Source organism: Enterobacter sp. JUb54 (assembly GCF_014298075.1).
Lineage (GTDB): Bacteria > Pseudomonadota > Gammaproteobacteria > Enterobacterales > Enterobacteriaceae > Klebsiella > Klebsiella lignicola.
This window is the reverse complement of the sequence record NZ_CP060418.1, coordinates 632,204-862,889: the sequence shown is the minus strand read 5'-3', so window position 1 is coordinate 862,889 and position 230,686 is coordinate 632,204. Positions and strand designations below refer to the sequence as shown.

The following is a 230,686-nucleotide window of genomic DNA, read 5'->3' as shown; positions in this document are numbered from 1 at the left end:
GCGGCAGGATCGTGGCGAGATCGATGACGCCCCAAAAGCTAAAGATATAGCTCAGCGGTTTCGGCCAGGTGGCAATACGCAGGATATATTCCAGGGTAAAAACGACGGTAACAAAAATCTCGAGCCAGACAAAAATATGCCATTCATCAAAGGTCAGATGATATTGCGTGCCAAGACCAGACTCGATAAATATCACCAGCACGCTGAGCAGCGCAAACATGCCGCACAGGGCTTCAAAGCGGCGCCCGGAGCGTCGGGATTGATCGAAGAGTAAATGATACAGCCGCTGGCGGGCGGAATAAGCATGGACGGCCACGTTAACCTCTCAAAAAATAAGGGGCTGACCTACGTCAGCCCCTGAGATTATAACGGGTCTACCTTCAGACAGGAAACCGCATGACGGAAGCTTCCCTCCAGCACCGGTCGCGTTTTCGCACACTCCGGCCCGGCAATAGGACAGCGGGTACGGAACACGCATCCCGATGGCGGGTTAATCGGCGAGGGTAGCTCGCCCTCCAGCAGCTGGATGGTTTTATTCTTTTCCAGATCCGGGTCCGGAACCGGCACCGCGGACATCAGAGCCTTGGTATAAGGGTGCAGCGGATTATGGTACACCTCATCATAGGTGCCCAGCTCCACCGCGTGCCCGAGATACATCACCAGGACGCGATCGGAAATGTGCTTCACCACCGCCAGGTCATGGGCGATAAAGATCAGCGACAGGCCCATTTCCCGTTGTAGCTGCTGCAGCAGGTTGACTACCTGCGCCTGAATCGACACGTCCAGCGCCGATACCGGCTCATCACAGATAATCAGCTTCGGTTCCAGGATCAGCGCGCGGGCAATACCAATACGCTGACACTGGCCGCCGGAGAACTCGTGCGGATAGCGGTTGATCAGGTTGGGTAACAGCCCCACCTTCATCATCATCGCCTTAACCTTGTCACGCACTTCCTGACGCGTCATTTTCGGATGATAGGTACGCAGCGGCTCAGCAATAATCTCACCGATCGTCATACGCGGGTTCAGCGAGGCCAGTGGATCCTGGAAAATCATCTGGATATCGCTGCGCACCGCACGCCACTCTTCCTGTTTCATACCGAGCAAATCTTTGCCAAGCCAGGCCACTTTGCCATCGGTCGCTTTCACCAGGCCAATAATCGCCCGCGCAAAAGTCGATTTACCGCAGCCGGACTCGCCAACGACGCCCAGGGTTTCACCTTCGTACAGACGCAACGTGACGCCATCGACCGCTTTCAACGTTTTGGCCGGCTGCCAGAACCACTGTTTCCCGTCCTTGATATCGAAATGGACTTTCAGGTCGGCGATTTCGAGCAGGACTTTTCTTTGTTCGGTAACGGCATTCATAGCAGATCCCCTACTGGTTGAAAGCAGGCGCGCAGGCGGCCCGGTGCAAACTCCTCCAGCGGTGGAGCGCTATGGCAAATTTCCATCGCATGCGGGCAGCGCGGCTGGAACGGACAGCCTTTTGGCAGACGCAGCAGGTTGGGCGGGTTACCCGGTATGGTCAGCAGCGACTCGCCTTCGGCATCCAGGCGCGGCACCGCGTTCAGCAGGCCAATCGAGTACGGATGCGAAGGATGATAAAACACATCGCGCGCCATCCCATATTCCATGGTGCGTCCGGCGTACATCACCAGCACTTTGTCACAGATCCCGGCAACCACACCGAGATCGTGAGTAATCATGATGATCGCGGTATTGAACTCGCGCTTGAGCTCATTCAGCAGGGTCATGATCTGCGCCTGAACCGTCACATCCAGCGCGGTAGTCGGTTCATCGGCAATCAGCAGTTTTGGCCGACACAGCAACGCCATGGCAATCATCACGCGTTGACGCATCCCGCCGGAAAACTCGTGCGGGTACATTTTCATGCGCTTGCGCGCTTCCGGCATTTTGACCGCATCGAGCATCTTCACCGACTCTTCAAACGCTTCGGCTTTGCCCATACCTTTATGCAGCATCAACACTTCCATCAGCTGCTCCCCCACCCGCATGTAAGGGTTCAGGGAGGTCATCGGGTCCTGGAAGATCATTGAAATTTGTTCGGCACGCAGCTTATTCAGCTCGTGTTCCGGCAAATTAAGGATCTGGCGGCCGTTAAATAACGCCGAGCCGCCGATATTACCGTTAGAGGCCAGCAGGCCCATCAAGGCAAATGCGGTCTGCGATTTACCGGAGCCCGATTCACCGACGATGCCCAGAGTTTCCCCGGCACGCAGGTTAAAATTGAGGTCATTGACCGCCGTAACATCGCCATCCGGTGTCTTAAACGTCACCCGGAGGTCTTTTACATCCAGCAGCAGGCCAGATTGTTGCTGCGCCTGCGGCGCTTTTGCCGTTTCAATTATGCTCATGACGGCGCTCCTTAACGGTCTTTCGGGTCGAGGGCATCACGCAGGCCATCGCCGATAAAGTTGAAACAGAACAGCGTTACCACCAGGAAACCGGCAGGGAACAGCAGCAGCCATGGCGACACTTCCATGGAGTTAGCACCATCACTGAGTAATGCGCCCCAACTGCTCAGCGGCTCCTGGGTTCCCAGACCAAGGAAGCTTAAGAAGGATTCAAACAGGATCATGCTCGGCACCAGCAGCGAGGCGTACACCACCACCACCCCCAGCACGTTCGGCACGATATGGCGAACCACAATATTAAAGGTGGATACCCCGCCAACCTGCGCTGCTTCGATAAACTCTTTACGCTTCAGGCTCAGCGTCTGGCCGCGCACGATACGCGCCATATCCAGCCAGGAGACCATCCCGATAGCCACGAAAATCAGCAGGATGTTCTGACCAAAGAAGGTGACCAGCAGGATAACGAAGAACATGAACGGGAAGGAGTTGAGGATCTCCAGCAGACGCATCATCACCGAATCCACTTTGCCGCCCAGGTAGCCGGAGAGCGAACCGTAGAGCGTCCCCAGCACCACCGCCACCAGCGCGGCAGCCACACCAACCATCAGCGAGATACGCCCACCGATCGCCACGCGAACCAGCAGGTCACGGCCGGAGGAGTCGGTGCCAAAGTAGTGGCCGGACTCCATCTCCGGTGCGCTGGACATCATGCCCCAGTCGGTATCAAAGTAGGAGAACTGAGATACCATCGGTGCAATGGTCACGAACAGCGCGATAATCACCAGCACAATCAGGCTGGCAACCGCGGCGCGGTTATGCATAAAGCGGCGGCGGGCGTCCTGCCACAGGCTACGCCCCTCAACTTCGAGCTTTTCACTGAAGTTTTCCAGCGCTTCGCTATTTTTCTTACTTAACATCATGGCGAACCCCGGCTTCAGTAGCGAATCTTCGGATCGATGACGGCATACAGCACGTCAACAATCGCGTTAAACAGAATAGTCAGCGCGCCGACCAGAATGGTCAGACTCAACACCAGCGAATAGTCGCGGTTCAACGCGCCATTCACGAACAGCTGACCAATTCCCGGAAGACCGTAGATCGTTTCGATGACCATTGAGCCGGTGATGATCCCAACAAACGCGGGTCCCATATAAGAAAGGACCGGCAACAGTGCAGGCTTCAGCGCATGGCGGAAGATAATCCGGCGCATCGGCAGCCCTTTCGCCCTGGCGGTACGGATGAAGTTAGAGTGCAGAACTTCAATCATTGAGCCACGGGTAATACGCGCGATACTGGCGATATAGGCTAACGACAGGGCCACCATCGGCAGGATCATAAACTTCAACGCCCCACCGTTCCAGCCTCCGCCGGGCAGCCAGTGCAAGGTGATGGCAAATATCATCACCAGCAGCGGCGCGACCACGAAACTGGGTATCACTACCCCGGTCATGGCCACCCCCATTACCGCATAATCCCACTTGGTGTTTTGTTTCAGTGCCGCAATCACCCCCGCCGTCACGCCGAGAATGACCGCCAACAAAAAGGCGGCAAGACCTAATTTGGCAGAGACCGGGAAGCTCGAGGCCACCAGATCGTTTACCGAATAGTCTTTGTATTTAAAAGAAGGACCGAAATCACCGTGCGCCAGTTGTTTCAGATAATGAAAATACTGGGTCATGATGGGGTCATTTAAATGGTATTTGGCTTCGATATTCGCCATGACTTCCGGCGGCAGCGTGCGTTCACCAGTGAACGGACTCCCCGGTGCAAGACGCATCATGAAGAAAGAAATAGTAATTAGAATGAATAGCGTCGGAATCGCTTCCAGACAGCGACGAAATATAAATTTTAACATTGCCCGTACCTTCTGGCCTGTGCCTATCGAGTGCGATGAATTCAGACACGGTGGGGCAAGCTGCGCCTGCCCCACGTATTGCCATTAATGTTTGATAATATACAGATTTTTAACGTAGATATTATCTAACGGGTCTTTACCGGTGTAGCCACCAACCCACGGTTTAACCAGACGGGCGTTGACATAATAGAACACCGGTACGATCACAGAGTCTTTATCCAGCTGTTGTTCCGATTGCGCGTACAGGTCTGCACGTTTCGCATCATCAGTGGTCTGCAGGGTTGCAGCGATGATCTTATCGAAGGCCGGGCTCTTATAATGAGAGGTGTTGTTTGAGCTGTCGCTCAACATGGTATTAAGGAAAGAAGTCGGTTCGTTGTAATCTGCACACCAGCCGGCACGCGCCACATCGAAGGTCCCCTGATGACGATTATCGAGGAAGGTTTTCCATTCCTGATTTTCCAGCTTCACGTTGGCACCCAGATTTTTCTTCCAGATGGAGGCAACGGCAATCGCCAGTTTTTTATGCAAATCAGAGGTGTTATACAGCAGATTAAAGGTCAGCGGTTTATCAGCGGTATATCCCGCTTCAGCCAGCAGTTTTTTCGCTTCTTCGTTACGCTTGTCCTGAGTCCAGTTGAACCACTCTGGTTTAACAACTTTCATTCCATCGGTATATGGCGGCGTATAGCTATAAGCCGGCAGGTCGCCCTGGTTTTTCACTTTATTGACAATGATTTCGCGATCCAGCGCCATTTTAAGGGCGGTACGAACACGCACGTCGGTAAACGGTGCTTTCTGGTTATTAATTTCGTAGTAATAGGTGCACAGATACGGATCGACGTGAACTTCTTTCGGGATCTCTTTCTTCAGTTTCTGGAACAGTTCAATCGGCATGTTGTTATAGGTCATGTCGATTTCGCCGCTGCGATAACGGTTAACGTCCGTTACTTCCGAAGAAATCGGCAGGTAGGTAACCTGATTAACGACCGTTTTCGCGTTATCCCAGTAGTTGGTATTACGCTCAAGCACAATACGCTCGTTCACCACCCAGTCTTTCAGTTTATAAGCGCCGTTGGTGACGATATTGGCAGGCTGGGTCCACTTCTCACCGTATTTTTCAATAGCGGCTTTAGGGACCGGAGAAACTGATGGGTGAACCAGCAGTTTATAGAAATAAGGAACCGGTTCGCTCAGCGTGACTTCGAAGGTTTTATCATCGATGGCTTTCACGCCCAGGTCGCTGGTCGGTTTTTTGCCGGCGATAATCTCATCGACATTCAGCACGTGGCCATATTGCAGGTAGCTGGCGTAAGGGGAAGCGGTTTTTGGATCAGCCAGGCGCTGCCAGCTGTAAACGAAATCTTGTGCGGTGACCGGCGAGCCGTCGGACCATTTTGCATCTTTGCGAATATGGAACGTCCAGACTTTAAAATCTTTATTATCCCAGGACTCCGCCACGCCAGGAGTTGGATGGCCTTCTACATCGCCGATCACTAGTCCTTCAAACAAATCGCGGTTAATGTTGGATTCCGGCACGCCTTCAATTTTATGTGGATCCAGCGATTGCACTTCTGCGCCGTTATTACGAACCAGCGTTTGCTTGTCCGCCAGCTGCACTCCAGCAGGTACATCTGCCGCCATGGCAACATTGGCGGTAATTAGCGCAGAGAGAACCCCTGCAGCTACCAGACTTTTTTTGGTGATGATGGTCATTGTGTTGTTACTCCATTCATTATAATTACTGGCTATTTAACCAGCCTGTTTTTTTCCCCTTGCGGGATTCTGTACAGTGCAGGAGTTTTTGCTGCTGTCAGACTTTACTGCTTGCTATCACCGACTTATTTATTACGGCCGCTCAAACGGCAGCCTTAGCGTCGATTCTTTCACCCGCTTATTCAGGGTGGTCGCAATGAGTTAATTAATAATGATTCTCATTTACGTATATTTTTGAGCGAAGGATCAGGCCGGAAAATATCAAAAGGCCATCACCACCGCCAATGCAATTTGCAAATATGTTACCGAATTCTCTTTTATCTTTTTTCTTACCCTGCCGCCCTGTCCTGCTTTCAAAACCCTGGCAGAGTAAAGCACTTATATTTCATACAGATAAATTTTCAGCCTTCGCTCAGAGCCCCGGCAACGTGGCGATGATGCTTTTTTGTACGAAAATTTAACAATCGATTATTTTTTAGCACATTCATCTGCTCTGATAGTGAAATTACTAATATCATTTCAATTATCCAACGGCAAGCACCAGAGAATGATGTGAAGAAAATAACAGTTGTTACGAAGAGGATAAAGCGAGGAAAACAGAGAATAAATTCGATAACCACATGATAATAAAAGATAAAAACAAATATTGCGGAAAAGTATTTTACGCGCCCATATCAGCTATATTGATATGTTTTGCTAATAATTAAAAAAGGCGGAGCGCTGGGCTCCGCCGGATGTCAGTCGGCTTACCCCACCAGACCCGGAAACAGGGCTTTAATACCGGTGACGATAAACTCAATACCCAGCGCCATCAGCAACAGACCCATAATACGGGTGATGACGTTGATTCCCGTCTGCCCGAGCAGGCGAACCAGCCATGGCGCCATGCGGAAAATACCCCAACAGCACAGCGCAAACAGCGCAATCGCGACCGAGAAACCAAACAGGTGCGCCACGGTGTGATAGCGAGTCCCCCAGACGATGGTCGAACTGATCGCCCCTGGCCCGGCCATTAACGGCAATGCCAGCGGCACAACGCCAATGCTTTCACGAATCGCGGTTTCTGATTTTTCCTGCTTGTTTTGTTTATCCTCGCCCAGTTTGCCGCTGATCATCGACATCGCGATGGTCACCACCAGGATCCCGCCGGCAATACGGAATGAATCAATAGAAATGCCGAAGACCTGCAATATGGCGTCGCCGAGGAACAGTGAAGTCCACAAAATGATGGCGACGGAAAGGTTTGCCGTCAGGTTGGTTTTATTGCGGATCGCCGCCGTCTGGTAGCTGGTCATACTAATGAAGACGGGAATGATGCCGACCGGGTTTACCAGCGCAAATAACCCGATGAAAAACTTGAAGTAAGCTGAAAAATCAAACAACGGTTGGATCACAGTGCGCTCCGCAGCATCATTAATAATGGCTGTTGACAGTTAGTCACATAAAATATTCGCGCAGAAGATACGCTTTTTGGCAGCATAATTCATCTCAAATGTGCGTATAACTGTGACAAAACCGGATGTTATATATTTGTTTCCGCCATGCTACTTACTCACTTATTTTGCATAATTATTATTACACTTGATTTGACCGGTCAATAAACAGCCAGCTGAAAGGTGTCAGCTTCACGTAAACTTGATCTAAATCACGTAAATCGTACTCAGAAGTGAGTAACCTTGTTCACACCAAAGAGTGCAAAACAGCGGTACCTGAGAGGCAACACCGACAAGCTTATTTAGTAAATCAATGAAGCCAGCAGCGTCTAAATCGCCCCCCTAACATTTAGATGCAAGCTGTTAACAGGCTGACTATACTGTCGAATCGAGCTACTGATTTACTAAAAAAGTTTAACATTATCAGGAGAGCATTATGGCTGTTACTAATGTCGCTGAACTTAACGCACTCGTAGAGCGCGTAAAAAAAGCCCAGCGTGAATATGCCAGTTTCACTCAAGAACAAGTTGATAAGATCTTCCGTGCTGCCGCTTTGGCTGCCGCAGATGCTCGAATCCCTCTCGCTAAAATGGCCGTTGCCGAATCCGGCATGGGCATTATCGAAGACAAGGTCATCAAAAACCACTTCGCTTCCGAATACATCTATAACGCATATAAAGATGAAAAGACCTGCGGTGTTCTCTCTGAAGACGACACTTTCGGTACTATCACCATCGCCGAACCAATCGGTATTATCTGCGGTATCGTTCCGACGACTAACCCGACTTCCACAGCAATCTTTAAATCACTGATCAGCCTGAAGACGCGTAACGCGATCATCTTCTCCCCACATCCGCGTGCTAAAGATGCAACCAACAAAGCCGCTGATATCGTGCTGCAGGCTGCTATCGCCGCTGGCGCACCGAAAGATCTGATCGGTTGGATCGACCAGCCTTCCGTTGAACTGTCTAACGCGCTGATGCATCACCCGGACATTAACCTGATCCTCGCGACCGGTGGTCCAGGCATGGTTAAAGCAGCATACAGCTCCGGTAAACCTGCTATCGGTGTTGGTGCAGGTAACACGCCGGTTGTTATCGACGAAACCGCTGATATCAAACGTGCCGTAGCTTCTGTACTGATGTCTAAAACCTTCGATAACGGCGTTATCTGTGCTTCTGAACAGTCCGTTGTGGTCGTTGACTCCGTATATGACGCCGTTCGCGAGCGTTTCGCCAGCCATGGCGGCTACATGCTGCAGGGCAAAGAGCTGAAAGCAGTTCAGGACATCATCCTGAAAAATGGCGCACTGAACGCCGCTATCGTTGGTCAGCCGGCAGCCAAAATTGCTGAACTGGCAGGCTTCACCGTTCCGGCTACCACCAAGATCCTGATTGGTGAAGTAACCGACGTTGATGAAAGCGAACCGTTTGCTCACGAAAAACTGTCTCCGACGCTGGCAATGTACCGCGCGAAGAACTTCGAAGACGCTGTTGATAAAGCTGAAAAACTGGTTGCGATGGGCGGTATCGGTCATACCTCTTGCCTGTACACCGACCAGGATAACCAGCCGGCTCGCGTGACCTACTTCGGTCAGATGATGAAAACCGCACGTATCCTGATTAACACCCCGGCATCTCAGGGTGGTATCGGTGACCTGTATAACTTCAAGCTTGCACCTTCCCTGACTCTGGGTTGTGGTTCCTGGGGTGGTAACTCCATCTCTGAAAACGTTGGTCCGAAACACCTGATCAACAAGAAAACCGTTGCTAAGCGAGCTGAAAACATGTTGTGGCACAAACTTCCGAAATCTATCTACTTCCGTCGTGGCTCACTGCCAATCGCACTGGATGAAGTGATTACTGATGGTCACAAACGCGCGCTGATCGTGACTGACCGCTTCCTGTTCAACAACGGCTATGCTGACCAGATCACCTCTGTGCTGAAAGCATCTGGCGTTGAAACCGAAGTCTTCTTTGAAGTTGAAGCTGACCCGACACTGACCGTTGTCCGTAAAGGTGCCGACCTGGCGAACTCCTTCAAACCTGACGTTATCATCGCCCTGGGCGGTGGTTCCCCGATGGATGCGGCCAAAATTATGTGGGTGATGTACGAGCACCCGGAAACCCACTTCGAAGACCTGGCGCTGCGCTTTATGGACATCCGTAAACGTATCTACAAGTTCCCGAAAATGGGCGTTAAAGCAAAAATGATCGCGGTCACCACCACTTCCGGTACCGGTTCTGAAGTCACTCCGTTTGCGGTCGTTACCGACGATGCAACCGGTCAGAAATATCCGCTGGCAGACTACGCGCTGACTCCGGATGTGGCGATTGTTGATGCTAACCTCGTCATGGATATGCCGAAATCACTGTGTGCATTCGGTGGCCTCGATGCGGTGACTCACGCCCTGGAAGCTTACGTTTCCGTACTGGCTTCTGAGTTCTCCGACGGTCAGGCTCTGCAGGCTCTGAAACTGCTGAAAGAGTACCTGCCAGCGTCTTACCACGAAGGTTCTAAGAACCCGGTAGCACGTGAGAAAGTACACAGTGCAGCGACTATCGCCGGTATCGCGTTTGCTAACGCCTTCCTGGGTGTATGTCACTCCATGGCACACAAACTGGGTTCTCAGTTCCACATTCCGCACGGTCTGGCTAACGCCCTACTGATCAGCAACGTTATCCGTTACAACGCGAACGATAACCCGACCAAGCAGACTGCATTCAGCCAGTACGACCGTCCGCAGGCACGTCGTCGTTACGCTGAAATTGCTGACCACCTGGGCCTGAGCGCACCTGGCGACCGTACCGCAGCGAAAATTGAAAAACTGCTGGCATGGCTGGAAAGCATTAAAGCTGAACTGGGTATTCCTAAATCTATCCGTGAAGCTGGCGTGCAGGAAGCTGACTTCCTGGCCCACGTTGACAAGCTGTCTGAAGATGCCTTCGATGACCAGTGCACCGGCGCTAACCCGCGTTACCCACTGATCTCCGAGCTGAAACAGATTCTGCTGGATACCTACTACGGTAACGAGTTCAGCGAAGGTGAAGCGGCTGCGAAGAAAGAAACCGCAGCAGCGCCGAAAGCCGATAAAAAAGCGAAAAAATCCGCCTAATCGACCCGGTTAACACCGCTACAAGCCTCATCTTCGGATGGGGCTTTTTTTATGCTTCGCCTTGCCGGATATGCCCCGCCTCGACACTGAATAACACAGCCTCACCTTCCCACAAGGTATTCTGCTGCGGGATCGATTCCCTCGCCGGGACAGGCTCGGGTGAAGCCATTGTCATGGGTGCTCTGTACAATAAGAAATGCGTCTATGAGACGGAGAGATAATCGACGATATGGCAGGCAGGAACGGAACACAGGCGCCGTCGCTGCGCGCCTGTGCGGTTATTATCACAGCAGCCTTAACCGCCGCGAGATTTACTCTGTACCAGCGTGAGGGAACCCTCGCTCAACGCTTCTTTATAATGCTTACGGCAAACGGAAACATAACGTTCATTCCCGCCAATCACCACCTGTTCACCTTCATTGTAAGGCCGTCCTTCTTGATCGAGACGCAGCACCATACTGGCCTTACGGCCGCAGAAACAGATCGTTTTTAATTCAACCAGCTTATCGGACCAGGCTAATAAATACTGGCTGCCGATAAACAGTTCGCCGCGAAAATCAGTCCGCAATCCGTAGCACAACACCGGAATATCCAGTTGATCGACAACTTCAGATAATTCATGTACCTGCTCACGGGTAAGGAACTGGCTTTCATCCACCAGAACGCAGTGAACAGGCTGCTTCGCGTGTTCGCTGGCAATATCGGTGAAGAGCGATGTCTGAGGGTTAAACAGCCGGGCTGGCGACGAGAGACCGATTCGTGAGCTGACTTTTCCAGAACCAAAACGGTTATCAATTTCGGCGGTATAAACCAGGGCGCGCATGCCACGTTCCTGGTAATTGTATGACGACTGCAACAAGGCCGTCGACTTACCTGCATTCATTGCAGAATAGTAAAAATAAAGTTGAGCCATTGGCTGCCTAACCCCAATCAGTATGTTTTATCGCGGCGGGATTGTAGCATATTTTCTACTGTTATCGGTCTTTTCAGCATCACCGTTGCGCTGAATGTGCGCCTGCCGGCATCCTGATAGATTAAGGATTTTTAATGAATATTGCCGGCGATCATTTGCTCAACCCGGACGCCATCGCCGCTAATGATTGTCCTTTCGTGCGAATCATCCGATTTCGCAGGTAGCGATAACGCGATTTCCTCACGCATTATATTAACGATTACCCCAACTAATACGCTATTACTCAAGAGGGATATTTATCCCTGCAAAGTATAATTTTACTCCCGGACCATCGAGAAAAGCATACTATCTCAGGGTTTTAGCTAAGGTTTTACCCTGAGCTATAAGCGAAAAAGATGTGAACTCGCACGAGAAATTTAACTTAAATTAATTAATTATCGAGACAAATAACAAGTAATTTTGAATTACTTACATTCTACCCTATTGCACATCTGATTATATCGCTCTATTATTACTTCAACAAACCACCCCACAATATAAGTTTGAGATTACTACAATGAGCGAAGCACTTAAAATTTTGAACAACATCCGTACTCTTCGTGCGCAGGCGAGAGAATGCACCCTTGAAACGCTAGAAGAAATGCTGGAAAAATTAGAAGTTGTTGTTAACGAACGCCGCGAAGAAGAAAGCGCTGCAGCTGCAGAAATTGAAGAGCGTACTCGTAAACTTCAACAATACCGTGAAATGCTGATTGCTGATGGTATTGACCCGAATGAACTGCTGAGCACCATGGCAGCGGTTAAAGCGGGTACTAAAGCTAAGCGTGCTGCACGCCCGGCTAAATACAGCTACGTTGATGAGAACGGCGAAACCAAAACCTGGACCGGCCAGGGCCGTACCCCGGCAGTGATCAAAAAAGCAATGGACGAGCAGGGTAAAACCCTGGACGACTTCCTGCTGTAATTGAAGATCGTATTTGAAGAATCCCGCTTCGGCGGGATTTTTTTTGTCTCGCGGATGCCACCGGTAATCTCAGGGTATAAAAAAACCGGAAAGCGAACTCGCCTCCCGGTTATCTGCTCAGTAGAAAACGATTACTTAGCTACAGCGTTTTCCAGCCAGGCTTTAAAATCCTCGCCCAGGGTTTTATGACGAATGCCATATTCCACAAACGCCTGCATATAACCCAGTTTATTACCGCAGTCGTGGCTCTTGCCTTTCATGTGATAGGCTTCAACGGTTTCTTTGGCGATCAGCATATCGATCGCATCGGTCAGCTGAATTTCATCCCCGGCTCCCGGAGGGGTTTTAGCCAGCAGCGGCCAAATATCCGCGCTCAGTACATAACGGCCTACCACTGCAAGGTTAGACGGCGCCACATCGGCTTTTGGTTTTTCAACCACGCCAACCATCGGCACGCTTTCACCCGGTTGCAGAGATTCGCCTTTGCAGTCAACAACGCCGTATGCCGTGACATCAGCAACTGGCTCAACCATAATCTGGCTGGATCCGGTTTCATCGAAACGGGAGATCATTTCAGCCAGGTTATCACGGGAAAGATCGGATTCAAATTCATCCAGAATAACGTCAGGCAGAATAACCGCAACCGGCTCATCACCGACGACCGGATGTGCGCACAGCACCGCATGACCCAGCCCTTTCGCCAGACCCTGGCGAACCTGCATAATGGTCACGTGCGGCGGACAAATAGATTGAACCTCTTCCAGCAGCTGGCGTTTTACACGTTTTTCCAGCATCGCTTCCAGTTCAAAACTGGTATCGAAATGGTTTTCAATAGAGTTTTTCGAAGAGTGAGTGACCAGAACAATTTCAGTAATCCCAGCCGCAATACACTCATTTACAACATATTGAATTAAAGGCTTATCTACCAGTGGCAGCATTTCTTTCGGAATAGCTTTAGTAGCGGGTAGCATCCTGGTGCCTAATCCCGCAACCGGGATAACAGCTTTTCTTACTTTAGAATTAATGGCAGCCATTGAAATCTCCTGGACTGTTCGTTTTTTAAACTTTTCGTTAATAATAACGGTATGAGTATATCAGTCCGCTCAGGCAAACCTGGTCAGAAAGGTTTGGATTCCCTCGAATTAGGACTATTACTTATAAACTTCAATGATAGTACCACCGCAAAAGATTGGCCGGTAATCCCATCAGATTAAAAAAATACACAATTGTTCATTCCGCAGACAACATCAGGCGTAAACGCCCCCCTGCCCCCCAAATTTGGCACTGCCACGATGTGCAGCGTTGGCTAATTTGGTTGAGATAAGCATTGCCCAGCGTCCCCAGCGGAACACCGTTACTGATCTGAATTTGATGTTCCCCGGTATTCAGTGTGCCATTCAGCCCCGCAGACACCAGAATCAAATTTTTCAAACCGCTGTGGTAATACCCCACCAGCAATGGAAATTGTCCGGGCAGGTTCGCCTGACGCAGTAATTGGTTGACCTGTTTTAACAGGCTGCCCATTTCCGGCAAACGTTGTCCCTGATGAGCAAGTTGCTCCTGCAGTAAGCCATTAAACAGCGCCCGCAGCAGCAACGCCGCGAGGACACCATTATCACCTGCTCGTGTGACATCCAGACAGTAGAAAGCCAGATCGTTTTCAGATAATGGGGCAATATCCAGCACCAGACCGGGTCGGTCTGCCGATACCAGCTGGCGATAGTGAATACGACACTTCGATATCTCCTGTTGAACCGGCGGCTGGAGCTCCTGCAATAACCGTGATGCTGCGGTCGGATCGCTCACCAGCGCATCCCAGTCTTCAAACAAACGCTCTTCTTCTTCAACCCGCGAGCTGAACATATTGGGGTACAGGCAGGCATACACCGTTTCCCGCAGGCGATTGAAATCTTTCACCGGCTTTAACAGCACATCCTGAACACCCAGCCGCAGCGCTTTGGCGATATCAGCCATGTTTTCCGTTGCCGATATCATCAGAATCGGTAATTGCTCGCCCCGGTTACGCAAATGCTCAACCAGTTCAAGACCGTTCATGCGCGGCATGGAGATGTCACAAATCATCAGGTCGGGCTTTGACTCGGCCATTTTCTGGAGCGCATCAACGCCATCCTCCGCCTGCACCGTTGCGGCGCCCAGTGAGGTTAGCCAGGAGTGCAAGAGTGAGCGGAAAACGGCTTCGTCTTCAACTATCAGAATCAGTTTTCCCGCCAATGGCTGCGTCATGATCTCTCCTCTGACTGACGATGACTAAATAGTGGCATGCAATTCACACTATCGCCTGTCAGAATTTACTTAAGTCTAAGTCAAATGGTGTCACACCGCAGTGGGAACCAGGGGTAATAATTCATCCATTTTCTTTTCAACAGACAAATATCCGGCAGCAATCGCTTCACCGGCGCGATGAAAATCAAGCGTGGAGATTTGCGGACAGAATGGTTGCAGCAGAATGTCGGGTGGATCGCCCGCCATACGATTGCGTTTCAGGCGATTTTCCAGCACCTGAATAGAGGTGGACATGATTTCCATGGCGGTCGGGGTCGCGGCGCGACGGGAGGTCATTCCGCTAAGGCGTGCACGAATGCGCGCATGCCAGGAGAAATCCTTGTCGTCTTCCAGCTGCGGCTTTTCGAGTGACCACATATCTTGCTGCATCAGATGCGCATCGTGCTGTAGGTCGACGGCAATCACGATATCAGCGCCCAGCGCCCGGGCCAGGGAGACCGGTACGGGATTGACCACCGCGCCGTCCACCAGCCAGTAGCCATTATGCATCACCGGAGACATCAGGCCCGGCATACTGCAGGAGGCGCGCACCGCCTGGTGCAAATCGCCCTCGGTGAACCACAGCTCACGGCCGGTGCTTAAGTTGGTCGCCACCGCCGCAAAGCGACGGTCGCAGAGCTCGATCTCGGAAACAGGCATGACACGTCGGAACTGATTGAATACGCGTTCACCGCGCAGCAGGCCACCGCGACGCCAGGACAGATCCATCAGCCGCAGTACATCCCAGTTATTAAAGGAACAGACCCATTTCTCCAGCGCCGGAAGACGGTTGCAGGCATACGCGGCGCCCACCAGCGCACCAATGGAGCATCCTGCGACGATATCGACTTCAATACCCGCGCGCTGCAGTGCCTTAATGACACCAATATGCGACCATCCACGGGCCGCTCCTGCGCCTAACGCCAGACCAATCTTAAGCTTTCTCATTATTCCCGATATACTTCCTTCCGCTGCGAACATAGCATCATTGCTACAGCTCAGTTAACATAAAACAGGTTGGCGCCACTGCGCCGTGAATTTTTTCCATGGAGGCCGATTTGTCGCCATTATGCCCTTGTGGCAGCGCTCAGGAGTATAGCTCATGTTGTCAGCGATATCTGACCGGCTCACTGCTTGCGCCAGAGCCATCACACTTGATGCGCTCCCGATACAGTGCGTTTGTCATGAAGGATGCCGATTACCTGATCAAAACCTGGCACCCGTCCTGCCAGCCGCAGCTGTTCCGTGCCGATCTGGAAAAGGGCTTCGCCAAAACACACTGGCAAGGCTTAACGGTATTCGCTGCCGATGAAGGCAGCCATCCCGACGAGGGCTTTGTCAGTTTCGTCGCTCGGTTTGATGAAGATAACCGCCCCGGCGCCATAATTGAACGTTCCAGATTCTTAAAAGAAAAGGGACAGTGGTACTATATCGACGGTACACGACCACTGTTTGGTCGTAACGACCCCTGCCCTTGTGGTTCAGGTAAAAAATTTAAAAAATGCTGTGGCCAGTAATACGGCACCGGCAATAGCAAACACTACAGGATTTTCCTCGCGATGCATTCATTACAACGTAAAGTACTACGCACCATTTGCCCTGATCAGAAAGGACTCATCGCGCGTATCACGAACATTTGCTACAAGCACGAACTGAACATTGTTCAGAATAACGAGTTCGTCGATCACCGCACCGGCCGCTTCTTTATGCGTACCGAGCTGGAAGGGATTTTTAATGATGCCATTTTACTGGCAGATCTCGACAGCGCGCTGCCGGAAGGTTCCATTCGCGAGCTGACCCCAGCCGGCCGCCGCCGGGTCGTCATTCTGGTGACCAAAGAGGCACATTGCCTGGGCGATCTGTTGATGAAGGCCAACTATGGCGGCCTGGATGTCGAAATCGCCGCCGTCATCGGCAACCATGAAACGCTGCGTACGCTGGTTGAGCGTTTTGACATTCCGTTCCAGCTGGTAAGCCACGAAGGCCTGACCCGCGAAGAGCACGACAAGCAGATGGGCGACGCCATTGAGTCTTATGCTCCGGACTACGTGGTGCTGGCGAAATATATGCGGGTGCTGACGCCGGAATTTGTTTCCCGCTTCCCGAACCAGATTATCAATATCCACCACTCCTTCCTGCCGGCCTTTATCGGCGCCCGTCCTTATCATCAGGCTTATGAGCGTGGTGTAAAAATCATCGGTGCGACCGCCCACTACGTCAACGACAACCTGGACGAAGGCCCGATCATTATGCAGGACGTGATTCACGTCGATCACACCTATACCGCTGAAGATATGATGCGCGCAGGGCGCGATGTTGAAAAGAATGTGTTGAGCCGCGCGCTCTATAAGGTTCTGGCCCAGCGCGTGTTCGTCTACGGCAACCGAACGATTATTCTTTAATCAATAGTAAAATGAACTGGTTAGCTTTACGCCTTTGCGCATAAATTTCAGGCAACCAGTTTATTTTTCTCAACGGAAAGCTTTACAGGGGCGCGTCATTTGATATGATGCGCCCCGCTTCCTCAGAAGGAAGCAGGCCAGTAATAAGCATTACCCCGTGGTGGGGTTCCCGAGCGGCCAAAGGGAGCAGACTGTAAATCTGCCGTCATCGACTTCGAAGGTTCGAATCCTTCCCCCACCACCATCTCAAAGCATTACCTCTACAATATGAATTACCCCTGGCGGGGTTCCCGAGCGGCCAAAGGGAGCAGACTGTAAATCTGCCGTCATCGACTTCGAAGGTTCGAATCCTTCCCCCGCCACCATCACTTCCTTGCACTACCCCAGCTAAACCAAACACTAAAGCCTTATATTCTGCCCATGCAGGGAAGGATGAGAAGCTTCGACTAAGGTTCGATTCGAGCGCCAGCGAGAAAGCGTTGCCGCAGGCAACGACCCGAAGGGCGAGGCGCAGCCGAGTCATCCTTCCCCCGCCACCATCACTTCCTTGCACTCCCCCAGCTAAACCAAACACTAAAGCTTTATATTCTGCCCATGCAGGGAAGGATGAGAAGCTTCGACTAAGGTTCGATTCGAGCGCCAGCGAGAAAGCGTTGCCGCAGGCAACGACCCGAAGGGCGAGGCGCAGCCGAGTCATCCTTCCCCCGCCACCATCATTTCCTTGCACTACCCCAGCTAAACCAAACACTAAAGCCTTATATTCTGCCCATACAGGGAAGGATGAGAAGCTTCGACTAAGGTTCGATTCGAGCGCCAGCGAGAAAGCGTTGCCGCAGGCAACGACCCGAAGCGTGTAGCGCTAAGTCATCCTCCCTCATTTCCCCAGCTCTGTTTTGTATTTCTGCCATAGGTATCCCGGCGGCGCTGCGCCTGGCCGGGCTACAAAAGCATGCAGTCTGTAGCCCGGCCAGGCGCAGCGCCGCCGGGAAAGCACCGGTATTCAGGTATAAAAAAACCCCACCGAAGTAGGGTTTAGCATCATACAAAATAGTATCAGCGACGAGCGCGAACAATCTGGTATTTGCGGGTCAGGTACTCCACCGGCACGCTCCAGATATGCACCAGACGCGAGAACGGGAACAGCACAAACAGCGTCATACCGAGCACCAGGTGCATGCGGAAGATAAACGCCACGCCGTCGAGGTGTGCCGACGCACCACCGTGGAAGGTCACCACCGACTGCGCCCAGCCGACCAGCTTCATCATTTCACTGCCGTCCATATGCTGAGCCGAGAACGGAATCGTCAGCAGACCCAGCGTACACTGGATAACCAGCACCGACATCACCAGAATGTCTGCCCCGGTCGTGGTGGCACGAATGCGCGGATTGAACAGGCGGCGTTTGAGCAGCAAAATACCGCCGACCAGACACATCAGCCCCGCCGCACCGCCGCCAAACATCGCCATCTTCTGCTTCACTTCAAGCGGCAGCCAGGCTTCATACATCCAGTGCGGAGTCAGCATCCCAAAAGCATGACCCGCAATTACGCCGAGGATCCCAATATGGAACAGGTTCGACGCCAGGTTCATCCCTTTTCTATCCAGCATCTGGCTGGAGGCGGCACGCCAGGTATATTGCCCGTAGTCGTAACGCAGCCAGCTCCCCACAAGGAATACGGCCCCGGCAATATACGGATAGATGTCAAAGAAGAACATATTCAGGAAGTGCATTATTGCTGTCCTCCGTTAGAGATATTCAAATATTGCGGGGCAACGGCTCCGGCAAAACGACGCTGGTGAGCGGCGATATCTGATTCAGCGCAGCCCTGATCGGCAAAGAATTTCACCTGTTCTTCTTCCCACACCGCATCCAGCGCCTGCGGCGTATCATCGCGGGCCTCATCGGCAATTTTCTCCGCCACCTGCTGACTGTCGACCTGGGTGTTGGCCAGCGTCAGCAGCAGTTCAAACAGCACCGCATAATGGCTTTCACGCTGCCGCAGACGGGCGCTGAGCAGACCGAGGATCGGCGCCACATCCTGCAGCCCGGCAATGGCTTCGTCCGCAGGCAGCTGTGCAAGATACTCCAGATACAGCGGGAGATGGTCCGGCAGCTCGCGGCTGTCGAGGGTCAGGCCGTGGCGCTCATACTGCGCCATCAGGTCCACCATCGCCTGACCACGATCGCGGGATTCACCGTGAACATGTTCAAACAACAGCAGAGACGTTGCCCGGCCGCGATCGAACAGTTCGCTGTAATACGCCTGCGCGTCCAGCGGATCCTGGGCGGTCAAATCACGCAGGAAAACGCCCAGTTGCTGGGCATCCTCTTTGCTCAGCGTTTCCGAGGACGCCAGCGCCTCGAACAGCTCCTGCTGATGTTGCCACAGGGCAGCATCCGGGTACTCCAGCAGGCGCGACACAATGACGAGTTCAATCATGAGTGCGGCTCCGTTTTGCTGGTGACATTGATGGCATCGATGCGACGGCTGTTGAACAGATTGAACTTGCTGTCTGAACCATGGCAGCCATCACCAAAGGTAAAGCCGCAGCCACGCTGTTCCGGGAAAGCATCGCGAGCCTGCTCACGATGGCTGCTCGGGACCACGAAGCGATCTTCGTAGTTTGCAATCGCCAGGTAGCGGTACATCTCCTGCGCCTGCGCTTCGGTCAGACCGACCTCTTCCAGCGCACGAGTATCAACCACGCCATCCACGCTTTCTGCACGTTTAAAGTGACGCATGGCCAGCATGCGTTTCAGCGCCAGCAGTACCGGCTGGGTATCCCCGGCGGTCAGCAGGTTAGCCAGGTACTGGACCGGAATACGCAGACTTTCAACATCCGGCAGGATCCCGTTACTGCCCAGCTCGCCGGCATCGGCCGCAGACTGAATCGGTGACAGCGGCGGCACATACCAGACCATCGGCAGCGTGCGATATTCCGGGTGCAGCGGCAGCGCCAGCTTCCAGTCCATCGCCATTTTGTACACCGGCGACTGCTGCGCAGCTTCAATTACGCCCTGCGGAACGCCATCTTTCAGCGCCTGCTCGATGACTTTCGGGTCGTTCGGGTTGAGGAACACGTCCAGCTGACGCTGATACAGATCCTGCTCGTTCTCGGTGCTGGCGGCATTTTCAATCGCATCAGCGTCATACAGCAGCACGCCGAGGTAGCGAATACGTCCGACGCAGGTTTCAGAACAGACGGTCGGCATCCCGGATTCGATACGCGGATAACAGAAGATGCACTTCTCGGACTTACCGCTCTTCCAGTTGAAGTAGATCTTTTTGTACGGGCAGCCGGTAATACACATCCGCCAGCCGCGGCACTTATCCTGATCGATCAGCACGATGCCATCTTCTTCACGCTTATAGATGGCGCCGCTCGGGCAGGTCGCTACACAGGCCGGGTTCAGGCAGTGTTCGCACAGGCGCGGCAAATACATCATGAAGGTGTTTTCGAACTGGCCGTACATCGCCTTCTGCATGTTGTCGAAATTGCGGTCCCTGGACAGCTTTTCAAACTCACCGCCAAGGTCATCTTCCCAGTTCGGACCGCTGGTGATCTTGTCCATTCGTTGCCCGGTGATCAGCGAACGCGGGCGGGCGATCGGCTGATGTTTGCTCTCCGGTGCGGCATGCAGGTTCTGGTAGTCGAAATCAAAAGGCTCGTAGTAATCATCGATGCCCGGCAGATGCGGGTTGGCGAAGATTTTACCCAGCAGCATTGCACGGTTGCCCATGCGCGGCTGCAGTTTGCCGTTGATTTTACGGATCCAGCCGCCTTTCCATTTCTCCTGGTTTTCCCAGTCGTTCGGGAAACCAACGCCAGGCTTGGTTTCGACGTTATTGAACCAGGCGTACTCCGTCCCTTCGCGACTGGTCCAGACGTTTTTACAGGTGACTGAGCAGGTATGACAGCCGATGCATTTATCGAGATTCAGCACCATGCCGACTTGTGAACGAATTTTCATTTTACGCTCTCCTGTACCTGGTCATTACCTTCACCATCCAGCCAGTTAATATTCTTCATCTTGCGTACCACCACGAACTCATCGCGGTTAGAGCCCACGGTGCCGTAATAGTTAAAGCCGTAAGCCAGCTGCGCGTAGCCGCCGATCATATGGGTCGGCTTCGGCGTAATGCGCGTCACCGAGTTATGGATCCCGCCGCGTTGGCCGGTAATTTCCGAGCCTGGCAGATTCACAATACGTTCCTGGGCGTGGTACATCATGGTCATCCCCGCCGGTACACGCTGGCTGACGACCGCACGTGCGGTCAGCGCCCCGTTGCTGTTGAAGACTTCAATCCAGTCGTTATCCTCAATGCCCAGCTCTTTGGCATCGGCTTCGCTCATCCAGACGATCGGGCCGCCGCGTGACAGGGTCAGCATCAGCAGGTTGTCGCTGTAGGTCGAGTGGATACCCCATTTCTGGTGCGGCGTCAGGAAGTTCAGCGCCTTCTCCGGGTTGCCGTTAGACTTCTCGCCCATCACCGCTTTCACCGAACGGGTATCGATCGGCGGACGGTACACCAGCAGGCTCTCACCGAAATCACGCATCCACTGATGGTCCTGATACAAGGACTGGCGACCGGACAGGGTCCGCCACGGAATCAGCTCGTGCACGTTGGTATAGCCGGCGTTATAGGAAACATGTTCATCTTCAAGGCCAGACCAGGTCGGGCTGGAGATGATTTTGCGCGGCTGGGCCTGAATATCGCGGAAACGAATTTTCTCGTCTTCTTTATTCAGTGCCAGATGGGTATGGTCGCGACCGGTAAACTCACTGAGCGCAGCCCAGGCTTTCACCGCGACCTGACCGTTGGTTTCTGGGGCCAGCGTCAGGATCATCTCGGCGGCATCAATCGCCGTATTCAGCATCGGCTGACCTTTAGCCGGACCGTCGGCCTTGGTGTAATTCAGCTTACGCAGCAGGTCCATCTCGCTCTGGGTATTCCAGGCGATGCCCTTACCGCCGTTACCGATCTTCTCCATCAGCGGGCCGATAGAGGTAAAGCGCTCATAGGTCGCCGGGTAGTCACGTTCTACCGGAATAATGTGCGGCGCGGTTTTGCCTGGGATCAGGTCGCACTCGCCTTTTTTCCAGTCCTTGACGTCGAGCGGCTGCGCCATTTCAGCGGCGGAGTCATGCTGAATCGGCAGCGTGACCACATCGGTCTCTTTGCCAAGATGGCCCACGCAGACTTCGGAGAATTTCTTCGCGATGCCTTTGTAGATTTCCCAGTCGCTTTTTGATTCCCACGCCGGGTCGACGGCGGCAGACAGCGGATGAATAAAGGGATGCATATCCGAAGTATTCATGTCGTCTTTTTCGTACCAGGTCGCCGTCGGCAGCACGATGTCGGAATACAGGCAGGTGCTCGACAGACGGAAGTCCAGCGTCACCACCAGATCCAGCTTGCCGTCGAGACCGTTATCGTGCCACTCCACCTCTTCTGGCTTCACGCCGCCCTGCTTGCCGAGATCCAGTCCCTGAATACCGTGCTCGGTACCCAGCAGATACTTCAGCATGTATTCGTGGCCTTTACCGGAAGAGCCCAGCAGGTTAGAGCGCCAGATAAACAGGTTACGCGGGTGGTTCTTGCCGTTTTCAGGTTGTTCGGCGGCAAAACGAATCGTGCCGTCTTTCAGTGCCTTAACGGTGTAATCGACAGGCGTCATCCCGGCCTGTTTCGCGGCGTCAGCAATGCGCAGCGGGTTGGTGCCCAGCTGCGGCGCTGATGGCAGCCAGCCCATACGTTCTGCACGGACGTTAAAGTCCAGCAGATGGCCGCTATAGCGCGATTTATCCGCCAGCGGCGACAGCAGCTCCTGAGCGGTTACCGACTCGTAGCGCCACTGGCTGGAGTGATTATAGAAGTACGACGTACTGTTCATATGACGCGCCGGACGCTGCCAGTCGAGAGCAAACGCCAGCGGCTGCCAGCCGGTCTGCGGACGCAGTTTTTCCTGGCCGACATAGTGCGCCCAGCCGCCGCCACTCTGACCCACGCAGCCGCAGAAAATCAGCATGTTGATCAGGCCGCGATAGTTCATATCGAGGTGATACCAGTGGTTCAGACCGGCACCGACGATAATCATGGAACGCCCGTGGGTCTTATCGGCATTATCGGCAAATTCGCGAGCGGTACGGATAATCTGCGTCCGGGAAACACCGGTGATTTTCTCAGCCCAGGCCGGGGTGTAGGCCTTGACGTCATCGTAGCTGCTGGCGCAGTTTTCATCGCCGAGACCGCGATCCAGGCCATAGTTCGCCAGGGTCAGGTCATACACGGTGGTGACCAGCGCGCTGGTACCATCGGCCATCTGCAGGCGTTTCACCGGCAGCTTGTGCAGCAGCACGTTTTCCAGTTCTACTTTATTGAAATGCTCGGTGCCGTCGCCGCCAAAATACGGGAAGCCCACATTCGCAATATCGTCATGGCCGCCCAGCAGGCTCAGACGCAGCGCGACCTCTTCGCCAGTGCCGCCATCACGCTGCTCAAGGTTCCACTTACCTTTATCACCCCAGCGGAAGCCGATTGAACCGTTCGGCACGGTCATTTCGCCCTTTTCATCAAAGGCAACGGTCTTCCACTCCGGGTTCTGCTGCTGGCCCAACGCATCGACCAGATCCGCCGCGCGCAGCATACGGCCCGCCGCGTAGTAACCGTCACGCTCTTCGAGCATCACCAGCATCGGCATATCGGTGTAACGACGGACATAATCGGTGAAGTACTGGCTCGGCTGATCGAGATGGAATTCGCGCAGCATAACGTGGCCCATCGCCAGCGCCATTGCCGCATCGGTGCCCTGCTTCGGCGCCAGCCACAGATCGCACAGCTTGGCGATTTCGGCGTAATCCGGAGTGATGGCGACGGTTTTGGTCCCTTTGTAGCGCACTTCCGTAAAGAAGTGAGCATCCGGGGTACGGGTCTGCGGCACGTTGGAGCCCCAGGCGATGATATAGCTGGAGTTATACCAGTCGGCCGATTCCGGGACGTCGGTCTGCTCGCCCCAGGTCTGCGGGGAAGCCGGCGGCAGATCGCAGTACCAGTCGTAGAAGCTCAGGCAGGTCCCGCCAATCAGTGACAGATAGCGCGCGCCGGAAGCATACGACACCATCGACATCGCCGGGATCGGCGAGAAGCCCGCCACGCGGTCAGGACCATAGGTTTTCACGGTATAGACATTGGAAGCGGCAATCAGCTCGTTCACTTCCTGCCATGAGGAGCGCACGAAGCCACCGCGACCACGCGCCTGTTTGAAACTTTTGGCTTTATCGGCATCTTCAATAATCGATGCCCAGGCATCCACCGGATCGCGATGCTGAACCTTCGCTTCACGCCACATTTTCATCAGGCGTTTACGCATCAGCGGATACTTAAGACGGTTGGCGCTGTAGAGATACCAGGAGTAGCTGGCGCCGCGTGGGCAGCCGCGTGGCTCATGGTTTGGCATATCCGGGCGGGTACGCGGATAGTCGGTTTGCTGGGTTTCCCAGGTCACCAGACCATTTTTGACATAAATCTTCCAGCTACAAGAGCCGGTGCAGTTAACCCCGTGAGTGGAGCGCACAACTTTGTCATGCTGCCAGCGCTGGCGGTATCCCTCCTCCCAGTCCCGGTTAGTGTGTAGAAGCTGGCCGTGGCCATCGGCAAAGGTTTCACCCTTCTGTTTGAAGTAGCGAAACCGGTCCAGGAACTTACTCATCGGGTTTCTCCTGTATGGAGCCTGGCGGCTCTCTGATAAATCGACATTGCTGGAATGCCAGCGAAGGTAACGCTCTGAAAGCGGGAGAGAATTGATAACGATCAAGACCAAATGGCTTAAAAATCGGCCACAACCCGGCAAATACTCCGGAAGTGGTATCTTTTTCTATTTTTCATCCATTTGTTTTAAAAAGGTTTTATTGCAAAATCACCGCCAGCCGCACCATTCCGCTATGACGCCGGGTATTAAGGGGTAGAGCGGAGTAAGCTGGCCAGTTGCAGCGCAGATATGCCGTCAGACGATGGCACAAAAAAAGGGCGCAATTTGCATTGCGCCCTGAGTTCGATTTCGGTGCGGCTTAAGACTTTTGCTTACGTCCGTAAACTGCCCAGGTGATGATCACGCAGGCCACGTAGAAGACGAAGAAGATCTTCATCGCGCCAGCCGGCGAACCGGTCAGCTCCAGCGAAATCCCAAATGCTTTCGGGATAAAGAAGCCGCCGATGGCGCCAATCGCCGAGATAAAGCCCAGCGCCGCTGCGGTATCGGTTGCCGCCTCACGCATGGCCTGCTCTTCGCTCCCGCCCTGCGCTTTTACGCGGGTCATCGTCATCTTACGGAAGATTAACGAAATCATCTGGAAGGTGGATGCACTCCCCAGACCGGCGGTCAGGAACAGCACCATAAACACGCCGAAGAAGGCAATAAAGTTACCGCCTTCCCCATGAGTCGGCAGCGTCAGGAACAGCAGGCCGCTGAAGATAGCCATCACCACGAAGTTCACCAGCGTCACGCGAGTCCCGCCCAGACGGTCGGAGATCGCCCCGCCCATTGAACGTGCCAGCGCACCGATAAACGGCCCGAAGAAGGCAAAATGCAAAATCTGCACGTCCGGGAACTGGGTTTTCGACAGCATGGCGAAGCCGGCGGAGAAACCGATAAACGAACCGAAGGTTGCCAGATACAGCAGCGCCATGATCCACAGATGGCCACGCTTAAGTACCGGTAACTGTTCACTAAGAGAAGCTTTGGACGCGGACAGATCGTTCATAAAGAACCATGCCGCCAGCGTCAGTACGACCAGAAACGGCACCCAAATCCAGGCGGCATTTTCCAGGTACATAACGGAGCCATCTGGCTGCTGGGCGCCGGTTCCGCCGAACACGGCGAAAATGGACAGCGAAATCACCAGCGGAGCAACCAGCTGCATCACGCTGACGCCCATATTACCCAGGCCACCATTCAGGCCAAGGGCGCCGCCCTGCTTCTGTTTCGGGAAGAAGAAGCTGATGTTCGCCATGCTGGAGGCAAAGTTTGCCCCGGCGAAACCGCACAGCAGAGAGATGATCACAAAGATACTGAACGGCGTAGAGGTATCCTGCACCGCGAAGCCCAGCCAGACGCAAGGGACAATCATGATCCCGGTGCTGAATGCGGTCCAGCGACGACCACCAAACAGCGGCACCATGAAAGCGTAAGGAACGCGCAATAACGCCCCCGACAGCGCCGGCAGCGCGGTCAACATAAACAGCTGGTCAGTGGTAAACTGGAAGCCGACTTTATTCAGATTCACCGCCACCGCACTAAACAACATCCATACGCAAAACGCCAGCAGCAGACAGGGAACGGAGATCCATAAATTTCGGCTCGCAACACGGTGGCCGCGCTGTTGCCAAAACTCGGGATCTTCAGGACGCCAGTCGGTGATGACTGAAGTACTGGCCTTCTCCGGGAGGGAAGATTGACTCATAAATACCTCTGATTATCTAGATTTTCTGCCGCTACATTAGGGGTTACGAAGGGCGGTAAGTTGATATAAATCAAAGGAAAAGTGGTCATCATTTTGCTTAAAAATAAATCATTATCCGAAGTGAGTAGTCTTTCCTGCCAAAAAAAGTGTGGTTTTTCACATGGCTGCCGGGTTTATACCCTGCGCCACCGTAAACCTACCCACCACCGACAATTAAGGGGTAATACCTTAGGGGTATGGGTATACTCCATGGGATGTCCGAGAATAGTCGCCACTCCCGGATGGTTTGCCGGTCAGGAGCCACGCATTCTATGTTAAAACGTCTTTTTACCCCGCTTACGTTAGTGAATCAACTGGCGTTAATCGTGCTGCTATCGACGGCGATCGGTGTCGCTGGCATCGGGATCTCGGCCCGGCTGGTGCACGGCGTACAGGGTAGCGCCCACGCCATCAATAAAGCCGGATCGCTGAGGATGCAAAGCTATCGCCTGCTGGCGGCGGTCCCTCTTACCGACAGCGACCAGAAGCTGCTGGAAGATATGAACGCCACCGTCTTCAGCGAAGAGCTGCAAAATGCCGCGCTCAGAGACGGCCAGGATCGCCAGCTTAAAGCCTTGCAGCAATACTGGCAGATGGAACTGGCGCCGGGCATGAAGCACGCAAAAAACCAGGCCACCGTCGCCACCGACGTTGCCAGCTTTGTCGATCGCATCGACCACCTGGTGACCTCCTTTGACCACACCACCGAACAGCGCATCCGTTATGTGGTCTGGCTGCAGCGGGTGATGGCCTTCGGCATGGCGCTGCTGTTTCTGTTTACCATCGTCTGGCTACGTGCCCGGCTGCTGCGCCCGTGGAAACAGTTGCTGGAGATGGCCCGGGCAGTCAGCCATCGCGATTTTACCCAGCGCGTGAATATCAGCGGCCGCGATGAGATGGCGACCCTCGGCACGGCCCTCAACAATATGTCGGAGGAGCTGGCGGAAAGCTACTCCGTCCTCGAACGACGGGTGCAGGAAAAAACCGCCGGACTGGAGCAGAAAAACCAAATTCTCGCCTTTTTGTGGCAGGCAAACCGCCGCCTGCACTCCAGCGCCCCGCTCTGCGAACGTATTTCACCGGTGCTCAATGGTCTTCAGGGGCTGACGCTGCTGCGCGATATCGAAGTGCGGGTCTATGATTTCGAAGATGAAGACAACCATCAGGAGTTTGCCTGCCATTCCGATCTGCAGTGTGATGATAAAGGCTGCTATTTATGCCCGCGCGACCTGCCACCGCTGCCGGATTCCGGCGCCACGCTGAAATGGCGGCTGTCGGACGCCCATAACCAGTACGGGATCCTGCTGGCCACGCTGCCGGCGGGCCGTCACCTGAGCCACGATCAGCAACAGCTGGTCGATACCCTGGTCGAGCAGCTCACAGCCACCCTCGCGCTGGACCGCCACCAGGAGCACCAGCAGCAGCTTATCGTGATGGAAGAGCGCGCCACTATCGCCCGCGAACTGCATGACTCTATCGCCCAGTCGCTTTCCTGTATGAAGATGCAGGTCAGCTGTCTGCAGATGCAGGGCGACAACCTGCCGGAAGAGAGCCGCCAGCTGCTGGGCCAGATCCGTAACGAGCTGAATACCTCCTGGGCGCAGCTGCGCGAGCTGTTGACCACCTTCCGGCTACAATTAACGGAGCCGGGGCTTCGCCCGGCGCTGGAGTCAAGCTGTCAGGAATACAGCGCCCATTTCGGCTTCACGGTGCAGCTGGACTACCAGCTTCCGCCGCGGTTTGTCCCCTCGCATCAGGCGATTCACCTGCTGCAAATTGCCCGTGAAGCGCTTAGCAATGCGTTGAAACATGCCCAGGCGACTGAAGTTACCGTCAGCGTATCGCTCAACGATAATCAGGTACGGCTGGTGGTTGCCGACAATGGCTGCGGCGTGCCTGACCATGCGGAGCGGAGCAACCATTACGGCTTAATTATTATGCGGGATCGCGCCCAGAGTTTGCGCGGAGACTGTCAGGTGCGTCGCCGGGAAAACGGCGGCAGCGAAGTGGTCGTCACCTTTATCCCGGAAAAATCGATTTCAATCCAATAAGGAGAACCCTATGACTCAACAGGAACGGGCCACCATCCTGCTCATTGATGATCACCCGATGCTGCGCACCGGCGTGAAGCAACTCGTTAGCATGGCAAGCGATATTCAGGTTATTGGCGAGGCCAGCAACGGCGAACAGGGTATCGCTCTTGCAGAAACTCTCGATCCCGATCTGATCCTGCTGGATCTCAACATGCCAGGCATGAACGGCCTGGAGACCCTTGATAAGCTGCGCGAAAAGTCGCTTTCCGGGCGGATTGTGGTCTTCAGCGTCTCCAACCATGAAGAAGACGTGGTCACCGCGTTAAAACGCGGCGCCGACGGCTATCTGCTGAAAGATATGGAGCCGGAAGATCTGCTCAAAGCCTTGCAGCAGGCCGCGGCCGGCGAAATGGTGCTCAGCGAAGCCTTAACCCCGGTGCTGGCGGCCAGCCTGCGCGCTAACCGTGCTACCTCAGACCGCGATATCAACCAGCTGACGCCGCGCGAGCGCGATATTCTCAAGCTGATCGCCCAGGGACTGCCGAACAAAATGATCGCCCGTCGTCTGGAGATCACCGAAAGTACCGTGAAGGTGCATGTGAAACATATGCTGAAGAAAATGAAGCTGAAATCCCGCGTGGAAGCCGCGGTCTGGGTGCATCAGGAGCGGATTTTCTAAGGCGTTTCCTGCCAGGAGATGCCCTCGGCCGAGAACTTAACCAGCGGCTCGGTCAGCGCCAGCGCTATCTCATTGGAGGAGACGCGCTGACCCGCATCATCTTCCACCACCACCGACAGATGCCAGACGTTTGCCGCTCCCGGCGTAGTGTCCCATACCGGCAGGATCACGCTCCAGCCGTCCGTGCTGCTGGCGTTCGCTGGCGCGGTGAGGCTCAGCTGCTGGGTATCGCCCTGCCATTTCAGTGATTTAACGCCATGCAGGCTGCGAATTTGTAGCTTCAGCTGCACCGTTTCTCCCGAATGCAGGTCCCACGGCGGCGTCGCCAGATAGACTGACAGCGATTTACGCTGTCGGTACTCCACCACCGGCAGATTATCGCGCTCCGGGCTGTCGTAACGGCTGCCGCGTAACGACCGGCTGGCCGCTACTTCATCGGCCGCCAGCTGCTGCTTGAGCGGTACGCCGAAGCGGTAATTCAGATTCAGCCCCACGTTATTCTGGCTGATGCCGTTCTCGCCCTGCTTATGTTTTGCCGTCATGGTCACCAGCGGCACCGGCGTATAGTTAAGTCCCACCGAGACCGCCACCGGGTTATGGTAGCCGGTACCAGAATGGAACAGGTCGACGCTATCGCCAAAATACTGCTCGACGCTGACGCTGGTATTAATGTGTTGATAAAACGGCAGGCGCGCCTGGGCGGTTACATCGTAACCGCTGGCCATGCGCTGCTCCTGAGTCAGGCTTTCGTTGCGTTGCCAGCTGCCGACAGGATGGTAATAGTTGGCCGACAGGCGCAGATATTCCCCCCACGCCTCGGCCCCGACGCTGCCTCGCGCCATACTTTCACCCAACACTTTATCGTAGAAAGAGTTGTAGCCCAGCAGCCAGTCGCCTTTTCGCCAGCGCTGCCCCAGGCCGATGTTGCCCACCAGATCGTTATCCCGTTGGGTCACGGAATACTGGTTCCAGGTCAGATAGTCGCCGTTATCCTGCAGCGGAATAAACCAGCTGCCTTTACTGCCGGTAAAGTGACCTTCTTTATCCACCAGCAGATCGACATTGGCATTGCCCCAGGGCGAAAGCCAGTTTTCCAGTTGATGGCTGACCTCGTTACCCAGCTTACCGATCGCCATCATGCGCGCCTGCTCGCCCGTGGTCAGGCCATTATCGCTCATGCTGGCCTCGCCAAATTTTTTGGCCATTTCGGCAAAGTGGCGGGCATCATCATCAACCTGCGGAGCAATCCCCAGGTCCGGGAGCGCCGCCTGTTTTTCACTGAACGGCTGGCTGTCTTGCAGAGCACAGGCAGGACCCCCTGCCAGCAGCAAGGGTATCGCAAGGAGTGGGGCCACGCGGTACGACAACAACATTGAACGGATTAGGTTAACTCATTAATAAACACATCTACGGGTCAGTTTACCGTTTTTTGCCGCCCCTCGCAGCCTCAGGGAAAATTTCAGGAATATACTGAATCTCATGCCGGTGTTTTCACCTCCGCCAGCAGCGCTTTAAGTTCCGGAATGCAGGAGCCGCAGTTGGTCCCGCATTTCAATGCCTTACCCAGCTCACCGGCCGTACGACAGCCACTGGCAATCGCCTCGCTGATGGCCCGCTCACCCACGCTAAAACAGCTGCAAACGATACGCCCCGGCGGCAGCACATCCCCGCCTTTTTTGCCGCCGAGCAGCGCGTGGCGCAACGCCGGTTCGGGCGACGTTACGTTAAAGGCATCGGCAATCCACCCGGCATCGATTGTCGGCTCAGCGGCGTCACTCCACCAGCCGAGCATCAACTGCCCGTCATGCCAGGCCAGCAGGTTCCAGACCGTACCGGCATCGGCTACCTGCATCTGCCACCCCTGCTGGTGGCACCAGTCGGTTAACCACCGACGCGGGCTCTCTTCCCCGGCTAACGAGAAATGGCTGACGCCCGACGCGGCGCGACGCCGCCAGTGCGCTGAAGCCGGGAGCGACACCGGCTGGCGACAAAACAGTTCGCCCTGCCAGGCCGGTTGCCACGGGGCAATCGCCACCGCCACCTGCTTGCTCTCCGGCTGACCGGACCACCGGTCGGTCACCGCCGCCAGCAGATTATTCACCCGCCCATGGCGCGCAAACTGGTTATTCCAGTGCATCGGGACGAACAGTGAACCAGGCCGCTGCCCGTGGCTGACGCTCACTTTCGCCACCATAACGCCATGAGGCGAGCGGATCCGCGCCAGTGCGCCGTCGTTCAGCTGCAGGCGCACGGCATCCGTCGCCGCAACTTCCACCAGCGGTTCGGCGATATGCTGCATCAGACGCGGCACGCTTCCGGTGCGGGTCATGGTGTGCCACTGATCGCGGATGCGGCCGCTATTGAGGATCAGCGGATAAAAAGCGTCGGTGACCGCCCGGGTGCCCTGCGGCGTCACCGGCACCATCCGCAAGCGGCCATCGCGATGCCAGCCCTGCTGAATATTGAGATCGCTACCGCGTTGGCTGACCGGCCAGCGAACCGGGGCCAGATCATCCCACGCCTCACGGCTCAGCTGCGCCAGCCCGCCAATATCAAACGCCCGCTGGCCATTATTTTCAAACCCCGAAAGCGCCGCATGCTCGCTGAACACCTCATGCGGATGGCGCCAGGCAAACGCCTCGCCATACCCCAACTGTTCGGCGACCCGGGCAATGATCCACCAGTCGGCTTTCGCCTCTCCCGGCGGCGGCAAAAAACTACGCTGCCGGGAAATGCGCCGTTCCGAATTGGTGACGGTGCCATTTTTTTCGCCCCACGCCAGCGCCGGAAAGCGGATATGGGCGAAGGCGGCGGTGTCGGTGCCGGCGGTGACATCGGAAACCATCACCAGCGGGCAAGCCGCCAGCGCCTGGCTGACGGCATGGCTGTCCGGCAGCGACACCACCGGGTTGGTCCCCATAATCCACACCGCTTTCACCTCGCCGCGGCCGATCGCCGCAAACAGCTCCACCGCCGTCAGACCCGGAGTTTGCGCCAGCCGCTCACTGCCCCAGAAGCGCGACAGCCGCTGCAGATCCTCAGGCTCAAAATTCATATGCGCCGCCAGCATAGTCGCCAGCCCGCCCACTTCGCGCCCGCCCATGGCGTTTGGCTGTCCGGTCAGCGAAAATGGCCCGCAGCCCGCACGGCCATATTTGCCGCAGGCCAGGTGGGCGTTAATAATGGCATTACACTTATCGCTACCGCTGGCCGACTGGTTGATTCCCATGGTGTAGAGGGTTATCGCCCGCGGCGCGGCAATAAAATCACGATAGAACGCCGCCACCTGCGGTTCATCCAGCCCGCAAAAATCGGCCACTTTCGCCGTCGTCCACGCTTCTGCTGCCGCCAGCGCCTGCGGCTGGTCGCGAAAGTCGCCCGTCAGCTCGCCGGTCCCGGCAATGGCGTTCAGCAGGCCGACAAACAGCCCGCCATCGCTGCCGGGTGCCAGCGCCAGGTGGCTGTCGGCGATATCGCAGGTAGCGGTGCGTCGCGGATCGATCACCACCACTTTCATCTGTGGATTGTCGCGCTTCGCCTGCACCAGCCGCTGATACAGGACCGGATGCGCCCAGGCGGCATTCGAGCCGACCAGCACCACCAGATCGCTGCATTCCACATCCTCATAACTGCACGGAACCACATCGGCGCCAAACGCGCGCTTATAGCCGGTCACCGCGGAGGACATGCACAGCCGCGAGTTGGTATCGATATTGGCGGCGCCGATAAATCCCTTCATCAGTTTATTCGCCGCGTAATAGTCTTCGGTAAGCAGCTGCCCCGAGGCGTAAAAGGCCACCGCCTGCGGGCCATGCTGCGCAATGATCTCCCGCAGGCGGCTTCCTGCCGCCTCCAGCGCCTGCGACCAGCTGACGGGTTCGCCATCGAGCTCCGGCGTCAGCAGTCGCCCTGCCAGACCAGTGGTCTCCCCAAGCGCCGCCCCTTTAACGCACAGGCGCCCCAGGTTAGCCGGATGCTGCTCATCGCCGCGCACGTTGACCTGGCCGTTTTCCGCCACCTGGACCAGCACGCCGCAGCCGACCCCGCAATAGGGGCACGTGGTTCGGGTTTCCTTCATTAAGACGCCTCCGCCCGGGCCAGCAGCACCTGGTTTCCGACCCATACCGTGCCGTTTTCCACCTTCACCGGCCAGGCGCGAACCGCCGGCTCGCCGCCTTCGCACGGGCGGCCATCGCGCAGACGAATGCGCTGTTTATACAGCGGCGAAATGACTATCGGCTCGCCCCCGGCATCGCCCAGGATGCCGCGCGACAAGACGTTGGCATCGCTGCCGGGCTCCAGATTGTCGAGGGCGTAAACCTGCTCGCCGAAGCGGAACAGCGCAATCTGCCGCTCCCCGAGCCGCGCGCCGATCCCGGCCTCGGCGGGGATGGCGTCCAGCGCGCAAATGGCCTGCCATGGGCGGGACGAGGCCGCGCCCTCACGGTGTATCGGCGTAGCGACCGGCTGCGGCTGGCCGCGCAGGCTGTGCCGCTGCACCGCTTCATCCGGCTGCTCGCTGTTAACGTAAGAGCGGAACAGCGCCAGCCGCTGCGGATCGTTCAGGGTGGTCTGCCACTCGCACTGATAGCTCTCCACCACCCGCGCCATCTCCTGCTCCAGCTCTTCGCCAATGCCGAGGCTGTCGTTGAGGATCACCTCCCGCAGGTAGTCGACGCCGCCTTCGAGGTTGTCCATCCAGGTGCTGGTGCGCTGCAGCCGGTCGGCGGTCCGGATATAGAACATCAGCAGGCGATCCACCGTGCGGATCAGCGTCGCGTCGTCGATATCGCTGACAAACAGATCGGCGTGACGCGGCTTCATGCCGCCGTTGCCGCAGACGTAGAGATTCCAGCCCTTTTCCGTGGCAATCACCCCAATATCTTTCCCCTGCGCCTCGGCGCATTCCCGGGTACAGCCGGAGACCGCCATTTTGATTTTGTGCGGCGCGCGCAGCCCTTTGTAGCGATGTTCGAGGGTCACCGCCAGCCCCGTTGAATCCTGCACGCCATAGCGGCACCAGGTCGAGCCGACGCAGGATTTCACCGTGCGCAGCGATTTGCCGTAGGCGTGCCCGGTTTCAAACCCGGCATTCGCCAGCTCGCGCCAGATATCCGGCAGCGACTCCAGCCGGGCGCCAAACAGGTCAATACGCTGGCCGCCGGTAATTTTGCTATACAGCTGATAGCGTTTGGCAATCTGGCCGATGGCAATCAGCCCGTCCGGCGTCACTTCCCCCGCCGCCATCCGCGGCACCACCGAATAGGTGCCGTCTTTCTGGATATTGGCAAAGTAGCGGTCGTTGGTGTCCTGCAGCGGCAAATGCGCCGGTTTCAGTAGATACTCGTTCCAGCAGGAAGCGAGAACCGACGCCACCAGCGGTTTGCAAATTTCGCAGCCGTGCCCCTGCCCGTAGCGGCTAATCAGCTGGTCAAAGGTACGGATATGGTTGACCCGCACAAGGTGATAGATCTCCTGGCGCGACCACGGGAAGTGCTCGCAGATATCTTTTTTGACCTCGACGCCCTGGGCCGCAAGCTGATACTCCATCACCTGTTTGACCAGCGCACTGCAGCCGCCGCAGCCGGTGGCGGCTTTGGTGCAGCTTTTCAGCGCCGCCATGTCGCCCGCGCCATCGTTCACCGCCTGGCAGATATCGCCTTTGCTGACGTTGTGGCAGGAGCAAATCTGCGCGCTGTCCGGCAGCGCCGCCACCCCCAGCGCTTTCGGGGCACTCCCCTCCAGCGCAGGCAGAATCAGGCTTTCCGGGCGCGCGGGCAGCGCCATTGCGTTCAACATCATTTGCAGCAGGGTGGCATAATCGCTGGCATCGCCCACCAGCACGCCCCCGAGCAGGGTTTTCCCGTCCTCGCTCACCACGATTTTCTTGTAGATTTGCTCCGGCCCATGGGTCCACTGATAGCTTTGACTGCCCGGGGTACGCCCCTGCGCATCGCCGAAAGAGGCCACGTCGATGCCTAACAGTTTCAGTTTGGTGCTCATATCGGCGCCGCTGAACCCAGCATCTTCTCCGGCCAGCTGCGCCGCCGCGGTTCGCGCCATCTGATAGCCCGGCGCCACCAGGCCATAGATTTTGTTGTCCCACAGAGCGCACTCGCCAATCGCCAGTACGTCGGGGTCGGAGGTGCGGCACTGGTCATCGATGCAGATCCCGCCGCGCTCGCCCACCGTCAGGCCGCCGCTGCGCGCCAGCGAGTCCTGCGGGCGAATCCCGGCCGAGAACACCACCATGTCGGTGGACAGCGACCCGCCATCGGCAAAATTCAGCACCAGACCGTCGTCGTGCGGCACAATCGCCTGGGTTGCCTTACTGGTGTGTACGCCGACGCCAATGGCGGTGATTTTCTCACGCAGCATCGCCGCGCCAGCACTATCCAGCTGCACCGCCATCAGGTTGGGGGCAAACTCGACGACGTGGGTTTCCAGCCCCAGTTGCTTCAGAGCGTTGGCGGCTTCCAGCCCCAGCAGGCCACCGCCAATCACCACCCCGCGTCTGGCGGTACTGGCACAGGCGGCGATACGGTCAAGGTCGTCCAGCGTACGGTAGACAAAGCAGCCGTCACTGTCGTGGCCCGGCACCGGCGGGACGAAGGGATATGAGCCGGTGGCCAGCACCAGTTTGTCCCAGTGGGTTTCATGCCCGCTGGCATCGCGCACCAGCCGTGCTTCGCGGTCGATACTCGCCACCGGCGCAGACAGCCGCAGCTCAATGCCGTGCTGATTGAAGAAATCCCCCTCCACCAGCGACAGTGACTGCGCGCTGCGTCCGGCAAAATACTCCGAGAGATGCACCCGGTCATACGCGGCGTAGCGTTCTTCGCCAAACACCACGATCCGAAACTGTTGATGCAGGTTGCGGCTGACGCACTGCTCAAGAAAATGGTGGCCGACCATACCGTGGCCGATCAGAACTAAAACAGGTTTTGTCATGGTGATATGTCCTGCAGCACGCGGCTGCGTTGAAGAAGGGTCGAAAAGCCAGTCGGTTGGCGCGCTGGCGCCGAGCTGCGCGGTCAGCGGGGCCGCGTGCTGGCAGTCGCCAAACAGTAAAACGCCGCGCAGGATGCCGTCGCGCACCAGCAGACGCCGGTAGTGACGGGCCAGCGGGTCCCAACTGGTCCACTGTTGATCCTGTTCCGCGGCCCGCAAGTCGCCGGCGCTGAACAGTTCGATGCCGGTGACCTTCAGGCGAGTACCGCTCTCCTGCCAGGTAAAGTCCTCTCCCGGTGTGCCGCAGAGCCGCTCGGCCAGCACTTCGGCCTGGCGCAGGCAGGGGGCCACCAGCCCCCAGGTTTCGCCGTCAATTTCGCAGCATTCACCTAGCGCGCTAATCCCCGGCAGCGCGGTGGCCAGTTGGCGATCGACGACGATGCCGCGATGACACGTAATCCCGCTGCGCTGCGCCAGCGCAATATTCGGGCGTACCCCGGTCGCCAGCACCACCCGGTTGGCCGCAAACGCCCGGCCATCCTCCAGCACCACCTCATGCTCGCTTATCGCGGCAATAGCGCAACCGGTGACGCAGGCGATCCCCCGTTCCGTCAGCTGCTGCTGGAGCTGCTGGCCGGCGAAGGCATCGGTCTGCTGCTCCATCAGCCACGGCCCGCGATGCAGTAAAGTGACGTTGTCACCATTACGCCGTAACGCCGCTGCGGCCTCGACGCCCAGCACCCCGCCGCCGATCACCACTGCCGGACCACCGCTCGCCAGAATGCGGCTGACGTCGGCAAACGTCCGGAACGGGTAGACATGCGGCAGCTCGACTCCGGGCAGCGGCGGAATCATGGCCTGTGAACCGGTGGCAAAAATCAGTTCATCCCAGCCATATTCCCCCTGGGTGGTACGCAGCGTGCGCGCCTCGGTATCCACCGCCAGCGCCGATGCGCCGGTCAACACCGTCACCCCGTGCTGCGAATACCACTCCGCGGGCAGCAGCTGAGTTTGCTCTAGCGTTTTTTCCCCGCCGAGGACCGGTGACAGCTGGATACGGTTGTAGGCCTGATAGGGTTCGTCGCCGATGATCGTTATCTGAAATCTGCCGCCCCCCCGCGCCACCAGCGTTTGCGCCAGTCGGGTGGCCGCCATGCCGTTGCCAATAATCACCAGTTGCCGCTTCATCGCCGCCCCTTACGCCGCTTTCGGCTGCTTTTCGTAGAGGAAATGCAGGATCTGCTGACGCAGATGGTGGTAGCGACTGTCGTCGGCGAGCTGGACCCGGTTCCGCGGGCGCGGCAGATCGACATTGAGGATTTCCCCCACCGTCGCCGCCGGGCCGTTGGTCATCATCATCACGCGATCGGAGAGCAGAACCGCTTCATCAACGTCGTGGGTAATCATCACGATGGTGGTATTCAGCGCCTGCTGGATCTGCATCACCGCATCCTGCAGATGGGCGCGGGTCAAGGCATCAAGCGCCCCGAACGGCTCGTCCAGCAGCAGCACCTTCGGCTTCATCGCCAGCGCTCTGGCAATGCCAACCCGCTGCTTCATACCGCCGGAGATCTCCCCCGGGCGCTTGTACATGGCGTGGCCCATCTGTACCCGCTCCAGGTTGTGTTCGATCCACGCTTTACGTTCGGCTTTGCTCATGGTGCGGCGGAAGACCTGATCGACCGCCAGCGCCACGTTGTCAAAACAGGTCAGCCACGGCAGCAGGGAGTGGTTCTGGAACACCACCGCGCGCTCCGGCCCCGGCCCGGCAATTTCCCGGTTATCACACAGCAGCCCGCCTTCCGTGGGGGAGGTAATGCCGGCGATGAGGTTTAACAGCGTCGATTTCCCGCAGCCTGAGTGGCCAATCAGGCTGACGGTTTCCCCTTCGTGGATGTCGAAAGAGACGTTTTGCAGTGCCAGAAACTCGCCGCTGGCGGTGTTGAAACGCTGGCTCACGGCCTGTACCTGAATTAATGGTTTCATAGCGACTCTCCTATTTATCCTGCCAGCTGAAGCGGCGAGCGATCAGCATCAGCCCCTGCTCAAGCAGCAGGCCGACGACACCAATAATGACGATGGCGATGATGATGTTTTCCACGTTGAGGTTGTTCCATTCGTTCCAGATCCAGAAACCGATCCCGAGGCCGCCGGTCAGCATTTCGGCGGCGACGATCACCAGCCAGGCAATGCCGATGGACAGACGCACGCCGGTCAGCACCGCGGGCAGTACCGCCGGGAACAGAATGCGGCGCATCACCGTCCACTCCGAAAGCTGTAAAACCCGGGCCACGTTGAGATAGTCCTGCGGAATGCGGCGCACCCCTTCGGCGGTGTTGATCACCATCGGCCAGATCGAGCAGATAAAGATGGTCCAGCTGGAGGCCGGTTCGGCCTTCTGGAACAGCAGCAGGCCGATAGGCAGCCACGCCAGCGGGCTGACCGGACGCAGCAGCGCAATCAGCGGATTAAACATGCGGGCAAAGAACAGCGAGCGGCCGATCAAAAAGCCCAGCGGGATGCCCACCAGCGCTGCGAGGCCAAATCCCACCGCCACGCGTTGCAGCGACGCCAGCACGTTCCAGCCGATCCCCATATCGTTCGGCCCGTCCTGATAGAACGGGTCGGCAAATAGCGTCAAGGCGGAATCCAGAGTGCTGAGCGGCGTCGGAAAACCTTTGCCGTTGATCGCTGCCAGCTGCCAGCACAGCAGCAGCAGTCCCAGCCCCAGCAACGGCGGCAGGAGTCGCTGAACGGTTTCGCGCAGCCAGCGTCTGAGCGGCGGCGTGGTCCGCCGGACCTGTACCGGCGGCAGAATAATGACTTCGCCCGGCGCATGCTCAGCGCTGACCGGCGGTTGCGTTTTGTGTGCGTGTTTCATTTCATGCCCCCTTACGTTGAATCGCGAAACTACGGGCGTAACCTTGCGGATCGGCCCCCGTCCAGACCGTGCCGTCCATCAATGTGCTGCTGCGCATCAGCGTCGACGGCGGCGTGATACCGCCCACCGCCTGCGCAGCCTCTTTCCATACGTCAATGCGGTTAATGCGTTGTGCCACCGCCTGATAATCCGGATCCGTTTTCAGCAATCCCCAGCGGCGGAACTGGGTTAAAAACCACATGCCGTCCGAGAGCCACGGGAAGCTCACTTCCCCCTGGTCGTAGAAGCGAATCGGGTGGGCATCCTGCCAGCGACGCCCCAGCCCGTTGTCGTATTCACCGAGCATGCGCCCGACGAGGTACTGCTCTTTGGTATTCAGCCATGCGCGTTTCGCCAGGATACGCGCCGTCTCGCGTTTGTTCTCTTCAGAGGCTTCGATCCAGCGCGAGGCCTCCAGCACCGCCGCCACCAGCGCTCGTGCGGTGTTGGGGTTGCGTTCCACCCATTCGCTACGGGTGCCGAGAATTTTTTCCGGGTGTTCGGGCCAGACGTCCTGGGAAGTCGCGGCGGTAAAGCCGATGCGATCGTTGATCGCCCTTGCGTTCCACGGTTCGCCGACGCAGAAGCCGACCATGTTGCCAATGCGCATGTTCATCACCATTTGCGGCGGTGGCACCACCACGGTGCGCACATCGTCAAACGGGTTAATGCCGCCGCTGGCCAGCCAGTAATAGAGCCACATGGCGTGAGTGCCGGTGGGAAAGGTGTGGGCGAAGGTGTAGCTACCCGGCGCGCTTTGACCAATCAGCCGTTTCAGCCCGCCGAGGTCGGTCACCCCTTTCTGCTGCAGATCGCTGGAAAGCGTGATGGCCTGCCCGTTTCGGTTGAGGGTCATCAGGTTGGCCATCGACTGCGGCTTGCTGGCGATCCCCAGCTCCAGGCCATACAGCAGACCGTAAAGAATGTGCGCCGCATCCAGCTCACCGGCGATCAGCTTGTCCCGCACCGCCGCCCAGCTGGCCTCTTTGGTCGGCACCAGGGTAATGCCATATTTCTTGTCGAATCCTTTCAATGACGCGATGGCTATCGGCGCGCAGTCCGTAAGCGGAATAAATCCCACCCGGACGGTGGTTTGCTCCGGTTTATCGGAGCCCGCTGCCCACGCGCCGTGCATCATGCCAGGCAGCAACATGGCGCCGCCCAGCGCGGCACCCGCCTGTATAAAACGCCGCCGTGAAATCGAAAATTTATCGCCCATACCCGCTCCAGAACGCGCAAAAAAAAAGCGCCCGGCAGTGCTTACGCACTGCAGGACGCCTTTATCCATGGACACACTGACCGTCGTTGGCCCGTTGCCCAAAACTTTTATTCACTCGGATTATCTAATGCAACGCGGATGCCAGGTTTGTCACGGGCCGTTTTACCCGCTTTTGCCGCTAATTTTGTGCGGATCGTTGCCCGATTTGCACCGTCGACTGGCAGTAAATGCCCACTGATTGTGCATCTACTCCTTTGGGGTTACCTGCCATAACGCCTTCACCGTCAGCAGCGCCCGGGCGATCTCCACCATCCGCTGATTCTTATCCATCGCCATTTTCCGCAGCGTCTGCCAGGCCTGTTCTTCCGGCATTCCCTGGTGCGCCATCAGCACGCTTTTGGCCTTTTCGATCAGCTTGCGCTCTTCCAGGGCATCCTTTAACGAGGCCAGCTGCCCGGAGAGCTGCTGCAGCTCGAAGGCCTGCTGGCGAACCAGCGGCAGCAGCTGTTTGTCCAGCCGCCGCGCGACGCCGTCGCCTTCGTCCTCTTCCGACCAGCCGGCAGGCGGCATCGGCGGTTCTTCGCCGCTGAGCAACCGGTCGGCGGCGTTGAGCAGGCCATCAATCAGGTGCTCCTCCAGACCGCGCATCTGCTCCAGCCGTTGGGTCTGGGCGCAAAACCAGCGCAGCGCCGTCTCTCCCCGGTCTGCTGCCGGCTGGCGGGTACAGGCGATCCGCCGTAACTGCTCGATCTCCAGGCTCGCCTGGCACTGCTCCAGAAACAGCGCCCGCTGCGCCTCAGTAGCCAGTGCGATAAAGCTGTCAAAACAGGGCTGCTGGCCGTCAATCCGGTCCACCAGCCGCTGGCGTAATTCGTCGCTGAAATGGCCGCGGGCAAACCCTGAGGCCCCGAGGGCGCGCTCCTGTCCTACCAGCTCTTTGCCCTGCATAAAGCTATACAGCGCCACCATGCTGCCGGCGATTTGCGGGTCGTCGATGCTGTCATTGAGCTGTGGAACGATATTCAGCAGGTGGCGGATGATGCGGCTAAACTGGCTTGTCGCCTCTTCGGCGACAATCGTGCGGCGGCCAACGGCATCACGCAGGTGCGGGAGCTGCTCGAGATACCAGACCGCGCTGGCAATCCGCCAGCAGAGCGCGCTGCTGGCGCATCCCTGGGTGGGTTCCAGCGCGGTGCGAAACACCATCAGCTGTTCGTCAACCAGCGCGCAGCTTGCCCGGCACTCGGCGGCATACAGCCGTCCCTCTGTGCATAACCAGATATTGGAGGCCCCGCGTTCACACTGCAGCATATGCACCAGGGCGCTGATCTGATTCGCCAGGGCGCCAAGCTGCGCAAGCTGGCGTAGCTGCTCGTTTTGCAGCTGCCGCGCGCGGTGAAACCAGCGATTGGCGTCAGAGGTGGTGCCGGCGGTGTTATTCATATCCCCTCCCGAGTTAATTCTTTATACTTTGCTTTGCGCTTTATCTATCAATTACTAGCAATAACCGTGCCTTATACCAAGGAGTCTTTATGCAACGCATTGTGATTGTCGCCAACGGCGCAGCCTACGGTAGCGAATCGTTGTTTAACAGCCTGCGTCTGGCGATTGCCCTGCGCGAGCAGCAGTCCGAACTCGACCTGAAGCTTTTTTTGATGTCTGATGCGGTCACCGCCGGTCTGCGTGGGCAGAAGCCAGCAGAGGGCTATAACATCCAGCAGATGCTGGAGATCCTCACCGCGCAGAATGTGCCGGTAAAATTGTGCAAGACCTGCACCGATGGTCGGGGGATCAGCACCCTGCCGCTGATTGACGGTGTCGCTATCGGCACGCTGGTTGAACTGGCGCAGTGGACCCTGGAAGCGGATAAGGTCCTCACCTTCTGAAAAAGCCGCCTCTGGCGGGATTAAATATCATGCTGGCATCAATTGTTAACCGAAAACATATGCCAGCTGAATGCTTTCAGGCAGAACATCATTTTTGTTTAATCTTTATCCCTTTTTTTGATCAAAATCAGCATTCGTCTGCGTCCCATTTGGTGTTATGCACTGAGTAAAGTGTGAACAATATCACGCGCGGGATTGAGCTGGCAGGATGCTGTAGACAGACAACAACGGGGTGGGTAAATGGCAATGGTGAAAACAAGTTTGATGTTATTTGGTGGCGATACGCTGGTGGTTCGGTGCTCTGAACGCTGCCATATTCATATGATGAGCGCGAAAGCCGCTGGCGACAGCCACGCGGACATTCTGAGCGTCCAGGATCGTGACAGCGCGTATTTAACCGTGCCTTACAACGGCACCTGGAACGTCCTGATTGACAGCCACAGTCAGTCGCTGGAGCACTCCATCAGCTACGTTCCCGCCTGATAAGTCTTGCCCGGGGCGTTCCCGGGCACACTTCACGTCACGCCAGCCCTGGCTGGCTGCTTTCCCCAATCAGGTTCCGCACTTTGGCGACGAGATCGTCAAGGCAATCGTCGTGCATCCCGAGCTTACACAGCTCCTGTTCGAGCGAGAAAAGATACTGCGCGTTGGTACCGAGCGGCCCGCTGGCTTTGGCGATCAGCGGCGCAATGACCTGGGCGCTGGTGTCCGGCTCAAACAGCGGATGACGCGGATCCATAATGAACACCAGCGCGTTGACCGTCCGCCCGTCGTCAAGCTCCAGCTTGCACCAGGTCGGCAGATAGCATCCGGTGATCATCTCCCGCTTCCACAGCAGGGTCAGCTCCTCGTCCAGCGTCTCATCGGGCAGCCGATAGGCCACCCCGGTGGTACGTCCGCCCTCTTTCAGCGCCAGCATCCGCCCGGGTTGACAGGCGCTGCCTCGCCCGGCGGTCAGCCGCAGGCAAAAGGCACGATGCCAGCCCGGCAGCGTACCGGTACAAGACTCGCGGTAATCCAGTGCCGGGTTCCACATCAGTGAACCGTAGCCAAAAATCCAAACTGAGCCGGCATCCGGACGACAGGCCAGAGTCGCAGCCAGCGAGGCTGCCCGTTGCTCTGCCGACCAGAGTAGCGATTCCTCAATAGCACCAAACGCCGTCTTACAATCTGCATTGATTAAGAAATCACGTGTTAACACTTTCTACTACCTCCGCCACTGCCCGCTTCCCGGCGATTATCTGATGGCATCCTTGTAATATTGCCGAATTATTATCCAGCTTTAATCGACAATAAGCAATGAACGACATGTTGGCAAGGCAAGTACCAGCAGATGAGGCACAACAACAGATTGTTTTTTCTTATACCTGCCGTTTGCCCTTGCTGCGGCGCTTGCCCGGGCCTGCCGATGTGGCGTCACATCACCGTCTGAGCGGGCGGCGATAATCAGCGCATCGGGATGAATTTCACAGCACGTGCTGATTTACTGCCATAAGGAAGACTTACCATGCGATTACGCTGAAAACTGACATCTGAATGGCGTATAGCGGCGATTATTGGATGAGTTAGATGTGAATATATTTAATCAACAACATGAATAATAAGAACAAAACATAATTAACAGCAACTTTCAGCAACCCCGACAAACTTTCATGAAATAGCCGTAAATAAAAGTAAAAAAATGCATCTTATTACGTAATCTCTGTTATTTTATCGAATTACGTTATCTATAATTATAACCCCTAAGTAATTCAAGGTGCTCCCAGGGAGCTTACACCGGTAGGTGACAGGAGCGCGCGGGCGCAGCCAACACCGATGCAGCTTGAAGTATGACGGGTAAAACACCTGCAAAAATGGAGATGGTTCATGACGAATGCACATGAGGCGGTGAAAACCCGCCACAAGGAGACATCGCTTATTTTCCCGATTCTGGCGCTGGCGGTGCTGATCTTCTTCGGAAGTAGTCAGTCGCTGCCAGCGGTTATCGGCATTAATATTCTGGCCCTGGTGGGGATTTTATGTAGCGCCTTTAGCGTAGTCCGCCATGCCGACGTGCTGGCACACCGCCTGGGAGAGCCGTACGGTTCGTTAATTTTAAGCCTTTCCGTGGTTATTCTTGAAGTCAGCCTGATTTCCGCCTTAATGGCGACCGGCGACGCGGCCCCGACGCTGATGCGCGATACGCTCTATTCGATCATCATGATCGTCACCGGCGGCCTGGTTGGCTTTTCTCTGCTGCTGGGCGGGCGCAAATTCGCCACCCAGTACATGAATTTATTCGGTATTAAGCAGTACCTCATCGCCCTGTTCCCGCTGGCGATCATCGTGCTGGTGTTCCCGATGGCGCTGCCAGGGGCCAATTTCAGCACCGGTCAGGCACTGCTGGTGGCGTTGATTTCCGCCGCCATGTACGGCGTATTCCTGCTGATACAGACCAAAACGCACCAGAGCCTGTTTATCTATGAGCATGAAGATGACAGCGACGACGATGACCCGCATCACGGCAAGCCATCCGCGCACAGCAGCGCCTGGCACACCGCCTGGCTGCTGGTTCACCTGGTGGCGGTTATCGCCGTAACCAAAATGAACGCCAACCCGCTTGAGACGCTGCTGACCAGCATGAATGCGCCGGTGGCCTTTACCGGTTTCCTGGTGGCCCTGTTAATCCTCTCGCCGGAAGGGCTGGGAGCGCTGAAAGCGGTGCTGAACAATCAGGTCCAGCGCGCCATGAACCTGTTCTTCGGTTCGGTGCTGGCCACCATATCGTTGACCGTGCCGGTGGTGACCTTAATCGCTTTCTTAACCGGGAATGAGCTGCACTTTGGTCTTGGCGCCCCGGAAATGATTGTGATGGTCGCCTCGCTGGTGCTGTGCCATATCTCGTTCTCTACCGGGCGCACCAACGTGCTGAACGGTGCCGCGCATCTGGCGCTGTTTGCCGCCTATCTGATGACGATTTTCGCCTGATGCTCCTCCCCCGGCGGCACGCTGCCGACCGGGGTTAGCCACGCATCACCTGAAAAAGAGATATAAAAAAGCCTGCCGGTTTTGCAACGGGCAGGCTTTTCGCATTTTACAACGCGGTCTTAGTTGCTGGTATCCAGCTCATCAAAACCTTTCACCAGGTCGTCGATGGCTTTCATTTGCTTGAGGAACGGCTCCAGCTTCGCCAGCGGCAGAGCGGACGGGCCGTCGCATTTCGCATGTTCCGGGTCCGGGTGTGCTTCGATAAACAGACCCGCAATACCGACAGCCATACCGGCACGAGCCAGTTCGGCAACCTGCGCACGACGACCGCCGGAAGCAGCGCCAAACGGGTCGCGGCACTGCAGCGCGTGGGTCACGTCGAAGATAACCGGGGAGTTGTTGGACGCTTTTTTCATCACGCCAAAGCCCAGCATATCGACAACCAGGTTGTCGTAACCGAAGTTCGCGCCACGGTCACACAGGATAACTTTGTCGTTACCGCCTTCAATGAACTTGTCAACGATGTTGCCCATCTGGCCCGGGCTGACAAACTGCGGTTTCTTGACGTTGATGACCGCGCCAGTTTTCGCCATCGCTTCCACCAGATCGGTCTGACGAGCGAGGAACGCCGGCAGCTGAATCACGTCCACCACGTCGGCAACCGGCTGCGCCTGGCTGGCTTCGTGAACGTCAGTAATGATTTTCACGCCGAAGGTCTGCTTCAGCTCCTGGAAGATTTTCATCCCTTCTTCCAGACCCGGACCACGATAGGAGTGGATGGAAGAACGGTTGGCTTTATCAAAAGAGGCTTTGAACACGTAAGGAATGCCCAGCTTCTGCGTAACCGTCACGTAGTGTTCGCAGATGCGCATCGCGAGATCGCGGGATTCCAGCACGTTCATCCCACCAAACAGGACGAAAGGCAGGTCGTTTGCTACGTTGATATCACCAATGCTAACCACTTTTTGTTTCATAAGATCGCCTTATCAGGGTGTAACCGGATTCATTCCAGATTAGTGAAGAGTAATTTGTTTATGCGAAATCGTGTTGATTTGCGCGCGGATCATTTCGCTGATCGGGTCCTCAGGACACTGCTCAACAAAATAGTTCAGATCCAGCAACGCCACATGGTCGCACTCAAGCTGGGCGTAGATCAGCCCGCGATCGCGAATTTCATAGGGATCTTCCGGGTTAAACTGCAGCAGCGCTTCACTGGTTCTCAGCGCCAGCTCCATCTGCCCCTCTTCCATCAACGCGGATTTTAAAGTGTCGAGCAGTTTATGGATAACTTCCGCGTTATCCGCCTCTTCGAGATCTTCGTTAAACAGCTCGGCTACCGGGCTGATATTGCCCTTCAGCCAGACTTCCAGCGTGTGTTCGTTGAGGGTTTCACCGTTGAACGGGTTAATCAACCACATCTCTTCGCTGGTTTCCGGGTCGGCACGCATCAGCAGCTGGGTCGGGAAGATAACCGGGACCAGCGGCAGCGACAGGCGCTGGGCAATCCACAGCACGATGGCGCCGAGCGATGCCGCGCTGCCCTGGCGGTTGATCAGCACTTTGTCGATCCACAGCGCATCGGACAACTTATAGACGCCGTGAGAGTCGCGGAAGCCCCACTCTTTGTAGAACAGCTCCAGCAGCCGTTCCAGCTGACGCTCCTGATCCCACGAAGACGCAATCTCCTCCTGCGCCAGAGCCAGCAGCCGCTCCAGTTCATCCTGCACATAGTGCGTCGGAAAATCGTCGCGGATTAATTCCGAAATGAGGACCATGCCATCGCACAATGGTGCTTTATTAAATTCGAAATCAGCTAATGACCTCATGACTTACCCCAGTAACGGTATTCTTGTAATGGCGAGTTGTATGATGATGAACAACACCACCAAAGCCAACAGAAAGGCAATAAACCGGCTCTGCTGGCTGCGCGGACGACGACGGCCCAGCGCGATAAAACCCAATGCGATGTAAATAATAACGCCAAACAGCTTTTCAGTCAGCCATGAGCCGTCTTCGGTAAATGGCAGATAGTCGGTCAAGACCATTAATCCGGCACCGCTGAGGAATAACAGCGTATCGCTACAGTGCGGTGCAATCCGCACCCAGCGTTGATTCAGCCGGGCGCTGCCGTTGTAGGTCCACCAGTAGCGCAGGGCAAACAAACTGACCGACACCACCACGCACGCAATATGCACATACAGCACCGTACTAAACAAATTCATGACGCGGTCTTCTCCATACCGGGAAATCGCCCGATCGTCAGACGCTCGTTATCACCGTAGTCACGGCAGGTCACGACATCAAGGTAGCCAGCCTGCTGGAACAGCGCCCGAACCGCCTCGCCCTGCGTCCAGCCATGTTCCAGCAACATCATGCCATCGGGGGTCAGGAAATGACGCCCGTGGTCAATAATATGCGCGAGATCGGCCAGCCCGTGATCGGCCGCCACCAGCGCCGTCTTCGGCTCAAAGCGCACGTCGCCCTGATCCAGATGCGGGTCGGTTTCGTCGATATAGGGCGGGTTGCTGACAATCATCGTGAATGATTGCCCCGTCAGCGCCGCAAACCAGTGGCTTTGCAGCACGGTCACGTTGGTGATGGCGAGACGTTCGGCATTGCGCGCGGCTAATGCCGCGGCGTCCGGCATAAAATCTACCGCCGTCACCTGGCAATCCGGGCGTTCACTGGCCAGGGCCAGGGCAATCGCCCCGGTGCCGGTGCCTAAATCCAGGATCCGGCAGGCGGTGGCCGGCAAGCGCGCCAGCGCCTGCTCGACCAGGCACTCGGTATCCGGGCGGGGAATTAAGGTGGCGGGAGAAACCAGCAGCGGCAGTGACCAGAACTCGCGTTCACCGATCAGGTGAGCCACCGGTTCGCCGCGCTGACGGCGGTCCAGCAGCGTCTCCAGCTCCGCCAGCTGTGGCGGCGTCAACGCCGTTTCACCGAAGGCAAGAATATAGGTTCGTGCCTTGCCGGTGACGTGCCCCAGCAGGATCTCGGCGTCGCGTCGCGGACTGTCACTCTCACTCAGGCGGCTTATCGCCTGGGCCAGCCACTGTTGAAATATCATCATTCCTGCTCGGAAAGCGCCGCCAGCTGATCGGCCTGGTATTCCTGAACGATCGGCTCAATCAACATATCCAGCTTGCCTTCCATCGCTTCATCCAGACGATACAGCGTCAGGTTGATACGGTGATCGGTGACGCGGCCCTGCGGATAGTTATAGGTGCGGTTACGATCGCTGCGATCGCCGCTACCCAGCAGGTTACGGCGCTCGGAGGCTTCGGCCTGTTGGCGTTTGGCCACTTCGGCCGCACGAATACGCGCCCCCAGCACCGACAACGCTTTGGCTTTGTTTTTGTGCTGAGAACGTTCGTCCTGGCACTCCACCACGATACCGGTCGGTAAGTGAGTAATACGGATCGCCGAGTCGGTGGTGTTAACGTGCTGACCGCCTGCCCCGGAGGAACGGAAGGTGTCAATGCGCAGGTCGCCCGGGTTGATATCCGGCATTTCGGCTTCCGGCAGCTCCGGCATCACCGCCACGGTACAGGCGGAGGTGTGAATACGCCCCTGGGACTCGGTCGCCGGGACGCGCTGGACGCGATGACCGCCAGACTCAAACTTCAGACGGCCATATACGCCGTCGCCGCTGATCTTGGCAATCACTTCTTTAAAGCCACCATGTTCGCCTTCGTTGGCGCTCATGATCTCGACGCGCCAGCGGCGCGCTTCGGCATAACGGCTGTACATCCGGAACAGATCCCCGGCAAACAGCGCCGCTTCATCCCCGCCGGTACCGGCGCGGACTTCAACAAAGGCGTTACGCTCGTCATCCGGATCTTTCGGCAGCAGCAGAACCTGCAGCTGTTGTTCCATTTCTTCGCTTTTGGCTTTGGCGTCGCGCAGTTCTTCCTGCGCCATTTCGCGCATTTCCGGATCGTCGAGCATCATCTGGGCGGTTTCAATATCGTCCTGCACCTGACGCCATTCGGTATAGCAGCGGGCAACGTCGCTCAGCTGCGCGTATTCCCGCGACAGCGCGCGGAATCGATCCTGATCGGCGATGGTCGCAGCATCACCCAGCAGCGCCTGAACTTCCTCATGGCGTTCGTACAGAGCTTCCAGTTTGGCAACAATAGAAGGCTTCATAGGCGTGAATTCACCCTGTCCTAAAAAAAGAGAGAAATGTGCGCTATTCCAGCCCGAGGCTGTTGCGCAGAATATGCAGGCGTTCATCATCCCCGTCACGGGCGGCCTGCTGAAGAGATTTGGTTGGTGCGTGGATCAGGCGATTGGTCAGCTTGCGTGCCAGATCCTGCATGATTTCCTGCGCATCGCCCCCCTGCTCCAGCGCCGCAAGCGCCTTCGCGGTCAGTTCCTCGCGGACCTGCTCTGACTGGGAACGATATTCACGGATAGTCTCGCTGGCGCTCTGGGCGCGCAGCCAGGCCATAAATTCGCTGGTTTCCTGCTCGACGATCGACTCAGCCTCAACCGCCGCGGCTTTACGCTGCGCCAGGTTGTGCTGAATAATGTTCTGTAGATCGTCCACGCTATATAAATAGGCATTCGCCAGCTTACCTACTTCCGGTTCGACATCGCGAGGTACCGCGATATCCACCAGCAGCATCGGCTGGTTGCGACGCGCTTTCAGCGCGCGCTCGACCATCCCTTTGCCAATAATCGGCAGCGGGCTGGCAGTGGAACTAATAATGATATCGGCCTCTTGCAGCCGCTCGCCGATGTCGCTGAGCGCGATCACTTCCGCGCCGACTTCCTCGGCCAGTGCCTGAGCCCGCTCGCGGGTTCGGTTGGCAATCACCATTTTACGCACGTGGTGTTCGCGCAGATGCCGCGCCACCAGTTCGATGGTCTCCCCGGCGCCGACCAGTAATACCGTCACGCTGGAAAGGGATTCGAAGATTTGTCGCGCCAGGGTACAGGCGGCGAAAGCCACGGAAACCGCGCTGGCGCCGATATCGGTTTCGGTGCGCACGCGTTTGGCAACGGAGAACGACTTCTGGAACATACGCTCCAGTTCGCTGACGTTGAGGTGGCCCCGGCTGGAGTCGGCAAAGGCTTTTTTGACCTGCCCGAGAATCTGCGGCTCGCCGAGAACCAGCGAGTCCAGCCCGCTGGCAACGCGCATCAGATGGCTGACGGCATCGTTATCCTGGTGCCAGTAAAGGCTCTTGCGCAGGTCTTCTTCATTCAGATGGTGGTAATCACACAGCCAGCGGATAAGCACTTCCTGCAGATTATCCTGCTCCTCGACGCTGAGATAGAGCTCCGTGCGGTTACAGGTCGACAGCACCACGCCCCCCTGCACCATTGGCTGAGCCAGCAGGCTCTCCAGCGCCTTATCGAGCGTATCCGGCGAAAACGTTACACGTTCTCGCAGCGCGACCGGGGCTGTTTTGTGATTAATGCCAAGAGCTAAAAGGGTCATTGTGAGGGAGTAGTACCAGCGTTGCTAAGGTTAGTCTGAGCGCATCATACAGGATGCGCGGAATCAATAAAAGAGAGGCTCCCCTTTTGGAGTAATAGGTACGGGAGTAAAAGCCATTAACGGTAATTTTTTGATTTCAGACCATTTGAACGTAGACGCTATCGCCGGGCAACGCTAGCATTATGGGTTAGAATTGTAACCTGCTACACAAATCGTGGGCGCCCTTCCGTCGCCGGATTTCACTGTAGACATCAAGGATTTGTCAACATTATGAATCGACTGCTCCGCCTGTTACCGCTGGCAAGCCTGGTCCTCACGGCCTGTGCAATCAACGCCCCGAAAGGCCCCGCTACCAGCCCGGATTCTCCGCAATGGCGTCAGCATCAGCAAGATGTCCGTCAACTGAATCAGTTCCAGACCCGCGGCGCTTTCGCCTGGCTGTCCGACGAGCAAAAAGTGTATGCCCGCTTTTTCTGGCAGCAAACCGGCCAGGATCGCTATCGCCTGCTGCTGACCAACCCGCTGGGCAGCACCGAGCTCTCCCTGGTGGCGCAGCCGGGCAGCGTGACCCTGATTGATAACAAGGGCCAGACCTATACCGCGACCGATGCCGAAGAGATGATTGGTCGCCTGACCGGCATGCCGATTCCGCTGAACAGCCTGCGCCAGTGGATCGTTGGCCTGCCGGGCGACGCCACAGATTACAAGCTGGACGACAAATACCGTCTGAGCGAACTGAACTACACGCAAAACGGCAAAACCTGGCACGTGACCTACGGCGGCTATACCAGCGATACCCAGCCAGCACTGCCGGCCAATATGGAGTTGAGCAACGGCAGTCAGCGCATCAAGCTGAAAATGGATAACTGGATTGTGAAATGATGACCCGCTGGCCTGCTCCTGCAAAGCTGAACCTGTTTTTGTACATCACCGGTCAACGCGCCGATGGTTATCACCTGCTGCAGACGCTGTTTCAGTTTCTCGATTATGGCGATACGTTAACCATCGAACCCCGTCAGGACGGCGAACTTCGTCTGCTGACGCCGGTTGCCGGCGTGCCGGACGAGGAAAACCTGATCGTGCGGGCCGCACGTCTGCTGATGCAGGCCGCGGCGGATCGTGGGCAGCTTGCGCCAGGCAGCGGCGCCGACATCAGCATCGACAAACGTCTGCCAATGGGCGGCGGGCTGGGCGGCGGTTCCTCCAATGCGGCCACCGTTCTGGTGGCGCTCAACCATCTCTGGGGCTGCGGCTTCTCTGATGATGAGCTGGCGACGCTGGGCCTGCAGTTAGGAGCCGATGTGCCGGTGTTCGTGCGCGGGCATGCCGCCTTTGCCGAAGGGATTGGTGAAGTGCTGACCCCGGTCGAGCCGGAGGAAAAGTGGTACCTGGTTGCCCATCCGGGGGTCAGTATTCCGACGCCGGTGATTTTCCGTGACCCCGAGCTACCACGATCGACCCCGGTCAGGTCAATAAGTACGTTGCTAAAATGTGAATTTCGCAATGATTGCGAGGTTATCGCAAGAAAACGTTTTCGCGAGGTTGATGCGGCGCTTTCCTGGCTGTTAGAATATGCGCCGTCGCGCCTGACCGGCACAGGAGCGTGTGTCTTTGCTGAATTTGACACCGAATCTGCCGCTCGTCAGGTGCAAGAGCAAGCCCCGGAATGGCTACAAAGCTTTGTTGCACGAGGCGTTAACGTCTCACCGCTCAAGCTAGCCCTACTAAAGTAGTCGGCTTTTCGCCGCCATTACTGCACGTACGCCGGGCAAATTGAGTAACGGTGACAACGTCACCCTGTTCCAGACGTTGCATCGTTCTCTATTAAATACACCGCCTGGATAGATTAGTGCCGCCCGCACAGTTTTGGCGCTTTTCATCCACCACTGGACGCATGCCTGAGGTTCTTCTCGTGCCTGATATGAAGCTTTTTGCTGGTAACGCCACCCCGGAACTAGCACAACGTATTGCCAACCGCCTGTACACTTCTCTTGGCGACGCCGCTGTAGGTCGTTTTAGCGACGGCGAAGTCAGCGTACAAATCAATGAAAACGTACGCGGTGGTGATATTTTCATCATCCAGTCCACTTGTGCTCCCACCAACGACAACCTGATGGAATTGGTTGTTATGGTTGATGCTCTGCGTCGCGCTTCGGCGGGTCGTATCACCGCTGTTATCCCTTATTTCGGCTATGCTCGTCAGGACCGCCGTGTGCGTTCCGCTCGTGTGCCAATCACCGCTAAAGTGGTCGCTGACTTCCTGTCCAGCGTCGGCGTTGACCGCGTACTGACCGTTGACCTGCATGCAGAACAGATCCAGGGCTTCTTTGACGTTCCGGTTGATAACGTATTCGGCAGCCCAATCCTGCTCGAAGATATGCTGCAGCTGAATCTGGATAACCCGATTGTGGTTTCTCCGGACATCGGCGGCGTGGTACGTGCTCGTGCCATTGCTAAGCTGCTGAACGATACCGACATGGCGATCATCGACAAACGTCGTCCGCGCGCTAACGTTTCTCAGGTGATGCACATCATCGGTGACGTTGCCGGCCGCGACTGCGTGATGGTTGACGATATGATCGATACCGGCGGCACGCTGTGTAAAGCAGCAGAAGCGCTGAAAGAACGTGGTGCGAAACGCGTATTCGCTTACGCTACTCACCCGATCTTCTCCGGCAACGCAATCCAGAACATTAAAAACTCTGTGATTGATGAATTCGTCGTCTGCGATACCATCCCGCTGGCGCCGGAAATTAAAGCACTGGAAAAAGTTCGTACGCTGACCTTGTCCGGCATGCTGGCAGAAGCGATTCGTCGTATCAGCAACGAAGAATCCATCTCTGCTATGTTCGAACACTAATCGAGCCCGGCCAAAAAACCCGCTGCGGCGGGTTTTTTTGTCTCCGAGCCCAATTTGTATGATTAATGCCTCCTTCACCTGCCATTCGTTGACAGATGATGCGCTCATGGATGAAACATTATTGTGAACCGATTATTTACCTCACATGTGATGCCTTTCCGCGCCCTCATCGATGCCTGCTGGAAAGAAAAGTACACCCTCGCGCGGTTTACCCGCGATCTGATTGCCGGAATAACGGTCGGGATTATTGCCATTCCGTTAGCGATGGCGCTGGCCATTGGCAGCGGCGTTGCGCCGCAGTACGGGCTGTATACCGCGGCGGTAGCCGGGATTATTATCGCCCTCACCGGGGGATCGCGCTTCAGCGTCTCCGGGCCGACGGCGGCCTTTGTGGTGATCCTCTATCCGGTATCACAGCAGTTTGGCCTCGCAGGGTTGCTGGTGGCGACCTTGATGTCGGGGATCTTTTTAATTCTTTTCGGCCTCGCCCGCTTTGGCCGACTCATTGAATATATTCCGCTCTCGGTCACCTTAGGGTTTACCTCCGGTATCGGTATTACTATCGGTACCATGCAGATTAAAGACTTCCTCGGCCTGCAGATGGCTCACGTCCCGGAACACTATCTGCAGAAAGTCTCGGCGCTGGTAATGGCGCTGCCGACCACCAACCCCGGAGACGCCGCGATCGGCGTCGTCACCCTCGGCACCCTGATCCTGTGGCCACGCCTCGGGATTCGTCTGCCTGGCCATCTGCCGGCCCTGTTGGCGGGCTGTGCAGTGATGGGTCTGGTGAATCTGTTCGGCGGTCACGTTGCCACTATCGGCTCTCAGTTCCATTATGTGCTGGCTGACGGCAGCCAGGGCAACGGGATCCCGCAATTGCTGCCGCAGCTGGTGCTGCCGTGGGATATGCCGGGCTCCGACTTTACCCTTAGCTGGGCGTCATTGCAGGCGCTGCTGCCGGCGGCGTTCTCGATGGCGATGCTCGGGGCGATCGAGTCCCTGCTGTGCGCGGTGGTGCTCGATGGCATGACCGGCACCAAACATAAAGCCAACAGCGAGCTGATCGGCCAGGGGCTGGGCAACATTGTGGCCCCTTTCTTTGGCGGGATCACCGCAACGGCGGCGATTGCCCGCTCGGCGGCTAACGTCCGCGCTGGCGCCACCTCCCCGATCTCGGCGGTGATCCACGCGCTGCTGGTCATTATGGCCCTGCTGGTGCTGGCGCCGCTGCTCTCCTGGCTGCCGCTGTCGGCGATGGCGGCCCTGCTGTTGATGGTGGCGTGGAACATGAGCGAAGCGCATAAAGTGGTTAATCTGCTGCGCCATGCGCCGAAAGACGACATCGTGGTGATGCTGATGTGCATGTCGCTGACCGTGCTGTTTGATATGGTCATCGCCATCAGCGTCGGTATTGTGCTGGCCTCGCTGCTGTTTATGCGCCGTATCGCGCGCATGACCCGCCTGGCGCCGGTTAACGTGGAAACGCCTGACGATGTACTGGTCCTGCGGGTCATCGGACCGCTGTTCTTCGCCGCTGCCGAAGGGCTGTTTGCCGACCTGGAAACCCGGATCGCCGGCAAACGTATCGTGGTGTTGAAATGGGATGCGGTTCCGGTGCTGGATGCCGGTGGACTGGATGCCTTCCAGCGCTTTGTTAGCAAGCTGCCGGAAGGTTGTGAACTGCGCGTCTCTAACCTCGAGTTTCAGCCGTTACGCACTCTGGCCCGGGCAGGCGTCCAGCCGATCCCCGGACGCCTGAGTTTCTATCCCGACCGCGCCGCCGCGCTGGCCGATATCTGACTACCGTGACGCGGGCGTTCGCGCCTGCGTCATCATCACCCCAATCGCCTGCTGTAACCAGCTCAGCACCTCCGGTGTCATCCACGTCCCCTTCATCAGGTGCGGTTCCCGCTCCATCGCCACGCGAAATTTTTGCTGGGTCGCGGGGCTGGTCCCGGCGTACGACTGAAAGAGCGCCAGCCATTGCCGGGCCAGTACCTGACCGGCGTCCGATGCCGGATCGAGACGATCGCGGCAGGCCTGATGCAGCTGCGTTACCAGCACCGGCCACTCCATCAGGCGATCGAAGTAGTGCTCGCGGGTGAAGGCCAGTTCATCGGCGTCGAGGTAGCGCGCCCAGATAACCAGCTTGCTCTGAGCAAAAGCGCGGGTGATGTAGTCGATAACATCGGCGGTGATGCCGGTTTGCGCGCGCATTTGCGGCTCCGCCGCATGCATCTCGTTCAGGCGGGTCAGAAACTCCGGCCGCCCGGCGGTATCCTGTTCCAGACGTTCCATCCAGCGGGTAGCCAGCGCCATCGCGCGCGGGTCATCCTCCGGACACCCTTCTCCAATCAGCTCCCGTACCTCTGCGACCAGCGCCAGCCAGACCTGATTCCGTTGCTCGTCTTGCTCGGCAAACGGCAACCCCTGCAACTCCTGCGGACTAAACCAACGATCGTACATTTTCATTAACTCCAGCGTCTGTAGCCAGGACTCAAGATCGGGCTCGTTACCGCCCCCCAGCGCATCGCGCAGGGTCACCAGCCTCTCACGCAGCGTACTGATGGTGCGCAGCTGGGTATCCAGCGTCGCGATCTGCTGCACCAGCAGGTCCGACAGCGAAAGCGAATCCCGATCCAGATGGTCCTTAATAGTGGCGAGCTCCAGCCCGGCTTGCGCCAGCGCCTTGATCATATGCAGGCGCTGAACCGCCGCCAGGTTATAAAGTCGATAGCCCGCCGCGCTTCTGGCCGACGGCATCAGCAGCCCCGTTTGTTCATAGTGATGGAGCGTGCGTACGGTCATACCGGCACGCCTTGCCAGTTCACCTACCTGAATTAACATACCTGCTCCCGTCGTTGACCAGTGACGCTACCTTGCCGCCTGACGTTACGTCAGGGTCAAGGGGAAAAGTGATGGCATTTTATCGTGAAGGTATCCCCCTGGCAGCAGGAGAATCTATTCGCAGGGAATCGGGGTGAGCACCAAACAAAACAGCCAGCGACCCGAGGGACGCTGGCTGCATAAGAAAACCGTTACATTCATGCCCTGTCGCGAGTGACAGGTGCGCTAGTTAACTGTGCCGGTGCTGGTCACGGCGGCAGCGTTTATCGTAGTGACGAACCCACCAGTACTTGTCGCAGACCTGTTCGTGGCCGCCCACGCGTGCCCCGGCAAGCCACAGTACAGCACCGACGAAGATGCTTAACACTGCGCCATGCGCAAAGAACTGCGGCAGGTCAACTTGCGGAAGCTGGTTTAAAATGGAATAACCGACGCCAACCACCATGACAACGAGTCCTAAACCCATCAGAGTATTACCGAGTAACGAAGCGTTTCTGCGTTTCATATGTCACCTCCGGAACCTTGGGCCATAGGGAATATCCCTAAAACTTATAGGTCTAGTATAGACAATGGGCTTAAAGCTGATTGCGTTAGCGATCACATTAGTCAATATCTGATCAACAAATATTTACAAATAACCCTCTGAACAACATCAAATTCTAATGGTTCATTAGGTAAATTATCGTTTTCCTCGTCGCAATACGGGCAGAATTTTGTCAAGCGCCCCGGCAACCAGTACACTACGCGCCAGAGAACGACCCAAGCAGGATAGAAAAGTGACGATAAAACTGATTGTCGGCCTGGCAAACCCCGGCGCAGAATATGCGGCAACCCGCCATAACGCCGGTGCCTGGTACGTAGATTTACTGGCTGACCGCCATCGTGCCCCGCTGCGCGAAGAGAGCAAATTCTTCGGCTACACCTCGCGGATTAACTTCGCCGGTGAAGATGTCCGTCTGTTGGTCCCGACCACCTTTATGAACCTCAGCGGCAAAGCCGTGGCGGCGATGGCGACCTTCTACCGTATTAACCCGGATGAAATCCTGGTGGCGCACGATGAGCTGGATCTGCCACCCGGCGTGGCGAAATTTAAGCTCGGCGGCGGTCACGGCGGCCACAATGGTCTGAAAGATATCATCAGCAAGCTGGGCAATAACCCCAACTTTCATCGCTTACGCGTCGGAATCGGCCATCCAGGCGATAAAAATAAAGTTGTTGGCTTTGTTCTGGGTAAACCACCGTCAAGCGAACAGAAACTGATTGATGAGGCCGTAGACGAAGCGGCACGTTGTACCGAGGTCTGGCTGAAAGAGGGCCTCACCAAAGCGACCAACCGTTTACACGCTTTTAAAGCGCAATAACCGGTCGCCGTGCGGAATTTTTGCCGCGCACCGTGTATAATAGGCAAAGCTATTTACTTTTCTGCAATCTGTTCTCTGTAACAGGTTGATTATCCAAAGATTAAGGTGATTTAAATCATGGGATTCAAATGCGGTATCGTCGGTTTGCCCAACGTCGGCAAATCCACCCTGTTCAATGCGCTCACCAAAGCGGGTATTGAAGCGGCCAACTTCCCCTTCTGTACCATTGAGCCGAACACCGGTGTCGTGCCGATGCCCGATCCGCGTCTGGACAAACTGGCTGAAATCGTCAAACCGCAGCGTATTCTGCCGACTACCATGGAATTCGTCGACATCGCCGGTCTGGTGAAAGGCGCGTCCAAAGGTGAAGGCCTGGGTAACCAGTTCCTGACCAACATCCGTGAAACCGAAGCTATCGGCCACGTGGTTCGCTGCTTTGAGAACGACAACATCATCCACGTGAACAATAAAGTCGATCCGGCTGACGACATCGACGTTATTAACACCGAGCTGGCGCTGTCCGATCTCGACACCTGCGAACGTGCTCTGCACCGCGTACAGAAGAAAGCCAAAGGCGGCGACAAAGACGCGAAAGCCGAACAGGCCGCGCTGGAAAAATGCCTGCCGCAGCTGGAAAACGCCGGCATGCTGCGCGCGCTGAAAAACCTGACCGAAGAAGACAAGGCTGCTATCAAATACCTGAGCTTCCTGACCCTGAAGCCAACCATGTATATCGCCAACGTCAACGAAGACGGTTTCGAGAACAACCCGTACCTGGATAAAGTGCGTGAAATCGCCGCGGGCGAAGGTTCTGTCGTGGTTGCCGTCTGTGCTGCAGTCGAATCTGATATCGCTGAGCTGGACGACGCCGACCGTGATGAATTCATGGCCGAACTGGGTCTGGAAGAGCCGGGCCTGAACCGAGTGATCCGCGCAGGCTACGAGCTGCTGAACCTGCAGACTTACTTCACCGCAGGCGTCAAAGAAGTTCGCGCGTGGACCATCCCTGTCGGCGCAACCGCCCCGCAGGCGGCAGGCAAAATCCACACCGATTTCGAAAAAGGCTTTATCCGTGCGCAGACCATCGCCTATGAAGACTTTATCACCTACAAAGGTGAGCAAGGGGCGAAAGAAGCCGGCAAGATGCGCGCCGAAGGCAAAGACTACATCGTTAAAGATGGCGATGTGATGAACTTCCTGTTCAACGTCTAAATAAAATTTGTTGTCTCATGCGGTGTCAGAACATCTCATGAAACTCACAAAATCCTCTAAAATCCACGCAATTGCGTGGATTTTTCATTTCAGGCGCTTTGCGAAATATGTCGCGGCCTTTTGTTGCATGGCCAGTTCTTCATCCCGTTCAGCGAGTTTCAGGGCTTCATCGCGAATATTCGGGTGTGTACAGTTTACGGGCCGTTTTGCTGGTTGATGCTGGTTTTGTCATGAGTAATCACCGCTGGTTGAGAATTTACTCACTTAGTCGCGTGTCTACTATGATGGGTCGGATCAGATACCCATCCCCGGGAACTGCTCCGGATGGTATATCAATATGATAGGTTCGGGGTCGTTGTTCAATTAGGACACTCCCAGTGCTTTGTTGAACATAAGCCCCTGATGCCAGCGAAATTAAAGCTGGTATCAGTAGCCACTTCAGCATGAACTTTATTTCTTTTTATTCCTATACAAACAGTAAATTCTGATCACCAGAATAGATTTTCATTTTTAATGGAACATGATTAATCTGTATGAAATCATTAGGAGTCTGAGGTAGGTCGCCCCCTGTTACGATAAATGATTCAAAAGTATCTTCTTAAGGTCATTGAGAGACATACTTATCATCAGAAAAATACGCGGAATAATCATGGACACCACCTTTTTTTTTCGAAATTCAGGATTTATGGTAAAATATTACTGATTCAGTCATGAAAAGCACCAAACCACTCATATGATAAAATAAGTAACCTGTTGGAATTATTTTACGTAGCAGAAAGCATCTTATTAAACCGCTAATTTCCATTAACTCATTCAGGAGACAGCATTATGGGGCAGGTGGAGGTTTTTAATGCAAGTAAATCAGATATTTATGTCAGCCTTAATAATGGCAGTTTTTTTACAGTAAATGCTGCTACTCAAGTTTCATGGCAGGCGGGTCAAGCCGCTACCCCGCCCACTTTTGTTAACAATACCACGGCCACCACCGGGCAATTGAAGCTGGGTGACAATATAATAACAGCTTATTCATCAACTTCCGGTCCAGCCACGGCAGGAATCTGCACAATAACTATCCCCGAAAATATTCCTATAAACTCAATACAACTCTATCTTTTCTGGAAAGATGCTACCAGTGTTGCGGCTATTGTTCTGCAGGATGGACAACCTTTCCAGGCGGTAATCATCACCAGGGCAATCACAAGCACATTATTAACTGCCGTCTCTGCCATTCAGTATCCATTAGAAAACAACAAGATGACATCCCCCTCTCATCCAGCAGGCAGTCAGATAAAAATTAATTTGTAATTTATTTTGCAAAAATAATTTTTACTCCTATAGTTTTTACTTATGTTGACTAATTGGGATTAATCCTAGTTAGTCAATGGCCTGATCAGTGTGAAGTTTAAGCCTGATTAAATATATTTTCTCATGTTGTAGTAAATATAAACTACGGCGCAGAAAGGCGCACCCGGATCAACACTCAACCGCTGATAGCAAGGTAATTATCTCATGTCAAACGCATATATTTTCAATGCATCAGGTGTCGCCATTTCAGTAAGCGTAAACAATGGCAATTTCCTGTCCGTAAACCCGGCAGACAGTACCACCTGGGTGCCAAGTGTTCCCTCGACTCAGCCTCCGTTTGTCAATAATATCAACCCTGGCAACGGCCAGCTAGGCCTTGGCCCGAACACGATTACCCTCTACCCATCGACCTCCGGGCCGAGCCACAGCGCCAACTTCACCCTCAATATTCCGACCGAAGTTACGGTCAGTTCACTGCAGCTGTATCTGTTCTGGAAAGACGCCGAAAATGTCGCTTTCGCAGCACTGAATGGCGGCCAGTTTATCCAGGTATCTCCAGCTAACCTCGCATAAACTCAGTGCATTCATTAAATTAATATTATTTTTAACAAATTAACCACCTGAAAGCACAGCCCTAGATTAATCATTTACGCCGAAAACACCACGCCTGAATAATATTCATTCAGGCGTAAACACCTCAGTAACTGAATGCAGTAAAAGGGGGGGGCATGGCAAATGTTTATACATTCAACACCAGCGGCGTGTCGTTAATGTTCAGCATTAATAATGGCGATTTTATAAAACTGCCCAACACCAGCGGTAGTTTTCAATGGATACCGTTGCCCCCTGCTAATTACCCTGCTTTTTACAATCAACTTAACCCACCCAAAGGCGGATTAGGATTGGGCAATAATATATTGACAATGTATCCTGCAAGCAGCGGCTCGCAATATGCAGGAACTGTGAATATTGACATTCCAGAAGACGTTAGTGCCATCTCAATACAAATATATCTTTACTGGAAAGACGCGAGTCATCTCGGCGCAGTAGTATGTAATGCCGGGAAATATATTAAAGCTATTAGCTTACCGTAATTTTTTCCCTACACATAGCAACACTTGAGGAGCTTGCCATTTATGTCGAGCGTCACCAGCCCCTTACCTGAGATATATCCTGGGCTTTATTTGATTGCTGCGCCGGGATCGTCAGAAGCCAACGGCAGCCCGCTGTGGGTTTATTTTTTGACGGCCACTAGCGGCAGTTCGCTTGCAAAAACACGAAAAAAGAAAACGGCAGCGGCAAGCGCCCCGGAGGTGACCTTACAAAGCAGTTGGGACTCAATTTCAGGCTGGTATTTTTTCACTCCGCAGACCATTAACCCGCAGCAGGCCCCAGCCTTTATTCGTGCCGCACGAAAAGGGTTTCCTCCGCTGTCAGGTTCATCTGTCGTGGCGCACAATATCCTATGGTTGACCCAACAGGACGCCATCACGGCCGCTCTCCCCTGCATTTACTCACAAAAAGTGGGGCAACTCGATGTCGTCACTAACGAATCTCAGTTTAATTGGTCAGGCTTATCCCTGACCATGCAGAGCGGATTACCGCTGGCGTTGATCGTCGAGAACGGCTATCCGTCGCTGCAGTTGAGCACCAGTAACCCCGGCGATGCCGATCTGATTGGCCTGCAGTATTATCAGGTCCCCCAGACACTGGGCTACCGTAGCGAAGGCTGGTTGGTCAATATCTGGCTGGATGGCCCCGCGGCCGGCAGCTTTAATTTCTCCGTGGGCTTAAACATCCCACAATTGCTGAGCAACTTTGGCGGGGATTTTCATTACGTACCCGGTACGCAACTGAATAAGACGCTTGCTTATCCACTCTACGACCCCACGCCGTTCCAGCCCGGAAGTTACTGCGCGTTTGAGATCTGGCTTAATCCGCTGCTGCCACGCCAGACCAGCGCCACACGCTTTCAACTCGACACGACGGGGAGGATCGGAAAAATCAGCTGGCAAAACCAGGCCTCTCTGCTGAAATCTGATTATTTCTACGCCAACGACGGGGCAACGCTGCGGTTTCAGCCTGTCGATCCGTGGGCCTCGGAGACACCCGCCCCCGATACCGTCGGGGCAGGATTTGCATTCTCATGGCGCCCTGTCGTCTCATCCCCCCCTTCCCCCGGAGAACTCTATCTCTCTCCGATCGGTGATTACCGGGTGACACGAGTCCAGTCCCCGTCAACCACCATCACGTTACAGGTCATGCCTGGGCTGTTTACCCGCGAATATTTTCGCATTAACAGCGACGACATCCTTCGATTTGTGGCCGATCAACCTGCACGAGCGGGGGCCTTTTCGCTCCAGCTCACGCCGGATGCTCTCGCCCATGATGCCAGGGATATTCTCGACGCGACCTATACAACCTCGTGGGCGCAGTGGTATTCCCTGCCCGCCGAGGCGCGATATTACGGCCAGCCAGCTTCCGCCCCTTTTTTCGGTGATATTGCCGGGGCCGCATTTCCAATAGCTATTGATGTCCTGCTGGAAACATTCACCACCAGCGTGCTATTCCCCTGGGTTCCCTATGGCGGACTTGATGAAAGCCTGGCCGGGAGCGGAACCGATCTTATGCGTTTTGAGGCGACGGTCATCGGCGCCGTGCGCCACGGAATGCTAACTGAACAGTCTGGCGGGCCGATTTTCATGCCGCAAAACACAACCGAAGCCGACCCAGGATTACGCAGCGCCACCACGCCACAAAGCTTATTATTTAATATCGATGAACAGGGCAGCTTGCGCAGCCTGACGCTGTCAATGGAAGAGGCTCACTCTGCCGCCAGCCCGCCTGAGCCACAGAGCTTCCTGCGTTTTTCATCGAAAGGTTCACCGTCACGCGTGCCAACCGACCTGGCATTGACCCTGACGCAAAATCAGCTCTTTTATGTCGTCACCGTGCCGGGAGATGACTGGGCTTTTGACAGCACGACATGGCTCGGCGGCTTCCAGTTCAATATGGGCTTTGGCGAACAGGATCCCAGCACCTCTGAGCATCAAACGATTATGGTGTTTAAATTCAACACCACCGCCACGCTGGCAGAGCTGTGTCAACAACACACGCTGTGGACCGGCGCGCAACGTTACAACACTGACCCCGCCAAAGTGTCAGGCTCGTTAATAGAGGCCATCGACTTCGCCCGCAGCCAGGCTCATGCGCCAGACAACCCGTTTGAAAACTTCAACCGCATAGTGAATGACTGTGCCTGGACCGGCGTGCTGTTTTTCAACGCGGCCATCAATGGCAACGGAATGCCGCCAGACCTGCAAATGCTGCTCGGCGGTATCAACGGGGGTCTGAGAGCCCACCATGTTGGTATCCAGGGCAATATGTTTGATCACCGCGCATCTCCTGCCCAGCTGGATATCAAAAAGTCATCGCTTTTTGGCGTGATTTTTTATGACGAAAACAGCTCGCCACCCAGCCCTGCGGTGCAACAGGAGGTGGTTGACTATGAAGTGGAAACGTTAATTGTCGTGTTCAGCCACTCGGCTGTAGCACAATTCAATACCACCGTAGGTTTGACGCTGAACCAACTGTTCAGCCGCAATGTTGCCTTGCGCTCTCACCCCTCGCCTGCGACGGCGAGCAACCCTAATACACTGAGCATTAAAGGGAAATACCAGACCACCAGTGACGGCGTCGGCAGGGTGGTGTTTACCAGTGATAATGGCTTTATCTACGACATCGTTCCAGCCAGTAATGACGCCACCTACGTGGTGAAAACTATCCGGTTTGACAATGCCTCGCTGGTACCGGTGAGCAGCACGCCGAGCGGCAGTCCGACCATGAGGACATGCGTCAAAGCTCAGTTTGCGCTTGGCGGGCAATTGTGGTTCAACGCCACCCCCTTCCCCATCAGCGGTGAACTGGATCTTTTTTCCTACGGGCAGGAGAACACCGGCCTGCCTATTTCGGGACTGACAACCCACATTGAGTTCACGCTAGATGCTGCCGGCAACTGTATTTCTGACAGTAAAAAAGTCACCCTGGATATGAGCACGCTGAACGTGCAGCCAAAAAATGAGGCTATCCGCCCCGACAGCCTGCTTTACAGCATCCCGCTAAAGTTTTCGCGTTTCCTGAGCGCAACCGACGGCAAGCCGCTCAACGCCAGCGCGCTGGGGGCGACAACCGTCAATATTCTGCAACTGGAAGGCCATCTGCCCACTGCTGGCGCATTGCCACCTCTCGCTTCACCCGAGCCACCGCGACCCGCCGCCACCCTGCCGGTCTCCTACGCCACCAGCTCCGCTCGATATGGCCTGGAATATGACATGCAGCTCGGCTCATTGGGCGCGCTAGGGGCCAACGCCCGTCTTAACGCCAAGGTCATCCTTGGCTGGGGGCCTTCAGCGACGGTGCCGGATAACGACGCGGCTGCGTTGTTTGTTCAACTCCCACAGCTCTCGGCAGGTGCAGGCGGTTTCGAACTCGAAGGGATCCTGAAGACCACGTTCGGTGCAGCAAATCTGTTGAAAGTGGATCTCAAAGATAAACAGCAGACGGTGTACGCCTTTCTGTTCAATAACATTCAGCTCAGCGTCTTCGGCTATCGCTTCCCACCTGGCGTACTGATTGATTTTCTGGTGTTCGCTGGGGCCGTAACGCCGGGACAAAAAGTCGCAACCAATACCAATAATCTGGCCTGTTTTCTCAGTGCGCAGCCGCAGAAAAAAAGCCCATGAGTGGAAAGAAGGAGGCAGCGATGAAGTTAACATCCCACGTCGTCAACGACGTGATGAGTTGGTTAAACCAGAAATACGGCCTCGCTTTACCGCTGTTGCCGCTGGCTGGCTGGAGCCGTTCGGTGGTCGCCCTATGGCAAAAAGCAGTCAATAAATTGCCCGATGACGCGCCGCTACCGCAAAGCATTGACGTCGAGGGCGACTGGCAGCCGCTTTCAGGCAGCCGTTTTACCGTGACTCAGATTCGGATTGTCATTCGCCAGTCCGATACAACCGGCAGTACCCCTTCAACCACAAGAGGAACGCAAGATGACTAGATTGGCGGTGGTGGGTTCTCCTCCCACAAATCCTATTACGGTAGCGATCAGCAGCTCCTTTCTTATCAACGGGCAATCGGTGGCGATCAGCAGCCAGGATATCGATAACGTCAAGAAAGGGATTAACTTCCAGCTCGCGCAGCCGGTGACGCTGGGCAGTATCAATAACTTTCTCGACTGGCTAAAAGACACCTTTGGCGTGCCGCTGACCTCGAAGGATCTGGGGGATATGATCAACAAGCTCCCGGACTCGCCGCTGGTCATCAAAAACATCAAAGATGCGCTAAACGGCATTCTGGCTGCCGCCATCACGATAACCGTGCTGTCGGTCAATACTGCCAGCGGCGAGTACCGCTTTGGCGTCACCATGACGCCCCAGACTCCCATCAACATCCTCAATGTGTTGAGCCTGGAGACCATCGGCGTGGAAATCGGTTCAGTAGAAACTGTGCCGACTAGCCCGTAAGCCGAGGTTTGGTCGTTCTGACTTGCAGAGAATCTAATCCCCACATCCACTCACTGATGGGCCGATCATGACTGATATCATTCTAAAAATTACAGGGAGCGCCTTTAAGGTGCCTATGGACGTCGCACTGCGGGTGGCTGGCGGGCCGGTCTCGTTTTCGCTTAGTACCGTCGAGCCTATCTGCCTGAATGATATTTGGGATCTGTTCAGTAGTCAGTTGAAAACAGTGATTGGAACGGGCTTGCCAGAGATCCCCCCAGGACCATGGCAGCAGATAATGCGCGTGGGGATTATTCCCTCGCTGTGGGTCACACCAGATCGCAACACTGGCAATACAAGCTCGTTTTTACAGCTCACGCTTGCAGAAGAACTGCACCTCGGCACTCACTACAACGCAGGACCTTTTGACATCACGATTGAACCGGATATAACGATTCTCGGCCTGATGATCGGCTATGACGGCGCAGGCGACGGCCTGACGGTAAAAGCACGCATCAAAACCACGGTCAGCAGCGGTAATACACTGCTCGCAACGGGCAGCCCGACACCAGAAAAAAGCAAAGAGCAACTGGTGAATTTCCCCTTCCCGTTGCCCGCCCAGAACTCTATCTCCTCGTTCGAGTTGAACTATCTTGGGATTGGCCAGCGAGTTGGTCCTACGGTGAAGCTTCCTGCCAGCGGCAACCCGATGGAGATCATTTTTAATCAGTTGGAAACCCAACTGGTGGGTAGCGATCCTGAAACCATTATTACCGAGCTGGCAAAAACATTTTACCAACCGGATCGCGATTGGTTTATCGCAGCGGATATGCGTTTGCGCGAACTGCGCCTGCGGATGCTGTTTAACGATCCCGCGATGTACGGCCTCGAAATTAGCATTCCGATGACCAGCCCGCCGTCGTTTTTCAGCGGCCTGCTGTTTGAAATCCTCTACCAAAAACTGGGGCCTAATCTGGGGGTCTACTACGGTGCGCTGAGCCTGCCTTATGGTATGAGACGGATTCCGCTGGAGGGATTTATTCTCATCCTGCCCGGTTTTTCCGCCTGGATTTATACCAATGGCGACTTTCGCATTAACGTCGGCTGGCCGGTCACGCCGAATAACGCGATAGGCGTTTCCTTCGATATTCTTACCGGCTGGGCCGGGTTCTATTTTGCCAAATTACGCAGTGGCGATAACCCCGGCGCGCTGCCAAGCGTCAACTACAACCCTATCCTTGAATTTGGTATCGGCGTCGCGGTCACGGCCGGGATCAGTATCAATGCCGGGCCTCTCAGCGCCAGCCTGGAAGTCAATCTCTCAGCCAGTTTCCAGGGTCTGCTGGCATGGAAAGCCAGCGGTAGCTCGATAGCCAATAAGCCGGATCACTACTGGTTCGCCGGCAGCGCATCGATTTCCGTCGTGCTGCAGGGCTGTGTCGATTTGGCTATCATCAAAGCCTCTGTGCTGGTCAGTTTCAGCGTCAGCGCTGGCGTTGCCTTTGAATGCGGTTATCAAACGATAATCCCGATTGCCGCTTCGGTAAAAGTCAGCGTATCGCTGAAAGTAGTGTTCTTTACTATCCATCTTTCTTTCCACACAACTGTCCATCACACGTTTCATATCGGCAAAGGCTCTCCTGCCTCGCTCAACGGTCCTCTTGCGCCAGGACTAAGTCCATTATCAAACAACTCGCAGGAATGGCAGGCGTTGTTCTCACGTGCTAAATCTCTGGCCGCGCTGCAACGTTCCCAACTGATCGATACGCTTCGCCCGCTGCACGACGTCCGGGAACCTCCGCGCTTTCGTGCCACACCGGCGCCGTGGATGCGCTGGCAGGCCGATGACATAACGCAGGTTGAGCTTGAGGTAATTTTTGTTTTACAGCCTACTGTTGTGTGGCAGGCGCAACACCCGCCCGTCGTCAATCTGATTGCCACGCTGGTGATGGATTGCCCTTCGCCAGACCAGCCACCGCTGGCTTCTCCCGCGATCGCCAGCGGTTACGAAGAGATGATCATTCGCCTGGTGAAGTGGCTGCTGACTTTCGCGCCGGATAACGGCGGAGATCGGCCGCTGTCAGTCACGCTGCAACAGGTGGCCGATATGCTCGGTAACGGCAGTGCGCAGCCTGGCCCGGAGTTTGGCGGCAGGAATGGGTTCCTTGACAAACTGAACGCCTTTTTTGCCTCTAGCCTGCGCTTTGTCCTCCGCGGGCTGGGTTCCGGAGAAGCGCCCTTTGATACGGCGGCTATGCTGCCAATGTTTGACGCATTGCATCTGCAGGCCAGCGGCATAGACATTGATTTCTCCCGCTTCAATCTGACCCCGAATAACTACACGGAAGCGGTAAAAATCTATTTTGATAATGTCGGCCTGGTAGGACCATCCGTCCCGGATGGCAAGCAGAAGGCCAGCCTGCGGGCATCAGATACCCCGCCCGACGGCCCAAGTATGGCCAGCTATTTGTTCGGCGATTATTTCCTGATGATTGCGCGCTACACCCTCTCGACCCTGATTGAAGATGCAAAGCAGTACGAAAAGCAGCAGGATACCGCACTCCGCCGCTGGGCCAAACGTGCGACATTGGCCGGGATGGATGCGCAAAATCCGCTAATCACTCAGGATGCGCAGGATCTCGCCTGGCTCACAGATAATCCCACAAAAGAACTTAGCGAACTGCTCGACAAACTGGCGTACTGGAGCATCGCCGGGTTTGGTTCACGCTATTTGATGTCCGGCCTGCAACTTCCCGATCCGTCTCACATTCCGCCCATAGTAACGCCAGACAACATAACCAGTCTGCCAACCTCTTCGCTGTATGTTCTTTCCGGGCAACAGTTTGCCGTCAGCGGCAGCCCGCAAGATGCGCAGGCCACGCTCAGCTTCACTCCCGGCCTGGAGGTCGACTGGTTACGTTTTGGGAATGGAAGCCCACAGAACGCCACAGCTCAGTTTACGGTGCCTGCCGCGTTACCGGATAACCCCGACCCTCACTGGATTTTTGACGCCGCACCTGCGTCACCCGCGCCGGTCGCCCCCGGTACATTGCTGATTCAACCCTTGCCCGGCGCTATCGCGGCCCCGCTCGGGTATCAACTGAAAAACAGCCTGGCCTGGCAGAGCCCGGACGCCCTGCGCACGCTGTTTATTTTCCCCCAGCCTCTGCTTAACCGCCTTCAGTCGCTGGCGGGTGGCACCTTACGCCTAGTACCTGAAGCCAGCAGTTACGATGATGATACGGACGATGCGCCAGTCAATGCATTTGGCTCGCTGCAAATCCGCCTGTCGCTGACGCAGGTGGCCACGCCCCAGGGCAAAACGCCAGGCTCGCCCTCTTCACCAGACCATGCTAAGACCGCGCCGATCTATCAATTGAACGGCACCGATGAAACAACCCGCGAGCTTATTTATCAGGCACTACAAAACGCCGATCTTTCCCACGCATCACTGCGACTGCTCTACCTGCCACCGGGTAAATCTGAATGGGTATCAGACACGCTTTCGCCGGATGTGCTGCTGGCGAAAATGAACCTGTCGACCCTGAATCAGGTCGCGCAGGTTAGCCTGATGCATACGATGATGCGGGCCACGTTTACCTCCGATAGCGATACCGCACGCCTGAGTAACGTAGAGAATTTCCTGCAGCTCGTCTGGGAACTGAGCGTCGTGCGGGCGCCAGGTTATTACCTTTATTACCAGACTGCCGATGGACAGGGATTACCGGATTCGCTGTTCGCGGATACCGCGGCGTCAAACCGTTCACCCAATGATCCAAACCAGCAGGCCGTGGACGGCACTTCCTCCGGCACTGCCGATTTTATGATAGTCGTCGATTTTGACACCCAGCCTGCCAATGCGCTGGTGCTAGCGTCATACCACAACAGCCTCTGGATAACGGCACAGCACGATCTCGCTGCCCTGAACTGCCGGGCGTATGACAGTGCCGGAACGCCGCTGTATGTCTGGCAATCCACGCTTGCACCAGGAAATATTGGCTTTACCGCCAGCTGGACCCCGGCTGGCGATACCTCTCCGACGGCAACAATCCCGGTGCATCATCTTTACCATTTGCTGCAGTACCGTATTACTGAAGCCAGCCCGCAGTGGCGTGGTTCGGTGTGGAGCCTGCCGGTTGGCCCGACGGAAAACGGCGAAACCACTTCGCCGGCGGCCACATGGCAGCTTCAACAGCAGGTGCCACTTCTGCCGTTCAGCGCGCTTCCTGGCACAAATCCTTATGCGCTTATCGGCCAGACGGTGAATCTGGCATTTCGTCTGTGTGATATGTATGGCAACCCGCTGACCGAAGGGCACAATGACAGCTTTACGCCGCTCTACAGTGACCCACTGATCGCGCTGGGAGAATGGCCTGGGTTGCAGAGCACTTTCTTCTTTGTGCCGGACACCACACAAAGCGCCTGTCTGCAAATCCGGCTGGCCTTTAACCCGGATATCGTTGACAGCGTGGCATCTCCAGGCAGCGACCCACGTGAACAGTGGCGCCGAATGGGGGATAAATACCGCCGCATTTGCCAGCAGCTGACGGACAGTGGAACCCAATATGCCCTGACCTGTAGCCTGCTTCAGGGGGGAGTACCGGGTGATTTGCAAAGTCCGTTACTGACGGCAGCACAACAGATTCTTGACTATATAAATGCCCAGGCTACAGGCAGCCCGGCGCATTACTCACCCGACGGCGAAATGCAGTGGTCGCTGGATTTCACGATTCCGTTTACCCTGCTGGCCCAGCAGGAACACGACATCGTGGCGATTGGCGTCAGCGCCCGCGCCTGGCGCGATCCCGCTCGCGTTGACAGCAATGTTTCGCAAAAGCTGCAGCAGATCATAGAGGTTACCTACCCACTACTGGCACAGCTCTCACCCGAGGCCAGTCCACAACATGATGGCGGAAATATCACGCCCTTTGCCCGCAGTTTCGAACAGGCTTTCTGCAACATTGACGGTAAGGGAGGCCAGCTCAAACTGGCGCAGCGCGCCGGGGTCCAGGTCGGAAGTAGCGGCGATGCCTCCCAGGAGCTGTGGTCGGTCCGCTTCGCCAGCAGCCTCGGATTCACTGTGCAATTCGCCAACGATCCACGCTATTTTGCGCTGCGTCCCCTTAATACCAGCCCACGTAACAGCCTCGTTGACGGCGTTCAGTACAACAACGTCGATATGGATGCCTGGGCAAAAAGCTTCTTCAACGCCTTTGATACCGTGATGTCTCCACAGATGGGCGTGGCGATTGCCAGGCTTGATGCAGCCAGTTACAACCAGCTGATGCATGCAAAGCAGCTGCTGGCAAAATCTATTCCTTCCGGGCTGGTGTCGGTGCTGCAAAAAGATATCGACAACGGTGGCGATGTTAGTGTCGCGCAGAAAAGGCTGGAGCAGGCGCTGCTGGAAAACCTGTCGAGTGCTTACATGGTGTCGACGGTTGTCCAGTTCCCAGCCGAGGTTGAGGTTAATGGGAGCGCCGATGACACCAGTCCCCAGAAAGCCCCGCAGCTGTATGGCATTCTGCAACAGCCTGCGGCAGGTTCACCGCTTCAGGCGGGCGATAGCAACAATCTGTATCAGTTTACGCCAGTGACGCTGGATCTGACTTCCGGCACGCAATGGGCCACCAGCCTGCTGACAGTTGCGAAACCGGGCGATCAATCCTTTATTTCGCTCCCACTGGAATACCAGGTCAGCTATCTGCAGCACGATTTTGCCGTGAGTGAGGAGCAGCAAGGTTACATCCCCAGTACCTGGCTAAAATTCGTACTCCCGGAAACCACACAGCTCACGATGCCGATCACCGATCTCACCTCGCCTCCAGGCAGGGTTGATATCCCCATTCCGCTGCCGTTTGAGCCTCCCTTGCCGGTATTAGCTTCACAGCAGGGTCTGGGCGTCGCGATGCATTCCCCCGCCGGTAGCCCTGGTTCACTGGCTGATGAAATCGCCCAGGCGTTGCAGTGGTGTTACCAGACTCAGCTTTCGCTGGATCTGCAGGATCAGGATGATTTCTATTTTGACGTCGAACGTAACGTACTGGCCCGGCAGCCGCTGAAGCTTAACAGCCATCAGCAAACCGGCCCGATCCTGGATGGCCTTTTCGCCGCTCTGGCACATTTTACCGAGGCCTGGCCTGCCCTGGCACCAAAGCTGGAAAGCCTGTTGCAGTTGTCCAGTAGCTCTGGCTCTCCCGCCCCGGATGCCGACGCGATTCTGCAGGAGTTCTGCAAGTTGACCAGCGGCATTGCCACCAACTGGCCAACGAACTGGTATCAGCCTATGTCACTGATGGCAAATGTGCGTGAAATCGATCACTTTTGCCTCAGTTTCAGCGATAAAACGCTGCAGCTCCGTGGCCGCACTGATGACGGCGGGCAAAATCCGGCTATCTGGCCCACGCTGCAACTGGCGGGGAATGTCCAGTGGGCACCAGACCGTAGCAAAGCCACAAAACAGGGTGAGTGGTGGCAAATCAACTGCACGTTAAAACAGCGACCGGACTTCACCACCACGGTGCTGCGCTGGGAACCTCTGGCTATTCTCACCTGCCAGAGCATCCAGTTCTCCGCCTGGAGCGTTCGCAACGACGAATTGTTGAGTGACGAAAAAACAAACACTTTATTTATCTATCAAACCGATACGCTGCGTTTTCCCGACGTGATGATTCCCCTGATTGAACGGGATAGCCTGCCAGCGGTTCACGCCGGGGCAATTAGCCTCGGCGTACTGCAACAGATGATTCAGCAGCTCATCACGCCGCTAACCAAAGTGGGTAATCTGGGCATCGATCCGGTGATTAATTTGCAGGTGAACTATGCCTGGCCATTGCGTCCCGGCTCGGACCTTCTGGTGGAGTCCCCGGTCCTGATGATCAACGCTCTGGAGATAAATAATACGTCACCGCAGCCTCTTGCCGACCAGATAGCAGCGGAAGTCTGGCAATGGTATCAGCATGCCGCGCTGCAGGCCTCAACGGCGGCCAGGATGTCCTTCTCCCTGACCCTGTTTGGCTCCGTCGGCGACCAGCAATTACCGCTGGTGCAAATCAACAATATCCCCGTGATTTTTGACTGAGAAACAAGGAAAGCCGATGGAAAGTGCCCAGTCGCTAGTTCAACCGCCCACCTTGCCGGCAAATTTCGCGGACTATTATCAGAGCCACGCCGGCGAAACCATATTGGTGTGCGGCTGCGGTAACTCACTCAACCAGTTGCACGACGCGGAGCACTACCTGACCATTGGCGTAAACGACATTGGCCGTAAATTTCATCCGGATTACCTGGTCGTGCTCAACTCACGCCATCAGTTCACCCCCGAGCGCTTTGCGCATATCGAGCAATCACAGGCGAAAGCGATATTCAGCCATCTTGCACTGGATATTGCGCATCCGGTGACGGTGCGTTTCATGCTGGGGCAATACGGCGGCGTGGAGATAAACGACCGTCATTCGTTGCCTTACACCCGTAACTCCACCTACGTTGCGGCGTGCCTGGCAATGTTCATGGGCGCTAAACGCATCGGTTTTATCGGCATGGATTTCACCGACCACCACTTCTTCGCACAAACGGGGCGTCACTCGCTCAGCCATGAACTGCCGAGAATCCGCCAGGAATACGCCCGGCTGGTTGATGCCGCCGCACGCCATGGTGTGGAGGTGGTTAACCTCAGCCAGCACAGCGCTGTCGAAACCTTGCCGTACCAGTCGCTTTCCGCTTTCGGCCGCCAGGCGAAAAGCACTAAATCCCTGAATATCGTCTCTTATGCCACCACGCCAGTTGTCGGAGTGCCAAAACTGTTGAGCGAATGCATCGAACATTACACCCCGCATCGGTGCCGCACCGTATGGGCGACAAACCACTATGGGAATGGCGTGCGGTTTGAGCGTGAAGTGGAGTGGGAAAAACAGCCGGATATTGCCTGCGCCCTGCTGGAGGCAGCCGATCTGCTGATCGTGCATAACGGTTTTACCGCGCCGCAGCACAAGGCATTGCTGGCGAATAAACCGGTGATCACCCTCGCCCATAATTACATCAGCAATGTCGATCGACAATTTGTCGCGCGCGGCATGCCCGGGCTGGTGGTAGCGCAATATCAGGCCTCGCTGGAAGAGTTCGCACAGTGGCGGGCGGTACCGAACCCGATGCCACTGTGCAATCCGCTCTTTGACGATGCCGAGAAAGAGGCCACGGTGACCATTGCTTACACGCCGAGTGTGAAACATGACGAGTACCCGGCCAATCATCGTTTGTACTGGCACGGCAAAGGTTACCAACGAACAATGGCTATCCTGACGCGACTGGCACAGCGCTATCCACTTCGTCTACTGACGCTGGAAGCCGGGCAGGTCGATTTTACACAATCGATGGAGATGAAACGGCGCGCGCATATCGTTATCGATGAGTGTGTCACCGGCAGCTACCATCGCAACAGCCTGGAAGGCCTGGCGGCAGGTGCTGTGGTGGTCAATGGTTTAGGGCTGAAACCCGATATTGCCGCCGTTTTACAGCAGTGTGCCCCTGACGCCAGCTCCCCTTTTGTTTGCGCCAGCCTGGATACGCTGGAAAATATCCTCAGCGAGCTGATAACACTTGGCCCCCAGCTCCTGCGCGAGCGCGGCTTGCAAAACCGGGCCTGGCTACAACAACACTGGGATTTTGCCGAGCAATGGCCGCAATTCTGGTTACCGGCGATACAGACGCTGTTGGGTAACACACCACCTTCTCTGCATCCACGGGCGCCGCTACTTCGTAACACGTCCACCGTGCCACATCTGGCGATGCCCGCAGAGCTCGATGATGGTGTGAGCATTATAGTGCCGTTCGCCGGAAAAACCCGGATAGCGGCATTGCAATGTATGCTGGCTGGGCTTAAACAGCAGCCTGACGTGCGCCGCGTGCTGGTTGTCGAATTGGATAACCAGCCTCATGCGCAGGCCGTTGCGACGAAGCTTGCCGACGACTACCTGTTCGCCTGTACATCATCGCCATTTAGCAAAGCGCGGGCTCTGAATATCGCCTTACCTTTTGTGCATACCCGCTACCTATTGTGGCTGGATGCGGATTTACTGCTGCCGCAAGATTTTATCCGCCTGGCCTGGCAGGAGTGCGAGGCGCGGCAACTCGACTGCCTGATCCCCTGGAGTACGATCAATTTCCTCGGCGAAGAAGAGAGCCTGCAGGTGCAGGCTGAACAACGTCGACCAGAAACCTGTTCGCCGGTGTTCCAGCAACGCAGTGGCGCACAGGGAGGAGCCGTGCTGGCACGGACCGATTTTGTCCTCCGCCACGGCGGTATGGATGAAACGTTTGTGGGTTGGGGGGGAGAGGATAATGCCTGGTTCCACAAGGCCAGCGTGCTGGGCACGGCGGCCTTCACCCGCGACACAGGGCGCCCACTCTGGCATCTTTATCATCCCCTGAGTGCCGGTTACTGTCGCCAGCAAGAACATATTGCCGCCAACCCACACTACGCGCAGAACGTCCAGCGGTTGCAACAACTCCGTACGGTTCACCATGGCACAGCTTTTAGTCAACACTTCCCGCCACCCGCAAAATACTCGGCCCCCTGGGACGGTAGCGTGACGATGGTTTGTCCGGTAGAGCACTCCGTGCTCGCGCAGCAGCTTCATGCAATGTATGGCGAAGCGCTGCGCGTGGTGACACAGCCGGAGCAACTGGCGATTAGCCCTGCTTTATCCTCCCCAGATACTGCACCCGATATTCTCGTTAAGCAGGTGATCAAAGCCATTTGCACTCATCATGCACAACGTGCCGCCAGCCCTACGACTGGCACTTTCCCCGAAACCTCAGTCACAGGAGCAACACGATGAATACCCGGTACCTTTTGCCTGCCAGCATCGCCGCACTGCTGTTTGCCTCTGTCAGTAACAGCTATGCCGATGATTTCTCTCAGGCAGCCGCCAAAATAGACAAAATTAAACCCAATATTCCTTACTCCACCTTTTGCTCCGCCACGCCCAAAGGTGAGGATAAAATGGCCTGTCAGATAGCCAGTATCCCTACGATTGCCCTGCTGGTTTGCCAGAATACCGACTATGACGGCAAGAGTTGCAACACGTTGATTAATGAGGAAGTCAGCAACCTGACAAAGGTGAAACAATCCGGGCTGGCGACGGTCGATTTTCGCCCCAGCCTGCTGACACCGCTCAACTGTGCCACTGAAAAGGCCAAAACCTGTACAGGTTACCTGGCCAGCTGGGTAAGCCAGGGTAAATTCGTCAACCTGGATGACGCTATCGAGGCAGGCACCATTGCGCAGGTAGCTGATGAGATAAAAAGTAATACCTCAGCAAAAGGGCTGGCAGCCACCCGCTCGGACCTGAAAAAAATTGCCAGTTTCATGACGCCAGGGGCGGATAAATACAGCCGCATTTGCGATCTGCAGGGCTTTTACCTGCGCAGCGGCGGTTTTTTGATTAATGATGTTCCGACCCTGTATGTCAAAACCACTCCCGCTCCGGCATGCTGGGATGGGATGCCTGACTGGCAAAAATCGCTGGACGGCATTAACCAGTTGGTAAAACTCTTGAATGAGAAGTGATCCCTGCCCCCGGCTAGCACATTTTGCTGAACGGGCATTACACCTTCCAGGGCAACAATGAAATTATTGACTTGGATGCACTGGTTGCGGGGCCGAAACTGGGGTGGGATATATCTGAGCCTAATGGTTTTCCCCGCAATCGGTCAGAGAGATCGCCCCGCACCACATTCTTAAGAGATTTCAGGATACGGCTAAACAAGGAGCACCAGCCGTTGCCATGAAAGCCCGGCGCACCGTTTCTCATCCGTTTTCGGCCTGGCAGCCGTCACAGTGCCTTTGGCGGCCTCCGGCCGGAACAATTTGAACACGAAAACCTCACTTAGGGCGGTGTCCCCATTACGTGGGTAGGATCACCTTTCGTTTAAGACTTAGCGCGGCGAATCTACGGCCTTTGCATTACGCAATGTGAGCCAACTTCAAAATGAGTACCAATAAAGAATCATATTAATTAAATAATTATAATCAATACATTATGATTTAAATAACGGTTCAACGTCTGATTTCCCTTCCGGCAACGGGACATCTCCGGGGGTTCTGTTAATCACGCCTGAAACATAAAATCCACGCCATGGCGTGGATTTTATGTTGCATCGCATCTCAGATGACATCGTTAAAGCGCAGCTAAAGTTGAGTACTCCAGTGAGTTCAATAACGGCAGAAGCGACAGACGCAGAATGACTTGCATAGCCAGTCTCTCAAAGTAAAAGCCAACAACAAAAAAGTGGATGCAAACCTAAGCCCCTTTCCGGGAGGCTTTAAGCGCCGACGGTTTTCAGGCCTGCCGCCGGTACAGTGCAAGCCCGGTAGCCATGCAGGCCAGCGTTGCCGCACTGATACGATTCATCCATGTCAGATAGCGGACTGACAGGTAACGTGCGGCGTAATAGCCAGCCATGGCGTAGCACGCCATAATAACGACATCAATCATAACGGTCAGCAATGCAAAAGAGACATACTGGGGTATAGCAGGTTGTGTCATGTCCAGAAATTGCGGCAGAAATGCGCCAAAAAATAACAGTCCCTTGGGGTTAGACAGCGCGGCAAACAGGCTCCGGATAAATGCTGAGTTTCCGTACGTGATATGAGGATGAGCAGCGTTTACTTCCGTAGAAAGTCGAGATGAAACCTTTGCCCGGAAAAGAGATACGGCCAACCACAGGAGATAAATCACCCCCACCCATTTGACCACGCTGAAAAGTGTTTCCGATGCCACCATGACGGCTCCGAGGCCAAGCGCGGCAGCGCCGATCAGTATGATATCTGAACATGCAGCCCCCAGTATTCCCATGCTAATCACTTTTACCCTCCTGGTTGTCCCGTTTGAAAGCGCCAGCAGCATGGTAGGCCCCGGAATAATGGTGACGGCCAGAGAGGAAACAGCGTAGAAAATCAGTGTGTTTATCATATGGACTCCTTGTCCCAAAGAGGGGGGTTGCACTACAGCAAAAGGTTCTACTTTAATGCTTGTACTATTAAGCTAGTTTTATGGAACGGATTGCCAAAATACCACAGAATACCGAAACAGGTGACGTGATATTTTTCCATATTGATTTAATGACGGAGTGATAGCGGATGATTCATTTATCAGGTCTAGAAAAAGACCGGAAATGATAAATTATTTAACGAGATCAAATACAATACCGTTCTCTTTGCTGACGACTTTGGCAATATTTCTGCACTATCAAAGATGAGTTATCCGGCGTGTTTCCCTCGCACCCCACTGCATTATTTTGTCCATCGCCCTTCACCACCGCAACTTAATCCTGCCGGTGCACAAGCATAGCCAGCGTTGTCGCCCACCCGCCATGACACAATCATGCTCTCTCTTTAACCCCGAAATACACTTAAGGGATAAGGTAATCGAAAGATGGCGAGCTATTTCTTTTCTCTTCCTGACATCTATTTTGGTGACGACGCGATCCACACATTGCAGCGCCTGAACCATAAAAATGTGGCCATTGTGACTGACAGTTTTATGGTGACATCCGGTAAAACACGCTACCTGATTAATGAAATGCCGCAGGCCAGCGTCTCGATTTTCAGCGACGTCAAACCCGATCCCAGCGTGGAGATCCTGCAGGTTGGCGCCACCCAGTTTAAAAGCTTTAAGCCCGACGTCATCATCGCCCTGGGCGGCGGCTCTTCTCTGGATGCCGCCAAAGGCATTAAGGTGACGCTGGAAGAGTACCTGCCCGGCCACGCCATCGAGCTTATCGCCATTCCGACCACCAGCGGTTCCGGTTCTGAAGTGACCGCCTATGCCATTATCTCCGACCCGCAAAACGGCCGTAAATATCCTCTGATCGCCGAAGCTCTGGTCCCGGACTGCGCCATTCTCGACCCGAATCTGGTGCTGTCCGTTCCCCGTCAGGTTGCCGTAGATACCGGCATGGACGTACTGACCCACGCCATCGAGGCGCTGGTATCCACCGGGGCAAATGACTTTAGCGACGCGCTCGCCGAAAAAGCCATTGCGCTGGTCTGGCAACACCTGCCCGAGGTGTTTGACGATGAGCACAATATTGCGGCGCGGGGCCATATGCACAACGCCTCCTGCATGGCCGGCATGGCGTTTAACTCGGCAGGACTGGGCTTAGTGCACGGCATGGCGCACGCCATCGGCGGGATGTTGCATATTGCGCACGGCAAAATTAACGCCATGCTGCTGCCCCTCATTATTGAACACAATACCCGACACGCCCCACGTGCGCGGATGAGATATTTGAAATGCGCCGCCATCATGGGTATCCACGGCGAAACGCCAGACCACACCCTGCGGGCGCTGACAGCCAGCATCCGCGAGATGAATCAGCGGTTTGGTATTCCCTCCACGCTGCAGGCGCTGGGCAACGCACCAGCGGAAGTGGAATCTCTGCGCCAGGCGCTGATCGCCGCCACCCTGGCGGACGGGTGCACGCTCACTAATCCCTGTCGCCCCAGCGCTGCGGATGTCGACCGTCTGCTGAGCGCCATCGCCAGCTAAATCTGGACAAGATTGTCCTGCCTGCGACGGACCGTCAAAAAAGTCCTGCGTAACCGCAAAAAGGCCAGCGCGGGACTGAATATGCTGGTACCGCTCTTTTCATCACTTTCAGGTTGTTGACGCTATGAATGACACCCAGCAGCAAGCCGAATGGATCGCCCGTGAAATCCTTCAGGAACTTAAGACCCGTGGCCCGGGCGCAATACGCGGTGAATACCGCGCCGCCCCGACGTTAAGCATCCCCGTTGGCATCTCGAACCGTCACGTTCACCTGAGCCGGGAAGATATGGACGTCCTGTTTGGCTATGGTTCCACCCTCACCCGCATGAAAGCGGTCAAACAGCCGGGCCAGTATGCCGCCGAAGAGACGGTGACGCTGCGCGGGCCTAAAGGAGAGCTCACGAAGGTGCGGGTCCTTGGCCCATTGCGCAGCGCCACCCAGATTGAAATCTCCGTCTCCGACAGCTTCACCCTCGGCGTCAAGGCGCCGGTCAGAATGTCTGGCGATCTGCAGGACTCGCCGGGGATCGAGATTATCGGCCCGCGTGGACGGGTCAGCAAAACCGACGGCGCCATTGTCGCCTGGCGACACATTCATATTTCACCTGCCGAGGCCGAACAGCACGCCCTGCGCGACGGCATGGAAATTGACGTGCGTATCGACGGCTATCGCGGCGGGATTCTCAGCCACGTGGTGGTCCGGGTAAGCGCCGATGCGGTACTGGAAATGCATGTTGATGTTGAAGAGGCCAACGGCTTTGGCTTACGCAACGGCGATTGCGTCACACGCGCCGTCATGGAACGCCATCATGACTGACCGCGCCATGCCCGGTTGCTGAGGAGGATCACCATGGATGCACAGCAACTCTCGCAGCACCTCGACAGCCTGATTGCCGACATGCTGGCTCAACGCCGGCGGCGGCTACAGACCCACGATAAGGTCATGCGGGTGGTCGTCAGCGGGGAGGATCTCACCGCGCTCCCAACGACGCTGGATTGCCTGACGGCGCTGGACCGCAGCGGCTATCTGCTGGTCATGACCTTTTCCCATAGCGCCATGCAGGCGTCGCTGCCCGCATCCTGTCTGGCGGCGCTGGCGCGTCGTGGCGTCGACGCGCTGTGCGACAACCGGGACCCCGGGCAAACGGAAGCCGCGTTCTCCGGCCTGTATCTGCCTTCGTTGTCCAGCAACAGTCTGAGCAAAATCGCGTTAGGTATTCGTGATAACCGGGTGTGCCGCTGGGCGTTTCACGCCCTGAGCCGGAATACCCCGACCATCGTCACGCTCAATGCCGAGTGCCGGGACGACGGCACCAGCCTGCTCCCGCCGGCCTTACGGGCACGGCTGGCCAGTTACGTCGCCACGCTCGGGGAGTACGGCATCACGGTGATTGGCCGCCCCATGGCGAAGCGCGAGCCCGGCCCTGCAATGCCGGCCGGTAAAGCGCTGCTCACGCTCAGCGATGTGCGCCAGCATCCCACCGGCGCGGTGCTGTCCATCGGACCGCGGACGCTTATCACTCCCGCCGCGCGCGATGCTATTCGCGACCGGGGCATTGTCATTGCGCAGGAACCGCAGGAGGAAATATGTATCTGGCAAAAGTAACCGGGGCGCTGGTTTCAACCACCAAACATGCCTCGCTCAACGGCGCGAAATTACTGATTGTCGCCCGCCTGGATGAACACTATCAGCCCACCGGCACGGCACAGGTCGCCGTCGACTTTGTCGGCGCGGGAAATGGCGAAACGGTGATCGTCACCACCGGCAGCTCCGCGCGGATGACCACCAGCAAAGAGCATTCCGTCATTGATGCCGCCGTGGTCGGTATCGTCGACTCGCTCGATCTGAACGCCCTGTAAGCGCCACGGAGGAGACACCATGCGCCCCACCCCGGATGCCGATCTCGATCGCTGTATCAATGAGGCGATTACCCGTCAGTTAACCTCGCCTCCGGCCTCGCTGAGCCTGACGGATGCGGCCTCTCTGGCCCGCTATGCCGAAGCCGCCGCGAACGAGCTGCACGTGCCCATCGTTTTCAGCCTGGTGGATGCCCACGGCCTGCAGCGTTACTTCTTTAGTCAGGATAACGCTCTGCTGATCAGCCATACCCTGGCGACGCAAAAGGCGTGGAGCGCGGTCGCTCTCAGAATGCCGACCCAGCAGCTCGCGGGCGACGTACAGCCCGGTGCCAGCCTGTATGGTCTGCAGCACGCGCAAGGTCTCTGCTGCGTTGGCGGTGGGCTGCCCTGCTGGTCGGGTGGCGTCTTGCTCGGCGCTATCGGGATCAGCGGTGGGAGCGTCGAGGAAGACATGACAATTGCCACCCAGACCCTGGCGCGTTTTAGCCGCGAGCGGTTTTCACTCACACCATTCAATGAATCTTTCTAAACAACACAGCTACAGCAGGGGTCTTTATGTCGTCAGCGTCACTGGTTCTGGTTATCAACTGTGGGTCATCGTCCCTTAAGTTTTCCGTTATTCCGCGCAACCAGCACACCCCGGTGCTCTCCGGGATCGCGGAGAAGCTCGGTCTACAGGACGCCAGCATCACCTTTAAAGATGCGGCGGGAAATAAAACCAGCGAGGCGCTTCAGGGCGCCAGCCATAACTGCGCGCTGCAAGCGCTGTTCGTCCGGCTCGACGCGCTGGCGCTGCTGCCGGATGTGGGCGCCATCGGCCATCGGGTGGCACACGGCGGGAGTGATTTCAAGCACTCGGTGCGCCTGACGCCGACGGTCATCGAGCGGATCCGCGAACTATCGGCGCTGGCACCGCTGCACAATCCAGCCAACCTGATAGGGATTGAGGCGGCGATGGCGCTGCTCCCCGAACTGCCGCAGGTTGCGGTATTTGATACCGCCTTTCATCAGACGCTGCCGCCGGAAGCCTACACCTACGCCATTCCGTTGACCTATTTACAGCAGCTGCAGGTCAGGCGCTACGGCTTTCATGGCACGTCTCACCGCTTTATCGCCGCCGAAGCCGTCGAGCGCCTGGGACTGGATCCCACTGACCACGGCATTCTGATCGCCCATCTCGGCAATGGCTCGTCGGTCTGCGCGGTCAAAAACGGCCACAGCGTGGATACCTCGATGGGCATGACGCCGCTCGAGGGCCTGGTGATGGGAACCCGCTGCGGCGACCTGGATTTAGGCGCCGCGGCCTATATCGCCCGCTGCACCGGACAGACAATCGAATCGCTGTACAACATGGCCAATAACGAAGCCGGACTGTTTGGCCTGTCGGGTCTTTCCAGCGATTGCCGCACGTTACAGGAGGCCCGCAGCCACGGCGATCCCCGGGCAACCCTGGCGATTGATGTCATGGTTCACCGTCTTGCCCGCCATCTTGGCGCCCATCTTGCCTCCCTGCATCGCTTCGACGCCCTGATCTTTACCGGCGGTATCGGGGAAAACTCAGCGCTGGTGCGCGAGCTGACCGCCGAGCGGCTGGCGATCTTTGGGGTGCAGCTCGACCCGGACAGCAATGCGCAAATGGTCGGCGGTCGGCAGGGGATCATTTCGCGCCCGGAGTCGCCGGTTGTCGCGGTGATCCCCACCAATGAAGAGCAGATGATTGCGCAAGATGCGGCGGCGCTCGCCCCGCAGCTGGAAGGCGCCGCCTGAGCGTTTTCCGTCCTTGTCATTCGGGGAGGATTTTATTGTCCAGCCGAAAAGCGGAAAACAAGAAAGTCTCTCTGACGGGCAAAACATTTTGTCCATCGCGCAATAACATCGTAGTGCATGAATTTATTAAGTCGATGAACTCAACCGCTGTGGTTATTTCATGACTTACTTTTACTCTCACCTGGAAATATTGAGGTCGTTATGCAACAAGAAGCATTAGGTATGGTTGAAACAAAAGGTCTGGTATCCGCAATTGAAGCCGCAGATACCATGGTGAAATCCGCCAACGTGACCCTGGTTGGTTATGAAAAAATTGGTTCTGGCCTGGTGACCGTAATGGTTCGCGGCGACGTCGGAGCAGTAAAAGCGGCCACGGATGCAGGCTCAGCGGCAGCCACTAAAGTGGGTGAACTGGTCTCCGTACACGTTATTCCACGCCCGCATATCGAAGTGGAAAAAATCCTGCCGAAAGCGATCAGTTAATAAAGCCAGAGGATACCGACCATGAGAGATAATCTTGTTGAGCAGATTATATCTGAAGTAATGCACCAGCAGACTGATGATCGCGCAAATAACAAAACGGCGGCCAGCTTTATTGGCTGCGGTTTAACCGAATTTGTCGGGACCGCCCTCGGGCATACCATTGGATTAGTCATTGCCAATGTCGATCATCAATTACATGAAGTTATGAACATCGACAAGAAATATCGCTCAATCGGTATTCTTGGCGCCCGTACCGGGGCCGGCCCGCATATCTTTGCGGCGGATGAAGCCATTAAAGCCACCAACAGCGAAATTCTGTCGATTGAGCTGGCTCGCGATACCGAGGGTGGCGGTGGACATGGCTGCCTGATCGTTTTCGGCGCCTCCGATGTTTCCGATGTACGCCGCGCGGTGGAAGTCGCCCTGGGCGAAATTCAGCGCACCATGGGCGACGTTTATGGCTCCCCGGCCGGTCATCTGGAGTTCCAGTACACCGCCCGCGCCAGCAACGCCCTGAACAAAGCGTTCGGTGCCCCGATAGGCAAATCCTTCGGGATGACCTGCGCGTCACCGGCGGCGATTGGCATCGTGGTGGCCGATGCGGCGGCAAAAGCCGCGGTTATCGAGCCGGTGGGCTACGCCAGTCCGGCGCACGGCACCAGCTTCAGTAACGAAGTGATCTTCACCTTTGCCGGTGATTCCGGCGCGGTACGCCAGGCGGTGATTGCCGCCCGGGACGTCGGAAAACAACTGCTGGCCACGCTCGACCCGGCCCCCATCACATCAACCACCACGCCGTACATTTGACGGTGGCAGTCACGAGCGAAGCGAAGTAAGGAAGATACAGCATGAACGATCTTGATATTACTCAGGCCGTCTCCCGCGTGCTGAGTAAATACACCAAAACGACCGCGCCGGACCCTGAGCCACGCGCCACGACAGCCGCATCGTCGCTCGAAAGCAGCAACATCGATGCGATTGTCGCCAGCGTGCTCGCCAGCCGTAGCGAAACTGCCAACGTTGTCGACAGTGCCTCAGGAGACGGTGTTTTTGCCACCATGGATGCCGCAATTACCGCAGCGCAGCAGGCGTACATCCAGTATCGCCACTGCTCAATGCAGGATCGCGCCGGCTTTGTTAATGGTATTCGCCAGTTTTTCCTGCAGGAAGAGATCCTGCATACCCTCTCTACCATGGCGGTAGCAGAGACCGGAATGGGAAATTATGCCGACAAGCTGGTGAAAAACCGCGTGGCCGCGCAAAAAACCCCGGGGATTGAAGACCTCACCACCGCGGCGATCAGCGGCGACGGCGGTCTGACATTAACCGAATATTCCGCCTATGGCGTGATTGGCTCGATCACCCCGACCACCAATCCGACCGAAACCATCATCAACAACACCATCGGGATGCTGGCGGCAGGCAACGCCGTGGTATTTAGCCCACACCCGCGTTCACGTCAGGTGTCGCTGCACTGCGTCACGTTAATTAATCAGCAACTGGCTCGCCTCGGCGCGCCCGCCAATCTGGTGGTAACGGTCGCCAACCCGTCGATTGACAACACCAATGCCTTAATCGGCGATCCGCGTATCAACATGCTGGTCGCCACCGGCGGGCCGGGAATCGTGAAAACCGTGATGTCATCCGGCAAGAAAGCGATTGGCGCTGGTGCAGGCAATCCCCCTGTCGTGGTGGATGAAACCGCCAATATCGAAAAAGCCGCCCGGGACATCATCAACGGCTGCAGCTTCGACAACAACCTACCCTGCGTGGCGGAAAAAGAGGTCATTGTCGTCAATGAGGTGGCGGACTATCTCATTCACTGCATGAAAAAAAGCGGCGCCTGGCTGCTGTGCGACAAGCAGCATATTCAGCAACTGCAGACGCTGGTGCTGAATGAAAAAGGCAATGGCCCGAGCACCGCATTTGTCGGGAAAGATGCGCGCTACATTCTGCAGCAAATCGGCATCAGCGTACCGGAAGAGATCAAAGTTATCCTGATGGAAACCGAGCGCGATCACCCCTTCGTCGTGCATGAATTAATGATGCCGGTGTTGCCGGTGGTGCGGGTTGAAAACGTCGATGAAGCCATCGACCTGGCGGTAAAAGTTGAACATGGTCATCGCCACACGGCCATGATGCACTCCACCAACGTCGAAAAACTGACCAAAATGGCGCGACTGATCCAGACCACTATTTTTGTCAAAAACGGCCCGTCCTACGCCGGGTTAGGCGTCGGCGGTGAAGGTCACGCGACCTTTACCATCGCCGGCCCCACCGGTGAAGGTCTGACTTCGGCCCGCTCGTACGCCAGACACCGCCGCTGTGTGATGGTTGAAGCGCTCAATATTCGTTGACGGACGCAGGATGGCTGACTCGATCATGAAAAAACGCATTATCAACGCGCCCACGCCGGAAACGCTCGCCATGCTCAAAAGGCGTATGCCTTCGGAAGCGCGCAACCGGCTGGAAGGTCTGCGCATTGACGCCATCGGGTTGATGATGTTGCCAGTACCGGACCTCTATTTTTACGCAGACCTGGCAAGTAAAAGTGCACATGTGGCGGTATCGGAGATCTTTGGCAGCTGTCCGCAACATATTACGACGCTGGCGCTATTCGGCGAAATCGCCGCGGTAAATGAAGCCATGCGTATTATTGAGGATGACGACAGTCCTTTCTGAGCGTTTATTTAACCGGCAACAAGATTATCGATTAACTCACGTACCCGGCACTTCCGTCAGGTAAACAAAATTCAGATGTGGTTATTAACCACGCGTATACCACAGGGCTTTCAAGATGCAGCCAACACCCCTGCTCATTGAAAGACAACAGGTATATATCATTTAGGGAGTTACTGTATGTTAGAAAAAGGTTTTACTCATCCGACCGACCGTGTCGTCAGACTTAAAAATATGATTCTGCATGCTAAACCTTATGTCGAATCTGAACGTGCGGTGCTGGCAACCGAAGCTTATAAAGAAAACGAACAGCTGCCAGCTATTATGCGCCGGGCCAAAGTGGTTGAGAAAATATTTAATGAGCTGCCGGTCACTATTCGTCCTGATGAATTAATTGTCGGCGCTGTCACAATTAATCCACGCTCGACGGAAATATGTCCTGAATTCTCTTATGACTGGGTTGAAAAAGAATTCGACACCATGGAGAAGCGGGTTGCCGACCCGTTTATTATTGAGAAAAAAACCGCCGATGAACTGCACCAGGCGTTTAAATACTGGCCGGGTAAAACCACCAGTTCGCTCGCCGCGTCTTATATGTCCGAAGGGACCAAAGAGAGCATGGGCAACGGCGTTTTCACGGTGGGCAACTACTTCTTTGGCGGCGTCGGACACGTCAGCGTCGACTATGGCAAGGTGCTAAAAATCGGCTTCCGCGGGATCATTGATGAGGTCAATCGCGCGCTGGAGCGCCTCGACCGCAGCAGCCCGGATTACATCAAGAAAGAGCAGTTCTACCACGCCGTTATTGTGAGCTATCAGGCAGCGATCAACTTCGCGCACCGCTACGCTCAGGAAGCTACCCGTCTGGCCCGCGAAGAACGCGATCCGACCCGTCAGCGCGAGCTGGAACAGATTGCCAATAACTGTACTCGCGTGCCGGAATACGGCGCGACCACCTTCTGGGAAGCCTGCCAGACGTTCTGGTTTATTCAGAGCATGCTGCAGATTGAGTCCAGCGGTCACTCGATCTCTCCCGGCCGTTTCGACCAGTACATGTATCCCTACCTGGCGGCGGATACCGCCATCAGCAGCGAATTTGCCCAGGAGCTGGTGGACTGCTGCTGGATCAAGCTGAACGATATCAACAAAACCCGCGACGAAATTTCCGCCCAGGCCTTCGCCGGTTACGCGGTGTTCCAGAACCTGTGCGTCGGCGGTCAGACGGAAGACGGTCGCGATGCCACTAACCCGTTAACCTACATGTGTATGGAAGCCACGGCCCACGTCCGCCTGCCGCAACCCTCTTTCTCCATTCGCGTCTGGCAGGGCACGCCGGACGAGTTCCTCTACCGCGCCTGCGAACTGGTGCGTCTGGGGCTGGGCGTCCCGGCCATGTACAACGACGAAGTGATCATTCCGGCGCTGCAAAACCGGGGCGTCTCCCTGCACGATGCGCGCGACTACTGCATTATCGGGTGCGTAGAGCCGCAGGCGCCGCACCGCACCGAAGGCTGGCACGACGCCGCCTTCTTCAACGTGGCGAAGGTGCTGGAAATCACGCTCAACAACGGGCGTTCCGGCAGCAAGCAGCTCGGTCCAATGACCGGCGAAATGACCCAGTACAGCGGCATGAACGACTTCTACGCCGCCTTCAAACAGCAGATGGCGCACTTTGTCCACCAGCTGGTTGAAGCGTGCAACAGCGTCGACATCGCCCACGGCGAACGTTGCCCGCTGCCGTTCTTATCGGCGCTGGTGGATGACTGTATCGGGCGCGGAAAATCCCTGCAGGAAGGCGGCGCGATCTACAACTTTACCGGCCCGCAGGCCTTCGGCATCGCCGATACCGGCGACTCGGTCTACGCCATCCAGAAACAGGTCTTCGAAGATCGTCGCCTGACGCTTCAGGAACTGAAGGGGGCGCTGGATGCCAACTTTGGCTACCCGGTCGGCGGCACCCCGCATTCCGCAGCGGCGAAATCGTCGTTGGGCGAGCAGGATGTTTACGAGGTGGTGAAACGCATTATCGACCAGCATGGTTCGCTGGATCCGGCGGCGATTAAAAACGAGGTCTATCGCCAGCTCGCCAGCGCCAGCCCTGCGCCATCCGCAGGGAATCCGCGTTACGAAGAGATTCGCCACATTCTGGAAAATACGCCGTGCTTTGGTAACGACATCGACGAGGTGGATCTGGTCGCCCGCAACTGCGCGCTGATCTACTGCCAGGAAGTGGAGAAATACACCAACCCACGCGGCGGGCGTTTCCAGGCCGGTATCTATCCGGTGTCGGCGAACGTGCTGTTTGGTAAGGACGTCAGCGCCCTGCCGGACGGCCGTCTGGCGAAAGAGCCGCTGGCCGATGGCGTATCGCCGCGCCAGGGGAAAGACACCCTCGGCCCAACCGCTGCCGCCAACTCGGTAGCCAAACTGGATCACTTTATCGCTTCGAACGGCACGCTCTACAACCAGAAATTCCTCCCCTCTTCGCTGGCGGGAGAAAAAGGTCTGCGCAACTTCGGCGGGCTGGTGCGTAACTACTTCGATAAGAAAGGGATGCACGTCCAGTTTAACGTTATCGACCGCAACACCTTGCTGGAAGCGCAGAAAAATCCGCAACAGCACCAGGATCTGGTGGTGCGCGTCGCGGGCTATAGCGCGCAGTTCGTGGTACTGGCAAAAGAAGTCCAGGATGACATCATCAGCCGTACCGAGCAGCAATTCTGATTTTGCCTGACCTGCCAGGGCCATACGGCGACGTGTGGCCCTGTATCAGACCCGATTTTAGCGGCTGACTTGCTGTTGCCTGGAGGTCGCTTTTTTGACGAGTGATGTTATGAACAGAGTCGAATACGATACCGAAGGCGTGTTATTCAACATTCAACGCTACTCCCTGCATGATGGCCCCGGCATCCGCACGATCCCCTTTTTCAAAGGCTGTCCGCTGGCCTGCAAGTGGTGCAGCAACCCGGAATCGCAGCGCCCGCAGCCGGAGCTTATCTATAAAAAAAGCGATTGTATCCGCTGTGGAAAATGCGTGGATGCCTGCAAGCAGCGCGCGCTTTCCCCGGAGAATCCATTTTTTATCGACCGCGAGCGCTGTATCCAGTGCGGCGAATGCACTGCCGTCTGCCCGACCCAGGCGCTGGAGATGAAAGGCAAACGCATGACCGTCAGTGAGGTGGTCCGCGAATTGCAGAAAGAAGAGAACTTATTTCGCCGCTCCGGTGGCGGCATCACGCTGTCAGGCGGCGAGCCGCTGGCGCAGCCGGTGTTTGCCCGTGAACTCTTAAAAGCCTGTAAAGCCAAAGGCTGGCACACGGCGATGGAGACCACCGGCATGACCACCAAAGCGGTGATCGAGGATGTCTTCCCGTGGGTCGACCTGGCGCTGACGGATATTAAAGCCGTCAACCCCGCCATTCATCAACACAACACGGGTGTCGATAACCGCATCATCCTCGAAAACCTGATTCGCATCTCTTTTATCACTCACGTCATTGTGCGTATCCCGGTGATCCCCGGCGTTAACGACACCCCGGAGGAGATTCGCAACATCGCTGAATTTGCCCGCCTGATGTCTGGTGTGGATACCATTCACCTGCTGCCTTATCACACCTTTGGGGAAAATAAATACAGCCTGCTGGGCCGCATTTATCCGATGGGCGAGGCGGGCTCGCACTCAGAAGACAAAATGGCAGAGCTGAAAAAAGTCGTGGAATCGCTGGGATTTCATTGCCATATCGGCGGTTAGACCTGACTCAACAATAATGATTTTAACCTCTTATCCCTTGTCCCCCAATCGTTAAGCGGGGGCAGAACGCCTCGCTTAATACAGGAAAAAAAACGATGAGCCACTCTCGAGAATCCGTCACCGGGCCGTGCATTGCCGAATTTCTTGGTACCGGGCTGTTTATATTTTTCGGCACCAGCGTGCTGTCTGCGGCAAAGCTTGCCGGCGCCAGCTTTGGTCTTTGGGAAATTTGCGTGGTGTGGGGGCTGGGCATTGCGCTGGCGGTCTACCTGACCGCCGGCACTTCCGGCGCGCACCTTAACCCGGCGGTGACCATTGCGTTATGGATGTTTGCCCGCTTTGACGCCAAAAAAGTGCTGCCCTATATTCTGGCGCAGATGGCCGGGGCGTTCTGCGGCGCCGCGCTGACCTACGTGCTGTACCACAATTTGTTCGCCGATTACGAGCAAGCGCATCACATGGTGCGCGGCAGCCAGGAGAGTCTGTATCTGGCCAGTATCTTTTCGACCTACCCGGCAGCAAGCATCAGCGTGTGGCTCGCGGGGCTGGTGGAGATCGTCATTACCTCGATGCTGATTGGCTTGATTATGGCCCTGACCGATGACGGTAACGGCGTGCCGAAAGGGCCGCTGGCGCCGCTGCTGATCGGCCTGCTGGTGGCGGTTATCGGTGCGGCAACCGCGCCGCTCACCGGATTCGCCATGAACCCGGCCCGTGATTTCGGCCCCAAACTGTTTACCTGGCTTAATGGCTGGGGCTCGATGGCGATGACCGGCGGCAGGGAGATCCCCTACTTCCTCGTGCCGTTAATCGCGCCGGTCATTGGTGGGATCCTCGGCGCAATGATTTACCGCTACGGTATCGTGCGCAATCTGCCTGCCGCAAAAGCCGTCGATACGACAGTAAATCAACCAACGCCTTAATTGACCTGACGCCTCCCACTCCGCCAGCGGCTGCAGCGCATGGCGGAGTGTTCCCCACCGATGTTTTTCTGACTGCCTTCGTATCCCTCTCTCGCAAAAAAGAACAGATCTATCAGTTTACAGACAACAAAGGCGCATAAGTGTCGCGCGACAACGAAACGAGGGTCGAGAAAAACACTACACGATGAATAATCCGTAGAGCAGTTTAACCCGTGTGCGGTATCCATCACTTGAACTCACAGCGAGAAGCGACACAAGAGTCTGCGCGGTCATCAGCACGTACGACGATGACATTGCTTATGATAGAAGGTATAGAATGGAAAAACCTGATCACTGAGTGTGGTTGAGACTGGGACAGATAGATGTCTCTGGGATGTTTTTTGCGCTATGGTTAACGCCTATAAATATGCTGTCAACACTAGATAAGTGGCAAAAAACATCAACACACACGCTAAAACCAAATATAATAAGTATAGATAGTGATAAATTAACAATATATCATATAAATGACTTAGCACTAACACTCAGGATAAACACATGTCTCAGCAATTTTTCACAAAAGATAACATATCATTAAACGTATTATTCCAAATTTTTGATAACGCATTCATGAATCCAACGTTAAATGAAGATGTTAGTGTTGTATTACATGAAAGATTTCGAACAACATTACGCCTGTCTGAAACAAAAGACAGGCTAATGGTATACACGTTATTCACCGGAAACACTGAAACCGATGAGCTTGAAAAATATAAATTAGTTAATAAAATTAACGCATCATTCTATTTTGCAAAAGCGATGATTGATGAGGATGATGGTTGTGTTAGATTTGATTATGACATTGATTTAAAAGGAGACACTTCTGCAAAAGCCATCGTCTACAACATCAAGAGCTTCCAAAAATCTGTCGAGGCCATAGTTGACAATGGTGGTTTTGACACTATTTTTGGTTAACAAAAAGGGGCGTCAGCCCCTTTTTATAAAAACAATAAATATAAACCCACTCCATAACAATATATTGAACTGCATGCCAGAAGAGCATTTCATAAAATACAATTAACTCATAACAGAAATCACACACATCACAATAAAAACCAACAAGTCACTAACAAAATACATTCCCCCCTCTTCCTCTGCTGGATAGATGGAAACAAATAGAGACAGATGTAGGGTATTTCCCCATGAATAAGCAACCGGCTTCTGGTTTTCATTGCACGAGATGCCTGAGAGTCGAGCAGTCTCAGCTCGCGGTAAGCCTGATGTCTTGAACTCCGAAGCGGGTGAACGAGATGCAGCGATACCCACCAAGTGATTTACCTATTTCCTTACCCATCGTATCGCCCAAGCAAGCATACATCGATATTTTTACTAACATATACTTCGCAGTGTAACTGGCTGGCAATACCTTGCACGGATCTACCGCCTTGATCAGATAATCGCTGTTCTCCTATCCGTCGAGAGTTACCGTGTCAGAGTTGTGTATACGCAGCACTGTATAACGCAGTTGAGAGCGACCACTAACAATTTTGGTTATGGCATCCGCAGGTGGCCTCACGCAAAGTATGACGGCTAGCGACGGGTGTTTTTCCCACGCGGCCGCGCCGTTTTTTTCTCCTCTGTCAACGCTGGCTCCTCCGGCGCTGGAGCCGAAACGTCGCTCAGGCTCTCCTCAAGATCAAGGCAGGAGACACTCTCGGTGACCGGCTCAAGATTCACCACCGGGATCGCCGCAGCAGGAATGGCCTCTACGGGAGGCTCTGGGGACGTGGCGGGTTCTGCGGGGTCGTCTGCCGTACCGCAGGTCTGTGCGGAGGCAATCAGGCGATCAATGCCGCTGGCGGTACGGGCAATCACTTTCCAGGCGTAGACCTGGCCTACCCGACCGGCGGCGGCAACCCCGGCTGAAACGGCAGCATTCATCGCCCCGACCTCCCCCGTGAGTTTGACGGTCACCAGCCCGCCGCCCTTAGTCAGTTCGTATCCGACCAGTTCGACATTCGCCGATTTTATTGCGGCATCGGCGGCCTCTACCGCCACCGTTAAGCCAACGGTTTCTATTAAGCCTAAGCTCTGCCCGGACATAACTCTCTCCTGTTATTTTTCATTCAATGGGGAACTGACGGGGGTGCACCGTTGACCGGCGGCATCATCACGCAGCAGCTGCGCGCGGTCCGTACGTTCCCAGGGGAAGACTTCCCGACCGAAATGGCCGTAGCAGGCCGTCTGGCGATAGCGTGGCGCCAACAAATCCAGCTCGCGGATAATGCCGTAAACGCTAAGGTCAAAATGCTGGCTGACCAGCTGCGTCAGCCGGTTCGCCGATAGCCGGGAAGTCCCAAAAGTATTGATCGCCACCGACACGGGGCGGGAAAGGCCGATGGCCCAGGCCAGCTGGACTTCACAGCGCGTCGCCAGCCCGGCGGCAACGATATTTTTCGCCACATAGCGCGCCGCATAGGCCGCCGAACGGTCGACTTTCGATGGATCTTTACCGGAAAACGCGCCGCCGCCGTGGTGCGCTGCGCCGCCGTAGGTATCCACAATGATTTTGCGCCCGGTCAGGCCGCAGTCCGCGGCAGGACCGCCGTGAACAAACGGCCCGGCGGGATTAATCAGTATCCGGGTGGCGGGCGTCAGCCAGCGCGCCGGGATCACCGGTTTGACGATCTCTTCCATCACCGCTTCGCGCAGCATAGCCAGCGGAAAATCGGCGCGATGCTGCGTGGAGACCACGATGGTGTCCGCATGGTGTATCCGCCCGTCGCCGTATTGCAGCGTCACCTGACTTTTGGCGTCCGGGAGCAGGCCATCCAGTTGGCCCGTTTTACGTCGCTGAGCCTGCCGGGCCATCAGCCGGTGCGCGTACACGATCGGCGCGGGCATCAGCTGCGGCGTTTCATCGCAGGCATAGCCGAAGGTCATGCCCTGATCGCCGGCCCCCAGCGAGGCCGGATCGCTGGCACGAATGCCGCTGGCGATATCGTCAGATTGCCGACCAAGCATGCTGATAACCGCACAAGTTGCGGCATCAAAGCCTTTCAGCGAGTGGTCGTAGCCGACTGATTTCACGGTTGCCCGGACAATCTGTTCGATGTCGATCCTCGCCTGGGACGATATTTCCCCGGCCACAATCACCGCCCCGGTTTTCACCAGGCATTCACAGGCCACTTTGGCCCAGGGATCGTTGAGTAAGCAGGCATCAAGAATGGCGTCAGAGATCTGGTCCGCCATCTTATCCGGGTGCCCTTCGGCAACCGATTCAGAGGTAAAAAGGTAGTCGTCCACGGCAGGGCCACTGTAAAAAGAATCGTGTCCCATCTTAGCGGCGCGGGGGGCGCCAACGAGTAAACAATCTTGCCGGAATGGCGGACTTTCTTGCGCTTACGCCACGGTCAGCGCAAGAAAGGCCGGGTGCGTATCAGCACGCTTCGGGCGCGGCGTTGCGACGATAATCTGATGGCGCGATGCCGGTCTCTTTTTTGAAGATCCGGCAAAAATAGTTCGCATCCTGCCAGGAGAGTTCCAGCGCAATAGTGTTGACTTTTAAATCACTGAACTGCAGCAGGGATTTGGCGAGATTGATTTTGCGGCTGGTGATATAGCTTGAGAACCCGCTACCGGTGCTCTTCTTAAATGCCCGACTCAGGTAACACGGGCTGACGAAGGACTCTGCGGCGATATCATCCAGGGTCATGTTATTCAGCAGGTTTTTCTCGATATGAAAGCGCGCTCTGGCGACAAAATCCATGCTGCCGCTGGCGCTTTTAAACAACAGTTCGAACAGGTCGTGGCTGAGGCTTAACAGTCCCCCCATGGTCTGCCAGTAGCGGCAGGCGGACAGCCCGTGCTGGTGAATGCCCTGCATCAGCACGCTGATTTTTTGCCGGCACGGGGTATATTTGTCGCCCAGACCGGCAAGGTGTTGCTGGAGCAATTCCAGCACGTCAATCAGCGCGTTGGCCCCCTCGTTATCCGTCGGGGATTCGCTACAGGCCGTATCCAGCGCCGCGAATAAAAAGCAGTGCCAGCCGGGATAATCGCAGCCGCTTATCAGATCGCTTATCGTCTGCCGCTGCTCCCGCGTCGCCACTGCCCCCTGCTCATCCACCAGCAAGGTTTTGCGAATCGTATCGCTGAGAATGCTCTGCTTGACCGGCTTTAACAGATAATCGTCCACCTTCAGGCTCAGCATATGACGCACAATGTCGAAGTCATCGTTTGCCGTCGTCACAATCACTTTGGTCTGGCTATTTTTCTGCTTGAGGTACTCAATCACCTGGTTGCCGTTGGGTAACGGGATATTGATATCCACCAGCATCATATCGATCTGATTGAGCTCATCGATCAGTTTAATGGCTTTATTACCGGTCGATGCTTCATGAATGACCGAATTTTCCACACAGCGAGAGACGATTCGCTTGAGCGACTCTGACTCAATGCGCTCATCTTCAACAATAACAATATTATACATACTCACACTCCAGGCTCGGTCGGCGCCATCGGGAACCGCAGTCTCACCGTGGTACCGAGCATCGGCTTATGGGGGCTGGTGATTTGTAAACCATAGTTTTCACCGAATAACAGTTGCAGGCGGTTGTTGATATTATTAATGCCGATGCCGCCTTTCTGTCGGTTCTGATTGCCAGAGAGGATATGCGCAATGTCCTCTGGTGAAATACCGTCACCGTTGTCGGTGACGTCAATAATCACATCGTGACCATCGTCGGTGGCGCGCAAAATAATGTGGCTGGTGGTTTCACGCGGTTCGACAACATAATTAAAAAAGTTTTCGACCAGCGGTTGCAGAATTAAAAATGGACACACCGTCTCATTATATTTTTCCGGGATATCGCAAACATAGTCAAAGCGCTCATTCATTCTGACTTTCTGAATTGACATGTAGCAACTGACATAATTCATTTCCCGACCAAGCGTAATCAGGCCGTTGTGATTCTTACGCAGCAAATAGCGCATCATGTCAGAAAAGTCGTGCACCATGGTTTCGGTACGGCTGGCATCTTCAAGAAACGCCAGCCGGCCGATGGTATTCAGCACGTTAAACAAAAAATGGGGGTTAATCTGGTAGGAAAGCGCCTTAAACTCGGCTTCATGCAGCGAGCGTTCGATCTCCACGCGCTTGCGTAACTCGCTGGTGAGTTCCTGATCTTTTTGGCGTAATTCACGCTGGATATTGTTGGCGTGCGCCTGCTCAACCAGATACGAAGCAACATGCAGCAGCGTATAGGCCGTTGATTCAAAACGCTCGTAAGGCATACGCGGCGTATTTTCATGCAGATCCAAAAGCCACGGGTTTTCCTGCCACAGGTGGTTATTGTTGAGGATGTAGGGAATGGTTTGCTCTTTCTCCGCCTCGACCTTCACCTGCCCGGAGATAAACGCGCCAAGATAATGGTTATTAATCATGATGGGCACGGCAAACTCGACGAAACCGCAGTAGCAACGGTAAACCACCGGCTCCCCGGCCAGCATCGCCGCCTGCCCACCGGCGCTATCGCTATCGTAGCAGTGGCGGGCCAGGCTGGTATTCATTCTTGATCGGGCGCAAAAATCAGAGAAACCGCTCGCGCGAGTGACCGGAATACCGTCCTGATCGACCACCACAAGGGCAATCATCATGGATTGACTAAAATTGTCCTGCAGCGTTTGCAACCGGTCAACATCAAGAAATTCGTGTAGTTTGTATTTATTATTCATGATATCCGCCAGGTCAGGTCAAATGCAGCCAGACCATACCTTATTTACGCTTTTAAAATAATGAAATCGCTCACAAACAAAAAATGAATAATAATTAATATGTTAACCTGATGTTCTATTTTCTCGCATTAATTAACATTTATCCGAGGCCTTTACATAAATATAAAAACAGTCCCCATTTCATATGAATATTAAAATAAATACGGGGACGTTATCCTTGGCCCGCGGGTGCAATATTGCGACGGGGATGTTCAACCTGTCGCTGCTTCGGGATGTCGTGCGGACTAAAGCGCGCCACCACGCTCAATGCGTCCCGCCTGTTGACTTATTTTGCCAAAGCGTTACTTTTCAGGACATGAAAAACATACTGATAATCGTCCCCGATGGCGGCATGCTGTTTGAGTCCGCCGGCATTGCCGACATTTTGATGCAGGCTAACCGGCTGCACCCGGACGGCGTCGAGTCGCCGTGCTATCGCATCGCCGTCGCCACCACCCAACCGCATCAGGTGATTCACGGCCAGTCCGGCCTCAACCTGCTGGCCGACCATCGCCTGCACGAGCTCGATCCACGGCAGCCGCTCGATACCATCATCATTACCGGGAAAGGACAGAGCGAACAGGAAGGGATTGCGGTCGTCGACTGGCTGCGTCTGGCCGCCCCTCACGCTCGCCGCATCGCCTCCATCTGCGGCGGCGCACTACTGCTGGCGCAGAGCGGGCTGCTGAACGGCAGGCGCGCCACCACCCACTGGAAATTGCTGGAATCGATGCAGGCCGCCTATCCTGAGATCCGCGTCGAAGGCGGGCCGCTGTATGTCCAGGACGGGCCCATCTGGACCTCCGGCGGCGTCAGTTCCGGCTTTGACCTGACGCTGGCGCTGGTGGAAGAGGATTATGGTTTTAGCCTCGCCCGCGATGTCGCCCAGGATATGGTGATGTACCTGCGTCGTCCCGGAGGTCAGCTGCAGTTTAGTCGCTATAACCTCGCCAGAATCAACACCCCTGGCCCCATCGGCGACCTGCTGACGTGGATCCTCGCCAACCTCACCGCCGACCTGTGCGTCGAAAACCTGGCAGAAAAAGTCGCCATGAGTCCGCGCAATTTCACCCGTGTGTTTACCCGGGAAACCGGGGCTTCGCCGGCGCGCTACGTGGCCGAGGCGCGCCTTGCCGCCGCCCGGCAGCGGCTGGAGCAGACCAACGACACCCTGGATAATATTGCCGAAGACACCGGGTTTGGCAGCACCATTAATCTGCGCCGCCTGTTCGAAAAACAGCTCCACCTGACGCCGGGTGAATACCGCCAGCGCTTCCACTGCCGCAAAATGGCGTAAAGTGATCCTTATTTGTCATTTACGCCAAAACCATCGCCGCCTACAGTAACGCCAGAGACAGCAATTAAGACAGCCTACCAGGTAGGCGCACAGGAGCGAATTATGGTTAAGGTCGGCATCAACGGTTTCGGCAGAATCGGACGCAACGTCCTGCGTGCAGCATTACGTCATCCAGAGATTCAGATTGTGGCGATCAACGATCTGACGGACAGCAAAACCCTGGCCCATCTGCTGAAATATGACTCGCTGCTGGGCACCCTGCCGGTCAGCGTAGAGGCGGCTGACGGTCAGCTGCAGGTCGATGGTCAACCGGTCATCGTCTATAGCGAGCGCGACCCGGCGCGGATCCCGTGGCGTGACGCCGGGGTAGAGATTGTCATCGAGGCCACCGGTTTCTTCACCGAACGCGAACAGGCCGCCGTCCACATTCACAGCGGCGGCGCCAAACGGGTGATCATTTCCGCCCCCGGCAAGAATGATGATTTAACCATCGTGATGGGCGTTAACCATCAGCTGTACGATCCGCAGCAGCACGCGGTCGTGAGCAACGGTAGCTGCACCACCAACGGTCTGGCCCCGGCCGCCCAGGTGCTGCATCAGCAGTTTGGTATTCAACACGGGCTGATGAATACCACTCATGCCTACACCAACAGCCAGGCGCTGCACGATCAGCCGGAAAAAGATCTGCGCGGTGCGCGGGCGGCGGCGCTCTCCATCGTGCCCTACTCCAGCGGCGCGGCGAAAGCGCTGGGCAAAGTTATCCCGGAACTCGACGGACGCCTGACCGGCTATTCACTGCGCGTGCCGGTGCCGGTGGTCTCGATCGTCGACCTGACCGTCACGCTTGAGCGCAACGTCACCGCGGAAGAGGTCAATAACGCCTTCCGTCAGGCGGCAGCATCTGGCCCGCTACAGGGGATCCTCGGCTACAGCGATGAACCGCTGGTCTCCAGCGATTATCAGGGCGACCCGCGCTCGTCGATTATCGATGGCCTGTCGACCCTGGTGATTGGCGGCAATATGGTGAAAATCCTCGCGTGGTATGACAACGAATGGGGCTTCTCTAACCGCCTCGTTGAGCTGGCGCAGTATATCGCCCAGCGCGAACAGTAGCCGATACCGGCGGCGGCCGCGGACGGGGCCCGCCGCCGACACAACGACCGGCACAGTCGCCAGCGGGCGGAAAATTCGCTATTATCCGCCCCCACCCTTTTTAAGCGCCCGCTCATGTCCGCCATCGTCGATAACTTTATTGCGCCACCCTGCCACGAGCAGATTGCCATCCTCTATCAGGACCACCATCTGCTGCTGATCGACAAACCCAGCGGCCTGCTCAGTCTGTCAGGCAAAAACCCGCAGAATCTCGATTCCGTACACTATCGTCTGGCGCAGGAATTTCCCGGCTGCACGCTGGTGCATCGTCTTGATTTTGGTACTTCCGGATTGCTGGTGGTAGCGAAGAATAAGGCCATCAATGCCGCACTGTGCCAGCAGTTCAGCCAGCGCACGGTGCAGAAGGTTTACAGCGCCTTGCTGTGCGGCCATCTTGCCGACGACGAAGGGGTGATTGATGCCCCCATCGCCAAAGACCCGGCGCTGTTCCCGCGCATGACAATCTGCGCCATCAACGGCAAGCCCGCGCGTTCCCGCTATCAGGTGGTGGAACGCCTGCACCACACGAATACCGACGGCACCTTGCTGCCGCTGACCCGGGTCCAACTGTTCCCGGAAACCGGCCGCACCCACCAGCTGCGGATCCACTGCCAGCAACTGGGGCATCCGATCTTAGGCTGCGATCTGTACGGGGGATTGAGCTGGCCCGGCAGCCAGCAGGCGTCGCGCCTGATGCTCCATGCCAGCGCGCTGCACTTCGTTCACCCGGTCAGCGGCGAACCGTTTCACGCCACCCACGACAGCCCGTTCTGACCTGTCTCTGGCCTGACGCAGCAGCAAGCCGTGCAAATAAGCTTCGCGATATTATTAATTAGCAGTAAAAGTGAATCATATTAAAATCGGCGATCGGTCGCGACGACCAACAGCAGGACGACGACGTTAAATGATGGAACATTTACGTGAATATTCAAGTAAAAATCGGGCTTTATTTAACCACATTGAAGTGCATCACTTTCTGCCTCCTGCACCTGCTGTCCACCCGCAGCATAAAGCGTAATTTCCGCATGACGCTACCCTCCTGAGAACATCTGCCTGACTCTGGTTCCACTCGGACGATAACGTCGACATTTTGTGGCATTCCCTCCGGCAAACTATCGATCGCTGGACACGCGATCGGGATCTCATTGTGATTCTTAAATGTCGAGTAAATAACATTTTCGTATCATTTATTGAACATTAAATTGACGTTTACCCGCTCTGTTTCCTATACGTTTAGCCGACCTGTTGGCCAATATAAATAATCATAATGTGGAGCTTTTGATGAACAATAGCCCGTCAATGGAACAGACTCGCTCCGAGAGTCTGGTCCCACCTGCCCCTGCGGATCGACCACTGGATGCCCGTCAGCAATCGGTGATCAATAAACTCTTTCGTCGCTTAATCGTGTTTCTCTTTATTCTGTTCGTTTTCTCCTACCTCGACCGTATCAACATCGGCTTTGCCGGCCTGACCATGGGCAAAGACCTCGGCCTCACCAGCACCATGTTTGGCCTGGCGACCACCCTGTTTTACGTGATGTACGTGATTTGCGGTATTCCCAGCAACATCATGCTCAGCATCGTCGGCGCGCGCCGCTGGATTGCCATCCTGATGGTTATCTGGGGGATTGCCTCCACCGCCACCATGTTTGCCACCGGCCCGAACAGTCTGTATGTGCTGAGAATGCTGGTGGGTATCGCCGAAGCCGGCTTTTTACCCGGCCTGCTGCTCTATTTAACCTTCTGGTTCCCGGCGCAATATCGCGCCCGCGCCAACGCGCTGTTTATGATCGCCATGCCCGTCACCATGGCGCTTGGCTCACTGGCTTCGGGGTATATCCTCAATCTGGATGGCGTGCTGAACCTGAAAGGCTGGCAGTGGCTCTTCCTGCTGGAAGGCTTCCCGTCGGTGCTGCTGGGGCTGGTGGTCTGGTTCTGGCTGGACGACAGTCCGGATAAAGCCAAATGGCTGACCGCCGATGATAAGGCCTGTCTCAATGAGATGCTGGAAGCGGATCGTGCAGCGCTGCAGGCGTCGCGGCTCAGCGAAGCCAGCCCGCCGCTGTCCCAGCGCAGCATGCTGCGGGAGCTGTTTACGCCAATCATCCTGCTCTATACGCTGGCCTATTTCTGTCTGACTAACACCTTAAGCGCCCTTAGCGTCTGGACGCCGCTGATCCTGCGCAGCTTCAACGAGCAGAGCAGCAACGTCACCATCGGTCTTCTGAGCGCGATCCCGCAGGTTTGTACCATCGTCGGGATGATCTGGTGGAGTAAACGATCTGACCGCCTGAAGGAGCGAAAACTGCACACCCTGCTGCCCTATCTGTTCGCGGCGGCCGGCTGGATGTTAACCGCCTCCAGCAGCAACCCGCTGTTGCAATTCACCGGGATTGTGATGGCCTCCAGCGGCGCCTTTGCCGCCATGGTGATTTTCTGGACCACTCCTGACCAGGCGATTTCGTTGCGCGCGCGGGCGCTGGGGATTGCGGTGATCAACGCCACCGGGATGACCGGCGCGGCGCTGGGGCCGCTGTTAATGGGCTGGCTGAAAGACGTCACCGGGAACTTCAACGCCGGGATCTTTATGGTCGCCGGGTTCCTCGTGCTCGGCGCGCTGGTCATCGCCCTGATCCCGATGAAAGCGGCGGTGCAGCAGAGCCGCCTTGCATCATCGACATAAGCCGCCAGGCCTGAGCCTGTCGGCATCGTCCTTAAGGGGGCGGTTTCTGTGGGAACCGCCCCCATCAAAGACGCTTAAACGCAGAGCACTTTTATCGCCAGCCCGCCGCGGGATGTCTCCCGGTACTTATCATTCATATCCTTGCCGGTCTCGTACATGGTTTCGATCACCTTATCTAACGAGACATGCGGCTCGGAGGTGCGGCGCAGCGCCATCCGCGCGGCATTGACGGCTTTTACCGCATTGATAGCATTACGCTCAATACAGGGGATCTGCACCTGCCCGGCAACCGGGTCGCAGGTCAGGCCGAGGTTATGCTCCATGGCAATTTCCGCGGCATTGCAGACCTGCGCCGGACTGCCGCCCAGCAGCTCGGTCAGGCCAGCGGCCGCCATCGAACAGGCCACGCCAATTTCCCCCTGACACCCCACTTCGGCCCCGGAAATCGAGGCATTCATTTTATACAGCGCGCCAATGGCCCCCGCCCCCAGCAGATAGCGCGCCAGCGAGCTGGCGTTGACCGGACGGCGGAATTTATCGTAGTAAGCCAGCACCGCCGGAATAATCCCGCAGGCGCCGTTGGTCGGCGCGGTGACCACCCGGCCACCGGCGGCGTTCTCTTCGCTAACCGCCAGGGCGAACATGTTGATCCAGTCGATGACGTTCATCGGATCGCTGGAGAGGCTGTCGCTGGAGACCAGCCGCCGCCGCAACGCCGCGGCACGACGCGGGACATTCAATGGTCCGGGCAGCACGCCTTCGGTATTCATGCCGCGTTCAATACCGTCCCACATCACCGCGTGGATGTGCTGCAATCCGGCATCGATCTCCGCCTTGCTGCGTAAGGCCAGCTCGTTTTGCATCATCAGTCCGGAGACCGACAGCCCGTTGTGCTGGCACAGATGCAGCAGTTCACTGGCAGAGCGGAACTCAAACGGCACCTGGATGACGTCATCGCGGCTCTCCCCGGTCTCCCCTTCGGCAACGATAAACCCGCCCCCGACCGAGTAATAGGTCTGGCTGGCCCACGGGCCGGAGTGACTCCACGCGGTAATGCGCATGCCATTTTCGTGATACGCCAGGGTGTGGGAGTGGAACACCATATCGTCGGCCATCTGAAAATCAACGGTCTGCGCGCCCATGGCGAGCGGCAGACGCCCGTGCTGCGTGACCTGTTGAATAAATGCCGGAATCGCGTCGATGTCGACATGTTGCGGGCTGTTGCCCGCCAGTCCCAGAAGAATAGCGACGTCGGTCGCATGGCCCTTGCCGGTCGACGACAACGAGCCATACAGATCGACCACAATACGGGTGATGTGCACCAGTTCGCCCTGGGTAACCAGCTGGTCGATAAAACGTTTCCCGGCATTCATCGGCCCCACGGTATGCGAGCTGGAAGGACCGATTCCCGGTTTGAAAATATCGAATGCGCTAATCATATTTACCGCCTCGGATTGCCGTTCAGAGAAGAGCGCGGGTCGCGCTCCGGTGCGGCGGCACGGGAAGTTCCCGCCCCGCCGCCGTTGCCTCAGAGGTCGCGGATCGCGATAGCTTCGATTTCCAGCTTCACGTCCTTCGGCAGGCGAGCCACCTGAACGCAGCTGCGCGCCGGATAGATCGCCTGATGCTCGTCAAAGAACTGCTGATAGACCTGGTTGATGGTGGCGAAATCGTTAAGGTCGGTAATAAAAACCGTGGTCTTGACGATACTGCCGACCGTTAACCCTGCCGCCGTAACTATGGCTTTCACGTTCTCCAGGCTCTGACGCGCCTGATCGGCCACGTTGTCGGCAATGGCGCCGGTCTGCGGGCAGACCGGGATCTGCCCCGATGTCAGCACCTGCGTGCCGAGATCAACGCCCTGAACATACGGCCCGATGGCCCCCGGCGCATCCTGGGTTGCGATTATCTTTCTCATGATTCCTCCGGCGTTATAGCGCCTGGGTAAAGGTACGGGAGATGACATCCTGCTGCTGTTCACGGGTCAGCGCGTTGAAACGCACCGCGTAACCAGAAACGCGAATGGTCAGGTTCGGGTAGTTTTCCGGATGTTCGATGGCATCCAGCAGCATCTCCCGGTTCATCACGTTGACGTTGAGATGCTGCCCGCCTTCGACGTGAGCCTCATGGTGGAAGTAGCCGTCCAGCAGCCCCACGAGGTTGGTTTTACGCACCGTCTCCTCTTTGCCCAACGCCGCCGGCACGATGGAGAAGGTGTAGGAGATGCCGTCTTTGGCGTAGGTGAACGGCAGCTTAGCCACCGAGGTTAATGACGCCACCGCGCCTTTGCGGTCGCGCCCGTGCATCGGGTTCGCCCCTGGAGCAAACGGCGTTCCGCCGCGTCGACCATCCGGGGTATTACCGGTCTTCTGGCCGTACACCACGTTGGAGGTGATGGTCAGGATCGACTGGGTCGGCACGGCATTGCGATAGGTTGGCAGCACTTTGATTTTCTTCATAAAGCGCTCGACCAGATCGCAGGCGATGCTGTCGACCCGCTGGTCATTATTGCCATACTGCGGGTAGTCGCCTTCGATGACAAAATCGACCGCCAGGCCGTTATGGTCGCGGACCGGTTTCACCTTCGCGTACTTAATGGCCGACAGCGAATCCGCCGCCACCGACAGACCGGCCATGCCACAGGCCATGGTGCGGTAGACGTCGCGGTCGTGCAGCGCCATCAACGAGGCTTCATAGCTGTACTTGTCATGCATGTAGTGGATGATGTTCAGCGCGCTGATGTACTGCACCGCCAGCCAGTCCATAAAGTGGTCGAGGCTCTCCATCACCGTGTCGTAATCGAGCACCTCATCCAGCAGCGGCGCGGTTTTAGGCCCCACCTGAATCTTGAGTTTCTCATCCACGCCGCCATTGATTGCGTACAGCAGCGTTTTGGCCAGGTTGGCGCGGGCGCCGAAGAACTGCATCTGTTTGCCGATAATCATCGGGCTGACGCAGCAGGCAATGGCGTAATCGTCGCTGTTAAAATCGGCGCGCATCAAATCGTCGTTCTCATACTGCAGGGATGAGGTGACGATCGAGACCTGAGCCGCATACTTTTTGAAGGCAATCGGCAACGCTTCGGACCACAGCACCGTGAGGTTTGGCTCCGGCGCCGGCCCCATGGTGTGCAGGGTATGCAGGTAGCGATAGGCGTTTTTGGTGACCAGAGTCCGCCCGTCAAGCCCCATGCCGCCGATGACTTCGGTGGCCCAGATCGGGTCGCCGGAAAACAGGGTGTCGAACTCCGGCGTGCGCAAGAAGCGCACCATGCGGATCTTCATAATGAAGTGGTCGATCAGCTCCTGGGCCTGCTGCTCGGTCAGGTGGCCGCGGTTAAGGTCGCGTTCAATATAGATATCGAGGAAGGTGGCGGTACGCCCCAGCGACATGGCGCCGCCATTTTGTGATTTCACCGCCGCCAGGTAGGCAAAATAGACCCACTGCACCGCTTCCTGGGCCGTGGACGCCGGGCGGGAGATATCGCAGCCATATTTCGCCGCCATCTCCTGCATCTGCAACAGCGCGCGGCGGTGTTCCGCCAGCTCTTCGCGCAGGCGAATCGTCGCTTCCAGATTCTGTCCGTACTCCAGGTTGGATTGCAGGTCGGCAAACTGCAGTTCACGTTCGCGCACCAGGTAACGAATACCGTACAGCGCCACACGGCGGTAGTCGCCAATAATCCGCCCGCGGCCATAGCCGTCCGGCAGACCGGTCAGCACCCCGGATTTACGGCAGCGCAGCATATCCGGCGAGTAAGCATCAAATACCCCCTGATTGTGCGTTTTACGCAGGTCGGTAAACAGGTACTCAAAGTGCGGATCCATTTCACGACCATAAGCCTCAAACGAGCTTTTGATCATGTTGATGCCGCCGAACGGGTGCAGCGCGCGTTTAAGCGGTTTATCGGTCTGTAGCCCGACAATTTTTTCCAGCGCCGGGTCAATGTAGCCGGCATCATGTGCGGTAATCGAGGTCGCGATATTGCTATCGAAATCGACTGGCGCATGGGTCGCGTTTTCAATATGAATCCCCGTCATCACTTTGCCCCACAGCGCGGTGGTCGCCGGCGTGGCTTCGCTCAGAAAAGATTCATCTCCTTCATATGGCGTATAGTTGTGCTGAATAAAATCGCGGACATTAATTTCTTCTTTCCAGTCCGTACCGTGAAAACCTTGCCACGCGTCGGCATACAGCCTGTCGCTGGTATCGATATTTACCTTCATGAAAAATCATCTCTCTACAGAACAAAAATTAATTAAGCAAATTCCACTTGCGCGTGCATTGCCCCTAAATGAATGGCATCGAGGGCAATCATTTTCTCTTCATTGGTGGGAATAACGGCGCAGCTGACTCTGGTATTCGGCGTGGAAATAATTCTTTCACCATGGGAATTCGGTAAATTATTCATTTCCACATCCAGGGTCACCCCCAGTACGGCTAAATGGTCGATCACCAGCCGGCGAATTAATAATGAGTTTTCACCGATACCGCCGGTGAAAATAATCGCGTCCAGGCGCTGGAGCGAAGCCGCATGTCCGGCAATATGGCGGGCGATGCGATGGACAAAGGTTTTGATCGCCAGTCGGGCGCGTTCATGCCCCGCGTGCCAGGCTTTCTCCAGTACCCGCAGGTCTGATGAGAGACCGGAGATCCCTAACAGTCCGGACTCTTTATTGACCACCCGCTCAAGGTCGCTCAGGGTCTGCTGGGTTTCGCTGGCGATCCACGCCAGCGCGCCGAAGTCGACATCTCCGCTGCGGGTGCCCATCATCAGCCCTTCCAGCGGCGTCATCCCCATGGAAGTATCGACACTTTGCCCGTTGCTCACCGCGCAAACCGAGGCGCCGTTACCCAGATGGGCGATTACCAGCCCGGAATCGTCTTCATCCAGTGCCAGCAGGTCGTGCGCCCGCTGGGCAACATAGCGATGGGAGGTCCCGTGGAACCCATAGCGGCGCACGCCGAGTTCCTCGTAATATTTCCACGGCAGCCCGTACAGATAAGCTTCCGGCGCCAGGGTCTGGTGGAAGCTGGTATCAAACACGGCCACCTGTCTGACGCCGGGGAACAGGTGCCGGGCCGACGTAATACCGCTGAGATTGGCGTAATTATGCAGCGGAGCTAATGGCGATACCCGGCGGATATTATCGATAACCTCATCGGTAATAATAACGGATTCCGTAAAGATATTTCCGCCGTGTGCAATACGGTGACCAATTAATGCCACGCTATCGATCAATTCACGTTTTTCCAGTTCAAAGGCGATGGCCTTTAATGCGCCTTCGTAGCTATGCTGCGCCAGTTTAACTGGCGCGCCGTCATTAATGGCTAAAAATGCATTCTCAGAATTAATCCCATCGGCAATACCGGCCATTAAAACATCACAGCTCATTGCATCAAGGACTGAAAATTTAATTGAAGACGATCCGCAGTTAATGACCAGTACTACCGGGAATTCATTCATGTATTGACTCCGCTCATCCTGAGCTTAATTAAAACAGTTTGTAGACGATATTCAGAATGGTCAGCAGACCCACGACGGTGACGAAGACGTTATCGAGGCGGCCACGGTATTTCGCCAGTGATGGTGCTTTACGGATGGCATACATCGGTAACAGGCACAGCAGCGAGGCAATAATCGGCGCGCCCATCGCTTCAATCAGGTCGAGGATATTGGGGTTCGCATAAGCCACCACCCAGGTGGAGCCCATAATGAAGACCATGCTGATGGTATTCAGTTTGCTTGTGGAGACCTTGGTTTTGTCGCCCTTATAACCGAACTTCAGTACCAGGCCGTTCAGCCCTTCCAGGGTGCCGAGATAGTGGCCGAAGAAGGATTTGAAAATGGCCACCAGCGCGATAATCGACGCCCCGTACTCGAGTACCGTGGCAAATGACGATTTACTGCCGGTCATGGAGGCAAAGTGGTTTGCCAGGTAAGAGAGCACCGGGATGTTCTGCGCTTTCGCGTCCGCCATGTTTTCCGGCGACAACGTAAACAGGCAGCTGAAGGCAAAGAACATCACCACGGCAACCATCAGCATACTGGCGCGAGAGATGATTTTTGAACACTTACGCTCGGTGTAGTCGCGGCCAAACTCCTTTTCATACTCTTCGCGTTTGGAGACCACGAACGAGGAGACAATCGGCGAGAAGTTAAAGGAGAAGACCATAATGGAAATCCCCAGCCATACGGTCACCAGGATGCCATCGTGACCAGTCAGGGCGATATCGCTGAGATTGACCTGATCGATAACCGCAGAGTTCCAGTAAGGGATCAGCGACAGCGAAATCAGCACCAGGCTGGCGATAAACGGGAACACCAGGAAGCTCATCACTTTGACCATCAGGTCCTTGCCGAACCAGATGACAAAGGCCATCAGCAGCAGCAGGAACAACGCCACAAGGCCACGATTAAGCGCCGGCATCTGCAGCTGGTTTTCCCAGAAGGTCATAAAGGTGTTGGTAATGGTGACGCCATAAATCCATAACAACGGGCAGATTGCAAAGAAGTACAGCAGCGTGATCACCACCCCACCGGTCTTACCAAAATGCTCTTCTACCGTCTCGGTGATGTTACCGGACGGGTTCGAACCGGACAGACACAGGCGAGCCAGCGCCCGGTGGCAATAGAAGGCAATCGGGTAGGCTAAGACCAGCATCAGTAAGATGGGGATCAGGCCGCCAAAGCCGGCGCGGATGGGGAAGAAGAGCACCCCGGCGCCGATGGCGGTCCCGAACAGGCCCAGGGTCCACGTGGTGTCCGATTTACGCCACGATGATTCTCTTGTCTCGCTGGATATAATGCTATCTGTAGTACTCATATCCTGTCCTCACATAAGATTAAGCGTCAACTAAACCCGTTATCCTTCAAGTTGCTTGGGTGTTGGCTGCACCCGTTCACCCCAGTCACTTACCTGAGTAAGCTCCTGGGGATTTACGGCCTTGCCGCCTACAAGCAACTCGAATTATTTAGGGTATAAACCAGTAATTTGCGAAACACGTGAAAGGTCGATATTGCCACCAGAAATAATGCTGACCGTTTTACGGTTCTGGATATAGCTATCTAACTTCCCGCTCAATAATGCTGCGCAGGCCAGGGCGCCGGCGCCTTCAGTAATCACTTTATTGCGCTGAATTAAGGCAATCATGCTGTTGCGAATTTCATCTTCACTGACCAGCACAATATCGTCGACCAGCTCGCGGACGATTTCGTAGGTCAGGTTGCCGGGGCGAGAAACATCGCAGCCATCGGCTAATGTGCCGGTATTTCGATGCGACGTAATTGCGCCAGCATAATAAGAGGCGGCCATCCCGTGGACGTTTTCAGACTGCACGCCAATAATACGAATGGTCGGGTTAATGGATTTAATCGCCACCGCAATGCCGGCAATCAAACCACCGCCGCCGATGGGCACAATGACGTTATCGACGTCATACAGGTCTTCCATTATTTCCAGACCGATAGTGCCCTGCCCGGCAATCACTTTCGGGTCGTCATAAGGCGGAATAAAAATGCGCCCTTCCATTTCGACAATTTCACTCACTTTGGCGATGGTGTCATTGAAGTTGTCGCCGTGGAGAATCACTTCTGCCGAGTAATCACAGGTGGCGGCAACCTTTGATTTCGGCGCCCCTTTTGGCATCACCACTTTGCCATCAATGCCCAGCATGGCGCAGGAGAGCGAGACGCCCTGCGCATGGTTGCCGGCAGAGCAAGCCACGACGCCCTTACGTTTTTCCGCTTCGCTGAGCGAACTCAGTTTGTTAAATGCACCGCGGATCTTAAACGAGCCGGTACGCTGCATATTTTCAAATTTGAGGAATATTTCACCTTTGCAACGTTCGCTAAAATAATTAGAGCGCGGCATGCCTGTTTTATAAATTTTACCCGCCAGTCTTTTTTTCGCTTCGAGGATATCTTCAATGGCAACCGGGAGATCGTATGTAATGTGCATTAGAGCCTCTTAACCTTGGTATAAAATAATAAAGATGACGTTCAATCCGTATTTGCGGCGTAGAAAGCCCCTCCGCCATTAAGGATCGAATATTTAACCGTAAAGTTCGCCGTAACCACCGACTGAATATCAGTCGATGATCTGAATATTAATAATCAGAAAAGAAAATTTATTTAATCAACAGTTATTAATTGTCTCTTCCTACAGCCATTAAATGCCGAATACTCTTTCGCTAATTCCACCAGCACCGAGGCGGCATTTTTAATACGATAATTCTTCGACCAGATTGCCGCGTAACGGGCAACCGGTAAGGCTTCGCTAATCGGGATGGTAATAAACTGACTGGAGCCAAACGGTGTGGTCATATCGCAGGGAATGACCGTCAGGAAATCAGCATTGAGAACAAGATTATAAATGGTGACGACCGAGTCGGTTTTAACGATGTTTTCACTGTTGATGCCGCTGCGCTGGAGGGTGGTAAGGAGTTCACTGTAGTAACCCATATTGGTTTGCGGCAACACCCACTGTTCGTTCTGCAACGATGCCAGCGTGGTGGTGCCGCTGCATGTTCGGGACTTGTTGGCCACCAGCACAAACTCGGATTCAAATAGTGGTTCCACGTGAAGATCGTGAAGTTTCATCTCGTCGCTCAGCGTGCCGATGGCGAAGTCGAGACGGCCGTCGCGGATCGCCGGGAGAAACGAGGAGAGCTGCGCTTCGTACATCGAGACCTGAGCTTTAGGGAACACCTTTTTGAACTTGTGGATCATGTCAGACATAAAGGTGAAGCCAATCAGCGACGGAAAACCGAAAGAGACATCAACTACCGTGTTGCAGGTCATGCTGTGCATCTCATTGACCATATTTTTCATTTCACGGGTGATCGATTCGGACCACGACAGCAGCACTTGTCCGGTATTGGTCAAGGTGACGCCGGTATTTTTACGCACCACTAATTCGGTTCCGAAATAGGCTTCGATATCATTAATTATCTTACTGACGGCAGGTTGCGTTAAGCCTAATTCTTTTGCTGCTGAGCCGATGGAGCCACTTCTGATGACTTCCTGGAATACCACCAGATGCTGTGTTTTTGGCAGAGTAATCGTATTCATAGCAACCTGCTTCCATTATTTTCTCGACGGGGTGAAGTGTACCAAATGGCGATTAGGTGGTTATGTGAGACCACTCACAAACACCCCCCTCGTGTATTTAGCAGCCCACCGCGAGTAAAAATAAAACCATTCAAATCAAATAATTAGATATTAAAAAGCCGCTTCAGACATGACTTTTATCAAGAATATATGCGGGGATAAAAATATTTTATGGGGATAACAAAGGTTAATTTTTGATCTATTTTTGTGGGTATTAAGACTGATATTTAACCATTAGCCGTATAATTATTCGCCGGCATCGTCATTAAACTGTTAATGTAATTAATAAAATATTATGACAAATAACAGCAAACAGGGTTTAAAAACCGTAAGAGGTCACACTTTTCGCCCCATGTTGTGGCTAAAAAACTATTTCATTCATTATCACGCAATATATAAGACACAATAAACCAGCATTTATTTAACACGTTTATCGCTGCATTATGGCCATAATGCAGCATGTTATTTTTTGATTAAAATCAAATGCAATTTTTCATACGATCAAATAAACCACTGACAGCCATTTGTGCTGCTTATCACAAATTAGCAAATCGATATTCGGCTGACCTCGCTGACGGACAGAAAAATGGCCGCCGTACGGCCATTCACCTATGGCGGCCGATGCAAATATCACCATTGCTTTATGCCAGATCAAACCGCATTCCTTCGGTTCAGGAATTGTCCAGATTCCAACTATGCAAATGCGAATAACGTATTTGCCCTCCCTGAAACCTGTCGGTAGTTTGTAAGGTGTCAACTCCGCGATGAAAGCCATTACTTCTCTATAAATTCAGAGTGTTACAACACCAGATGATCAGATTAGAAAACATTCAAAAGACCTACCCCGGCAGCGCGCATGCGGCAATACGCGGCCTTAACCTGGTCATTAACAGCGGTGAACTCTGTACTTTCGTCGGCCCCAGCGGCTGTGGCAAAACGACCATATTGCGCATGATCAATCAGCTCGATAAACCGGATGCCGGCAACGTTTATGTGCAGGGGGTGAACATCGCGCTGGCTGATATTATTCAGGTCCGCCGCAACATTGGCTTTGTGATGCAAAGCGCCGCACTGTTTCCCCACCGGACGGCGGCACAAAATATCGCCACGGTGCCGCGCTTACTTGGCTGGCACAAATCACGCATTCGCGCACGCATCGATGAACTGGTGGACTTAATGTCGCTGGACCGTCATCTGTTAACCCGCTATCCGCACCAACTCTCTGGCGGGCAACAAGGACGCGTGGCCATCGCGCGGGCGCTCGCCGCCGACCCGTCGATTCTGTTGATGGACGAACCCTTTGCCGCCATTGACCCGGTGGTACGCGAACGCTTGCAGGATGAACTGTTACTGCTACAGCAGCGCCTGCATAAGACCATTGTGCTGGTAACGCATGACATTAATGAAGCCATCCGGCTAGGCGATAAAATCGCTATTTTCCAGGAAGGAGGCGTGCTGGCGCAGTGCGATACGCCAGAGCAGATTCTGGCGCACCCGGCCAGCGAGTTTGTGCAGCGTTTTATTGGTCCCGAACCGAATCTTAAGCGCCTTGGGATGCTCCAGGTCGGTCAGTTGCCGCGACACGATGTCCCGCTGCTGGATGAAGGTTTATCACCGATCGCCAGCGCACATCCAACGGTCGCCAGCCCGCTGCGGCTGGTGCTGGATCAACAGCAGCGCCCCCTGCACTGGTTTGATCCAGAAAAGCGTATTACGTTGCCGATAGCCCAGCCGCTTTCGGCCCTGAACTCTTTGCGCTTTGCCTATAGCGCCCTGCTGGATGCGCCCGGCGGCGTGCTGGTCCACGTCGATAGCAACGGGCAGTACCAGGGCAGCGTCTCTCATATCCTGCTGCGCAATGTGCTGGACGGCGACGTGGAAATTCGCCGCTATGATTGACTGGTCGTGGATTTATGCCAACAAAATCCTGATTGGCGAGCTGCTATGGCAGCATACGCAGTTGGTCGCCATCTCGCTGTTTTTTGGCACCGTGTTGACGGGCGCGTTCATCGTGCTCACGCTACGCTGGCCGGTGACCACTCAACCGTTGATTTATCTTTGCGGGGTTATCTTTACCATCCCGTCGCTGGCGTTATTTATTCTCTTATTACCTTTTACCGGCCTGTCGCTCACGACGTCGGTCATTGGTTTAACGGTTTACTCGCTGTTGATCCTGTTACGTAACGTCATCGCCGGCATAGAAAAGCTGCCCGTCGCCGTGCTGGAGTCGGCGCGCGCGCTTGGGTACACCCGCGGATATCGGTTTATTGATATTGAGCTGCACCTGCTGGTGCCCTCGCTGTTTGCCGGGTTGCGGATTGCCTCCGTGACGCTGGTCGGGCTGGTGACCGTGACCGCCCTGATTGGCCAGGGCGGGCTGGGGCAACTGCTGCTGGCTGGATTTAATCAGGATTTTCTTACGCCCATTATTGCCAGCGTGGTATTAAGCCTCATGCTGTCATTTTTACTGGACTCCCTGATAGCCCATGTCGGCTATTGGCTCACGCCCTGGACACGCTAATGGATATATTACTTGCGACGGTTCGCTGGCTTTTACAACCTGAGCACTGGCTTGGCGATACGGGAATATTAATGCGACTGCGCGAACATATTTATTATGTCCTCATTAGCATCGTGTTGTCATCGGTAATTGCCCTGCCGCTGGGTATTGCGCTGGGTTATTGGCGCAAAGGTGCGTTTATTATTATTAATCTGTTTAATATTGGCCGCGCCATTCCGTCATTAGGACTCATTTTATTATGCATTATTGTCTTTGGCTTTAACGACATTCCGGTTTTTGCGGCGCTGGTGGCGATGTCGATCCCGCCGATCCTGACCAATGCCTGGGTCGGTATTTATCATGCCGACCGCCCGCTCTGCGATGCCGCCACCGCGTTGGGAATGACGCCATGGCAAAGCCTGTGGCAGCTGCGCATCCCGCTGGCTGCCCCGCTGATTATCGCCGGGATACGTACCGCGCTGGTCCAGCTTATCGCTACCGCCGTGGTCGCCGCCTACGCCGGCCTTGGCGGCCTGGGGCGTTTCCTGATCGACGGCCTTGGGCAACGCGATTTCCCGCAGGTTATTGCCGGGTCGCTGGTGGTCTCGCTGCTGGCTATCGGCAGTGAATTATGTTTTTCCTGTTTCAACCGAAAATATCGCCGTACCACGCTCGTAGCCGAGCATTAAGAGCCTAATAGAATAGGCCCTGACTCCACCAATCATCTGCATATAAAGAGGCATTATGAAGCATATATTAGGGTTTCCTGTTAATACCCGTCGGTGGCGCTTATCGATTCTTACCGCGGGATTACTCAGTCTTAGTTTCAGTACGCTGGCAGAAAGCGTAACGATCGGCGGCGCTAATTTTACCGAGAGTTCTATCCTCGCGAATATTTATGCCAGTGCGCTGAGGAAAAATAATATTGAGGTAAAAACGCGACTGAATCTCGGCAACCGCGAAATCATCCTGCCGGCATTAAAGAGCGGCGAGATCGATATCGTGCCGGAATATCTGGGCGCGCTGCTCAACTATTATGACGGGAAAACCCTGGCCACCAGCCAGAGCGATGTCAGCGCCGAACTGGCGAAGGTACTGCCTGGCGAATTCACGCTGCTCACCCCCTCTCCGGCCACATCGATTACCGCCTGGGCGGTGCGCGCTGAAACGGCGAAGAAATACAACCTGACGACCTTGTCCGATCTGCAGCCGATTGCCCATCAGTTGACTATCGGAGGACCGCCAGAGCTGGCGGTGCGCGCCCTCGGGCTTCCGGGCCTCAAACGCGTCTACGGCCTTGAGTTTAAAGCGGTGAAGTCACTTGATATGGGGGGACCATTAACCCGTCTGGCGCTGAACTCCGGCAAGATCGACGTGGCCACGGTGATCTCTACCCAGGGTAACCTGGCGAAAGAAGATTGGGTGGTGTTAGCCGACGATAAGCATGAGCAACCCAGCCAGAACGTCGTGCCGCTGGTGCGCAAAGCCAGCCTTTCCGCCAACGTCAGTAGCGTCCTTAATCAGGTCTCCTCCCGGCTTGATAATGCGGCGCTGATCGCGCTGAACCAACAGGTTGATCTGCAGCATAAAGACCCGGCAACCGTTGCCGAACAGTGGGTTAATGCCAATCTGCCAGGCCACTAATCATCACGGCCAGGGAGTGGCTATCAGCAAAAGAGCATGACGATGTCTACAGAACATATGATTTTAAACCTGTTCTTCTTTAATCCCCAGGGCGATTACCGCTTCTCCTGGCGCCACCCGCAGGCTCCGACAACCGAGATTTTCAGCCTGGACTACTATGTCGGGCTGGCTAAAAAAGCCGAAGCGGCCACTTTAGATGCCATTTTTGTTGCAGACCATATTGCTATCTGGGACAAGGTGCCTAGCGGCCTGACCCACTACGCTAACGCGCGCCTGGAGCCCATCACCTTGCTCAGTGCGCTGGCGGCCGTCACCGAACACATTGGCCTGATGGGCACGGCGTCCACCTCCTATAACGAACCCTATAACCTTGCTCGTTATTTTGCGTCACTCGATTTTCTGAGCAATGGCCGGGCGAGCTGGAACGTCGTGACCTCGTGGCTGGAGGAAGAAGCCGCCAACTTCGGCCTCGACCAGCTGCCACAGCACGGCAACCGCTATCGCCGAGCCGGTGAATTTATTGATGTCGTCACCCGGCTTTGGGACTCATGGGAACAGGATGCGGTGCTGTACGACAAAGCAAGCGGCCTGTTTGCCGATAAACAGAAAGTGCATCACCTCGATCATCGCGGTGAGCATTTTACCGTTCGCGGGCCGCTGAACCTGCCGCGTCCGCCGCAGGGCCATCCGGTGTTGGTGCAGGCAGGCTCCTCAGAAGCAGGGAAAGATCTGGCGGCAACGTGGTCAGATATGCACTTCGTGTTTATTCAGTCCATTGAGGAGGGGCTGAGCTATCGCGAGCAGATGAATCAACGGCTGCGGGCCAAGGGACGTGACCCGGCGCATTTTAAGATCATCGCTGGCGTGCTGCCGGTAGTGGTGAATTCTGAGGCGGAAAAAACGCAGCGGCAGCAGCTTAATAACCGTCTGATGAGCGATCGGATGGCTATCGATCTGCTCTCTTCATACCTGCGAATGGATCTCTCAGACTATGCGGTCGACCAACCGCTGCCGCCGCTGCCGGACGAAGAGACCTTCGACGGGATCCGTACCGCGCTGCGGCTGATCCGCCATTACGATCCGTCGCTGACTATCCTGCAACTGGGTCGTTTACTGCTGCAAAGTTCCGATAGCTGGCTGTTGATTGGCAGTGCGGAAGAGGTCGCCAGCGCGCTGACCGAGACCTGGCGCGCCGGTGCTGCCGATGGGTTTAATCTGATGTTCCCGTTACTACCGGGTGATTTTGACCGTTTTGTCGAGCTGGTCGTGCCGATTCTCCAACGCAACGGCGTCATGAGAACGAGCTATCCGCCGGGTACGCTGCGGGAAAAGCTGGGCTTACCGCCAGCGGAAAACCGCTTTATCCATCACCCACCACCGGCAGATCCACGCTAATCCCCGCCCCGGAGAAGCCCGCTTCTCCGGTCACTTACAATTGGCTTACCCCTTGCAGTCGCGCCTCTTCCCGCCATGCCAGCAGCCGGTTATAGGGTGCCCGGGTCAGCGGGCTAAACCCACAGATAAACTGCGCGTCGCAGCGCTCACGATACTGTAGGTCGCTGACCAGCTGTTGCAACGCCGCTCTCAAGCCCGCCAGAGTCTCCGCTGACGTTTGCGGCCCGGTGATAAGCGGTAGCCCTGGCGCCAGTGGGCTTCGCTCAATAACGCACAACCCCTCCAGCACCGCAGGTTCATGGCGGGCCAGCAGCGCCCAACTGATGCAATCAATGGCGGCAATATCCCCCGCGCCTTGCTGTAAATCGATAAGTGACTGTCGGTGACTGCCGCTGAAAATGACGTCGCCAAAAAAATGTCCGTTGCGGGCAAGCGGCGCGATCATCTTTCGCAGCACATTGTAGCCTGACTGCGAATCGGGCGAATTACAGACGGCCCGCAGTCCGTGAAAATCGGCCAGTTGCCGTGGGCTATTTGCCGCACGCGTCACCAGCAGGCTGCGGTATTCGATCCCTTCGCAGCCGGGGGCCCCATAGTGAAAGCACCCTACCGTCTGAACGTCGGGCAGCAAAGTCACGAGCGGGTAGCCGCAGGTCTGGCTCAGCAACAGATCCGGTTGACGCCAGTGGGAGAGTAAATCCGTGGCGGTTGACGGCAGACTCGCGGCAATTCCCCGGGCCTGCAAAAGTTCTCGTACCGCAGCCTCTAAAGCCTGATTCTCCTGAGGGTGAATGGCGTACATCGGTAAATCGACATTATGGCGCATCATGTTCTCCGTCCGGCTTAACGCTTTTGATGCCGGGATGGGCGTTGACCTCCACTGCCTTGAAGAGAAAAGCGCGTAACCATTCCCCGTAGCCTCGCACCAAAAATCCGTGATTACGCTGCTGATAGCGCTCGCGTTCAAGCAGGTAGATTTTTCGCAGGCCGTACCACGGAACGCCGGGCAGATCATGATGTACAGCGTGGTAGTTCAGATTAAGAAACAGCACCCGCCACACCAGTCCGGCCTCATTGATGACCGACCGGGCCAACGGATCGTCTGCGGCCCGGTGCTCAAGGAAGGAACGAATTTTGGTCAGTGCCAGCGCCGGATAACTGACCGCAACCACATAATAGAGCGGTGAAAAATCACAGTGCGCGATCCACGCCAGCAGCCCGGCCAGCAAGCCGAGGTGAATCAGCCACATCGCCATCGCTTTGCCCTGCCGATAGCGAAACGCCTTCACCGCGCTGGCGAGCGTCTGCCCGATATCCAGCAGCGGGGCCAGCAGCAGCCGGCCGATAAAGGTATTGCGCAGATGAATCACCTGACGCTGCCAGGGCGAGAAACGCCGCCAGCTCTCGTCGGTAAAATAGTAGGATTCGGGGTCATCCACCGGCAACGTCAGACGCTCGTTATGGTGGTGCGCCAGATGGGAGTCCCGGTAAAGGCCGTAGGGATACCACACCGCCAGCGGCAGCGTGCCCAGCAGTTGGTTACACCACGCCCGGTTGGTGGGGTGGCCGTGAATCAGCTCATGCTGCAACGACATATACCAGGCAGTAAACCAGATCAGCAGCACCGTCGCCGGGAAAATCCCCAGCGTCTGCCAGTACGTCAGCGTCATAAACCAGCCGCCATAGACCACAATAATTAATAACCAGGTGGGTAATTCACTGCGCCATAGCCAGCGACGGGACAGCTGACGGAGAAGCGCACGTTGCTTTGGATGCAGATACATCGACGTTTTTTTTGTCATGACTACCGGGACTCTTTGTGCGTGACGTTGACCTCCCGACGATGTGAGAAATGAAAGAAAAAAACAAAGTATTTAAATCACTTAGCTTTTGCAGAAACGGAATATCAGACGCTGAGCGCACCGTTTGTCAGGCAAAATATGTCACCGGCAGATAACGCCCGCGCCGCGAGCGATACCCCGGTGGCATCGGCCACCGCGGTATCAGCCGCCGGCCGCCCTACTGCTGATTGCCGGCCCCAAACGGCGGCAGCGTCAGGAAGGTGTGTTGCAGCCCTTCGGACCACGCTTTGCGGATGGTATTGAAGTAGGGATCGTTGTCGGTGATGCGGTGCTGCTCGCCGCTGCTGAGGCTGTCGCTGCGGTACAGCAGCGTGTCCAGCGGCAGGCCGACGGAGAGATTACTGCGCAGCGTAGAGTCAATCGAGATCAGGGCGCAGCACATCGCCTGCTCCAGCGATGTCTCGCGGCTTAATACCCGGTCGATGATCGGCTTGCCGTACTTGCTTTCGCCAATCTGGAAATAAGGCGTATCGCTCGACGCTTCGATAAAGTTGCCTTCCGGGTAAATATGGAACAGACGATGGGTTTCACCGGCAATCTGCCCGCCCAGCAGCAGATTGCAGTTGAAGTTGGTGTTGCCGCAGTTCTGCTGGTTGCTGCTGTCTCGCTGAATCACCTCCTGCAGCGTTTTGCCAATCAGCATCGCCGCGTCATACAGCGAACTGACCTGCATCAGATGCGGTTCCTGCTGCGTCGCCATTCGCGTCGTCAGCAGGCTTATCACGCTCTGGGTCGTGGCCAGATTGCCGGCGGATTGCAGCACCATCACCCGTTCACCGTCTTTGGCAAAAACATGGAGCTTTTTAAAGGTCGCGATATGGTCCACCCCCGCGTTGGTGCGGGAGTCGGAGGCAAAAACCAGCCCGTCTTCTAAACACATGGCCACACAGTAGGTCATCGTCGTTTGTTCCTGCCCTTATTGCTGCTGCGCCTGTTGCGAATGTTCGCGCACTTCAGCATTGGTTAACATAATTTCCCCGCCGCCGCCCAGCCGGGTACCGCGTACCGGGCAGGCATCGAGATAGTCCAGCCCGGTCGCCAGACGCAGATGCTGGTTCAGATGGCGGGTGTTGTTGGTGATATCAAAGGATTTCCAGCGCCCGTTCAGCCACACTTCCGCCCACGCGTGCATCGCGACGTGCTGGGCATTATCGCTGTAGACGTAGCCGCTGACGTAGCGCGCCGGGATCTCCAGCGCCCGGCAGCAGGCGAGGAACACATGGGTATGATCCTGGCAGACCCCTTTGGCACGCGCAAAGGCATCGGCGGCGCTGTCCTGCACCTGAGTGGAGCCTGGGGTGTAAGGCATTCTCAGCTGCAACTCGGCCATCAGCTGATTCAGGCTCTCCTCCGGGTCGTCGCCGCGATACAGGCGCTGGGCAAATTCACGGATCTGCTCGTCGGCGCGCGTCAGCGGCGTGCTGCGCAAAAAGACCAGCGGCGAGAGCAACTCCGCCTCAAGGATTTCGTTCTCCTCCTCGTCCTCAGCGATATCCACCACGCCGCTGGCGCGGATCGCAATCTCCTTATGCGGGTTGTCGAGGGTTAACACATGCAGAACGTTGCCCCAGGCGTCGGTGGTAGTTATCGCCGAGCCATCCGGGAGCGTCAGCGTCCATGAGCTCACGGTTTGCCGCCCGGTGCTGCGCGGCGTCAGGCGCAGATACTGGGTCGAAAACTTCACTTCTTCGTCATAGCCATAGCGGGTCAGGTGATCGATGACCAGTTTCATAGCGCCTCCAGATACGTTTGTCTGATGCTGTCGGACAGGGCGTTAATGCGCGCCAGCAGCCCGTTGAGGTAACTTTGGATATCCGCGCTCGCCAGATCGTCGCGGGTGCTGAAACGCAGATCGACGTTTAGCTGATGCGCCAGGCGCAGCGGCAGATGGGAGCGATCGTTGGCAATATGCTCCAGTTGACCAATCAGGTCAGAGATACAGGCCCGAAGCGATCGCGGCACGTCATTGCGCAGGATCAGCAGCTCCATCACCGTTTCCCGGCTCACCGGCTGGCGATATATGCTGTTGTAGGCTTCCCGGGCGCTGACCGCGCTCAGCAGCGTGTCCAGACGATAGTATTCGCGCACCGAATCCGGGTCGCTGTTCAGCTGCTGGTCCTTAATCAACAGCAGCTGCGTCGTGGAATAGGCCCGTTCGATTAACGTGCCGATGCCGATAAAGCTCAGCGCATCGTTGCGCAGCAGCGTGCCGATAACCGCCCCGCGAAACAGGTGCACCCGCTCTTTGACCCATTCGAAAAAGCCGTCAGGGCCCAGCTCGCTAATCCCCTGCTGGCGCAGCTTACGCAGTTCAATGCGGGTGGCGTTGATGCACTCCCACACCTCCGCTGACAGGCTGCCGCGCACCGCGTGAGCATTGTTCCAGGCCATCTCCACGCAGCTGTAAATGCTGCACGGGTTGTTGCCATCGAGGGCGAAGAAATTGAGCAGATTGCTCATGGTAAAACGCGCATGCCGCGCCTGAAACAGCTCATGGGTTGAGGATAAATTCAGCGGCAACGCCAGGTCCCTGGACTGCTGGCTGTGGCGCGGGATCATCGATAACTTCCAGGTCACGTCCAGCACCCGGGCATAGCTTTCCGCGCGTTCCAGATAGCGCGCCATCCAGAAAAGTTCACTCGCAGTCCGGCTCAGCATGATTCGTCATCCTCCATTACCCAGGTATCTTTGGTGCCGCCGCCCTGCGATGAGTTCACCACCAGCGAGCCTTCCGTGAGCGCCACCCGCGTCAGGCCGCCGGGCACCAGGCGGATCTCATGACCGGAGAGCACATAGGGACGTAAATCAATGTGTCGCGGTGCCAGGCCGTCTTCCACGAACGTCGGGCAGGTCGATAACGCGAGGGTGTCCTGTCCGATATAGTTGGCCGGGTTGGCGAGCAGACGCTGGCGAAACGCCTCGCGCTCCTCTTTGGTTGAGCGCGGCCCCACCAGCATGCCGTAGCCCCCGGCGCCATGCACTTCCTTGACCACCATGGTCTCCAGATTACCGAGCACGTACTGGAGATCCTCCGGCTTGCGGCACTGCCAGGTTGGAATATTGTTGAGGATCGGCTGTTCGCCGAGATAAAAGCGGATCATCTCCGGCACAAAAGGATAGATAGACTTGTCGTCCGCCACCCCGGTGCCGATGGCATTGGCCAGCACCACTCCGCCTGCGCGGTACACCGACAGCAGCCCCGGCACCCCGAGCATCGAATCGGCACGGAAGGCCAGCGGGTCGAGATAGGCATCGTCGATACGCCGGTAGATCACATCCACCCGACGCGGCCCTTCGGTGGTCCGCATGTAGACGGCGCCCGATTTGATAAACAGATCGGCGCTCTCCACCAGCTCAACCCCCATCTGCTGAGCCAGGAAGCTGTGTTCGAAATAGGCGCTGTTAAAACGCCCCGGCGTCATCACCACCACGCAGGGGTCGTCGACCGGCGAGCTTTCACGCAATGTCTGCAGCAGATAGCCCGGATAGCGTTCCACCGGCGCAATATGGTGATTTTCGAACATCTCCGGGTAGAGACGCATCATCATCTTGCGGTTTTCCAGCATATACGACACCCCTGACGGGGTCCGCAGGTTATCCTCCAGCACGTAATACTGGCCGTCGCTGTTGCGCACCATATCGACGCCGGTGATGTGCGCATAGGTATTATTGGGCAGGTCGATGCCCTGCATACAGGGCTGATATTGCTCATTGGCCAGCACCTGCTCCGCCGGGATCAGCCCGGCACGCAGGATATTCTGATCATGATAGATATCGTATAAAAAGGCATTGAGCGCTTTGACCCGCTGGCGGATCCCGCGATCGATCCTCTTCCACTCTGCGGCGGGAATAATGCGCGGTACGCTATCGAACGGAATTAAGCGCTCGGTCCCCTCATCTTCCCCGTAGACGTTAAAGGTGATGCCGATACGGTGAAAAAGCAGTTCCGCCTGCTGTTTCTTTTGCCGGATAGAGAATTGATCGGTGCTGTGAAACCATTGCCACCAGGCGTTATAGTGCTGACGCTGCTGTCCCTGCGCGGTAAGCATCTCATCATAATAATGCCCGTCAGGAAGCGTTATTTTTATCATGGCCGTCTCCTCCGGTTGTACTCACTTTGGGGTAACCCCGGTAAGAGATAAGCATTTATTATGCCAGGTAGCGGGTCGCGAGATCGGCGTGCAATGCCTCCTGAAGGTGCCGCGCGATTGTGCAAAAAATCATCAGCGCGCTGGCTGGTTCCAGGCCCGTTTTGCACCACCATGAGGCAAAAAACCGGCCGTTTGCGCCATGACGGTTATCGCCCCTTCAGCCATTGTGCATAGTGCTCCGGCCACTCGACGGTCTGAGTACCGGCACGCCCCATGGCAAAACCGTGCCCGCCGTGAGCATACCGATAGAGGCTGACCGGAACCTGATGCTGGCGACAGGCGTCGGCCATGATCAGCGTGTTATGCGGATCGGACACCGGATCGTCTTCGGCCTGAACCAGAAAGCAGGGCGGGGTTTGCGCATTCACATAGCTCTGTACCGACCAGGCGCGGTCAACCGACTCACTGGCATGCGGCCCGGCGAGGATCCGGTGCGTCGCGGTATGGCTGTAGGGCGGCAGCAGGGAAATAATCGGGTAAATCAGCGCCGCCCCGTCGGCGCGGGCGGGCTGCGTATCGAGGGCATCTATCGCCGGGTACGCCGCAAAAGCGGCGCGGCAGGCGGCCATGCCCAGCAGATGTCCGCCAGCGGAAAACCCCAGCAGGCTGACTCGTTGCTCGCGCTGACGGATCAGGCGCAGCGCCCGCTGGGCGTCCTGTAACGGCGCCAGCGCCCCGGCCCGCCAGCCTTCCGTGGGCAGCCGGTAGCTCAGTACATAGGCGGTATAGCCGCGCGCCGTCAGCCAGCGTGCGGCAGGCCAGGCCTCCTTCGCCAGTTCGATATGGCGATACCCGCCTCCGGCGGCAATCAGCACGCCGTGCCCACGGGCTGTCGCCGGTTGCCAGACCGACATCTGCGGCACGGCAACCTGGCTGAGGGCGCCGCTTGCCGATAGCACTGGCCCGCCGGAAGGGCCACCGCCGCCCGGCGGTTCTCCCGGCCAGAGATTTAATCGCTGCTGCGGAGCGTCAAGGGCCTGAGCAGCGCGGCCTGCCAGCAGCGACGCGGCCCCCAGCAGCAGAAAATGACGTCGATCCACCTGCACCCTCCTCACCCGGCAAATTGCGGCCAGCATTCGCTGCCGATCAGCATAGGTTTTTTGTTTTGCCGTGTCGCCAGCCTGCGGGGAATGGCAGGTAAATTATCTGTTTTCACGCAAAATGTTATCTGCAACACCCCGGACGGCGGATCTTCGTCTAAGGTTTTCTGATGGTCAAACGCAGTGGTAAGACCGTCTGAAATAATAAGGAGAACGCCCCATGACGAGTCAGGTTTCACGTCGCCCCCCTACGCTGCCCTACGCTATAGCGCTGGGAGGCGCGCTGTTTGCGCTATCGACGCTGAGCGCCCAGGCCCTGGAAAATCACCCCACGCCGCAATCCCCGGATATTCTGCTCGGACCGTTGTTCAACGATGTGCAAAGCGCCCGGCTCTTCGCCGATCAAAAAACCTTTGCCGACGCCATTCCCAATAGCGACCCGCTGATGATCCTCGCCGATTATCGGATGCAAAAAAACCAGACCAGCTTCGACTTGCGCCATTTCGTCGAGCTCAATTTCACCCTGCCGCGAGAGAATGACCAGTATGTGCCGCCGAAAGGCCAGACGCTGCGTCAGCATATTAACGGCCTGTGGCCGGTGCTGACCCGCAGTACCGTTGAGGTCGAGAAGTGGGATTCTTTGCTGCCGCTGCCCAAACCGTACGTGGTTCCCGGCGGGCGTTTCCGCGAGGTTTATTACTGGGATAGCTACTTCACCATGCTGGGCCTGGCGGAGAGCGGCCACTGGGATAAAGTTGCCGATATGGTGGCGAACTTCGCCTCTGAAATTGACACCTGGGGGCATATCCCCAACGGCAACCGCAGCTACTATCTGAGCCGCTCGCAGCCGCCGTTCTTCCCGTTTATGGTGGAGCTGCTCGCCAGCCACGAGGGCGATCAGGCGCTAAAAACCTTCCTGCCGCAGATGGAAAAAGAGTACCAGTACTGGATGAAAGGCGCCGATACGCTGGAGCCAGGGAAAGCCAACCAGCGGGTAGTGCGCATGGAAGATGGCGCGTTGCTGAACCGCTACTGGGATGATAATGACACCCCGCGCCCGGAATCCTGGCTTGATGATGTGACCACCGCGAAGAACAACCCTAATCGCCCGGCCACCGAGATCTATCGTGACCTGCGTTCCGCCGCCGCCTCGGGCTGGGATTTTAGCTCGCGCTGGATGGATAACCCGCAGCAGCTGGGCACCATTCGCACTACCAGCATCGTGCCGGTGGACCTGAACGCCCTGATGTTCCACATGGAGAAGGTGCTCTCCCGGGCCAGCAAAGCGGCCGGGGATAACGGCAAGGCGACGCAGTATGACGCCCAGGCCAATGCCCGTCAGAAGGCGCTGGAGAAATATCTGTGGAACGATAAAGCAGGTTGGTACGCCGATTACGACCTCAAGACCCATAAGGTCAGAAACCAGCTGACCGCCGCCGCCCTGTTCCCGCTGTACGTCAATGCCGCCTCCAGCGAGCGGGCCGCGAAGGTGGCCGCTGCCGCCGAATCGCAACTGCTGAAACCCGGCGGTTTAACCACCACCACCGTCAACAGCGGCCAGCAATGGGATGCGCCCAACGGCTGGGCGCCGCTGCAGTGGGTGGCCGCGGAAGGGTTGCAGAACTACGGTCAGAAAAAGGTCGCCCTCGAGGTCAGCTGGCGCTTCCTCAGCAACGTCCAGCACACTTATAACAGCCAGCAAAAACTGGTTGAAAAGTATGACGTCAGCTCGACGGGCACCGGCGGAGGCGGCGGTGAATATCCACTGCAGGACGGCTTCGGCTGGACCAACGGTGTGACGCTGAAAATGTTGGATCTGGTCTGCCCGCAGGACAAACCCTGCGACTCGCTGCCGGCCACGCGCCCGGTCGACAGTACAGCCCAACCGGCGACCGCCACCAGCACGCCCCCCACCACCGCACCTGCCGCCAACGATGCAGTCGCGGCTCCGGCAGCAAAAGCGGCGCCGTAACCCTCTGGCGCGGCGGGATCGCCGCCGCGTCTTGTTCTTCCAGACCAGCCTTTACTGCATTTCCTCCTGAGTCGATCGGCAACGATCTAATTCAAGATGTCTTGATCTCAAGCAATCCACCCATCGCTATATATGTAAATATACAGCGATAATTTAATCAATTTGTTTCAGGATGGAAACATATGCCTCTTTCGCGACGGACGTTCCTCCAGTCACTCAGCTTCCTGCTCTGCTTCCCCAGCCTGAAGGCTACGGCAGCCTCACCTGTGGTTTTCAGCATCGGTAATCGCCCCTCTCCCACCGGTATCCGGCGGATAATCAGCGCAGGCTCACCGGCTGACATGCTGCTGCTAGCCGCCGCGCCGGAAAAACTGTTGGGGTTCTCCTCTTTCGACTTTTCTCGCTTCCCGGATGTACCTTTCCCGGGGGAAATCGCCCGGCTTCCCAAACTGGGCCGACTGGCCGGACACGCCAGTACGCTGTCGCTGGAAACGCTGCTCGCGCTTGAGGCAGATCTGGTGGTGGACTGCGGCGATACCGACGGTAGCTGGCTCTCCCAGGCCCAGCGGATCAGCGAACGCAGTCACATTCCGTGGGTATTGATCGGCGGAACGCTGGCGTCATCTGCCGAACAGTTTCTAGCGATTGGCGAAATCGTCGGCACCGAAGACCGTACGCGGCAACAGGCGGCGCTGGCGCAGAGATTTATCGCCGATGCCCAGGCTTTTTCAACCGGAGCCGGGGCTCGAACACGCTTTTATGCGGCACGCGGGGCTAAAGGGCTGGAGACCGGACTGGCCGGCTCGCTGCATACCGAAGCGGCGGAACTGCTGGGGCTGGAAAACGTCGCTCGGGTTGCCGGGCGCAGTGGGCTGACCCAGGTCTCACTGGAGAATCTGCTGACGTGGCAGCCGGACTTGATCCTGACCCAAAATGCCGCCACCCGCGATTACATCCTGCAGGATCCGGCGTGGCAGAGCGTCACCGCCGTGGCAAAACGCCAGGTTATGCTGCTGGACGGTCTGCCGTTCGGCTGGCTGGATGCCCCGCCGGGCATTAATCGTCTTGCAGGAATGCGTCGGCTGCACGCCTGGCTTGACCCGCGGATACAGCGTTCGCTTCAGGAAGATTTGACCCGCTATAGCGAAATCTTCTGGCACAGCACGCTGACCCCTGCCCGCTACGCCACGCTGATGCATAGCGTATGAAAATATCCACGCTTAGCACGATCTTGCTGCTTGCCGCGCTCCTGACCATTATGGGCGCCTTACTCACCGGGCCATGGGATCTCACCGTCGGAGGTCTGTTCGATCTCCTGTTTGTGCCTGACAGCGCCTCGCTTCCACCGCAGGCCGGTGTCGTTTTCTGGCAGATACGCCTGCCGCGTATTGGGGCCGCACTGGCCATCGGCGCGGCCCTCTGTGCGGCGGGGACGGCCTACCAGGGGATGTTCCGTAACCCGCTGGTCTCGCCGGATATCCTTGGAGTTGCCGCCGGTGCGGGTCTGGGTGCCTGCCTTGCTATCTGGTGTGGCTTATCGACATTCTTTATCCAGTTATTTGCCTTTTGCGGCGGTCTGCTGGTGGTGGCGGGAGTCGGGGCCTTGTCCCGCGTCATCACGCGGCGCGATCCGGCGCTCACCCTGGTACTGGTGGGCATTGCATTGGGAACCTTATGCGGCGCTGGCATTTCATTAATCAAAACCCTTGCCGATCCCTATACACAGCTCCCTTCTATCACCTTCTGGTTGCTGGGAGGGTTAGCGGACATTACCCCACGCGATCTGACCTTTGCCGCCCCGCTGATGATCGTCGGGTGTCTGCCGCTATGGCTGCTGCGCTGGCGCCTTAACCTGTTGACGCTGTCTGATGATGAAGCCCGTTCATTGGGTATTGATGTCACACGTTTGCGGCTGATAGTGGTGGTTTGTGCCACCCTGACTACCGCCAGCGCCGTGGCCGTGGCCGGGATTATTGGTTGGATCGGGCTCATCATCCCGCACGCGGGGCGCCTGCTCATTGGCAGTAATCACCAGCGTCTACTGCCGGTATCAATGGGGCTCGGCGCAATTCTGCTGCTCTTCACTGACACCCTGGCGCGTGGCCTGAGCGCGACCGAGATCCCGCTTGGGATCCTGACCTCGTTTGTTGGCGCGCCGTTTTTCCTGGTACTACTGATTCGTGGGAGCCGCCCATGACGATGCTCAGGGTACAGCACGCTGACGTGGGTTATCCGGGTCGGGTGGTGCTTCGCGAGGTGTCATTTTCGCTATCGCCTGGTTCGATTTGCTGCCTGCTGGGGGCCAACGGCAGCGGTAAAACCACCCTGATGCGATCGATCCTCGGCCTTCTTCCCCTGCGTGCAGGTCAGGTGCTGATCGATAATGTGGATATCAGTCAGATGTGCGCCCGCGAACGCGCACGCGCCATTGCCTGGGTACCGCAAGCGCATGACGCCGTGTTCACCTTTCATGTCCTTGATATGGTACTCATGGGACTTAGCCCGCATATCAGCACCTTTTCCCAACCCTCCAGCCGCGAACGGGATATTGCCCTTGCACAACTGGATGCCCTCGGCATCGCCCACCTCGCCAGCAGAAGTTACGCGACGTTGAGCGGCGGTGAACGTCAGCTGACGCTTATTGCCCGGGCGCTGGCACAACGGTCACGGCTGTTGCTGCTCGATGAGCCGGCCTCAAGCCTCGACTTTGGTCATCAAATTCGCCTGCTCGATACCCTACAACAGCTTCGCCGGCGCGGTATCACGCTGCTGATGGCAACGCATCATCCGCTGCACGCCCTCGCCATCGTCGACACGGTCCTCAGCGTGGAGCCAGACGGGACGACAGACCTGGGTGAACCGCGCACGCAGCTGCAACCGAATAACCTCGCCAGACTCTACGGCGTGACCCCCGCCCAAATCCACCGCCATCTCGGCAACGTTCACTTTGAGGAATGATGATGCTTATTGATGATATTGATTTTGCCCACCTGTACCGACAACAGCTCAAGATTGCCGGACGCACGGAAAAGACCCCCGCCCACTGGGACGCCAGGGCGCAAAAAATGGCCGTCAACTGCGCGCGGCCAGCAGACGGTTATCTCGTACAATTACTGGAAAAAATCGACTTAACCGGCGCCCAGACCCTGTTCGATATGGGCTGCGGGCCGGGTACTGTCGCCCTGGCACTGGCTGACAAACTCCGCGCGGTCCACGGCGTTGATTACAGCCCGAAGATGTTGGATGTCGCCAGAGCGCGCGCTGCGCAGATGAACGTCACTCATGCGCACTGGCACTGTCGTTCCTGGGAGGCCACATGGGATGACATTCCCCGCTGCGATATCGCGGTCGCCTCGCGCTCAACGCTGGTGAGCGATATGCGCGAAGCAATGACGAAGCTCAATCGCCAGGCGCGACTGCGCGTCTATACCACCCACCTTGTCAGCCCGACGTTTATGTCACCGGCCATCCAACGGGCATTAGGACGCGAAGTCATCGAGCTGCCTAACTACATCTACGCGCTGAACGTGCTGTATCAGATGGGAATTCAGGCGCGGGTCGATTTTATCCGCGGCGGTAACTGCCAGGGGGATAACACCACTTTTGCGCGTTTTGAGGAGAACGTCAGCTGGACGCTTGGCGCGCTGAACGATGAAGACCGCGCGCGGCTTCAGCACTGGTATCAGCAACAAGACCCACAAACCATCGCGCCCGCCACCCGGGACTGGGCGCTCATCTCCTGGGATTGCGGAGTGACGGCATGATCTACTTCCCCCAGGCGCTCACCGATGCATGGCTGATGGAGGATATTCAGGGTGGCGACCTGACAACCCGGGCGCTGGGGATCGGTAGCCAGCCCGGAATCATGGAATTTCGTCATCGCCAGGGGGGTTGCGTCAGCGGCATTTCTCCTGCGTCCCAGATGCTGCGTAGCCTTGGCCTGACGGTCACGACCTCCCTTGCAGATGGCGAACAGGCCGCACCTTGCGGGCTGTTGCTACGGGCGAGCGGCAGCGCCAGCGCGCTGCATCAGGGCTGGAAAGCAGCGCAGAACGTGCTCGAATGGAGCTGCGGCGTATCAAACTATGTGTCGCAGATGCTGGACCTGCTGCATGCCCGTCTTCCCGATGCGCACATCGCCTGTACTCGTAAGGCGATTCCCGGCACCCGCCTGCTCGGTACGCAGGCCATCGTTGCAGCAGGTGGCTTGATCCACCGCGCCGGCTGTGCCGAAACCCTGCTGTTATTTGCCAACCACCGGCATTTTTTCGCGGATAACGGCGACTGGGCACAGATGATTAGCCTGCTGCGCCAGCGCTCACCTGAAAAGAAAGTGGCGGTCGAAGCCGACACCCTCCCCGAAGCACTGGCCGCGCTGCAGGCGCAGCCCGACATATTGCAACTGGATAAATTTACCCCCGAACAGGCCCGTCAGGTCGCCGGTCACGCTCGCGATATTGCCCCTGCTTGCACGCTGGCGCTGACCGGCGGGATCACTCTGGGCAGCCTGGGGCAATACCTCGATTGTGGAATTGAGTTGTTTATAACTTCGGCGCCGTGGTACGCGCCGCCGGCTGATATTCAGGTTCGACTGCAGCCGAAGGCATCAAAATAAAAAAACTGATAAAGGAATAATAAAAATGAGAGTCAGGAAACAGTACCTTTGTATCTCGATCGGTCTGCTGGTCAGTCAGCTCGCGTGGGCGGAACGCCCGGAAGAGGCAATGACCGTATGGTCCAGCGCCATTCCCGCAACAACGATCAGCATTCTCGGGCAGGAGACTATCCAGAGTCTGGATAAACAGGATGTTGCACATGCCCTTTCGGTTGTACCTGGCGTGGTGTTGCAAAAATCAGGTAACCGCAATGAACTGCAGGTAAAAGTGCGCGGCTTTGACAGCCGCCAGGTACCCGTATTTTTCGACGGTGTACCGGTTTATGTTCCCTACGATGGCAATCTCGATCTCGGGCGCTTTCTCACCTCGGACGTGGCCTCAGTTGAAGTATCGAAAGGCTACTCTTCCTTGCTTCAAGGCCCCAACCAGATGGGGGGTACTATCAATATTACGACACCTCGCCCGACCAAGCCCCTGGAAGCCAACATCGGCTACCGCCAAGGCTGGAGCCGCAGTGAAGACAATGCCTATGACACGCATGCCTCATTTGGCGCAAGCAATGATTTGGGCTATTTCCAGCTCAGCGGCAGCCGCCTGAAGCGCGACGTCCTGGGGTTGCCGCATGGAACAACCAACCCGGTCGCCGGTGAAGACGGCAAAATGACAAATTCGGCGAGCGATGATAAACGCGGCATCGTGAAGCTCGGCTTCACCCCACGAGGCAATGATGAGTACGCCTTGACCTGGATTAAGCAGGATGGCGAGAAACAGAACCCACCCTATGCCGGGAGCAGTTCGCAGAAAGCCCGATACTGGCAGTGGCCGGAGTACGATAAAGAGAGCTACTACTATCAAGGCACAACGCACCTCGGCGAGCGTTTCACGCTAAAAAGCCGCCTGTATCACGACACCTTCAAAAATACCCTGATGATGTATAACTCGCTGGGCGATCTGCGTAGCAAAAATGGCATCTACAGCCGCTATAACGATTACAGCACCGGCGCGGGTCTACAGCTCTCCGCCGACGTTCGTCATAACGATCAGCTCGCCTTTGCCGTCAACTGGAAAGATGATGTCCACCGAGAAAAAAGTACCAGTGACGGGCCCTACGATCGTTACCAGGATCGTACCTGGTCATTCGCCAGCGAATATCAATGGGAGGCGATGGACAATCTCGATATCGTCGTCGGGTTGAGCTACGACTGGCGCAACAGTATTGAGGGCATAAAACATGAAAAAAACGGCAGCCTGACCCGCTATGACGGCAACAGGCAGAATGCGTTCAACTGGGAAACGCTGGCCCGCTATCATTTTGCTAATCAGGATACCCTCGCGTTTTCCTGGTCCGATCGCACCCGCTTTCCGACGCTAAAAGAGCGCTACACCACGACTAAACCGGCCAAAGATCAGATTTCGTTGGTCAACCCGCAGCTGAAACCCGAGCGAGCCCGCAGCCTTGACCTGACCTGGAACGGTCATCTTAGCGATAGCTGGGCCTATGAAATCAGCGCCTGGTACAAACAGGTCAGCGACGCAATTTTGTCGATTAATATTGATGCCGATACGGTTCAGAATCAGAACAGCGGCCAGGTCGACTATACCGGTCTTGATCTGGGCATTAAGGGATCGCCGTTGGCGTGGCTGGACGTCGGGCTAAGCTATGGCTGGGTCCACAGCAATCCTAAACAACAAGACGTGGGCAAAATTACCGGCCTGCCGGACCAAACGCTCAACGCCTGGCTGACGTTTAAACCGACGGCGTCACTCAAGGTTACGCTCTCTGAAGAGGCGCGTTCTTCCAGCTACAGCAACAGCGACGGTTCGCAAACAGCGGCAGGGTTCGCTATCTCTCACCTGCGTGCTGACTATGCCATTGGTCACGGCTTTAGCCTCAACGCCTCAATCAATAATCTCTTTGATACCCGCTACTACTATAGCGAGGGGTTTATCGAAGAGGGCCGAAACTTCTGGGCCGGCGTGGAATACACCTTCTGATTCATTCTCCGCCCTGCGGAGCTATATGGAGAACCCTATAATGACAGATGTTAACGTGGTGCTACGTTCGATACTCGGCAATCAACGCCAGGCGGATGGTTCACTACGCAAAGTCGCATTAAGCGGCAGCGTGTACCTCAGTGCCCATGGTCTGGAGGCAGACAACGGCGTTCAGGAACATTTTGAGGATCCGGACTGTGCATTGATGCACTATGCGCGCGAACATTATGAATTCTGGCGTGAACGATACCCGGCACTCTCCGGGCAGCATCTGTATACCGGTCTGTTTGGCGAAAACTTTTCCACTTACGGGATGACGGAACACGACGTCTGTCCCGGCGATGTGTTTCGCCTTGGCGATGCTGAAGTGCAAATCAGCTGGGGACGCGTTGCCTGTCAGACGATGGCAACGCGCTTACAGGATCCTGATGCGCCGATGCTGATGCACAACCTGTCGCGCAACGGCTGGTTTTATCGGGTTGTCAGGCCCGGAGAAACACGTTGCGGTGATACATTCCGGCTGATCGACCGCTCCGCCACAGAGTGGCCGCTCAGCCGGGTTCAATCGATTATCTTCGGTGACGGCGGCACCAGGGAAGAGCTGCTGGCGCTATCGGCAATGCCCTACCTTGCCGCGCCCTGGCGGGCGATTGCGTTACTACGCTTAGACAGTCGTCCGTAACTCCCCTGGTTTTCGTTCACCCTGGCTACCAGATCTGGTAGCCAGTCATCCCGTCGACTGTCCCGCACGCCCCGCGCTGTCCCAGATGTACTCAGTAAACAGTAACCTTTTCATGGGTTTTGATTGTCACGCTACGCAATCATCACTTGATAACGCAAAGAGTAACAATAATAATTCGCATTACTTTTTTACGAAAGAAGACACTTTCGCCTTTTCCGTAGCGGCGTACAGGAGTACCAGGCTGCGGTTACTCAGGATTATGCCATGATCGCCCGCACCACCTTTAAACGCTCCGCGCTCCTGTGCGCCCTGGCCGCCGCCTTCCCTCTCGCCAGCGTGGCGGAAGAGACCGTGGTCGTCACCGCGCAACCCGTTGACTCCGCCACCGCCCCCACCGAGGGCTATAGCGCGAAAACCTCCGCCGGGGCCACCAAAACCGACCAGCCGTTAATCACCACCGCGCAGTCGGTCTCGGTGATCACCCGACAGCAAATGGATGACCAGGGGGCCAACACCATCAGCCAGGCGCTGGAATATACCCCAGGCGTGTACTCCAGCTTTGGCGGCGGCGCGACCCGTTTTGATACGGTGTCATTGCGCGGCTATCACGGCGGCGACGTGGATAACCTGTTCCTCGACGGCATGCGTCTGATGAGCGATGGCGGGAGCCACAACGTCCTGCAGATTGACCCGTGGTTTATCGAGCGGGTTGATGTGATCCGCGGCCCCTCTTCGGCGCTGTATGGCCAGAGCGTGCCCGGCGGCGTGGTTAACCTGACCTCGAAACGCCCGCAGTTTACTTCCGAAGGCCATTTCCGCCTGAGCGGCGGGACGCAAAACACCAAAGGGGCCGCCTTCGATTATACCGATGCCATTAACGACCAGTGGGCGTACCGGATCATCGGGATGACGCGTAACAGCGACACCCAGTACGACAATACCCGTGAAGAGCGTTATGCCATCTCCCCGTCCCTGCTCTGGCAGCCGGACGCCGACACCTCGTTGTTATTGCGCGCTTACCTGCAAAAAGATCCGTCGGGCGGCTACCACGGCTCGCTGCCGCTGGACGGCACCCGCTACGCGCACAACGGGCGCAAGCTCTCCACCAGCACCAATGAAGGCGATCCGTCCGACGGCTATCAGCGTCGCGAGCAGATCTACAGCTACGAGTTTAGCCATCAGTTCGACGATACCTGGTCGGCTTACTCCGCCGGGAGCTACACCCATACCAACGTCTCCCTCGATCAGGTCTACCAGGTCGGCTGGGTTGGCGACAGCGATATGCTGGCCCGCGGCTACAGCGGCTCTCGTGGATCGCTGGATGCGTGGTCCACCGACAACCGCCTGCGCGCCGACTTCACCACCGGTGAACTGGCCCATACGCTGATCCTCGGGGCGGAATATCACCGCTTCCGCAACGATCTGTGGACCGGTGCCGGCAGCGCCTCGCCGCTCGATCCGTTTAGCGGCTATACCGCGCAAACCGGACACACCGTGACCTACAGCGATAACAATAATCGTCGCTACTATCAGACCGGGATTTATCTGCAGGATGAAATGGTGTGGGATCGCTGGCATCTTGATGTTTCCGGCCGTTACGATCGCATCGTCTCGCAGCAGGTCAGCGATACCTTCGGCACCTCCAGCCGCCGTTCCGATGACCATATCAGCGGTCGCGCGTCGTTGCTGTATGCCCTGGAAAACGGCCTCTCGCCGTACCTGAGCTACAGCCAGGCCATTACACCGGCGATGCTGCCGGGCGCCGACGGAACGCTGCTGAAACCGACCACCGCCGAACAGCTGGAAGCGGGGCTGAAATTCCAGCCTCCGGGGACCCGCGATATGTACAGTATCGCCATCTATGATTTAACCCAGAAAGACGTGGCCACCCGCGATCCGAATATCGCCACCGCCACCTTTATTCCGGCCGGCAAAGTTCACTCGCAAGGGGTCGAGCTGGAGATGCATAACCAGATTACGCCTGAGCTGAGCACCCTGGCCTCCTACACCTGGAACCGCCTGCGCTTCCAGGACACCAAAGATGGCACCAACGACAATACCCCGCAGCTCACGCCGGATCAGATGGCTTCATTCTGGGCGCGTTATCAGTTCCCGGCCGGGATCAGCGCGGGAGCTGGCGTGCGCTATATTGGTAAACAGTGGGCAGATGATGCCAACACCGAGCGTCTGCCGTCGGTAACGCTGCTGGATGCGATGGTTCGCGCCGATCTCGGCGTCTGGTCGCCGTCGTTGAAAGGGGCTTTTGTTCAGGTCAATGCCAACAACCTCAGCGACCGGGAGTATGTCTCCGGCTGCTACGGCACCGGCAACTGCTACTGGGGCGCCGAGCGTAGCATCACCGCCACCGTCGGCTACGACTTCTGATAAACGCCCCCGGTGGTCAGGTACCGGCCGGGGGCTTGCTCCAGATGGCTACATGGCGTCCAGCGCCTGCTGCAGCTTCCAGATATAGCGGGGGGCCTGCGGTGCCGGATGCTTCTTCGCCACGTGTTCAAAGAACTCATCGGCATCCATATCATTGATCTCATCAATCGCATCCTGGCGATTCGAAGAGAACGTGCGCAGCAGCGCCCCGGCGCCGTTGGCGTAGGAAACCACCACCGCATAGCGCATCACCTGCGGGTCTTTAATCCCGGCAAGCGGGCCGTTTTCGAGGATGCTCAGGTAAGCGGTCCCCATTGAGATATTGCGTTCGGGATTTTTCAGCTCGCTCACCGACGGCTCACCCCGCCAGCCCATGCGTTGGTAAACGTCGCGACCCGATGTTGAAGGCTTCAGCTGCATCAGGCCTACCGCGCCGGATTTACTGACCACCGTTGGGTTACCGCCAGATTCAATGGCGATAATCGCCGTCACCAGCTGCGGGTCAACGCCCCATGCCGCACCGGCTTTTTCACTGATCGGCATCCACTGCATCGCCCGCTTGACCGGAACTTCAGCGTTCCACGGCGGGTTACGATAATCCTTTTTCGAGCTACAACCGGCCAACAATACCATCAAAAAAACACACCATCTCAATTTCACACATCTATCCTTATTGGCTGAAGTTTGCCGTCTGGAGATGACAATAATCCCTCCAGGCGGCATGATAACCCTTTCATTCTTAGCAAGGAATTGTCATGTCTCAGTTTTATCTGGTTGCCCCTTCAGGCTACTGCATTAACCAGGAGGCGGCGCTCCGCGGCGTTGAACGTCTGCAGGAGGCCGGACATCAGGTGATGCACCAGGAGGTCATCCCCCGTCGGCAACAGCGCTTTGCCGGAACTGAACATGAGCGCCTGAACGATATTAACCAGCTGGCTACCCTCGAAGGCCCTAACCGCATCGTGATGCCGGTGCGCGGCGGTTACGGCGCCAGCCGCCTGCTGCCGGATATCGACTGGCAGGCCCTGGCCGCACGCCAGCGGGAAAATCCGCTTTTAATCTGCGGCCACAGTGATTTCACAGCGATTCAAATGGGCCTGCTGGCAAAGAGTAGCATAATCACCTTCAGCGGTCCGATGCTGGCAGGTAACTTTGGTGCGGAAACGATGAACGCGTTTACATGGCACCACTTCTGGCAGGCGCTGCGCAGCCCGGAATTTACCCTTGAATGGCCGGGCGATGGCCAGCCCTGTGATGTCGAAGGCACCCTGTGGGGCGGCAACCTGGCGATGCTCACATCGCTGATGGGCACCCCGTGGATGCCGCAGATTAGCGACGGCATTCTGGTGCTGGAAGATATTAACGAGCATCCATTCCGCGTCGAGCGCATGCTGCTGCAGCTGCTGCACAGCGGCGTTCTCGCCCGCCAGCAGGCGCTGATCCTCGGCAGCTTCAGCGGCGCGAACCCGAACGATTACGACGCCGGTTATGACCTGCCGGCAGTCTACGACTATCTGCGCACCCAGCTGGATATCCCGGTGATTAGCGGGCTGGATTTCGGCCACGAACAGCGAACCGTCACCCTGCCGCTTGGCGCAAACGCGCGGCTGGTGCATCGCGACATCACCACGACCTTAACGCTCAGCGGGCATCCGGTGCTAACAGAATAAAATCTTCTGTTACACATTTCAGGATACTCCGAGGGTTGGTAAACTGAGCCTCATTGTCTAAAAAATTCACGCAGTAAGGAGTACGTCAACATTGGACGCCGGTGCGGTCATTAGCCTGTTTATTCTGGGTTCTGTATTAGTAACCTGTAGCATTTTATTGAGTTCCTTTTCTTCGCGCCTGGGCATCCCGATTCTGGTTATCTTCCTTGCCATTGGTATGCTGGCCGGGGTTGACGGTATCGGCGGCATCCCTTTTGACAATTACCCTTTCGCGTACATGGTGAGTAACCTGGCGCTGGCGGTGATCCTGCTTGACGGCGGTATGCGCACCCAGGCCAGCTCCTTTCGCGTTGCCCTCTGGCCCGCGCTCTCGCTGGCGACCGTCGGCGTCCTGATCACCTCCTGCCTGACCGGGCTGATGGCCGCCTGGCTGTTCCATCTCGATCTTATCGAAGGCTTGCTGATCGGCGCGATTGTCGGCTCCACCGATGCGGCGGCGGTCTTCTCGCTGCTCGGCGGCAAAGGCCTGAACGAACGTGTCGGCTCCACCCTGGAGATCGAATCCGGCAGCAACGACCCGATGGCGGTGTTCCTGACCATTACGCTTATCGAGATGATTCAGCAGCATGAAAGCGGCCTGAGCTGGATGTTCGCCGTCCATATCGTGCAGCAGTTCGGCCTCGGGATTGCGATTGGCCTCGGCGGCGGTTATCTGCTGTTGCAGATGATAAACCGCATCGTGCTGCCGACCGGGCTCTATCCGCTGCTGGCGCTCAGCGGCGGGATTATGATTTTTGCGGTAACCACCACCCTCGACGGCAGCGGCATTCTGGCGGTATATCTGTGCGGCTTCCTGCTGGGGAACCGACCGATTCGTAACCGTCATGGGATCCTGCAAAACTTCGACGGACTGGCGTGGCTGGCGCAGATTGCCATGTTCCTGGTGCTCGGGCTGCTGCTCACCCCGTCGGATCTGTGGCCTATCGCCATCCCGGCGCTGCTGCTCTCCATGTGGATGATTTTTGTGGCCCGTCCGCTGTCGGTGTTTGCCGGTCTGCTGCCGTTTCGCGGGTTTAACCTGCGCGAGCGGGTGTTTATCAGCTGGGTGGGGCTGCGCGGCGCGGTGCCGATCATTCTCGCCGTCTTCCCGATGATGGCCGGCCTTGAAAACGCGCGCTTGTTCTTCAATGTCGCCTTCTTCGTGGTGCTGGTGTCGCTGCTGTTACAGGGGACGTCCCTCTCCTGGGCGGCCAAAAAAGCCAAAGTGGTGGTACCGCCGGTCGGCTGGCCCATTTCCCGCGTCGGGTTGGATATTCACCCGGAGAACCCCTGGGAGCAGTTCGTCTACCAGCTCAGCGCAGACAAATGGTGCGTTGGCGCGGCGCTGCGTGACTTACATATGCCGCCGGAAACCCGTATTGCCGCCCTGTTCCGCGACAATGTCCTGCTGCACCCGACCGGCAGCACCCGCCTGCTGGAAGGGGATATTCTGTGCGTGATTGGCCGCGAGCGTGACCTGCCGGCGCTGGGTAAAATGTTCAGCCAGTCGCCGCCGGTGGCGCTCGATCAGCGTTTCTTCGGGGACTTTATTCTCGATGCCAGTGCCAAATTTGTCGATGTGGCGCAAATTTACGGTCTCGATGACGTGGATGATTTTAACGATAGCCAGCAGTCGCTGGGCGATGTGGTTCAGCATCTGCTCGGCGCCGCTCCGGTTGTCGGTGACCAGGTAGAATTCGCCGGCATGCTGTGGACGGTCGCGGAAAAAGAGGATGACCACGTTCTGAAGGTCGGGGTCCGCGTCGCAGAAGATGAGGCGGAGTAACCCGCCTCATATCAACACCGAATCACTTGATATTTATATTTTATCAATCAACGGTCCACATAAAGACCTCGAAAAAACAAAAGCCTCGCAGATGCGAGGCTTTTGTTTAACTGTTCTGAAATTCTTCTGCCCGGCGCTCAAGCTCAGTCATAAATGAGGTTTTGGCTTTTTCATGGGCGTCGGGACTCATGATACTGATAACCTGATAGCGATCGTCATCCAGCCAGTGCCGCGAGTAGACGAGATAATGATTTGATTTTCTGGCTGCCTGAGGAGTGTGCGGCTTCCAGGCCGGTTGATCGGGAAGCTGAATATGGATTTTGTAAACGTAAGAATCGCACAACCTGCGATTCTCTTCCCACTACCCCTCATTGCCGAAAAAATCAGGGAGTGTGTGGTGTTTCTTCCAGATCTCCAGCACCTGCGCATATTGCGCAGCGATCTCAGGCAGTTCAACATCCTTGTGAACAGAAACTCTCACCATTATGAAACCCGATCAAAGCCCGGTGGATTTAGTCCCAGCGCTTTATGCTCAGCATGAATTAACGCTCTGACATCATCCCCACTAGCGCTAATCGGCGTTGATGACGTTTTTTTGGGCGGGTTAGTCTGTTCAATGAACGCCAGTGTATCTTCTGCCGTATTACGTAATTTTGCAGCTGCACGCCCGAACGTGGTTATCTCTTCTCGTAGCGCTTCATCCAGGGTTTCCTGAAGAGCCATTTTTACCGCTTCGATATAACCCGCAGCAATGGTAATCCGTTGTTTATACTCTTTTACCAGATGTTTCTGAACAAGAGGGGACTGCTTTTTCATATCAATGGGCGTTTGTTTTACTTCCCATTCAGCACGCAAGTTTATCAGGTGGAAACGCTGACGCTCCGCAATTTCAGCCAGTAGTCTGGTTGCCTCGCTGATTGAGATATATACCACTTCTTCATGCAGCGACTGCAGTGTGGTATTCGCTTCAGTGCTGTGCGGCGTGATATCCCGATAACCCACAGCATTAGCAGGGATCGGCCCCATCGACAGCGCCATTAACGCTGCCATAGATGCTGCTCTGCTCTTTTTCATTTTTTTCATATTTAAAACCTGGTAAATGAGGTCTCATGGTAGCGCATTAAATAGCCAGTGACAAAAGTCCATAGCAAGTAACCCGTGCGCCCTGCCAGTATTATACGCTCCGGAGCCTTTTTTCTCTTTTGCAATACCCCGCGTCATCATGAAAAAGCCCGCTCAGTCTGAACATAAGCGGGCTGGGTAATACGCGACTCGGCGGCCCCTTGCTTCAGGCGGTACGCCATTTGCGGGTTAACGGCTTTTCCACTTCCACAATCAGGAACATCACAAATCCGATGATAAAGGTGATCACCCAGTAGCGGAACGGCAGCGCGGTGGTCCCGAACAGCATCTGCATGAACGGCGCGTAGATGATCAGCAGCTGCAACACCAGCAGGACGCCGCTGACGATCCAGATACCGCGGTTTGCCAGCAATCCTTTACTCAGAGAGAAGCCGTCGGATATGCGGCAGTTGAGCATATAAAACCACTGGGCTGTTACCAGGGTTTGCAGCAGGACGGTGCGAATAAACTCCGGCGAGTAGCCGCGCGGCTGGAGCCAGGCTTCCAGAACGAAGGCGCTCACGGCAATCATCGAACCAACAAATATCACCCTCCAGATAGCAAAACCATCCATCACATGCAGTTTCGGATCGCGCGGCGGCCGCTGCATAATGTTCTTCTCGCCGGCCTCAAACGCCAGGCCGAAGGAGAGCGTGGCGGAGGTCGCCATGTTCATCCAGAGGATCAGCACCGGGGTCAATGGGATTAAATTACCCGCCAGCAGCGCAATGATGATTAACAGCCCCTGCGCCAGGTTGGTCGGCATAATAAAGAGGATGGTTTTCTTCAGGTTATCGTACACCCGCCGCCCTTCTCTGACCGCACTGGCGATGGTGGCGAAGTTATCATCCGTCAGCACCATATCGGCCGCTTCCTTGGTCACCTCGGTTCCCTTGATGCCCATGGCAATCCCGACATCAGCTTGCTTCAGCGCCGGTGCATCGTTGACCCCGTCGCCGGTCATCCCTACGACCTCTTTTCTGCTCTGCAGCGCCTGCACCAGGCGGAATTTATCCTCCGGGCTGGTACGGGCGAAAATATCAAATTTCTGCGCGGCTTCGCTGAGCTGCTGGTCGTCCATCACCTCCAGTTCACGCCCGGTGATGGCATTTTCCGCATTGCCAATGCCGAGCATTTTGCCGATGCTCATCGCCGTTTGCGGATGATCGCCGGTGATCATCTTCACCCGGATCCCTGCCTGCAGGCAGTCGCCAATCGCCGTAATCGCCTCCGGACGCGGCGGATCCATCATCCCGGCAATACCGAGAAGGATCACCCCTTGCTGTAAATCCTGATGCGTCAGTTCGGTTTGCCCGCTGGCCGCAGGTTTCCACGCCGCCGCCACCATACGCAACCCTTCCCGCGCGTACTCTTCAATTTTGGCTTCCCAGTAGGGCTGATCCAGCGGCTGCAGGCCATCATCCGTCTGCTGCTGCTGACACAGCCGGAACAGAACATCCGGGGCACCGGTAATTAAGATCATCTCTTCATCCCCGATCCGATACAGCGTCGACATATATTTGTACTGCGAATCGAAAGGGATCTTACTGCGCAACTCGGTTGCCAGCGTCGGCAGCGCGATTTTCGCCGCCAGCACCTTCAGCGCCCCTTCCGTTGGGCCGCCGGTGATTTTCCATAACCCGGTTTCATCCTTGATCAGTTGGCTGTCATTACAGAGATCAATGGTTCGCAAATAGCGCTCAAGCAACGTACCGGGGGCAACCACCACCGGCCCGGAACCATCTACAGGATGAATATTACCAATCGGCTCATAGCTATCGCCTTCGACCCGGTAGACGGTATCCGCCGTAATGACGGCTTTGACCGTCATCTCGTTCATGGTCAGCGTCCCGGTTTTGTCCGAGCAAATCACCGTCATCGCTCCGAGAGTCTCAACGGTCGGCAGCTTACGAATGATCGCCTTCTGCCGCGCCATGGTCTGCACGCCGAGCGAGAGAATAATCGAGATGATGGCTGGCAACCCTTCCGGCACCGACGCCACCGCAAGGCTGATCAGCGAGAGCATCAGCTCTGAAACCGGCATATCGCGGAACAGCAGGCTGAAGACAAACAGCGCCGCCATCATCACCAGAATGATGATAAAGATGGCTTTACCCAGCTTATCCATCTGAACCAGCAGCGGTGTCCGGTGCTTTTCAATATCCGCCATCATCTGGTTGATATGGCCAAGCTCGGTATCGCCGCCGGTCGCCACCACGAGGCCTTTGCCCCCGCCGGAGCTGACCGTGGTTCCCGAAAACAGCAGGTTGGTACGATCGCCGAGGGGCAGGTCGCCGCTCAGCGCGTCGGTGCTTTTTTCCACCACCGTCGACTCGCCGGTGAGTATCGCCTCTTCCACCCGCAGATTGTGGGCTTCAATCACCCGCAGGTCGGCCGGGATCCGGTCGCCGGCGCGGATCACCACGATATCCCCAGGCACCAGCGCGGTGGTTGGCACCGTTTCATGGTTGCCCTGACGGACGACCACCGCCTCGCTGGACAGCATATTGCGAATGCTCTGCAGCGATTTTTCCGCATTACTTTCCTGAATATGCCCGATCAGGGCGTTGATGACCGCGACCCCCAGAATCACGAGGGTATCGACCCAGTGCCCCATGACCGCCGTCAAGAGCGCGGCAGCCAGCAGGACGTAAATCAGGACATCGTTGAAATGCGCCAGGAAGCGTAGCCACGCGGGCTTGCCCGGCTTTTGCGGTAACGCGTTCTCGCCGTACTGCTGGAGTCGCGAGGCCGCTTCGGCACTGCTAATACCTTCGGAGGAACTGTTGGTGCTGGTCAGGGTTTCATCGACGGAGAGCCTGTAGAACGGGCCTCCCGGTTTGTCTGTACTCATAGTTATCCCCTCACTCCTGTAACGGAAATCAGAACAGCGTCAGGCCGCCCTTAACGCACAACAAAAACCGGAACGTGAGCATAACGAACGATGCTTGCCGCCTCAGAGCCCAGCAAATGCGTCTGAATATTGGGGTTGCGCGAGCCAATAATCACCACGTCAGCCTGCAGTTCATCGGCCAGCTTTATCACTTCATCACGGATATTGCCGCTGCGTACATGAATGCGGATATCACTCTCGTCGAGGGTCGACTTTTTGGCCAACTCGCTAAGTTTTTCCTCAGAGTTTTTAATCAGATAGTCATCCATTTTTCGCGCATCAGAAATAAATCCGCGCGTTAGTTCAGGAGAGAAAAGTGGGTTTACGTGTAGTAAGTGAATTTTCCCGGAAGCGCTTTTAGCCAGAAATTGTGCATGGGATAACGCTTTGTCGGCCAGGCCGATTTCAAAGACATCAACCGGGACCAGTATATTTTTATACATAGAAACAATCCTTTTGTTACCAATAGAATAGAGGGCGAATAACGCCCAACGTGTCGTATTGAGGAAAGAATCTCAAGAACCAAAGCTGGCGCAGAAGTCGGTATAATTAAACGTAGCACAGGACTGTTAACATTATGAAACTACCAATTATTATATTAATAAACATCACAGAGGCCACCACCCTCAGACAAATCGGCTGCAAACGGCAGCAAATCGTCGACATAAGGGCAATTTTTACTCTTTTTAACATTTCCGCTTTTCTACGACTATGCTCATAATCAGGAGCAACAGCGCCTGCAAAAACCATTCAATAATTAAGTAGATGAGATATTTCTTGCCATATGATTAACACTGAAGGAGTAACGATGTTTGGTTATAATCTGTTTCGCCTGAGCCTCTTTATCGCCCTGGCAATAATCGCCTGCACGGCCACAGGGTTATTAACTTATGTCGTTGTTTCTGCTTTGGCTGAATAACCCCAATGATTGTAAACAATATGTAAAATAAACCATTTAGCTCTGAGGGGAATACAGTGAACCGTTATTTTTCTCTCATTCCTGTTGTTATTTTAATAACAACAGCTTGCGATCAGAAAGCGCCGCAGGTCACACCACTTCCGCGAATGGTTAAAGTGGTGGAGGTGACCGCCGTCGGCGATTCACAGCAGCGTATTTTCCCTGCGCGTATCGAGTCCGGGGACTCTACGGACCTGTCGTTTAAACGTGGCGGCCAGATTGAATCACTCGACGTGCGCCAGGGGGCAAGTATCACGCAAGGACAGGCGCTCGCCCGTCTCAACGCGCGGGAAGCCCAGCAGCGTTTAAATGAACGACAAACCGCCGCCACCCTCGCTCAGCGGCAGTTCGACCGTTTTCAGACCCTCGCAGGCCGCCAGGCGATTTCAAAAGCCGAAATGGACGTCCAGCGTGCCAGCCGTGATTCGGCCAATGCCGCGTTGAAAATTGCTCGCGAAGAGCTCGACCAGATGACGCTTAACGCGCCATTTAGCGGGATTGCGGCCAGCGTGCCGGTCCGCAATCACCAGGTGGTTGCCGCTGGCCAGACCGTTGTGACCCTGACGCGCACCGATCTCCTCGACGTGGTGTTCAGCATCCCGGAAAACCTGTTTACCGCCTTTGATATCCGCAACGCGCAGTATCGCCCGATCGTGAAAATCAACTCCCTGCCGGATCGCCAGTTCACCGCCGAGTACAAAGAGCATTCCGGCAGCAGCGACAACAATACCCTCACCTGGCAGGTGATTTTGACCATGCCACGCCCGGCGGACTTCCCGACGGTGGGCGGCGTCAGCGGCACCGTGACGATAAATCTGGCAAACCTGCCCGCCAACGCGGGCCGCGAAGCGCTGGTGGTTCCGGTTGAAGCGGTGTTCAATCCCGATAATCATCAACGCAATGAGCCACACGTGTGGGTGATCAAAGGTGATGGAGAACAGCTGCAGCTGGAAGACCGCAAAGTGCGGGTCGGGCAGGTCACAACCCAGGGGGTGGTGATCACCGAGGGACTCAGTGTCGGCGAGCGCGTGGTGGCGGCTGGGGTAAACGAATTGCATGCGCAACAGCCGGTGCGTATCTGGACGCGTGAACGAGGCCTGTAATGGATATCTCTCGCCAGTTTATTAATAATCCCGTTCGCGTGTGGTTATCCATTCTGCTGCTGGGCGTTGGCGGTATTTTCGCCTTGCTCAATATCGGGCGCCTGGAAGACCCGGCCTTTACCATCAAAACGGCGGTAGTCATTACCCACTATCCGGGCGCCTCGGCGCAGCAGGTCGAAGAAGAGGTCACCCTTCCGCTGGAAAACGCCCTGCAACAGCTGCCCTATCTCGATAACGTCAGCTCGATTTCATCCAACGGACTGTCGCAGATTACCGTTAATATCGCCTCGAATTACCACTCCAACGAGCTACCACAAATTTGGGATGAGCTGCGCCGCCGGGTCGGCGATGCGGCCCGCCTCTTCCCGCCTGGGGTGGTTACGCCTTTCGTAAACGATGATTTCGGCGATGTGTTCGGCTTCTTCTTTGCGATTTCCGGCGATAATTTTACCAACCCAGAGCTTGCCCGCTACGCCGAACAGCTGCGTCGGGAGCTGGTACTGGTGCCCGGCGTCGGCAAAGTCGCCATCGGCGGCGAGATCCCCCAGCAAGTGAATATTGATATCTCTTTGCCTAAAATGGCCGCCCGCGGCATTACGCTCAACCAGCTTTCCGCCATTCTCGGCCGCCTGAACGTCGTTTCCAGCGCCGGGGAGATCAGATCCGGTAGCGAGTCCATTCGCCTGCATCCGACCGGGGAATTTGAGAATATCGACGAGCTGGGCGACCTGCCGATCAACCCGCACGGCACGGGGGCCGCCACCCGCTTGCGGGATATCGCGACAATATCCCGCGGCCTGAGCGAAACGCCCTCCAGCATCTACCACGCCAACGGTCGCCAGGCGGTGACGATGGGCGTGTCGTTTATTCCAGGCGTCAACGTCATTGATGTTGGCCGCGCGCTGGAGGCAAAGCTTGCCCAAATGTCGGCGGAAAAACCCGCCGGGATCCATATCGATCTGTTCTACGATCAGGCGGCGGAAGTCGGCCACTCGGTTAACGGCTTTATCACTAATTTCCTGATGGCGCTGGCCATTGTTGTCGGCGTGCTGCTGATTTTTATGGGCGTTCGCAGCGGGATTATCATTGCCTTCTCGCTGGCCCTCAACGTGCTGGGCACGCTGCTGATTATGTATCTGTGGGGTATCGAGCTGCAGCGGATTTCGCTGGGGGCGCTGATCATCGCCCTCAGTATGCTGGTCGATAATGCCATTGTGATTGTCGAAGGGGTGCTGATTGCCCGCCAGCAGGGATCGACGCTGCTCACCGCCATCAACTATGTGATCCGCCGCTCCGCCCTGCCCCTGCTGGGGGCAACCGTGATTGCGATCCTCGCCTTTGCGCCAATCGGCCTGTCGCAGGACTCGACCGGGGAGTATTGCAAATCGCTGTTCCAGGTGCTGTTAATCTCCCTGATGCTCAGCTGGTTCTCGGCGCTCACCATTACCCCGGTGCTGATCAAATGGTGGTTGTTCAAAGGCAACGCCTCCCCGGCGCCCGCCGCCGAGGCCGATCCCTACCGTGGCGGCTTTTACCGCAGCTATCAGAAGATCCTCAACGCCCTGTTGCTGCAGAAAACCGCCACCCTGGTGGTGATGGCCGCGCTGCTGGCCGCCGCTATCTGGGGATTCGGTTCGGTGCGACAGAACTTTTTCCCGTCATCCAACACGCCGATCTTTTTTGTTGATCTGTGGCTACCCTACGGCACCGATATTGCTTCGACAGAAAAAATGGCCAGCGATATCGAAACCGCGATTAACGGCCAGCCCGGCGTGGTGACGACCGTGGCGACCGTCGGCCAGGGCAGCATGCGCTTTATCCTCACCTACAGCGGCCAGCGGCAGTACAGCAACTATGCGCAGATCATGGTACGCATGGACGACCAGCGCAATATAGCCGCCCTCACTCGCCACGTGGATGCCTACATTGCCCGCCACTATCCGCAGGTGAATGCCAGCAGCCAACGGGTGATGTTCGGCCCGTCCGGCGACAGTGCCATCGAGGTGCGGGTTAAAGGCCCGGACCCCGACAGATTGCGGCTAATAGCCAGCCAGGTCAGCGCAATCCTCACCGCAGATCCGGCCATCAGCAGCGTGCGTAACGACTGGCAAAACCGCAGCAAAACGATCCGCCCGCAGTATTCACCTACCCTCGGCCGCGAACTGGGGGTCGATAAGCAGGATATCGATGAGGCGCTGCAGATGAACTTTTCCGGCAGCCGCGCGGGGCTATACCGCGAAGGGGCCGACCTGCTGCCGGTGGTGGTGCGCCCGCCTGCCGATGAACGTCAGGATGCGAACCATCTGAACAACGTGCTGGTGTGGAGCCAGAGCCGTCAGCAATATATTCCGCTGAGCAACGTGGTCAGCGGCTTTAATCTCGAATGGGAAGATCCGTTGATTCTCCGCCGCGACCGCAGCCGCGTACTCACGGTGATGACCGATCCGGACCCGCTGAGCAATCAAACTCCGGGCGACGTTCTGGCGCGCGTGCAGCCGCAGATTAACGCACTCAGCCTGCCGCACGGATACAGCATTGAGTGGGGAGGCGATGCCGAGAACTCCAGCGAAGCGCAGCAGGGACTGTTCACCACCCTGCCATTAGGGTATCTGGTGATGTTTGTCATCACCGTGCTGATGTTCAGCTCGTTGAAAAATGCCGTTGCCATCTGGCTGACCGTGCCGCTGGCGCTGATCGGCGTGACGCCGGGCTTTTTAATGACCGGTATCCCGTTCGGCTTTATGGCGCTTATCGGTTTACTGAGCCTGAGTGGCATGCTGATCCGCAACGGCATCGTGCTGGTGGAAGAGATTGAGCAGCAAAAAGAGGAAAAACCACAGCACGAGGCGATTATCTATGCGGCAACCTCGCGCTTGCGCCCTATTCTGCTCACCGCCTTCACCACCGTGCTCGGGCTGGCGCCGCTGCTGCTGGACGTATTCTTCCAGAGTATGGCGGTGGTTATCATGTTCGGGCTCGGTTTCGCGACCATCCTGACGCTGCTGGTTCTGCCGGTGATTTACGCCTGTTTCCACCACGAGGATAAGCCGCAACCACAATGAACACCACCGGGCTGAATATTATTAAAACGCTGGGATGCATGACGGCGGTAACGTTCTTTACCATCTATAACACCTGGGATCGCTATGATTACGACTATCACTGGATCCTCGGTTTTCTGACGTTTATCTCGACCATCGCCACCCCGCTGTTTTTTGTGGTGGCGGGCTATCTCGATGCGCAGTCCCGGCACAACGCCCGCTGGCAGATGGGCAAAATTAAAAGCGTGGTGATCGTCTTTCTGTTCTGGGTGACGATTTACTATCTCTGGGAGCCTTACCAGCGCGGCTATCTTATCCAGCCGTGGTTTGTCTTCGCCTTTATTGTGATTTATACCTTTCACCCGGTGGTCGAATGGCTAAGCCTGCGCAGAAGGCTGTTTTTTAGCGTGGTGTTCGGCTTGCTGCTTTTCTCGTACGGCTACGATCTGCTGGCGGTTCTCTACCCCGACATTCATGCGCTAACCCTGGCGCCGCAGTACCGCCTGTGGACCTGGCTGCTGTTCTATTTAACCGGCCAGCTGTTTAACGATCCGCTGGTTGTTCGCTGGCTCAGTCGCGATAAGGTGGTTAAAGCCGCGATGATCGCCATCCCGTTTATTTATATTTTCACCTGGTTTTATGAACGTCATTTCTTTTTTGCGCTGTTTAAGGCCGATAGAAATGCGTTCATTCTGACGGGTTCGCAAATTTATATTCTGGTTGTCGCGCTGGTTATTGCGGCAAACGGCGTCCGTTTTCGCAAAAACAGTGAGTTTAAAGAGAGTATTCTGGCGGCAATCAGCAAAACGATGACCGGGGTCTATATTCTTCATTACTCCATTTTCCATCTGCTTAGCGCGCTTATTCCGATCGGGTCGCTGACGACAAAATTAATTCTGATTGCCCTGACGTTTATCGCCTCGGTCTTGATTTCAATGCTGGCGCTATCAAATTCTGTCGCTAAAAAAGTGATCACTCTTTAATAGTGCGGGATTAAAAGCCATAGCGGAGCCAGGCAAACAGGACGTTACCGTTGTTGTAGGTACCAGGAATATAGGTGAACTGTACGCTCAGCCGCCGGTAGCTGGCGGAGAATAGCGGCAGAATAATCGGCAAAGGGACGTAATTCGCGAAATCATCACGGGCGGTGATCCCGGCGGTCACCCCGAGTCCAAGGCGGAAATCCTTCTGGCTATCCAGATACCAGCCCTTCTCCCAGCCGTAGCCGACGATCGGCTGCCACTTGTTATGCGAATCCTTAAACATCATGGCATACAGCGAACTCCAGTCGCCGTCATCATGATAACGAGAGAAGCCGAAGCCGCCGCCCCAGGGCATCTCATTGTAGTTATCCGTTTTCTCTTTATCGTAGGTTAAGCGGTTGTGCCAGCTCAGAAACGGCAGATACAGGTCATAGTTTTGCGGCTGATTCCAGGTTTGCGAAACGTCATTTTTCAGCCAGTTCCACCAGCCGCTGATACGCTTTTCACCGTAAACCGGCTCCTCAGCCTGCACCGCAGAAGCGAAAAGCATCAGGGTTCCCCACACGATCGGCCGACACTGTTGCATAGGTTTTTCCTTAAAGAAAAAAATCAGCGGTAAGTTATTTATTCTGGAAATAATAACCACGCTTTGCAAATTTCGCCGATCCCAATTACTGGTAATACGCCGTGCTTATGGCCGTTCGCTAAGATCTATTTTGCTGACGGCTGGGCATTATGTTGCTGAATACGCGCCATCATATATGGGAAGAACGGGTTGGAGGTGACGCGCATCAGCGTATCCAGCCCGACGCTCAGGGTGGTGGTTTCGCCACGCAGCGAAATAGTACCGATGCTGATGCCATAACGATTCTTTTGCGTCGGCTCGCGGCCATACAGCGAATCGCTCATCGGGAACGGCACCGCCACGTGCGAAAGGGAATACATATCCTGCGGCCACGCCAGGTTCAACGGCACCACCTGTTCCGTGTTCTCGCCTGCCGGCGTAGTACGGGCGACGGCTTCGTAGGTCGTGGGCGAGGCATTGGTGATCACCGTGGTGCTGTATCGCCGCGGCACCGGCGGCAGGAGGGTGCTGAGCGCGGTATAGACCGCGGGTCGAAACAGCGCGCGTAAATTCGCGGCCTGGTTGATATCAAATACCACCAGCTCGCTGCCGTTATCCGGCAAATAGCGATACAGCGACTCCACCACCGCCCGGGTGCTGACCGTAGAGTCCATCACCGACTGAAACGTCAGCACCGGCGCCAGCGCCGCCAGACGCTGCGTGCGGGAGTCCTGCACGATTTGCTCCTGCAGCGCCTGGGTTAATAGCCACGACTGCCGGGCCGCCTTCACCGGGAAGGAGTTGTATTTATAAGGGTTAAACTCGGGCACCACGTTAAGCCATGCCGCCCGCGCAAAAGCCGGAAACACCGCCGGTAACCCCGTCAGCCCGGCAAAGCGGGCAAAGGCGGTCACCCCGATCATCGGCGACAGCAGGACTATCTGCTGCGGCTCAGGCAAGGTTTTATCATCCAGCGCGTCGAGCGCATATTTCAGCGCCAGCGCACCGCCGTTGGAATAGCCGATCACATGCAGCGGTGCTTTTCCTCCGGCCAGCCGGGTAGCTTCGCGCACCGCCAGTCGGGTTGTCGCCAGCCACTGCTGCCAGTCTACGGCGGTCAGCGATCCTGGTGCAGTACCGTGCCCCGGCAGCCTCGGCACCACGGCAACAAACCCCTGTTGCTGGTAGGCGACGGCCAGATAGCGCACGCTGTAGGGCGAGTCCGTCAGCCCATGCAGCAGCACTGCAGCACCGCGCGGGGTCCCCTCGGGCAGCAGCACAAAGGAGCGATTCCAGTCAGGCTGAAACTGTTGCGGGTAGACCTGACTGTGGGCGTAAAAGCGGTTAAGCGGCGTTTTATCATCATCATCAAGCCTGTCCATCAGCTCGGTCTTCATATCGCGAAAAATCGCCGCTTCTCGCGCCTGATACCCCGCGAAGGTGGTGCGATCAATCTCAGCGGCGGACATTTCATCAGCGGACCAGGTATGCCACGGATGCAGTGCCGGCCCCCGCTGCGTCTCGTAAATTCGCCCGGCAAAAAAAACGATCACCATGATAAGCAGGCCAATCGCCATCTTTTTGATTAGCGAGGCCACTGTCAGACCCGCTTTATTGAGGTATCGGGCAAAACTCATTATTGCTATCCCATAATCGACGCTGTTTGCACGTGCATTGTAGTCATGTCATGGGCATTCTTGCCAGTTGGCGGGCCTGATGAGTTGTTTTTTTGGCTGGAGTAATGGAAAAGCCAGAATGTCAGCAACCGGTTGAAATTCTGGCTTATACCCTTCATCCTTCAAGTTGCTTGGGTATATACGTTCGACGGAGGCGCCGTCTTAGGGGAAGTTACCCTGTCACTACCGGCACGCGAGGGGCCAGCGCGCACATTAACTCGTAGCCGACGGTGCCGCAGGCGCTGGCGACATCGTCAATTTTAATCTCTTTGCCCCACAACTCCACCGGCGCGCCGATACCGGCCTGCGGGCAGGGCGTAAGATCCACCGCCAGCATATCCATCGAAATCCGCCCCACCGTGGTGGTGCGCACGCCGTCCACCAGCACCGGCGTGTTGTCCGGCGCCAGGCGCGGATAGCCGTCGGCATAACCGCAGGCCACAATCCCGATGCGCTGCTCGCCGGAGGCCCGGTAGATACCGCCGTAACCCACCGCGTCGCCCGCCTTCAGGTTCTGCACGGCAATGATTTCGCTGCTGAGGGTCATCACCGGCTTGAGGCCGCTGTTGGCTACGTCCTGCCACTGCCCGGACGGAGACGCGCCATACAGCACAATCCCCGGTCTGACCCAGTCGAAATGAGCTTCCGGATGCCACAAGGTCGCCGCGGAGTTGGACAGCGAACGCGGGCAGTCCAGCCCCTCCGCTGCCTGTTCGATGCGCCGCATCGGCTCAACAATCCCCTGCGGATTTTCCGCATCGGCAAAATGCGACATCAGCGTCATTTCGCTGACGTTACCCAGCGCCCGCAGCTGCTGCCAGACGATATGGATGCGGTCCGGCATAAAGCCGAGGCGATTCATGCCGCTGTTCACCTTGACGTAGATATCCAGCGGCGCGTGCAGCTTCGCCTGCTGAAGCGCCTTGATTTGCCAGTTGCTGTGAACGCTGGTGGTCAGACGGTACTTATCAAACAGCGCCAGTTCATCGGCGTGGAAGAACCCTTCCAGCATCAGAATCGGCCCTTTCCAGCCATGCTCACGCAGCAGGATCGCCTCTTCGAGGTTGAGCATCGCAAAACCATCGGCACCGCTGAGCGCGCTCCACACGCGCGACAGCCCGTGACCATAGGCGTTGGCTTTCACCACCGCCCACAGGCGCGAGGTAGGAGCCGCTCGCCGGACAATCTGCAAATTCTGTCGCAAGGCCGACACATCAATTCTGGCCAGTACGGGACGGGACATGAAGACTCCTTAGTTATGCACACCGTGCAGGTGCTGCGCGCGTGCCGGGACGAAACCAGGGCTGTAACGCGCAACGGCAAGGTCATCATACGGAATGGCCGGCGTGCGGCCGGAAATCAAATCACTGAGCAGCTGCCCGGAACCGCAGGCCATGGTCCAGCCCAGGGTGCCATGCCCGGTATTCAGCCATAAATTCTTATACGGCGTGCGCCCGACGACCGGTGTACCGTCTGGGGTCATTGGGCGCAGCCCGGTCCAGAAGGTCGCCTGCTCGACGTGACCGCCGCGCGGGAACAGGTCGCGCACGACCATCTCCAGCGTTTCACGCCGCGGTTTCAGCAGCTCTTTATTAAAACCGACGATTTCCGCCATGCCCCCGACGCGGATGCGTTGGTCAAAGCGGGTAATCGCGATTTTGTATGTCTCATCGAGGATAGTCGAAACTGGCGCCCCGTCTTCCTCGGCGATCGGAATCGTCAGGGAATACCCCTTCAGCGGATAGACCGGAATATCCACCAGCCCCTTCAGCATCGCGGTGGAGTAAGAGCCAAAGGCCATCACGTAGGCGTCGCCTTTGATAATTTCATCGCCGCATTTTACCCCGGCGATCTGCTCGCCTTCGTACAGCAGCGCATCAACCGAAGTATTAAAGCGGAACGTAACGCCCGCCTGCTCCGCCATGGCTGCCAGCCGGGTGGTAAACAGCTGACAGTCGCCGGTTTCATCATTCGGCAGACGCAGGCCGCCGGTAAGCTTGTGGCTCACTTCCGCCAGCGCCGGTTCGACTTCCAGCAGGCGTTTCGCCTCCAGCAGCTGATACGGCACCCCGGCCTCTTCCAGCACCGCGATATCGCGGGTGGCGTTTTCATACTGTTTTTCGGTACGGAACAGCTGCAGGGTGCCGCCCTGACGACCTTCATACTGGATACCGGTCGTTTCGCGCAGCGCTTTCAGGCAGTCACGGCTGTACTCTGCCAGACGCACCATTCGCCCTTTGTTCTCCATATAATGGCGGGTATCGCAGTTGCGCAGCATCTGCCACATCCATTTCAGCTGGAACTGCGTACCGTCGAGGCCAATCGCCAGCGGCGCGTGGCGCTGGAACATCCATTTGATGGCCTTCAGCGGCACGCCAGGTGCTGCCCACGGTGCCGCATAGCCTGGAGAAATTTGCCCGGCATTGGCGGCGCTGGTCTCTTCCGCCGCACCTGGCTGGCGTTCAATGACCGTCACCTCGTGTCCCGCCTGGCTTAAATACCAGGCACTCGCTACTCCAACGACCCCACTTCCCAGTATGACGACTCGCATAGCGACTCCGTAATAGTTAAAGAACAATCATCTGATTACAAATTGATAACTCAGTTGAAAATATTATTCAACATACGCTTTATTTATGGTGACTTATCTCACAGCACACCGCACCAGCCCTGCCACTATGGATTTACTATCTCCTGCTGCACTTCATTTTTACTCAGAATAATATTCTGCAAATAAGCCGCAATCAGGCCTTTAAGATTGCTAAATCGCGAAGAAAAGAAATTGTCCGCAGGCGCAGTTTGTCATGCCGTGTTCTATGCTTATTGGGAGGCTCTCCGTACAGAGAGGGCCACCTACAACGAGGGCGCGCTAATGGCTACGATTGATTCCATGAACAGGGACACCACTCGTTTAAGCGATGGACCCGACTGGACTTTTGAACTGCTGGAAACCTACCTTGCCGAGGTTGACCGGGTAGCGAAGCTGTATCGTCTCGACACCTATCCACACCAAATCGAAGTCATTACCTCCGAGCAGATGATGGACGCCTACTCCAGCGTCGGCATGCCCATCAACTACCCGCACTGGTCGTTCGGCAAGAAATTTATCGAAACCGAACAGGCCTATAAGCACGGTCAGCAGGGCCTGGCCTATGAGATTGTCATCAACTCAAACCCCTGCATCGCCTATCTGATGGAGGAGAACACCATTACCATGCAGGCGCTGGTGATGGCCCATGCCTGCTACGGGCATAACTCCTTCTTCAAAAATAACTATCTGTTCCGCAGCTGGACCGACGCCAGCTCCATCATTGACTACCTGATTTTTGCCCGCAAATACATTACCGACTGCGAAGAGCGCTATGGCGTCGATGAGGTCGAGAAGCTGCTCGACTCCTGCCATGCCCTGATGAACTACGGCGTCGATCGCTACAAACGTCCGCAGAAAATCTCGTTGCAGGAGGAGAAAGCGCGGCAGAAAAGCCGGGAAGAGTATCTGCAGAGTCAGGTGAATATGCTGTGGCGAACCCTGCCGAAGCGCGAAGAAGAGAAGACCATCGAATCCGCCCGTCGCTACCCGTCAGAGCCGCAGGAAAACCTGCTGTACTTTATGGAGAAGAACGCGCCGTTGCTGGAGCCGTGGCAGCGTGAAATCCTGCGTATTGTGCGTAAGGTCAGCCAGTATTTTTATCCGCAGAAGCAGACCCAGGTGATGAACGAAGGCTGGGCGACCTTCTGGCACTACACCATCCTCAACCATCTGTATGATGAGGGGAAAGTGACCGAGCGCTTTATGCTGGAGTTCCTACACAGCCACACCAACGTGGTGTTCCAGCCGCCCTATAACAGCCAGTGGTATAACGGGATTAACCCGTATGCGCTTGGCTTCGCCATGTTCCAGGATATTAAACGCATCTGCCAGTCTCCGACCGAAGAGGACCGCTACTGGTTCCCGGACATTGCCGGTTCCGACTGGCTGGAAACGCTGCATTTTGCGATGCGCGATTTTAAAGATGAGAGTTTTATCAGTCAGTTCCTGTCACCGAAAATTATGCGTGATTTCCGCTTCTTTACGGTGCTGGATGACGATCATAACAACTATCTGGAGATTTCCGCGATCCACAACGAGGAGGGATATCGGGAGATTCGGTCGAAGCTGTCCGCCCAGTACAACCTCAGTAACCTGGAGCCAAATATTCAGGTCTGGAGCGTCGATCTGCGTGGCGATCGTTCCCTGACGCTGCGCTACGTGCCGCATAACCGCACGCCGCTGGATAAGGGGCGTCGGGAAGTGCTCAAGCACGTTCATCGCCTGTGGGGGTTCGATATCCTGCTGGAGCAACAAAATGCCGATGGCAGCATCGAACTGCTGGAACGTAGCCCGCCGCGCCCGAATTCGCTGTAACAGGCGCTAACGCAACAAACAAAAACGCCCGGTTCATCGCCGGGCGTTATCATTCTGGAATCTGCGACAGTTAGCGCATGCCGATCACGAGATCGCCCGGCATGGTTTTCTGCATCCGATGCCAGATTTCGCCGCTGTCATGCCCGTAGCGACGGACGATTTCGTAAACCTGCTCGTGCTGTCCTTCTTCACACACTTTTGTCAACTGGTGGTAGAAACCGAGCGCCAGGCTGCGGGCTTCCGGGTTGGCAAAATAGTGGCGGCCGATGCGGGTATACAGGCCTTTCATCCCGTTGATGATCAGGCCGTAGATCGGGTTGCCAGAGGCAAACGCCAGGCCGCGGAAAATGTTGTAGTCCAGGTCTGCAAACGCGTCAGCGTGGTCTTCGACCTCACGCGCGCTGGCGAGCACTTTCAGCGCATCTTCAGGATGCTGGCGGAAGGCGGTACGGATGAAAATGGTGGAGATGTTGGTTCGCACCGACAGCAGATTATCAATCAGCTGCGGAACGCTGTCATGATCAAGACGCGCCAGAGTTTCGAGGATATTCAGCCCGGACGTTTCCCAGAAATTGTTCACCTTCGTCGGCTTACCGTGCTGGATGGTTAACCAGCCGTCACGGGCCAGACGCTGCAACACTTCGCGTAAGGTCGTGCGGGTTACACCGATCAGTTCAGAAAGTTCACGTTCAGCAGGGAGGATGGTGCCTGGGGGGAAACGATTATTCCAGATACTCTCAATAATGTACTCTTCCGCGAAACCCGCAGGGCTTTGCGCCTTAATGACCATAGTTAGATTTCCATTACACAGCGTTGCAAATTCTACTCATCATACCAGAGCCGTTATAGAGCAGATAGCGCCGCGAGGTAATTAAAAAGGGTTCGCTGTTTCATTTTCCGCTTTCCGTCACAGAATGCATTCCCACAACGCGAGGCGAAGAAAGTTGCTTCTCATTTTGCTCAACTGGTAATCTTGCACATAGTTACGTGCAAAATCATGTCATTAAATTGACGGGAAGGATATCTGTCGTGGAAATATCGTACGGCCGCGCACTATGGCGCAATTTTCTTGGCCAGTCACCGGACTGGTATAAACTAACGTTACTGATCGTTTTACTCATCAACCCGCTGGCCTTTTATTTCGACCCTTTCATTGCCGGGTGGATGTTGGTGGTTGAGTTTATCTTCACTCTCGCGATGGCGCTGAAGTGCTACCCGCTGCTGCCGGGCGGCCTGCTGGCGATTGAAGCCGTGTTTATCGGCATGACCAGCCCCGAACATATCCGGGACGAGATCGCCAGTAACCTTGAGGTGCTGCTGCTGCTGATGTTTATGGTGGCGGGTATCTACTTCATGAAACAGCTGCTGCTGTTTATCTTTACCCGTTTGCTGCTAGGCATTCGGAGCAAGATGCTGCTGTCGCTGGCGTTTTGTCTGGCGGCGGCTTTCCTCTCCGCTTTCCTTGATGCGTTAACCGTCGTGGCGGTGGTGATAAGCGTCGCGGTCGGCTTCTATGGCATCTACCATCGCGTGGCTTCCGCGCGTCCGGATGATAACGATATGCTGGACGACAGCCATATCGACCAGCACTATCGCGACGTGCTGGAGCAGTTCCGTGGTTTTCTGCGCAGCCTGATGATGCATGCCGGCGTTGGTACCGCCCTGGGCGGCGTGATGACCATGGTCGGAGAGCCGCAAAACCTGATTATTGCCAAAGCGGCAGGCTGGCACTTCGGCGAGTTCTTTTTACGCATGTCCCCGGTGACGCTGCCGGTGATGATCTGCGGCCTGCTGACCTGTCTGCTGCTGGAAAAATGGAAGCTGTTCGGCTACGGCGAGCCGCTGCCGCCGGCGGCGCGTAAGGTGCTGCAAGATTTTGACGATCGCAGCACCCAGCAACGCACTCGCCAGGACCGCCTGCGCCTGATTGCCCAGGGGATTATCGGTATCTGGCTGGTGTTTGCTCTGGCGATGCACCTGGCGGAAGTGGGCCTGGTAGGGCTGTCGGTGATCATTCTGGCAACCAGCCTGACCGGCATCACCGATGAGCACGCCATTGGCAAAGCCTTTACCGAGGCGCTGCCGTTCACCGCCCTGCTGACCGTATTTTTCGCGGTGGTGGCGGTGATTATCGACCAGCATCTCTTTACGCCGGTGATTCAGTTTGTCCTTCAGGCGTCGCCTCACGCCCAGCTGTCGCTGTTCTACCTGTTCAACGGCCTGCTGTCGTCCATTTCCGATAACGTCTTCGTCGGGACAGTGTACATCAACGAAGCCAAAACCGCGCTGCAGCACGGCGTGATCAGCCTGCCGCAGTTTGAACTGCTGGCGGTGGCGATTAATACCGGCACCAACCTGCCTTCGGTGGCGACGCCGAATGGTCAGGCAGCATTTCTGTTCCTGCTGACCTCCGCCCTGGCGCCGCTGATTCGCCTCTCCTACGGCCGGATGGTGTGGATGGCGCTGCCTTACACCGTTGTGATGACGCTGGTGGGGCTGCTGTGTGTTGAATTCACCCTGATGCCGGTGACCCAGTGGATGCTCGATCACCAGTGGATCGTCACGCCGGTACTTCCTTAAGACCCGACAGGCCATTTGCCGCATTGAGACAAATGGCTACGATTCTTTTCGTATTAATTTCGGGCTAGCTGCTGGCGTCGGTTCGGTTTTCGTTTACACTGCCATGATTTAGCATGTTCCAGGGAAATGACATATGTTGCGATATTTAAACCAGTGCTCAAGAGGACGCGGAGCCTGGCTCCTGATGGCGTTAACCGCGTTCGTTCTTGAGCTAGTCGCGTTGTGGTTCCAGCACGTGATGTTGCTGCAACCTTGCGTAATGTGTATTTATGAACGCTGCGCGCTGTTGGGCATTATGGGCGCCGGGATTGTCGGTGCTATCGCGCCGAAAACACCGCTGCGTTATGTGGCGTTGGTTATCTGGCTGTACAGCGCGCTGCGGGGCCTGCAACTGGCATGGGAGCACACCATGATCCAACTGCACCCTTCCCCGTTCCAGACCTGTGATTTCGCCGCCCGCTTCCCGACGTGGCTGCCGCTGGATAAGTGGATACCGCAGATGTTCGTCGCCAGCGGTGACTGCTCCGTTCGTCAGTGGGAGTTTCTGACCCTCGAGATGCCGCAGTGGCTGGTGGGGATCTTCGCCGCCTACCTGATCGTAGGCGTACTGGTCCTGATTGCTCAGCCTTTTAAACCGAAAAAACGCGATCTCTTCGGCCGCTAAGCCCAATTGCTGATAAAGCGCTCCTTCGGGAGCGTTTTTTTTTGCTCGTAAGTTGACCCCACAACCTTAAAGATGCATATTAAATACATCTTATATGCGTTAACTAAGGAGCACATGATGTCTCATTTGCGTATTCCCGCTAACTGGAAAGTAAAACGCTCCACCCCATTCTTTACCAAACAAAATGTTCCTGCCGCCCTGCTGACACATCACAACACCGCTGCGGGTGTTTTCGGTCAGCTATGCGTAATGGAGGGGACGGTAACCTATTACGGTTTCGCCAATGAGCAGGCAACTGAGCCAGAGGCGAAAGTGGTCATCAATGCCGGTCAGTTCGCGACCAGCCCGCCGCAATACTGGCACCGTATCGAGCTAAGCGATGATGCACAGTTCAATATTAACTTTTGGGTCGAAGATGATGCCGACGGTGAAAGCGGGCTGTTCCACGCGAAGAAAAACTAACAGTGCACCCTACTGCGCCCAGTCAGGCTTATTCAGGATATGATCCTGCCAGTCGCGCACGGTCTCTTCTTTTACCGCGATATGCCGCACCGAGATACGCTCGCCATGCATCGCTGCCTTCGAGCCGCTCAGCAGCGGGTGCCAGTGCGGCAGCGGTTTCCCTTCAGCCAGCAAACGGTAGGCGCAGGTCGGCGGCAGCCATTCGAATGTCGGCAGATTGTCGCGCGTCAGCTTAATACAGTCGGGTTCATACTCGAAGCGTCGCTCATAGTTGCGACACTGGCAGGTTTTGATATTTAACTGACGGCAGGCAACGTTGGTGAAATATATTTCATCGGTATCCTCATCCATCAGCTTATGCAGGCAGCACTGTCCGCAGCCGTCACACAGAGATTCCCACTCCGCGTCGGTCATTTCATCAAGTGTCTTGTGCTGCCAGAAAGGTTGTTCGCTCATAGGGGGATGTCCGTCATTGCAATTCAGGGTGCACCTTATAACCAGTCTGGCACACTGATGCAAGTTTTGCCGCCCGTGAAGGCGGCAAGAGGACGTTACAGCACGCGGGTAGAGAGCGTAAGCCCGTTGAAACCCACTTCCAGTTCATCACCGTTGCTGAGCGGGCCAACGCCTTCTGGCGTCCCGGTCAGGATGATGTCTCCGGCTTTCAGGGTAAAGAAACGCGACATGTAGGCGATCAGCGGCACGATTTTATGGATCATATCCGCCGTGGTCCCCTGCTGGCGAATCTCGCCGTTCACTTTCAGACTCAATGCCGTATTTTGCGGGTCGGCGTGAAACTCCGCCGCGGGGATAAAACCAGAAACCGGACAAGAGTTATCAAAGCCCTTGGCCTTTTCCCACGGCTGACCCGCTTTTTTCATTTTGCCCTGCAGGTCGCGCAGCGTCAGATCCAGCGCGACGCCGTAGCCGGCGATCGCCTTCAGCACGTGATCGTCCGTTGCCTGGCGAAGCGTACCGCCAATCAGCACCGCCAGTTCCACTTCATGGTGCACCGAACCTAAACCTTCAGGGAGCACCAGCGGCTGACGGATATCGCATAGCGCCGTCTCAGGTTTAATAAACAGCACCGGTTCTTCCGGCATGACACTGCCCATTTCCTTGATGTGGTTGGCATAGTTACTGCCCACACAAACCACTTTGCTTACCGGATAATCCAGTAATGCTCCCTGCCAGTTATGATGTTGGTACATTATTTCCCCTCAGTGGGTTAATCAGATTTATACCCGTCATACTTCAAGTTGCCTGGGTGTTGACTATACCCGTTCACCCCAGTCACTTACCTGAGTAAGCTCCTGAGGATTTACGGCCTTGCCGCCTACAAGCAACTCGAATTATTTAGGGAATATTCCCCTGTTCCGCCAGGTGTTTCTTCAGTAGATTTTCAGTCGGAGGAGGAAGTTGCAGATAATAGCCCTGATCGGTTAGCGCCTGTTTGACTTTTTCCAGGTCAGCGCCGACGAGCTGCTTACGCCCGTCAAGCGGTAACAGCATGGTCAGTTGCGGCGTACCGAAGCTCGAAAGCAGTTCAGCAGGAACGCGAGAGAAATCGTCCTTTTTTTCGACATATAAATAGGTTTGATCGCGTTTGGCACTTCGATAGATCACACAAAACATAGTTTTACTCGGAATTAGACCCGTGGTCACTTGCCTCAATATAACAGTGACTATAACATGCCTTTTAGTCTTCGGAATATCACCGCACTTCGGCGGGTGATAAACAGCAAATTGAGTAAGGCCAGGATGTCAAATACGCCAATCGAACTTAAGGGCAGTAGCTTCACCTTATCTGTCGTTCATTTGCACGATGCAAATCCCGAGATTATTCGTCAGGCGTTAGAAGACAAAATCGCCCAGGCCCCCGCTTTTTTACGTCATGCCCCCGTGGTGGTGAATATCAGCAATGTCGAAAGCGACATTGACTGGCGTGTCATGCATGAAGCTATCGCGAGCACCGGTTTACGGATTATGGGCGTGAGTGGATGCAAAATCCCTCGGCTGAAAACGGAAATCGACCGCACCGGCATTCCCTTACTAACGGAAGGGAAAGAGAAAATGCCCCGTCAGGCGCCGCCTGAGCCGGTTGCGCCAGCGCCAGTTGTTACTCCGATCACAAAAACGCGTTTAATTGACCTGCCGGTACGTTCCGGTCAGCGCATTTATGCACCAAACTGTGATCTGATTGTTACAAACCATGTGAGTGCCGGCGCGGAACTTATTGCCGACGGTAATATCCATGTATATGGCATGATGCGAGGACGTGCGCTTGCGGGCGCGAGTGGCGATAGAGAAGCACAAATATTTTGTTCAAACCTCACGGCGGAACTGGTGTCCATCGCGGGAGAATACTGGCTGAGCGATAACATCCCGGCCGAATTTTATGGCAAAGCGGCGCGCCTGCGTTTAGGCGACAGCGCTTTGACTATTCAACCATTGAGTTAGTCCCTTTTTAACAAGGAATTTCTATGGCACGCATTATTGTTGTGACTTCGGGTAAAGGGGGCGTTGGCAAGACCACCTCCAGCGCGGCCATCGCTACTGGTTTGGCTCAGAAGGGAAAGAAGACCGTCGTTATCGACTTCGATATCGGCCTGCGTAATCTCGACCTGATTATGGGCTGCGAGCGTCGGGTGGTGTATGACTTCGTCAACGTCATTCAGGGCGATGCGACCCTGAACCAGGCGTTAATCAAAGATAAACGCACCGAGAATCTCTACATCCTCCCTGCTTCCCAGACGCGTGATAAAGATGCGTTGACCCGCGAAGGCGTAGATAAGGTTCTCGAAGAACTGAAAAAAATGAATTTTGATTTCGTGGTCTGCGATTCACCAGCAGGCATCGAAACCGGTGCCCTGATGGCGCTCTATTTTGCCGATGAAGCCATCATCACCACTAACCCGGAAGTCTCCTCCGTTCGTGACTCCGACCGTATTCTCGGCATTCTCGCGTCAAAATCCCGTCGTGCGGAAAATGGCGAAGAGCCGATCAAAGAACACCTGCTGCTGACTCGCTATAACCCAGGTCGCGTCAATAAAGGCGACATGCTGAGCATGGAAGACGTTCTGGAAATTCTGCGCATCAATCTGGTAGGCGTGATTCCGGAAGATCAGTCCGTGCTGCGCGCCTCAAACCAGGGTGAGCCGGTGATTCTGGATGATACGTCAGACGCAGGTAAGGCCTATGCCGATACGGTTGAACGTCTGCTCGGAGAAGAACGTCCTTTCCGCTTCATTGAAGAAGAGAAGAAAGGTTTCCTCAAACGCCTGTTCGGAGGATAAATTATGGCATTACTCGACTTTTTTCTCTCGCGGAAAAAGAACACGGCCAATATTGCGAAAGAGCGCCTGCAAATCATCGTCGCCGAGCGTCGTCGCGGCGATGCTGAACCACACTATCTGCCGCAGTTACGCAAAGATATTCTGGAAGTGATCTGTAAGTATGTGCAGATTGACCCGGAAATGGTTAGCGTCCAGCTGGAACAACGGGATGGTGATATTTCGATTCTGGAGCTGAACGTGACTTTACCAGAACCGGAAGAGTCGAAACCCTGACGTTGGATTCACCCGGTAGCCTTGCGCTATCGGGCCAGTTTGAAAATAGCCCGGATAACGCATCCGGGCTATTTGCTATGGCTTAGATAGCGTTTAGCGCGGGTATTCGCTCAGCAGCGCTTTCAGACGATCGGCCATCAGATCGCTACGCCAGCCGGAAATCAGTTCAGGCAAGGTCGCCCCACTCTTCAGCTGCCAGTGCCAGTTCAGCAACTGGTTAATCTGCCGTCTGGAGGCCAGCAGCTCCGCACTCAGCCCCGTCTCGGTGCTCACTTCCTGCACCAGCGCTTTAATCTCTTTAAAGACTTTACGGTAACCCGGCATATCAATCAGGTTTTGCAGCGGCTCCGGCAGCGCCGATTCCGGTAGCTGCTGCGCTTTCTCTACCAGGCTAATCAGCGTTTTACCATGGAAGCGAATTTCGCTGCCGGAAAGCCCGAGGCTGTCCAGCTCGCCGAGGCTCCCCGGCATATAGCGGGCAACGTTCCACAGATGCTCTTCGCGAACGACAAAATTCACCGCCATATCGCGATCGCGCGCCTTGCGTAAACGCCACTCTGCCAGCAGCTGCAGACAGCCAAGCTGACGGGTGCGTAACTGCCAGGCGTTGCCGATATCGCGCCACGCCTGCGCCGGGTCCTGCACTTCCTGGCGGCGCTGCTGCATCAGACGGCATTCGTCCAGCGCGGCGTCCAGCCAGCCTGCGGCTTCGGTTTCCGCCATCAGTTTGCTGGCGATAGGCAGCAGGTACCAGACATCCGCGGCGGCATAGTCGCACTGACGTGAAGTCAGCGGGCGCGCCAGCCAGTCGGTCCGTGATTCGCTCTTATCCAGCGCCACGCCCGAGTACTCCTCAACCATCGAGGCAAATCCCCAGGACATCGGACGACCGCAAAAGGCGGCCAGAATCTGGGTATCAATCAACGGCTGCGGCATCAGATTAAAGGTGTTAAGGAACACTTCCAGATCTTCACTACCCGCGTGCAGGAATTTGGTGACCTGCTGATTCAGCAATAGCTCGCGCATCGGCGCCCAGTCGGTGATGGTCAACGGGTCGATCAGGGAAACCTGTTCGCCGTCGAACAGCTGGAGCAGGCCCAGTTGCGGGTAGTAGGTGCGGGTACGGACAAATTCGGTATCCAGCGCAATCGCCGGGGCCGCGCTAGCCGCTTCACAGATGGCGCGCAGCTCATCGTCGGTGGTGATCATCTGATAGTTCACATCATGCTCTCTTAACTTGCGCCCATAAAAAACGCCGGCTTGGCCGGCGTCTGGCGACTCGTGTATACCTTAGGCTTTATTGTCTACTTTAGCGCGCGCTTCGTCACGCAGTTCTCGCCGTAAAATTTTTCCAACATTGGATTTTGGCAGCTCATCACGAAATTCAACCAGTTTCGGGACTTTATAGCCTGTCAGATGGCGGCGACAGAACGTCACCAGCGCCTCTTCGGTCAGCGTCGCGTCTTTTTTAACCACGAAAATCTTCACCGCTTCGCCGCTGCTTCCTGACGGTACGCCGACGGCAGCCACTTCCTGAACCCCGGAGTGCTGCATCACCACCTCTTCAATTTCGTTCGGGTAAACGTTGAAGCCGGAGACCAGAATCATGTCTTTTTTACGGTCGACAATGCGCATAAAGCCTTCATCATCCATTACCGCGATGTCGCCGGTGTGCAGCCAGCCGTCTTTGATAATCTCGTCGGTGGCGTCCGGACGCTGCCAGTAGCCCAGCATCACCTGCGGCCCCTTCACGCACAGTTCGCCAGGCATACCCAGCGGCACTTCGTTGTCGTCATCGTCCACCAGTTTGGCTTCGGTCGACGGTACCGGCAAGCCGATGCTCCCGCTGTGATAGTCAATATCATGCGGGTTCACGCTGACCAGCGGCGCGCACTCGGTCAGGCCGTAGCCCTCCAGCAGATACTGCCCGGTGAGTTTAACCCAGCGTTCGGCAACTACCTGCTGTACCGGCATTCCGCCGCCGGCAGACAGGTGCAGCGAGGAGAAATCAAGCTGCTGAAACTCTTTGTTATTCAGCAAGGCGTTGAACAGCGTATTTACCCCGGTCATCGCGGTGAACGGATACTTCGCCAGCTCCTTCACCAGCCCCGGAATATCACGTGGGTTGGTAATCAGCAGGTTCTGCCCGCCAAGCTCAATGAACAGCAGGCAGTTCATGGTCAGCGCAAAGATGTGGTACAGCGGCAGCGCGGTGACGACAAACTCTTTGCCCCGGTGCAGCAGCGGGCCGTAGGTCGCATTGACCTGTTCAAGGTTGGCCAGCATGTTGCGGTGGGTCAGCATCGCCCCTTTGGCCACCCCGGTGGTGCCGCCGGTGTACTGCAGGAACGCCAGATCCTCAGAGACAATTTCCGGCTTGATGTATTGCATCCGGTAGCCGTTATGCAAGGCACTGCGGAACGAGATAGCATCTGGCAGGTGATACTTCGGCACCAGCCGTTTGATGTACTTGACCACGAAATTGACCAGCGTGCCTTTCGCCGTCGAGAGCTGATCGCCCATGCGGGTCAGGATCACATGCTTCACCTGGGTTTTATCAACCACTTTTTCCAGGGTATGCGCAAAGTTGGAGACGATCACAATCGCCGCTGCGCCGCTGTCATTCAGCTGATGCTCTAGCTCGCGCGGGGTATACAGCGGGTTAACGTTCACTACGATCATCCCGGCACGCAGGATACCGAACAGCGCAATCGGGTATTGCAGCAGGTTTGGCATCATCAGCGCGACGCGGTCGCCCTTTTGCAGCCCCAGCCCCTGCTGAAGGTAAGCGGCGAAGGCCCGACTGCGCTCTTCCAGCTTACGGTAGGTCATCACCTCGCCCATATTGATAAACGCCGGTTGGTCGGCGTAGCGCGCGGTGCCGTGTTCAAACAATTCAACCAGGGATTGGTAGCGGTCAGGATTTATCTCCGCCGGAACATCGGCGGGATAACGGTTTAGCCAAACCTTTTTCACTGCATCACCTCTGAAATAGTTATTCGTCGTCATCACAGCCCCTGATCAACAAACATTCTGTTAACATTATATTAACTCAGCGTACCAGTTTATTAATTAGGCGTTTTACAGGTTGCGAAGCGCGTCACTATTTATTTTTCTTATCAGGCCAGAAATAGCGAAACAGCGGACAAGCCGCTGTTTCGTCTGGCTTACAAAAACTGCAAAATCATTCAGTTACGACATTTCTGACTTCTGCAGGGCCTGGATTGTACCAGCCCCAGCCGCCATAGCCGTAAGCCCAGGGGCGCGGACCGATCATCCACGGGTCAATCGGCTGCGGTGGCATTACCACCTGCTGCACCACGTTCCAGCGCTTGTAGCCGGTCGCATTCATCAGCATAAACTTATACGGCGTGCTGCCGACTTTGCCGTCCACCGTCCCGGTAATCGGGCCGACGACGGTGACCAGTTGACCGCGGAAATCGACCGGGTCGAGGAAGCCGTTCACATCGGCGTAAATACGCCCGCGCGAAGGCTCATTCAGCTCAGGCCGGGCGCCGCTGTCCAGCGGAACCGTCGCAATTTCCAGCCGGGTTTTGCCCTGCTGGTTCTGAATGTTGACGACTTTGCCGCCAAAACGGGCTTCCTGGCCTACATACAGCTGTGGTGCGGCCATCACCCGGACTAAATCTTGCTGTGGCGTCGGGCTGGTGCCTTTAATGGCATCCGGCACGGAAACGCACCCACTTAACGCAGCGACAACGGCGCCCGCTAAAAACCAACGTACTGCTTTGCTTTGACCCGCCATGATGCGACTCCTTCTCTCAGTCTTATGATTACTGAGATTCATCCTCGGCCAGGAAGTTTCTTCCACGCCACTTCGTTACGCAAATAAACCGGTTCGGCTTTCTCTACGGCAACGGTTTTGCCACTGGCAAGCAGCACGCAGGCCAGCGGCAGCATGTCTTCTGCTGTCGGCAGCGTAATGTCACCATCGGTTAATGTCAGCGCTGAGTCCTTAGCCAGATCGGGCCAGGCTTGCCAGCCGGTCCCGACGGTCGCCCAGTCGCCTTCGAGCTGTTGCAGGCGCTCGCTGACGGCTTCGGGTTTCAGCACGGCTTCAGTTTCTTCACCATGCCAGACGCCCTGCTCATCACGCTGGTATTCGGCCCAGTAGACCTCGCCCATTCGCGCATCAATAGCCGCCAGTACACGGGTAGCCCCGGTTTTACGCCATGCGCCTTGCGCCATGGTTGCCAGCGTCGACACGCCAATCATCGGCAGTTCGGCCCCCAGCGCCAGTCCTTGTGCGATACCGATCCCAATACGCACCCCGGTAAAACTGCCGGGACCGCGACCAAAGGCCAGCGCGTCGAGGTCAGTCAACGACAGTTTGCTTTCCGTCAGGACATCCTGCACCAGTGGCAGAATACGTTGGGTGTGTTCACGGGGACAAATTTCGAAATGAGCACAAAGAGTGCCATCATTCCACAGCGCCGCGGAGCAGGCCTCCGTGGCGGTATCGATAGCCAAAATTCGCATGGGTTGTCGCGCTCTCGCTATAGCAGATTGACAAAATGGCGCGCAGCTTACCACATTTTGCGACAGATTACCTTGCTGGCGGCACGGCGAGAAAACGCACGGCCCGGCGGATATCGCGGGTTCGCGGCGCCGGCGGCAGGCTGGCCAGGAACACTGCACCATAGGGACGCATCACCAGACGGTTATCGCAAATCACCAGCACGCCGCGATCGTCGATATCACGGATCAAACGCCCGACCCCCTGCTTAAGGGTAATGACCGCATCCGGCAGTTGCACTTCGTCGAAGGGATCGCCGCCGCGCAGACGGCAATCTTCCATCCGCGCTTTCAGCAACGGATCGTCCGGCGAGGTAAACGGCAGTTTATCGATGATCACCAGCGACAGCGCATCGCCGCGCACGTCCACCCCTTCCCAGAAGCTGCTGGTCGCCACCAGCAGCGCGTTACCGGCACTGACAAACTGCTGCAGCAGCTGGCCTTTGCTGGTTTCGCCCTGCAGCAGCACCGGCAACGTCATGGTGGCGCGGAACTGTTCGGCCAGGTCACGCATCATCGCGTGCGAGGTGCACAGCATAAAGCAGCGCCCGTCGTTCGCCTCAATCAGCGGTTTGAGCATCGCCGCCAGATGACGCGCTGCCCCGGGTTGATTAGGCAGCGGCAGATTACGCGGTACACAGAGCAACGTCTGGTGGGCATAGTCAAACGGGCTTGGCAACAGCAGCGATTGCGCCTCTTCAATGCCGAGGCGGGCGGTAAAGTGGTGTAGATCGTCATTCACCGACAGCGTGGCCGAGGTAAAAATCCAGCTGCCTGATTTTTGCGCCATGACCTCTTTGAATTTTTCCGCCACGGTCAGCGGGGTGAGCGCCAGGGTAAAATGACGGGAAGTGCATTCGTACCAGTAGCTAAAGCCCGGCTGGTTAATCTCTTTCAGGCGCTTCAAGCGCGCACGGTAAACCGTGGCGCGCTCGAAAGCCGCATCCAGCAGCGCCGAGCGGCCAAGCGACAGCTTTGCCACGTCGTAACAGAGTTCAAGCGCATCATCGAGCAGCAACAGCGCACGTTGAATATGACTGTCCGCCAGCAGATCGCGCAGGTTGCCCCGGTAGCCGGGATCCCCCAGCTGCAGGCGAAAATCCTGCGCGCTCTGGGCCAGACGGTCGGCGCATTTTTGCAACTGCTGGGTATCTTTAAGTTCGGTGCGGTAGGCAATAGTGATGTCTTTCGCCAGATCTAACAGCTGACGGCTGGAGAGCGACTGACCAAAATACTGGCTGGCGATGTCGGGAAGCTGATGGGCTTCATCGAAGATCATCACCTCAGCCTCGGGGATAAGCTCGGCGAAGCCGCTCTCTTTCACCACCATATCGGCGAGGAACAGGTGATGGTTCACCACCACCACGTCGGCATCCATCGCTTTTTTACGCGCTTTGACGACAAAGCAGTCCTGATACACCGGGCAGTCGCTGCCGAGACAGTTATCGTTGGTGCTGGTGACCAGCGGCCAGGCCTGAGAATCTTCGGCAACGCTGACGCAGGTGCTGATATCGCCATCAAGGGTCTGATTTGACCACGAACGGAGCAGAATAACATCACTCAGGGTTTGCACCGGCAGATCGCCGCCGGCCAGGGTCTGCTGCTCCAGGCGTTCAAGACACAGGTAGTTCGAGCGCCCTTTGAGCAGCGCCAGCTTACCGGTGAATTTTAACGCTTTTGCCACCGTCGGCAGGTCGCGACTGTACAGTTGATCCTGCAGCGCTTTCGAACCGGTGGAGATAATCACCTTCTTATTGGCCCGCAGCGCAGGCGCCAGATAGGCGTACGTCTTACCGGTACCGGTCCCCGCTTCCACCACCAGCGGCTGCGCCTGCTGGATGGCCTCAGCCACCGCGATCGCCATCTGGCGCTGCGGCTCGCGTGGTTTGAATCCGGGAATCGCTTTGGCCAACTGGCCGTCTGCTGCAAAATCGTCGATCACAATACCCCCTGGTGATTTGGACAGTGATTATGTCAGGCAGCAGACCTTTTCACCAGTCCGGGTAGTGACGCAGGCGGCACATTATGGCAGTCTTGCCCGCAGTCTGATGGAATGAAACCAAGGAAATGATAATGACAATTACGCGTATCGATGCTGAAGCCCGCTGGTCTGATGTAGTAATTCACAACCAGACCATTTACTACACCGGCGTGCCGGCAAACCTCGAAGCGGATGCGTTTGAGCAAACCGCGAACACCCTGGCACAGATTGACGCCGTGCTGGAAAAACAGGGCAGCAACAAGTCGCGTATTCTTGATGCCACCATCTTCCTTGCGGATAAAAGCGATTTCGCGGCGATGAACCAGGCGTGGGATGCGTGGGTTGTGGCCGGCCATGCCCCGGTGCGCTGCACCGTTCAGGCCGCCTTAATGAAGCCGGAATACAAAGTCGAAATTAAAATTATCGCCGCGGTTTAATTACTCGTCTTCGTCTTCATCTTCAAAGCGCGCCACGATCCGGTCGCCGGTATGGCTGGCGCGCAGTTCATTGGCGACCAGTGAAATCGCTTCACCGCTGCTCATCCCCTGGGACATCAGTTCCTGGATACGCTCTACCGCTTTTTGCTGCTGCTCGTGGCTCAGCGAAGGTAAACCTGCAAACATAACTCACTCCTGCTACATTGTGTGGCGTCATTATTTCATGCCGCCCGTCTGATATTCCAGAGGACGGCAACGATTAGGATCGAGGAAGATGTTGTCCCCCGCTATTATTACCCTGCCCTGGCACCCGGATGCTGCCGAGCGCTACTTTACGCCGTTGAGCACCGCCCCATGGGCCATGCTGCTGCATTCCGGCTTTGCCGACCATCCCCATAACCGTTTTGACATCATCGTGGCCGATCCGTGCGCCACGCTGCTTACGCGCGGCGGGACAACCATGGTGGATGACGGCCAAAGCCGCAGCCAGTCGACGCAAGATCCGCTGACGCTGTTACAAACGCAGCTGGACAAGCGGGGATTAACACCCGTGGCGCATTCCCATTTGCCGTTCCTCGGCGGCGCGCTGGGGCTGTTCGGTTACGACCTTGGCCGGCGCTTTGAATCTCTGCCCTCGCACGCGGTGGCGGATATCGCCCTGCCCGATATGGCCGTGGGGATCTACGACTGGGCGCTGATTGTCGATCATCAACGCCAGGAAGTCTCGCTGCTTAGCTACGGCGATCCGCATGCCCGTCTACAATGGCTGCAAGCGCAGTCCGCCGCACCTACCGCGCCGTTCGCCCTGACTTCCGCCTGGCGATCCAACATGAGCCGCGAGCAATATGGCGAGAAATTCCGCCAGGTTCAGGCCTGGTTGCACAGCGGCGACTGCTACCAGGTCAACCTGGCCCAACGTTTTCAGGCCAGCTACCGCGGCGATGAGTGGCAGGCGTTTTGCCAATTGAATCGCGCCAATCGCGCGCCGTTCAGCGCCTTTATTCGCCTCGAAGACGGCGCCGTGCTCAGCCTGTCTCCGGAGCGTTTTATCCAGCTTCATCAAGGTGAGATCCAGACTCGCCCGATCAAAGGCACGCTGCCGCGGCTGGCCGATCCGCAACAGGATGCCCTGCAGGCGGAAAAACTGGCCCACTCGCCAAAAGATCGGGCAGAGAACCTGATGATAGTCGACCTGATGCGCAATGATATTGGCCGGGTTGCCGAGCCCGGTAGCGTCCGGGTTCCGGAACTGTTCGTCGTGGAACCCTTCCCGGCGGTGCACCATCTGGTGAGCACCATTACCGCCAGGCTGCCGGCCCGTCTTCACGCCAGCGATCTGCTGCGCGCGGCGTTCCCCGGCGGCTCCATTACCGGCGCCCCTAAAGTGCGGGCGATGCAGATCATTGACGAGCTGGAACCCCAGCGGCGTAACGCGTGGTGCGGCAGTATCGGCTATCTCAGCCTGTGTGGCAATATGGACACCAGCATTACGATCCGCACGCTGACGGCGTACCAGGGAGCGCTATACTGTTCTGCCGGCGGCGGTATTGTGGCCGACAGTGAAGAGGCCGCTGAGTATCAGGAAACCTTTGATAAAGTTAATCGAATCTTGCAACAACTGGAGAGCTAGACCATGGCGGATGACGCCCTTGCGCTGGACGACTTTCTTTCTCGCTTTCAATTACTGCGCCCGCAGCCATCGCGCAGCGCGCTGAATCAGCGCCAGGCGGCGGTGCTGGTGCCCATCGTGCGTCGACCGCAGCCCGGCCTGCTGTTGACGCAGCGATCGCCGAGGTTACGTAAGCACCCCGGTCAGGTTGCCTTTCCCGGCGGGGCCGTCGATAACACCGATGCTACCCTGATTGCCGCCGCGCTGCGTGAGGCCCAGGAAGAGGTCGCGATTCCTCCCGATCGGGTCGAGATTATTGGCGTTCTGCCGCCGGTGGACAGCGTCACCGGCTTTCAGGTCACGCCGGTGGTCGGCATTATTCCGCCCAATCTTCACTATCATGCCAGCCAGGATGAAGTGTCGGCGGTGTTCGAAATGCCGCTTGCTGAAGCATTGAGCCTAAGCCGCTACCACCCGCTGGATATCCATCGCCGCGGGAATTCGCATCGTGTCTGGCTGTCATGGTATCAGCACTATTTTGTCTGGGGCATGACCGCCGGTATTATTCGCGAACTGGCCCTGCAAATCGGCATCAAACCCTAGCCTGCTGGCTTACGGCTGGCGCGAAGGTCACCCTGCCCCGCGACAGCCGGTTTCCTTGTGCAATCCACCCTCTGAGATAGCGTATATACTTAAAATGAGATTGCGCTCTCACCATTAGTAATTTCGCCGTTATCCATTAATTTAATTCATGTGAATAGTTAAGCTGATGGTGCGGTTCCCTCTTACACTATGCGCAGTTTTCACATCGTTACCGCCACTGCGGTAACCCTGTCAGGAGTGTTATCGTGATTAGTATATTCGACATGTTCAAGGTGGGGATCGGTCCCTCATCTTCCCATACTGTAGGGCCGATGAAGGCCGGTAAACAGTTCGTCGATGACCTGGTCGAAAAAGGATTGCTTAATGAAGTGACCCGGGTGGCGGTTGACGTCTACGGCTCGCTTTCATTAACCGGCAAAGGCCACCATACGGATATCGCCATTATTATGGGCCTGGCGGGCAATCAGCCCGATACGGTCGATATTGATGCCATACCTGGATTTATCCGCGATGTCGAAACCCGCGGACGTTTGCTGCTGGCACAAGGTCAGCACGAAGTTGATTTCCCGCACGATGACGGCATGCGTTTTCGTAGCGACAACCTGCCGCTGCACGAAAACGGCATGACCATTCATGCCTGGGCCGGCGAGAAAGAGATCTACTGCAAAACCTATTACTCCATCGGCGGCGGTTTTATCGTCGATGAAGAACATTTCGGCAAAGACAGCGTGGATGAGTTAAGCGTGCCTTATCCCTTCAAGTCGGCGCAAGAGATGCTGGCTTACTGTAAAGAAACCGGAATGTCGCTCTCCGGCATGGTGATGCAGAACGAACTGGCGCTGCACAGCAAGAAAGAGATTGAAGACTATTTTGCTCACGTCTGGCAGACCATGCGTGCCTGTATCGATCGCGGCATGAACACCGAGGGCGTGTTGCCTGGTCCTCTGCGCGTACCGCGTCGGGCATCGGCACTGCGTCGTCTGCTGGTAGCCAGCGATAAACTGTCCAATGACCCAATGAACGTCGTTGACTGGGTGAATATGTTCGCCCTGGCGGTCAACGAAGAGAACGCCGCCGGCGGGCGCGTGGTCACCGCGCCGACCAACGGCGCGTGCGGTATCGTCCCTGCCGTACTGGCCTACTATGACCACTTTATCGAGTCGGTCAGCCCGGATATCTATATTCGTTACTTTATGGCCTCCGGCGCCGTGGGGACGTTATACAAAATGAACGCCTCCATTTCCGGCGCTGAGGTGGGCTGTCAGGGTGAAGTTGGCGTCGCCTGTTCGATGGCGGCGGCGGGCCTGGCTGAACTGCTTGGCGCCAGCCCGGAGCAGGTGTGCGTCGCGGCGGAAATCGGTATGGAGCATAACCTGGGTCTGACCTGTGACCCGGTGGCCGGACAGGTACAGGTTCCGTGTATCGAACGTAACGCCATCGCTTCGGTGAAGGCAATCAACGCCGCACGTATGGCGATGCGTCGCACCAGCGAGCCGCGCGTCTCTCTCGATAAAGTGATCGAGACCATGTACGAAACCGGTAAAGACATGAACGCCAAGTATCGCGAGACGTCTCGCGGCGGCCTGGCCATCAAAGTTCAGTGTGACTAAACTATTTTTTATCCAAATGCGCCCACCGGGCGCATTTTTTATGTTATTTATTTACACCCACTACACTTGCTCACTCGCGGTTGTTATTCTCGTCCGCATTCAGAGCCGACAGGGTGTCGCGCATGCACAATGCTCAGAAAGTCATTTCGACTTACCGCCGTAAACGCGTTGTCATTTGTTTGATTGTGGCGTTGTTGACGTTAACGACCACACTGGTTATCCGATTTATTTCACAGCGTAGTTTAAATCAGCAACGTATCCAGAGCACTACTCATCAGATGGTGGTGGCCATGGATAGAATGCTGCGCCCTTTATCAGAGCAACAACATCCCTTGCTACAGCTGGTGGGGAAACCGTGCCAGGATGTCCGTCTGCCGCTGCGCAAACTGGCGGCGTCGCTGCAAACAGTGCGCTCCATCGCCCTGGTAAAGTCCCGGACGTTGTATTGCTCCAGTATCTTTGGCGACCGTAACGTTGCCATTCATCAGCTCCAGTCGGCGCTCCCTTCTCCTCAGCCATTGCTGATGCTTTCAACAGACCACTCGCTGCTGCTCGGCTCGCCGGTATTAGTGCAATGGTATCCCTCCCGATTAAACAGCGACGATGGCGTGATGATCGTCATCAATATCGAACTGCCAGGGGAGTTAATTCTCGCCGCAAAATCACCCCTGATTACCGGTATCGGGTTAAGCGTCGGCGCACAGAATTTTATTCATGGTATTGGCATCACCGAGCAGCAAGTGCCGCCAGGCGAGAAGATGATTTACCACCAGCAGTCAACCCAGTTTCCGTTCGCGATTAACGTCAGCGGCCCAGGCGCCACGGCGATCGCCCTTGCGGAACTTCCTGGCGCACTGCCGCTGGCGCTGATCCTCAGCGTGATGCTGGGTGGCATGATGTGGCTGATTACGGCGGGGAGAATGAGCTTCGCCCGGGAGATCAGCCTCGGGATCGCCGCCCGTGAATTTACGTTGTGGTGCCAGCCGCTAAAAGATCTGCGGTCGCAAAAATGCGTCGGCGTCGAGATTTTGCTGCGCTGGAACAATCCGCGTCGCGGAAATATCCCTCCCGATGTATTCATTCCTCTCGCGGAAGGGGCGAACTTAATTGTGCCCCTCACCCGCTATGTCCTGAAGGAAACCGCCCGCCAGCTATCGCAGTTCCCCGAGGATAAAAACTTCCATATTTCGATTAACGTCGCCGCCCGCCATTTTGCCAACGGCGAACTGATGCGCGATTTGCATCATCTGTGGTTCAGCGCCCACCCGGTGCAGCAGCTGGTGGTGGAACTGACCGAACGCGATGTGCTGCAGGAGGGAGACCACCACATGGCGGAGCTGCTGCATTTTAAAGGAGTCATGCTGGCGATTGATGATTTCGGTACCGGAAATAGCTCACTGTCATGGCTGGAAAAGCTGCGCCCGGACGTATTGAAAATTGATAAATCCTTCACCAGCGCCATCGGCGTCGATAGCGTGAATACGACGGTGACCGACATGATCATTGCCCTGGCACGCCGCCTGAACATCCTGACGGTTGCCGAGGGGGTTGAAACCGCAGCTCAGTCGCGGTATCTGCAGCAGCACGGGGTTGATGTCCTGCAGGGGTTCTACTACGCCAGACCGATGCCGGTCGCGGCGTTTGCGCAATGGCTGGCAGAGCATGGCGAAGGCGGATAAAAAAAACCGGCCAGCCCCCTGAGGAGACTGGCCGGTCAGCATCACGCCGAGAGCAGATTACTCGTCTTCGTGATTTTCGTGCTGGGTTTTAATCACCCGCACCAGATCGACACGATAGTTGTTCGCTTCCACGATGGTAAACTGCAGCGGCTCCCGCTCCACCACATCGCCAACGCGCGGGATATGGCCGTTTACGGCAATGACCAGTCCGGCTACCGTCGCGATATCGTCCTCTTCATGAAGCAGATCGTCCAGCCCCACCGCCTGTTGCAGCGCATGCAGGTCCGTAGAACCTTTAATCAACCAGCCGTCGCCATCGGCGACGATTTCCGGGGTTTCATCGGCATCCGGGAATTCACCGGCAATCGCTTCCAGGACGTCCAGCGGCGTCACCAGACCTTGCACCACACCAAATTCATTGGTGACGATGACAAAGCTCCCACGTGCCCGACGCAGTACACCCAGCAGGTTGATCGGGTCCAGCGTTTCCGGCACCACTATCGCCGGTGAAGCCGAGGCCAGCGCCGCGACATTCTCACCCGCTTCCAGCGCCACCAGCATCTCTTTCGCCCGGACGATACCAATGATTTCATCCAGTTCGCCGCGGCACACCGGGAACAGACTGTGTGGCGAGGAGAGCAACTGGCGACGAATCTCTTCTTCGCTTTGCTCCACGTCCACCCAGCTGATTTCACCGCGCGGGGTCATGATGCTGCGCAACGAACGCTGAGCCAGGGTCAGAACGCCGTTGATCATGTAGCGTTCTTCTTCGGCAAACGCCCCTTCAGGCACCGGAACCGGCGCCGGGCTATCACCATCGTGGCTCACGGCGTGTTGTTTACGTCCGCCCATCAGGCGCAAAATTGCATCTGCTGTACGTGCACGCAGCGGCAGCGTTGACTGATGGCGAATAAAGTTACGACGCGCAATCTGATTGAAGAACTCGATGGTGATCGAGAAGCCAATCGCGGCGTACAGGTAGCCTTTCGGAATATGGAAACCAAAGCCTTCAGCCACCAGGCTCAGGCCAATCATCAACAGGAAGCTCAGGCACAGCACGACCACGGTCGGATGCTGGTTAACGAAGCGGGTTAACGGCTTCGATGCCAACAGCATCACCGCCATGGCAATCACTACCGCCGCCATCATCACCGGTAGGTGGTTCACCATACCAACGGCTGTAATCACCGCATCCAGCGAGAAGACCGCATCCAGCACCACGATTTGCAGTACCACCACCCAGAAGCTGGCATAGCCTTTCCCATGACCCTCATCGTGCTGACGATTCTCCAGCCGCTCATGCAGTTCCGTGGTGGCCTTAAACAGCAGGAACAGCCCCCCGACCAGCATGATCAGGTCGCGTCCGGAAAAGGTTAAATCGGCGACGCTAAACAGCGGTTTAGTCAGGGTCACCATCCACGAAATAACCGACAGCAGACCAAGTCGCATGAACAACGCCAGCGACAGACCAATCAAACGTGCTTTATCACGCTGTTTGGGTGGCAGCTTATCCGCCAGGATGGCGATAAATACCAGGTTGTCGATACCGAGCACGATCTCCAGTACGACCAGCGTCAGCAAGCCGACCCAGATAGAGGGATCCATCAAGAGTTCCATGAGTTGCTCCAGTTGACGACAGACGAAGTCATCGTGATGTCACGCACGACAGAGATAATGGTTGCGGGTAAAAAAGCGTAGCAGGTTGTCGCGGCAGAATAGTGCCAGAAAGTGAAAAGACGTCGATGAGGGTCCATACAGCGGGCTATGCCCTATACTCCTGAGTAATTAAACGGAAGCTAAACATAGCAAAAAATGCAGAGAGTTTGGAAAAAACTTTACCAGTCTTTGCAATAGCTAAGGCTATTTTTTGCGCTGCGAAATTATTAATTGCAGATGAGTGATTTACGGATCTTCATCACATTAATTATTTTTTCACTATCTAAAATAAATCACGGTAGTCAATATTTTCGATCTTACACCCTTACTGAATCGATTTTGTTCGCAAGAGTGATTCAGGATGTATCAACACAGATGATGCATTCACGATAATAAAGGAGGTAGCAAGTGACGATTGCTATTGTAATAGGCACACATGGTTGGGCTGCAGAACAACTGCTAAAAACAGCAGAAATGTTGTTGGGCGAGCAGGAAAACGTTGGCTGGATTGATTTCGTTCCTGGTGAAAACGCAGAAACGCTGATCGAGAAGTACAACGCACAGCTGGCAAAGCTTGATACGTCGAAAGGCGTGTTGTTCCTCGTCGATACATGGGGAGGCAGTCCGTTTAACGCTGCCAGCCGCATTGTCGTTGATAAAGAACAGTACGAAGTCATTGCCGGCGTCAACATTCCCATGCTGGTCGAAACGCTGATGGCGCGTGACGACGATCCCTCTTTCGATGAACTAGTGGCGCTGGCAGTAGAAACGGGTCGTGAAGGCGTGAAAGCGCTGAAAGCGAAAACCGTGGAAAAAGCCGCTCCGGCACCGGTTCAGGCAGCAGCACCGAAAGCGGCAGCGCCGTTAAAACCAATGGGCCCCGATGACTATATGGTTATCGGACTGGCACGTATCGATGACCGACTGATCCATGGTCAGGTCGCGACTCGCTGGACCAAAGAAACCAACGTCACCCGCATTATTGTCGTGAGCGATGAAGTCGCGGCCGATAACGTTCGTAAGACGTTACTGACCCAGGTTGCTCCTCCGGGCGTCACTGCCCACGTTGTTGATGTGGCGAAAATGATCCGCGTTTACAACAACCCGAAATACGCAGGCGATCGTGTCATGCTGCTGTTTACCAACCCAACCGACGTAGAACGTATCGTTGAAGGCGGCGTGAAACTCACCACCGTCAACATCGGCGGTATGGCTTTCCGTCAGGGTAAAACGCAGGTGAACAACGCCGTTTCGGTCGATGAAAAAGATATTGAAGCATTCAAAAAGCTGAATGCTCGCGGTATCGAACTGGAAGTCCGTAAAGTTTCCACCGACCAGAAACTGAAAATGATGGACCTGATTAGCAAGGTAGCAAAATAACCTTGCAAGTCGTGTCCCCGTTTTCAACTTAAGACTTAATCAACAGGAGAAGTACAATGGAGATTACCCTTCTTCAGATTGTGCTGGTGTTCATCGTCGCGTGTATTGCGGGTATGGAGTCGGTACTTGATGAGTTTCAGTTCCACCGTCCTCTGATCGCTTGTACGCTGATCGGCGCCGTTCTCGGCGATATGAAAACCGGTATCATCATCGGTGGTACGCTGGAAATGATCGCTCTGGGCTGGATGAACATCGGTGCCGCCGTTGCACCTGATGCGGCACTGGCATCTATTATATCCACCGTTCTGGTTATCGCCGGCCATCAAAGCATTGGCGCCGGTATCGCCCTGGCAATCCCGCTGGCAGCAGCAGGCCAGGTACTGACCATTATCGTTCGTACTATTACCGTGGCATTCCAGCACGCCGCTGATAAGGCCGCCGAAAACGGCAACCTGACAGCGATTTCATGGCTGCACGTGTCGTCCCTGTTCCTGCAGGCAATGCGTATCGCTATCCCTGCGGTTATCGTGGCAATCTCTGTCGGCACCAGCGAAGTACAGGGTCTGCTGAATGCGATTCCTGAAGTGGTTACCGGTGGTCTGAACATCGCGGGCGGTATGATCGTCGTCGTCGGTTACGCAATGGTCATCAACATGATGCGTGCGGGCTACCTGATGCCGTTCTTCTACCTGGGCTTCGTTACTGCCGCGTTCACCAACTTCAACCTGGTTGCTCTGGGTGTGATCGGTACCGTAATGGCTATCCTCTATATCCAGCTGAGCCCGAAATACAACCGCGTAGCGGGTGCGCCAGCGCAGGCTGCTGGTAATAACGATCTCGATAACGAACTGGACTAACAGGTGAGCGAAATGGTTGATATGACTAAAAATACCACCGAGAAAAAACTCACTCAGAGTGATATTCGTGGCGTGTTCATTCGTTCTAACCTGTTCCAGGGGTCATGGAACTTTGAACGTATGCAGGCGTTGGGCTTCTGCTTCGCAATGGTACCGGCAATTCGTCGTCTGTACCCGGAGAACAACGATGCCCGTAAACAGGCGATTAAACGTCACCTGGAGTTCTTTAACACCCATCCATACGTCGCGGCGCCGGTTCTTGGCGTAACGCTGGCGATGGAAGAGCAGCGTGCTAACGGTGCAGAGATCGACGATGGTGCGATTAACGGCATCAAAGTCGGTCTGATGGGGCCGCTGGCCGGCGTCGGCGACCCGATCTTCTGGGGTACCGTTCGTCCGGTATTCGCTGCACTGGGCGCAGGTATCGCGATGAGCGGCAGCCTGCTGGGTCCTCTGCTGTTCTTCATCCTGTTTAACGCAGTACGTCTGCTGACCCGTTACTACGGCGTGGCATACGGTTACCGTAAAGGTATCGACATCGTTAAAGATATGGGCGGCGGCTTCCTGCAGAAACTGACCGAGGGGGCGTCAATTCTCGGCCTGTTTGTCATGGGGGCTTTGGTTAACAAGTGGACGCACGTGAATATCCCGCTGGTGGTATCAACAATCACCGGTCAGGATGGCCAGACTCGCGTCACCACCGTGCAGACCATTCTTGACCAGCTGATGCCTGGCCTGGTTCCGCTGCTGCTGACCTTCGCCTGTATGTGGCTGCTGCGTAAGAAAGTGAACGCCCTGTGGATCATCGTTGGCTTCTTCGTCATCGGTATCGTGGGCTATGCTATCGGCCTGCTGGGCCTGTAAGTATCTTGTTGTACGCCGGGGGCTTAGCCCCCGGTTTTTTTTTACCGGAGGATGGATGACAATCACGGATCTGGTGCTGGTTCTGTTTATTCTTGTTCTGCTGGCGTTTGCAATTTATGACCAGTTTATTATGCCGCGGCGCAACGGTCCGCAGCTCCTGACTATCCCCCTGCTCCGCCGCAGTCGTGTCGATGGGATCATCTTCGTCGGCCTGGTGGCCATTCTGATTTACAACAATATCACCAACCACGGCGCGTTAATCACCACATGGTTATTATCTGCACTGGCGTTGATGGGCTTGTACCTGTTCTGGATCCGCACGCCGAAAATCATCTTCAAAGCCAGTGGCTTTTTCTTCGCCAATATCTGGATTGAATATAGCCGTATCAAAGAAATGAATTTATCGGAAGATGGCGTGCTGGTGATGCAATTAGAACAGCGGCGTTTGCTTATTCGGGTCAAAAACATTGATGACCTTGAGAAGATATACAAACTTCTCGTTTCAACTCAATGAGTTAAAAATATAACTCGTGCTATATCTCGTCAATTTTTAACCAATTCCAGCGAATGAAATATAGCACCGGCTATATTTCATTCGTCCACTTCACCGATATTAATTAACGAATCATTTACTTGTAAATTCAAATGAAAATCGTTATCATTTGGTTATCGAAATAAATAAATCCTGTTATTGTTTTATATTCTAAAAATATGTTAAGGTTGCGCCCGTCGTTGGGGAGTAGCCGATTTCCTGCCTGCCAGGAAATGTACGTGTCAACATACTCGTTGCAAAACGTGGCACGTACGGGTCGAAAAGATGTTCGATCAGGCGAGACCATAGACACATCACCGCTATACGCCATACCTCTTTACCGGGTCGCGTATGTTTACTGGGGGTAGTGATGTGTCATATGGATTTTCCCCGGTCAGGACGCATGTATGAACCTATCTGCCACGATTCTTCTTGCCTTTGGCATGTCCATGGACGCTTTCGCCGCCTCAATCGGGAAAGGCGCCACCTTACACAAACCTAAATTTTCTGAAGCCTTACGCACCGGACTGATTTTCGGCGCGATCGAAACCCTCACGCCTCTCGTTGGTTGGGGCATGGGAATGCTCGCCAGCCAGTTTGTCCTCGAATGGAACCACTGGATCGCCTTTGCGCTGCTGATTTTTCTTGGCGGCAGGATGGTAATTGAAGGTTTCCGCGCAGGCGATAGCGAAGCCTGTGAGGCTCCTCTCCGTCATGGATTCTGGTTGCTGGTGGTGACCGCTTTCGCCACCAGCCTCGATGCAATGGCCGTCGGCGTGGGCCTGGCTTTCCTGCAGGTGAACATCATTGCCACCGCCCTCGCGATCGGCTGCGCAACGCTTATCATGTCAACGCTGGGGATTATGGTCGGACGGTTTATCGGCCCGCTGCTTGGCAAACGGGCCGAGATTCTGGGTGGTATCGTCTTGATTGGTATCGGCAGCGAAATTCTCTGGAGCCACTTCGCCGGCTAATTCTCAGGCCTCGCGCTGCCAGAAGTGGAGCATAAAATCCGTCTGGCAGCTAAAAATGTCCTGCGCTCGTAGCGTTTCACGCACCTCAGGCTTTGCCCGCCACGCAAACGGCGTCATCTGCAGTAACGCTTCGGCTTCTTGCCCGCTCAGCTGCATCGGATAGGCCAGTTGTTGCTGCTGACGTAAAACAAAGCCGGGCATTGCCTCATGATTTTCCTCATGCAGGCGCACCTCATCATAAATCAGCCCTTTCAGCTCCATCAGATGGCGAGGCCCAGGCGTCGCGGTAATCACCCAGCCACCAGGGACGATCGCCCGGGCCAGCTCCTGGGCATTGCAGGGGGCATAAATCCGCACCACCGCATCAAGGCTGGCATCATCAAACGGCAGACGCTGGCTGGAAGCAACACAAAAATCCACCTGCGGGTAGCGTTTTGCTGCCGCACGAATGGCTGATTTAGAGACATCCAGGCCCCAGCAGTGCCCGGCAATACTGGCGAAGGCGTGGGTGTAGTACCCTTCTCCACAGCCAATATCCAGCAGACGTGCAGGGGTCTCGGTGCGCAGAAACTCGCAGATCGCATCGCGCAGGGGTTGATAGTGACCGGCGTCGAGAAACGCCCGGCGGGCCTGCATCATCTCGGCGCTATCGCCCGGATCGCGAGAGCGTTTGAACTGCACCGGCAGTAAATTGACATACCCCTCTTTCGCCAGATCGAACTGGTGCCGCTGCGGGCAGGTAAAACTGTTGTCGCGGCGGACAAGCGGCGCGTGGCAAAGCGGGCAACTGTATGACATAACAACTCCGGTGTCGCTAAAAGGGCGAAAGTGTAGCGCTATTCGCCCTTTCAGACCACTGTTACAACGCAGGCGGCGCGGCTTCTCCGTTGTGCATCACGATAAGATTCTCTGACCCCTGCGGCATCCCATCCGGCATGACATTTTCCAGACGCAGCACATCGCCCATGATCTGGCTGAATACCGGTGCGGAAACAGCTCCGCCATAATAGGCCCCGTTGCTGGGGTCGTTTATCACCACCACCAGCGCGAACTGCGGGTGGCTGGCGGGAGCGACCCCTGCCGTATAGGCAATATATTTGTCGATGTATTTGCCGTCCGGGCCGATTTTTTTCGCCGTCCCGGTTTTTACCGCAATACGGTAATCACGAACTGCCGCCTTGGTCCCACCGCCGCCAGGCAGAGCCACGCTCTCCATCATGTGCTCCACTTCATGCACGATCGGTTCCGGCATCACGCGGGTGCCGATCACCGGCGGGTCGATTCGGGTTATCGATAATGGGCGCTCGATGCCAAAACCACCGATGGTGGCATAGACGTGCGCCAGCTGGAGCGGCGTAACCATCAGGCCATAGCCAAACGCAAAGGTCGCCCGGTCAAGCTGTCCCCAATAGCGACGCTGCGGCATCAGGCCCGAACTTTCGCCGGTGAGGCCCAGGCCGGTCGGATCGCCAAACCCAAACGCTTTGTAGGTATCGAGAAGATGCTGAACCGGCATCGCCAGTGAAAGGTGCGAGACCCCGGTATCGCTGGATTTCTGCAGGATGCCGGTCAACGTCAGCTCCGGGTAATAGCCTACATCGCGGATCCGGTGGCCATCCAGCACAAACGGGTGGGTGTCGACCACGCTGTCCGGCTGCACGATCCCCTGCTGGAGAGCCGTCATGACCACCAGCGGCTTAACCGTCGATCCGGGTTCAAAGGTGTCACTGATGGCCCGATTGCGGAAATCATCCAGTTTCGCGTCATCACGGTTGTTAGGGTTGAAATCCGGATAGCTGGCCATCGACAGAATTTCCCCGGTGTCGATTTTAATCAGCACCGCGGCGCCAGACTCGGCCTTATTCCACTTCACGGCATTATCCAGCGCATCTTCCGTCACCGTTTGCAGGCGCTCATCAATACTTAACTGAATGGTGTGCGCCGGCACCGCCGGCACCTCGGTGATATTTTCGATCACGTGGCCATGACGGTCTTTACGCACCAGCCGCCGCCCGGCTTTCCCCGTCAGCTGACTGTTGAAACTCTTCTCAACCCCTTCAATGCCCTGGTTATCAATATTGGTGAATCCCAGCAGGTTGGCCGCCACGTGCCCTGCCGGATAAAACCGCCGCGACTCATCGCGCAGGTTAATCCCCGGCAGATGGAGTTTATCGATCCATTCGGCCTGTTCCGGATTGACCTGGCGAGCCAGGTAGATAAAACGCATGTGAGGATGAGCTTCGATGCGTTTGGCCAGGTCCCCCAGGTTAAGGTGTAGCGCCTCCGCCATCGCCTGCCAGCGCGGACCATAGCCAACGCCGCCCTTCTCCATCATCGTCTGCGGGTCGGCCCAGATGGCGCTGACCGGGACGCTGACTGCCAGCGGACGGTTTTCACGATCGCTGATGGTGCCACGCTGAACGTCAATGGGTTCTTCCCGTAACGAGCGCATATCTTCTTGTTTAACCAGGTTATCTGGTGAAATGATTTGCAGCCAGGCCACGCGGCCTAACAGGAATCCGAGACAACCCAAAATCGCTACGCACAACAATCCAAAACGGACCGGGGTGAAATGCGCGGCTGACTGATTTTTATTCTTTGGCACCATAGCTCCAGCATTATTTTGCAACCACCTGATTTAACAGGAAATCACCAAATCAGGATGCGAAACAGTGCGAATAACGGTGATGTTTTGCAACAAGGCGCGACAAAGGAGGGAGAATGGAAATGTTTTGCAATAAATACTAAAAAGCCCCGCAGAGGCGAGGCTTTTCTTACAAGATGAGTGGTCTTGAATCAGATAGCAGTAACGTTAACTGCTGCCGGACCTTTCTGGCCGTCCTGAATTTCGAACTCAACGTTCTGGCCTTCAGCCAGAGTTTTGAAACCATTACCCTGGATAGCGGAGAAGTGTACGAACACATCTTTGCTGCCATCAGCCGGAGTAATGAAACCAAAACCTTTAGACTCGTTGAACCACTTAACCTGACCTTTAATCTTTGCCATTTGCAAAATTCCTTAGACTGTTTTCTTCGCCCATCGGCGCTTACATAGATAAAACTCTGACACACTACTGCATGAGGCACTAATATAAGGTTCGGCAGAGAAGCAGTATTCAACGACAACGTGTTTACTCAGGACTTCTTTACTGAAAATGCCACACATAAACAGAACTGTACCTCGTTTAACCCGAAACGTGTTATCACATACAACGTAAATAATGGCAAGCCATTTTTAAAGGTGTCTCGATCCTTCGCACAGATTATAAGGGAATCATTTGATCACCTGCACATTTATGCGTCCTTAACTGCTGCGGACAGTACTCGTCAGCGCCCCGCTCTGGCCCAGATAATGCGCGCAAAGATTGCAACTTTTTTACCATTGCTCAACAACTTCTGTCGGTTCAACACGCCGGCATATGCGCGGTGTCCTGGGTTCGGATGTGCAAAATCATGCGCATAATGATGCACATGCTGGTGTATATCGATAGTTGAATATTGTCTTAAATGGAGCCTGTATGGTGATATAAAACCGACGCAGCGGTCACAGTATGAATATTATGGATAATACTATTTAAACATGAAGTATTAATGACAGAATTGTCCATCAGGTAATTAAAACATATTGTTATTACTTTATTTGATTTACTAAAAAGCCGTGACACTGGCAGGAAGAATTGAGATCCAGTCCACATTAACGCACAAGAATTGGGCGATCGGAGTCAGAAAAAAGATAAGAAAAAGTTATAGCGTGATGGGTTAATCCAGGTGCACACCGGGCGGTGCACACCTGTCAGCGTGTTACCGTTCAGCGACCAGACGGATGAAGTCATCCCCGTCTTTTTCTGCCACTGATGCGTTGGCAACCTCTTCCTTCTCAGGTTCATTGGCTTCACAGAGACGACGCAGCAGCACATTTTGCCGCTTTTGCTGGTCCAGTAACGCCTGCAGCAGTTCAATCTGCTCATTGGTGCGCGAACTTGCGCGATTAACAAAAAACCACAACAACAAACCAACAAGCACCAGCACGATGGAAAGCGCCAGTGAAGCCAGATTTAAGATCCCAGGATTTAGTAACTCACTCATTTCACCACCTCAAAGAGAAGGCGTTTATTCTACCACTCGCAGAGCAGAAGAAAATCCGTCGTAATAAAAATGTCTTACCAGGGGATAAATTTGTTGATGGTGCAGATGCCGCTGAAAAATTGTACATCTTGATCGCACATTACGTTAAGCATCTGAGTCCATAGCAATAAGCAACCGGCTATGACGACGATCAGCAAAACCCAGCGTAATTTTTTCACTCCACTCTCCGCATCAGTATCAGATGTTTCCAGGATAACATGCGCATCTTAAACCGTGACTAACTGTAATACGAAAGGTAAGTTTAGGAATCATAGACTTGTTTCAAGGCATGTAACTGTCAATATACCCGGCATACTTCAAGCTGCATATGTGTTGGCTGCACCCGCTCACCCCAGTCACTTACCGGTGTAAGCTCCTGGGGATTTACGGCCTTGCCGCCTTTATGCAACTTGAATTATTTAGGGAATAAAACCTTGAGAATAATGCAAACAATGAGGCAACAATGCGATTAATCATTCGTTCCATTGTAGTACTGGCCATCGTGTGGATTGGTATTCTGTTAAGCGGTTATGGGATTTTGATAGGCAGTAATGAGAACGCCGCAGGACTGGGGCTTCAGTGTAAATACCTGACCGCTCGCGGCACCAGCACCGCGCAATACGTGCACTCCGACAGCGGAATTATCGGGCTAACCGATTGCCCGGTTTTACGCAAAAGTGAAACGGTCATCGACAAAGGCTAACGCATTCCGGCAACAGCAGAAGCGTGACGCCTGCTGTTGCCGGTAAACCCGACGGCCATTCACATCAGAATGGATAGTCGTTGTATCCCATCTGTTCTGAAATTTTGCGCGCCGCGGTGTGCAGCATCTCAACATACTCGTGCAGACGCTCTTCAGAGAAGCGCAGCGTCGGGAATGAGATACTCAGGCCGGCAATCACCACGCCAAAGCGGTCGAATACCGGTACGCCGATGCAGCGCAGTCCTTCTTCCTGCTCTTCGTTGTCTTCGCCATAACCCTGCTGACGCACCTGCTCCAGTACCCCAATCAGCTCTTCCGTGCTGGTAATGGTACGGTCGGTGCTGCGCTTGTACTCAACGCCTTCCAGAATTTGCTCGACTTCTGCGCGATCGCGCCACGCCAGCAGCACTTTACCGATAGCGGTACTGTACAGTGGGTTGCGACGGCCAACGCGCGAGTACATACGCAGATTGTACATTGAGTCAATTTTGTGGATATAGACAATGCTGTCTTCATCCAGCGCGCCCAGGTGGACAGTCTCTTTCGTCAGGCGTGAAAGTTCACGCATCTGAATGTCGGCACTGCGGATCAGGTCGACGTTTTGCAGCGCACGGGCACCCAACTCAAATAGCTTCAGGGTCAGAGAGTATTTCTCCGATTCGCCTTCCTGAGCCACATAGCCCAGCGATTTCATGGTCTGCAAAAAGCGATAAACGGTGCTTTTTGACATCATGACGCGCTGGGACAGTTCGGTAATGCCAATTTCACGCTCTTCACCAAGCGCCTGCAGAATGCCAAAAACCTTCAATACCGAAGAGACAGAATCTGGCTGTTTATCCAAATCTGCAACTGCCATTTATCACCTCATCGTAACTGTTTTATAAAAATTAGAACCGGTTTTTATTATAAATTCGCATCAGCGCCCCCGCAATCGATCTTCTGCCCATTCGTTACAAATCTGCGACATACAACCGAATAATCAATGCTAAAATTATTATCCATAGAATAATACCCCCTTAAAGACACATATTTGACATGGATAAAAATATTTCTGATGGCCTGCCGACGCCCCAGCGCCATGGCGCCATCCTGACCATCATTTTGGGGTTGGCCATGGCGGTCCTCGACGGCGCGATAGCCAACGTCGCGCTGCCGACCATTGCAACGGACCTGAATGCCTCCCCCGCGGCATCGATATGGATAGTCAACGCTTACCAGATAGCCATCGTCATCGCTCTGCTGCCGCTCTCCTTTCTGGGCGACATGTTTGGCTACCGTCGGGTCTACAAAATCGGCCTGGCGCTTTTTACCCTGACCTCGTTAGCCTGCGCCCTCTCCCGTAGCCTGGAGATGCTGACCCTCGCCCGCGTCGCTCAGGGTCTTGGCGGCGCGGCGTTGATGAGCGTGAATACAGCGCTGATCCGCCTTATCTTCCCCCAGCGTTTCCTCGGGCGCGGGATGGGGATTAACTCATTCGTGGTGGCGGTGTCATCGGCGGCAGGTCCGACAATTGCTGCCGCGATCCTCTCAGTCGCCTCCTGGCAATGGCTGTTTTTGATTAATATTCCGCTGGGGATTGTGTCGCTGCTCCTCGCCATGCGTTTTCTGCCCCCCAACACCGGGCGGAGTAAGATCACCCGCTTCGACCTTCCCAGCGCCATTATGAATGCGCTGACTTTTGGCCTGCTGATTACCGCCCTCGGCGGCTTTGCGCAAGGTCAGTCCGGTCAACTGGTGCTGGCTGAAGTGGCCGCGGTCATCGTGATCGGCTTCTTTTTTGTCCGCCGCCAGCTGCAAATGCCGGTGCCGCTGTTACCGATAGATCTGCTGCGGATCCCGCTGTTTTCACTCTCTATCTGCACCTCAATTTGCTCGTTCTGCGCGCAAATGCTGGCGTTGGTCTCCCTGCCCTTCTTCCTGCAGTCAATGCTGGGGCGTAGCGAAGTGGAAACCGGGCTATTGCTGACGCCGTGGCCTCTAGCCACGATGGTGATGGCGCCGCTGGCAGGTTATCTGATTGAGAAAGTCCATGCGGGATTACTTGGCGCGGTCGGCTTGCTGGTAATGGCCGGTGGCCTGTTTGGTCTGGCGCTGTTGCCCGCCTCGCCCTCTGACCTGGATATTATCTGGCGCATGGCGCTGTGCGGTGCCGGTTTTGGTCTGTTCCAGTCGCCGAATAACCACACTATTGTCTCTTCCGCCCCTCGCCATCGCAGCGGCGGCGCCAGCGGCATGTTAGGGACCGCGCGTTTGCTGGGGCAAAGTGCCGGCGCGGCTTTGGTTGCACTGTTCCTGAATTTACAAGGCAACAGCGGCACCCACAGTGCATTGCTGCTGGCCGGCGGACTGGCGGTGATGGCCGCCGCCGTCAGCGGACTTCGGGTCACTCAGCCTCGTCCTGAGTCCTGATCGACGGCGTTCGTGCGGCATAAAAAAACGCGGCCCGGAGGCCGCGTTTTTGTCTGCAAGTACAGTGTTACTTCAGGTATTCACCGCTACGCAGCGCTTCGATACGCTTATCCAACGGCGGGTGAGTCATGAACAGTTCGCTCATAGACTTCGCTTTACCGTTAATGCAGAACGCCATCATGCTGCTGGCTTCCTGCGGCTCGTAGCTGGTTTTCAGACGCTGCAGCGCCGCAATCATTTTCTCACGGCCAACCAGCTTCGCAGAGCCAGCATCGGCGTGGAATTCACGATGACGCGAGAACCACATGGTAATAATGCTCGCCAGAATACCAAACACCAGTTCCAGCACCGTCGCCACCGCGAAGTAAATCAGCGGGTTGCCGTTACTGCTTTCGCTGTCATCACGGTTGCCGCCAAGGAATCCGGCCGCAATCTGCGCGATGACGCGCGAGATAAAGATAACGAAGGTGTTCACCACACCCTGGATCAGGGTCATGGTCACCATGTCACCGTTGGCGATATGGCTGATTTCGTGAGCGATAACGGCTTCGGCTTCGTCACGGCTCATGTTTTGCAGCAGTCCGGTACTGACGGCCACCAGCGACGCATCACGGCGCGCACCGGTCGCGAAAGCATTGATGTCCGGCGCATGGTAAATAGCGACCTGCGGCATACCGATCCCCGCCTGCTGCGCTTGCTGCGAGACGGTATTCATCAGCCAGCGTTCGGTTTCGTTACGCGGCTGCTCAATCACTTCCCCACCCACTGATTTCAGCGCCATCCATTTCGACATCATCAGCGAAACGATCGAGCCACCAAAACCAAAAAGCAGCGCCATGATCAGTAATCCGGTCATGCTGCTTGACTGAATTCCCGTCAGGCTTAGCACCAGCCCGAACACCACCATAACTGCCAGGTTGGTCATCAGGAAAAGCGCGATTCGCATCATAATTTTCTTTTAACCTCGATTTAACAAAACGCACTATGCGATTACCCATATCGTATGGGTAGTAGGCTAATTTTCAACTATCAGCCCCTGCTAAGTCACGAGAAAAACACAACTTTACATTTTGTCGCATTGTTCTGACACCAGCACAGCTTGTTGACATTTTGTATATTCGACGAGGGAATAACCGGCGGGAAGCAGAAAAGAAAACGGGCACATGATTTGTGCCCGTTGGGTACTTATTTCGCTACCGGTGGCTCTACCGCCGGCTGCGCTTTCTCAAGGTGCGCAAGGTCGATCGCGATGTGGACCGTTTCATCGAGATACGGATCCGGCTCCTGGTAATCTTTCGGCAGATCGTCCAGTTTCTTCAGCGCCGGTTTGCCTTCACGCTTCAGACGGTCATTGATCCGCGCCAGGCGGGTCGCATCGTCTTCTTCGTTCTCTTTCTCACGCTGGGCGTAATTCAGAGAGACGATATAACGCTTATCTTTCATTGCGTTATAGCGGGCAATATCCTTCATGATGTACTGGAATTCCGGATCTTTGGCAATGCGTGCATCATGCAGCTTCAGCAGCTCCGGGTCGAAAGGCTGCAAATCACCGGATTTCACGTAGGTCGCGGCATTCACGCTATCCCACGGCAGGGCGTTATCTTCATACTGCTCGCCGGTTTCACGATCTTCGGTACCGGTTGGCATCATGATGTCCGGCGTCACACCTTTACGCTGAGTACTGCCGCCGTTGATGCGGTAGAACTTCTGGATGGTGTACTGTACCGAACCCAGCGCAGGCCAGTCAGGACGCAGCATCTGATCGTAAATACGGTTCAGAGAGCGATACTGCTGAACGGTGCCTTTACCGAAGGTCGGCTCGCCAACGATCAGCCCGCGGCCATAATCCTGCATAGCGGCGGCGAAAATTTCAGACGCGGAAGCACTGAAACGGTCAACCAGCACCACCAGCGGACCTTTGTAATAGACCACGCCATCGGTGTCGCTGTCTTCGCGCACTTTGCCGTTGTTATCACGCACCTGGACTACCGGCCCTGACGGAATGAACAGACCAGAAAGCGAAACCGCTTCGGTCAGTGCCCCACCGCCATTGCTGCGCAGGTCGATAACCACGCTACTGACGTTCTGCTTCTCCAGCTTCTGCAGCTGAACTTTCACATCGTCCGTCAGACCAACATAGAAGCCAGGAATGTCCAGCACGCCGACTTTTTCTTTACCGACGGTTTTCACCGACATTTTCACCGCGCGGTCTTCAAGGCGAATCCGCTCACGGGTCAACGTCACGATGCGGGTTTTTGCGCCCTTGCCAGCCGGCAGAACTTCAAGGCGAACCTTGCTGCCCTTCGGCCCTTTAATCAGGGCAACCACGTCATCCAGACGCCAGCCGATAACATCGACCATGCCTTTTCCAGACTGGCCGACACCAACAATACGATCGCCAACGCTAATTGACTTACTCTTCGCCGCAGGGCCGCCGGCCACCAGCGAGTTGATCACCGTATAGTCGTCGTCCATCTGCAATACCGCACCGATCCCCTCTAACGACAGGCTCATTTCGGTGTTGAACTGCTCAGTATTACGCGGTGACAGATAGTTGGTGTGCGGGTCGATTTCGCGGGCAAACGCGGTCATCACCAGCGAGAACACATCTTCGCTGTTGGATTGCGCCAGGCGGCGAATCGCAAATTTATAACGGCGCGTTAAGGTCTCGCGGATCTCTTTGTCATCTTTGCCAGTGAGCTTCAGGCTCAGCTGGTCAAACTTCACTTTGGCGTCCCACAGCGCATTCAGCTCAGCTTCGTCTTTCGGCCAGGGCGATTTGCTGCGGTCAAGATTGAAGCTATCGTTGCCGGTGAAGTCCATCGGACGTTCCAGCACCTTCAGCGCGTACTGATAACGCTCAAAACGACGCTTCTGCCCCAGGTTATACAGGTCGTAGAATACGTCCAGCTTTCCGGTGCGCAGTTCATCGCCGATTTGATTTTTCTTTGCCGAAAACTGAGCAATATCGCTGGCCAACAGCACGTTGTGGCTGTAGTCCAGCAGGTTCAGATAACGATCGAAAATTTTTGCCGAGAAGGCGTTGTCGAGATCAAACTGCCGGTAGTGAGAACGCGTAAAGCGGGAAGTGACACGTTCACTCACCGTCGCGTGCTGCGGCTCTTCTTTCAGCACCGGTATTTGATCGACTCGGGTAATATCGTCCACGGCGAACGCATGGCCTGCTATTGCTAGCAGGCCCGCAAGCGCGGTGAGCTTAAAGAGTTTGTTCATGCCTGGCCCGGCCTCCGTTTCAGAACACCAGGTGTTCTGCGCGTACAATCATTGACAAACCAGAAGTCAGCTGTACACGAACGCCATCTTTGGTGATTTCCAGAACGGTGGCGTCCATCGCGTTGTTGCCTGCTTTCACCTTCAGCGCCTGACCCACGCTTAACGCGGTCAGATCTGAGACTGGAGTCAGACGCGGCTCTTCACGCGGTGCTTTCGCAACGGCAGGACGCGGCTTACGCTGTTCGGTGCCTTCTTTGCGGCGAACCTGAGGACGTGGCTTACGCTCGCGACGCGCACCCTCTTCCTGCTGACCTGCAGCAGCGGCGGCTTCGCGCTTTTTAGCCTGCTGGCTTGCGCGCTGCGCCTGGACGCGAGCTTTTGCTTCTTCGAGCTGCTGACGGGCATGAGCAACATGCTGCTCTTCCAGTTCACCACACGGGTTGCCATCAAGGTCAACGCGGATAGCGCCTGGTTTAACGCCGTACAGATAACGCCAGCTCGAAGTATAAAGACGTAAAGCGGCACGAAGTTGGGTTTTACTGAGATTCATCTCCCCCCCAACACGCTCAACAAGATCCTGAAAAATACCGACTTTCAGGGGGCGAGCTTCGCCTTCAGCGCTAAAACACTGAGGGAAACGTTCGGCCAGAAACGCGATAACTTCTTTACTGCTATTCAACTTAGGTTGATTTTCCATGAAATTTCCTGATTACAACGGACGTAGCCAACAAGCCGCAGGCATGAACAGGCGACATTATAATGACGCCATCGCTAAATGCTACGTTATCCGTTGATTATCCTGCGACGCGGGCAAATATTTTTTGGTAGTCGGTCGCAGAAATGAGTTTTTCCAGATGCGCGACCAGTTCAGCCAGCCCCTGCTCATCTTCAGCAGTGAAGCGGCCGTACGCGGTACTGTCGATATCCAGAACGCCAATAATCTGGTTGTTCACCTGCAAAGGAAAAACGATTTCCGAATTGCTGGCGGCATCACAGGCAATGTGCCCGTCGAAGGCGTGGACATCTTCCACACGCTGTACGCGGTTTTGCGCAACAGCTGCACCGCAAACCCCACGTCCGACCGGGATCCGCACGCACGCCAGCTTGCCCTGGAATGGGCCCAACACCAGCGTATCGTCTTCAAGCAGGTAGAAGCCTGCCCAGTTGACCTCAGTCAGGCGCTCAAACAACAGCGCGCTGGTATTAGAGATCATCGCCAGAAAACTGGTTTCACCTGCCATTAATGCCTGAAAGTCACGGTTAAGATCCGCGTAAAATTCTGTTTTGTTCATTATGTAATCACTTAGTTGTCTTACTGCCAAATACGTACAGCCTAATAAAATAAGCATTAAATGCGTTCAGGCTCAAGATGAATTCAATCCTGGGTTAAGATAGTGAGATACATTCATCCCTGTACGTAATAAATGCCACTAAAAACACAACCGCTGACACCAGCGAAAAAAATGATCGTGCATGCGGTCAGTAGTCCACTGCCGCAAGCGCATTATCACCGCTGCCCGCAGTGCGATATCCTGTTCAGCCTGCCGGTGCTAAAGCGCCATCAGAGCGCCTGGTGTCCGCGCTGCAATGCGAAGATCCGCGATGGCCGCGACTGGTCGCTCACTCGTCTGGGCTGTATGGCTATCGCCATGCTGCTGCTGATGCCCTTCGCCTGGACTGAACCGCTGCTGCGCCTGCATCTGCTTGGCGTGCGCATCGACGCTAACGTTTTACAGGGCATCTGGCAAATGACCGACCAGGGCGATCCGCTCACCGCCGCGATGGTGCTGTTTTGCGCCATTGGCGCTCCGGCAATCCTGGTCATCGCCATCGCCTACCTGTGGTTGGGAAACGTACTGGGCATGAATCTCCGCCCGGTATTGCTGATGCTGGAAAAGCTCAAAGAGTGGGTGATGCTGGATATTTATCTGGTCGGCATTGGCGTGGCGTCCATCAAGGTGCAGGACTATGCGTTTCTGCAGCCTGGCGTCGGGCTTGTGGCCTTCATTTCACTGACTTTGCTCAGCATTCTGACGATCATTCACATGAATGTGGAAGAGCTCTGGGAGCGCTTTTACCCCCAGCGGCCCGCCCTGCGTCCCGACCCGGCGCTACAGGTGTGTACCGGCTGTCATCACACCGGTTTTCGCGATGCTCGCGGGCGCTGTCGGCGTTGTCATACGCCGTTACACCATCGGCGGCCGCAAAGTCTGCAGCGCAGCTGGGCCGGGTTGATTGCCTCCATGGTCTTTCTGCTGCCCGCAAACCTGCTGCCGATATCGGTCATCTACGTGAACGGCGCGCGGCAGAATGATACGATTCTGTCCGGCATTATGTCGCTGGCAAACAGTAACGTGGCGATCGCCGCCGTGGTGTTTATCGCCAGTATTCTGGTGCCATTTACCAAAGTTATTGTGTTGTTTACGCTGCTGGTCAGCATACAATTCAAGTGCGAGCAGGGTCTGCGCACCCGCATCCTGCTGCTCAGGCTGATTACCTGGATTGGCCGGTGGTCAATGTTAGATCTGTTTGTTATCTCATTAACCATGTCACTGATTAATCGCGACCAACTCCTCGCTTTTACGATGGGGCCCGCTGCGGTATATTTCGGCGCCGCAGTAATATTAACTATCCTTGCTGTTGAATGGCTGGACAGCCGCTTACTTTGGGACGCACATGAGTCAGGAAACGCCGGCTTCACCGACTGAAGCCAGAATTAAAACCAAACGTCGCATCTCACCTTTCTGGCTGCTGCCGGTGATTGCGCTGATGATCGCCAGCTGGCTCATCTGGACCAGCTATAACGATCGCGGAACCACCATTACGATTGATTTCCAGTCGGCCAACGGCATTGTCCCGGGGCGCACCCCTATCCGCTATCAAGGGGTAGAAGTGGGCACCGTTGAAAATATTTCATTAAGCAAAGACCTGAGCAAAATCGAAGTGTCTGCCAGTGTTAAAGGCGACATGAAAGGGGCGCTGCGCCAGGACACTCAGTTCTGGCTGGTGACGCCAAAAGCCTCTCTGGCCGGCGTATCGGGTCTTGATGCCCTGGTTGGCGGCAACTATATCGGAATGATGCCGGGGAAAGGTGAAGCCCAGGACCATTTCGTCGCCCTCGATACCCAGCCGAAATACCGTATCAGCAACGGCGAGCTGATGATTCATCTGCAGGCGCCTGACCTCGGTTCGCTGACCAGCGGCTCGCTGGTCTATTTCCGCAAAATTCCGGTGGGCCGGGTGTACGACTTTGCGCTCAATGCGAACAATCAGGGCGTCAACATCGATGTGCTGATCGAGCGTCGCTTCACCAATCTGGTGAAAAAAGACAGCCGTTTCTGGAATGTCTCCGGTATTAAGGCAGATGTCGGTCTGAGCGGCGCGAAGGTCCAGCTGGAAAGCCTGTCGGCGATGGTCAATGGCGCGATTGCCTTTGACTCACCTGCCAGTTCCCAAAGCGCACCGCAAAATGCCGAATACGGGTTATACGAAGATTTGGCCCACAGCCAGCGCGGGGTGCTGGTGACCCTTGACCTGCCGGGCGGCGAAGGCCTGAAAGCCGGTTCTACCCCCCTGATGTATCAGGGGCTGGAAGTCGGGCAACTGACCAAACTTAACCTCGCTCCCGGCAGTAAAGTCACCGGTGAGATGACGGTCGACCCGAGCGTGGTGACCCTGCTACGGGATAAAACGCTTATTCAGATGAAAAAACCTAAGATTTCGCTGGATAACCCAAGCCTGAGCGCCCTGCTGACCGGTAATACCTTTGAACTGGTGCCCGGCGAAGGGGAAACCCGCAATCATTTCGTGGTTCTGCCGGCAGACAAAGCGCTGCTTGAAGAGCCGGATGTTGCCACCCTCACCCTGACGGCGGCGGAAAGTTACGGTATCGATGCCGGGCAACCGCTGGTGCTGCACGGCGTCAAAGTCGGTCAGGTTCTTGAGCGCAAGCTCACGGCCAAAGGCGTCACCTTCCAGGTCGCGATTAACCCTGAATATCGCGATCTGGTCCGCGGCGACAGTAAGTTTGTCGTCAACAGCCGCCTGGATGTCAAAGTCGGTCTGGACGGCATTAAAGTTCTGGGCGCCAGCGCCAGCGAGTGGGTCGATGGCGGTATCCGCATTATTCCTGGTGACAAAGGGGCAATTCAGTCCAGCTATCCCATGTATGCCAATATGGAAAAAGCGGAAGAAAATAGCCTCAGCGACGTCCCAACCACCACCCTGAGCCTGACGGCGGAGACCTTACCGGACGTGCAGGAAGGCTCGGTTGTGCTGTACCGTAAATTTGCCGTCGGCGAGATTATCTCCGTCAAGCCGCGACGTAATGCCTTCGATATCAACCTGCATATCAAGCCGGAATACCGCCACCTGCTGACCAGCAACAGCGTCTTCTGGGCCGAAGGCGGAGCTAAGGTGCAGCTCGACGGCAACGGTCTGACCGTACAGGCATCTCCGCTGTCCCGCGCCCTGCGAGGAGCTATCAGCTTTGACGAGCTCAGCGGCAACAGCGCCAGCGCCCGGGTGGACAATAAACGCATTCTCTATGCATCAGAAACTGCCGCGCGCGCCGTCGGCGGGCAGATTACATTGCATGCGTTTGACGCCGGCAAAATTTCTGAAGGGATGCCGATTCGCTACCTCGGGATTAACATCGGCCAGATTCAAACCCTGAATCTGATTACCGCGAAAAACGAAGTGCAGGCGAAAGCGGTGCTCTACCCGGAATACGTCAACACCTTCGCCCGCGCCGGGACGCGTTTCTCGGTGATCACGCCGCAAATTTCAGCCGCCGGTGTTGAACATCTGGATACCATTTTCCAGCCTTATATCAACGTCGAACCGGGCCGCGGTTCACCGCGTCGTGATTTTGAGATTCAGGAAACGACCATCAGCGACTCGCGCTATATCGACGGGCTGAGCATCGTAGTTGAAGTGCCGGAGGCAGGTTCACTGGATATCGGTACGCCGGTGCTGTTCCGTGGGCTTGAAGTCGGGACCGTCACCAGCCTGACGCTCGGCTCCATGTCGGATCGGGTGATGGTAAAAATGCGCATCAGTAAACGCTACCAGTACCTGGTGCGCAACAACTCGGTATTCTGGCTCTCTTCCGGCTATAACTTCGACTTTGGCCTGATTGGCGGCGTGGTGAAAACCGGGACGTTCAACCAGTTCATTCGCGGCGGCATCTCCTTTGCGACACCGCCTGGCACGCCGCTGGCGCCGAAGGCTCAGGATGGTAAGCACTTCCTGCTGCTGGAGAGCGAGCCAAAAGAGTGGCGCGAATGGGGCACCGCCCTGCCGCAGTAGTCAACCTAACGCTCCGGTGTCCCCCGCCGGAGCGTTTATGCTAAACTGCGCACCCTTTTTTCTTGTGGTGCGCAGCAGTGGCTCATAACGCAGTCTATTTTCCCGAACAATTCCTCGCCCAAATGCGTGACGCGATGCCCGCGCATCTCTCCTTCGATGATTTTATCGCCGCCTGCCAGCGCCCGCTGCGCCGCAGCCTGCGTGTCAACACGCTGAAAATCACCGTTGCCGATTTTCTGCAACTGGTCGCGCCTTACGGTTGGCAACTGACGCCGATCCCGTGGTGCGAAGAAGGTTTTTGGATCGAACGGGACGATGAAGACGCCCTGCCGCTGGGCAGCACCGCCGAGCACCTGGGCGGCCTGTTTTATATTCAGGAAGCCAGCTCCATGCTGCCGGTTGCCGCGCTGTTTGCCGATGGCGAGATGCCGCAGCGGGTGATGGATGTCGCCGCCGCGCCGGGGTCGAAAACCACCCAGATCGCCGCCCGCATGGGCAACGAAGGCGGGATCCTGGCCAATGAATTTTCCGCCAGCCGGGTGAAGGTTCTGCATGCCAATATCAGCCGCTGTGGCATCAGCAACGTGGCGCTGACCCACTTTGACGGCCGGGTATTTGGTGCCGCGCTGCCGGAGTGTTTCGATGCCATTCTGCTCGACGCCCCCTGCTCCGGCGAAGGCGTGGTGCGTAAAGATCCTGACGCCTTAAAAAACTGGTCGCCGGAAAGCAACCAGCAGATCGCCGACACCCAGCGAGAGTTAATCGACAGCGCCTTTCATGCGCTGCGCCCCGGCGGCACCCTGGTTTACTCCACCTGCACCCTCAACCAGCAGGAAAACGAAGCCGTCGTACAGTGGCTGCTAGCGCGTTACCCCGAGGCGGTTGAAGTACTGCCGCTTGACGGACTGTTCCCGCAGGCCGCAGAGGCCTTAACCGCCGAGGGTTTTCTCCACGTCTTCCCGCAGATTTTCGACTGCGAAGGCTTTTTTGTCGCCAGACTGCGCAAAACCGCCGCCATTGAAGCGCTGCCTGCTCCCGGCTACAAAGTCGGCAAGTTTCCGTTTTCACCGCTGAAGGGCCGGGAAAGCGCCGCCGTTAGCGCAGCGGCCGCCGCCGTCGGCCTGCACTGGGACGACAGCCATAACCTGTGGCAGCGCGACAAAGAAATCTGGCTGTTCCCGAAAGCGCTGGAGTCGTTGATAGGCCAGGTCCGTTTTTCACGCATTGGCCTGCGTCTGGCAGAGACCCACAACAAGGGATATCGCTGGCAGCATGAAGCGGTGATCGCTCTGGCCGCGCCGGACGCCCCTTTCGAACTGACCCAGGCGGAAGCCGAAGAGTGGTACCGGGGCCGCGATGTTTACCCCGAGACGCCACCGCGCCAGGATGAAGTCATCGTCACTTTCCAGGGCGCCACTCTGGGGCTGGCGAAAAAGGTGGGTTCGCGGCTGAAAAACAGCTATCCGCGCGAACTGGTGCGCGACGGGAAACTTTTTGCCGGCCAGGCGTGATCGAGTGCAAAAATACCGCACTTTTTGACTGGCGATTTACGCCCCATTGTCTACGCTGAAAAATGTCGGCCTTAACTGGTCGTACCACAATTCAGCAGATCAATGGGGTGAGTGTATGAGCAAAACCAGCATACGTATCGGCGCGTTTGAGATAGACGATGCCGAACTGCACGGTGAACAGCAGGGCGAGCGAACGTTAAGTATTCCTTGTAAATCCGACCCGGATTTATGCATGCAGCTGGATGGCTGGGACACTGAAACCAGCGTACCCGCGATTCTTGATGGCCAACATTCCGTTCTCTACCGTAAACATTACGATCAACAATCCGATGCCTGGGTCATGCGCGTAGCCTGATTCAAAAAGAACCCGTCGCCTGAGACGGGTTATTTATCCCCGCTGCTTCTGAACTACCCTATACTGATTAACAAACCCGGACATGAGGCCAGGATGTTTGCCTTAGTTTTGTTTATTTGTTACCTGGATGGTGGTTGCGAGGATATTGTCGTGGATGTTTACGATAACGAACCCCGGTGCCTGGTCGCCATGGACGATCAGCGAATACGCCACGGAGGCTGCTTCCCCGTCGAGGATTTTGTCGATAGCTTCTGGCAACCTGCCAGCGAATACAGCGATTTTTAAATCCCTTATTGCAGCTGCACCAGCGTCAGCTCGCCGCCAAATACCGCCCCGGTATCGATGTAATGCTGATTATCGCTGTCATAGCGCTGCTGCAACGGCGTATGGCCAAACCAGAAATGATCCGCCCCATCAATCGCGCCATGCCGCCCGGCAAGATGATCGGTGAGACGCTGGCGGTTCCACAGTACCTGCTGTTCATCCACCGGCTGTAGCCAGCGGTAACGTTGTGCCGGATAGTCGGCGTGGGCCACAATATGCCGCGTCGATCCGCAGTTTAGCTCGACGATCGACGGCAGCTGGCGACAACATGCGAAAAGCGCATCGACCTGCTGGCGCTCGGCTCGCGAACTCGCCTGATACCACTGACCGCCGTTCATCATCCACAGCATTTGCTCTCCCTGCTCTTGTGCATCCAGCGCCATCTGTTCGTGATTGCCGCGCACCGCGAGAAACCAACGGCAGCCCAGCAGCCCCAGACATTTCGCGCTTTGTGGGCCGCGGTCGATCAGGTCCCCCACCGAGATCAGAAGATCCTGGTAGGGGTCGAATTTTAGGTGACGCAGTCGGGCCATCAGCAGGGAAAAGCAGCCGTGCAGGTCGCCAACCACCCAGATATAGCGCCAGGATGAGCCATCAATACGCTGATACATATTTTATACCCGTCATATTTCAAGTTGCATGAGCGTTGGCTTTACTCACGCACCCCAGTCACTTACTTCAGTAAGCTCCTGGGGATTCGTTGCGTCGCCGCCTTCCTGCAACTCGAACTATTTAGGGTATATCCTCCCAAAACATTTATCGTTAATTATCGTTCATAAGAGCCCTTCCAGCCACCTCAATCAAATTTAAACGAAACACAAATATAGTCTTCCGGGATATTAATCTCTCCGCAAGCAGCCCTTAAAATAGGGGCTAAATAACGACGAGGTATTTTATCGTGACGGACAATAGCCTGCATTCAGTCTACACCCAACAGCCATCCACAAATTTGATTGCCGATCTGGTGATGGGCAGAGTTATTCCCGCTCCGATCTGGCACAAGCGGCAATATCGCGTTAAGTTTTTGCTGCGCACGCTTTTATTTTATACCCCGACCCGGGAGATGTTAGATAATCTTTCGCTACGTCCTGATTTTAAACAGCTGCTTGCCGCACAGGTGACGCTACCGGGGAAAGTCCATCGCCAGTATCTGACCCGGGGACTCAACGCCCGCCAGCGCGCCCAGGCAATAATCAGCCACTATCAGTTTGTCGATTCACTCTCCGGCACGCCGCTGGCCGCCGCCATGACCTCTGCTAAAGAGATGCCATTGCTCGAGTTGCAGGGCAAAGATGAGGCCCGCTTCACCCTGTCGGCCTCCTCCGCCGGTAAAGCCGAGCGTGAAGGCGAAACCACGCTATGGCTGCGCGATGGCAACCAGACGCTGCTGGCCAGCGCAACGTTCAGCATCGTGCGCCAGCAGGATCGCTGGCACCTGGTTATCGGTGGCCTTCAGGGGCCGCGGCGCAACGTCTCCCATGAGGTGATTAAGCTCGCTACCCGCGCCTGCTACGGGCTGTTCCCGAAGCGCCTGCTGCTGGAGTTTATCTGGGCGCTGGCGGCCCGAAGCGATATCCAGGCCATTGATGGCGTGAGCGATAACGGCCATGTTTTCCGCGCGCTGCGCTATCGTCTGAGCAAAGGTCGTCATTTTCACGCCAGCTATGACGAGTTCTGGCGCTCGATTGACGGCGTACCGGCAGATGGCTGGAGCTGGCGTTTACCGCTGCGGCTGGAACGAAAATCACTGGACGACATTGCCAGCAAAAAACGGGCAGAGTACCGCCGTCGTTTTCAGTTGCTTGATGATTTGGCCGCGCAGGTCACCAGGCTCACGTCCCGCCTTTAATGGCGTGGGCCCGGTTTAAATCAAATAAACGCCGTTTTGCGCAACGGCGTTTGCATCCTGCACCGTGGTTTCGTTACTATCGTACCTTCATCGTTTCCGTTCAGGTAGCCATTGAAGTTATGAGTAAAGCAGAAGCCGTGCTGTTGGCTATCCTTTTAATTATTTTGACGGCTTCCCTGTGGTTTATTTTCAGCGGTGAAATCTGGTCCCTTGTCAGTTATCTGGAGACACAGCTATACCCCACGTTGGTCGCGCCAGAATAAATAGTTTTCATATTACAGTTCAACCGTCTGTTTCTTGCACCCGCCATATCATTCATTCCCGAACAAATGAAAATGAATAAAAATGACTCACCAATATCGTTTTATTCATCCAAACCTGACTACTCCAGCAAATTTCAGACAGCTCTTCGCCTATGAATCATCTGGTTAGAACCTAACGCCTTAACTAGAACCCCATTTTTGTCCAATTTTTTTGTTCTGAAATTTGCACCAGATACAGGTTTTTAAAAATTTTAAGAAAGCTCGCAGTATCAAAACGGCAAACAAAGAAACAAAAACCCACAAAGATACCATTAAACACACAAAAACAACCACTAAACATTAAATAATCCAGCATAAAAAACCACAAACAAAGAAAAAATCAATGCATTATATAAAATTACCCTTATCTGCTATTAGTCGTTATACGTTAAAAAATAAAAACCAACCTTAGTAATTGGTTTAGAAGAATTCTCGTTGTGTTTCTCTCTGCGGCTTTCACATTTAAAGAGGTTCGCCATGAACGTCAAAACGATGACAGGCAGCGTATTAAGTGGCTTGTTCGGCGCCATTGTTGTGACTCAATCTGCATTTGCACTCCCATTAGAGACCGGCACATTAACCGGTCAGGTGGGGGTACAGCTTACTATCGGAGACGGGTGTACGGTAAAGAATGGTACCAGCGCCACTGGCACCAACAGCTGGGGCACCATTGATTTCGGCAGCTATAGCGATCTGGTCAACGCTATTGACGCCGATATGTTAGGGAGCTCTGGGGCCAATGCGGTCTCAGTAACCTGCAGCGACGGTCTCAATTCAACGTTAACCCTTAATGGCGGGGAGCATAGCGGCTCAGGAACGGTAAGGAGGCTGGAGAACGCCGATGGCGATCAGATTCCCTACCGCCTCTACTCGGACAGCAGCCGCCTCACTGAAGTCACGCCTGATGGCGAGATTGCCATTGTGGGCACAGGCATCGCGCAGAACATTCCGATCTATGCGCGTATTCTGCCAGTAGATCAGGGCGCTGTAACCGCGCCGTCTCCAGGTTTGTATCAAGATATGGTTATCGCCACCCTGACCTGGTAACGGCACGAGGAAATGGACGTCATGGTACGATCGGAGTGGTTGTTTTTTCTCATGCTCGTTAGCGCAGGCGCTTGCGCTGATGTCGCCCAGAAGAGTTTTAAAGTCTCGGCGCAAATTACGACAGGCTGCTTATTAGGCAGCAGCGGTGCTCCAACGGCGGATTTCGGCACGCTAAGCTTCGGGTCGATGTCCTCTCTGTACAATAACGTCGATGTTGCCAGCTCCTCAGGGGCTGGCTCTATTGTCGTCGCCTGCACGCCAGGAATGGCTATCTCAATCGCCCTCGATTATGGCGTCAACGGTGGCTCAGCCACTCAGCGTTACCTGGCAAACGGTAGCGGTAATACCCTTGCCTATCAGCTCTTTCAGGATACCAACCGCTCCAACGTATGGGGAACTAACGCCCTGGCGTACAGCGTTGCTTCATTTCCGAACACCACCCAAACCTATACGGTTTATGGCCGCCTTTTTGCCACGAATGGCTTCCCGGCGCAGGGTTCGTATACCGATACCGTCACGGTCACACTGACATATTAGATAATAAGCAGGTTATATATGATTCGCAGTAGTGTTGCCCTGTTGTTGCTTTCCTCATCGCTATTCTCTGCCGCCCATGCCGCCAGTTCCGTTCTGGTGTGGCCGATTTTTCAAACCATCAGCGACAACGAAAAAGGCTCTGAACTTTGGCTGGAAAATCGCGGTACTGCCCCGGTCAATCTGCAGTTACGGATTTTCTCCTGGGATCAGAAAGATTCTTCTGACGCCTACGCCGATCAAAGCGAGGTGGTTGCCAGCCCTCCGTTCACCACCGTACAACCTGGACAGCGCCAATTGGTGCGTCTGATGCGCATCGCGCCCGTCGCCAGCGGCAAAGAAAAATCGTATCGCATCGTGATTGATGAAGTTCCATCTAACCAACCGACGGTTCAGACGGAGAAAAGCTCTGCCGGGTTGAAAATGCGTATGCGTTACGTGCTGCCGCTATTTACCTATGGACAGGGTCTCTCTCCGCTGAAGCTCGAAAGCCCCGTCGAACCAGTAAGAGCAAACCTGGGCTGGACGCTTTCAAGCCAGCAGGGTCGCCAGATGCTGTGTATTAAAAATTCAGGCAACCAGCATGCGAGACTTAGCGATGTGTACTGGGCTAAAAACGCAGGTAAGCGGGAAGCCACCCAAACCCAGGGACTGCTCGGCTATGTGCTGGCGCAGCGCAATGTCTGCTTCCCGGTGGCAAGCAAAACGTCAGTATCAGGAGGCCAGCGACTGTTCGCCAAATTAACCGACAATAGCCAGGCGGTGGAAATTCCGGCCATCCATTGATTATGCGGCTCCTGGCAGGGACGGCAACGGGGGGACTGCTGGCAATCGCATCGTCGACCAGCCATGCGGCAACCTACGACAGCTTACCGGCACCGATGGCTTCATTTAGCCCGAAGCTGGAGTATGTGCTGTATCTGGGGCTGTCCGTAAATGGCAATACTCTGGCTGGCACGGTTCCGGTAAAAGTGAGCAACGATCGCTATTGGGTTTCAGCCTCCGTGTTAAGGCAGGCCTACATTCCCCTTCCGGAAGGTGAAGCCCTGGTTGATGTTTCGCAGATCCCTTCGGTGCAGTTCGAGTACGATCAGGCCGGGCAAATGCTCAAGCTGAAAGTTCCCGATAGCTGGCTACCGGAACAGCGGATTGATAACACCGGCGAGCAAAATTACCATCGGCCGCTCAGTACGCCAGGGCTGCTCTTCAACTATGACTCTTACAGCCTCGTCTCGTCTGACAATAGCAAAACCACCAGCACCTCAACGGAAACACGCTTTTTCGGGGCAGCAGGTACCTTTTCCAACTTCGCCGTGATCCGGCAGAACTGGTCTTCAGGGAACGCTGAACAGCAGGGCTATATCCGCTACGACACCCTGTGGAAATATAGCGATACCGAGCGAATGCTGAGCTATCAGGCAGGCGATGTGGTGAGCGATGCCCTAACCTGGAGCAGCTCTGTCCGCCTTGGCGGCCTGCGTTTTAGCCGTAACTTCAGCGTTCGTCCGGATTTGGTGACCTATCCGCTGCTCAATCTGTCGGGCAGCGCGGAAGTCCCTTCGAGCGTGGATCTCTTTATCAATGGTTATAAGGCCAGCTCAACCCAGATCAACGGCGGCCCCTATACCCTGACGAACGTGCCCTATATCAGCGGTGCGGGCGAGGCAACGGTGGTAACCACCGATGCCCTGGGCCGCCAGGTGACCACCAGCGTTCCCTTTTACGTCTCGAATACCCTGCTACGTGAGGGTCTGAGTGATTTCGACTTTTCTATCGGCGCGCTACGCAATAACTACGGAATCAAAAATGCTGACTATGGCGCCGGCGCGGTCAGCGCCATTTACCGTTACGGCGTGAGCAACTGGTTAACGCTATCAACACACACCGAGAACCGCGAAGGGCTCGCCAATGCGGGTATCGGCAGCGATATTAGCGTCGGAACGTTAGGCACCTTAAGCCTCTCTGCGAGCGCCAGCCAGGGAGAGGGAAACGGTAACCAGTTGACCTCGGGCTATTCCTATTACAGCGGTATTTGGGGGCTGAATTATCAGCATATTCAGCGCAGCGCCGATTTCGATAACCTCAGCAGCTATCGTTCGACCTCAACCCTCAGCCGCCAGTCAGATCAGGCGACCTTAAGTTTCAGCCCGTGGGGCCGTGTGCTGGGATCATTCAGCCTGGGCTACTTCGATATCCAGGCGCAGGACAGTAGCCGTACCCGCCTGATGAACCTGTCGTGGAGTCGGGGATTGTGGAAAAACAGCAGTGTTAATATCAGCGTTAACCACGATCTGCAGGCGAACTCTTATTCCAGCATGCTGCAGCTGATTATCCCGTTTGATGAGCTGGGTAGCGTACAAATCAGCGGGCAACGATCCAGTTCAGGCGAATGGGGGCAAAACATCGCCTACAACCGCTCAGCCCCGGTAGAGGGCGGACTCGGCTGGAATCTCGCCCATTCCATAAGCGGTGATAATTATAGCCAGGCCGATCTTACGTGGGTCAATAAGCTAGCAACCTTAAGCGGTGGTTATTACGGCTCACGCGACGATCGTCACGGCTGGTTTGAAGCTGCGGGCTCGGTGGTGCTGATGGATAACAGCCTGTTTTTCGCCCGCCGAATTAACGATGCGTTTATCGTCGTGTCGACCGATGGCTACCCTGACGTCACGGTGAATTATGAAAACCGCAAAGTGGGTGCCACCGATAAGAATGGCCATCTTCTTATTCCATGGGCTACGGCGTGGTACCCGGGCAAAGTGACGCTGGATACCCTGCCCCTGCCCACGGATACCGAAGTTCCAATGGTGGAACAGCGGATCGCCGTACGGGAGTCCAGCGGCGCGCTGGTGGAATTCCCGGTCCGCCGGGTTCGCTCGGCCACGATCACGTTGGTCGATGGTGCCGGCCAGCCTTTAGCACTCGGTACCCCGGTAGAGGAAACCACCAGTCATCAGGTCAGCGTAGTGGGATATGACGGTATCGTCTGGCTTTCACACCTCAACAGAGAGAATAAGCTGGTTATCAATGCCGACAAAGGCCAGTGCGTTGTGCACTTTAAACTGCCCGAACAAACCCCTGTCCCGCAGCGGGTGGGGCCAATCAGTTGCCAATGAAAAACGCGGAGACGATGTTGAAACGCATTCTGATGTTATGCACGCTGCTGTTTTTGTTCAGCCCACTCGCTCGCGCGGATATCAGCTGTTCATTTCAGCTCACCAACGCGGCAAGCTTTGGTTCCGTTAACTCATTTACTCTCGCCAGTACGCCGCAAACGGTTAAATCGGCATCAGGTTTTGCCTGCTCCGGCAGCGCGCTGTCGCTACTCAGCACCAATACCATTAGCGCTAAAATCGTCTCATCAGATCATCCAAATGGCACGGTTCCGCAGATGATGAGCGCCAGCGGTACCGATTTTGTACCCTATAGCCTTTGCGCAGATGACAGTTGTTCTGAGGTTTATCCAATCGGCTATGTCAAAACCTGGACTATCACCTCACTTATCGGGCTGCTGGGGTTATTCAACGCCAGCGATGGTTCGTTACCCATTTTTCTGAAAATTCCGTCAGGACTCAATATGCCCGCCGGAACCTATACCGACAATATCAACATTTTGTGGGATTACAGAATTTGCGTCTCAGGTATCATCACCTGTAACTACGCCACCGGCCATCAGCAGGTAGTGCTTAACGTGACGTTGAAAGTGACGAACTACTGTTTCCTTGATAGCGCGCCGGATGTCGCCTTTGTGCCCGCCTCCCTGCCCTCCAGTTTTTCCGACCTGAGCGGCAAATTTTCGGTTCGCTGCACTAAGAACGCGGCCTTTACCGTTAACCTGACCAGCACCAACCCCACCAGCGGAGGCTGGCGCCAGCTGATGGCGACCATAAATCAGAACAGTTATGCATTGCAGTATCAGTTCTATCAATTGTCAGGCAGCGCATGGACCCAGAGCAACGACCTTAACGTGAGCGGTACCGGCACCGCCCAGGATGTAAACTACACGCTAAAGATTAATCCAGCCCAAACCAGCAAGCCGGCCGGAACCTATAGCGATACCGTCACCGTGACCGTCTCTTATTGAGATTTTAATACCGCGTTTTTCTGTAAAGGGAATGTTAAGGCGTTTTGGGTTGTGGTATAAGAAGGACAGACCGCCGGGGAAAATGAAGGATTATTTGCGGTCAGATGACATAACAGTTTGATAAACAACAGATAAAAAGAGACCGAACACGATTCCTGTATTCGGTCCAGGGAAATGGCTCTTGGGAGAGAGCCGTGCGCTAAAAGTTGGCATTAATGCAGGCTAATCGCCTTGCCTTATAAGAATAGATTACCGTGACAGGTTTTCCAGTCCGCGACAAAAGTGGTCGAATAATTCCTGACGAAATCACGGTGCCAGCAAAAAACCGCCGATCCTGACCAAGGATAACGGCGGTTTTTTTATGTGCTAATACAGCAGGATAGCTTCGGGAATCAGCAAAGTTTCTGCGCGCGTTCAATAAATGGCGCCAGACTCTTTTTTTGTCCCGGATTCTGAAGATCGTCCGCCTGGATCACCGAGATCGGCTGCCCGCTGGTTTTACCTTCCTTCACCTGCTGCTCGGCAATATCATTGAGCGGATACTGCACCAGCGTACTGGGGTTAATGGCAAACAGCGCGTTGCCCGGACGACAGGTCAGCATCACCTCTTCGCGGGTAAATGCCCAGTTGTCTTTGCCCATCTCAAAGCGGCTGACGGTGATAATTTGCGGTGCCGCCAGCGCGACGCCCGAGCTTGCCAGTAACAACATCGTCAAAAGAGTTTTTTTCATGATTTAGCCAGTTAATTCAGTAAGGTTCCCAGGTTGCAAACAGGCTGACAGCCAGCAACGCCAGTGCGCCAAGCACAATTTCTGCCTGCGTGGTGCGTACAATGAGCTGTTCCGCTCGCGATGCGCTCACCGACATACGTGGCACCAGAACATACCTGTTCACCAGCGCAATTGCCACCATCCCGACGACCAGAGCACATTTGATCAACAGCATCTGTCCCCAGAGGGAATCGCGGATCAGTCCCCCCTGAATCAGCAGCGAATTCACCACGCCGCTGGCAATCGCTCCCGCCACCGCCAGATGCCCGTATCGCGAGAAGCGCATCATGGTGCTGATTGCCGACTGACGCCAGCGCCCGCGCGCCAGCCGCAGGCAATAGATGAACGGCAGCAAGCCGCCAAACCAGCTGGCAACACAGAACAGATGCACGGCATGATTAGTGCGTTGCAGCACGCCGCGAAGGCCCTCGCTCATTGCCGCATGCCCGACGCCCGCCATTAATATCAGCTGGCCGCAAAGCAGCACCAGCAGCAGCCGGGCCAGACGGCGCGGTCGCAGCCATACCACCGCCAGCGTGACCCAGGCCAGCAAAATTTGCCAGACCCAGACGCTGCCGAAACGGGTGCCGGCGACCGCCTGCCAGATCGCAGGCTGCCAGACATCTCCCCAGCCGTTCCCCATCAACCCGCCCTGCGCCATTAGCATCAGCAGGGCCGTGATGGCGCTGAGCAACAGCAGATGGCGCAGCAGCGGCAAAAAACGCTGCATCAGTAAACGACGCAGAGAGACCGGCGCCCACCACCCGCCATACAGCACGCAGCCAAAGGCCACCATCAGCGACAGGAAGTGGACAAAACGCAGGCCGATATAAATTCCCGTCAGCATCGGTTATTTCACGGTAAAGTGGTACTGCCCTTTGGTCTTGTGACCGTCAACGGACACCACATGCCAGTCGACGGTGTATGTCCCTGGCGTCAACGGTTGGGTCAAAGGAACAATCAGCTGGGTCGGGCTGCTGTCGCTGCGGGCCAGTTTTCCGGTTGCCACCGATTGCTGCTGCGGCCCGGTCAACGTCACGCCGCTAAATGACGTTTCAATACCTTCAGAAAAGTTGAGGGTCAGCGTCTCAGGAGAAGCCGCCACCGTCGAATCTGCGGCGGGGATTTGCTGTTGCAGATGGGCGTGGGCAAAGGCCGCGGCGCTGACCAGGAAACCGGCGAGAAGAGCAGAGACACGCAGCGCGCGCCCGGCAGTGATACGCATAATCGTCATTCCTTTTCGTTATGATATGTAGCACAGAGAATAACCCTGTATAATGGCGTAGTCGAGCGGCGCGTCTGAGCCTGACGACTCGCCCGAACGCTTTACGGCATCATGAAGGAGAAACCCGTTGGAAAAAAACCTGGCAAAACTTTCGCAGGATGAGATGGACAAAGTGAATGTCGATCTTGCCGCAGCCGGCGTCGCCTTTAAAGAACGCTACAATATGCCGGTTGTCGCCGATTTAGTGGAAAGAGAGCAGCCGGCGCACCTGCGCGACTGGTTCCGCGAACGCCTGATTGCCCATCGACTGGCCTCCGTTTCCCTGTCGCGATTGCCTTATGAACCCAAAGCAAAATAATTGCCATTCCCTGCGGACACCCTACCTGGCAAGGCCGGTGTATTCCCGTGCGCGGGTAACCTTGGCCAGGAGCTGCCCATGCTACGCGTAATAGATACCGAAACCTGCGGGTTACAAGGCGGCGTTGTCGAGATCGCCTCCGTGGACATTGTCGACGGGCAGATAACCAACCCGATGAGCCACCTGGTCCGCCCCGACCGCCCGATCAGCCCACAGGCCATGGCGATCCACCACATCACCGAAGAGATGGTGGCGGACAAGCCGTGGATTGAAGAGGTTCTGCCACATTATCTCGGCAGCCCGTGGTATGTCGCCCACAATGCCAGTTTCGACCGTCGGGTCTTACCCGAAATGCACGGAGAGTGGATCTGCACCATGAAGCTGGCGCGGCGTCTGTGGCCAGGCATTAAATACAGCAATATGGGGCTGTATAAATCGCGTAAGCTTAGCGTCGCCACGCCGGCGGGGCTGCATCATCACCGCGCGTTGTACGACTGCTATATCACCGCGGCGCTGCTGCTCGATATCATGAACGTTTCCGGCTGGCAGCCAGACGACATGGTGACCATCACCGGCCGCCCGGCGCTCCTGACCACCTTCACGTTCGGCAAGTACCGCGGTAAAGCGGTGGCCGAAATCGCCGAAAACGATCCCGGCTATTTACGCTGGCTGTTCAATAATCTGGATCGGATGAGCCCCGAGCTACGCCTGACGCTCAAGCATTATCTCGGGGAGTAGCGCGATTAGACGTCGGCCTGGCCTGGCAGAGTCCCCTGTGCCAGGCCAATCAGAAAGGCAAACTCCAGTGCCACGCCTTCATAGCTTTTAAAACGCCCTGACTTGCCGCCATGCCCCGAATCCATATCGGTGCAGAGCAGCAGCAGATTATCGTCCGTCTTCAGCTCGCGCAGCTTCGCCACCCATTTCGCCGGTTCCCAGTATTGCACCTGGGAATCATGCAGACCGGTGGTCACCAGCATATGAGGATAGGCCTGAGCGCTCACGCCATCGTAGGGGCTGTAGCTCTTCATATAGTGGTAATACGCTTTATCCTGCGGATTGCCCCATTCCTCAAACTCCCCGGTGGTCAGCGGAATCGACTCATCGAGCATGGTCGTCAGGACATCAACAAACGGCACCTGGGCGACGATACCGTGAAAGCGCTCCGGACGCTGATTAATGGCCACGCCCATCAACATGCCGCCGGCGCTACCGCCCATGCCGTAGCATAATTGAGGATCGCCATACCCCTGCGCCACCAGCGCATCACAGACATCAAGGTAATCATTGAAGGTGTTTTTCTTGCACAGGAACTTGCCGTCTTCATACCACTGCTGCCCGAGCTCGCCGCCGCCACGAACGTGGGCGATAGCAAACACGAAGCCACGGTCAAGCAGGCTCAGGCGGCTGGCGCTAAAGTCCGCATCTTCACTGGCACCGTACGATCCGTACGCATAGACCAGCAGCGGGTTGCCGCCCTTGCGAAAATGCTCCCGACGGTAAACCAGCGAGACCGGTACCTCGACGCCATCCCGCGCCTTAATCCACAGGTGCTCGCTGCGGTAATGGCTGGGGTCGAACCCTTTGACTTCCTGCTGTTTGAGCACCCGCCGCTCGCCGGTATCCATATCCAGCTCAAACAGGGTATCCGGCGTGGTCATCGACGAGTAACCGTAACGTAAGCGGGAGGTTTCAGGTTCCGGGTTCCAGGCAAGCCAGGTCACATAGGCCGGATCGTCAAAGGCGATCCCGACCACTTCATGGGTTTTACGGTTAATCTGGCGCAGGCTGGTTAACCCACGCTGACGCTCCTCGACCACCAGCCAGTCGGTAAAGAGCGTAAATCCTTCCAGCATCACGTCCGGGCGCGGTGGGATCAGGGTCTGCCACTGCTGCTCGTCACGCTCGTGAGTCCGGTAGAGGCCAAAATTTTTACCCTCACGGTTGGATCGCAGATAGAAGGCGTGCTGGTAGTGATCGAGGCTGTACTCGTGATCTTTACGGCGCGGCAGGAAGCACACCGGCTCGGCATCCGGCATTTCGGTGTTCAGCAAGCGCACTTCGCTGGTTGTCGCGCTGGCGAGATAGATCACCGCGAACTGCCGGGAAGTGGTGGTATGAAGACTGACATAAAACATGTCGTCTTTTTCTTCATAGACCAGGGTGTCTGAGTAGGACGGCGTACCGACGGTGTGTCGCCAGACCTGATAAGGCAGCAAGGTAGTCGGATGTTTGCGGACATACCACAGGGTCTGTGAATCATTGCTCCAGGCAAATTCCGGGGTGACGTTCTCCAGCACCTCAGGATACCATTCGCCGCTTTGCAGATTGCACAGGCGCAGGCCATACTGCCGCCGGGAGAGATAGTCCTCCGCCACCGCCATGAGGGTGTTGTCCGGGGCAATCCCCAGCCCGCCGAGGGTGTAGAATTCGCTTTGGGCCGCGCGCTGATTACCATCCAGCAGCACCTCCCATTCATCCCACTCCTGTTTCAGCACCGACTGACGCTGGTAGATGGCGTATTCACAACCCGGCTCGTACACCTGGCGATAGCGATAGCCATTTTTGCTGTAGGGGGCGGAAACCTCGCGCGGCGGGATACGGTCGATAATCTCTTTCAACACCCGATCCTGCAGGCTGCGCTGTGTCGACATGACCTTATGCCCGTACTCATTTTCCTGGCGCAGATAGTCAAGCACTTCTGGCCGCTCGCGATCGTCGTCGCGCAGCCAGAAGTAATTATCGATACGGGTATCGCCATGTAAGGTCATGGCGTGGGGGATTCGTTTTGCTTTTGGTGGCATCGTCTGCTCTTTTGCATCCTTTTCTACTACACAAAATCATTCAAGAAGCGGCTTGAAAGATGGCGTGTCTATAAGGGTGGCAAAAGTGGCCCGCGATGCAAGCAAAACCTGTTTATTTAGGTGGAAAGCGCCTGTTTTTGCGCCTGGATGTCCTGTTCGATCTCGGTGCGCACTTCCACCGGCAGGCGTAAGGCCTCCCCGAGGGCGTTGAGGTAGCTGCGTTCCATAAAATGATCGATATCGATCACCGCGCAGCTGATGTAGTACACCTCCAGCGCCTCTTGTTCGCTGTTGATCCCTTGAGCCAGACGCTGCGGGTCGAGCGGTTGAGCCAGCGCGCGATCGATCAATACCCGCCCCTGCACATCAATATTGGCGGCACGCAGCTGCTCTTCGATGTTGGCCCGTTCGTGGTCGTCGATGTGGCCGTCGCTTTTCGCCGCGAACACCAGCGCCAGAATCAACCGCTCGCTGCGGGCATCAAGCCCGGTTGAAGGTGACGCGGATGCGACCGATGGCGCAGCTGTCGGTGCTGTTGGCGATGATGCTGGCGTTGCCGCCGAGGCTCGTGCGCTCTCGCGCAATTTCTGCTGATACTTGTTCCACAACACGCTTCCAGCCACCGCACCGCCGCCGACCAGCAGCGCGCTGGTGCCATATTTAGCCAGCAGCTTGCGCGATGATTTACTGGCTACCAGCAGCCCGGCCAGGCCGCCCAGCGCGCCGGGCAGGAGGAAACTTTTCCCCTCCTGTCGTTCACCTGAGGAGGCAGATTGTCCCTGCTGACCCAGCAGAGACTGGAGTTGATTAAGCCAGTTAGACATGATTTCCCTCGTTGCATAGTAAGCGAAACCATCAGCCTAAACGACGAGATGTCAGGAAATGTGATGAGCAGATAAAGATGCGCAAATTCAGGCCGTAATCAGGCGGCCTTCACCTTGCGGGTTTTCCCGGTTGTCGCCGCGGCAACCTGCGGTTCGTCCGGTTCATCCGTCGCGACTTCTGCGGTGTCAGCCTGAGGCTCCTGCCCTGCTGTTTCTTCGTCTGATTCTGCTTCCGGCGCTTTTCCTGTCCTCAGGATGTGATGCAGGGTCTCTTTGCGTTCCGCCAGCCACAGCGCCATTTCATCACGCTGTGCTTCTTCAAGCGTCAGCGGGCACGCTACCAGCCAGTCGTTAAGGACTTCGGCAAGATCGAGCATTTTGTCGTAAGCATCGGCCTCTTTTTTGCTGGTAAACGACATTTTTTCCTCACCTTCGCGGATCACCACATATTTAATTTCAACCGCCATTGTGCAGCCTCTTTATACTGTATTTTTATACAGTATAGCAAATTTTCACCCTGGACTCAACTGACAGCCATAAAGACAGACGCAAACGTTTTCGTTTATACTACGGCGCATGTTTTTTTACTGTGGAAATGAGTCATGACGTTATTAGGCACAGCCCTGCGCCCGGCAGCAACGCGGGTTATGTTGTTAGGTTCCGGCGAGCTCGGCAAAGAAGTGGCCATCGAGTGTCAACGCCTGGGTATTGAGACGATCGCCGTAGACCGCTATCCCGACGCGCCGGCGATGCAGGTGGCGCACCGTTCGCACGTGATCAACATGCTGCACGGCGATGCCCTGCGGGCGCTGATTGCAGAGGAAAAACCGGACTTCATCGTGCCGGAAATCGAAGCCATTGCCACCGATACGCTGGTTGAGCTGGAGCAGGCCGGGCAAAAAGTGGTCCCAACCGCTCGTGCGGCTAAGCTGACCATGAACCGCGAAGGTATCCGTCGCCTGGCCGCAGAAGAGCTGCAGCTGCCAACCTCCTCCTACCGCTTCGCCGATAGCGAAAGCGCATTTCGCGATGCGGTGGACGAAATTGGCCTGCCCTGCATTGTGAAGCCGGTCATGAGCTCCTCCGGCAAAGGCCAGAGTTTTATTTGTCGCGCTGAACAGCTGGCTGATGCCTGGCAGTATGCGCAGCAAGGCGGCCGCGCCGGTGCCGGTCGGGTTATCGTTGAAGGGGTGGTGAATTTCGACTTTGAAATCACCCTGCTGACCGTCAGCGCCGTGGATGGCGTGCATTTCTGCGCCCCGGTCGGCCATCGTCAGGAAGATGGCGACTATCGCGAATCCTGGCAGCCGCAGCAGATGAGCGAACTGGCGCTGGCCCGCGCCCAGGAGATTGCCAGCAAGGTGGTACTGGCGCTCGGCGGCTATGGTCTGTTCGGCGTGGAGCTGTTTGTCTGTGGCGATGAGGTGATCTTCAGCGAAGTCTCTCCGCGTCCGCACGATACCGGCATGGTCACCCTGATCTCACAGGATCTCTCCGAGTTTGCCCTGCACGTCCGGGCGTTTCTCGGCCTGCCGATCGGCGCCATCCGTCAATACGGCCCGGCGGCCTCGGCGGTCATTCTGCCGCAGCTGACCAGCCAGAACGTCACCTTCAGCAATATTCAGGCGGCGGTGGGTGCAGGCCTGCAGCTGCGCCTGTTCGGCAAACCGGAAATTGACGGCTCCCGTCGGCTCGGCGTGACGCTGGCGGTCGCCGACAGCGTGGAAGATGCAGTGGCGCGGGCAAAAACCGCCGCCTCTGCCGTCGTGGTTCAGGGATAAAAAAAACCCGGTAGCACGAGTGCTACCGGGTGAGTACTTTACGATAAATCAGGGCGTGAAAATTACTTCGCGCCTTCTACCGCTTCGCGAGCAATGCTGGTGATACGGTCATAATCGCCGCTTTCCAGCGCATCTGCCGGTACCAGCCAGGAACCGCCGATGCACAGTACGCTGTTCAGCGCCAGGTAGTCACGGTAGTTCGCCGGAGAGATGCCGCCAGTCGGGCAGAAACGGATATGAGCGAATGGACCGCCGATAGCCTGCAGCGCTTTCACGCCGCCGTTGGCTTCTGCCGGGAAGAATTTGAACTCTTTCAGGCCATACTGCATGCCCAGCATCAGCTCAGAAACGGTGCTGATACCCGGGATCAGTGGGATGGTGCCTTCTTCCGTTGCCGCTTTCAGCAGGGACTCGGTCAGGCCCGGGCTGATAGCAAACTGCGCGCCCGCGTCGGTGACGGCTTTCAGCTGCTCGACGTTGGTAACGGTACCTGCGCCAACAATCGCGTCCGGCACTTCTTTGGCAATCGCACGGATAGCCTCAAGCGCACATTCGGTACGCAGCGTCACTTCCAGTACACGCACGCCGCCTGCAACCAGCGCTTTGGCCATCGGCACAGCGTGTTCCAGCTTTTTCACCACGATTACCGGTACAACCGGGCCGGTGGTGAGGATTGCTTCTGCAGTTGTTTTCCAGTTTTTCATCAGATTTTCTCTCGCCAGATCTACAATTCGAATCGTCTTAAAAAGTGATGCAGGTTGCGCCCTGTTCCGCTCCGGAGAGGTTCTCACGCAGCGCAGAGAACATTTCCCGGCCGGTTCCCACTCGCGAACTGCTCAGGTCAGGAATATGCGGCTGACGCGCAGCCAGTTCAGCATCATCCACCAGCAGCGTCAGTTCACCGGTCTGCCCGTTCACGCGGATGATATCGCCATCACGTACTTTTGCCAGCAGGCCGCCATCGTAGGCTTCAGGCGTGACATGGATTGCTGACGGAACTTTGCCGGATGCGCCAGAGAGTCGCCCATCGGTAACCAGCGCAATTTTGAAACGGCGGTCCAATAATACACCAAGTGGCGGCATAAGTTTATGTAATTCTGGCATGCCGTTCGCTTTTGGCCCCTGATGACGGACCACCACCACGCAATCTTTGTCCAGCATACCGGCTTCAAACGCCGGCAGTACGTCGTGCTGGCTTTCAAAAATCACCGCGGGAGCTTCGATAACCTGGTTTTCTACCGGCACCGCGGAGGTTTTCATGACCGCACGGCCAAGGTTACCGCTGAGCACTTTGGTCCCGCCATGACGAGAGAATGGCTTATCGAAAGTGGCGATGACCTGATCGTCCAGAGGCGCACTTGCCCCTTCACGCCAGTCCAGCTCGCCGTTATTCAGCCACGGCTCCATGGTGTAACGGGAGAGTCCATACCCGGCCACGGTATTCACATCTTCGTGCAGCAGGCCGCCCTTGAGCAATTCACGCACCAGCACCGGCACGCCACCTGCGGCCTGGAAGTGGTTAATATCGGCCGGGCCGTTCGGATAGAGACGCGCCAGCAGTGGGACCACATCGGACAGATCGGAGAAATCATCCCAGTTGATGATAATGCCGGCGGCGCGAGCCATCGCCACCAGGTGCATCGTATGGTTGGTGGAGCCGCCGGTCGCCAGCAGCGCCACAATACCGTTCACCACCACTTTCTCATCGAACATTTTGCCCAGCGGCATCCATTCGTTGCCGTTACCGGTCAGACGCGTCACCTGACGGGCCGCCGCGGTAGTCAGCGCCGTACGCAATTCGGCATCCGGGTGGACAAAAGATGAGCCAGGGAGCTGCATCCCCATAAACTCCACCACCATCTGGTTGGTGTTCGCGGTGCCATAGAAGGTACAGGTGCCCGGCGCATGATAGGAGGCCGCTTCGGACTCCAGCAGCGCCATACGATCGACCTTACCTTCTGCATACAGCTGGCGAATCCGCACTTTCTCTTTATTCGGCAGGCCGCTGGCCATCGGGCCTGACGGCACGAAAATGGACGGCAGGTGGCCAAAAGAAAGCGCCGCCATGGTCAGCCCCGGGACGATTTTGTCGCACACGCCGAGGTATAGCGCGCCATCGAACATGTTATGCGACAAGCCGACCGCGGCCGACATCGCAATCACTTCGCGGCTCAGGAGCGAGAGCTCCATACCATCCTGCCCCTGGGTGACGCCATCGCACATCGCCGGCACCCCGCCCGCAACCTGGCCAACCGCATTCACAGAATGCAGCGCCTTGCGGATGATATCCGGATAGTACTCGTAGGGCTGATGGGCGGAGAGCATGTCGTTGTAGGAGGTAATGATAGCGATGTTGTTACGCAACATGCTTTTCAGCGAGGCTTTATCATCCGACTGACAGGCAGCAAAGCCGTGGGCCAGGTTACCGCAGGCCAGCTGGGCGCGATGGACGGTATCCGTCTTCGCCTGGTTAATCCGTGCGAGGTAGGCGGTGCGGGTTTCACGCGACCGCTCGATAATGCGATTTGTTACCCGTAACATTGTCGAATTCATAAAGGCTCCTGAATTTTTATCTGTCCGGCCACAGTGATTTAACGATGACTTATTCGGTGAAAGGCACCAGCACTGCAGCTCAGCGGCAAAATATCTACAGGCAGTGTAATAAAAAAAGCCCCGGGGGTGAATCCTCCCGGAGCTTAAAAGGCTAAAAATTATGCGACATACTGCGTCAGATCATGTTACCGGTAAAATAACTCATCCGGATAACCTGCTGACTATTCGAATTCGTTCCAGGAACGACCATCGCGGGTAATCATCGCCACGGAGGCAACCGGTCCCCAGGTCCCCGCCTGATAAGGCTTAGGCGCATCGCGATCCGCCGCCCAGGCTTCGGTAATGGAGTCCACCCACTTCCACGCCTCTTCCACTTCATCACGACGCACGAACAACGCCTGGATCCCACGCATGGTTTCCAGCAGCAGACGCTCGTAGGCATCCGCCAGGTGAGTCTGGTTGAAGGTTTCCGAATAGCTCAGATCCAGCTTGGTGATCTGCAGATTGTGTTTGTGATCCAGACCAGGGACTTTGTTGAGCACCTGAATATCAACGCCTTCGTCCGGCTGCAGACGAATGGTTAATTTGTTCTGCGGCAGCTCCTGCCAGTTCTCTTTGAACAGGTTCAGCTCCGGCGTTTTGAAGTAAACCACGACTTCAGAACATTTGGTCGGCAGACGTTTACCGGTACGCAGGTAGAACGGCACGCCGGCCCAGCGCCAGTTATCGATATCCACGCGGATCGCCACGAAGGTTTCGGTATTGCTGGATTTGTTCGCGCCCTCTTCTTCGAGGTAGCCCGGCACTTTTTTACCCTGGGCGAAACCGGCGGTGTACTGGCCACGGACGGTTTTTTCACGCACGTTGGAGCGATCGATACGGCGCAGTGATTTCAGCACTTTGACTTTTTCATCACGGATGCTGTCGGCGCTGAGATCTGACGGCGGCGACATGGCAATCATGCACAGGATCTGCAGCAGGTGGTTCTGGATCATGTCGCGCATCTGCCCGGCCTGATCGAAGTAACCCCAGCGGCCTTCAATGCCGACTTCTTCCGCCACGGTAATTTCAACGTGGTCGATGGTGCGGCAGTCCCAGTTATTCACAAACAGGGAGTTCGCAAAACGCAGCGCCAGCAGGTTGAGCACCGTCTCTTTGCCGAGATAGTGGTCAATGCGGTAGACCTGGCACTCTTCGAAGAATTCGCCGACCTGGTCGTTGATTTCGCGGGAGGTATCCAGAGAGGTCCCCAGCGGTTTTTCCATGACCACGCGCGCCGGTTTGGCATTCAGTTTTGCTTCGCCGAGGCCTTTGCAAATCGCGCCAAAGGTGCTTGGCGGCATCGCGAAATAGTTAATGGTGACGCGATTTTCCTGATCCAGCATTTTGCCGAGGCGAGAAAACGCTTTGGTATCATTCACATCGAGGTTACAAAAATCCAGACGTCCGCTCAGGGTATCCCACAAACTTTCATCGATTTTTTCCTTCATGAAAGTTTCCAGCGCTTCACGAACTACTTTGGTGTAAGCATCTTTATCCCAGTCAGCACGTCCGACCCCGATGATGCGGGTGTCAGGGTTGATCTGGCCAGCCTTTTCAAGCTGATACAGGGAAGGCAACAATTTACGACGCGCCAGGTCACCCTTTGCGCCGAAAATGACCAGATCGCATGCCTGGGCCGTTTGCGTTACCGCCATGTCATTCTCCTCAGTTGATAGTCTGGTGCTTATGCCAGGCTATATTTGTAATTTTATTACACTGCACTGTACTGTGTTTACGAACTTCCCGAAACCCTCTGGCCCCTATTCCCGCAGCTAAACCGCACGCGGAGAAAAGTTCCGCCGACAATTTGGGCAAACGGCCTGGTGAGTTCGTTGTTTCGACCGGTTTTAAGTTAATAAAATACGACTCTGATCATGTAATGAAAAAAAACAACATTTTTTAACGTCATTCCTCCCCGCTAGCGACAGCAGAGGGGTATATTCTTGCTAAAACGCCTGATGATTTCATCCATTAATGAAATCGTTTCCACTGATGAGCGCCCTGTTACCCATGAATATGCTGGAAAAAATCCAGTCCCGACTGGAACACCTTAGCAAATCCGAACGCAAAGTGGCGGAAGTCATTCTTGCTACGCCTGCTCAGGCCATTCATTCAAGCATTGCGGCCCTGGCGCTGGAGGCTGGCGTCAGCGAGCCTACCGTTAACCGTTTTTGCCGGAGCCTTGAAACCCGCGGCTTTCCCGATTTTAAGCTCCATCTGGCACAAAGCCTGGCGCACGGGACCCTCTATGTTAACCGCAATGTCGATGAAGACGACAGCGTAGAGTCCTACACCGGTAAAATATTTGAGTCGGCCATGGCCAGTTTAGATCAGGTCCACCATTCGCTCGACATGTCAGCGGTGAATCGGGCCGTCGATCTGTTAACCCAGGCCAAGAAAATTGCCTTCTTTGGCCTCGGTTCGTCAGCGGCTGTCGCCCATGACGCCATGAATAAATTTTTCCGTTTTAATGTCCCGGTCATCTATTCCGATGACATTGTCCTGCAACGCATGAGCTGTATGAATTGCGATGACGATGACGTGGTGGTGATTATCTCCCATACTGGACGGACGAAAAGTCAGGTCGAACTGGCGCAGCTGGCCCGTGAAAACGATGCCATGGTCATTGCCATTACCTCGCCAGGCACGCCGTTGGCCCGCGAGGCCACGTTATCGATTACCCTTGATGTCCCTGAAGATACGGATATCTACATGCCAATGGTTTCACGTCTTGCCCAGTTGACGGTCATTGACGTGCTGGCGACCGGTTTTACCCTCCGTCGTGGCGCTAAATTCAGAGATAACTTGAAGCGGGTCAAGGAAGCATTAAAGGAATCGCGTTTTGATAAAGAACTACCCGTACGCAGCGATAACCCATAAAACCTGATAATGAAGTAGTGACCTATTAGACCTTCGGTTTTGTCCCGGCACAGCGACTTTGCTGGCTGGCACCACCGATTCCATGTTCACGCAACACCAAAGTTGTTTTAGTCAACGGAGTATTACATGTCCAGAAGGCTTCGCAGAACCAAAATCGTAACGACCTTAGGCCCAGCCACCGATCGTGATAACAACCTCGAAAAGGTTATCGCCGCGGGTGCTAACGTAGTACGTATGAACTTCTCTCACGGTACCCCGGAAGATCACCAGATTCGCGCGGATAAAGTCCGCCAGATTGCGGCTAAACTGGGCCGCCATGTTGCGATCCTCGGTGACCTCCAGGGGCCGAAAATTCGCGTATCGACCTTCAAAGAAGGCAAAATTTTCCTCAATATCGGCGACAAATTCCTGCTGGACGCCGAGCTGGGTAAAGGTGAAGGCGATAAAGAACGCGTCGGTATTGATTATAAAGGCTTGCCAGCGGACGTTGTGCCGGGCGATATCCTGCTGCTGGACGACGGACGCGTACAGCTGAAAGTTATCGAAGTTCAGGGCCTGAAAGTGTTCACCGAAGTCACCGTCGGCGGCCCGCTGTCGAACAACAAAGGCATCAACAAACTGGGCGGTGGCCTCTCTGCGGAAGCGCTGACCGACAAAGACAAAGCCGACATCGTAACGGCGGCGAAAATTGGCGTCGATTACCTCGCCGTCTCCTTCCCGCGCTGCGGCGAAGACCTGAACTATGCCCGCCGTCTGGCGCGTGAAGCTGGTTGTGACGCCAAGATCGTCGCCAAAGTTGAACGTGCAGAAGCCGTGTGCGATCAGGACGCGATGGACGACGTGATTCTGGCCTCTGACGTGGTCATGGTGGCACGTGGTGACCTCGGCGTGGAAATCGGCGACCCGGAACTGGTCGGGATTCAGAAAGCCCTGATCCGCCGCGCCCGTCAGCTGAACCGTTCGGTAATCACCGCGACCCAGATGATGGAGTCGATGATCACCAACCCGATGCCAACCCGTGCGGAAGTCATGGACGTCGCGAACGCCGTCCTCGATGGTACCGATGCGGTAATGCTGTCTGCGGAAACGGCCGCTGGCCAGTACCCGTCAGAAACCGTCGCCGCGATGGCGCGCGTCTGCCTCGGCGCAGAGAAGATCCCAAGCCTCAACGTGTCCAAACACCGTCTGGATATCCAGTTCGATAACGTTGAAGAAGCGATCGCCATGTCTGCGATGTATGCGGCGAACCACCTGAAAGGGGTTACCGCTATCATCACCATGACCGAATCTGGCCGTACCGCACTGATGACTTCTCGCATCAGCTCCGGTCTGCCGATTTTTGCCCTCTCCCGCCACGAGCGCACCCTGAACCTGACCGCTCTGTACCGTGGCGTGACGCCGGTGCATTTCGACAGCACCAGTGACGGCGTTGCTGCGGCTCACGATGCGGTAATTCTGCTGCGCGATAAAGGCTACCTGGTCTCCGGCGACCTCGTTATCGTCACCCAGGGTGACGTAATGAGCACCATCGGCAGCACCAACACCACGCGTATCCTCACCGTCGAATAATATTCCGCTCGCGAAACGCCTGAAACCTGCCAGCATCACGCTGGCAGGTTTTTTTTGTTGAAAGATACGTGGAAGATTAATCACCTGCAGCCCGGCGAATCACACGATCCAGCTCATTAACAGCGTGGCGGCAATCACCGTTGAGGCCCCGCCGATGCGGGTGGCAATCTGTGCGAAAGGCATCAGCGACATGCGATTGGATGCCGAGAGTATCGCAACATCCCCGGTTCCCCCGAGACCGCTATGGCAGCTGGTGACGATAGCCGCTTCCACCGGATACATATTCAGCCGTGAGGCGATAAAAAAGCCGCTGAGCGCCATCGACAACACCACCGACCCGCACACCACGACATAGCCGACGGAGAAGACCGAAACCACGCTCTCCAGAGGCACATACAGCATGCCGAGCCCAATCATCAACGGCCAGACCAGCGCGGCAGAGACAAATTTGTAGCAGCTGTGCGCCCCCAGTTCCATCGCGGCGGGGATGACTTTGGTGTATTTACACAGTACCGCCGCCAGAATCATCAACACCGGGCCCGGAATGTGCAGCACCTTCTCCAGCAAGCCGCCAACGATGAAAAAGGCACAGATCATCAGCAGTCCGGCGCCCATCAGCTGGAAGTCGGTCGGTTGGCCACTCTGCGCCTGCGAGAAGACGCGGTTATCATCATGGCAGCGAATCAGCATGCCGTCGCCGGAAAGCTGCGGACGGCGTGCGCCGAGACGAGCCAGGAAGCCGGCGCAGATGATGGCAAAAATGTTCCCCACCACCGCGGCTGGCGCCAGCTGCGCGACATAGACATCCGGAGTCTGTCCGAGGATCGCCGAGTAGGCCAGCGACAGCGGCAGGATCCCTTCCCCGATACCGCCGCCAATAATCGGCACGATGATAAAGAAAAAGGTGTGATACAGGCTGTAGCCAAACAGGCTGCCCACCAGCAGCCCGGTGAATATCGCCGCTCCGGTTCCGACCACCAGCGGCACGAACATCCGCACCATTCCCTGAATCAGGATGGTTCTGTTCATGCCCAAAATACTGCCGACCACCAGACAGGCGATGACGAAATAGAGCAGATTGGCCTCTTTCATCAGCAGATGCACGGTGCCCAGGGTATGTGGGTCAAACACGCCAAAATAGACCAGCACCGACGGCATCATCAGGCACAGGATCGCCGGACCGCCGATATCTTTCAGCACCGGTACCATCCGCCCTATTTTGGCCAGCGCAAACCCTAAGGTCATGATGACCGCCAGCCCGCCGATCATATTCTTTGGCAACACTCCCGCCATGGACGCCACCACCACAATCGTGGCGATACCGACAAACAGGGTTAACGGCACGGCGCCGACGTCAACGTTCGAAAAAAACCGCGCGGTTTGCCCACTCGAGTGAGTTTTTTCAATCGGGTGGTTCAGTGAATTATTTTTCATATCTCACCTGCATTGTAATAGCTTGCGTAGGATCGGGGCGCAATATACCCGTCATACTTCACGTTGCATGAGCGTTGGCTTGACTCGTTATTCGGCCCATCCATGAGCCTCACCCTTATCAGGGCCGCTGCGCGCAGCGTTCAAATCTGTTCCAGACAGATTTGTCACCCCAGTCACTTACTTCAGTAAACTCCTGGAGATTCGTTGCGTCGCCGCCTGCAACTCAAATTATTTAGGGTATATAAAAAATCACGCCATTAAATAAAAATTGAAATAATAATTAAAAATGAAGTGCTTTTATAATTGAAACCATCAAAACGGTAACACAGGGTTTTGCTATTAAAAAGCCAACGTCCCGGTTACCTGTCGATTTTGTGACTGAGACAATAACTCGCTTTTAAGTAATTTAATTTATTGCTGTGAAGCTAAAGTTATCAGCAAGCAGGATTCTGTAGCACCTGCCATATAAAACAAGGCGTTATTCTCATCTGCGTTATTTGTAAGTAAAGTTCCTGACGCGAAATTATTTAAACACTGGCCACTGTGATGTCAATCACCTTTCAATTCTTATGGGATCGTTAAATTAAAAAACACAACCAACCCGACATTATAATTTCAGGATCACCTATGCCGACACTGCTACTACAATCATTGTTCCCGTTAGTTTTTATCATGCTGCTCGGCTGGCTCAGTGGTAAGTTAGGCTATACCCGCCGCGAAGATGCCTCGGTTTTAGCCACCGTCGTGATTCGGTTTGCCCTGCCGTTCCATCTTTTTATCGGGGCTTTGCATACCAACCCCGATAAAATTAAAAACTTCACCTTTATGGTGGTATTAGTCATTGGCCTGATGGGGTCTTATTTCCTCACCCTGGTGATCTCCCGCTACGTGTTTCGCCACGATATCAAAACCAGCGCCATTCAATCCCTGGTGTGCGCATTTCCTGATATGGCCTATTTCGGCGCGCCGGTGCTGGCGGTGCTGATCGGGCCAGAAGGGTTCCTCGGCGTGCTTATCGGCAATTTAATCACCAGCGTATTTATGATCCCGCTGACGATAATCCTGATTCGCATGGGAGACAAAGATTCAGACGCGACCCAGCGTGTTCACGCCGGCACGCTGATCCTGCAAAACTTACTCAACGCCGTCAAAAACCCTATCGTCTGGATCCCTATTTCTGGTGTCCTGTTGAGTCTCGCCGGAGTCCAGCTGCCGCATATGCTCAGCATGCCGATTGAAATGGTCGGTAAAATTGCCGGCGGGCTGTCTTTATTTGCTCTGGGCTTGCTGTTCTACGGCGAACGTCCAACGCTGAATATCCAGACCTGCACCAACATCAGTATTAAAAACCTGATTCAGCCCGCCATGATGGCTGCCGCTGGCCTGGCCTTTGGCCTCAGCCACACGCTGATGCAGCAGGTGATTATTATCGGGGCGACCCCTTCAGCGATCGCCGCCGGTATGTTTGCCCTGCGCAGCGATACCTACATTGAATCCGCTTCATCCTCTATTTTGCTTGGCACCGCCATTGGCGTCGTTACCGAAGGCATCATGATTTACTTTATATCTTAAATATTGCGCCACACCCATATCAGCAAATACCCACGATATTATTTTTAAATAAGATTCAGGAGTCATAACATGTTAGTCACAGAAACCGTATACACTCCCTATAATGGTGCCGTCCTGCTGGAAAACCCGCTATTAAATAAAGGTCTGGCATTTACTGAAGGCGAACGTACGGCATTTAATTTACAGGGATTACTGCCGCATAATATCGAAACCATTGAAGAACAGACGGAACGCGCGTGGATGCAGTTTTGCCAGTTCAAACGCGATATTTCCCGGCATATTTATTTGCGAAATATTCAGGATACCAACGAGACGCTGTTTTATCATTTGCTGCGCGATCATATGAAAGAAATGCTGCCGGTGATTTACACCCCCACGGTGGGCGAAGCGTGCGAACACTTCTCGGAAATATATCGCCGCGGGCGCGGCCTGTTCATTTCCTGGCCGAACCGCCATCATATTGACGAGATGCTGCAAAGTTTTTCCCGCAACGACATCCAGGTGATTGTAGTCACCGACGGCGAACGCATTCTTGGCCTTGGCGATCAGGGTATTGGCGGAATGGGGATCCCCATCGGCAAGCTCTCTTTGTATACCGCCTGCGGCGGCATTCACCCCGCGTCGACGCTGCCCATCATGCTGGACGTTGGCACCAATAACGAGAAGCTGCTGGAAGACCCGCTGTATATGGGCTGGCGTCATCCACGAATCAACGACGACCAGTATATTGAATTTATGGATATGTTTGTCGATGCGGTGAAACAGCGCTGGCCGCACGTCCTGCTGCAGTTCGAAGATTTCGCCCAGAAGAACGCCAGCCGACTGCTTAACCGCTACCGCCACCAGCTGTGCTGCTTCAATGACGATATCCAGGGAACCGCCGCGGTCACTTCCGGTACGCTGATCGCCGCCGCCACCGCCGCGGGTACCCGCATGCGTGACCAGCGGGTGGTGTTCCTCGGGGGCGGTTCCGCCGGGTGCGGAATTGCCGAGAAAATCATTGCCCTGATGGTGGACGATGGCCTGACCGAGCGTGAAGCACGCAATAATATCTTCATGGTCGACCGTGCGGGACTGCTGACGGAGGAGACGCCCGACCTGCTCGATTTCCAGCAAGCCCTCATCACGCTGCGGGAAAACCTCGCCCACTGGGATACCGACGGTACCTCGCTGTCGCTGATGGATGTCGTGCGCAACGTCCAGCCAACCGTGCTCATTGGCGTCTCCGGCCAGCCGGGCCTGTTCAGTGAAGCGATCATCAAAGAGATGTACCGCCACTGCCCTCGCCCGATCGTGATGCCGCTCTCCAACCCCACCTCGCGTGCGGAAGCGCAGCCCCACGACCTTCTCGAATGGACTGAGGGAAATGCCTTAATTGCCACCGGAAGCCCGTTTGACGCGGTGGTGTATCAAGGGGAAACCCACGAGATTGCCCAGTGTAACAACGCCTACATTTTCCCGGGACTGGGGTTAGGCATCCTGGCGGCGAAGGCACAGCGCGTCACGGAAGCCATGCTCATCACCTGCAGTAAAACCCTTGCCGCTCATTCCCCATTAGTCACCACAGGGCAAGGCGGATTGCTTCCGCCGGTGGAGCAGATCGAGATGATTTCCAGAGCCATTGCCATGGACGTGGCTCGGGTAGCCCAGCAAGAAGGCGTCGCCCCCGACATCAGCGAAGAGCAGCTGGCCGTCAGTATCGATAAAACCTTCTGGCGAGCGCGCTATACCTCGTATAAACGCTCGGCGCTGTAACGCCCTACGTTAACCCTGCGGGAAGCGCCCGTGCTTCCCGCGAGTCCAAGGAACCGCGCATGTTCAATGTGCTTGTTGTTGATGATGATGCCATGGTCGCCGGGCTGAACCAGCTGTTTATCAGCCGGGTCGCCGACTTTCACTGCTGCGGCATCGCCTCGACGATTGGTGAAGCAGAGCAGATGCTGAGCCAGTTACCGCAGATCGACCTGGTGCTGCTGGATGTCTATATGCAGCACGAAAATGGGCTCAGCCTGCTGCCTGTCCTGCGCGCCAGCGGCCGTCATATCGATACGATCATGATAACGTCCGCCGCCGATGCCTCGACCGTCCAGACGGCGATGCGCTACGGCGTGGTCGATTATTTGATTAAACCGTTTCAGTTTCCACGCTTTGAGGAGGCGCTGCTGACGTGGCGTAAGCGCCATATGCTTCGGCAGGCCAAAAGCAGCTATGTACAATCGGAGGTTGATGATTTACTGCGCAGCAGCCTGCCGCGGCAGGAAGGCAACCGCCGGCTGCCAAAGGGGTTAACGCCGCAAACGCTGCGTCTGGTGTGCCGCTGGATTGATACGCATCAGGCACGCGACTTTTCAACCAATGAACTGGCTGCGGCACTGCTTATCTCGCGGGTATCGTGCCGCAAATATCTGATCTGGCTTGAACAGACGGGCATCCTCTATACCACCAACCACTATGGCATGACCGGTCGCCCGGAGTATCGTTACCAGTTGATCGGCGAGCATGTTGCCCTGCTCAGACAATACAGCCAATGAACCGCGCAGGCCCATTGGCTGTTGTCGATGATGCCAACGAAGTGGCATGCAGGTGCTATTTGTTTTTCGGATACAGCTCTTTGCGCTTATACGGTTCGGTTTCACCCGGCTTACGGGTCTTCAGCAGTTTGAGGATCCAGGTATATTGCTCGGTGTTCGGTTTGACGAAAATTTCCACCTCTTCGTTCATCCGCCGCGCAATCGTCCGATCGTCAGCCTCCAGCAGATCGTCCATCGGCGGGCGTACCAGCACCGTCAGGCGGTGGGTTTTACCATCATAGACCGGGAATAGCGGCACTACGCGGGCGCGGCAGACTTTCATCAGCCGGCCAATCGCCGGCAAGGTCGCTTTATAGGTTGCGAAGAAGTCGACGAACTCGCTGTGTTCTGCGCCGTGATCCTGATCGGGCAGATAGTAGCCCCAGTAGCCCTGGCGCACCGACTGAATAAAGGGTTTGATGCCGTCGTTACGGGCATGCATACGCCCACCGAAGCGGCGGCGAACGGTATTCCAGACATAGTCGAACACCGGGTTTCCCTGGTTATGGAACATCGCCGCCATTTTCTGGCCGCCTGATGCCATTAACATTGCCGGAATATCCACGCCCCAGGCGTGCGGCACCAGGAAGATCACTTTCTCGTTATTGCGCTGCAGCTCGTCGATGATCTCTTTGCCCTGCCAGTCGACGCGGGAGAGAATTCGTTGCGGATCGCGCAGGCCCAGCTCGGCCATCATCACCATTGCCTGCGGTGCAGCCATATACATGTCATCAATGATGGCTTCGCGTTCTTCTTCGCTTTTTTCCGGGAAGCAGTACAGCAGGTTGATCTGCGCCCGACGGCGCGAGCTCTTCGCCAGTCGACCCACCGCACGCCCGAGTTTCCCGAGGATCGGATCGCGAAACGCGGGCGGCGTCAGGGCGATACCGGCAAACGCAAAGACCCCTAACCAGGCACCCCAGTAGCGCGGAAGTAAAAAGGATTTCTCAAATGTTGGAATAAATTCACTGTTATTTTTTTTCGTTTCCATGCCCAGTCCACAGCTGTACTAATAAGGGGGGAATCCCGTAAAACGGCATATCGCAGCCACCAGGCCGTAACCCGACGTATTCTGGATATAGTTTAGCGATACGATGGGGAACCTACAAAAGAAAAAGCCGGTGCGCAACGGGCACCGGCTTCGAGTGACGATGGCTTAGTCAAATCGCAACTGCGGGATGACCTGTTTCACCTGCGCCAGGTAATCTGTGCGATCGGAACCGCTCAGGCCTTCTGTACGCGGCAGTTTCGCCGTCAGCGGGTTAACCGCCTGCTGGTTAATCCATACTTCATAGTGCAGATGCGGGCCGGTAGAGCGCCCGGTGTTGCCGGACAGCGCAATACGGTCGCCACGTTTAACTTTCTGTCCCGGTTTCACCAGCAGCTTACGCAGGTGCATATAGCGGGTGGTGTAGGTGCGACCATGACGCAGAGCGACATAGTACCCCGCCGCGCCGCTGCGCTTAGCGACCACGACTTCACCATCACCTACCGCGAGAACCGGCGTCCCCTGCGGCATCGCAAAATCAACGCCACGGTGTGGCGCGACACGCCCGGTTACCGGGTTCAGACGACGCGGGTTAAAGTTCGAAGAAACGCGGAACTGACGAGCCGTCGGGAAGCGCATAAAGCCCTTCGCCAGGCCGGTACCGTTACGGTCGTAGAACTTACCGTCTTCGGCGCGGATCGCGAAGTAATCCTTGCCGTCCGAGCGCAGACGCACGCCCAGCAGCTGGCTCTGCTCACGCTTGCCGTCAAGCATTTCGCGCGACATCAGTACCGAGAACTCATCGCCTTTTTTCAGCTTGCGGAAGTCCATCTGCCACTGCATTGCTTTAATCACCGCACTGACTTCGGTACTGGTCAGCCCTGCAGAACGCGCGCTGGCAACAAAGCTGCCACCGACGGTGCCTTTCAGCACGCTGTTGACCCAATCGCCGTTTTGCAGCTCACTGCTCATTTTGAAGCCATTTGCTACCCGGTTATAGGTGCGCGTTTCGCGGCGCGACATCTCCCAGGTCAGGCTCTGCAGATCGCCGTCGGCGGTGAGCGTCCACGACAGCTGTTGACCGATTTTCAGGTTACGCAACGCTTTGTCAGCAGAAGAGAGCTGGGCAATATCGCCCATATCAATGCCGTACTGGTTGAGGATGCTGCTCAGGGTATCGCCGGTGGAAACCACGTATTCATGGCCGTTGGCGTCGCTATCGGCTTTGTCGTCCAGCTCATCCTGAGGAATCGCCTCTTCTTCCTGCGGCGCCTGATCGATAGGTTCAGAAGCTTCCGGCAGCAGCGAGCGTATTTCGCTCTTTTCCAGCTCAATTGTCCTGACAATAGGGGCTGATTCCGGATGGTAGATGTAGGGTCGCCAGACGGCGACCGCTAATGTCAGTACGCTCAACGACCCCAGCATGACGCGGTGAGGTCGTGGCAAATTGTTGAATGCCTGAGTGACAGCACGGGCTATCTGTTGCACGTATTCACTTCCTCGTTAATCTCCTTTCAGGCAGCTCGAATACTGTTTCGCCAGTTGTTCCAGAAACTGCGGGTAACTATCTTTACCCAGCTTAATTCCTGTCCCTAACGGATCCAGAGTCCCCATACGCACAGAGGTGCCCCTGGCAACAGCTTCTATAACGGCTGGCCTGAACTGTGGCTCAGCAAAAACGCAAGTCGCTTTCTGCTCAACCAACTGTGTTCTGATTTCGTGTAAACGCTGCGCACCAGGCTGTATTTCAGGGTTAACGGTGAAATGACCAAGTGAAGTCAGACCGTAGTGTTTTTCAAAGTAGCCATAGGCATCATGAAAAACGAAATACCCTTTCCCTTTCAGCGGTGCGAGCTCGTTACTTACCTGTTTATCGGTCGCGGCTAATTGTGCCTCAAACGCGCTCAGGTTTGCGTCAAGCCTGGCTCGACTCTGGGGCATAAGTTCCAATAATTTATCGTGGATTGCAACCGCCGAAAGCCGCGCTATCTCTGGGGATAACCACAAATGCATATTGTAAATACCGTGATGGTGATCGCCGTCACTTTTTTCCCCTGCGCCATGGTCGTGGCCGTGATCGTCATCATCATCATCTGCCCCTTTCATGAGCAGCGGTTTCACCCCATCCAGTTGCGCAATGGTCACCTTTTTATTCGGCGCAATGCTTTGCGTCGACTTATCCATAAACGCCTCCATTTCTGGACCAATCCAGACCACTAAGTCTGCGTTCTGTAAGCGTTTTGCATCGGAAGGTCGTAGAGAATAATCATGCTCTGATGCGCCG

Annotated in this window: 197 protein-coding genes, 2 tRNA genes, 3 other RNA genes and 1 pseudogene (2 of these 203 cut by a window edge); 105 read left to right on the top strand and 98 right to left on the bottom strand. The window is 55.8% G+C overall.

All coding sequences use genetic code 11. From position 1 onward, the window contains the following. From HF679_RS03840 to HF679_RS03810, 7 genes are all read right to left on the bottom strand, one after another. Positions 1 to 316, bottom strand: the beginning of a protein-coding gene (locus HF679_RS03840; RefSeq protein ID WP_123754735.1) for an ion transporter. Its footprint begins 521 nt before the window's first position; 316 of the gene's 837 nt are visible here — the first part of the coding sequence; it begins with the start codon at positions 314 to 316; the stop codon falls past the left edge of the window. A gap of 47 nt (positions 317 to 363) precedes the next feature. Further along, positions 364 to 1,368 carry a murein tripeptide/oligopeptide ABC transporter ATP-binding protein OppF gene (gene oppF, locus HF679_RS03835; RefSeq protein ID WP_154145086.1) on the bottom strand — a complete coding sequence of 335 codons (1,005 nt, stop codon included), beginning with the start codon at positions 1,366 to 1,368 and terminating at the stop codon, positions 364 to 366. Then, complete coding sequence (locus HF679_RS03830; protein ID WP_123754737.1) at positions 1,365 to 2,378, bottom strand: ABC transporter ATP-binding protein; 1,014 nt, start codon at positions 2,376 to 2,378, stop codon at positions 1,365 to 1,367. Before HF679_RS03830 ends, oppF begins: the two co-directional genes overlap by 4 nt. Positions 2,379 to 2,389: 11 nt before the next feature. Further along, a complete protein-coding gene (oppC, locus tag HF679_RS03825; protein ID WP_123754738.1) occupies positions 2,390 to 3,298 on the bottom strand; it encodes an oligopeptide ABC transporter permease OppC in 909 nt (302 codons plus the stop codon). A gap of 14 nt (positions 3,299 to 3,312) precedes the next feature. Further along, a complete protein-coding gene (gene oppB, locus HF679_RS03820; protein WP_123754739.1) occupies positions 3,313 to 4,233 on the bottom strand; it encodes an oligopeptide ABC transporter permease OppB in 921 nt (306 codons plus the stop codon). A gap of 84 nt (positions 4,234 to 4,317) precedes the next feature. Next, positions 4,318 to 5,949 carry an oligopeptide ABC transporter substrate-binding protein OppA gene (oppA, locus tag HF679_RS03815; protein WP_187042627.1) on the bottom strand — a complete coding sequence of 544 codons (1,632 nt, stop codon included), beginning with the start codon at positions 5,947 to 5,949 and terminating at the stop codon, positions 4,318 to 4,320. A gap of 746 nt (positions 5,950 to 6,695) precedes the next feature. Beyond that, positions 6,696 to 7,343 (bottom strand): YchE family NAAT transporter, encoded by a 648-nt coding sequence (locus HF679_RS03810; protein WP_123754742.1) that lies wholly within the window; start codon positions 7,341 to 7,343, stop codon positions 6,696 to 6,698. Between the two features lie 475 nt (positions 7,344 to 7,818). On the opposite strand from HF679_RS03810, the gene adhE reads away from it, so the two are divergent. After that, positions 7,819 to 10,497, top strand: coding sequence for a bifunctional acetaldehyde-CoA/alcohol dehydrogenase (gene adhE, locus HF679_RS03805; protein ID WP_123754743.1), 2,679 nt, complete (start codon positions 7,819 to 7,821; stop codon positions 10,495 to 10,497). Between the two features lie 295 nt (positions 10,498 to 10,792). Here the strand turns inward: adhE and tdk are convergent, their stop codons facing one another. Further along, positions 10,793 to 11,410 (bottom strand): thymidine kinase, encoded by a 618-nt coding sequence (gene tdk / locus HF679_RS03800; protein WP_123754744.1) that lies wholly within the window; start codon positions 11,408 to 11,410, stop codon positions 10,793 to 10,795. Between the two features lie 556 nt (positions 11,411 to 11,966). Here tdk and hns point away from each other — a divergent pair. Beyond that, a complete protein-coding gene (gene hns / locus HF679_RS03795) occupies positions 11,967 to 12,374 on the top strand; it encodes a histone-like nucleoid-structuring protein H-NS (RefSeq protein WP_004863421.1) in 408 nt (135 codons plus the stop codon). A gap of 131 nt (positions 12,375 to 12,505) precedes the next feature. On the opposite strand, the gene galU is transcribed toward hns, so the two are convergent. The 3 genes from galU to rssA form a co-directional block, all read right to left on the bottom strand. After that, positions 12,506 to 13,408, bottom strand: coding sequence for a UTP--glucose-1-phosphate uridylyltransferase GalU (gene galU, locus HF679_RS03790; RefSeq protein ID WP_123754745.1), 903 nt, complete (start codon positions 13,406 to 13,408; stop codon positions 12,506 to 12,508). A gap of 196 nt (positions 13,409 to 13,604) precedes the next feature. Continuing rightward, positions 13,605 to 14,618: a two-component system response regulator RssB gene (gene rssB / locus HF679_RS03785; RefSeq protein ID WP_154145083.1), complete on the bottom strand. Its 1,014-nt coding sequence runs from the start codon at positions 14,616 to 14,618 to the stop codon at positions 13,605 to 13,607. Positions 14,619 to 14,708: 90 nt separating this feature from the next. Then, positions 14,709 to 15,605, bottom strand: a complete 897-nt coding sequence (rssA, locus tag HF679_RS03780; RefSeq protein WP_123754747.1) for a patatin-like phospholipase RssA — start codon at positions 15,603 to 15,605, stop codon at positions 14,709 to 14,711. A gap of 110 nt (positions 15,606 to 15,715) precedes the next feature. Between rssA and HF679_RS03775 the strand changes: the two genes are divergently transcribed. The 7 genes from HF679_RS03775 (at position 15,716) to HF679_RS03745 (ending at position 17,943) form a co-directional block, all read left to right on the top strand. Beyond that, a complete protein-coding gene (locus tag HF679_RS03775) occupies positions 15,716 to 16,174 on the top strand; it encodes a YchJ family protein (protein ID WP_154145127.1) in 459 nt (152 codons plus the stop codon). Between the two features lie 42 nt (positions 16,175 to 16,216). Beyond that, the gene (gene purU / locus HF679_RS03770) at positions 16,217 to 17,059 is read left to right on the top strand and encodes a formyltetrahydrofolate deformylase (RefSeq protein WP_123754748.1); all 843 of its coding nucleotides are present in this window, start codon (positions 16,217 to 16,219) and stop codon (positions 17,057 to 17,059) included. Between the two features lie 159 nt (positions 17,060 to 17,218). Next, positions 17,219 to 17,303, top strand: a tRNA-Tyr gene (locus tag HF679_RS03765). Between the two features lie 36 nt (positions 17,304 to 17,339). Next, positions 17,340 to 17,424: transfer RNA gene (locus HF679_RS03760), tRNA-Tyr, on the top strand. A 46-nt stretch (positions 17,425 to 17,470) separates the two neighbouring features. Further along, positions 17,471 to 17,598, top strand: a non-coding RNA gene (locus tag HF679_RS03755) — RtT sRNA. Between the two features lie 46 nt (positions 17,599 to 17,644). Further along, positions 17,645 to 17,772: non-coding RNA, RtT sRNA (locus tag HF679_RS03750), on the top strand. Positions 17,773 to 17,818: 46 nt separating this feature from the next. Continuing rightward, positions 17,819 to 17,943: non-coding RNA, RtT sRNA (locus tag HF679_RS03745), on the top strand. Positions 17,944 to 18,112: 169 nt separating this feature from the next. On the opposite strand, the gene narI is transcribed toward HF679_RS03745, so the two are convergent. The 5 genes from narI to HF679_RS03720 all read right to left on the bottom strand — a co-directional run bounded on the left by narI (position 18,113) and on the right by HF679_RS03720 (position 26,522). Then, the gene (gene narI / locus HF679_RS03740; RefSeq protein WP_123754749.1) at positions 18,113 to 18,790 is read right to left on the bottom strand and encodes a respiratory nitrate reductase subunit gamma; all 678 of its coding nucleotides are present in this window, start codon (positions 18,788 to 18,790) and stop codon (positions 18,113 to 18,115) included. Then, entirely contained in the window at positions 18,790 to 19,500 is a 711-nt protein-coding gene (gene narJ, locus HF679_RS03735) for a nitrate reductase molybdenum cofactor assembly chaperone (protein ID WP_174508116.1), read from the bottom strand. Before narJ ends, narI begins: the two co-directional genes overlap by 1 nt. Then, positions 19,497 to 21,032, bottom strand: a complete 1,536-nt coding sequence (gene narH / locus HF679_RS03730; protein ID WP_123754751.1) for a nitrate reductase subunit beta — start codon at positions 21,030 to 21,032, stop codon at positions 19,497 to 19,499. The genes narJ and narH overlap by 4 nt, the downstream gene beginning before the upstream one ends. Continuing rightward, positions 21,029 to 24,772 carry a nitrate reductase subunit alpha gene (locus tag HF679_RS03725; protein ID WP_123754752.1) on the bottom strand — a complete coding sequence of 1,248 codons (3,744 nt, stop codon included), beginning with the start codon at positions 24,770 to 24,772 and terminating at the stop codon, positions 21,029 to 21,031. The genes narH and HF679_RS03725 overlap by 4 nt, the downstream gene beginning before the upstream one ends. A gap of 358 nt (positions 24,773 to 25,130) precedes the next feature. Further along, complete coding sequence (locus HF679_RS03720; protein WP_123754753.1) at positions 25,131 to 26,522, bottom strand: NarK family nitrate/nitrite MFS transporter; 1,392 nt, start codon at positions 26,520 to 26,522, stop codon at positions 25,131 to 25,133. A gap of 311 nt (positions 26,523 to 26,833) precedes the next feature. On the opposite strand from HF679_RS03720, the gene narX reads away from it, so the two are divergent. Together narX and narL are read left to right on the top strand one after the other, a co-directional pair. Beyond that, complete coding sequence (gene narX, locus HF679_RS03715) at positions 26,834 to 28,612, top strand: nitrate/nitrite two-component system sensor histidine kinase NarX (RefSeq protein WP_123754754.1); 1,779 nt, start codon at positions 26,834 to 26,836, stop codon at positions 28,610 to 28,612. Positions 28,613 to 28,622: 10 nt separating this feature from the next. Then, positions 28,623 to 29,273 (top strand): two-component system response regulator NarL, encoded by a 651-nt coding sequence (gene narL, locus HF679_RS03710; protein WP_123754755.1) that lies wholly within the window; start codon positions 28,623 to 28,625, stop codon positions 29,271 to 29,273. On the opposite strand, the gene HF679_RS03705 is transcribed toward narL, so the two are convergent. From HF679_RS03705 to nasR, 7 genes are all read right to left on the bottom strand, one after another. After that, a complete protein-coding gene (locus tag HF679_RS03705; RefSeq protein ID WP_187042626.1) occupies positions 29,270 to 30,646 on the bottom strand; it encodes a YchO/YchP family invasin in 1,377 nt (458 codons plus the stop codon). The genes narL and HF679_RS03705 overlap by 4 nt on opposite strands. A 104-nt stretch (positions 30,647 to 30,750) precedes the next feature. After that, complete coding sequence (locus HF679_RS03700; protein ID WP_187042625.1) at positions 30,751 to 33,351, bottom strand: nitrate reductase; 2,601 nt, start codon at positions 33,349 to 33,351, stop codon at positions 30,751 to 30,753. Next, positions 33,351 to 37,412: a nitrite reductase large subunit NirB gene (gene nirB / locus HF679_RS03695; protein WP_187042624.1), complete on the bottom strand. Its 4,062-nt coding sequence runs from the start codon at positions 37,410 to 37,412 to the stop codon at positions 33,351 to 33,353. Before nirB ends, HF679_RS03700 begins: the two co-directional genes overlap by 1 nt. 9 nt (positions 37,413 to 37,421) lie before the next feature. Beyond that, positions 37,422 to 38,210 (bottom strand): ABC transporter ATP-binding protein, encoded by a 789-nt coding sequence (locus HF679_RS03690; RefSeq protein ID WP_123754759.1) that lies wholly within the window; start codon positions 38,208 to 38,210, stop codon positions 37,422 to 37,424. 10 nt (positions 38,211 to 38,220) lie between these two features. Beyond that, entirely contained in the window at positions 38,221 to 39,105 is an 885-nt protein-coding gene (gene ntrB / locus HF679_RS03685; RefSeq protein WP_123754760.1) for a nitrate ABC transporter permease, read from the bottom strand. A gap of 1 nt (position 39,106) precedes the next feature. Then, complete coding sequence (locus tag HF679_RS03680; protein WP_123754761.1) at positions 39,107 to 40,363, bottom strand: CmpA/NrtA family ABC transporter substrate-binding protein; 1,257 nt, start codon at positions 40,361 to 40,363, stop codon at positions 39,107 to 39,109. Between the two features lie 246 nt (positions 40,364 to 40,609). Continuing rightward, complete coding sequence (nasR, locus tag HF679_RS03675; protein WP_123754762.1) at positions 40,610 to 41,806, bottom strand: nitrate regulatory protein NasR; 1,197 nt, start codon at positions 41,804 to 41,806, stop codon at positions 40,610 to 40,612. Between the two features lie 89 nt (positions 41,807 to 41,895). Between nasR and HF679_RS03670 the strand changes: the two genes are divergently transcribed. Then, positions 41,896 to 42,249: a DsrE/DsrF/TusD sulfur relay family protein gene (locus HF679_RS03670; RefSeq protein WP_123754763.1), complete on the top strand. Its 354-nt coding sequence runs from the start codon at positions 41,896 to 41,898 to the stop codon at positions 42,247 to 42,249. 240 nt (positions 42,250 to 42,489) lie between these two features. Beyond that, entirely contained in the window at positions 42,490 to 42,732 is a 243-nt protein-coding gene (locus HF679_RS03665) for a DUF1883 domain-containing protein (protein ID WP_123754764.1), read from the top strand. A 37-nt stretch (positions 42,733 to 42,769) separates the two neighbouring features. On the opposite strand, the gene HF679_RS03660 is transcribed toward HF679_RS03665, so the two are convergent. Continuing rightward, entirely contained in the window at positions 42,770 to 43,450 is a 681-nt protein-coding gene (locus HF679_RS03660; protein ID WP_123754765.1) for a gamma-glutamylcyclotransferase, read from the bottom strand. A gap of 665 nt (positions 43,451 to 44,115) precedes the next feature. Between HF679_RS03660 and chaA the strand changes: the two genes are divergently transcribed. Further along, positions 44,116 to 45,216 (top strand): sodium-potassium/proton antiporter ChaA, encoded by a 1,101-nt coding sequence (gene chaA, locus HF679_RS03655; RefSeq protein WP_123754766.1) that lies wholly within the window; start codon positions 44,116 to 44,118, stop codon positions 45,214 to 45,216. 119 nt (positions 45,217 to 45,335) lie between these two features. Here chaA and kdsA read toward each other — a convergent pair whose 3' ends face one another. The 6 genes from kdsA to hemA are packed head-to-tail and all read right to left on the bottom strand — an operon-like array spanning position 45,336 to position 50,668. Beyond that, a complete protein-coding gene (kdsA, locus tag HF679_RS03650) occupies positions 45,336 to 46,190 on the bottom strand; it encodes a 3-deoxy-8-phosphooctulonate synthase (protein ID WP_123754767.1) in 855 nt (284 codons plus the stop codon). Positions 46,191 to 46,229: 39 nt separating this feature from the next. Then, positions 46,230 to 47,042 (bottom strand): invasion regulator SirB1, encoded by an 813-nt coding sequence (sirB1, locus tag HF679_RS03645; RefSeq protein ID WP_123754768.1) that lies wholly within the window; start codon positions 47,040 to 47,042, stop codon positions 46,230 to 46,232. A gap of 3 nt (positions 47,043 to 47,045) precedes the next feature. Continuing rightward, complete coding sequence (gene sirB2, locus HF679_RS03640; protein ID WP_187042623.1) at positions 47,046 to 47,438, bottom strand: invasion regulator SirB2; 393 nt, start codon at positions 47,436 to 47,438, stop codon at positions 47,046 to 47,048. Continuing rightward, positions 47,435 to 48,286, bottom strand: coding sequence for a peptide chain release factor N(5)-glutamine methyltransferase (gene prmC / locus HF679_RS03635; RefSeq protein ID WP_123754770.1), 852 nt, complete (start codon positions 48,284 to 48,286; stop codon positions 47,435 to 47,437). Before prmC ends, sirB2 begins: the two co-directional genes overlap by 4 nt. Continuing rightward, positions 48,286 to 49,368, bottom strand: coding sequence for a peptide chain release factor 1 (gene prfA / locus HF679_RS03630; protein WP_123754771.1), 1,083 nt, complete (start codon positions 49,366 to 49,368; stop codon positions 48,286 to 48,288). Before prfA ends, prmC begins: the two co-directional genes overlap by 1 nt. A gap of 43 nt (positions 49,369 to 49,411) precedes the next feature. After that, positions 49,412 to 50,668 (bottom strand): glutamyl-tRNA reductase, encoded by a 1,257-nt coding sequence (gene hemA, locus HF679_RS03625; protein ID WP_174508106.1) that lies wholly within the window; start codon positions 50,666 to 50,668, stop codon positions 49,412 to 49,414. A 270-nt stretch (positions 50,669 to 50,938) separates the two neighbouring features. Here hemA and lolB point away from each other — a divergent pair, with 270 nt between their 5' ends. From lolB to dauA, 4 genes are all read left to right on the top strand, one after another. After that, the gene (gene lolB, locus HF679_RS03620; protein ID WP_123754773.1) at positions 50,939 to 51,550 is read left to right on the top strand and encodes a lipoprotein insertase outer membrane protein LolB; all 612 of its coding nucleotides are present in this window, start codon (positions 50,939 to 50,941) and stop codon (positions 51,548 to 51,550) included. Next, positions 51,550 to 52,401, top strand: a complete 852-nt coding sequence (ispE, locus tag HF679_RS03615) for a 4-(cytidine 5'-diphospho)-2-C-methyl-D-erythritol kinase (RefSeq protein WP_174508155.1) — start codon at positions 51,550 to 51,552, stop codon at positions 52,399 to 52,401. The genes lolB and ispE overlap by 1 nt, the downstream gene beginning before the upstream one ends. Before the next feature lie 179 nt (positions 52,402 to 52,580). Beyond that, on the top strand, positions 52,581 to 53,528 hold the full coding sequence (gene prs / locus HF679_RS03610; protein WP_004863536.1) for a ribose-phosphate diphosphokinase: 948 nt from the start codon (positions 52,581 to 52,583) through the stop codon (positions 53,526 to 53,528). Between the two features lie 123 nt (positions 53,529 to 53,651). After that, positions 53,652 to 55,331 (top strand): C4-dicarboxylic acid transporter DauA, encoded by a 1,680-nt coding sequence (gene dauA / locus HF679_RS03605; protein ID WP_174508105.1) that lies wholly within the window; start codon positions 53,652 to 53,654, stop codon positions 55,329 to 55,331. Here the strand turns inward: dauA and HF679_RS03600 are convergent, their stop codons facing one another. Together HF679_RS03600 and ychH are read right to left on the bottom strand one after the other, a co-directional pair. Further along, entirely contained in the window at positions 55,332 to 56,378 is a 1,047-nt protein-coding gene (locus HF679_RS03600; RefSeq protein ID WP_187042622.1) for a MerR family transcriptional regulator, read from the bottom strand. A gap of 229 nt (positions 56,379 to 56,607) precedes the next feature. Further along, a complete protein-coding gene (ychH, locus tag HF679_RS03595; RefSeq protein WP_123754777.1) occupies positions 56,608 to 56,883 on the bottom strand; it encodes a stress-induced protein YchH in 276 nt (91 codons plus the stop codon). Positions 56,884 to 57,154: 271 nt separating this feature from the next. Here ychH and pth point away from each other — a divergent pair, with 271 nt between their 5' ends. From pth to HF679_RS03540, 11 genes are all read left to right on the top strand, one after another. Continuing rightward, positions 57,155 to 57,739 (top strand): aminoacyl-tRNA hydrolase, encoded by a 585-nt coding sequence (gene pth / locus HF679_RS03590; protein ID WP_123754778.1) that lies wholly within the window; start codon positions 57,155 to 57,157, stop codon positions 57,737 to 57,739. A 117-nt stretch (positions 57,740 to 57,856) separates the two neighbouring features. Then, positions 57,857 to 58,951, top strand: a complete 1,095-nt coding sequence (ychF, locus tag HF679_RS03585) for a redox-regulated ATPase YchF (protein WP_123754779.1) — start codon at positions 57,857 to 57,859, stop codon at positions 58,949 to 58,951. Positions 58,952 to 59,779: 828 nt separating this feature from the next. Further along, on the top strand, positions 59,780 to 60,256 hold the full coding sequence (locus HF679_RS03580) for a hypothetical protein (protein WP_123754780.1): 477 nt from the start codon (positions 59,780 to 59,782) through the stop codon (positions 60,254 to 60,256). A 204-nt stretch (positions 60,257 to 60,460) separates the two neighbouring features. Further along, positions 60,461 to 60,829, top strand: a complete 369-nt coding sequence (locus HF679_RS03575; RefSeq protein ID WP_123754781.1) for a hypothetical protein — start codon at positions 60,461 to 60,463, stop codon at positions 60,827 to 60,829. 155 nt (positions 60,830 to 60,984) lie between these two features. Then, positions 60,985 to 61,350, top strand: a complete 366-nt coding sequence (locus HF679_RS03570; RefSeq protein ID WP_123754782.1) for a hypothetical protein — start codon at positions 60,985 to 60,987, stop codon at positions 61,348 to 61,350. A gap of 354 nt (positions 61,351 to 61,704) precedes the next feature. After that, entirely contained in the window at positions 61,705 to 64,998 is a 3,294-nt protein-coding gene (locus tag HF679_RS03565) for a hypothetical protein (RefSeq protein ID WP_187042621.1), read from the top strand. A 20-nt stretch (positions 64,999 to 65,018) separates the two neighbouring features. After that, complete coding sequence (locus HF679_RS03560; protein ID WP_154144784.1) at positions 65,019 to 65,315, top strand: hypothetical protein; 297 nt, start codon at positions 65,019 to 65,021, stop codon at positions 65,313 to 65,315. After that, positions 65,308 to 65,781 carry a hypothetical protein gene (locus HF679_RS03555; RefSeq protein WP_039290979.1) on the top strand — a complete coding sequence of 158 codons (474 nt, stop codon included), beginning with the start codon at positions 65,308 to 65,310 and terminating at the stop codon, positions 65,779 to 65,781. The genes HF679_RS03560 and HF679_RS03555 overlap by 8 nt, the downstream gene beginning before the upstream one ends. A 115-nt stretch (positions 65,782 to 65,896) precedes the next feature. Continuing rightward, the gene (locus HF679_RS03550) at positions 65,897 to 72,841 is read left to right on the top strand and encodes a hypothetical protein (protein WP_187042620.1); all 6,945 of its coding nucleotides are present in this window, start codon (positions 65,897 to 65,899) and stop codon (positions 72,839 to 72,841) included. Between the two features lie 16 nt (positions 72,842 to 72,857). Then, the gene (locus HF679_RS03545) at positions 72,858 to 75,596 is read left to right on the top strand and encodes a glycosyltransferase (RefSeq protein WP_187042619.1); all 2,739 of its coding nucleotides are present in this window, start codon (positions 72,858 to 72,860) and stop codon (positions 75,594 to 75,596) included. After that, positions 75,593 to 76,327, top strand: a complete 735-nt coding sequence (locus HF679_RS03540; RefSeq protein ID WP_123754788.1) for a hypothetical protein — start codon at positions 75,593 to 75,595, stop codon at positions 76,325 to 76,327. The genes HF679_RS03545 and HF679_RS03540 overlap by 4 nt, the downstream gene beginning before the upstream one ends. A 772-nt stretch (positions 76,328 to 77,099) precedes the next feature. Here HF679_RS03540 and HF679_RS03535 read toward each other — a convergent pair. Then, positions 77,100 to 77,732, bottom strand: coding sequence for a LysE family translocator (locus HF679_RS03535; RefSeq protein ID WP_187042618.1), 633 nt, complete (start codon positions 77,730 to 77,732; stop codon positions 77,100 to 77,102). Positions 77,733 to 78,194: 462 nt separating this feature from the next. Between HF679_RS03535 and HF679_RS03530 the strand changes: the two genes are divergently transcribed. The 14 genes from HF679_RS03530 (at position 78,195) to HF679_RS03465 (ending at position 91,727) form a co-directional block, all read left to right on the top strand. Beyond that, positions 78,195 to 79,310 carry a 1-propanol dehydrogenase PduQ gene (locus HF679_RS03530; RefSeq protein ID WP_187042617.1) on the top strand — a complete coding sequence of 372 codons (1,116 nt, stop codon included), beginning with the start codon at positions 78,195 to 78,197 and terminating at the stop codon, positions 79,308 to 79,310. A gap of 124 nt (positions 79,311 to 79,434) precedes the next feature. Then, the gene (gene pduL, locus HF679_RS03525) at positions 79,435 to 80,127 is read left to right on the top strand and encodes a phosphate propanoyltransferase (RefSeq protein WP_187042616.1); all 693 of its coding nucleotides are present in this window, start codon (positions 79,435 to 79,437) and stop codon (positions 80,125 to 80,127) included. A gap of 33 nt (positions 80,128 to 80,160) precedes the next feature. Next, the gene (locus tag HF679_RS03520) at positions 80,161 to 80,916 is read left to right on the top strand and encodes a hypothetical protein (protein ID WP_187042615.1); all 756 of its coding nucleotides are present in this window, start codon (positions 80,161 to 80,163) and stop codon (positions 80,914 to 80,916) included. Next, a complete protein-coding gene (locus HF679_RS03515; RefSeq protein WP_123754793.1) occupies positions 80,898 to 81,170 on the top strand; it encodes a EutN/CcmL family microcompartment protein in 273 nt (90 codons plus the stop codon). Before HF679_RS03520 ends, HF679_RS03515 begins: the two co-directional genes overlap by 19 nt. Positions 81,171 to 81,189: 19 nt before the next feature. Further along, positions 81,190 to 81,699: a GlcG/HbpS family heme-binding protein gene (locus tag HF679_RS03510; RefSeq protein ID WP_123754794.1), complete on the top strand. Its 510-nt coding sequence runs from the start codon at positions 81,190 to 81,192 to the stop codon at positions 81,697 to 81,699. Positions 81,700 to 81,725: 26 nt separating this feature from the next. After that, a complete protein-coding gene (tdcD, locus tag HF679_RS03505; protein ID WP_187042614.1) occupies positions 81,726 to 82,937 on the top strand; it encodes a propionate kinase in 1,212 nt (403 codons plus the stop codon). A gap of 201 nt (positions 82,938 to 83,138) precedes the next feature. Beyond that, the gene (grpH, locus tag HF679_RS03500; protein ID WP_123754796.1) at positions 83,139 to 83,420 is read left to right on the top strand and encodes a propanediol utilization system shell hexameric protein GrpH; all 282 of its coding nucleotides are present in this window, start codon (positions 83,139 to 83,141) and stop codon (positions 83,418 to 83,420) included. 21 nt (positions 83,421 to 83,441) lie between these two features. Further along, positions 83,442 to 84,227 carry a propanediol utilization microcompartment protein PduB gene (gene pduB / locus HF679_RS03495; RefSeq protein WP_123754797.1) on the top strand — a complete coding sequence of 262 codons (786 nt, stop codon included), beginning with the start codon at positions 83,442 to 83,444 and terminating at the stop codon, positions 84,225 to 84,227. 41 nt (positions 84,228 to 84,268) lie between these two features. Next, positions 84,269 to 85,777, top strand: coding sequence for an aldehyde dehydrogenase family protein (locus tag HF679_RS03490; RefSeq protein ID WP_187042613.1), 1,509 nt, complete (start codon positions 84,269 to 84,271; stop codon positions 85,775 to 85,777). Positions 85,778 to 85,802: 25 nt separating this feature from the next. Beyond that, the gene (locus HF679_RS03485; protein WP_123754799.1) at positions 85,803 to 86,102 is read left to right on the top strand and encodes a hypothetical protein; all 300 of its coding nucleotides are present in this window, start codon (positions 85,803 to 85,805) and stop codon (positions 86,100 to 86,102) included. Positions 86,103 to 86,279: 177 nt separating this feature from the next. Further along, positions 86,280 to 88,823 carry a glycyl radical diol dehydratase GrpM gene (grpM, locus tag HF679_RS03480; protein ID WP_174508094.1) on the top strand — a complete coding sequence of 848 codons (2,544 nt, stop codon included), beginning with the start codon at positions 86,280 to 86,282 and terminating at the stop codon, positions 88,821 to 88,823. A gap of 109 nt (positions 88,824 to 88,932) precedes the next feature. Then, positions 88,933 to 89,850, top strand: coding sequence for a glycyl-radical enzyme activating protein (locus tag HF679_RS03475; RefSeq protein ID WP_123754801.1), 918 nt, complete (start codon positions 88,933 to 88,935; stop codon positions 89,848 to 89,850). A gap of 95 nt (positions 89,851 to 89,945) precedes the next feature. Continuing rightward, entirely contained in the window at positions 89,946 to 90,773 is an 828-nt protein-coding gene (locus HF679_RS03470) for an MIP/aquaporin family protein (protein ID WP_123754802.1), read from the top strand. A gap of 537 nt (positions 90,774 to 91,310) precedes the next feature. Next, complete coding sequence (locus tag HF679_RS03465) at positions 91,311 to 91,727, top strand: YbjN domain-containing protein (RefSeq protein ID WP_123754803.1); 417 nt, start codon at positions 91,311 to 91,313, stop codon at positions 91,725 to 91,727. A 615-nt stretch (positions 91,728 to 92,342) separates the two neighbouring features. Here the strand turns inward: HF679_RS03465 and HF679_RS03460 are convergent. The 4 genes from HF679_RS03460 to HF679_RS03445 all read right to left on the bottom strand — a co-directional run bounded on the left by HF679_RS03460 (position 92,343) and on the right by HF679_RS03445 (position 96,488). Continuing rightward, positions 92,343 to 92,855, bottom strand: coding sequence for a BMC domain-containing protein (locus tag HF679_RS03460; RefSeq protein WP_123754804.1), 513 nt, complete (start codon positions 92,853 to 92,855; stop codon positions 92,343 to 92,345). Between the two features lie 12 nt (positions 92,856 to 92,867). Next, positions 92,868 to 94,058, bottom strand: coding sequence for a methionine adenosyltransferase (gene metK, locus HF679_RS03455; RefSeq protein WP_222618221.1), 1,191 nt, complete (start codon positions 94,056 to 94,058; stop codon positions 92,868 to 92,870). Between the two features lie 133 nt (positions 94,059 to 94,191). Further along, positions 94,192 to 95,244 (bottom strand): response regulator, encoded by a 1,053-nt coding sequence (locus tag HF679_RS03450; protein WP_187042612.1) that lies wholly within the window; start codon positions 95,242 to 95,244, stop codon positions 94,192 to 94,194. A gap of 2 nt (positions 95,245 to 95,246) precedes the next feature. Then, a complete protein-coding gene (locus tag HF679_RS03445; protein WP_123754807.1) occupies positions 95,247 to 96,488 on the bottom strand; it encodes a PocR ligand-binding domain-containing protein in 1,242 nt (413 codons plus the stop codon). 355 nt (positions 96,489 to 96,843) lie between these two features. On the opposite strand from HF679_RS03445, the gene HF679_RS03440 reads away from it, so the two are divergent. The 4 genes from HF679_RS03440 to hpaX all read left to right on the top strand — a co-directional run bounded on the left by HF679_RS03440 (position 96,844) and on the right by hpaX (position 101,658). Then, positions 96,844 to 97,824, top strand: a complete 981-nt coding sequence (locus HF679_RS03440) for a GlxA family transcriptional regulator (protein WP_123754808.1) — start codon at positions 96,844 to 96,846, stop codon at positions 97,822 to 97,824. A 102-nt stretch (positions 97,825 to 97,926) separates the two neighbouring features. After that, positions 97,927 to 98,937 carry a type I glyceraldehyde-3-phosphate dehydrogenase gene (gene gap, locus HF679_RS03435; RefSeq protein WP_123754809.1) on the top strand — a complete coding sequence of 337 codons (1,011 nt, stop codon included), beginning with the start codon at positions 97,927 to 97,929 and terminating at the stop codon, positions 98,935 to 98,937. 114 nt (positions 98,938 to 99,051) lie between these two features. After that, positions 99,052 to 99,750: an RluA family pseudouridine synthase gene (locus tag HF679_RS03430; RefSeq protein ID WP_123754810.1), complete on the top strand. Its 699-nt coding sequence runs from the start codon at positions 99,052 to 99,054 to the stop codon at positions 99,748 to 99,750. A 525-nt stretch (positions 99,751 to 100,275) separates the two neighbouring features. Then, positions 100,276 to 101,658: a 4-hydroxyphenylacetate permease gene (hpaX, locus tag HF679_RS03425; RefSeq protein ID WP_123755498.1), complete on the top strand. Its 1,383-nt coding sequence runs from the start codon at positions 100,276 to 100,278 to the stop codon at positions 101,656 to 101,658. Between the two features lie 74 nt (positions 101,659 to 101,732). Here the strand turns inward: hpaX and tdcG are convergent, their stop codons facing one another. The 8 genes from tdcG to HF679_RS03385 all read right to left on the bottom strand — a co-directional run bounded on the left by tdcG (position 101,733) and on the right by HF679_RS03385 (position 111,545). Continuing rightward, a complete protein-coding gene (gene tdcG, locus HF679_RS03420; RefSeq protein WP_187042611.1) occupies positions 101,733 to 103,097 on the bottom strand; it encodes an L-serine ammonia-lyase in 1,365 nt (454 codons plus the stop codon). 89 nt (positions 103,098 to 103,186) lie between these two features. Then, entirely contained in the window at positions 103,187 to 103,576 is a 390-nt protein-coding gene (locus tag HF679_RS03415; protein ID WP_123754812.1) for an enamine/imine deaminase, read from the bottom strand. A 13-nt stretch (positions 103,577 to 103,589) separates the two neighbouring features. Next, positions 103,590 to 105,884, bottom strand: a complete 2,295-nt coding sequence (gene pflB / locus HF679_RS03410) for a formate C-acetyltransferase (protein WP_123754813.1) — start codon at positions 105,882 to 105,884, stop codon at positions 103,590 to 103,592. A 32-nt stretch (positions 105,885 to 105,916) separates the two neighbouring features. Continuing rightward, complete coding sequence (tdcD, locus tag HF679_RS03405; protein WP_187042610.1) at positions 105,917 to 107,125, bottom strand: propionate kinase; 1,209 nt, start codon at positions 107,123 to 107,125, stop codon at positions 105,917 to 105,919. A gap of 28 nt (positions 107,126 to 107,153) precedes the next feature. Next, a complete protein-coding gene (gene tdcC / locus HF679_RS03400; RefSeq protein ID WP_123754815.1) occupies positions 107,154 to 108,485 on the bottom strand; it encodes a threonine/serine transporter TdcC in 1,332 nt (443 codons plus the stop codon). A gap of 144 nt (positions 108,486 to 108,629) precedes the next feature. Then, a complete protein-coding gene (gene tdcB, locus HF679_RS03395) occupies positions 108,630 to 109,619 on the bottom strand; it encodes a bifunctional threonine ammonia-lyase/L-serine ammonia-lyase TdcB (RefSeq protein ID WP_123754816.1) in 990 nt (329 codons plus the stop codon). 173 nt (positions 109,620 to 109,792) lie between these two features. Further along, positions 109,793 to 110,731, bottom strand: coding sequence for a transcriptional regulator TdcA (gene tdcA / locus HF679_RS03390; protein ID WP_123754817.1), 939 nt, complete (start codon positions 110,729 to 110,731; stop codon positions 109,793 to 109,795). A gap of 532 nt (positions 110,732 to 111,263) precedes the next feature. Further along, complete coding sequence (locus HF679_RS03385) at positions 111,264 to 111,545, bottom strand: hypothetical protein (RefSeq protein WP_187042609.1); 282 nt, start codon at positions 111,543 to 111,545, stop codon at positions 111,264 to 111,266. Between the two features lie 35 nt (positions 111,546 to 111,580). Between HF679_RS03385 and HF679_RS03380 the strand changes: the two genes are divergently transcribed. The 5 genes from HF679_RS03380 to HF679_RS03360 are packed head-to-tail and all read left to right on the top strand — an operon-like array spanning position 111,581 to position 116,309. Next, positions 111,581 to 112,669: an ABC transporter ATP-binding protein gene (locus HF679_RS03380; RefSeq protein ID WP_123754819.1), complete on the top strand. Its 1,089-nt coding sequence runs from the start codon at positions 111,581 to 111,583 to the stop codon at positions 112,667 to 112,669. Further along, a complete protein-coding gene (locus HF679_RS03375; protein ID WP_154144806.1) occupies positions 112,662 to 113,291 on the top strand; it encodes an ABC transporter permease in 630 nt (209 codons plus the stop codon). The genes HF679_RS03380 and HF679_RS03375 overlap by 8 nt, the downstream gene beginning before the upstream one ends. Further along, positions 113,291 to 113,959 (top strand): ABC transporter permease, encoded by a 669-nt coding sequence (locus tag HF679_RS03370; protein WP_123754821.1) that lies wholly within the window; start codon positions 113,291 to 113,293, stop codon positions 113,957 to 113,959. The genes HF679_RS03375 and HF679_RS03370 overlap by 1 nt, the downstream gene beginning before the upstream one ends. A 55-nt stretch (positions 113,960 to 114,014) precedes the next feature. Then, on the top strand, positions 114,015 to 114,914 hold the full coding sequence (locus HF679_RS03365) for an ABC transporter substrate-binding protein (RefSeq protein WP_123754822.1): 900 nt from the start codon (positions 114,015 to 114,017) through the stop codon (positions 114,912 to 114,914). 42 nt (positions 114,915 to 114,956) lie between these two features. Then, positions 114,957 to 116,309: an LLM class flavin-dependent oxidoreductase gene (locus HF679_RS03360; protein ID WP_123755499.1), complete on the top strand. Its 1,353-nt coding sequence runs from the start codon at positions 114,957 to 114,959 to the stop codon at positions 116,307 to 116,309. A 34-nt stretch (positions 116,310 to 116,343) separates the two neighbouring features. Here HF679_RS03360 and HF679_RS03355 read toward each other — a convergent pair whose 3' ends face one another. The 8 genes from HF679_RS03355 to HF679_RS03320 all read right to left on the bottom strand — a co-directional run bounded on the left by HF679_RS03355 (position 116,344) and on the right by HF679_RS03320 (position 123,601). Continuing rightward, positions 116,344 to 117,135 carry a phosphate/phosphite/phosphonate ABC transporter substrate-binding protein gene (locus HF679_RS03355; protein WP_123754823.1) on the bottom strand — a complete coding sequence of 264 codons (792 nt, stop codon included), beginning with the start codon at positions 117,133 to 117,135 and terminating at the stop codon, positions 116,344 to 116,346. Beyond that, the gene (locus tag HF679_RS03350; protein WP_187042608.1) at positions 117,125 to 118,111 is read right to left on the bottom strand and encodes a fatty acid desaturase; all 987 of its coding nucleotides are present in this window, start codon (positions 118,109 to 118,111) and stop codon (positions 117,125 to 117,127) included. Before HF679_RS03350 ends, HF679_RS03355 begins: the two co-directional genes overlap by 11 nt. Positions 118,112 to 118,328: 217 nt before the next feature. Then, the gene (locus HF679_RS03345) at positions 118,329 to 119,069 is read right to left on the bottom strand and encodes a proteasome-type protease (protein WP_123754825.1); all 741 of its coding nucleotides are present in this window, start codon (positions 119,067 to 119,069) and stop codon (positions 118,329 to 118,331) included. Between the two features lie 18 nt (positions 119,070 to 119,087). Further along, entirely contained in the window at positions 119,088 to 119,903 is an 816-nt protein-coding gene (locus HF679_RS03340; protein ID WP_174508079.1) for a transglutaminase domain-containing protein, read from the bottom strand. Continuing rightward, the gene (locus HF679_RS03335) at positions 119,900 to 120,829 is read right to left on the bottom strand and encodes an alpha-E domain-containing protein (protein WP_123754827.1); all 930 of its coding nucleotides are present in this window, start codon (positions 120,827 to 120,829) and stop codon (positions 119,900 to 119,902) included. The genes HF679_RS03340 and HF679_RS03335 overlap by 4 nt, the downstream gene beginning before the upstream one ends. Then, positions 120,823 to 122,262 (bottom strand): circularly permuted type 2 ATP-grasp protein, encoded by a 1,440-nt coding sequence (locus HF679_RS03330; RefSeq protein WP_123754828.1) that lies wholly within the window; start codon positions 122,260 to 122,262, stop codon positions 120,823 to 120,825. The genes HF679_RS03335 and HF679_RS03330 overlap by 7 nt, the downstream gene beginning before the upstream one ends. 206 nt (positions 122,263 to 122,468) lie before the next feature. Beyond that, positions 122,469 to 123,362, bottom strand: coding sequence for an alpha/beta hydrolase (locus HF679_RS03325; protein WP_187042607.1), 894 nt, complete (start codon positions 123,360 to 123,362; stop codon positions 122,469 to 122,471). 11 nt (positions 123,363 to 123,373) lie between these two features. After that, the gene (locus HF679_RS03320; RefSeq protein ID WP_187042606.1) at positions 123,374 to 123,601 is read right to left on the bottom strand and encodes a hypothetical protein; all 228 of its coding nucleotides are present in this window, start codon (positions 123,599 to 123,601) and stop codon (positions 123,374 to 123,376) included. On the opposite strand from HF679_RS03320, the gene HF679_RS03315 reads away from it, so the two are divergent. From HF679_RS03315 to HF679_RS03275, 9 genes are all read left to right on the top strand, one after another. Next, on the top strand, positions 123,583 to 125,334 hold the full coding sequence (locus HF679_RS03315) for an alpha,alpha-trehalase (protein WP_123754830.1): 1,752 nt from the start codon (positions 123,583 to 123,585) through the stop codon (positions 125,332 to 125,334). The genes HF679_RS03320 and HF679_RS03315 overlap by 19 nt on opposite strands. A 182-nt stretch (positions 125,335 to 125,516) precedes the next feature. After that, positions 125,517 to 126,542: an ABC transporter substrate-binding protein gene (locus HF679_RS03310; protein WP_123754831.1), complete on the top strand. Its 1,026-nt coding sequence runs from the start codon at positions 125,517 to 125,519 to the stop codon at positions 126,540 to 126,542. After that, positions 126,539 to 127,531: a FecCD family ABC transporter permease gene (locus HF679_RS03305; RefSeq protein ID WP_123754832.1), complete on the top strand. Its 993-nt coding sequence runs from the start codon at positions 126,539 to 126,541 to the stop codon at positions 127,529 to 127,531. Before HF679_RS03310 ends, HF679_RS03305 begins: the two co-directional genes overlap by 4 nt. Beyond that, positions 127,528 to 128,292 carry an ABC transporter ATP-binding protein gene (locus HF679_RS03300; RefSeq protein WP_187042605.1) on the top strand — a complete coding sequence of 255 codons (765 nt, stop codon included), beginning with the start codon at positions 127,528 to 127,530 and terminating at the stop codon, positions 128,290 to 128,292. Before HF679_RS03305 ends, HF679_RS03300 begins: the two co-directional genes overlap by 4 nt. Positions 128,293 to 128,294: 2 nt before the next feature. Next, positions 128,295 to 129,098 carry a class I SAM-dependent methyltransferase gene (locus HF679_RS03295; protein WP_123754834.1) on the top strand — a complete coding sequence of 268 codons (804 nt, stop codon included), beginning with the start codon at positions 128,295 to 128,297 and terminating at the stop codon, positions 129,096 to 129,098. Continuing rightward, positions 129,095 to 129,949, top strand: coding sequence for a ModD protein (gene modD / locus HF679_RS03290; RefSeq protein WP_154144820.1), 855 nt, complete (start codon positions 129,095 to 129,097; stop codon positions 129,947 to 129,949). Before HF679_RS03295 ends, modD begins: the two co-directional genes overlap by 4 nt. Positions 129,950 to 129,974: 25 nt before the next feature. Next, complete coding sequence (locus tag HF679_RS03285; protein WP_187042604.1) at positions 129,975 to 131,945, top strand: TonB-dependent receptor plug domain-containing protein; 1,971 nt, start codon at positions 129,975 to 129,977, stop codon at positions 131,943 to 131,945. 40 nt (positions 131,946 to 131,985) lie between these two features. Then, positions 131,986 to 132,627 (top strand): MOSC domain-containing protein, encoded by a 642-nt coding sequence (locus tag HF679_RS03280; protein ID WP_227540108.1) that lies wholly within the window; start codon positions 131,986 to 131,988, stop codon positions 132,625 to 132,627. Positions 132,628 to 132,891: 264 nt separating this feature from the next. Continuing rightward, positions 132,892 to 135,012: a TonB-dependent siderophore receptor gene (locus HF679_RS03275; RefSeq protein WP_123754837.1), complete on the top strand. Its 2,121-nt coding sequence runs from the start codon at positions 132,892 to 132,894 to the stop codon at positions 135,010 to 135,012. 48 nt (positions 135,013 to 135,060) lie between these two features. Here the strand turns inward: HF679_RS03275 and emtA are convergent, their stop codons facing one another. After that, positions 135,061 to 135,672, bottom strand: a complete 612-nt coding sequence (gene emtA / locus HF679_RS03270) for a membrane-bound lytic murein transglycosylase EmtA (RefSeq protein WP_123754838.1) — start codon at positions 135,670 to 135,672, stop codon at positions 135,061 to 135,063. Between the two features lie 95 nt (positions 135,673 to 135,767). Between emtA and ldcA the strand changes: the two genes are divergently transcribed. Continuing rightward, entirely contained in the window at positions 135,768 to 136,682 is a 915-nt protein-coding gene (gene ldcA / locus HF679_RS03265; RefSeq protein WP_187042603.1) for a muramoyltetrapeptide carboxypeptidase, read from the top strand. Positions 136,683 to 136,773: 91 nt separating this feature from the next. Beyond that, positions 136,774 to 138,507, top strand: coding sequence for a potassium/proton antiporter (locus tag HF679_RS03260; RefSeq protein ID WP_123754840.1), 1,734 nt, complete (start codon positions 136,774 to 136,776; stop codon positions 138,505 to 138,507). A gap of 106 nt (positions 138,508 to 138,613) precedes the next feature. Here HF679_RS03260 and HF679_RS24960 read toward each other — a convergent pair. The 4 genes and pseudogenes from HF679_RS24960 to HF679_RS03240 all read right to left on the bottom strand — a co-directional run. Continuing rightward, positions 138,614 to 138,856 (bottom strand): annotated as a pseudogene (locus HF679_RS24960) (type II toxin-antitoxin system YafO family toxin); the annotation flags it as partial. Positions 138,857 to 138,990: 134 nt separating this feature from the next. Beyond that, complete coding sequence (locus tag HF679_RS03250; protein WP_174508068.1) at positions 138,991 to 139,590, bottom strand: hypothetical protein; 600 nt, start codon at positions 139,588 to 139,590, stop codon at positions 138,991 to 138,993. Between the two features lie 205 nt (positions 139,591 to 139,795). Then, the gene (locus HF679_RS03245) at positions 139,796 to 142,483 is read right to left on the bottom strand and encodes a cation-transporting P-type ATPase (protein WP_154144826.1); all 2,688 of its coding nucleotides are present in this window, start codon (positions 142,481 to 142,483) and stop codon (positions 139,796 to 139,798) included. Positions 142,484 to 142,533: 50 nt separating this feature from the next. Continuing rightward, complete coding sequence (locus HF679_RS03240) at positions 142,534 to 142,965, bottom strand: universal stress protein (RefSeq protein WP_154144828.1); 432 nt, start codon at positions 142,963 to 142,965, stop codon at positions 142,534 to 142,536. A gap of 532 nt (positions 142,966 to 143,497) precedes the next feature. Here HF679_RS03240 and HF679_RS03235 point away from each other — a divergent pair. The 3 genes from HF679_RS03235 to HF679_RS03225 are packed head-to-tail and all read left to right on the top strand — an operon-like array spanning position 143,498 to position 148,607. Next, the gene (locus HF679_RS03235; RefSeq protein ID WP_174508066.1) at positions 143,498 to 144,583 is read left to right on the top strand and encodes an efflux RND transporter periplasmic adaptor subunit; all 1,086 of its coding nucleotides are present in this window, start codon (positions 143,498 to 143,500) and stop codon (positions 144,581 to 144,583) included. Continuing rightward, positions 144,583 to 147,645, top strand: coding sequence for an efflux RND transporter permease subunit (locus tag HF679_RS03230; RefSeq protein ID WP_187042602.1), 3,063 nt, complete (start codon positions 144,583 to 144,585; stop codon positions 147,643 to 147,645). Before HF679_RS03235 ends, HF679_RS03230 begins: the two co-directional genes overlap by 1 nt. Positions 147,646 to 147,683: 38 nt before the next feature. After that, positions 147,684 to 148,607, top strand: coding sequence for an acyltransferase (locus HF679_RS03225; RefSeq protein ID WP_174508149.1), 924 nt, complete (start codon positions 147,684 to 147,686; stop codon positions 148,605 to 148,607). A 10-nt stretch (positions 148,608 to 148,617) separates the two neighbouring features. On the opposite strand, the gene pagP is transcribed toward HF679_RS03225, so the two are convergent. From pagP to HF679_RS03205, 4 genes are all read right to left on the bottom strand, one after another. After that, positions 148,618 to 149,193, bottom strand: a complete 576-nt coding sequence (gene pagP, locus HF679_RS03220; protein ID WP_154144836.1) for a lipid IV(A) palmitoyltransferase PagP — start codon at positions 149,191 to 149,193, stop codon at positions 148,618 to 148,620. Positions 149,194 to 149,318: 125 nt separating this feature from the next. Continuing rightward, positions 149,319 to 150,809 carry an alpha/beta hydrolase gene (locus tag HF679_RS03215; RefSeq protein ID WP_154144838.1) on the bottom strand — a complete coding sequence of 497 codons (1,491 nt, stop codon included), beginning with the start codon at positions 150,807 to 150,809 and terminating at the stop codon, positions 149,319 to 149,321. A gap of 211 nt (positions 150,810 to 151,020) precedes the next feature. Continuing rightward, the gene (dadX, locus tag HF679_RS03210) at positions 151,021 to 152,091 is read right to left on the bottom strand and encodes a catabolic alanine racemase DadX (protein ID WP_187042601.1); all 1,071 of its coding nucleotides are present in this window, start codon (positions 152,089 to 152,091) and stop codon (positions 151,021 to 151,023) included. A 9-nt stretch (positions 152,092 to 152,100) separates the two neighbouring features. Beyond that, a complete protein-coding gene (locus tag HF679_RS03205; protein WP_123754843.1) occupies positions 152,101 to 153,399 on the bottom strand; it encodes a D-amino acid dehydrogenase in 1,299 nt (432 codons plus the stop codon). A 321-nt stretch (positions 153,400 to 153,720) separates the two neighbouring features. On the opposite strand from HF679_RS03205, the gene HF679_RS03200 reads away from it, so the two are divergent. Then, entirely contained in the window at positions 153,721 to 155,253 is a 1,533-nt protein-coding gene (locus HF679_RS03200; RefSeq protein ID WP_187042600.1) for a SpoVR family protein, read from the top strand. Positions 155,254 to 155,323: 70 nt separating this feature from the next. Here HF679_RS03200 and fadR read toward each other — a convergent pair whose 3' ends face one another. Then, positions 155,324 to 156,043: a fatty acid metabolism transcriptional regulator FadR gene (gene fadR, locus HF679_RS03195; protein WP_123754845.1), complete on the bottom strand. Its 720-nt coding sequence runs from the start codon at positions 156,041 to 156,043 to the stop codon at positions 155,324 to 155,326. A 239-nt stretch (positions 156,044 to 156,282) separates the two neighbouring features. Here fadR and nhaB point away from each other — a divergent pair, with 239 nt between their 5' ends. The 3 genes from nhaB to HF679_RS03180 all read left to right on the top strand — a co-directional run bounded on the left by nhaB (position 156,283) and on the right by HF679_RS03180 (position 158,959). Further along, complete coding sequence (gene nhaB, locus HF679_RS03190) at positions 156,283 to 157,833, top strand: sodium/proton antiporter NhaB (RefSeq protein WP_187042599.1); 1,551 nt, start codon at positions 156,283 to 156,285, stop codon at positions 157,831 to 157,833. 133 nt (positions 157,834 to 157,966) lie between these two features. Beyond that, complete coding sequence (gene dsbB, locus HF679_RS03185; RefSeq protein ID WP_123754847.1) at positions 157,967 to 158,497, top strand: disulfide bond formation protein DsbB; 531 nt, start codon at positions 157,967 to 157,969, stop codon at positions 158,495 to 158,497. Between the two features lie 117 nt (positions 158,498 to 158,614). Then, positions 158,615 to 158,959: a DUF1971 domain-containing protein gene (locus HF679_RS03180; RefSeq protein ID WP_154144947.1), complete on the top strand. Its 345-nt coding sequence runs from the start codon at positions 158,615 to 158,617 to the stop codon at positions 158,957 to 158,959. A gap of 9 nt (positions 158,960 to 158,968) precedes the next feature. Here HF679_RS03180 and HF679_RS03175 read toward each other — a convergent pair whose 3' ends face one another. The 3 genes from HF679_RS03175 to HF679_RS03165 form a co-directional block, all read right to left on the bottom strand. Beyond that, positions 158,969 to 159,415, bottom strand: coding sequence for a YcgN family cysteine cluster protein (locus tag HF679_RS03175; RefSeq protein ID WP_123754850.1), 447 nt, complete (start codon positions 159,413 to 159,415; stop codon positions 158,969 to 158,971). A gap of 95 nt (positions 159,416 to 159,510) precedes the next feature. Further along, positions 159,511 to 160,170, bottom strand: coding sequence for a fumarylacetoacetate hydrolase family protein (locus HF679_RS03170; RefSeq protein ID WP_123754851.1), 660 nt, complete (start codon positions 160,168 to 160,170; stop codon positions 159,511 to 159,513). A 145-nt stretch (positions 160,171 to 160,315) separates the two neighbouring features. After that, on the bottom strand, positions 160,316 to 160,594 hold the full coding sequence (locus HF679_RS03165; RefSeq protein WP_187043024.1) for a YcgL domain-containing protein: 279 nt from the start codon (positions 160,592 to 160,594) through the stop codon (positions 160,316 to 160,318). 126 nt (positions 160,595 to 160,720) lie between these two features. Here HF679_RS03165 and minC point away from each other — a divergent pair, with 126 nt between their 5' ends. Genes minC through minE form a run of 3 tightly spaced genes read left to right on the top strand, consistent with a single transcriptional unit; the run spans position 160,721 to position 162,528 of the window. Further along, entirely contained in the window at positions 160,721 to 161,419 is a 699-nt protein-coding gene (gene minC, locus HF679_RS03160) for a septum site-determining protein MinC (protein ID WP_123754853.1), read from the top strand. A 23-nt stretch (positions 161,420 to 161,442) separates the two neighbouring features. Beyond that, complete coding sequence (gene minD / locus HF679_RS03155; RefSeq protein ID WP_123754854.1) at positions 161,443 to 162,255, top strand: septum site-determining protein MinD; 813 nt, start codon at positions 161,443 to 161,445, stop codon at positions 162,253 to 162,255. A gap of 3 nt (positions 162,256 to 162,258) precedes the next feature. Then, entirely contained in the window at positions 162,259 to 162,528 is a 270-nt protein-coding gene (minE, locus tag HF679_RS03150; protein ID WP_123754855.1) for a cell division topological specificity factor MinE, read from the top strand. A gap of 93 nt (positions 162,529 to 162,621) precedes the next feature. Here the strand turns inward: minE and rnd are convergent, their stop codons facing one another. The 5 genes from rnd to HF679_RS03125 all read right to left on the bottom strand — a co-directional run bounded on the left by rnd (position 162,622) and on the right by HF679_RS03125 (position 169,006). After that, positions 162,622 to 163,737: a ribonuclease D gene (gene rnd / locus HF679_RS03145; protein WP_154144771.1), complete on the bottom strand. Its 1,116-nt coding sequence runs from the start codon at positions 163,735 to 163,737 to the stop codon at positions 162,622 to 162,624. A gap of 81 nt (positions 163,738 to 163,818) precedes the next feature. Further along, positions 163,819 to 165,504 (bottom strand): long-chain-fatty-acid--CoA ligase FadD, encoded by a 1,686-nt coding sequence (fadD, locus tag HF679_RS03140; RefSeq protein WP_123755502.1) that lies wholly within the window; start codon positions 165,502 to 165,504, stop codon positions 163,819 to 163,821. A gap of 208 nt (positions 165,505 to 165,712) precedes the next feature. Then, a complete protein-coding gene (locus HF679_RS03135) occupies positions 165,713 to 166,294 on the bottom strand; it encodes a Slp family lipoprotein (protein ID WP_123754857.1) in 582 nt (193 codons plus the stop codon). 38 nt (positions 166,295 to 166,332) lie between these two features. After that, on the bottom strand, positions 166,333 to 167,028 hold the full coding sequence (gene tsaB / locus HF679_RS03130) for a tRNA (adenosine(37)-N6)-threonylcarbamoyltransferase complex dimerization subunit type 1 TsaB (RefSeq protein ID WP_123754858.1): 696 nt from the start codon (positions 167,026 to 167,028) through the stop codon (positions 166,333 to 166,335). Positions 167,029 to 167,095: 67 nt separating this feature from the next. Beyond that, on the bottom strand, positions 167,096 to 169,006 hold the full coding sequence (locus tag HF679_RS03125) for an ATP-dependent DNA helicase (RefSeq protein ID WP_187042598.1): 1,911 nt from the start codon (positions 169,004 to 169,006) through the stop codon (positions 167,096 to 167,098). A 131-nt stretch (positions 169,007 to 169,137) separates the two neighbouring features. Between HF679_RS03125 and HF679_RS03120 the strand changes: the two genes are divergently transcribed. Then, positions 169,138 to 169,482, top strand: a complete 345-nt coding sequence (locus HF679_RS03120; RefSeq protein ID WP_174508055.1) for a RidA family protein — start codon at positions 169,138 to 169,140, stop codon at positions 169,480 to 169,482. Here the strand turns inward: HF679_RS03120 and HF679_RS03115 are convergent, their stop codons facing one another. Further along, positions 169,483 to 169,668, bottom strand: coding sequence for a YoaH family protein (locus HF679_RS03115; RefSeq protein WP_187042597.1), 186 nt, complete (start codon positions 169,666 to 169,668; stop codon positions 169,483 to 169,485). An 88-nt stretch (positions 169,669 to 169,756) separates the two neighbouring features. Here HF679_RS03115 and pabB point away from each other — a divergent pair, with 88 nt between their 5' ends. The 4 genes from pabB (at position 169,757) to HF679_RS03095 (ending at position 174,983) form a co-directional block, all read left to right on the top strand. Beyond that, positions 169,757 to 171,112: an aminodeoxychorismate synthase component 1 gene (gene pabB, locus HF679_RS03110; protein WP_154144719.1), complete on the top strand. Its 1,356-nt coding sequence runs from the start codon at positions 169,757 to 169,759 to the stop codon at positions 171,110 to 171,112. Positions 171,113 to 171,115: 3 nt separating this feature from the next. Continuing rightward, positions 171,116 to 171,694 carry a CoA pyrophosphatase gene (locus tag HF679_RS03105; protein ID WP_123754862.1) on the top strand — a complete coding sequence of 193 codons (579 nt, stop codon included), beginning with the start codon at positions 171,116 to 171,118 and terminating at the stop codon, positions 171,692 to 171,694. Between the two features lie 245 nt (positions 171,695 to 171,939). Beyond that, positions 171,940 to 173,304, top strand: coding sequence for an L-serine ammonia-lyase (gene sdaA, locus HF679_RS03100; RefSeq protein ID WP_123754863.1), 1,365 nt, complete (start codon positions 171,940 to 171,942; stop codon positions 173,302 to 173,304). A gap of 122 nt (positions 173,305 to 173,426) precedes the next feature. Further along, complete coding sequence (locus HF679_RS03095; RefSeq protein WP_123754864.1) at positions 173,427 to 174,983, top strand: EAL domain-containing protein; 1,557 nt, start codon at positions 173,427 to 173,429, stop codon at positions 174,981 to 174,983. Between the two features lie 57 nt (positions 174,984 to 175,040). Here HF679_RS03095 and yoaE read toward each other — a convergent pair whose 3' ends face one another. Further along, positions 175,041 to 176,600 carry a CNNM family cation transport protein YoaE gene (gene yoaE, locus HF679_RS03090; protein WP_123754865.1) on the bottom strand — a complete coding sequence of 520 codons (1,560 nt, stop codon included), beginning with the start codon at positions 176,598 to 176,600 and terminating at the stop codon, positions 175,041 to 175,043. Positions 176,601 to 177,047: 447 nt separating this feature from the next. Between yoaE and manX the strand changes: the two genes are divergently transcribed. The 5 genes from manX (at position 177,048) to mntP (ending at position 181,246) form a co-directional block, all read left to right on the top strand. Next, complete coding sequence (gene manX / locus HF679_RS03085) at positions 177,048 to 178,019, top strand: PTS mannose transporter subunit IIAB (protein WP_123754866.1); 972 nt, start codon at positions 177,048 to 177,050, stop codon at positions 178,017 to 178,019. 56 nt (positions 178,020 to 178,075) lie between these two features. Continuing rightward, entirely contained in the window at positions 178,076 to 178,876 is an 801-nt protein-coding gene (gene manY, locus HF679_RS03080) for a PTS mannose transporter subunit IIC (protein WP_123754867.1), read from the top strand. Positions 178,877 to 178,888: 12 nt separating this feature from the next. Continuing rightward, positions 178,889 to 179,740, top strand: coding sequence for a PTS mannose transporter subunit IID (locus HF679_RS03075; protein ID WP_123754868.1), 852 nt, complete (start codon positions 178,889 to 178,891; stop codon positions 179,738 to 179,740). 55 nt (positions 179,741 to 179,795) lie between these two features. Continuing rightward, positions 179,796 to 180,254: a DUF986 family protein gene (locus tag HF679_RS03070; protein ID WP_154144715.1), complete on the top strand. Its 459-nt coding sequence runs from the start codon at positions 179,796 to 179,798 to the stop codon at positions 180,252 to 180,254. Positions 180,255 to 180,679: 425 nt separating this feature from the next. Continuing rightward, positions 180,680 to 181,246, top strand: a complete 567-nt coding sequence (mntP, locus tag HF679_RS03065; RefSeq protein ID WP_154144713.1) for a manganese efflux pump MntP — start codon at positions 180,680 to 180,682, stop codon at positions 181,244 to 181,246. A gap of 3 nt (positions 181,247 to 181,249) precedes the next feature. Here mntP and rlmA read toward each other — a convergent pair whose 3' ends face one another. The 6 genes from rlmA to mgrB form a co-directional block, all read right to left on the bottom strand. Then, positions 181,250 to 182,044 (bottom strand): 23S rRNA (guanine(745)-N(1))-methyltransferase, encoded by a 795-nt coding sequence (gene rlmA, locus HF679_RS03060; RefSeq protein WP_123754871.1) that lies wholly within the window; start codon positions 182,042 to 182,044, stop codon positions 181,250 to 181,252. Between the two features lie 61 nt (positions 182,045 to 182,105). After that, entirely contained in the window at positions 182,106 to 183,854 is a 1,749-nt protein-coding gene (gene ftsI, locus HF679_RS03055) for a peptidoglycan glycosyltransferase FtsI (protein ID WP_154144711.1), read from the bottom strand. 188 nt (positions 183,855 to 184,042) lie between these two features. Then, positions 184,043 to 184,252 carry a transcription antiterminator/RNA stability regulator CspE gene (cspE, locus tag HF679_RS03050; RefSeq protein WP_001062678.1) on the bottom strand — a complete coding sequence of 70 codons (210 nt, stop codon included), beginning with the start codon at positions 184,250 to 184,252 and terminating at the stop codon, positions 184,043 to 184,045. A 12-nt stretch (positions 184,253 to 184,264) separates the two neighbouring features. Beyond that, complete coding sequence (locus HF679_RS03045) at positions 184,265 to 184,411, bottom strand: DUF2627 domain-containing protein (RefSeq protein ID WP_154144708.1); 147 nt, start codon at positions 184,409 to 184,411, stop codon at positions 184,265 to 184,267. Positions 184,412 to 185,046: 635 nt separating this feature from the next. Continuing rightward, positions 185,047 to 185,331 carry a YebO family protein gene (locus tag HF679_RS03040; protein ID WP_123754872.1) on the bottom strand — a complete coding sequence of 95 codons (285 nt, stop codon included), beginning with the start codon at positions 185,329 to 185,331 and terminating at the stop codon, positions 185,047 to 185,049. 74 nt (positions 185,332 to 185,405) lie between these two features. After that, complete coding sequence (gene mgrB / locus HF679_RS03035; RefSeq protein WP_041146201.1) at positions 185,406 to 185,549, bottom strand: PhoP/PhoQ regulator MgrB; 144 nt, start codon at positions 185,547 to 185,549, stop codon at positions 185,406 to 185,408. Between the two features lie 284 nt (positions 185,550 to 185,833). On the opposite strand from mgrB, the gene HF679_RS03030 reads away from it, so the two are divergent. Then, complete coding sequence (locus tag HF679_RS03030; protein ID WP_123754873.1) at positions 185,834 to 186,073, top strand: YobH family protein; 240 nt, start codon at positions 185,834 to 185,836, stop codon at positions 186,071 to 186,073. Positions 186,074 to 186,137: 64 nt separating this feature from the next. Here HF679_RS03030 and kdgR read toward each other — a convergent pair whose 3' ends face one another. Further along, a complete protein-coding gene (kdgR, locus tag HF679_RS03025; protein WP_123754874.1) occupies positions 186,138 to 186,929 on the bottom strand; it encodes a DNA-binding transcriptional regulator KdgR in 792 nt (263 codons plus the stop codon). Positions 186,930 to 187,108: 179 nt separating this feature from the next. On the opposite strand from kdgR, the gene HF679_RS03020 reads away from it, so the two are divergent. Beyond that, complete coding sequence (locus HF679_RS03020; RefSeq protein WP_123754875.1) at positions 187,109 to 188,482, top strand: MFS transporter; 1,374 nt, start codon at positions 187,109 to 187,111, stop codon at positions 188,480 to 188,482. A gap of 67 nt (positions 188,483 to 188,549) precedes the next feature. On the opposite strand, the gene htpX is transcribed toward HF679_RS03020, so the two are convergent. From htpX to HF679_RS03000, 4 genes are all read right to left on the bottom strand, one after another. Continuing rightward, the gene (gene htpX, locus HF679_RS03015; RefSeq protein WP_123754876.1) at positions 188,550 to 189,431 is read right to left on the bottom strand and encodes a protease HtpX; all 882 of its coding nucleotides are present in this window, start codon (positions 189,429 to 189,431) and stop codon (positions 188,550 to 188,552) included. Between the two features lie 236 nt (positions 189,432 to 189,667). Next, complete coding sequence (prc, locus tag HF679_RS03010; RefSeq protein ID WP_123754877.1) at positions 189,668 to 191,716, bottom strand: carboxy terminal-processing peptidase; 2,049 nt, start codon at positions 191,714 to 191,716, stop codon at positions 189,668 to 189,670. 19 nt (positions 191,717 to 191,735) lie between these two features. Next, positions 191,736 to 192,413, bottom strand: coding sequence for an RNA chaperone ProQ (gene proQ / locus HF679_RS03005; protein ID WP_123754878.1), 678 nt, complete (start codon positions 192,411 to 192,413; stop codon positions 191,736 to 191,738). A 97-nt stretch (positions 192,414 to 192,510) separates the two neighbouring features. Continuing rightward, a complete protein-coding gene (locus HF679_RS03000) occupies positions 192,511 to 193,008 on the bottom strand; it encodes a GAF domain-containing protein (RefSeq protein WP_123754879.1) in 498 nt (165 codons plus the stop codon). 132 nt (positions 193,009 to 193,140) lie between these two features. On the opposite strand from HF679_RS03000, the gene yebS reads away from it, so the two are divergent. The 5 genes from yebS to HF679_RS02975 all read left to right on the top strand — a co-directional run bounded on the left by yebS (position 193,141) and on the right by HF679_RS02975 (position 199,177). Continuing rightward, a complete protein-coding gene (gene yebS / locus HF679_RS02995; protein WP_123754880.1) occupies positions 193,141 to 194,424 on the top strand; it encodes a membrane integrity lipid transport subunit YebS in 1,284 nt (427 codons plus the stop codon). Continuing rightward, positions 194,393 to 197,026 carry a PqiB family protein gene (locus tag HF679_RS02990; RefSeq protein ID WP_187042596.1) on the top strand — a complete coding sequence of 878 codons (2,634 nt, stop codon included), beginning with the start codon at positions 194,393 to 194,395 and terminating at the stop codon, positions 197,024 to 197,026. The genes yebS and HF679_RS02990 overlap by 32 nt, the downstream gene beginning before the upstream one ends. A 77-nt stretch (positions 197,027 to 197,103) precedes the next feature. Continuing rightward, positions 197,104 to 198,537, top strand: coding sequence for a 16S rRNA (cytosine(1407)-C(5))-methyltransferase RsmF (gene rsmF / locus HF679_RS02985; RefSeq protein WP_187042595.1), 1,434 nt, complete (start codon positions 197,104 to 197,106; stop codon positions 198,535 to 198,537). A 115-nt stretch (positions 198,538 to 198,652) separates the two neighbouring features. After that, on the top strand, positions 198,653 to 198,892 hold the full coding sequence (locus HF679_RS02980; protein ID WP_154144702.1) for a YebV family protein: 240 nt from the start codon (positions 198,653 to 198,655) through the stop codon (positions 198,890 to 198,892). 93 nt (positions 198,893 to 198,985) lie between these two features. Then, positions 198,986 to 199,177, top strand: coding sequence for a YebW family protein (locus tag HF679_RS02975; RefSeq protein WP_123754884.1), 192 nt, complete (start codon positions 198,986 to 198,988; stop codon positions 199,175 to 199,177). A 5-nt stretch (positions 199,178 to 199,182) separates the two neighbouring features. Here HF679_RS02975 and pphA read toward each other — a convergent pair whose 3' ends face one another. Then, positions 199,183 to 199,827: a protein-serine/threonine phosphatase gene (gene pphA, locus HF679_RS02970; protein WP_123754885.1), complete on the bottom strand. Its 645-nt coding sequence runs from the start codon at positions 199,825 to 199,827 to the stop codon at positions 199,183 to 199,185. 266 nt (positions 199,828 to 200,093) lie between these two features. Between pphA and HF679_RS02965 the strand changes: the two genes are divergently transcribed. The 7 genes from HF679_RS02965 to HF679_RS02935 all read left to right on the top strand — a co-directional run bounded on the left by HF679_RS02965 (position 200,094) and on the right by HF679_RS02935 (position 207,032). Beyond that, on the top strand, positions 200,094 to 201,065 hold the full coding sequence (locus HF679_RS02965) for a VirK/YbjX family protein (protein ID WP_261803012.1): 972 nt from the start codon (positions 200,094 to 200,096) through the stop codon (positions 201,063 to 201,065). Continuing rightward, entirely contained in the window at positions 201,065 to 201,328 is a 264-nt protein-coding gene (locus tag HF679_RS24995; RefSeq protein WP_123754887.1) for an Ecr family regulatory small membrane protein, read from the top strand. The genes HF679_RS02965 and HF679_RS24995 overlap by 1 nt, the downstream gene beginning before the upstream one ends. A 516-nt stretch (positions 201,329 to 201,844) precedes the next feature. Beyond that, positions 201,845 to 202,414, top strand: a complete 570-nt coding sequence (locus HF679_RS02955; RefSeq protein WP_123754888.1) for a spore coat U domain-containing protein — start codon at positions 201,845 to 201,847, stop codon at positions 202,412 to 202,414. Between the two features lie 21 nt (positions 202,415 to 202,435). Further along, positions 202,436 to 202,951: a spore coat U domain-containing protein gene (locus HF679_RS02950; RefSeq protein WP_123754889.1), complete on the top strand. Its 516-nt coding sequence runs from the start codon at positions 202,436 to 202,438 to the stop codon at positions 202,949 to 202,951. A gap of 18 nt (positions 202,952 to 202,969) precedes the next feature. Continuing rightward, a complete protein-coding gene (locus tag HF679_RS02945) occupies positions 202,970 to 203,734 on the top strand; it encodes a molecular chaperone (RefSeq protein WP_123754890.1) in 765 nt (254 codons plus the stop codon). A gap of 2 nt (positions 203,735 to 203,736) precedes the next feature. Further along, on the top strand, positions 203,737 to 206,064 hold the full coding sequence (locus HF679_RS02940; protein WP_123754891.1) for a fimbria/pilus outer membrane usher protein: 2,328 nt from the start codon (positions 203,737 to 203,739) through the stop codon (positions 206,062 to 206,064). A 14-nt stretch (positions 206,065 to 206,078) separates the two neighbouring features. Further along, positions 206,079 to 207,032 (top strand): spore coat protein U domain-containing protein, encoded by a 954-nt coding sequence (locus tag HF679_RS02935; protein ID WP_227540110.1) that lies wholly within the window; start codon positions 206,079 to 206,081, stop codon positions 207,030 to 207,032. A gap of 392 nt (positions 207,033 to 207,424) precedes the next feature. Here the strand turns inward: HF679_RS02935 and HF679_RS02930 are convergent, their stop codons facing one another. Genes HF679_RS02930 through yobA form a run of 3 tightly spaced genes read right to left on the bottom strand, consistent with a single transcriptional unit; the run spans position 207,425 to position 209,027 of the window. Then, complete coding sequence (locus HF679_RS02930) at positions 207,425 to 207,763, bottom strand: YebY family protein (protein WP_154144700.1); 339 nt, start codon at positions 207,761 to 207,763, stop codon at positions 207,425 to 207,427. A gap of 16 nt (positions 207,764 to 207,779) precedes the next feature. Beyond that, positions 207,780 to 208,649 carry a copper homeostasis membrane protein CopD gene (gene copD / locus HF679_RS02925; RefSeq protein WP_123754893.1) on the bottom strand — a complete coding sequence of 290 codons (870 nt, stop codon included), beginning with the start codon at positions 208,647 to 208,649 and terminating at the stop codon, positions 207,780 to 207,782. Between the two features lie 3 nt (positions 208,650 to 208,652). Next, the gene (yobA, locus tag HF679_RS02920; protein ID WP_123754894.1) at positions 208,653 to 209,027 is read right to left on the bottom strand and encodes a CopC domain-containing protein YobA; all 375 of its coding nucleotides are present in this window, start codon (positions 209,025 to 209,027) and stop codon (positions 208,653 to 208,655) included. A gap of 127 nt (positions 209,028 to 209,154) precedes the next feature. Between yobA and HF679_RS02915 the strand changes: the two genes are divergently transcribed. Together HF679_RS02915 and exoX are read left to right on the top strand one after the other, a co-directional pair. Then, positions 209,155 to 209,385, top strand: coding sequence for a DNA polymerase III subunit theta (locus tag HF679_RS02915; RefSeq protein WP_123754895.1), 231 nt, complete (start codon positions 209,155 to 209,157; stop codon positions 209,383 to 209,385). A 78-nt stretch (positions 209,386 to 209,463) separates the two neighbouring features. Beyond that, positions 209,464 to 210,123, top strand: a complete 660-nt coding sequence (exoX, locus tag HF679_RS02910) for an exodeoxyribonuclease X (RefSeq protein ID WP_123754896.1) — start codon at positions 209,464 to 209,466, stop codon at positions 210,121 to 210,123. A 5-nt stretch (positions 210,124 to 210,128) separates the two neighbouring features. Here the strand turns inward: exoX and ptrB are convergent, their stop codons facing one another. The 3 genes from ptrB to HF679_RS02895 all read right to left on the bottom strand — a co-directional run bounded on the left by ptrB (position 210,129) and on the right by HF679_RS02895 (position 213,480). Next, positions 210,129 to 212,189 carry an oligopeptidase B gene (ptrB, locus tag HF679_RS02905; protein ID WP_187042593.1) on the bottom strand — a complete coding sequence of 687 codons (2,061 nt, stop codon included), beginning with the start codon at positions 212,187 to 212,189 and terminating at the stop codon, positions 210,129 to 210,131. 116 nt (positions 212,190 to 212,305) lie between these two features. Beyond that, complete coding sequence (locus HF679_RS02900) at positions 212,306 to 213,013, bottom strand: tellurite resistance TerB family protein (RefSeq protein ID WP_187042592.1); 708 nt, start codon at positions 213,011 to 213,013, stop codon at positions 212,306 to 212,308. A gap of 98 nt (positions 213,014 to 213,111) precedes the next feature. Beyond that, the gene (locus HF679_RS02895; RefSeq protein WP_123754899.1) at positions 213,112 to 213,480 is read right to left on the bottom strand and encodes a YebG family protein; all 369 of its coding nucleotides are present in this window, start codon (positions 213,478 to 213,480) and stop codon (positions 213,112 to 213,114) included. Positions 213,481 to 213,615: 135 nt separating this feature from the next. Here HF679_RS02895 and purT point away from each other — a divergent pair, with 135 nt between their 5' ends. Beyond that, positions 213,616 to 214,794 carry a formate-dependent phosphoribosylglycinamide formyltransferase gene (gene purT, locus HF679_RS02890; protein WP_187042591.1) on the top strand — a complete coding sequence of 393 codons (1,179 nt, stop codon included), beginning with the start codon at positions 213,616 to 213,618 and terminating at the stop codon, positions 214,792 to 214,794. Between the two features lie 62 nt (positions 214,795 to 214,856). Here the strand turns inward: purT and HF679_RS02885 are convergent, their stop codons facing one another. The 3 genes from HF679_RS02885 to zwf form a co-directional block, all read right to left on the bottom strand. Further along, entirely contained in the window at positions 214,857 to 215,498 is a 642-nt protein-coding gene (locus HF679_RS02885) for a bifunctional 4-hydroxy-2-oxoglutarate aldolase/2-dehydro-3-deoxy-phosphogluconate aldolase (protein WP_174508035.1), read from the bottom strand. 37 nt (positions 215,499 to 215,535) lie between these two features. Further along, the gene (gene edd, locus HF679_RS02880) at positions 215,536 to 217,347 is read right to left on the bottom strand and encodes a phosphogluconate dehydratase (protein ID WP_187042590.1); all 1,812 of its coding nucleotides are present in this window, start codon (positions 217,345 to 217,347) and stop codon (positions 215,536 to 215,538) included. A 221-nt stretch (positions 217,348 to 217,568) separates the two neighbouring features. Further along, entirely contained in the window at positions 217,569 to 219,044 is a 1,476-nt protein-coding gene (gene zwf, locus HF679_RS02875; RefSeq protein WP_123754903.1) for a glucose-6-phosphate dehydrogenase, read from the bottom strand. 319 nt (positions 219,045 to 219,363) lie between these two features. Here zwf and HF679_RS02865 point away from each other — a divergent pair, with 319 nt between their 5' ends. Together HF679_RS02865 and pyk are read left to right on the top strand one after the other, a co-directional pair. Further along, on the top strand, positions 219,364 to 220,269 hold the full coding sequence (locus HF679_RS02865; protein ID WP_174508033.1) for a MurR/RpiR family transcriptional regulator: 906 nt from the start codon (positions 219,364 to 219,366) through the stop codon (positions 220,267 to 220,269). A 126-nt stretch (positions 220,270 to 220,395) separates the two neighbouring features. Further along, complete coding sequence (gene pyk, locus HF679_RS02860; RefSeq protein ID WP_123754904.1) at positions 220,396 to 221,838, top strand: pyruvate kinase; 1,443 nt, start codon at positions 220,396 to 220,398, stop codon at positions 221,836 to 221,838. 99 nt (positions 221,839 to 221,937) lie between these two features. Here the strand turns inward: pyk and HF679_RS02855 are convergent, their stop codons facing one another. Then, the gene (locus HF679_RS02855; RefSeq protein WP_123754905.1) at positions 221,938 to 223,272 is read right to left on the bottom strand and encodes a 2-hydroxycarboxylate transporter family protein; all 1,335 of its coding nucleotides are present in this window, start codon (positions 223,270 to 223,272) and stop codon (positions 221,938 to 221,940) included. Between the two features lie 627 nt (positions 223,273 to 223,899). Here HF679_RS02855 and HF679_RS02850 point away from each other — a divergent pair. The 3 genes from HF679_RS02850 (at position 223,900) to dcuR (ending at position 227,375) form a co-directional block, all read left to right on the top strand. Beyond that, positions 223,900 to 224,844 carry an AEC family transporter gene (locus HF679_RS02850; RefSeq protein WP_187042589.1) on the top strand — a complete coding sequence of 315 codons (945 nt, stop codon included), beginning with the start codon at positions 223,900 to 223,902 and terminating at the stop codon, positions 224,842 to 224,844. 69 nt (positions 224,845 to 224,913) lie between these two features. After that, complete coding sequence (locus HF679_RS02845; RefSeq protein ID WP_187042588.1) at positions 224,914 to 226,599, top strand: NAD-dependent malic enzyme; 1,686 nt, start codon at positions 224,914 to 224,916, stop codon at positions 226,597 to 226,599. A 59-nt stretch (positions 226,600 to 226,658) separates the two neighbouring features. Further along, positions 226,659 to 227,375, top strand: coding sequence for a two-component system response regulator DcuR (dcuR, locus tag HF679_RS02840; RefSeq protein ID WP_154144692.1), 717 nt, complete (start codon positions 226,659 to 226,661; stop codon positions 227,373 to 227,375). Positions 227,376 to 227,430: 55 nt separating this feature from the next. Here the strand turns inward: dcuR and lpxM are convergent, their stop codons facing one another. The 3 genes from lpxM to znuA form a co-directional block, all read right to left on the bottom strand. Beyond that, positions 227,431 to 228,405: a lauroyl-Kdo(2)-lipid IV(A) myristoyltransferase gene (gene lpxM, locus HF679_RS02835; RefSeq protein WP_123754909.1), complete on the bottom strand. Its 975-nt coding sequence runs from the start codon at positions 228,403 to 228,405 to the stop codon at positions 227,431 to 227,433. A gap of 165 nt (positions 228,406 to 228,570) precedes the next feature. Next, a complete protein-coding gene (gene mepM, locus HF679_RS02830) occupies positions 228,571 to 229,890 on the bottom strand; it encodes a murein DD-endopeptidase MepM (RefSeq protein ID WP_123754910.1) in 1,320 nt (439 codons plus the stop codon). Between the two features lie 15 nt (positions 229,891 to 229,905). After that, positions 229,906 to 230,686, bottom strand: partial view of a zinc ABC transporter substrate-binding protein ZnuA gene (gene znuA / locus HF679_RS02825; protein ID WP_123755506.1) — the 3' portion only. 164 nt of this gene lie beyond the right edge of the window; only the last 781 of its 945 coding nucleotides appear in the window; the start codon falls outside the window, past its right edge — the gene reads right to left on this strand; it ends in the stop codon at positions 229,906 to 229,908.

What these genes read in the sequence shown, in the direction of transcription:
- oppF (WP_154145086.1), bottom strand. Translation starts at nt 1,368, where the DNA reads ATGAATGCCGTTACCGAACAAAGAAAAGTCCTGCTCGAAATCGCCGAC.
- HF679_RS03830 (WP_123754737.1), bottom strand. Translation starts at nt 2,378, where the DNA reads ATGAGCATAATTGAAACGGCAAAAGCGCCGCAGGCGCAGCAACAATCT.
- oppC (WP_123754738.1), bottom strand. Translation starts at nt 3,298, where the DNA reads ATGATGTTAAGTAAGAAAAATAGCGAAGCGCTGGAAAACTTCAGTGAA.
- oppB (WP_123754739.1), bottom strand. Translation starts at nt 4,233, where the DNA reads ATGTTAAAATTTATATTTCGTCGCTGTCTGGAAGCGATTCCGACGCTA.
- oppA (WP_187042627.1), bottom strand. Translation starts at nt 5,949, where the DNA reads ATGACCATCATCACCAAAAAAAGTCTGGTAGCTGCAGGGGTTCTCTCT.
- adhE (WP_123754743.1), top strand. Translation starts at nt 7,819, where the DNA reads ATGGCTGTTACTAATGTCGCTGAACTTAACGCACTCGTAGAGCGCGTA.
- tdk (WP_123754744.1), bottom strand. Translation starts at nt 11,410, where the DNA reads ATGGCTCAACTTTATTTTTACTATTCTGCAATGAATGCAGGTAAGTCG.
- hns (WP_004863421.1), top strand. Translation starts at nt 11,967, where the DNA reads ATGAGCGAAGCACTTAAAATTTTGAACAACATCCGTACTCTTCGTGCG.
- galU (WP_123754745.1), bottom strand. Translation starts at nt 13,408, where the DNA reads ATGGCTGCCATTAATTCTAAAGTAAGAAAAGCTGTTATCCCGGTTGCG.
- rssB (WP_154145083.1), bottom strand. Translation starts at nt 14,618, where the DNA reads ATGACGCAGCCATTGGCGGGAAAACTGATTCTGATAGTTGAAGACGAA.
- rssA (WP_123754747.1), bottom strand. Translation starts at nt 15,605, where the DNA reads ATGAGAAAGCTTAAGATTGGTCTGGCGTTAGGCGCAGGAGCGGCCCGT.
- purU (WP_123754748.1), top strand. Translation starts at nt 16,217, where the DNA reads ATGCATTCATTACAACGTAAAGTACTACGCACCATTTGCCCTGATCAG.
- narI (WP_123754749.1), bottom strand. Translation starts at nt 18,790, where the DNA reads ATGCACTTCCTGAATATGTTCTTCTTTGACATCTATCCGTATATTGCC.
- narJ (WP_174508116.1), bottom strand. Translation starts at nt 19,500, where the DNA reads ATGATTGAACTCGTCATTGTGTCGCGCCTGCTGGAGTACCCGGATGCT.
- narH (WP_123754751.1), bottom strand. Translation starts at nt 21,032, where the DNA reads ATGAAAATTCGTTCACAAGTCGGCATGGTGCTGAATCTCGATAAATGC.
- HF679_RS03725 (WP_123754752.1), bottom strand. Translation starts at nt 24,772, where the DNA reads ATGAGTAAGTTCCTGGACCGGTTTCGCTACTTCAAACAGAAGGGTGAA.
- HF679_RS03720 (WP_123754753.1), bottom strand. Translation starts at nt 26,522, where the DNA reads ATGAGTCAATCTTCCCTCCCGGAGAAGGCCAGTACTTCAGTCATCACC.
- narX (WP_123754754.1), top strand. Translation starts at nt 26,834, where the DNA reads ATGTTAAAACGTCTTTTTACCCCGCTTACGTTAGTGAATCAACTGGCG.
- narL (WP_123754755.1), top strand. Translation starts at nt 28,623, where the DNA reads ATGACTCAACAGGAACGGGCCACCATCCTGCTCATTGATGATCACCCG.
- HF679_RS03705 (WP_187042626.1), bottom strand. Translation starts at nt 30,646, where the DNA reads ATGTTGTTGTCGTACCGCGTGGCCCCACTCCTTGCGATACCCTTGCTG.
- HF679_RS03700 (WP_187042625.1), bottom strand. Translation starts at nt 33,351, where the DNA reads ATGAAGGAAACCCGAACCACGTGCCCCTATTGCGGGGTCGGCTGCGGC.
- nirB (WP_187042624.1), bottom strand. Translation starts at nt 37,412, where the DNA reads ATGAAGCGGCAACTGGTGATTATTGGCAACGGCATGGCGGCCACCCGA.
- HF679_RS03690 (WP_123754759.1), bottom strand. Translation starts at nt 38,210, where the DNA reads ATGAAACCATTAATTCAGGTACAGGCCGTGAGCCAGCGTTTCAACACC.
- ntrB (WP_123754760.1), bottom strand. Translation starts at nt 39,105, where the DNA reads ATGAAACACGCACACAAAACGCAACCGCCGGTCAGCGCTGAGCATGCG.
- HF679_RS03680 (WP_123754761.1), bottom strand. Translation starts at nt 40,363, where the DNA reads ATGGGCGATAAATTTTCGATTTCACGGCGGCGTTTTATACAGGCGGGT.
- nasR (WP_123754762.1), bottom strand. Translation starts at nt 41,806, where the DNA reads ATGAATAACACCGCCGGCACCACCTCTGACGCCAATCGCTGGTTTCAC.
- HF679_RS03670 (WP_123754763.1), top strand. Translation starts at nt 41,896, where the DNA reads ATGCAACGCATTGTGATTGTCGCCAACGGCGCAGCCTACGGTAGCGAA.
- HF679_RS03665 (WP_123754764.1), top strand. Translation starts at nt 42,490, where the DNA reads ATGGCAATGGTGAAAACAAGTTTGATGTTATTTGGTGGCGATACGCTG.
- chaA (WP_123754766.1), top strand. Translation starts at nt 44,116, where the DNA reads ATGACGAATGCACATGAGGCGGTGAAAACCCGCCACAAGGAGACATCG.
- kdsA (WP_123754767.1), bottom strand. Translation starts at nt 46,190, where the DNA reads ATGAAACAAAAAGTGGTTAGCATTGGTGATATCAACGTAGCAAACGAC.
- sirB1 (WP_123754768.1), bottom strand. Translation starts at nt 47,042, where the DNA reads ATGAGGTCATTAGCTGATTTCGAATTTAATAAAGCACCATTGTGCGAT.
- sirB2 (WP_187042623.1), bottom strand. Translation starts at nt 47,438, where the DNA reads ATGAATTTGTTTAGTACGGTGCTGTATGTGCATATTGCGTGCGTGGTG.
- prmC (WP_123754770.1), bottom strand. Translation starts at nt 48,286, where the DNA reads ATGATATTTCAACAGTGGCTGGCCCAGGCGATAAGCCGCCTGAGTGAG.
- prfA (WP_123754771.1), bottom strand. Translation starts at nt 49,368, where the DNA reads ATGAAGCCTTCTATTGTTGCCAAACTGGAAGCTCTGTACGAACGCCAT.
- hemA (WP_174508106.1), bottom strand. Translation starts at nt 50,668, where the DNA reads ATGACCCTTTTAGCTCTTGGCATTAATCACAAAACAGCCCCGGTCGCG.
- lolB (WP_123754773.1), top strand. Translation starts at nt 50,939, where the DNA reads ATGAATCGACTGCTCCGCCTGTTACCGCTGGCAAGCCTGGTCCTCACG.
- ispE (WP_174508155.1), top strand. Translation starts at nt 51,550, where the DNA reads ATGACCCGCTGGCCTGCTCCTGCAAAGCTGAACCTGTTTTTGTACATC.
- HF679_RS03600 (WP_187042622.1), bottom strand. Translation starts at nt 56,378, where the DNA reads ATGTTAATTCAGGTAGGTGAACTGGCAAGGCGTGCCGGTATGACCGTA.
- ychH (WP_123754777.1), bottom strand. Translation starts at nt 56,883, where the DNA reads ATGAAACGCAGAAACGCTTCGTTACTCGGTAATACTCTGATGGGTTTA.
- ychF (WP_123754779.1), top strand. Translation starts at nt 57,857, where the DNA reads ATGGGATTCAAATGCGGTATCGTCGGTTTGCCCAACGTCGGCAAATCC.
- HF679_RS03580 (WP_123754780.1), top strand. Translation starts at nt 59,780, where the DNA reads ATGGGGCAGGTGGAGGTTTTTAATGCAAGTAAATCAGATATTTATGTC.
- HF679_RS03575 (WP_123754781.1), top strand. Translation starts at nt 60,461, where the DNA reads ATGTCAAACGCATATATTTTCAATGCATCAGGTGTCGCCATTTCAGTA.
- HF679_RS03570 (WP_123754782.1), top strand. Translation starts at nt 60,985, where the DNA reads ATGGCAAATGTTTATACATTCAACACCAGCGGCGTGTCGTTAATGTTC.
- HF679_RS03560 (WP_154144784.1), top strand. Translation starts at nt 65,019, where the DNA reads ATGAAGTTAACATCCCACGTCGTCAACGACGTGATGAGTTGGTTAAAC.
- HF679_RS03555 (WP_039290979.1), top strand. Translation starts at nt 65,308, where the DNA reads ATGACTAGATTGGCGGTGGTGGGTTCTCCTCCCACAAATCCTATTACG.
- HF679_RS03550 (WP_187042620.1), top strand. Translation starts at nt 65,897, where the DNA reads ATGGACGTCGCACTGCGGGTGGCTGGCGGGCCGGTCTCGTTTTCGCTT.
- HF679_RS03545 (WP_187042619.1), top strand. Translation starts at nt 72,858, where the DNA reads ATGGAAAGTGCCCAGTCGCTAGTTCAACCGCCCACCTTGCCGGCAAAT.
- HF679_RS03540 (WP_123754788.1), top strand. Translation starts at nt 75,593, where the DNA reads ATGAATACCCGGTACCTTTTGCCTGCCAGCATCGCCGCACTGCTGTTT.
- HF679_RS03535 (WP_187042618.1), bottom strand. Translation starts at nt 77,732, where the DNA reads ATGATAAACACACTGATTTTCTACGCTGTTTCCTCTCTGGCCGTCACC.
- HF679_RS03530 (WP_187042617.1), top strand. Translation starts at nt 78,195, where the DNA reads ATGGCGAGCTATTTCTTTTCTCTTCCTGACATCTATTTTGGTGACGAC.
- pduL (WP_187042616.1), top strand. Translation starts at nt 79,435, where the DNA reads ATGAATGACACCCAGCAGCAAGCCGAATGGATCGCCCGTGAAATCCTT.
- HF679_RS03520 (WP_187042615.1), top strand. Translation starts at nt 80,161, where the DNA reads ATGGATGCACAGCAACTCTCGCAGCACCTCGACAGCCTGATTGCCGAC.
- HF679_RS03515 (WP_123754793.1), top strand. Translation starts at nt 80,898, where the DNA reads ATGTATCTGGCAAAAGTAACCGGGGCGCTGGTTTCAACCACCAAACAT.
- HF679_RS03510 (WP_123754794.1), top strand. Translation starts at nt 81,190, where the DNA reads ATGCGCCCCACCCCGGATGCCGATCTCGATCGCTGTATCAATGAGGCG.
- tdcD (WP_187042614.1), top strand. Translation starts at nt 81,726, where the DNA reads ATGTCGTCAGCGTCACTGGTTCTGGTTATCAACTGTGGGTCATCGTCC.
- grpH (WP_123754796.1), top strand. Translation starts at nt 83,139, where the DNA reads ATGCAACAAGAAGCATTAGGTATGGTTGAAACAAAAGGTCTGGTATCC.
- pduB (WP_123754797.1), top strand. Translation starts at nt 83,442, where the DNA reads ATGAGAGATAATCTTGTTGAGCAGATTATATCTGAAGTAATGCACCAG.
- HF679_RS03490 (WP_187042613.1), top strand. Translation starts at nt 84,269, where the DNA reads ATGAACGATCTTGATATTACTCAGGCCGTCTCCCGCGTGCTGAGTAAA.
- HF679_RS03485 (WP_123754799.1), top strand. Translation starts at nt 85,803, where the DNA reads ATGAAAAAACGCATTATCAACGCGCCCACGCCGGAAACGCTCGCCATG.
- grpM (WP_174508094.1), top strand. Translation starts at nt 86,280, where the DNA reads ATGTTAGAAAAAGGTTTTACTCATCCGACCGACCGTGTCGTCAGACTT.
- HF679_RS03475 (WP_123754801.1), top strand. Translation starts at nt 88,933, where the DNA reads ATGAACAGAGTCGAATACGATACCGAAGGCGTGTTATTCAACATTCAA.
- HF679_RS03470 (WP_123754802.1), top strand. Translation starts at nt 89,946, where the DNA reads ATGAGCCACTCTCGAGAATCCGTCACCGGGCCGTGCATTGCCGAATTT.
- HF679_RS03465 (WP_123754803.1), top strand. Translation starts at nt 91,311, where the DNA reads ATGTCTCAGCAATTTTTCACAAAAGATAACATATCATTAAACGTATTA.
- HF679_RS03460 (WP_123754804.1), bottom strand. Translation starts at nt 92,855, where the DNA reads ATGTCCGGGCAGAGCTTAGGCTTAATAGAAACCGTTGGCTTAACGGTG.
- HF679_RS03450 (WP_187042612.1), bottom strand. Translation starts at nt 95,244, where the DNA reads ATGTATAATATTGTTATTGTTGAAGATGAGCGCATTGAGTCAGAGTCG.
- HF679_RS03445 (WP_123754807.1), bottom strand. Translation starts at nt 96,488, where the DNA reads ATGAATAATAAATACAAACTACACGAATTTCTTGATGTTGACCGGTTG.
- HF679_RS03440 (WP_123754808.1), top strand. Translation starts at nt 96,844, where the DNA reads ATGAAAAACATACTGATAATCGTCCCCGATGGCGGCATGCTGTTTGAG.
- gap (WP_123754809.1), top strand. Translation starts at nt 97,927, where the DNA reads ATGGTTAAGGTCGGCATCAACGGTTTCGGCAGAATCGGACGCAACGTC.
- HF679_RS03430 (WP_123754810.1), top strand. Translation starts at nt 99,052, where the DNA reads ATGTCCGCCATCGTCGATAACTTTATTGCGCCACCCTGCCACGAGCAG.
- hpaX (WP_123755498.1), top strand. Translation starts at nt 100,276, where the DNA reads ATGGAACAGACTCGCTCCGAGAGTCTGGTCCCACCTGCCCCTGCGGAT.
- tdcG (WP_187042611.1), bottom strand. Translation starts at nt 103,097, where the DNA reads ATGATTAGCGCATTCGATATTTTCAAACCGGGAATCGGTCCTTCCAGC.
- HF679_RS03415 (WP_123754812.1), bottom strand. Translation starts at nt 103,576, where the DNA reads ATGAGAAAGATAATCGCAACCCAGGATGCGCCGGGGGCCATCGGGCCG.
- pflB (WP_123754813.1), bottom strand. Translation starts at nt 105,884, where the DNA reads ATGAAGGTAAATATCGATACCAGCGACAGGCTGTATGCCGACGCGTGG.
- tdcD (WP_187042610.1), bottom strand. Translation starts at nt 107,125, where the DNA reads ATGAATGAATTCCCGGTAGTACTGGTCATTAACTGCGGATCGTCTTCA.
- tdcC (WP_123754815.1), bottom strand. Translation starts at nt 108,485, where the DNA reads ATGAGTACTACAGATAGCATTATATCCAGCGAGACAAGAGAATCATCG.
- tdcB (WP_123754816.1), bottom strand. Translation starts at nt 109,619, where the DNA reads ATGCACATTACATACGATCTCCCGGTTGCCATTGAAGATATCCTCGAA.
- tdcA (WP_123754817.1), bottom strand. Translation starts at nt 110,731, where the DNA reads ATGAATACGATTACTCTGCCAAAAACACAGCATCTGGTGGTATTCCAG.
- HF679_RS03385 (WP_187042609.1), bottom strand. Translation starts at nt 111,545, where the DNA reads ATGGCTTTCATCGCGGAGTTGACACCTTACAAACTACCGACAGGTTTC.
- HF679_RS03380 (WP_123754819.1), top strand. Translation starts at nt 111,581, where the DNA reads ATGATCAGATTAGAAAACATTCAAAAGACCTACCCCGGCAGCGCGCAT.
- HF679_RS03375 (WP_154144806.1), top strand. Translation starts at nt 112,662, where the DNA reads ATGATTGACTGGTCGTGGATTTATGCCAACAAAATCCTGATTGGCGAG.
- HF679_RS03370 (WP_123754821.1), top strand. Translation starts at nt 113,291, where the DNA reads ATGGATATATTACTTGCGACGGTTCGCTGGCTTTTACAACCTGAGCAC.
- HF679_RS03365 (WP_123754822.1), top strand. Translation starts at nt 114,015, where the DNA reads ATGAAGCATATATTAGGGTTTCCTGTTAATACCCGTCGGTGGCGCTTA.
- HF679_RS03360 (WP_123755499.1), top strand. Translation starts at nt 114,957, where the DNA reads ATGTCTACAGAACATATGATTTTAAACCTGTTCTTCTTTAATCCCCAG.
- HF679_RS03355 (WP_123754823.1), bottom strand. Translation starts at nt 117,135, where the DNA reads ATGCGCCATAATGTCGATTTACCGATGTACGCCATTCACCCTCAGGAG.
- HF679_RS03350 (WP_187042608.1), bottom strand. Translation starts at nt 118,111, where the DNA reads ATGACAAAAAAAACGTCGATGTATCTGCATCCAAAGCAACGTGCGCTT.
- HF679_RS03345 (WP_123754825.1), bottom strand. Translation starts at nt 119,069, where the DNA reads ATGACCTACTGTGTGGCCATGTGTTTAGAAGACGGGCTGGTTTTTGCC.
- HF679_RS03340 (WP_174508079.1), bottom strand. Translation starts at nt 119,903, where the DNA reads ATGAAACTGGTCATCGATCACCTGACCCGCTATGGCTATGACGAAGAA.
- HF679_RS03335 (WP_123754827.1), bottom strand. Translation starts at nt 120,829, where the DNA reads ATGCTGAGCCGGACTGCGAGTGAACTTTTCTGGATGGCGCGCTATCTG.
- HF679_RS03330 (WP_123754828.1), bottom strand. Translation starts at nt 122,262, where the DNA reads ATGATAAAAATAACGCTTCCTGACGGGCATTATTATGATGAGATGCTT.
- HF679_RS03315 (WP_123754830.1), top strand. Translation starts at nt 123,583, where the DNA reads ATGACGAGTCAGGTTTCACGTCGCCCCCCTACGCTGCCCTACGCTATA.
- HF679_RS03310 (WP_123754831.1), top strand. Translation starts at nt 125,517, where the DNA reads ATGCCTCTTTCGCGACGGACGTTCCTCCAGTCACTCAGCTTCCTGCTC.
- HF679_RS03305 (WP_123754832.1), top strand. Translation starts at nt 126,539, where the DNA reads ATGAAAATATCCACGCTTAGCACGATCTTGCTGCTTGCCGCGCTCCTG.
- HF679_RS03300 (WP_187042605.1), top strand. Translation starts at nt 127,528, where the DNA reads ATGACGATGCTCAGGGTACAGCACGCTGACGTGGGTTATCCGGGTCGG.
- HF679_RS03295 (WP_123754834.1), top strand. Translation starts at nt 128,295, where the DNA reads ATGCTTATTGATGATATTGATTTTGCCCACCTGTACCGACAACAGCTC.
- modD (WP_154144820.1), top strand. Translation starts at nt 129,095, where the DNA reads ATGATCTACTTCCCCCAGGCGCTCACCGATGCATGGCTGATGGAGGAT.
- HF679_RS03285 (WP_187042604.1), top strand. Translation starts at nt 129,975, where the DNA reads ATGAGAGTCAGGAAACAGTACCTTTGTATCTCGATCGGTCTGCTGGTC.
- HF679_RS03280 (WP_227540108.1), top strand. Translation starts at nt 131,986, where the DNA reads ATGACAGATGTTAACGTGGTGCTACGTTCGATACTCGGCAATCAACGC.
- HF679_RS03275 (WP_123754837.1), top strand. Translation starts at nt 132,892, where the DNA reads ATGATCGCCCGCACCACCTTTAAACGCTCCGCGCTCCTGTGCGCCCTG.
- ldcA (WP_187042603.1), top strand. Translation starts at nt 135,768, where the DNA reads ATGTCTCAGTTTTATCTGGTTGCCCCTTCAGGCTACTGCATTAACCAG.
- HF679_RS03250 (WP_174508068.1), bottom strand. Translation starts at nt 139,590, where the DNA reads ATGAAAAAAATGAAAAAGAGCAGAGCAGCATCTATGGCAGCGTTAATG.
- HF679_RS03245 (WP_154144826.1), bottom strand. Translation starts at nt 142,483, where the DNA reads ATGAGTACAGACAAACCGGGAGGCCCGTTCTACAGGCTCTCCGTCGAT.
- HF679_RS03240 (WP_154144828.1), bottom strand. Translation starts at nt 142,965, where the DNA reads ATGTATAAAAATATACTGGTCCCGGTTGATGTCTTTGAAATCGGCCTG.
- HF679_RS03230 (WP_187042602.1), top strand. Translation starts at nt 144,583, where the DNA reads ATGGATATCTCTCGCCAGTTTATTAATAATCCCGTTCGCGTGTGGTTA.
- HF679_RS03225 (WP_174508149.1), top strand. Translation starts at nt 147,684, where the DNA reads ATGACGGCGGTAACGTTCTTTACCATCTATAACACCTGGGATCGCTAT.
- pagP (WP_154144836.1), bottom strand. Translation starts at nt 149,193, where the DNA reads ATGCAACAGTGTCGGCCGATCGTGTGGGGAACCCTGATGCTTTTCGCT.
- HF679_RS03215 (WP_154144838.1), bottom strand. Translation starts at nt 150,809, where the DNA reads ATGAGTTTTGCCCGATACCTCAATAAAGCGGGTCTGACAGTGGCCTCG.
- dadX (WP_187042601.1), bottom strand. Translation starts at nt 152,091, where the DNA reads ATGTCCCGTCCCGTACTGGCCAGAATTGATGTGTCGGCCTTGCGACAG.
- HF679_RS03205 (WP_123754843.1), bottom strand. Translation starts at nt 153,399, where the DNA reads ATGCGAGTCGTCATACTGGGAAGTGGGGTCGTTGGAGTAGCGAGTGCC.
- HF679_RS03200 (WP_187042600.1), top strand. Translation starts at nt 153,721, where the DNA reads ATGGCTACGATTGATTCCATGAACAGGGACACCACTCGTTTAAGCGAT.
- fadR (WP_123754845.1), bottom strand. Translation starts at nt 156,043, where the DNA reads ATGGTCATTAAGGCGCAAAGCCCTGCGGGTTTCGCGGAAGAGTACATT.
- dsbB (WP_123754847.1), top strand. Translation starts at nt 157,967, where the DNA reads ATGTTGCGATATTTAAACCAGTGCTCAAGAGGACGCGGAGCCTGGCTC.
- HF679_RS03180 (WP_154144947.1), top strand. Translation starts at nt 158,615, where the DNA reads ATGTCTCATTTGCGTATTCCCGCTAACTGGAAAGTAAAACGCTCCACC.
- HF679_RS03175 (WP_123754850.1), bottom strand. Translation starts at nt 159,415, where the DNA reads ATGAGCGAACAACCTTTCTGGCAGCACAAGACACTTGATGAAATGACC.
- HF679_RS03170 (WP_123754851.1), bottom strand. Translation starts at nt 160,170, where the DNA reads ATGTACCAACATCATAACTGGCAGGGAGCATTACTGGATTATCCGGTA.
- HF679_RS03165 (WP_187043024.1), bottom strand. Translation starts at nt 160,594, where the DNA reads ATGTTTTGTGTGATCTATCGAAGTGCCAAACGCGATCAAACCTATTTA.
- minC (WP_123754853.1), top strand. Translation starts at nt 160,721, where the DNA reads ATGTCAAATACGCCAATCGAACTTAAGGGCAGTAGCTTCACCTTATCT.
- minD (WP_123754854.1), top strand. Translation starts at nt 161,443, where the DNA reads ATGGCACGCATTATTGTTGTGACTTCGGGTAAAGGGGGCGTTGGCAAG.
- minE (WP_123754855.1), top strand. Translation starts at nt 162,259, where the DNA reads ATGGCATTACTCGACTTTTTTCTCTCGCGGAAAAAGAACACGGCCAAT.
- rnd (WP_154144771.1), bottom strand. Translation starts at nt 163,737, where the DNA reads ATGATCACCACCGACGATGAGCTGCGCGCCATCTGTGAAGCGGCTAGC.
- HF679_RS03135 (WP_123754857.1), bottom strand. Translation starts at nt 166,294, where the DNA reads ATGGCGGGTCAAAGCAAAGCAGTACGTTGGTTTTTAGCGGGCGCCGTT.
- tsaB (WP_123754858.1), bottom strand. Translation starts at nt 167,028, where the DNA reads ATGCGAATTTTGGCTATCGATACCGCCACGGAGGCCTGCTCCGCGGCG.
- HF679_RS03120 (WP_174508055.1), top strand. Translation starts at nt 169,138, where the DNA reads ATGACAATTACGCGTATCGATGCTGAAGCCCGCTGGTCTGATGTAGTA.
- HF679_RS03115 (WP_187042597.1), bottom strand. Translation starts at nt 169,668, where the DNA reads ATGTTTGCAGGTTTACCTTCGCTGAGCCACGAGCAGCAGCAAAAAGCG.
- pabB (WP_154144719.1), top strand. Translation starts at nt 169,757, where the DNA reads ATGTTGTCCCCCGCTATTATTACCCTGCCCTGGCACCCGGATGCTGCC.
- HF679_RS03105 (WP_123754862.1), top strand. Translation starts at nt 171,116, where the DNA reads ATGGCGGATGACGCCCTTGCGCTGGACGACTTTCTTTCTCGCTTTCAA.
- HF679_RS03095 (WP_123754864.1), top strand. Translation starts at nt 173,427, where the DNA reads ATGCACAATGCTCAGAAAGTCATTTCGACTTACCGCCGTAAACGCGTT.
- yoaE (WP_123754865.1), bottom strand. Translation starts at nt 176,600, where the DNA reads ATGGAACTCTTGATGGATCCCTCTATCTGGGTCGGCTTGCTGACGCTG.
- manY (WP_123754867.1), top strand. Translation starts at nt 178,076, where the DNA reads ATGGAGATTACCCTTCTTCAGATTGTGCTGGTGTTCATCGTCGCGTGT.
- HF679_RS03075 (WP_123754868.1), top strand. Translation starts at nt 178,889, where the DNA reads ATGGTTGATATGACTAAAAATACCACCGAGAAAAAACTCACTCAGAGT.
- HF679_RS03070 (WP_154144715.1), top strand. Translation starts at nt 179,796, where the DNA reads ATGACAATCACGGATCTGGTGCTGGTTCTGTTTATTCTTGTTCTGCTG.
- mntP (WP_154144713.1), top strand. Translation starts at nt 180,680, where the DNA reads ATGAACCTATCTGCCACGATTCTTCTTGCCTTTGGCATGTCCATGGAC.
- rlmA (WP_123754871.1), bottom strand. Translation starts at nt 182,044, where the DNA reads ATGTCATACAGTTGCCCGCTTTGCCACGCGCCGCTTGTCCGCCGCGAC.
- ftsI (WP_154144711.1), bottom strand. Translation starts at nt 183,854, where the DNA reads ATGGTGCCAAAGAATAAAAATCAGTCAGCCGCGCATTTCACCCCGGTC.
- cspE (WP_001062678.1), bottom strand. Translation starts at nt 184,252, where the DNA reads ATGGCAAAGATTAAAGGTCAGGTTAAGTGGTTCAACGAGTCTAAAGGT.
- HF679_RS03045 (WP_154144708.1), bottom strand. Translation starts at nt 184,411, where the DNA reads ATGTGTGGCATTTTCAGTAAAGAAGTCCTGAGTAAACACGTTGTCGTT.
- HF679_RS03040 (WP_123754872.1), bottom strand. Translation starts at nt 185,331, where the DNA reads ATGAGTGAGTTACTAAATCCTGGGATCTTAAATCTGGCTTCACTGGCG.
- HF679_RS03030 (WP_123754873.1), top strand. Translation starts at nt 185,834, where the DNA reads ATGCGATTAATCATTCGTTCCATTGTAGTACTGGCCATCGTGTGGATT.
- kdgR (WP_123754874.1), bottom strand. Translation starts at nt 186,929, where the DNA reads ATGGCAGTTGCAGATTTGGATAAACAGCCAGATTCTGTCTCTTCGGTA.
- HF679_RS03020 (WP_123754875.1), top strand. Translation starts at nt 187,109, where the DNA reads ATGGATAAAAATATTTCTGATGGCCTGCCGACGCCCCAGCGCCATGGC.
- htpX (WP_123754876.1), bottom strand. Translation starts at nt 189,431, where the DNA reads ATGATGCGAATCGCGCTTTTCCTGATGACCAACCTGGCAGTTATGGTG.
- prc (WP_123754877.1), bottom strand. Translation starts at nt 191,716, where the DNA reads ATGAACAAACTCTTTAAGCTCACCGCGCTTGCGGGCCTGCTAGCAATA.
- proQ (WP_123754878.1), bottom strand. Translation starts at nt 192,413, where the DNA reads ATGGAAAATCAACCTAAGTTGAATAGCAGTAAAGAAGTTATCGCGTTT.
- HF679_RS03000 (WP_123754879.1), bottom strand. Translation starts at nt 193,008, where the DNA reads ATGAACAAAACAGAATTTTACGCGGATCTTAACCGTGACTTTCAGGCA.
- yebS (WP_123754880.1), top strand. Translation starts at nt 193,141, where the DNA reads ATGCCACTAAAAACACAACCGCTGACACCAGCGAAAAAAATGATCGTG.
- HF679_RS02990 (WP_187042596.1), top strand. Translation starts at nt 194,393, where the DNA reads ATGAGTCAGGAAACGCCGGCTTCACCGACTGAAGCCAGAATTAAAACC.
- HF679_RS02980 (WP_154144702.1), top strand. Translation starts at nt 198,653, where the DNA reads ATGAGCAAAACCAGCATACGTATCGGCGCGTTTGAGATAGACGATGCC.
- HF679_RS02975 (WP_123754884.1), top strand. Translation starts at nt 198,986, where the DNA reads ATGTTTGCCTTAGTTTTGTTTATTTGTTACCTGGATGGTGGTTGCGAG.
- pphA (WP_123754885.1), bottom strand. Translation starts at nt 199,827, where the DNA reads ATGTATCAGCGTATTGATGGCTCATCCTGGCGCTATATCTGGGTGGTT.
- HF679_RS24995 (WP_123754887.1), top strand. Translation starts at nt 201,065, where the DNA reads ATGGCGTGGGCCCGGTTTAAATCAAATAAACGCCGTTTTGCGCAACGG.
- HF679_RS02955 (WP_123754888.1), top strand. Translation starts at nt 201,845, where the DNA reads ATGAACGTCAAAACGATGACAGGCAGCGTATTAAGTGGCTTGTTCGGC.
- HF679_RS02950 (WP_123754889.1), top strand. Translation starts at nt 202,436, where the DNA reads ATGGTACGATCGGAGTGGTTGTTTTTTCTCATGCTCGTTAGCGCAGGC.
- HF679_RS02945 (WP_123754890.1), top strand. Translation starts at nt 202,970, where the DNA reads ATGATTCGCAGTAGTGTTGCCCTGTTGTTGCTTTCCTCATCGCTATTC.
- HF679_RS02940 (WP_123754891.1), top strand. Translation starts at nt 203,737, where the DNA reads ATGCGGCTCCTGGCAGGGACGGCAACGGGGGGACTGCTGGCAATCGCA.
- HF679_RS02935 (WP_227540110.1), top strand. Translation starts at nt 206,079, where the DNA reads ATGTTGAAACGCATTCTGATGTTATGCACGCTGCTGTTTTTGTTCAGC.
- HF679_RS02930 (WP_154144700.1), bottom strand. Translation starts at nt 207,763, where the DNA reads ATGAAAAAAACTCTTTTGACGATGTTGTTACTGGCAAGCTCGGGCGTC.
- copD (WP_123754893.1), bottom strand. Translation starts at nt 208,649, where the DNA reads ATGCTGACGGGAATTTATATCGGCCTGCGTTTTGTCCACTTCCTGTCG.
- yobA (WP_123754894.1), bottom strand. Translation starts at nt 209,027, where the DNA reads ATGCGTATCACTGCCGGGCGCGCGCTGCGTGTCTCTGCTCTTCTCGCC.
- exoX (WP_123754896.1), top strand. Translation starts at nt 209,464, where the DNA reads ATGCTACGCGTAATAGATACCGAAACCTGCGGGTTACAAGGCGGCGTT.
- ptrB (WP_187042593.1), bottom strand. Translation starts at nt 212,189, where the DNA reads ATGCCACCAAAAGCAAAACGAATCCCCCACGCCATGACCTTACATGGC.
- HF679_RS02900 (WP_187042592.1), bottom strand. Translation starts at nt 213,013, where the DNA reads ATGTCTAACTGGCTTAATCAACTCCAGTCTCTGCTGGGTCAGCAGGGA.
- HF679_RS02895 (WP_123754899.1), bottom strand. Translation starts at nt 213,480, where the DNA reads ATGGCGGTTGAAATTAAATATGTGGTGATCCGCGAAGGTGAGGAAAAA.
- purT (WP_187042591.1), top strand. Translation starts at nt 213,616, where the DNA reads ATGACGTTATTAGGCACAGCCCTGCGCCCGGCAGCAACGCGGGTTATG.
- HF679_RS02885 (WP_174508035.1), bottom strand. Translation starts at nt 215,498, where the DNA reads ATGAAAAACTGGAAAACAACTGCAGAAGCAATCCTCACCACCGGCCCG.
- edd (WP_187042590.1), bottom strand. Translation starts at nt 217,347, where the DNA reads ATGAATTCGACAATGTTACGGGTAACAAATCGCATTATCGAGCGGTCG.
- zwf (WP_123754903.1), bottom strand. Translation starts at nt 219,044, where the DNA reads ATGGCGGTAACGCAAACGGCCCAGGCATGCGATCTGGTCATTTTCGGC.
- HF679_RS02865 (WP_174508033.1), top strand. Translation starts at nt 219,364, where the DNA reads ATGAAATCGTTTCCACTGATGAGCGCCCTGTTACCCATGAATATGCTG.
- pyk (WP_123754904.1), top strand. Translation starts at nt 220,396, where the DNA reads ATGTCCAGAAGGCTTCGCAGAACCAAAATCGTAACGACCTTAGGCCCA.
- HF679_RS02855 (WP_123754905.1), bottom strand. Translation starts at nt 223,272, where the DNA reads ATGAAAAATAATTCACTGAACCACCCGATTGAAAAAACTCACTCGAGT.
- HF679_RS02850 (WP_187042589.1), top strand. Translation starts at nt 223,900, where the DNA reads ATGCCGACACTGCTACTACAATCATTGTTCCCGTTAGTTTTTATCATG.
- HF679_RS02845 (WP_187042588.1), top strand. Translation starts at nt 224,914, where the DNA reads ATGTTAGTCACAGAAACCGTATACACTCCCTATAATGGTGCCGTCCTG.
- dcuR (WP_154144692.1), top strand. Translation starts at nt 226,659, where the DNA reads ATGTTCAATGTGCTTGTTGTTGATGATGATGCCATGGTCGCCGGGCTG.
- lpxM (WP_123754909.1), bottom strand. Translation starts at nt 228,405, where the DNA reads ATGGAAACGAAAAAAAATAACAGTGAATTTATTCCAACATTTGAGAAA.